The organism is Streptomyces sp. NBC_00536 (genome assembly GCF_036346295.1).
GTDB lineage: Bacteria > Actinomycetota > Actinomycetes > Streptomycetales > Streptomycetaceae > Streptomyces.
Genome location: NZ_CP107819.1, coordinates 7,881,768 through 8,106,330, shown reverse-complemented (window position 1 = coordinate 8,106,330; position 224,563 = coordinate 7,881,768). Strand labels below are relative to the sequence as shown.

Annotated in this window: 210 protein-coding genes and 4 pseudogenes (2 of these 214 only partly in view); 106 read left to right on the top strand and 108 right to left on the bottom strand. The window is 72.1% G+C overall.

Annotated features, from left to right (window positions below; genetic code table 11):
* Positions 1 to 566, bottom strand: the 5' portion of a protein-coding gene (locus tag OHS33_RS34825) for an NADP-dependent oxidoreductase (RefSeq protein WP_330334419.1). It extends 364 nt beyond the left edge of the window; the window shows 566 of its 930 coding nt (coding positions 1–566); it begins with the start codon at positions 564 to 566; the stop codon falls past the left edge of the window.
* Positions 567 to 670: 104 nt separating this feature from the next.
* Here OHS33_RS34825 and OHS33_RS34820 point away from each other — a divergent pair, with 104 nt between their 5' ends.
* The 6 genes from OHS33_RS34820 (at position 671) to OHS33_RS34795 (ending at position 7,393) form a co-directional block, all read left to right on the top strand.
* Complete coding sequence (locus OHS33_RS34820; RefSeq protein ID WP_330334418.1) at positions 671 to 1,606, top strand: AraC family transcriptional regulator; 936 nt, start codon at positions 671 to 673, stop codon at positions 1,604 to 1,606.
* A 184-nt stretch (positions 1,607 to 1,790) separates the two neighbouring features.
* A complete protein-coding gene (locus tag OHS33_RS34815) occupies positions 1,791 to 2,483 on the top strand; it encodes an SDR family oxidoreductase (RefSeq protein ID WP_330334417.1) in 693 nt (230 codons plus the stop codon).
* A 520-nt stretch (positions 2,484 to 3,003) separates the two neighbouring features.
* Positions 3,004 to 3,882, top strand: a complete 879-nt coding sequence (locus OHS33_RS34810; RefSeq protein ID WP_330334416.1) for a GNAT family N-acetyltransferase — start codon at positions 3,004 to 3,006, stop codon at positions 3,880 to 3,882.
* A gap of 560 nt (positions 3,883 to 4,442) precedes the next feature.
* Positions 4,443 to 6,344 carry an ABC transporter ATP-binding protein gene (locus OHS33_RS34805; protein ID WP_330334415.1) on the top strand — a complete coding sequence of 634 codons (1,902 nt, stop codon included), beginning with the start codon at positions 4,443 to 4,445 and terminating at the stop codon, positions 6,342 to 6,344.
* A 78-nt stretch (positions 6,345 to 6,422) separates the two neighbouring features.
* Positions 6,423 to 6,977, top strand: a complete 555-nt coding sequence (locus tag OHS33_RS34800; RefSeq protein ID WP_330334414.1) for an SUKH-4 family immunity protein — start codon at positions 6,423 to 6,425, stop codon at positions 6,975 to 6,977.
* A gap of 125 nt (positions 6,978 to 7,102) precedes the next feature.
* On the top strand, positions 7,103 to 7,393 hold the full coding sequence (locus tag OHS33_RS34795; RefSeq protein WP_330334413.1) for a hypothetical protein: 291 nt from the start codon (positions 7,103 to 7,105) through the stop codon (positions 7,391 to 7,393).
* A gap of 154 nt (positions 7,394 to 7,547) precedes the next feature.
* Here the strand turns inward: OHS33_RS34795 and OHS33_RS34790 are convergent, their stop codons facing one another.
* Positions 7,548 to 7,670: a hypothetical protein gene (locus OHS33_RS34790; RefSeq protein WP_330334412.1), complete on the bottom strand. Its 123-nt coding sequence runs from the start codon at positions 7,668 to 7,670 to the stop codon at positions 7,548 to 7,550.
* A gap of 257 nt (positions 7,671 to 7,927) precedes the next feature.
* On the opposite strand from OHS33_RS34790, the gene OHS33_RS34785 reads away from it, so the two are divergent.
* Complete coding sequence (locus OHS33_RS34785) at positions 7,928 to 8,242, top strand: hypothetical protein (RefSeq protein WP_330334411.1); 315 nt, start codon at positions 7,928 to 7,930, stop codon at positions 8,240 to 8,242.
* Positions 8,243 to 8,262: 20 nt separating this feature from the next.
* On the opposite strand, the gene OHS33_RS34780 is transcribed toward OHS33_RS34785, so the two are convergent.
* Positions 8,263 to 8,844 carry a hypothetical protein gene (locus OHS33_RS34780; RefSeq protein ID WP_330334410.1) on the bottom strand — a complete coding sequence of 194 codons (582 nt, stop codon included), beginning with the start codon at positions 8,842 to 8,844 and terminating at the stop codon, positions 8,263 to 8,265.
* Positions 8,845 to 8,948: 104 nt separating this feature from the next.
* On the opposite strand from OHS33_RS34780, the gene OHS33_RS34775 reads away from it, so the two are divergent.
* The 5 genes from OHS33_RS34775 (at position 8,949) to OHS33_RS34755 (ending at position 12,740) form a co-directional block, all read left to right on the top strand.
* Positions 8,949 to 10,112 carry a hypothetical protein gene (locus tag OHS33_RS34775; protein WP_330334409.1) on the top strand — a complete coding sequence of 388 codons (1,164 nt, stop codon included), beginning with the start codon at positions 8,949 to 8,951 and terminating at the stop codon, positions 10,110 to 10,112.
* Between the two features lie 50 nt (positions 10,113 to 10,162).
* On the top strand, positions 10,163 to 10,618 hold the full coding sequence (locus tag OHS33_RS34770; RefSeq protein ID WP_330334408.1) for a VOC family protein: 456 nt from the start codon (positions 10,163 to 10,165) through the stop codon (positions 10,616 to 10,618).
* 332 nt (positions 10,619 to 10,950) lie between these two features.
* Complete coding sequence (locus OHS33_RS34765; protein WP_330334407.1) at positions 10,951 to 11,091, top strand: hypothetical protein; 141 nt, start codon at positions 10,951 to 10,953, stop codon at positions 11,089 to 11,091.
* A gap of 1,007 nt (positions 11,092 to 12,098) precedes the next feature.
* A complete protein-coding gene (locus OHS33_RS34760; RefSeq protein ID WP_330334406.1) occupies positions 12,099 to 12,380 on the top strand; it encodes a hypothetical protein in 282 nt (93 codons plus the stop codon).
* 15 nt (positions 12,381 to 12,395) lie between these two features.
* Positions 12,396 to 12,740 (top strand): MazG-like family protein, encoded by a 345-nt coding sequence (locus OHS33_RS34755; protein WP_330334405.1) that lies wholly within the window; start codon positions 12,396 to 12,398, stop codon positions 12,738 to 12,740.
* A gap of 357 nt (positions 12,741 to 13,097) precedes the next feature.
* Here the strand turns inward: OHS33_RS34755 and OHS33_RS34750 are convergent, their stop codons facing one another.
* The gene (locus OHS33_RS34750; protein ID WP_330334404.1) at positions 13,098 to 13,481 is read right to left on the bottom strand and encodes a hypothetical protein; all 384 of its coding nucleotides are present in this window, start codon (positions 13,479 to 13,481) and stop codon (positions 13,098 to 13,100) included.
* 145 nt (positions 13,482 to 13,626) lie between these two features.
* Between OHS33_RS34750 and OHS33_RS34745 the strand changes: the two genes are divergently transcribed.
* Together OHS33_RS34745 and OHS33_RS34740 are read left to right on the top strand one after the other, a co-directional pair.
* Complete coding sequence (locus OHS33_RS34745) at positions 13,627 to 13,965, top strand: hypothetical protein (protein ID WP_330334403.1); 339 nt, start codon at positions 13,627 to 13,629, stop codon at positions 13,963 to 13,965.
* Positions 13,966 to 14,105: 140 nt separating this feature from the next.
* A complete protein-coding gene (locus tag OHS33_RS34740; RefSeq protein WP_330334402.1) occupies positions 14,106 to 14,738 on the top strand; it encodes a hypothetical protein in 633 nt (210 codons plus the stop codon).
* On the opposite strand, the gene OHS33_RS34735 is transcribed toward OHS33_RS34740, so the two are convergent.
* Genes OHS33_RS34735 through OHS33_RS34725 form a run of 3 tightly spaced genes read right to left on the bottom strand, consistent with a single transcriptional unit; the run spans position 14,725 to position 17,885 of the window.
* Positions 14,725 to 14,901 carry a hypothetical protein gene (locus tag OHS33_RS34735; protein WP_330334401.1) on the bottom strand — a complete coding sequence of 59 codons (177 nt, stop codon included), beginning with the start codon at positions 14,899 to 14,901 and terminating at the stop codon, positions 14,725 to 14,727. The two genes, OHS33_RS34740 and OHS33_RS34735, sit on opposite strands and share 14 nt — an antisense overlap.
* On the bottom strand, positions 14,898 to 15,308 hold the full coding sequence (locus OHS33_RS34730) for a hypothetical protein (protein WP_330334400.1): 411 nt from the start codon (positions 15,306 to 15,308) through the stop codon (positions 14,898 to 14,900). The genes OHS33_RS34735 and OHS33_RS34730 overlap by 4 nt, the downstream gene beginning before the upstream one ends.
* A gap of 54 nt (positions 15,309 to 15,362) precedes the next feature.
* Positions 15,363 to 17,885, bottom strand: a complete 2,523-nt coding sequence (locus OHS33_RS34725) for a helix-turn-helix domain-containing protein (protein WP_330334399.1) — start codon at positions 17,883 to 17,885, stop codon at positions 15,363 to 15,365.
* A 491-nt stretch (positions 17,886 to 18,376) separates the two neighbouring features.
* On the opposite strand from OHS33_RS34725, the gene OHS33_RS34720 reads away from it, so the two are divergent.
* On the top strand, positions 18,377 to 20,365 hold the full coding sequence (locus tag OHS33_RS34720) for a serine/threonine-protein kinase (RefSeq protein ID WP_330334398.1): 1,989 nt from the start codon (positions 18,377 to 18,379) through the stop codon (positions 20,363 to 20,365).
* A gap of 135 nt (positions 20,366 to 20,500) precedes the next feature.
* Here the strand turns inward: OHS33_RS34720 and OHS33_RS34715 are convergent, their stop codons facing one another.
* Both OHS33_RS34715 and OHS33_RS34710 read right to left on the bottom strand, forming a co-directional pair.
* Positions 20,501 to 21,955 carry an FAD/NAD(P)-binding protein gene (locus OHS33_RS34715; RefSeq protein WP_330334397.1) on the bottom strand — a complete coding sequence of 485 codons (1,455 nt, stop codon included), beginning with the start codon at positions 21,953 to 21,955 and terminating at the stop codon, positions 20,501 to 20,503.
* Between the two features lie 47 nt (positions 21,956 to 22,002).
* A complete protein-coding gene (locus OHS33_RS34710; RefSeq protein WP_330334396.1) occupies positions 22,003 to 22,572 on the bottom strand; it encodes a cysteine dioxygenase family protein in 570 nt (189 codons plus the stop codon).
* A 722-nt stretch (positions 22,573 to 23,294) separates the two neighbouring features.
* Here OHS33_RS34710 and OHS33_RS34705 point away from each other — a divergent pair.
* Positions 23,295 to 23,636 (top strand): DUF5713 family protein, encoded by a 342-nt coding sequence (locus OHS33_RS34705; RefSeq protein WP_330335319.1) that lies wholly within the window; start codon positions 23,295 to 23,297, stop codon positions 23,634 to 23,636.
* A gap of 81 nt (positions 23,637 to 23,717) precedes the next feature.
* Here the strand turns inward: OHS33_RS34705 and OHS33_RS34700 are convergent.
* A pseudogene (locus OHS33_RS34700) lies at positions 23,718 to 24,659 on the bottom strand (IS5 family transposase).
* 344 nt (positions 24,660 to 25,003) lie between these two features.
* On the opposite strand from OHS33_RS34700, the gene OHS33_RS34695 reads away from it, so the two are divergent.
* Entirely contained in the window at positions 25,004 to 25,330 is a 327-nt protein-coding gene (locus OHS33_RS34695) for a hypothetical protein (RefSeq protein WP_330334395.1), read from the top strand.
* A 48-nt stretch (positions 25,331 to 25,378) separates the two neighbouring features.
* Positions 25,379 to 25,849, top strand: coding sequence for a flavodoxin family protein (locus OHS33_RS34690; RefSeq protein WP_330334394.1), 471 nt, complete (start codon positions 25,379 to 25,381; stop codon positions 25,847 to 25,849).
* A 145-nt stretch (positions 25,850 to 25,994) separates the two neighbouring features.
* Here the strand turns inward: OHS33_RS34690 and OHS33_RS34685 are convergent, their stop codons facing one another.
* Positions 25,995 to 26,519 (bottom strand): hypothetical protein, encoded by a 525-nt coding sequence (locus OHS33_RS34685; protein WP_330334393.1) that lies wholly within the window; start codon positions 26,517 to 26,519, stop codon positions 25,995 to 25,997.
* 132 nt (positions 26,520 to 26,651) lie between these two features.
* On the bottom strand, positions 26,652 to 27,680 hold the full coding sequence (locus OHS33_RS34680; protein WP_330334392.1) for an ArsR/SmtB family transcription factor: 1,029 nt from the start codon (positions 27,678 to 27,680) through the stop codon (positions 26,652 to 26,654).
* Between the two features lie 56 nt (positions 27,681 to 27,736).
* Between OHS33_RS34680 and OHS33_RS34675 the strand changes: the two genes are divergently transcribed.
* Positions 27,737 to 28,954 carry an MFS transporter gene (locus tag OHS33_RS34675; RefSeq protein ID WP_330334391.1) on the top strand — a complete coding sequence of 406 codons (1,218 nt, stop codon included), beginning with the start codon at positions 27,737 to 27,739 and terminating at the stop codon, positions 28,952 to 28,954.
* 384 nt (positions 28,955 to 29,338) lie between these two features.
* The gene (locus OHS33_RS34670; RefSeq protein WP_330334390.1) at positions 29,339 to 31,183 is read left to right on the top strand and encodes a transglycosylase domain-containing protein; all 1,845 of its coding nucleotides are present in this window, start codon (positions 29,339 to 29,341) and stop codon (positions 31,181 to 31,183) included.
* A 113-nt stretch (positions 31,184 to 31,296) separates the two neighbouring features.
* Here OHS33_RS34670 and OHS33_RS34665 read toward each other — a convergent pair whose 3' ends face one another.
* Positions 31,297 to 31,917, bottom strand: a complete 621-nt coding sequence (locus OHS33_RS34665) for a chitin binding peritrophin-A domain-containing protein (RefSeq protein ID WP_330334389.1) — start codon at positions 31,915 to 31,917, stop codon at positions 31,297 to 31,299.
* Positions 31,918 to 32,070: 153 nt separating this feature from the next.
* The gene (locus OHS33_RS34660; RefSeq protein WP_330334388.1) at positions 32,071 to 32,613 is read right to left on the bottom strand and encodes an EF-hand domain-containing protein; all 543 of its coding nucleotides are present in this window, start codon (positions 32,611 to 32,613) and stop codon (positions 32,071 to 32,073) included.
* A 226-nt stretch (positions 32,614 to 32,839) separates the two neighbouring features.
* On the opposite strand from OHS33_RS34660, the gene OHS33_RS34655 reads away from it, so the two are divergent.
* Positions 32,840 to 33,508: a hypothetical protein gene (locus OHS33_RS34655; protein ID WP_330334387.1), complete on the top strand. Its 669-nt coding sequence runs from the start codon at positions 32,840 to 32,842 to the stop codon at positions 33,506 to 33,508.
* Positions 33,509 to 33,629: 121 nt separating this feature from the next.
* On the opposite strand, the gene OHS33_RS34650 is transcribed toward OHS33_RS34655, so the two are convergent.
* The 3 genes from OHS33_RS34650 to OHS33_RS34640 all read right to left on the bottom strand — a co-directional run bounded on the left by OHS33_RS34650 (position 33,630) and on the right by OHS33_RS34640 (position 35,916).
* The gene (locus OHS33_RS34650) at positions 33,630 to 33,782 is read right to left on the bottom strand and encodes a hypothetical protein (RefSeq protein ID WP_330334386.1); all 153 of its coding nucleotides are present in this window, start codon (positions 33,780 to 33,782) and stop codon (positions 33,630 to 33,632) included.
* Positions 33,783 to 34,036: 254 nt separating this feature from the next.
* Complete coding sequence (locus tag OHS33_RS34645; RefSeq protein WP_443065491.1) at positions 34,037 to 34,702, bottom strand: response regulator transcription factor; 666 nt, start codon at positions 34,700 to 34,702, stop codon at positions 34,037 to 34,039.
* Between the two features lie 5 nt (positions 34,703 to 34,707).
* On the bottom strand, positions 34,708 to 35,916 hold the full coding sequence (locus OHS33_RS34640) for a sensor histidine kinase (RefSeq protein ID WP_330334384.1): 1,209 nt from the start codon (positions 35,914 to 35,916) through the stop codon (positions 34,708 to 34,710).
* A gap of 211 nt (positions 35,917 to 36,127) precedes the next feature.
* Between OHS33_RS34640 and OHS33_RS34635 the strand changes: the two genes are divergently transcribed.
* Both OHS33_RS34635 and OHS33_RS34630 read left to right on the top strand, forming a co-directional pair.
* Positions 36,128 to 36,376, top strand: a complete 249-nt coding sequence (locus OHS33_RS34635; RefSeq protein ID WP_330334383.1) for a hypothetical protein — start codon at positions 36,128 to 36,130, stop codon at positions 36,374 to 36,376.
* Between the two features lie 635 nt (positions 36,377 to 37,011).
* Positions 37,012 to 37,446, top strand: coding sequence for a hypothetical protein (locus OHS33_RS34630; protein WP_330334382.1), 435 nt, complete (start codon positions 37,012 to 37,014; stop codon positions 37,444 to 37,446).
* Between the two features lie 278 nt (positions 37,447 to 37,724).
* Here OHS33_RS34630 and OHS33_RS34625 read toward each other — a convergent pair whose 3' ends face one another.
* The 3 genes from OHS33_RS34625 to OHS33_RS34615 form a co-directional block, all read right to left on the bottom strand.
* Positions 37,725 to 38,180 carry a MarR family transcriptional regulator gene (locus OHS33_RS34625; protein ID WP_330334381.1) on the bottom strand — a complete coding sequence of 152 codons (456 nt, stop codon included), beginning with the start codon at positions 38,178 to 38,180 and terminating at the stop codon, positions 37,725 to 37,727.
* Positions 38,181 to 38,292: 112 nt separating this feature from the next.
* Positions 38,293 to 38,643, bottom strand: coding sequence for a nuclear transport factor 2 family protein (locus tag OHS33_RS34620; protein WP_330334380.1), 351 nt, complete (start codon positions 38,641 to 38,643; stop codon positions 38,293 to 38,295).
* A 47-nt stretch (positions 38,644 to 38,690) separates the two neighbouring features.
* The gene (locus tag OHS33_RS34615; protein WP_330334379.1) at positions 38,691 to 39,878 is read right to left on the bottom strand and encodes a M20 metallopeptidase family protein; all 1,188 of its coding nucleotides are present in this window, start codon (positions 39,876 to 39,878) and stop codon (positions 38,691 to 38,693) included.
* 131 nt (positions 39,879 to 40,009) lie between these two features.
* Here OHS33_RS34615 and OHS33_RS34610 point away from each other — a divergent pair, with 131 nt between their 5' ends.
* The 4 genes from OHS33_RS34610 (at position 40,010) to OHS33_RS34595 (ending at position 43,918) form a co-directional block, all read left to right on the top strand.
* Entirely contained in the window at positions 40,010 to 41,116 is a 1,107-nt protein-coding gene (locus OHS33_RS34610) for an Lrp/AsnC family transcriptional regulator (RefSeq protein WP_330334378.1), read from the top strand.
* A 98-nt stretch (positions 41,117 to 41,214) separates the two neighbouring features.
* On the top strand, positions 41,215 to 41,859 hold the full coding sequence (locus tag OHS33_RS34605) for a YidB family protein (RefSeq protein WP_330334377.1): 645 nt from the start codon (positions 41,215 to 41,217) through the stop codon (positions 41,857 to 41,859).
* Between the two features lie 72 nt (positions 41,860 to 41,931).
* Positions 41,932 to 42,876, top strand: a complete 945-nt coding sequence (locus OHS33_RS34600; RefSeq protein ID WP_330334376.1) for a flagellin N-terminal helical domain-containing protein — start codon at positions 41,932 to 41,934, stop codon at positions 42,874 to 42,876.
* A gap of 82 nt (positions 42,877 to 42,958) precedes the next feature.
* Positions 42,959 to 43,918 carry an RNA-binding protein gene (locus OHS33_RS34595; RefSeq protein WP_330334375.1) on the top strand — a complete coding sequence of 320 codons (960 nt, stop codon included), beginning with the start codon at positions 42,959 to 42,961 and terminating at the stop codon, positions 43,916 to 43,918.
* A 31-nt stretch (positions 43,919 to 43,949) separates the two neighbouring features.
* Here OHS33_RS34595 and OHS33_RS34590 read toward each other — a convergent pair whose 3' ends face one another.
* Together OHS33_RS34590 and OHS33_RS34585 are read right to left on the bottom strand one after the other, a co-directional pair.
* The gene (locus OHS33_RS34590; RefSeq protein WP_330334374.1) at positions 43,950 to 44,309 is read right to left on the bottom strand and encodes a zinc ribbon domain-containing protein YjdM; all 360 of its coding nucleotides are present in this window, start codon (positions 44,307 to 44,309) and stop codon (positions 43,950 to 43,952) included.
* 90 nt (positions 44,310 to 44,399) lie between these two features.
* Positions 44,400 to 45,374: an arylamine N-acetyltransferase family protein gene (locus OHS33_RS34585; protein ID WP_330334373.1), complete on the bottom strand. Its 975-nt coding sequence runs from the start codon at positions 45,372 to 45,374 to the stop codon at positions 44,400 to 44,402.
* 142 nt (positions 45,375 to 45,516) lie between these two features.
* Here OHS33_RS34585 and OHS33_RS34580 point away from each other — a divergent pair, with 142 nt between their 5' ends.
* From OHS33_RS34580 to OHS33_RS34555, 6 genes are all read left to right on the top strand, one after another.
* Entirely contained in the window at positions 45,517 to 46,563 is a 1,047-nt protein-coding gene (locus OHS33_RS34580; protein WP_330334372.1) for a hypothetical protein, read from the top strand.
* A gap of 196 nt (positions 46,564 to 46,759) precedes the next feature.
* Positions 46,760 to 47,893 (top strand): hypothetical protein, encoded by a 1,134-nt coding sequence (locus tag OHS33_RS34575; RefSeq protein ID WP_330334371.1) that lies wholly within the window; start codon positions 46,760 to 46,762, stop codon positions 47,891 to 47,893.
* 54 nt (positions 47,894 to 47,947) lie between these two features.
* Positions 47,948 to 48,610 carry an MSMEG_1061 family FMN-dependent PPOX-type flavoprotein gene (locus OHS33_RS34570; RefSeq protein ID WP_330334370.1) on the top strand — a complete coding sequence of 221 codons (663 nt, stop codon included), beginning with the start codon at positions 47,948 to 47,950 and terminating at the stop codon, positions 48,608 to 48,610.
* A gap of 278 nt (positions 48,611 to 48,888) precedes the next feature.
* Positions 48,889 to 49,629 carry a class I SAM-dependent methyltransferase gene (locus OHS33_RS34565; RefSeq protein WP_330334369.1) on the top strand — a complete coding sequence of 247 codons (741 nt, stop codon included), beginning with the start codon at positions 48,889 to 48,891 and terminating at the stop codon, positions 49,627 to 49,629.
* A gap of 122 nt (positions 49,630 to 49,751) precedes the next feature.
* Positions 49,752 to 50,171 carry a hypothetical protein gene (locus tag OHS33_RS34560; RefSeq protein WP_330334368.1) on the top strand — a complete coding sequence of 140 codons (420 nt, stop codon included), beginning with the start codon at positions 49,752 to 49,754 and terminating at the stop codon, positions 50,169 to 50,171.
* Positions 50,172 to 50,405: 234 nt separating this feature from the next.
* Entirely contained in the window at positions 50,406 to 51,236 is an 831-nt protein-coding gene (locus OHS33_RS34555; protein ID WP_330334367.1) for a hypothetical protein, read from the top strand.
* A gap of 907 nt (positions 51,237 to 52,143) precedes the next feature.
* On the opposite strand, the gene OHS33_RS34550 is transcribed toward OHS33_RS34555, so the two are convergent.
* Both OHS33_RS34550 and OHS33_RS39880 read right to left on the bottom strand, forming a co-directional pair.
* Positions 52,144 to 52,653 (bottom strand): hypothetical protein, encoded by a 510-nt coding sequence (locus tag OHS33_RS34550; RefSeq protein ID WP_330334366.1) that lies wholly within the window; start codon positions 52,651 to 52,653, stop codon positions 52,144 to 52,146.
* Between the two features lie 70 nt (positions 52,654 to 52,723).
* Positions 52,724 to 52,888: pseudogene (locus OHS33_RS39880) on the bottom strand (NF041680 family putative transposase); the annotation flags it as partial.
* Positions 52,889 to 53,143: 255 nt separating this feature from the next.
* On the opposite strand from OHS33_RS39880, the gene OHS33_RS34545 reads away from it, so the two are divergent.
* Together OHS33_RS34545 and OHS33_RS34540 are read left to right on the top strand one after the other, a co-directional pair.
* Entirely contained in the window at positions 53,144 to 54,340 is a 1,197-nt protein-coding gene (locus OHS33_RS34545) for a methyltransferase domain-containing protein (RefSeq protein WP_330334365.1), read from the top strand.
* A complete protein-coding gene (locus tag OHS33_RS34540) occupies positions 54,333 to 54,617 on the top strand; it encodes a DUF6087 family protein (RefSeq protein WP_330334364.1) in 285 nt (94 codons plus the stop codon). The genes OHS33_RS34545 and OHS33_RS34540 overlap by 8 nt, the downstream gene beginning before the upstream one ends.
* Positions 54,618 to 54,948: 331 nt before the next feature.
* Here OHS33_RS34540 and OHS33_RS34535 read toward each other — a convergent pair whose 3' ends face one another.
* The 3 genes from OHS33_RS34535 to OHS33_RS34525 form a co-directional block, all read right to left on the bottom strand.
* The gene (locus tag OHS33_RS34535; RefSeq protein WP_330334363.1) at positions 54,949 to 55,986 is read right to left on the bottom strand and encodes a PP2C family protein-serine/threonine phosphatase; all 1,038 of its coding nucleotides are present in this window, start codon (positions 55,984 to 55,986) and stop codon (positions 54,949 to 54,951) included.
* A 131-nt stretch (positions 55,987 to 56,117) separates the two neighbouring features.
* Positions 56,118 to 56,762, bottom strand: a complete 645-nt coding sequence (locus OHS33_RS34530; protein ID WP_330334362.1) for an NADPH-dependent F420 reductase — start codon at positions 56,760 to 56,762, stop codon at positions 56,118 to 56,120.
* A gap of 65 nt (positions 56,763 to 56,827) precedes the next feature.
* Complete coding sequence (locus tag OHS33_RS34525) at positions 56,828 to 57,640, bottom strand: inositol monophosphatase family protein (protein ID WP_330335318.1); 813 nt, start codon at positions 57,638 to 57,640, stop codon at positions 56,828 to 56,830.
* A gap of 136 nt (positions 57,641 to 57,776) precedes the next feature.
* Here OHS33_RS34525 and OHS33_RS34520 point away from each other — a divergent pair, with 136 nt between their 5' ends.
* A complete protein-coding gene (locus OHS33_RS34520) occupies positions 57,777 to 58,721 on the top strand; it encodes a LysR family transcriptional regulator (RefSeq protein WP_330334361.1) in 945 nt (314 codons plus the stop codon).
* Positions 58,722 to 58,777: 56 nt separating this feature from the next.
* Here OHS33_RS34520 and OHS33_RS34515 read toward each other — a convergent pair whose 3' ends face one another.
* Together OHS33_RS34515 and OHS33_RS34510 are read right to left on the bottom strand one after the other, a co-directional pair.
* Positions 58,778 to 59,998: an enoyl-[acyl-carrier-protein] reductase FabV gene (locus OHS33_RS34515; protein ID WP_330334360.1), complete on the bottom strand. Its 1,221-nt coding sequence runs from the start codon at positions 59,996 to 59,998 to the stop codon at positions 58,778 to 58,780.
* Positions 59,995 to 60,186: a hypothetical protein gene (locus OHS33_RS34510; RefSeq protein ID WP_330334359.1), complete on the bottom strand. Its 192-nt coding sequence runs from the start codon at positions 60,184 to 60,186 to the stop codon at positions 59,995 to 59,997. The genes OHS33_RS34515 and OHS33_RS34510 overlap by 4 nt, the downstream gene beginning before the upstream one ends.
* 321 nt (positions 60,187 to 60,507) lie before the next feature.
* On the opposite strand from OHS33_RS34510, the gene OHS33_RS34505 reads away from it, so the two are divergent.
* The gene (locus OHS33_RS34505; protein ID WP_330334358.1) at positions 60,508 to 60,978 is read left to right on the top strand and encodes a flavodoxin family protein; all 471 of its coding nucleotides are present in this window, start codon (positions 60,508 to 60,510) and stop codon (positions 60,976 to 60,978) included.
* Positions 60,979 to 61,034: 56 nt separating this feature from the next.
* On the opposite strand, the gene OHS33_RS34500 is transcribed toward OHS33_RS34505, so the two are convergent.
* Positions 61,035 to 61,757 (bottom strand): VOC family protein, encoded by a 723-nt coding sequence (locus tag OHS33_RS34500; protein ID WP_330334357.1) that lies wholly within the window; start codon positions 61,755 to 61,757, stop codon positions 61,035 to 61,037.
* Between the two features lie 93 nt (positions 61,758 to 61,850).
* Positions 61,851 to 62,159 (bottom strand): hypothetical protein, encoded by a 309-nt coding sequence (locus OHS33_RS34495; RefSeq protein ID WP_330334356.1) that lies wholly within the window; start codon positions 62,157 to 62,159, stop codon positions 61,851 to 61,853.
* A gap of 107 nt (positions 62,160 to 62,266) precedes the next feature.
* On the opposite strand from OHS33_RS34495, the gene OHS33_RS34490 reads away from it, so the two are divergent.
* A complete protein-coding gene (locus OHS33_RS34490) occupies positions 62,267 to 62,839 on the top strand; it encodes a TetR/AcrR family transcriptional regulator (RefSeq protein ID WP_330334355.1) in 573 nt (190 codons plus the stop codon).
* A gap of 116 nt (positions 62,840 to 62,955) precedes the next feature.
* On the opposite strand, the gene OHS33_RS34485 is transcribed toward OHS33_RS34490, so the two are convergent.
* Entirely contained in the window at positions 62,956 to 63,630 is a 675-nt protein-coding gene (locus OHS33_RS34485) for a hypothetical protein (protein ID WP_330334354.1), read from the bottom strand.
* Positions 63,631 to 63,766: 136 nt separating this feature from the next.
* Here OHS33_RS34485 and OHS33_RS34480 point away from each other — a divergent pair, with 136 nt between their 5' ends.
* The 4 genes and pseudogenes from OHS33_RS34480 to OHS33_RS34465 all read left to right on the top strand — a co-directional run bounded on the left by OHS33_RS34480 (position 63,767) and on the right by OHS33_RS34465 (position 67,411).
* Positions 63,767 to 64,444, top strand: a complete 678-nt coding sequence (locus OHS33_RS34480) for a response regulator transcription factor (RefSeq protein ID WP_330334353.1) — start codon at positions 63,767 to 63,769, stop codon at positions 64,442 to 64,444.
* A 76-nt stretch (positions 64,445 to 64,520) separates the two neighbouring features.
* Positions 64,521 to 65,915, top strand: a complete 1,395-nt coding sequence (locus tag OHS33_RS34475; protein WP_443065490.1) for an ATP-binding protein — start codon at positions 64,521 to 64,523, stop codon at positions 65,913 to 65,915.
* A 60-nt stretch (positions 65,916 to 65,975) separates the two neighbouring features.
* A pseudogene (locus OHS33_RS34470) lies at positions 65,976 to 66,563 on the top strand (class I SAM-dependent methyltransferase); the annotation flags it as partial.
* A 149-nt stretch (positions 66,564 to 66,712) separates the two neighbouring features.
* Positions 66,713 to 67,411 carry an alpha/beta fold hydrolase gene (locus OHS33_RS34465; RefSeq protein WP_330334351.1) on the top strand — a complete coding sequence of 233 codons (699 nt, stop codon included), beginning with the start codon at positions 66,713 to 66,715 and terminating at the stop codon, positions 67,409 to 67,411.
* A 957-nt stretch (positions 67,412 to 68,368) separates the two neighbouring features.
* On the opposite strand, the gene OHS33_RS34460 is transcribed toward OHS33_RS34465, so the two are convergent.
* A complete protein-coding gene (locus OHS33_RS34460; RefSeq protein WP_330334350.1) occupies positions 68,369 to 69,025 on the bottom strand; it encodes a response regulator transcription factor in 657 nt (218 codons plus the stop codon).
* Positions 69,022 to 70,245 (bottom strand): sensor histidine kinase, encoded by a 1,224-nt coding sequence (locus OHS33_RS34455; protein ID WP_330334349.1) that lies wholly within the window; start codon positions 70,243 to 70,245, stop codon positions 69,022 to 69,024. The genes OHS33_RS34460 and OHS33_RS34455 overlap by 4 nt, the downstream gene beginning before the upstream one ends.
* A gap of 134 nt (positions 70,246 to 70,379) precedes the next feature.
* On the opposite strand from OHS33_RS34455, the gene OHS33_RS34450 reads away from it, so the two are divergent.
* Positions 70,380 to 71,555, top strand: coding sequence for an alpha/beta hydrolase family protein (locus tag OHS33_RS34450; RefSeq protein WP_330334348.1), 1,176 nt, complete (start codon positions 70,380 to 70,382; stop codon positions 71,553 to 71,555).
* Between the two features lie 113 nt (positions 71,556 to 71,668).
* On the opposite strand, the gene OHS33_RS34445 is transcribed toward OHS33_RS34450, so the two are convergent.
* Entirely contained in the window at positions 71,669 to 74,770 is a 3,102-nt protein-coding gene (locus OHS33_RS34445; protein ID WP_330334347.1) for a hypothetical protein, read from the bottom strand.
* A 419-nt stretch (positions 74,771 to 75,189) separates the two neighbouring features.
* Here OHS33_RS34445 and OHS33_RS34440 point away from each other — a divergent pair, with 419 nt between their 5' ends.
* On the top strand, positions 75,190 to 75,594 hold the full coding sequence (locus OHS33_RS34440) for a hypothetical protein (protein WP_330334346.1): 405 nt from the start codon (positions 75,190 to 75,192) through the stop codon (positions 75,592 to 75,594).
* A gap of 354 nt (positions 75,595 to 75,948) precedes the next feature.
* Here OHS33_RS34440 and OHS33_RS34435 read toward each other — a convergent pair whose 3' ends face one another.
* Complete coding sequence (locus OHS33_RS34435; protein WP_330334345.1) at positions 75,949 to 76,800, bottom strand: MBL fold metallo-hydrolase; 852 nt, start codon at positions 76,798 to 76,800, stop codon at positions 75,949 to 75,951.
* A 602-nt stretch (positions 76,801 to 77,402) separates the two neighbouring features.
* Positions 77,403 to 78,767, bottom strand: coding sequence for a hypothetical protein (locus OHS33_RS34430; RefSeq protein ID WP_330334344.1), 1,365 nt, complete (start codon positions 78,765 to 78,767; stop codon positions 77,403 to 77,405).
* A gap of 487 nt (positions 78,768 to 79,254) precedes the next feature.
* Between OHS33_RS34430 and OHS33_RS34425 the strand changes: the two genes are divergently transcribed.
* From OHS33_RS34425 to OHS33_RS34415, 3 genes are read left to right on the top strand one after another with little or no spacing between them, the layout of a single operon-like run.
* On the top strand, positions 79,255 to 80,799 hold the full coding sequence (locus tag OHS33_RS34425; RefSeq protein WP_330334343.1) for an alpha/beta fold hydrolase: 1,545 nt from the start codon (positions 79,255 to 79,257) through the stop codon (positions 80,797 to 80,799).
* Between the two features lie 44 nt (positions 80,800 to 80,843).
* Positions 80,844 to 81,593, top strand: a complete 750-nt coding sequence (locus OHS33_RS34420) for a response regulator transcription factor (protein ID WP_330334342.1) — start codon at positions 80,844 to 80,846, stop codon at positions 81,591 to 81,593.
* Complete coding sequence (locus OHS33_RS34415) at positions 81,593 to 82,954, top strand: sensor histidine kinase (RefSeq protein ID WP_330335317.1); 1,362 nt, start codon at positions 81,593 to 81,595, stop codon at positions 82,952 to 82,954. Before OHS33_RS34420 ends, OHS33_RS34415 begins: the two co-directional genes overlap by 1 nt.
* On the opposite strand, the gene OHS33_RS34410 is transcribed toward OHS33_RS34415, so the two are convergent.
* From OHS33_RS34410 to OHS33_RS34400, 3 genes are all read right to left on the bottom strand, one after another.
* Positions 82,951 to 83,160, bottom strand: coding sequence for a hypothetical protein (locus OHS33_RS34410; protein WP_330334341.1), 210 nt, complete (start codon positions 83,158 to 83,160; stop codon positions 82,951 to 82,953). The genes OHS33_RS34415 and OHS33_RS34410 overlap by 4 nt on opposite strands.
* 49 nt (positions 83,161 to 83,209) lie before the next feature.
* Positions 83,210 to 84,079: a 2OG-Fe dioxygenase family protein gene (locus tag OHS33_RS34405; protein WP_330334340.1), complete on the bottom strand. Its 870-nt coding sequence runs from the start codon at positions 84,077 to 84,079 to the stop codon at positions 83,210 to 83,212.
* A 172-nt stretch (positions 84,080 to 84,251) separates the two neighbouring features.
* Positions 84,252 to 85,001, bottom strand: a complete 750-nt coding sequence (locus OHS33_RS34400; protein ID WP_330334339.1) for a hypothetical protein — start codon at positions 84,999 to 85,001, stop codon at positions 84,252 to 84,254.
* 729 nt (positions 85,002 to 85,730) lie between these two features.
* On the opposite strand from OHS33_RS34400, the gene OHS33_RS34395 reads away from it, so the two are divergent.
* Complete coding sequence (locus OHS33_RS34395; protein WP_330334338.1) at positions 85,731 to 87,773, top strand: M4 family metallopeptidase; 2,043 nt, start codon at positions 85,731 to 85,733, stop codon at positions 87,771 to 87,773.
* Positions 87,774 to 88,032: 259 nt separating this feature from the next.
* On the top strand, positions 88,033 to 88,413 hold the full coding sequence (locus OHS33_RS34390) for a hypothetical protein (protein ID WP_330334337.1): 381 nt from the start codon (positions 88,033 to 88,035) through the stop codon (positions 88,411 to 88,413).
* A gap of 58 nt (positions 88,414 to 88,471) precedes the next feature.
* On the opposite strand, the gene OHS33_RS34385 is transcribed toward OHS33_RS34390, so the two are convergent.
* Entirely contained in the window at positions 88,472 to 89,005 is a 534-nt protein-coding gene (locus OHS33_RS34385) for a carboxymuconolactone decarboxylase family protein (protein ID WP_330334336.1), read from the bottom strand.
* 173 nt (positions 89,006 to 89,178) lie between these two features.
* A complete protein-coding gene (locus OHS33_RS34380) occupies positions 89,179 to 89,574 on the bottom strand; it encodes a hypothetical protein (RefSeq protein ID WP_330334335.1) in 396 nt (131 codons plus the stop codon).
* Between the two features lie 32 nt (positions 89,575 to 89,606).
* On the opposite strand from OHS33_RS34380, the gene OHS33_RS34375 reads away from it, so the two are divergent.
* Complete coding sequence (locus OHS33_RS34375; RefSeq protein WP_330334334.1) at positions 89,607 to 89,822, top strand: three-helix bundle dimerization domain-containing protein; 216 nt, start codon at positions 89,607 to 89,609, stop codon at positions 89,820 to 89,822.
* A 110-nt stretch (positions 89,823 to 89,932) separates the two neighbouring features.
* Here the strand turns inward: OHS33_RS34375 and OHS33_RS34370 are convergent, their stop codons facing one another.
* Entirely contained in the window at positions 89,933 to 90,529 is a 597-nt protein-coding gene (locus OHS33_RS34370; RefSeq protein WP_330334333.1) for a hypothetical protein, read from the bottom strand.
* 149 nt (positions 90,530 to 90,678) lie between these two features.
* Here OHS33_RS34370 and OHS33_RS34365 point away from each other — a divergent pair, with 149 nt between their 5' ends.
* Positions 90,679 to 92,232, top strand: coding sequence for a CehA/McbA family metallohydrolase (locus OHS33_RS34365; protein WP_330334332.1), 1,554 nt, complete (start codon positions 90,679 to 90,681; stop codon positions 92,230 to 92,232).
* Positions 92,233 to 92,277: 45 nt separating this feature from the next.
* Here the strand turns inward: OHS33_RS34365 and OHS33_RS34360 are convergent, their stop codons facing one another.
* The 3 genes from OHS33_RS34360 to OHS33_RS34350 all read right to left on the bottom strand — a co-directional run bounded on the left by OHS33_RS34360 (position 92,278) and on the right by OHS33_RS34350 (position 96,829).
* Positions 92,278 to 93,696: a M1 family metallopeptidase gene (locus OHS33_RS34360; protein WP_330334331.1), complete on the bottom strand. Its 1,419-nt coding sequence runs from the start codon at positions 93,694 to 93,696 to the stop codon at positions 92,278 to 92,280.
* A 423-nt stretch (positions 93,697 to 94,119) separates the two neighbouring features.
* The gene (locus tag OHS33_RS34355) at positions 94,120 to 95,046 is read right to left on the bottom strand and encodes a hypothetical protein (RefSeq protein ID WP_330334330.1); all 927 of its coding nucleotides are present in this window, start codon (positions 95,044 to 95,046) and stop codon (positions 94,120 to 94,122) included.
* 124 nt (positions 95,047 to 95,170) lie between these two features.
* The gene (locus tag OHS33_RS34350) at positions 95,171 to 96,829 is read right to left on the bottom strand and encodes a serine/threonine-protein kinase (protein WP_330334329.1); all 1,659 of its coding nucleotides are present in this window, start codon (positions 96,827 to 96,829) and stop codon (positions 95,171 to 95,173) included.
* A 186-nt stretch (positions 96,830 to 97,015) separates the two neighbouring features.
* Between OHS33_RS34350 and OHS33_RS34345 the strand changes: the two genes are divergently transcribed.
* Both OHS33_RS34345 and OHS33_RS34340 read left to right on the top strand, forming a co-directional pair.
* Entirely contained in the window at positions 97,016 to 97,858 is an 843-nt protein-coding gene (locus OHS33_RS34345; RefSeq protein WP_330334328.1) for an MOSC domain-containing protein, read from the top strand.
* Positions 97,859 to 97,950: 92 nt separating this feature from the next.
* Complete coding sequence (locus OHS33_RS34340; protein WP_330334327.1) at positions 97,951 to 98,718, top strand: 2-phosphosulfolactate phosphatase; 768 nt, start codon at positions 97,951 to 97,953, stop codon at positions 98,716 to 98,718.
* Positions 98,719 to 98,765: 47 nt separating this feature from the next.
* Here the strand turns inward: OHS33_RS34340 and OHS33_RS34335 are convergent, their stop codons facing one another.
* A complete protein-coding gene (locus OHS33_RS34335; RefSeq protein WP_330334326.1) occupies positions 98,766 to 100,082 on the bottom strand; it encodes a protein kinase domain-containing protein in 1,317 nt (438 codons plus the stop codon).
* Positions 100,083 to 100,719: 637 nt separating this feature from the next.
* Between OHS33_RS34335 and OHS33_RS34330 the strand changes: the two genes are divergently transcribed.
* On the top strand, positions 100,720 to 100,911 hold the full coding sequence (locus tag OHS33_RS34330) for a hypothetical protein (RefSeq protein WP_330334325.1): 192 nt from the start codon (positions 100,720 to 100,722) through the stop codon (positions 100,909 to 100,911).
* 22 nt (positions 100,912 to 100,933) lie between these two features.
* Here OHS33_RS34330 and OHS33_RS34325 read toward each other — a convergent pair whose 3' ends face one another.
* Positions 100,934 to 102,019 (bottom strand): FAD-dependent oxidoreductase, encoded by a 1,086-nt coding sequence (locus OHS33_RS34325; RefSeq protein WP_330334324.1) that lies wholly within the window; start codon positions 102,017 to 102,019, stop codon positions 100,934 to 100,936.
* A 204-nt stretch (positions 102,020 to 102,223) separates the two neighbouring features.
* On the opposite strand from OHS33_RS34325, the gene OHS33_RS34320 reads away from it, so the two are divergent.
* The 5 genes from OHS33_RS34320 (at position 102,224) to OHS33_RS34300 (ending at position 106,032) form a co-directional block, all read left to right on the top strand.
* Complete coding sequence (locus OHS33_RS34320; protein WP_330334323.1) at positions 102,224 to 102,865, top strand: nucleotidyltransferase domain-containing protein; 642 nt, start codon at positions 102,224 to 102,226, stop codon at positions 102,863 to 102,865.
* A gap of 86 nt (positions 102,866 to 102,951) precedes the next feature.
* Positions 102,952 to 103,872, top strand: a complete 921-nt coding sequence (locus OHS33_RS34315; RefSeq protein WP_330334322.1) for an RNA polymerase sigma-70 factor — start codon at positions 102,952 to 102,954, stop codon at positions 103,870 to 103,872.
* Between the two features lie 47 nt (positions 103,873 to 103,919).
* Complete coding sequence (locus OHS33_RS34310) at positions 103,920 to 104,327, top strand: SgcJ/EcaC family oxidoreductase (RefSeq protein WP_330334321.1); 408 nt, start codon at positions 103,920 to 103,922, stop codon at positions 104,325 to 104,327.
* A gap of 85 nt (positions 104,328 to 104,412) precedes the next feature.
* Positions 104,413 to 104,988: a GNAT family N-acetyltransferase gene (locus OHS33_RS34305; RefSeq protein ID WP_330334320.1), complete on the top strand. Its 576-nt coding sequence runs from the start codon at positions 104,413 to 104,415 to the stop codon at positions 104,986 to 104,988.
* A 75-nt stretch (positions 104,989 to 105,063) separates the two neighbouring features.
* Complete coding sequence (locus OHS33_RS34300; RefSeq protein WP_330334319.1) at positions 105,064 to 106,032, top strand: GNAT family N-acetyltransferase; 969 nt, start codon at positions 105,064 to 105,066, stop codon at positions 106,030 to 106,032.
* Positions 106,033 to 106,065: 33 nt separating this feature from the next.
* On the opposite strand, the gene OHS33_RS34295 is transcribed toward OHS33_RS34300, so the two are convergent.
* From OHS33_RS34295 to OHS33_RS34260, 8 genes are all read right to left on the bottom strand, one after another.
* Entirely contained in the window at positions 106,066 to 106,659 is a 594-nt protein-coding gene (locus tag OHS33_RS34295; protein WP_330334318.1) for a DUF2867 domain-containing protein, read from the bottom strand.
* A gap of 158 nt (positions 106,660 to 106,817) precedes the next feature.
* Positions 106,818 to 107,633 carry a hypothetical protein gene (locus tag OHS33_RS34290; protein WP_330334317.1) on the bottom strand — a complete coding sequence of 272 codons (816 nt, stop codon included), beginning with the start codon at positions 107,631 to 107,633 and terminating at the stop codon, positions 106,818 to 106,820.
* A complete protein-coding gene (locus tag OHS33_RS34285; RefSeq protein WP_330334316.1) occupies positions 107,630 to 109,498 on the bottom strand; it encodes a GMC family oxidoreductase in 1,869 nt (622 codons plus the stop codon). Before OHS33_RS34285 ends, OHS33_RS34290 begins: the two co-directional genes overlap by 4 nt.
* Positions 109,495 to 109,947 carry a hypothetical protein gene (locus OHS33_RS34280; protein WP_330334315.1) on the bottom strand — a complete coding sequence of 151 codons (453 nt, stop codon included), beginning with the start codon at positions 109,945 to 109,947 and terminating at the stop codon, positions 109,495 to 109,497. Before OHS33_RS34280 ends, OHS33_RS34285 begins: the two co-directional genes overlap by 4 nt.
* Before the next feature lie 198 nt (positions 109,948 to 110,145).
* Complete coding sequence (locus tag OHS33_RS34275; protein ID WP_330334314.1) at positions 110,146 to 111,129, bottom strand: deaminase domain-containing protein; 984 nt, start codon at positions 111,127 to 111,129, stop codon at positions 110,146 to 110,148.
* 173 nt (positions 111,130 to 111,302) lie between these two features.
* On the bottom strand, positions 111,303 to 112,628 hold the full coding sequence (locus tag OHS33_RS34270) for a peptide MFS transporter (protein WP_330334313.1): 1,326 nt from the start codon (positions 112,626 to 112,628) through the stop codon (positions 111,303 to 111,305).
* Between the two features lie 259 nt (positions 112,629 to 112,887).
* On the bottom strand, positions 112,888 to 114,093 hold the full coding sequence (locus OHS33_RS34265; RefSeq protein WP_330334312.1) for an amino acid aminotransferase: 1,206 nt from the start codon (positions 114,091 to 114,093) through the stop codon (positions 112,888 to 112,890).
* Entirely contained in the window at positions 114,086 to 114,967 is an 882-nt protein-coding gene (locus OHS33_RS34260; RefSeq protein WP_330334311.1) for a DMT family transporter, read from the bottom strand. Before OHS33_RS34260 ends, OHS33_RS34265 begins: the two co-directional genes overlap by 8 nt.
* A 319-nt stretch (positions 114,968 to 115,286) precedes the next feature.
* On the opposite strand from OHS33_RS34260, the gene OHS33_RS34255 reads away from it, so the two are divergent.
* The 4 genes from OHS33_RS34255 (at position 115,287) to OHS33_RS34240 (ending at position 120,717) form a co-directional block, all read left to right on the top strand.
* A complete protein-coding gene (locus OHS33_RS34255) occupies positions 115,287 to 115,772 on the top strand; it encodes an Lrp/AsnC family transcriptional regulator (protein ID WP_330334310.1) in 486 nt (161 codons plus the stop codon).
* Positions 115,773 to 115,802: 30 nt separating this feature from the next.
* Positions 115,803 to 117,800: an AAA family ATPase gene (locus OHS33_RS34250; protein WP_330334309.1), complete on the top strand. Its 1,998-nt coding sequence runs from the start codon at positions 115,803 to 115,805 to the stop codon at positions 117,798 to 117,800.
* A 138-nt stretch (positions 117,801 to 117,938) separates the two neighbouring features.
* On the top strand, positions 117,939 to 119,333 hold the full coding sequence (locus OHS33_RS34245) for a carotenoid oxygenase family protein (RefSeq protein WP_330334308.1): 1,395 nt from the start codon (positions 117,939 to 117,941) through the stop codon (positions 119,331 to 119,333).
* A gap of 298 nt (positions 119,334 to 119,631) precedes the next feature.
* The gene (locus OHS33_RS34240) at positions 119,632 to 120,717 is read left to right on the top strand and encodes a helix-turn-helix domain-containing protein (protein ID WP_330334307.1); all 1,086 of its coding nucleotides are present in this window, start codon (positions 119,632 to 119,634) and stop codon (positions 120,715 to 120,717) included.
* Here the strand turns inward: OHS33_RS34240 and OHS33_RS34235 are convergent.
* On the bottom strand, positions 120,657 to 121,364 hold the full coding sequence (locus OHS33_RS34235) for a TetR/AcrR family transcriptional regulator (protein ID WP_443065489.1): 708 nt from the start codon (positions 121,362 to 121,364) through the stop codon (positions 120,657 to 120,659). The two genes, OHS33_RS34240 and OHS33_RS34235, sit on opposite strands and share 61 nt — an antisense overlap.
* A 227-nt stretch (positions 121,365 to 121,591) precedes the next feature.
* Between OHS33_RS34235 and OHS33_RS34230 the strand changes: the two genes are divergently transcribed.
* Positions 121,592 to 123,322, top strand: coding sequence for a CocE/NonD family hydrolase (locus OHS33_RS34230; protein ID WP_330334305.1), 1,731 nt, complete (start codon positions 121,592 to 121,594; stop codon positions 123,320 to 123,322).
* 4 nt (positions 123,323 to 123,326) lie between these two features.
* On the opposite strand, the gene OHS33_RS34225 is transcribed toward OHS33_RS34230, so the two are convergent.
* On the bottom strand, positions 123,327 to 123,833 hold the full coding sequence (locus OHS33_RS34225) for a hypothetical protein (protein WP_330334304.1): 507 nt from the start codon (positions 123,831 to 123,833) through the stop codon (positions 123,327 to 123,329).
* A gap of 139 nt (positions 123,834 to 123,972) precedes the next feature.
* On the opposite strand from OHS33_RS34225, the gene OHS33_RS34220 reads away from it, so the two are divergent.
* Positions 123,973 to 124,851, top strand: a complete 879-nt coding sequence (locus tag OHS33_RS34220) for an MBL fold metallo-hydrolase (protein ID WP_330334303.1) — start codon at positions 123,973 to 123,975, stop codon at positions 124,849 to 124,851.
* Positions 124,852 to 124,893: 42 nt separating this feature from the next.
* Here OHS33_RS34220 and OHS33_RS34215 read toward each other — a convergent pair whose 3' ends face one another.
* The 3 genes from OHS33_RS34215 to OHS33_RS34205 all read right to left on the bottom strand — a co-directional run bounded on the left by OHS33_RS34215 (position 124,894) and on the right by OHS33_RS34205 (position 127,237).
* Entirely contained in the window at positions 124,894 to 125,625 is a 732-nt protein-coding gene (locus OHS33_RS34215) for a hypothetical protein (RefSeq protein ID WP_330334302.1), read from the bottom strand.
* 125 nt (positions 125,626 to 125,750) lie between these two features.
* On the bottom strand, positions 125,751 to 126,614 hold the full coding sequence (locus OHS33_RS34210; RefSeq protein ID WP_330334301.1) for an alpha/beta fold hydrolase: 864 nt from the start codon (positions 126,612 to 126,614) through the stop codon (positions 125,751 to 125,753).
* Complete coding sequence (locus tag OHS33_RS34205) at positions 126,611 to 127,237, bottom strand: TetR/AcrR family transcriptional regulator (protein ID WP_330334300.1); 627 nt, start codon at positions 127,235 to 127,237, stop codon at positions 126,611 to 126,613. Before OHS33_RS34205 ends, OHS33_RS34210 begins: the two co-directional genes overlap by 4 nt.
* Positions 127,238 to 127,399: 162 nt before the next feature.
* Here OHS33_RS34205 and OHS33_RS34200 point away from each other — a divergent pair, with 162 nt between their 5' ends.
* Positions 127,400 to 128,233 (top strand): SDR family oxidoreductase, encoded by an 834-nt coding sequence (locus tag OHS33_RS34200; RefSeq protein WP_330334299.1) that lies wholly within the window; start codon positions 127,400 to 127,402, stop codon positions 128,231 to 128,233.
* A 204-nt stretch (positions 128,234 to 128,437) separates the two neighbouring features.
* A complete protein-coding gene (locus OHS33_RS34195) occupies positions 128,438 to 129,781 on the top strand; it encodes an AMP-binding protein (protein WP_330334298.1) in 1,344 nt (447 codons plus the stop codon).
* A 59-nt stretch (positions 129,782 to 129,840) separates the two neighbouring features.
* On the opposite strand, the gene OHS33_RS34190 is transcribed toward OHS33_RS34195, so the two are convergent.
* The 3 genes from OHS33_RS34190 to OHS33_RS34180 are packed head-to-tail and all read right to left on the bottom strand — an operon-like array spanning position 129,841 to position 133,339.
* Positions 129,841 to 130,218, bottom strand: a complete 378-nt coding sequence (locus OHS33_RS34190; protein ID WP_330334297.1) for a UBP-type zinc finger domain-containing protein — start codon at positions 130,216 to 130,218, stop codon at positions 129,841 to 129,843.
* The gene (locus OHS33_RS34185; RefSeq protein ID WP_330334296.1) at positions 130,215 to 131,666 is read right to left on the bottom strand and encodes an ATP-binding protein; all 1,452 of its coding nucleotides are present in this window, start codon (positions 131,664 to 131,666) and stop codon (positions 130,215 to 130,217) included. Before OHS33_RS34185 ends, OHS33_RS34190 begins: the two co-directional genes overlap by 4 nt.
* Complete coding sequence (locus OHS33_RS34180; RefSeq protein WP_330334295.1) at positions 131,663 to 133,339, bottom strand: FAD-dependent oxidoreductase; 1,677 nt, start codon at positions 133,337 to 133,339, stop codon at positions 131,663 to 131,665. Before OHS33_RS34180 ends, OHS33_RS34185 begins: the two co-directional genes overlap by 4 nt.
* Before the next feature lie 135 nt (positions 133,340 to 133,474).
* On the opposite strand from OHS33_RS34180, the gene OHS33_RS34175 reads away from it, so the two are divergent.
* The 3 genes from OHS33_RS34175 to OHS33_RS34165 all read left to right on the top strand — a co-directional run bounded on the left by OHS33_RS34175 (position 133,475) and on the right by OHS33_RS34165 (position 136,743).
* On the top strand, positions 133,475 to 133,960 hold the full coding sequence (locus OHS33_RS34175; RefSeq protein ID WP_330334294.1) for a GNAT family N-acetyltransferase: 486 nt from the start codon (positions 133,475 to 133,477) through the stop codon (positions 133,958 to 133,960).
* A gap of 111 nt (positions 133,961 to 134,071) precedes the next feature.
* A complete protein-coding gene (locus tag OHS33_RS34170) occupies positions 134,072 to 135,400 on the top strand; it encodes an MFS transporter (protein WP_330334293.1) in 1,329 nt (442 codons plus the stop codon).
* Between the two features lie 44 nt (positions 135,401 to 135,444).
* On the top strand, positions 135,445 to 136,743 hold the full coding sequence (locus tag OHS33_RS34165; RefSeq protein ID WP_330335316.1) for an anhydro-N-acetylmuramic acid kinase: 1,299 nt from the start codon (positions 135,445 to 135,447) through the stop codon (positions 136,741 to 136,743).
* Here OHS33_RS34165 and OHS33_RS34160 read toward each other — a convergent pair.
* A complete protein-coding gene (locus OHS33_RS34160) occupies positions 136,685 to 137,515 on the bottom strand; it encodes a TrmB family transcriptional regulator (RefSeq protein ID WP_330334292.1) in 831 nt (276 codons plus the stop codon). The genes OHS33_RS34165 and OHS33_RS34160 overlap by 59 nt on opposite strands.
* Positions 137,516 to 137,886: 371 nt before the next feature.
* On the opposite strand from OHS33_RS34160, the gene OHS33_RS34155 reads away from it, so the two are divergent.
* The gene (locus OHS33_RS34155) at positions 137,887 to 139,896 is read left to right on the top strand and encodes a putative Ig domain-containing protein (RefSeq protein ID WP_443065386.1); all 2,010 of its coding nucleotides are present in this window, start codon (positions 137,887 to 137,889) and stop codon (positions 139,894 to 139,896) included.
* 67 nt (positions 139,897 to 139,963) lie between these two features.
* Here the strand turns inward: OHS33_RS34155 and OHS33_RS34150 are convergent, their stop codons facing one another.
* The gene (locus OHS33_RS34150; protein ID WP_330334291.1) at positions 139,964 to 140,368 is read right to left on the bottom strand and encodes a hypothetical protein; all 405 of its coding nucleotides are present in this window, start codon (positions 140,366 to 140,368) and stop codon (positions 139,964 to 139,966) included.
* A gap of 124 nt (positions 140,369 to 140,492) precedes the next feature.
* Here OHS33_RS34150 and OHS33_RS34145 point away from each other — a divergent pair, with 124 nt between their 5' ends.
* Entirely contained in the window at positions 140,493 to 140,915 is a 423-nt protein-coding gene (locus tag OHS33_RS34145; RefSeq protein WP_443065385.1) for a VOC family protein, read from the top strand.
* On the opposite strand, the gene OHS33_RS34140 is transcribed toward OHS33_RS34145, so the two are convergent.
* Positions 140,908 to 141,507 carry a hypothetical protein gene (locus OHS33_RS34140; RefSeq protein WP_330334290.1) on the bottom strand — a complete coding sequence of 200 codons (600 nt, stop codon included), beginning with the start codon at positions 141,505 to 141,507 and terminating at the stop codon, positions 140,908 to 140,910. The genes OHS33_RS34145 and OHS33_RS34140 overlap by 8 nt on opposite strands.
* A 66-nt stretch (positions 141,508 to 141,573) precedes the next feature.
* Positions 141,574 to 142,569 carry a hypothetical protein gene (locus tag OHS33_RS34135; protein WP_330334289.1) on the bottom strand — a complete coding sequence of 332 codons (996 nt, stop codon included), beginning with the start codon at positions 142,567 to 142,569 and terminating at the stop codon, positions 141,574 to 141,576.
* 125 nt (positions 142,570 to 142,694) lie between these two features.
* On the opposite strand from OHS33_RS34135, the gene OHS33_RS34130 reads away from it, so the two are divergent.
* The gene (locus OHS33_RS34130; RefSeq protein ID WP_330334288.1) at positions 142,695 to 143,087 is read left to right on the top strand and encodes a hypothetical protein; all 393 of its coding nucleotides are present in this window, start codon (positions 142,695 to 142,697) and stop codon (positions 143,085 to 143,087) included.
* An 8-nt stretch (positions 143,088 to 143,095) separates the two neighbouring features.
* Here the strand turns inward: OHS33_RS34130 and OHS33_RS34125 are convergent, their stop codons facing one another.
* Positions 143,096 to 144,118 carry an alpha/beta hydrolase gene (locus tag OHS33_RS34125; RefSeq protein ID WP_330334287.1) on the bottom strand — a complete coding sequence of 341 codons (1,023 nt, stop codon included), beginning with the start codon at positions 144,116 to 144,118 and terminating at the stop codon, positions 143,096 to 143,098.
* Positions 144,119 to 144,181: 63 nt separating this feature from the next.
* On the opposite strand from OHS33_RS34125, the gene OHS33_RS34120 reads away from it, so the two are divergent.
* Both OHS33_RS34120 and OHS33_RS34115 read left to right on the top strand, forming a co-directional pair.
* Positions 144,182 to 145,462 carry a VWA domain-containing protein gene (locus OHS33_RS34120; RefSeq protein WP_330334286.1) on the top strand — a complete coding sequence of 427 codons (1,281 nt, stop codon included), beginning with the start codon at positions 144,182 to 144,184 and terminating at the stop codon, positions 145,460 to 145,462.
* Positions 145,462 to 146,292: a hypothetical protein gene (locus OHS33_RS34115; RefSeq protein WP_330334285.1), complete on the top strand. Its 831-nt coding sequence runs from the start codon at positions 145,462 to 145,464 to the stop codon at positions 146,290 to 146,292. Before OHS33_RS34120 ends, OHS33_RS34115 begins: the two co-directional genes overlap by 1 nt.
* An 84-nt stretch (positions 146,293 to 146,376) precedes the next feature.
* Here OHS33_RS34115 and OHS33_RS34110 read toward each other — a convergent pair whose 3' ends face one another.
* Both OHS33_RS34110 and OHS33_RS34105 read right to left on the bottom strand, forming a co-directional pair.
* Positions 146,377 to 148,227: a CocE/NonD family hydrolase gene (locus OHS33_RS34110; RefSeq protein WP_330334284.1), complete on the bottom strand. Its 1,851-nt coding sequence runs from the start codon at positions 148,225 to 148,227 to the stop codon at positions 146,377 to 146,379.
* A 334-nt stretch (positions 148,228 to 148,561) separates the two neighbouring features.
* Positions 148,562 to 150,055 (bottom strand): FAD-dependent monooxygenase, encoded by a 1,494-nt coding sequence (locus OHS33_RS34105; RefSeq protein ID WP_330334283.1) that lies wholly within the window; start codon positions 150,053 to 150,055, stop codon positions 148,562 to 148,564.
* A 38-nt stretch (positions 150,056 to 150,093) separates the two neighbouring features.
* On the opposite strand from OHS33_RS34105, the gene OHS33_RS34100 reads away from it, so the two are divergent.
* Together OHS33_RS34100 and katG are read left to right on the top strand one after the other, a co-directional pair.
* Positions 150,094 to 150,849 carry a TetR/AcrR family transcriptional regulator C-terminal domain-containing protein gene (locus tag OHS33_RS34100; protein ID WP_330334282.1) on the top strand — a complete coding sequence of 252 codons (756 nt, stop codon included), beginning with the start codon at positions 150,094 to 150,096 and terminating at the stop codon, positions 150,847 to 150,849.
* Positions 150,850 to 150,961: 112 nt separating this feature from the next.
* Entirely contained in the window at positions 150,962 to 153,151 is a 2,190-nt protein-coding gene (gene katG, locus OHS33_RS34095; RefSeq protein WP_330334281.1) for a catalase/peroxidase HPI, read from the top strand.
* A 56-nt stretch (positions 153,152 to 153,207) separates the two neighbouring features.
* On the opposite strand, the gene OHS33_RS34090 is transcribed toward katG, so the two are convergent.
* The gene (locus OHS33_RS34090; protein WP_330334280.1) at positions 153,208 to 154,026 is read right to left on the bottom strand and encodes an N-formylglutamate amidohydrolase; all 819 of its coding nucleotides are present in this window, start codon (positions 154,024 to 154,026) and stop codon (positions 153,208 to 153,210) included.
* Positions 154,027 to 154,065: 39 nt separating this feature from the next.
* Here OHS33_RS34090 and OHS33_RS34085 point away from each other — a divergent pair, with 39 nt between their 5' ends.
* From OHS33_RS34085 to OHS33_RS34055, 7 genes are all read left to right on the top strand, one after another.
* On the top strand, positions 154,066 to 155,517 hold the full coding sequence (locus OHS33_RS34085; protein WP_330334279.1) for an amidase: 1,452 nt from the start codon (positions 154,066 to 154,068) through the stop codon (positions 155,515 to 155,517).
* A gap of 338 nt (positions 155,518 to 155,855) precedes the next feature.
* On the top strand, positions 155,856 to 157,121 hold the full coding sequence (locus tag OHS33_RS34080) for a phenylacetate--CoA ligase family protein (protein WP_330334278.1): 1,266 nt from the start codon (positions 155,856 to 155,858) through the stop codon (positions 157,119 to 157,121).
* Positions 157,118 to 158,407 (top strand): MFS transporter, encoded by a 1,290-nt coding sequence (locus tag OHS33_RS34075; RefSeq protein ID WP_330334277.1) that lies wholly within the window; start codon positions 157,118 to 157,120, stop codon positions 158,405 to 158,407. The genes OHS33_RS34080 and OHS33_RS34075 overlap by 4 nt, the downstream gene beginning before the upstream one ends.
* Positions 158,404 to 159,597 carry a GNAT family N-acetyltransferase gene (locus tag OHS33_RS34070; RefSeq protein ID WP_330334276.1) on the top strand — a complete coding sequence of 398 codons (1,194 nt, stop codon included), beginning with the start codon at positions 158,404 to 158,406 and terminating at the stop codon, positions 159,595 to 159,597. The genes OHS33_RS34075 and OHS33_RS34070 overlap by 4 nt, the downstream gene beginning before the upstream one ends.
* Positions 159,594 to 160,742, top strand: a complete 1,149-nt coding sequence (locus OHS33_RS34065) for a LuxE/PaaK family acyltransferase (protein ID WP_330334275.1) — start codon at positions 159,594 to 159,596, stop codon at positions 160,740 to 160,742. The genes OHS33_RS34070 and OHS33_RS34065 overlap by 4 nt, the downstream gene beginning before the upstream one ends.
* Positions 160,739 to 163,264 (top strand): acyl-CoA reductase, encoded by a 2,526-nt coding sequence (locus OHS33_RS34060; RefSeq protein ID WP_330334274.1) that lies wholly within the window; start codon positions 160,739 to 160,741, stop codon positions 163,262 to 163,264. Before OHS33_RS34065 ends, OHS33_RS34060 begins: the two co-directional genes overlap by 4 nt.
* A gap of 145 nt (positions 163,265 to 163,409) precedes the next feature.
* Positions 163,410 to 164,831: a lamin tail domain-containing protein gene (locus tag OHS33_RS34055; RefSeq protein ID WP_330334273.1), complete on the top strand. Its 1,422-nt coding sequence runs from the start codon at positions 163,410 to 163,412 to the stop codon at positions 164,829 to 164,831.
* Positions 164,832 to 164,892: 61 nt separating this feature from the next.
* On the opposite strand, the gene OHS33_RS34050 is transcribed toward OHS33_RS34055, so the two are convergent.
* Complete coding sequence (locus OHS33_RS34050; protein WP_330334272.1) at positions 164,893 to 165,465, bottom strand: TetR/AcrR family transcriptional regulator; 573 nt, start codon at positions 165,463 to 165,465, stop codon at positions 164,893 to 164,895.
* A gap of 121 nt (positions 165,466 to 165,586) precedes the next feature.
* Here OHS33_RS34050 and OHS33_RS34045 point away from each other — a divergent pair, with 121 nt between their 5' ends.
* On the top strand, positions 165,587 to 166,027 hold the full coding sequence (locus tag OHS33_RS34045; protein WP_330334271.1) for a nuclear transport factor 2 family protein: 441 nt from the start codon (positions 165,587 to 165,589) through the stop codon (positions 166,025 to 166,027).
* Between the two features lie 49 nt (positions 166,028 to 166,076).
* On the opposite strand, the gene OHS33_RS34040 is transcribed toward OHS33_RS34045, so the two are convergent.
* A complete protein-coding gene (locus OHS33_RS34040; protein WP_330334270.1) occupies positions 166,077 to 167,225 on the bottom strand; it encodes an ABC transporter substrate-binding protein in 1,149 nt (382 codons plus the stop codon).
* 252 nt (positions 167,226 to 167,477) lie between these two features.
* On the opposite strand from OHS33_RS34040, the gene rox reads away from it, so the two are divergent.
* Complete coding sequence (rox, locus tag OHS33_RS34035) at positions 167,478 to 168,926, top strand: rifampin monooxygenase (RefSeq protein ID WP_330335313.1); 1,449 nt, start codon at positions 167,478 to 167,480, stop codon at positions 168,924 to 168,926.
* Positions 168,927 to 169,004: 78 nt separating this feature from the next.
* Entirely contained in the window at positions 169,005 to 170,630 is a 1,626-nt protein-coding gene (locus tag OHS33_RS34030; RefSeq protein ID WP_330334269.1) for a serine/threonine-protein kinase, read from the top strand.
* A 6-nt stretch (positions 170,631 to 170,636) separates the two neighbouring features.
* Here the strand turns inward: OHS33_RS34030 and OHS33_RS34025 are convergent, their stop codons facing one another.
* Positions 170,637 to 171,326, bottom strand: coding sequence for a L,D-transpeptidase family protein (locus tag OHS33_RS34025; protein WP_330334268.1), 690 nt, complete (start codon positions 171,324 to 171,326; stop codon positions 170,637 to 170,639).
* 106 nt (positions 171,327 to 171,432) lie between these two features.
* Between OHS33_RS34025 and OHS33_RS34020 the strand changes: the two genes are divergently transcribed.
* Positions 171,433 to 172,161, top strand: coding sequence for a hypothetical protein (locus OHS33_RS34020; RefSeq protein ID WP_330334267.1), 729 nt, complete (start codon positions 171,433 to 171,435; stop codon positions 172,159 to 172,161).
* On the opposite strand, the gene OHS33_RS34015 is transcribed toward OHS33_RS34020, so the two are convergent.
* On the bottom strand, positions 172,125 to 173,441 hold the full coding sequence (locus OHS33_RS34015) for a right-handed parallel beta-helix repeat-containing protein (RefSeq protein WP_330334266.1): 1,317 nt from the start codon (positions 173,439 to 173,441) through the stop codon (positions 172,125 to 172,127). The genes OHS33_RS34020 and OHS33_RS34015 overlap by 37 nt on opposite strands.
* A gap of 80 nt (positions 173,442 to 173,521) precedes the next feature.
* Here OHS33_RS34015 and OHS33_RS34010 point away from each other — a divergent pair, with 80 nt between their 5' ends.
* Complete coding sequence (locus OHS33_RS34010) at positions 173,522 to 174,610, top strand: Dyp-type peroxidase (RefSeq protein WP_330334265.1); 1,089 nt, start codon at positions 173,522 to 173,524, stop codon at positions 174,608 to 174,610.
* A 99-nt stretch (positions 174,611 to 174,709) separates the two neighbouring features.
* Here OHS33_RS34010 and OHS33_RS34005 read toward each other — a convergent pair whose 3' ends face one another.
* From OHS33_RS34005 to OHS33_RS33990, 4 genes are all read right to left on the bottom strand, one after another.
* Positions 174,710 to 177,979: an MSCRAMM family protein gene (locus tag OHS33_RS34005; protein WP_330334264.1), complete on the bottom strand. Its 3,270-nt coding sequence runs from the start codon at positions 177,977 to 177,979 to the stop codon at positions 174,710 to 174,712.
* A gap of 166 nt (positions 177,980 to 178,145) precedes the next feature.
* A complete protein-coding gene (locus tag OHS33_RS34000) occupies positions 178,146 to 178,868 on the bottom strand; it encodes an ABC transporter permease (protein ID WP_443065384.1) in 723 nt (240 codons plus the stop codon).
* Entirely contained in the window at positions 178,865 to 179,815 is a 951-nt protein-coding gene (locus OHS33_RS33995; protein WP_330335311.1) for an ABC transporter ATP-binding protein, read from the bottom strand. Before OHS33_RS33995 ends, OHS33_RS34000 begins: the two co-directional genes overlap by 4 nt.
* A gap of 184 nt (positions 179,816 to 179,999) precedes the next feature.
* Positions 180,000 to 181,622 (bottom strand): MFS transporter, encoded by a 1,623-nt coding sequence (locus tag OHS33_RS33990; RefSeq protein ID WP_330334263.1) that lies wholly within the window; start codon positions 181,620 to 181,622, stop codon positions 180,000 to 180,002.
* Between the two features lie 127 nt (positions 181,623 to 181,749).
* Here OHS33_RS33990 and OHS33_RS33985 point away from each other — a divergent pair, with 127 nt between their 5' ends.
* Positions 181,750 to 182,193, top strand: a complete 444-nt coding sequence (locus tag OHS33_RS33985) for a MarR family winged helix-turn-helix transcriptional regulator (RefSeq protein WP_330334262.1) — start codon at positions 181,750 to 181,752, stop codon at positions 182,191 to 182,193.
* Between the two features lie 58 nt (positions 182,194 to 182,251).
* Here OHS33_RS33985 and OHS33_RS33980 read toward each other — a convergent pair whose 3' ends face one another.
* Complete coding sequence (locus tag OHS33_RS33980) at positions 182,252 to 183,346, bottom strand: carboxylate-amine ligase (RefSeq protein WP_330334261.1); 1,095 nt, start codon at positions 183,344 to 183,346, stop codon at positions 182,252 to 182,254.
* A 176-nt stretch (positions 183,347 to 183,522) separates the two neighbouring features.
* On the opposite strand from OHS33_RS33980, the gene OHS33_RS33975 reads away from it, so the two are divergent.
* A complete protein-coding gene (locus OHS33_RS33975; protein WP_330334260.1) occupies positions 183,523 to 183,768 on the top strand; it encodes a DUF6213 family protein in 246 nt (81 codons plus the stop codon).
* Positions 183,769 to 183,785: 17 nt separating this feature from the next.
* A pseudogene (locus OHS33_RS33970) lies at positions 183,786 to 183,890 on the top strand (plasmid stabilization protein); the annotation flags it as partial.
* A gap of 88 nt (positions 183,891 to 183,978) precedes the next feature.
* On the opposite strand, the gene OHS33_RS33965 reads toward OHS33_RS33970, so the two are convergent.
* The 4 genes from OHS33_RS33965 to OHS33_RS33950 form a co-directional block, all read right to left on the bottom strand.
* A complete protein-coding gene (locus tag OHS33_RS33965) occupies positions 183,979 to 184,182 on the bottom strand; it encodes a cold-shock protein (protein WP_328929665.1) in 204 nt (67 codons plus the stop codon).
* A gap of 354 nt (positions 184,183 to 184,536) precedes the next feature.
* On the bottom strand, positions 184,537 to 185,049 hold the full coding sequence (locus OHS33_RS33960; RefSeq protein ID WP_330334259.1) for a hypothetical protein: 513 nt from the start codon (positions 185,047 to 185,049) through the stop codon (positions 184,537 to 184,539).
* A 27-nt stretch (positions 185,050 to 185,076) separates the two neighbouring features.
* Positions 185,077 to 185,247, bottom strand: a complete 171-nt coding sequence (locus tag OHS33_RS33955) for a hypothetical protein (protein WP_330334258.1) — start codon at positions 185,245 to 185,247, stop codon at positions 185,077 to 185,079.
* 43 nt (positions 185,248 to 185,290) lie between these two features.
* Positions 185,291 to 185,689, bottom strand: coding sequence for a nuclear transport factor 2 family protein (locus tag OHS33_RS33950; RefSeq protein WP_330334257.1), 399 nt, complete (start codon positions 185,687 to 185,689; stop codon positions 185,291 to 185,293).
* A gap of 156 nt (positions 185,690 to 185,845) precedes the next feature.
* Here OHS33_RS33950 and OHS33_RS33945 point away from each other — a divergent pair, with 156 nt between their 5' ends.
* The gene (locus OHS33_RS33945; protein WP_330334256.1) at positions 185,846 to 186,670 is read left to right on the top strand and encodes a hypothetical protein; all 825 of its coding nucleotides are present in this window, start codon (positions 185,846 to 185,848) and stop codon (positions 186,668 to 186,670) included.
* A 73-nt stretch (positions 186,671 to 186,743) separates the two neighbouring features.
* On the opposite strand, the gene OHS33_RS33940 is transcribed toward OHS33_RS33945, so the two are convergent.
* The 4 genes from OHS33_RS33940 to OHS33_RS33925 all read right to left on the bottom strand — a co-directional run bounded on the left by OHS33_RS33940 (position 186,744) and on the right by OHS33_RS33925 (position 189,128).
* A complete protein-coding gene (locus OHS33_RS33940) occupies positions 186,744 to 186,980 on the bottom strand; it encodes a hypothetical protein (RefSeq protein ID WP_330334255.1) in 237 nt (78 codons plus the stop codon).
* 341 nt (positions 186,981 to 187,321) lie between these two features.
* Positions 187,322 to 187,696 carry a hypothetical protein gene (locus tag OHS33_RS33935; RefSeq protein ID WP_330334254.1) on the bottom strand — a complete coding sequence of 125 codons (375 nt, stop codon included), beginning with the start codon at positions 187,694 to 187,696 and terminating at the stop codon, positions 187,322 to 187,324.
* Positions 187,697 to 187,963: 267 nt separating this feature from the next.
* Complete coding sequence (locus OHS33_RS33930; protein ID WP_330334253.1) at positions 187,964 to 188,143, bottom strand: CsbD family protein; 180 nt, start codon at positions 188,141 to 188,143, stop codon at positions 187,964 to 187,966.
* A gap of 145 nt (positions 188,144 to 188,288) precedes the next feature.
* The gene (locus OHS33_RS33925; protein ID WP_330334252.1) at positions 188,289 to 189,128 is read right to left on the bottom strand and encodes a class II glutamine amidotransferase; all 840 of its coding nucleotides are present in this window, start codon (positions 189,126 to 189,128) and stop codon (positions 188,289 to 188,291) included.
* Between the two features lie 190 nt (positions 189,129 to 189,318).
* Here OHS33_RS33925 and OHS33_RS33920 point away from each other — a divergent pair, with 190 nt between their 5' ends.
* The 3 genes from OHS33_RS33920 (at position 189,319) to OHS33_RS33910 (ending at position 193,290) form a co-directional block, all read left to right on the top strand.
* On the top strand, positions 189,319 to 191,835 hold the full coding sequence (locus tag OHS33_RS33920) for a SpoIIE family protein phosphatase (protein WP_330334251.1): 2,517 nt from the start codon (positions 189,319 to 189,321) through the stop codon (positions 191,833 to 191,835).
* 115 nt (positions 191,836 to 191,950) lie between these two features.
* Positions 191,951 to 192,352, top strand: coding sequence for an STAS domain-containing protein (locus OHS33_RS33915; RefSeq protein ID WP_330334250.1), 402 nt, complete (start codon positions 191,951 to 191,953; stop codon positions 192,350 to 192,352).
* Between the two features lie 200 nt (positions 192,353 to 192,552).
* The gene (locus tag OHS33_RS33910; RefSeq protein ID WP_330335310.1) at positions 192,553 to 193,290 is read left to right on the top strand and encodes a VOC family protein; all 738 of its coding nucleotides are present in this window, start codon (positions 192,553 to 192,555) and stop codon (positions 193,288 to 193,290) included.
* A gap of 62 nt (positions 193,291 to 193,352) precedes the next feature.
* Here the strand turns inward: OHS33_RS33910 and OHS33_RS33905 are convergent, their stop codons facing one another.
* A complete protein-coding gene (locus tag OHS33_RS33905; RefSeq protein ID WP_330334249.1) occupies positions 193,353 to 193,508 on the bottom strand; it encodes a DUF6131 family protein in 156 nt (51 codons plus the stop codon).
* Between the two features lie 239 nt (positions 193,509 to 193,747).
* Here OHS33_RS33905 and OHS33_RS33900 point away from each other — a divergent pair, with 239 nt between their 5' ends.
* Positions 193,748 to 194,734 carry an alpha/beta fold hydrolase gene (locus OHS33_RS33900; protein WP_330334248.1) on the top strand — a complete coding sequence of 329 codons (987 nt, stop codon included), beginning with the start codon at positions 193,748 to 193,750 and terminating at the stop codon, positions 194,732 to 194,734.
* Positions 194,735 to 194,887: 153 nt separating this feature from the next.
* Here OHS33_RS33900 and OHS33_RS33895 read toward each other — a convergent pair whose 3' ends face one another.
* From OHS33_RS33895 to OHS33_RS33870, 6 genes are all read right to left on the bottom strand, one after another.
* Complete coding sequence (locus OHS33_RS33895; RefSeq protein WP_330334247.1) at positions 194,888 to 195,784, bottom strand: ABC transporter ATP-binding protein; 897 nt, start codon at positions 195,782 to 195,784, stop codon at positions 194,888 to 194,890.
* Positions 195,781 to 196,806, bottom strand: coding sequence for an ABC transporter ATP-binding protein (locus tag OHS33_RS33890; RefSeq protein WP_330334246.1), 1,026 nt, complete (start codon positions 196,804 to 196,806; stop codon positions 195,781 to 195,783). The genes OHS33_RS33895 and OHS33_RS33890 overlap by 4 nt, the downstream gene beginning before the upstream one ends.
* The gene (locus OHS33_RS33885; protein ID WP_330334245.1) at positions 196,806 to 197,732 is read right to left on the bottom strand and encodes an ABC transporter permease; all 927 of its coding nucleotides are present in this window, start codon (positions 197,730 to 197,732) and stop codon (positions 196,806 to 196,808) included. Before OHS33_RS33885 ends, OHS33_RS33890 begins: the two co-directional genes overlap by 1 nt.
* Positions 197,729 to 198,697, bottom strand: a complete 969-nt coding sequence (locus OHS33_RS33880) for an ABC transporter permease (protein ID WP_330334244.1) — start codon at positions 198,695 to 198,697, stop codon at positions 197,729 to 197,731. The genes OHS33_RS33885 and OHS33_RS33880 overlap by 4 nt, the downstream gene beginning before the upstream one ends.
* On the bottom strand, positions 198,694 to 200,397 hold the full coding sequence (locus OHS33_RS33875) for an ABC transporter substrate-binding protein (RefSeq protein ID WP_330334243.1): 1,704 nt from the start codon (positions 200,395 to 200,397) through the stop codon (positions 198,694 to 198,696). Before OHS33_RS33875 ends, OHS33_RS33880 begins: the two co-directional genes overlap by 4 nt.
* A gap of 134 nt (positions 200,398 to 200,531) precedes the next feature.
* Complete coding sequence (locus OHS33_RS33870) at positions 200,532 to 202,262, bottom strand: amidohydrolase (protein WP_330334242.1); 1,731 nt, start codon at positions 202,260 to 202,262, stop codon at positions 200,532 to 200,534.
* A gap of 127 nt (positions 202,263 to 202,389) precedes the next feature.
* Between OHS33_RS33870 and OHS33_RS33865 the strand changes: the two genes are divergently transcribed.
* Complete coding sequence (locus OHS33_RS33865; RefSeq protein WP_330334241.1) at positions 202,390 to 203,094, top strand: TetR/AcrR family transcriptional regulator; 705 nt, start codon at positions 202,390 to 202,392, stop codon at positions 203,092 to 203,094.
* Between the two features lie 104 nt (positions 203,095 to 203,198).
* Positions 203,199 to 203,924, top strand: coding sequence for a hypothetical protein (locus tag OHS33_RS33860; RefSeq protein WP_330334240.1), 726 nt, complete (start codon positions 203,199 to 203,201; stop codon positions 203,922 to 203,924).
* Between the two features lie 21 nt (positions 203,925 to 203,945).
* Here OHS33_RS33860 and OHS33_RS33855 read toward each other — a convergent pair whose 3' ends face one another.
* Positions 203,946 to 205,025: a GNAT family N-acetyltransferase gene (locus OHS33_RS33855; protein WP_330334239.1), complete on the bottom strand. Its 1,080-nt coding sequence runs from the start codon at positions 205,023 to 205,025 to the stop codon at positions 203,946 to 203,948.
* A gap of 124 nt (positions 205,026 to 205,149) precedes the next feature.
* On the opposite strand from OHS33_RS33855, the gene thpR reads away from it, so the two are divergent.
* Together thpR and OHS33_RS33845 are read left to right on the top strand one after the other, a co-directional pair.
* Positions 205,150 to 205,743, top strand: a complete 594-nt coding sequence (gene thpR / locus OHS33_RS33850; RefSeq protein ID WP_330334238.1) for an RNA 2',3'-cyclic phosphodiesterase — start codon at positions 205,150 to 205,152, stop codon at positions 205,741 to 205,743.
* A 120-nt stretch (positions 205,744 to 205,863) separates the two neighbouring features.
* Positions 205,864 to 207,429 carry a carboxylesterase/lipase family protein gene (locus OHS33_RS33845; RefSeq protein WP_330334237.1) on the top strand — a complete coding sequence of 522 codons (1,566 nt, stop codon included), beginning with the start codon at positions 205,864 to 205,866 and terminating at the stop codon, positions 207,427 to 207,429.
* 30 nt (positions 207,430 to 207,459) lie between these two features.
* Here the strand turns inward: OHS33_RS33845 and OHS33_RS33840 are convergent, their stop codons facing one another.
* The 4 genes from OHS33_RS33840 to OHS33_RS33825 form a co-directional block, all read right to left on the bottom strand.
* Positions 207,460 to 208,266 (bottom strand): amino acid ABC transporter ATP-binding protein, encoded by an 807-nt coding sequence (locus tag OHS33_RS33840; RefSeq protein ID WP_330334236.1) that lies wholly within the window; start codon positions 208,264 to 208,266, stop codon positions 207,460 to 207,462.
* Positions 208,267 to 208,330: 64 nt separating this feature from the next.
* On the bottom strand, positions 208,331 to 209,131 hold the full coding sequence (locus OHS33_RS33835; protein WP_330334235.1) for an amino acid ABC transporter permease: 801 nt from the start codon (positions 209,129 to 209,131) through the stop codon (positions 208,331 to 208,333).
* Positions 209,128 to 209,976, bottom strand: a complete 849-nt coding sequence (locus OHS33_RS33830) for an ABC transporter substrate-binding protein (RefSeq protein WP_443065383.1) — start codon at positions 209,974 to 209,976, stop codon at positions 209,128 to 209,130. The genes OHS33_RS33835 and OHS33_RS33830 overlap by 4 nt, the downstream gene beginning before the upstream one ends.
* Before the next feature lie 365 nt (positions 209,977 to 210,341).
* Entirely contained in the window at positions 210,342 to 210,959 is a 618-nt protein-coding gene (locus tag OHS33_RS33825; protein WP_330334234.1) for a TetR/AcrR family transcriptional regulator, read from the bottom strand.
* 113 nt (positions 210,960 to 211,072) lie between these two features.
* Between OHS33_RS33825 and OHS33_RS33820 the strand changes: the two genes are divergently transcribed.
* Positions 211,073 to 212,107, top strand: coding sequence for an aldo/keto reductase (locus tag OHS33_RS33820; RefSeq protein WP_330334233.1), 1,035 nt, complete (start codon positions 211,073 to 211,075; stop codon positions 212,105 to 212,107).
* 1 nt (position 212,108) lies between these two features.
* Here OHS33_RS33820 and OHS33_RS33815 read toward each other — a convergent pair whose 3' ends face one another.
* Complete coding sequence (locus OHS33_RS33815; protein ID WP_330334232.1) at positions 212,109 to 213,071, bottom strand: patatin-like phospholipase family protein; 963 nt, start codon at positions 213,069 to 213,071, stop codon at positions 212,109 to 212,111.
* 156 nt (positions 213,072 to 213,227) lie between these two features.
* On the opposite strand from OHS33_RS33815, the gene OHS33_RS33810 reads away from it, so the two are divergent.
* From OHS33_RS33810 to OHS33_RS33795, 4 genes are all read left to right on the top strand, one after another.
* Positions 213,228 to 213,722, top strand: a complete 495-nt coding sequence (locus OHS33_RS33810) for a hypothetical protein (RefSeq protein WP_330334231.1) — start codon at positions 213,228 to 213,230, stop codon at positions 213,720 to 213,722.
* 122 nt (positions 213,723 to 213,844) lie between these two features.
* A complete protein-coding gene (locus OHS33_RS33805) occupies positions 213,845 to 215,251 on the top strand; it encodes an amidohydrolase family protein (protein ID WP_330334230.1) in 1,407 nt (468 codons plus the stop codon).
* Between the two features lie 65 nt (positions 215,252 to 215,316).
* Complete coding sequence (locus OHS33_RS33800) at positions 215,317 to 216,171, top strand: helix-turn-helix transcriptional regulator (RefSeq protein WP_330334229.1); 855 nt, start codon at positions 215,317 to 215,319, stop codon at positions 216,169 to 216,171.
* Between the two features lie 129 nt (positions 216,172 to 216,300).
* Positions 216,301 to 216,801: a VOC family protein gene (locus OHS33_RS33795; RefSeq protein ID WP_330334228.1), complete on the top strand. Its 501-nt coding sequence runs from the start codon at positions 216,301 to 216,303 to the stop codon at positions 216,799 to 216,801.
* An 18-nt stretch (positions 216,802 to 216,819) separates the two neighbouring features.
* Here the strand turns inward: OHS33_RS33795 and OHS33_RS33790 are convergent, their stop codons facing one another.
* The 6 genes from OHS33_RS33790 to OHS33_RS33765 all read right to left on the bottom strand — a co-directional run.
* Positions 216,820 to 217,080, bottom strand: a complete 261-nt coding sequence (locus OHS33_RS33790) for a hypothetical protein (RefSeq protein WP_330334227.1) — start codon at positions 217,078 to 217,080, stop codon at positions 216,820 to 216,822.
* 91 nt (positions 217,081 to 217,171) lie between these two features.
* On the bottom strand, positions 217,172 to 218,203 hold the full coding sequence (locus tag OHS33_RS33785; RefSeq protein WP_330334226.1) for a TolB family protein: 1,032 nt from the start codon (positions 218,201 to 218,203) through the stop codon (positions 217,172 to 217,174).
* Positions 218,200 to 219,522, bottom strand: a complete 1,323-nt coding sequence (locus tag OHS33_RS33780; RefSeq protein ID WP_330334225.1) for an MFS transporter — start codon at positions 219,520 to 219,522, stop codon at positions 218,200 to 218,202. Before OHS33_RS33780 ends, OHS33_RS33785 begins: the two co-directional genes overlap by 4 nt.
* Positions 219,522 to 220,859: a discoidin domain-containing protein gene (locus OHS33_RS33775; RefSeq protein WP_330334224.1), complete on the bottom strand. Its 1,338-nt coding sequence runs from the start codon at positions 220,857 to 220,859 to the stop codon at positions 219,522 to 219,524. The genes OHS33_RS33780 and OHS33_RS33775 overlap by 1 nt, the downstream gene beginning before the upstream one ends.
* 283 nt (positions 220,860 to 221,142) lie before the next feature.
* The gene (locus OHS33_RS33770) at positions 221,143 to 224,238 is read right to left on the bottom strand and encodes an SGNH hydrolase domain-containing protein (RefSeq protein WP_330334223.1); all 3,096 of its coding nucleotides are present in this window, start codon (positions 224,236 to 224,238) and stop codon (positions 221,143 to 221,145) included.
* 14 nt (positions 224,239 to 224,252) lie between these two features.
* Positions 224,253 to 224,563 carry the final stretch of a glycosyltransferase family 2 protein gene (locus OHS33_RS33765; RefSeq protein WP_330334222.1) on the bottom strand. Its footprint extends 1,399 nt past the window's final position, so the window shows 311 of its 1,710 coding nt (coding positions 1,400–1,710); its start codon lies off the right edge, out of view — the gene reads right to left on this strand; the stop codon is at positions 224,253 to 224,255.

The following is a 224,563-nucleotide window of genomic DNA, read 5'->3' as shown; positions in this document are numbered from 1 at the left end:
GCCCCCTGCCGTACGACCGCCTGAGTGCTCCGAGGACTGGCCGTGACGATCACCTCCGCCCCCGCGTGTTTGGCGAGCTGCGTCACGAAGCCTCCGACGCCGCCACCGGCACCGTTGACCAGCACCCGCTGACCAGCGGTCACCTTCCCGTGTTCGAAAACTGCCTGCCAGGCCGTCAGCCCGGCCACGGGAAGGGCCGCGGCATGCGCGAGAGGGATGGACGCGGGCGCCGCGACGAGCGCGGCGGCCGGCGCCCGGACGTACTGGGCAGCCGCACCCCCGCTGTCGAGCCGCCCGATGACCCGGTCGCCGACGGCGAAGCCCTCCGCCCCCGCCCCGATCTCGGCCACGGTTCCGGCGAGATCCCAGCCGAGCGTGTAGGGCAGGTCCACAGGGAAGAACGCCTGCAGCATCCCGGCACGCAGAGCGGCCTCGGTGGGATTGAACGAGGTCGCGGCGACCTGGACAAGCACTTCACCGAAGGCGGGTCGCGGACGCGGACGCGGAACAGCGTCGTAGCGGATCACGGAGGAATCGCCGTACTCATGGATGCGCGCGGTCTTCATCATCGTCATACCGCGAAACTACCGACCATGCGCGGAGACGATCCATGTGTCAGAGCGCCCAGTTCATACGTGTGCGTCTCGCACCGCACCCGTATTCTCGGCCCATGGATGTACTCAGCGATGTGATGGCGGTGACTCGGAGGGGCCGGCCCCGGTCGGCGCATGTTCGGTGGCATGCCCCGTGGGGACAGGAGTTCGTCTCCGTACCGGGGTCGGCGGGCTTCCAGGTGATCCTGCAGGGCTCCTGCTGGCTCCTGCCCCCGGACGCGGAGCCCGTCCAACTGGGCGCGGGGGACGTGGTGTTCCTGCCCCACGGCAGCGGGCACACCCTGGCCGACAGCCCCGAAACCCTGGTGGCAACCCCTGCCTGCGGCCCCGGGGACCACGAGCGTTACGACCCCTACGCCTCCGACAGCGTCGACCGGAGCGGAGGCAGCGGTCCGGTCACGGTGGTGCTCTGCGGCGCCTACCAGCTCGACCCGTCCCGCACCCACCCGCTGCTGTTGACCCTCCCGGACCTGATCCACTTGCCGGCGCACTCGGACCGCCATCCCCAGCTGCGTTCAGCCGTGGAGCTTCTGGCCGCCGAGCTGGAGAACCCGTACCTGGGCACGGACGCGGTCGTCCCCGCCCTCCTGGACACACTCCTGCTGTACATCCTGCGCATCTGGTTCACGGAACAGCCCGCCCAAGGGAACACCACCGGATGGGCCGCCGCGCTCAATGACCCGCCCGTCACCGCCGCCCTTCACGCCATCCACCGCGACCCGGCGGCACCCTGGACCGTGGCGAAACTCGCCGCGGAAGCGGGGCTCTCCCGGGCACCCTTCGCCAGACGCTTCGCCAAGCTGATCGGCCAACCGCCCCTCGGCTACCTGACCTGGTGGCGGATGGCCACGGCAGCGCGCCTGCTCCGTACATCGGACGCACCCTTGAGACCGATCGCCGCCCAGGTCGGCTACACCTCCGAATTCGCCTTCGCCCACGCGTTCAAACGCACGCACGGAACCGCACCGGGCACGTACCGGCGGAACGGCTGATCCGAAGTGGCGGGCCTGAGCACGTGCAGTCGCACGCAGCCAGGCACGCTCAGGTCGGTCGGTCGAGCGGGCCTGGGCGGAGTCGGTACGGCGTGACAACCTTGGCAGCGGCTCACCAGCCCACCCCACGTATAGTGCAGGCGTTTTGGGGAACTGCTGACCACGTCGCCGAGGAGGCCGTTGCATGGAGCCCGTCACGCTGATCACTGGTGGATCGACCGGAATCGGTGCCGCCACCGCCCGCACCCTCCTCGAGCAGGGCCACCGTGTGGCGGTCACCGGACGTGACGCGGGCAAGCTGGACACCTTCGCCGCTTCGGCCGGAGCGGGTGAGCGGCTGCTGACGATCACTGGCGACGCCGCCGAGCCGGAGGACGTCGCCGCAACCGTGCGCCGCGTGGTTCAGGCGTGGGGCCGACTGGACAACGTCATCGCCAACGCCGGTTTCTCGCTGCCCGGCAACCTGGAGAGCCACGCCCCCGAGGACATGCGCGCCATGGTCCTCACCAACGTTCTGGGCCCGGCCCTGCTGGTGCGCGAGACCCTGCCGCAGTTGAGGGCGTCCAAGGGCCGGATCGTGTTCATCGGTTCCGTCGCCGGGGTGCGCAACACGCCCGGCAACCTGTACTCGGTCACCAAGTGGGCTGCGCACGCGCTGGCCGAGAACACCCGGCTGCTGGTCGCGAAGGACCGAGTCGGCGTGACCGTCATCGCCCCCGGAGTGGTGGACACCGCGTTCTGGGCCGAGCGCGGCGGCACCCCTGAGGAGGCGATGACCCCCGAGCAGATCGCGGCCACGATCGCCTTCGCGCTCAACCAGCCTGCGGGCGTGGACATCAACCAGATCACCATGCGGCCGACCGGGCAGCTCGGCTGACGAGAGTAGGGCGCGCGAGTACGCTGCCCGTACCAGGACAACCGGCCGCCGGAGAGACCACGTTCGCCAGAGCTGAGACCGGGCTGGCCAGGGACGTCCACCAGCAGGACCCGGTAGCCGGCGGCGATCGTGGCCGTGGCCAGGGGCAGGGACGCTGCGGCGTTGAAGTTGATGCCCGGGACGAACACGACCGTCTTCGCGCCAGAGCCGGCGAGAACCACGTGAGTCTGTGCGCCCTTGGCGGTCACCGTCATCGGTTCGTGCGGCACCGTCCACGCGGCGAGCTGGTCGAGGCACCAGCGTCGGAGGAACTCCTTGCCCGTCGTTGCCCGTCGTTAACCCTTTGCCGAGGAACCGATGGTCCGGCTAGGTTCGCCCAAGCCGTCCAGGCCGTCCAGGCCGTCCAGGTCGTTCCGGACCGGCACTGTCGATGAGGAGGTGTGGAGCACATGCGCACGAGTGCCCAGCAGTTGAGCCCGCGTACTGACGACCTTTGCCACCTCCTCACGACGGAGACACCTTGTCGCTCCGCATCACCCCACTGACCGACCCCGCTCACGGGGCGCACAGCCGACGCCTCGCATGGCTGGCATCCGACGCCGATTCCATCCCCGTCGGGACGGCCTTTCTGCGCCTGTTCGATGGCGGACAAGAGCACCTCGCCGAACTGACCCTCCACGTCCATCCCACGGAGCGCCGCGAGGGCGTCGGCTCCAGACTCCTCGACGCCGCCGTGGCCGCCGCCCGGGACAACGCCCGACGCTGCGTCAGCGCGCAGGCCGAGGCCGGGTCGCCCGGCGATCACTTCCTGTCGGCCCACGGCTTCCGCAAGGTGCTCACCTTGAGGTTCGCCCGCTTGTCACTGGCCGACGTGGACCCCACCGCCCTCGCCGGGATCATCGAGCGTCCGCACCCCGGCTACCGGCTGGCGTCATGGCAGGGAACCGTCCCCGACGACCTCGCGCAGACCTTCGCCGCCTCACGCCGCGCCATGGACGACATGCCCATGGAAGACACCGACTACGGCACCGTGATCTGGGACGTGGACCGCGTCCGGGCCGCGGCGAAGGCCGTTCAAGACCGCGGAGACCAGCTGCACACGGTCGTCGCCATCGACACGGCCGACGACTCGATCGCCGGGTTCACAGAACTCGTCGTCCCCGGAAACGGCACGGGTGACGGCCAGCACTACGGCACCGGCGTGCTGCCCGAGCACCGCGGACACGGCCTCGGCCGATGGATGAAGGCCGAGTCGATCCGACAAGCCCAAGGGCGCTATCCAGACCTCGGCGGCCTCCTCACCGACACCGCCGACAGCAACACGTACATGAGACACATCAGCGACAGCCTGAACTACGTGCCCACCCACACGACAGTCCAGTACCAGCTCGACCTGTAGAGACACGCGGACGACGGGCCGGACCGGGGCATCACCTGGTCCGGCCCGTCGGCACTTTCGCAACAGGTCCGGTCGGCCGTCGGGTGCGGCGGCCCTCTTCTGGGTCCTGGATGGGTACGGGCGCGGGTGGCGCCGCAAGAGCCTGATCGAGTGTCGCGCGCCCCCGTCCACTCGAACGTGTGAGTTCAAAAGCGCCTGGACCCGGGGTGTCTGCCTCCCACGCCCGGGACGCATCTGCGTTCGATCACTTCCCCCTCCCGTGGCCGTTACGGCTTCGGATCCGGGGCGTTTCTAGAGCACCAGTGCCATCCCGCCGCCCAGTTGGAGGACATCGTGAACCCCGAACCCGCACCATCCGCACCCGCACCCGCCCCCGGACATCAGCTGATCGGATTCGAACAGGGACGGCGGCGCGAGCGCGGCCGCACCTCAGCGCACCCGGTCTCGGGGTGGGCGGCGTGAGCGATGCCGAGGCCTCCGCGAAAAGCATCCCGGCGCCGCGGTCCGCGCCGCTCCCCTTACCGCCCGCGAGCGTGCCCGTAGGCCCGCCGGACGGCGACGTGACCGACGAAATGGAGGAGGCCTACTGGTCCGTTCACGACGGCGCCGCGGCGAACGCCACCGTGCGGCAGGTACTGGCCCGCCTGCCCAGGATCACTGCTCTGGTCGGGCGACTCGCCTGGCAGGCCGACCGCGCCGCCACCCTGACCGTCCTCCTCTGCCAGCTGGCCTCGGCCGTCATGAGCGCCGGCGGGCTGCTCGCCTCGGTCTCCGTCCTCCAGCACCTCTTCGCCCAGGGGCCGACACCCGACCGCGTACGCTCGGCCGTTCCGCAAATCCTCCTCGTGGTCGGGCTCCTCGCCGCCCGCGCCCTGCTGGAAGCGGCCGTCGCGGCGGCGCAGGCGCGGGTGACGCCCAAGATCCGTACCGCCCTGGAGTGCGAGTTCTTCCGGCTCACCGCGCACGTACGACTGGAGGCGGTCGAGGACGCCGAATGGCACGACGAAGTACACCGGGCCAATGACCGCGGCCTGTTCTACGCCCGGCAGATCGTCGGACAGGTCGTCTCCCTCGCCTCCGCCGCCCTCGGGCTCATCGGGACCGCCTCCGTACTGAGCGTCCTGCACCCCGCGCTCCTGCCGCTGCTCCTGCTGTCCGTCGTCCCCGTCGGCGCGGCCGCGGTGCGCAGTGCCCGTGCCCGTTTCCACTCCTTCAAACGCTGGAACGCCCTCCAGCGCCGGGTCCGGGTCTTCTCCTGGCTGCTGCTGGACGTGGACGCGGCCGCCGAACTGCGCTCTGACACCGCCCAGGACGCCCTCCTCGACGAGCACCGACGGCTGACCACCAAGATCGCCGCGGAGGACACGCGGCTCGGCGTGCACTCCGCGCTGCTCAACCTCGTCGGCCGTACGGTCGGCGGCCTCGGCACCGGCATCACCTACACCGCGCTCGGCGCCATGCTGATCGCCGGATGGCTGCCCCTGGCCGCCGGCGCCGGCGCCGTGCTGGCCATCCAGGCCGGACAGGCCTCCCTGACCCGCCTCGTCGAAGTCGCCCACCTCGTCTACGAGCACGCCCTGTGGGTCGACGACCTCCTCACCGTCCAGGAACGGTGCCGCGGACTCCTGCCGCGCACGGCAACCCTCCAGGCTCCCCCGCAAGTCAAGACGATCACCCTGAAGGACGTCCATTTCACCTACCCCGGCAAAGAGACACCGGCACTGAACGGGATCTCCCTCACCCTCGCCGCCGGAGAGACGATCGCGTTCGTCGGCCTCAACGGCTCCGGCAAGTCCACCTGCGCCAAACTCCTGGCGGGCCTGTACGAGGCCCAGCGCGGCAGTGTCCGCTGGGACGGGGTCGACGTACGCACCATGGACACCCAGTCGGTGCACCGCCAGGTCGCCTGCGTCCTGCAGGACCCGGCGCGCTTCCCCTTCAGCGCCCTGTCCAACATCACCGTTTCCACCGGCAGCCTCACCGAAGCCGACCCCCGGCGCGCAATGGACGCCGCGCGCGCCTCGGGCGCGGACACGGTCGTCGCCGGTCTGCCCCGGCAGTGGGAGACGCTGCTCTCCAAACGCTTCAAGGGCGGCCAGGAACTGTCGGGCGGGCAGTGGGCAAAGATCGCGGTGGGCCGCGGCCTGTACAAGAAGGCGCCCCTGCTCCTCCTCGACGAACCGACCGCGAGCATGGACCCGCCGTCCGAACACGCGGTCTACGAGGCCGTACTGCGCGGACGGCTGCGCGAGGACCAGATCACCGTCCTGATCTCCCACCGGCTGGCCAGCGTCGTCGACTGCCACAAGATCTTCGTCTTCGACAACGGCCGCATCGTCGAGTCCGGCTCCCACGACGAACTCATGGCCCTGGGCGGCGACTACGCCGCCATGTTCACCCTCCAGGCCAGCGGCTACCGCCCCGGCACCGCCGCCACCGCCGCCGAGGAGCCGGCCCGGTGAACCCACCCTCCGCCCGCGCTCCCGCCCGTGACATTCTCCAAGAGAATCCCGCGGATCATCACGAAGGATGAATGACTGGTGCAGGTGAACATCGACTGGCCCGTGGTCGTGGAACGGGCCGCCCCCGGCGATCTGCTGAGGTTCCGGCCCGACGCGGCAGCACGTATCTGGCCGGACGGCGGCGGGGCGCGCTTCGTGACCGACGTCGGGATCCCGTACTCCAACGGGCTGTTCCGCATTCTTGAGGAGCTGGCGGACCCGGATCCGGCGAGTCCGGAGACGGCCTTCGACACCGGCTTGTCCGCTGAGGCCGTCGACACCCCGCACGGGAGGCTGCAGCCGCTGGGCGTGGTCTTTCAGTCGGCCGTCTTCGTACACCTCGGCGACGGGACGATCTGGGCACGCGACCCCGATTCCGAGATCGAGTACGAGCTGATCCACCAGGACGTCTCCTCGCTCGGCTACCTCGTCTACAAGTTCGAGGTGGAGCGGCCTGGGCCGGAGGAGCGGCCGAGCCCATACGACTGGGCCGATGTGGAGGAGATCGTCCGCGAGGGGATGGAGCGATGGGACGCGCTGCCGTTCGCGAGCGCCTTCTGGATGTCGTTCCTCCACTCCTACCCCATGCTCTGAGGAGGCGGGGAGGGGGCGCGGTGACTCGCCGCCCGGGAAGTGCGCCGAGTGCCGTCCCCCGTCCTCCGCCCCGCCCCCTCGCTTATTCGTTCGATGGTCGGGGTGGGCGCCGATAAGGTCGACGGGTGATCAATTTGGCGGTGCGTGGTGACAGCGGGGATGTCGCGGCTCGGGCCAAGGCCGGGGTGGAGTGGACCGGTGCCTTCGCGGCCCTGGACCCGGCGGAATTCCCGATGCTCTGGGCCCTGACTCCGTATGGGGATGCGGTGTTCAACCAGCGGCAGATGCCGCTGCTGCTGGCGGAACTCGACCGGCTTCCCGCCGACTGCGGTGGCGACTGGGTCGCGCAGGCCCGCGAGTTGTGCCAGGTCGTCCAGCAGGGGACGCACCTGTATCTGTGGTTCCTCGGCGACTGACCGCACGCCGTCGGGTCTGGTCAGCCGGTCAGCCCTGATGGTTGGTCACCCCCGCTGACCCAGTCACTGGTGAGCGGCACATCACATCCCCCTCCGCGTCGAACGCCGCCTGACCACAACGCCGCCGTCAGCTCCCGCGACGTAGAACACCGACTCACCGGGCCGGTACACGCCAGCCCTCGCCCTTGTTGATCTCGTTCGCGTAGTTCGGGAGCGCTGTGCGGGGGTTCAGGCTGTTGGCGGTGGTTCTCCACTGCGCCCTGCTGCGCCCAGGCATGACTGCTGTCGTACGGCATCTGTGACACGCTGCCCTGCCGCGCGTATGCCTCCCCGGCCAGACTGACGGTCAACACGGGTCAACACACCAGCCACGGGGGAAAAATGAACATCCTGAGCAAGAAGCCGGAACTGGAATCGGCCGAGTAGATCGAGACCAGCGACCTGCTCCCCGCCGACTACCGGCTCCCGTTCTGGTTCTTCGCCTTCGAAGGGGTACTCGCCGCCGCCTTCGACATCCTCAAGGCCTTCCCGTCGGTGTGGCCCGTACTGCTCCTGCTGCTGGCCGCCAACATCGCCGTCTCCCTGACCCGCATGCGAAAGCGGATCAAGCTCGCCGAGGCACTCTGGCGCGGCAAGGGGACCCGGAAAATCGCCGTCTCTCTGATCGCCTTGCGCATCGGCAGCCATTTCGCCCTCAACGCCCTGGGCCTGGCCGTCACCTCCACCCCCGGCCATCTCCTCTTCGCCCTCGTCATGGCCGCCATCACCATCGGCCTGCTCGCCTACTCGCAGGAGACCGCCATCCGCGCCCTCACCGCCACTCGGACCACGACCGCCCCAGCCGTGTAAGCCCAGCCGTGTAAGCCCTTTCAGATGTGGGAAGTGAGCCCGCTGACAGGGTCGTGGGAGATCAGCGTCGGCATACCCGGGTCGTACCGGACGGTCTCTCCTGTCAGCAGGGCCCGTCGCTGACTGGCCGTCGCGACCTCGACCAGGAAGCGCAGCACGGCCGCCACTCCTGCCCCGTCGAGTACGCCCTCGGGCCGGACAGAGAACTCGATCTCCTCCTCGAAGCAAGGCATGGCGAAGAACCACACGGAGCCGAAGCGGGCCCGGAAGGAGAAACCCGACTCCTGGCCTTCCGACTCCTGGCCCTCCGGCTCGTCCGCCCAGACGCGGAAGAGGTCGGCGACGGCGGGACGCAAGGGATCGACCCGTGGGGAGGAGTGCTCCACCTCCGTCTCGTCGGCCACGGCACGCAGGCGTTCGAGCACCGCGATCCACTCGACGCGGGTCGTGCCAAGGACCCGGATGTCCCTCAGGCTGCCGTCGAGATGGAAGACCGCGCACATCCACGGCTCGGGCAGGCACCGCGCACGGGCACCGTGCTCACCGGCGTGGACATCCTCGTGCGTCACCTCGACCCGGCCCCTCGCGTTCGTCTCTCCCATGGCCCAAGGTAATCGGCGGCCACGCCGCGTAGCGGACGAGAAAGTCGGTGGCCCGTCCGGCGCGCGGCTGCGACGATGCCTTCTGCTTCTCTCGCGGAGGACATTTGTTCGTTTTTGTGTGTGCTGGGTGTGGCGCCAGGCTGACCGTCCCGCTGTCCCAGGTCGCACTGCCGGCCCACGCTCATCAGAATTACGGGAATGGGGTTCGGCTCCCGGTGCTGATGGAGTCGGGCACGTTCGCCGTGGAACCGGAACCCTGGGGGGTGCCGTGGCGGAGGTGGGAGGAGATCGATCCGGACGAGGCGGCGGCCCGTGGGATCTACGCTCCGGTCCACGCCTTGTCCGATGGCGCACCCGGCGCCATTGTCATCGCTCCCGGGGATGCCCGCGGCACCGTGCTCGTCCCTGAGGCAGGCGGCGGCTACTGCTGCGGCCTCGACTGGGGTGACGGTCCCAACATGGCCTGCGAGGAGTGCGGCCTGCCCGTGGCGAGCCGGATCGACGACTGCTCACTCTGGCAGGCGGTCTGGTTCGCGGCTGATGCCGTGCACCGCCTCCCCGTCGCAGACACCGACGCTGCAACGCTCTCCTGGACGGAACTGCTGGAGCAGGGGCAGGGCACGCCCCCGGTCGAGCCGATCACCCGATGGGGTTCGCCGAACGCGCTGGACCACTGGTGGTCATGGAGCCCGCAGTGGGAGGCGGCAGCCGGCCAGGCCCTGGCCCACCTGCTGGCCGCCTCGGACGGCCGACCGGTGACCGTCCCGCAGGGCCTGATCGCGGACGTGTTCCAACGCGCCCTGGATGCCCTGCTGCCCGCGGTCCGGCCCCCGCGCCGCGCCGCCCTGGCCGGACCGGGACTGCCCGCCCCCGACACGGACGTCGTCGACATCATCCTCGTGCCGACCCACCCGCAGACAGGGGAACCCTGGAGCCCGGACGGTCCGGACGGTCCGGACGGGCTGGACGGGCTGGACGGGCTGGACGGGTCAGCCGGGCCGGGCGCAGTGGCACGCCCCGTTCCGCTTCCCTTCGGAGTGTGGATGTGGATGGCCTTCCCCGAACCGGACCTACGCCTCCCCGCCTCCGGAACCCTGCCCGACGGCGTACTCCGCGACGACCCGTCCACACCGAGCCCCCATCGCCTGTTCCAGGCCGACCCGGGCACCTTCCAGCACACGCTGGTCCGGCTGCCGGCCGTCCGCAGCCCGTGGCTGCGCGAGATCCTCGAGAACCTCACGGACCACACGCGCGCCGGCCTCTTCTAGGGTGCGGCGAGAGCGGATCGGTTGTCAGACCTGCCTGCGATGCTCCGAGCATGGAGATGACACTGCAGCTGACGATCGACTGCTCCGATCCGCAGAGAATGGTGACCTTCTGGGTCGAAGCCCTGGGCTACGTGGCCGAGCCTCCGCCAGGCGGCCACGCCACTTGGCGTGCTTACTGGGCGGCGTTGGGGGTGCCCGAGGCTGAGTTGCCACCCGGTGCCGGAGACATTCCGGAGTCGATCATCGACCCTGCGGGACGTGGGCCGAGGGTGTGGTTCCAGCAGGTTCCGGAACCGAAGGCCGCCAAGAACCGGTGGCACTTCGACCTGAAGGTCGGCGGGGGCCGTGACGTCCCACTGAACGTCCGCACACAGCGGGTCAAGGCCACGGTGGAACGGCTGGTCAAAGCAGGTGCCACCGTGTTGCGGATCAAGGATGAGCCGGACATGGGGCTCTACGCCGCCGCCATGCAGGACCCCGAGGGCAACGAATTCGACGTCGTCTGAGGGCCGTTGCTACGGTGCCGGCCGCAGCAGCCCCTCGTTCCCGGCTGCGACCAGCACCGTCGCCGCGTAGAAGATTCCGTGGCGGCGCAGCCATGCGCGGTTCTTGAGGGAGGAGTACGCCATATCGGTGCCACTCCGAAACCAGGACCACGTGGTGCGTACTTCCCCGGCCTCGCTGTCGTCCGTAGACCGTGGGGGCCGCCGCCGGGACCGGGGTCGGGACCGGGGCTTGGATCGGGGCCGGGCCCGAGGCCGATGCGCCGCCTTCACGCAGTCCCCCGACGTTCCTGGACCTCCGCCTCAAAGAGGACCTGTACGCGCTCACGGAGCGCTTGCGGCTGCTGCTGAGCGGCGCGGTGGGCGCCGGGGTGAAGGCGGAGTCGGTCCCCGGGGGTGAGCATGGCCCGGGCTGGATCGAGGTGCGGACCACCGGTGTCCAGGCGCTGATGCTCGCCGGGAGGCTGACGCCGTGAGCGGGTCGGCGTACAGGTGGATCACCGCGCCGGGTCGTGCTCTCTCCGGAGCCGGAGCCGGAGCCGGAGCCGGGGCCGGAGGTTCGTGGTGAAGGCGGCCAGCCAGCTGTACTCGAAGAACCTGCGGGTGCCGTTCATCGCCCCTTGGTCGGGTGAGAGGCTCCCTCCGGGTGAGATCGTCCACCGCCGGGGTCCGGAGGTCGGTATCGGGTACGCGGATGAGCAGGGCATCGCCGACCGCTGGCACAACGTGCTGTGGGTCCGGCACGCCTTCACGCCTGGTGCTGGTCGGCCCGAGCTGGGCGGTACGCACCCGATGCGGCAGCGGCAGGCCATCCACCACATGCTGTGCCAGGTCTGCGGCAGGTCGACCATTGGCAATACCGCGGGCGGTGACGAGCGGCAGCTGTTCCTGGTCGCCGCGCCCGACTGCGAGCCGATCACCGAGGGCGAGACGACCTCCAGCCCACCGGTCCATGTCGCCTGCGCGGTGGAATCCGTACGGGACTGCCCGCACCACCGACGGGGATGCACCGCCGCGCTCGTCGAATACTGCCCGTCCTGGGGCGTCGCAGGCATCGTCTACGACCCCAACACGCTCTGCCCCGTACCCGTACCCGTACCCGTACCCGGCGACAGAGACGGACTCGACTTCGTCTCCCTCACCAGCCCTCTCCTGCCCTGGACCTTGGCAGCCCGCACCGTCCTCCATCGGCCCGGACGAAGTCGCCCGGATCGCGGTCGCGGCCATCGGGGAATCCGGGACGGGGAGCAGCCGGTGAGCACGCAGGTCACGAGCACGAGCACGAGGACGTACGACGTCACAAGCAAGCGCGAGGTCACGCGCACGAGCGGCGTAATGACCCTCAACCTGAGCAATCCGAGCGGGCAGAGGGCGGAGCGCCAGCTCGCCTGCCTCGCGGCCCGCCCGGAGCACGTCCTCGTCCTCACGGAGACGGCGGACAGCGCTGGGTGTGCGTTCCTGGAGGAACGGTTCGCCGCCGCGGGTGAGCTCGGTCAAGCTGGCGCGGAAGCAGAGGTTCCTCAAGGCGCTGACGGCCGCGCTCCCGCAGGGGAGCCACGACGCCAGGGCGGTGATCGGCGACATGAACATCCTGGAGCCCTGCCACATCCCGCAGTACCGGTTCTCCCAGCCGTTCGAGTACGCGCTCACCGTACGGCTCGCCGTCACCGCGGTGGAGCCGCTGGAGGTCACCGAGTTCACCGCCCCCGCGCGGGCCCACTCCCAGGACCCTGCCCACGCCCTGTTCCTACCCTCCGAGCAGTGAGAGAGACCTGACCTGATGGACGCGAACACATGGGATCAGATCAACCAGATCCGTGCCTGGCTGGATGACAACACCGGCCATCAGACCGAGACAGAACGCAACCTGCTGCGCGTACTCAAGATCGGCGAGGAGTTCGGGGAGGTCTCCGAGGCCCTGCACGGCGCCCTCTCCGCCAACCCGCGGAAGGGCCGGTCGCACACGTGGGACGACGTCCGAAAGGAGCTGATCGATGTCGCGGTCACGACGTTCGTCGCACTGGCGACACTCACTCCGGACGCCGAGCAGGAGTTCGGCGACAGGCTCCAGCACCTCATTGACCGAGTGACGCCTTCCTCACCTGACCTGTCAGGACGGGAGTAAACCCTCGGGGCTGTGGGCGCCCCGCACACGCGGGGACGAACCCCTGGCGCTCTGCCGGATCACCCTCGCCAAGGCCCTGCTCCCCGCATGCGCAGGCTGAAGTGACTCTCAGCTGACTTCTCGGCCGTCTGCCCAGGCCCGGAGCGCACGAATGCCCTCACCAGGGGTGGTGAAGGCATCACTCACGCTCGGCGGGAGGGCCAGGATGGGAACGTTCAACCGCTCTGCCGCCCGTGGCACCGCACGAAGACCCGCGAGGACTTCGGGGCGAGGTCGACTCCGTCCCGAGAGCACGCCGCCCCGGCACAGTGTCGGCGCATGTACCGGGGCGGCGTGCGTGGGCCATCGGCTGTGTCGTCAACTGCTAGCGGCCCAGTCTGCAAAGCTGGACACCCGGCCGGTTCCTACCGTGGCGTTGTCTGCTCCGTTGCCAACGAGGGCAGCGGTGCTGCCGGTCACCAGAGCAAAGGCACGAGCAAGGGATTCGAGCCCCCCGGACGCCTGTCCGGCTCGCTGGTCGGCGAGGAACACCGCTTCGCGGCCGATGGCCTCGATCAGTCGCTCACGGGCGACAGCAACAGTGGGCGACTCCTGTGTCTGGATCTGTGCCGGTATCGCTCCCAAGTCGGTGACCTCGAGTGCGGGCTGCTCGCCGGTGACAGCCGCCGTGCGGCCCGAGACATCGATGTTGTGGTTGGTCACGCCCGAGACATCGATGTTGCGGTCGGGATTCGTAGCCATGGTCTCCCTTAACGGATACCGGCCGACTCCCTGCCGACCCGCGCGCATCCTTTCATGATCATGTGGCCTGCAACAGCCACCCTCCGGCCACGAATTGGAGGTACCCCATGCCTCGCAAGCCGAGTGCCCCGTGCACCGTTCCCGGTTGCCCCGAGCTGACGCCTGGTGGCCGCTGACCCTCGGCGGTTCGGACACGGGCTGGCAGCACTTCTCACAAGAACACAACATCCACGACCCGAAGGTCATCAAGATCGTGACCAGCGAACACCCCGTGAAGAAGGGCGTGCGCCGGGAGTACGGCGGCGTCCTGGTCAACAGACTGGGAGCCATCCTCGCCCGGATCAAGGTCATCGCCCAGTACGACTACGAGACCGCGGACAACGTCTACAAGCCCGCCGACCAGGGCCAGAAGATCGGCACGATCACCGCCTACTGCGAGCGCGTGGCCCGCAACAAATGCCCGAACGCGGTGAATGAGACGTGAAGGCACCAGCCTCCTCCGACGGCGACGAGCGGTCAGCGCAGCCTGCGGCGCGATGGGACGGCGTCGGTCTGACACAGCTGCAGGCCGCGGCCGCCCGGGAGATGCTCCGCCTCACGGCAACACCTTTGGGAGGCGGTCCTGTGGTCAGGGGCGTACTGCCCCTGCCGCAGCATCGGGACCTCGTACGCGTCGTGGTGTGGGACGGCACCGCCCCGACGACGTCGAGGGCCTACGACGTCCCCCTCCTGGACCCCGACGGGAACGACGTACCCGCCGCCGAGCTGGTGGCCGCCGTACGACAGCTCGTACGGCACTCCCCCGGCGACCGACCCCCCGCGCCTGCCGGCCCACGGGACGGCCACGGCATCCCCGTTGTACCGGTGGACACCGTGCGGAAGATCCTGGACGCCCACCCCGCGGCGCTCGACCTATCGGACGCCCTGTACGCGGCCGCCGCCGGTATCGCGCCAAGCCGGGACACGGCCGGGGACACGGACGCGGGCACGGGCAGCCAAGACGGCCTTGTCCTGCTGGGATTCCTCCTGCTCGACAAGGGGCGGGAACGCGCACGTCTGTACGTCACCGGCGGCGGCCTGCCCGGCACCGTCGGGCTCGACGTGGGACTGCGCGACCGCCACGGCGCGGTGATCTCCGCCATCACGGGCCTGTCAGCGGCACTCCCCAGCCTCATCGCCGACGACCAACTGAGCTACAACCCGTCGGACGAGACCGACCCCTACTGCGCGACGGTATTCGATCTCACCCACTGGTGAGGCGCGCCCGGCCGGCTTCAACACGACACCGGCCGACCACGCAACCGCCGACTTCGTGGGCGAGAGCGGCACGCTCATCGGCCGCTACGGATGCGAGAGGGGTCTGCGCCACCTCCTGCAGCCGCGCGATCGCGACGTCGAACAGCTCTCCGATCGTCGTCACCCGTCCTCCCGGACGTAGGACAGTGCCCTGGCGGCGTCGGAGGCCAGCTCGCCGATCCGCAGCAATGCGCGCGCCGAACCCTCGTCGGCCGCCCCGACCGCCGACAGTCGGGTCAGCGCACCCGTGACGTGCTCCAGGAGCCGCCCGTACGGGACGAGACCGGCGGCGCCGGGTTCCGGTGGCGGAGCCACGACCGGCGGGCCGGTTTCCGGCAGGGGAAGGAGACGCTGGCCCTCTTCGCACTTCTGCGCGGAGAGGATCGCCTGCAGTTCGTCACTGCCCTCGTCGAACGCGATGCCGTCGGCCAGCTCGGCGGTCAGGCCGAAGACATCCCAGACCGCGGCCAGCGCCGTGGCCGTGTCCCTCGGACCAGCCTGTGGACCAAGGCGGCCGTGTGGACAACTCACTCACGGAGGAACCCCATCTGCGCTATATGCGCTGTATGCGCTGTACGCGCAAGCTCATGTGGTTTCGTCCCCGTGGGCGGCGACGGGGGCGGGGGCCGGGAAGTGGGCCGGGGTGTAGGCGGTGTGGTGGCGGCGGTAGTTGTCGCCCAGGTGGTGCTGGAGCCGGCTGTGGCGGAACTGGTAGACCGCGCCCGTCTGGCGCAGGACGCCGCGCTGGTAGGCGTCGTCGAGGAACGCGACCGTGTTCCAGGGCAGCTTGCCGGTCAGCGGCAGCCAGACGCGGGCGAGGATGACCCACTGCCCCCAGGCGGTGAACGCGAGGGCGTACGAGAACGCGCCGCCGAGTCCGCCCACCGCTCCGATGAAGAGCGCGTCCGGCAGCAGCCAGTTCAGGTCTCCGATGACGAGCCCGAGCAGTCGGACGACGAGGCCGCCGCCGAAGGTGATCGCGAGGGCGAGGGCCGGTACGAGGACGACGACCTGCCGGCGGACCGTCGCGCGGTTGGCGGCGAGCAGGCTGACCGGAGTGGCCGCGGAGGCGATGTCCAGCGGCGCCTCGAACACGGCCATGAGCCCGAAGACCACTCCGGTCGCCGAGGCGAAGACCAGTCCGAAGGCCAGTACGTTCGTGAGCGTGGCCTCGACCATCGCGGCGCTGGTGAACGGGATGATGTCGAACAGCACGCGTTCCAGCGTCAGTGCGAACGCGCATCCGGCGCCCATCACGAATCCGCCGGGCAGCACGGCCCCGAAGCGCGAGGCGAAGGTGTGGAACGGCCCGCGTCCGACGCGGGTGCCGTGGTGGGTTCCGGGCAGCCGCAGTCGCAGTCGCAGCCGTACGTGGGACGGCTCGAAGGTCGTTCCGCCGTACCTGGTCACGAGCCAGTACACGCAGCCGAAGGCCAGGCCCGCGATCGGGCCCATCAGGGCTCCCTCCATGAGGACCCGGCCGAGTCCCGCGGCGGCGCCGGCTCCTAGCTGGTGGGCGATCAGGCCGACGACCCATTCGGCCAGGGTGATCGACAGTGCGCAGGTCAGCGCTACGGCGAGGACGCGCGTAGAGCGGCGCAGCGAGGCGCCGACGCGCCACCAGGCGAGGTCCTGCTGGTCGAGGTCGTCGAGACTGACCAGGTGGTGGGCGAGGTAGCCGAGCCACTGGCGGACCTGCTCGGGGTCACGGTGGGGCTGCCGGGGCGGAGGGTGGCCGTGGGCGGTCCGTACGGGGGCGCGGCGCCGGTAGAGGGTGGGTACGAAGCCCGCCAGGAGGTGCTCCTCGATGGCGTGTGCGGTGGGGAAGCGGGTGGTGTCCAGCAACTCCGCCGGGTCCGTGCCGGCCGCGTCGCTGTAGATCGTCCGCGCCAGGATGACCATCAGCGGGGTGCTGAGGACCTCGGCGAGGTTCCTGGCCGCCGCGGTGTCCTGGGTGTCCCGGGTGTCCTGCGTGTCCTGGGTGTGCAGTGCTGCCAGGACGTGGTCCCATACGCCGGAGCCCTGTCTTCTGGAGTCTCCCGGGGCGTTGACGGGCCGGGCGGTTCGGGGCAGGTAGTCCGCGAGGTCGTCCGGGGTCAGGTCGACGAGTTCGATGCCCGCGGCCGAGACCAGCGGGGCGCCCGCCGCGCGGACCGCCTCGGCGAACTCCCCGCGGCGGCTGGTCAGCACGAGCCGCAGCGAGGTGGCGTTCAGCGCCCGGAGCGCATCGTCCCGCAGGCCCTCGGCGATCTCGTCGAACCCGTCCAGCACCGGCAGGATCAGGTCGGCCCCGACGAGCGCGGCGGCCAGCGTGGGCCCGTTGTGCACCCGCTGGACCAGGTGGGGGTGGTCGCGCAGCAGCCGGTCGGTCAGCCAGTCGGGCAGCGCGGTGGCCGTCGGGTCCCAGGATCCGAGGCTGAAGATCACCGGTACCGGGTCGGCGGGAGCCGATGCCGCCAGGAGGTCCAGGGCCAGCCTGATGGCCAGGATCGACTTGCCCGACCCGGCCCGGCCGAGGACCACGAGCCGACCCGACCTGATCCGCCGGTAGACCTCGGCCGCGTCGCGCAGGTCTCCTCGTAGATCACCGTCCAGGTCCACCCCGCTCGGCGCGACGCCCGGGGGAAGCCGCTGGATGTTCTCCGGACGGTCCGTCAGTACGTCGGGGGCCCGTCGCCATCGCACTGGCAGCGCGTACGGATCGTGGACCCGGCGCTGTTCCTCTTCGAGCCGCCACCGGCGGCGGACTTCCCGCGCCAACTCCTCCGCCGCCTCGGCCAGTACGCCCGGTATTCGCCGGGGGGCAGGGACTGGGGCAGGAGCAGGAACATGTCCCGGAACAGGAACCGGTTCTTCCGACGCCCCGCCGACTTCTTGCTTCACCCCCGCTTTCGCCAGCGCGGCCGCCAACACCAGGCGGTCCTCCGGACCGGCCCCCAGCGCGTCCGCGACCAGGTGCACCGTCGTCAACCGGTGGTCGACGGACGTGCTGTTCTCCAGCCGGCGGATGGTGCGGACGCTCAGCTTCGCCCGGTCCGCCAATTCCTCCTGTGTCAGCCCCGACTCCATGCGCAGTCGGCGTAACAGCGTCCCCAGCTGATCCACCACTTCGGCGCCCCCTCTGCCTGCGGTTTCGGCCGCCGGCGAGCCTACCCGCGCCGCCGGTCACATGTGGCCGGTCCCATGTCCTGTCCGGCTGGAGGTACGTGCCCCCAGCATCGATGGTGCCCGGTCGTGAGGCCGGCGAAGCTGCGTGAGGAGTCGACATGGTATTCCGCCACTGGTGCGGGGAGTGCTCTTACAAGACGGCGTGGCAGGGCCAGTCGGAGAGCGAGCTCGAGCAAATCCGGCACTACGCCACGCACCACCCCGGAGTTTTCGCGGCCGGCGTGGTGGAGTGGAGCACGAGCGGCCGCGGCCGTGGGGAGCCGAAGGGGAGCAACTCGGGCGGCGGCCTCGGGTGTCTACCGGTACTGGGAATCGTGGTCCTCTTTCTGCTCCTCGCGGCCTCATGCGGGCGCTAGGCAGCCGGGTTTCGGACAGCTGGGTTTCGGACAGTCGGGATCGGCGGGATCGGCGGGATCGGCGAGGGGGCGGACATGTCCGGCATCGGAATTGACCGTCTGGCCGTCGACGATCCCGCGAAGCTGGGCGACTACCGGCTGCTGTGGCGGCTCGCCTCCGGGGGCATGGGCCGGATCTACCTCGCGCGCCCGACGAAGGGCGGTCCGCTCGTCGCGGTCAAGACGCTGCTCGCCGAGGGCGCCGTCAGCCCGACGGACCGGCAGCGGTTCGCCCGGGAGGTGGAGCTGGCGCAGCGGATCGACAGCAGGTACACGGCCCGGGTGCTCGACGCCGATCCGCACGCGCCACGGCCGTGGATGGCCATCGAGTACGTTCCGGCGCCCGCGCTGTCCGACCTGGTACGGGACTCGCGGCCGTTGCCGGACTGGGCGGTGCCCTCCATCGCGGCGGGCACCGTACAGGCGTTGATGGCCCTGCACGACAAGGGGGTCATCCACCGGGACGTCAAACCACAGAACATCCTGCTGCCCCTGACCGGGCCCCTCCTCATAGATTTCGGCATCTCGCACGCCGTCGACCTCACCCGCACCTCCCTGACGCTCGGCACGATCGCCTTCACCTCGCCCGAGCAGGCACGCGGGGAGCCCTCGACCGAGGCATCGGACGTGTACTCGCTGGGGGCGACCCTCTTCCACCTCGCCGTCGGGCGTCCGCCCTACCGGCAGGTGGAAGGCGCCGTACCGCTCCTGGCCCTCGTCCAGGGCGGCAGGTTCGACCTGGCGGGACTGCCCGCGTCGCTGGGTCCGCTGGTCCGCCCGTGCCTTGCGCTCGACCCGGCCGACCGGCCCAAGCCGGCGCACCTCCTGGCGCAGAGCCTGGAGATACTCGAACGGCCTACGCGGCGGCGGGACCAACGCTGGCTGCCGGTGGAGTGGAAGGCGATGATCGAGGCGTACGAGGCGCACGGGCGGGCGCTCGGCGCGACCCGGGCGGCGACGAAGGCGGGCGGGGCGGCCCGGCCGCTGCCCCCGCCGGCCCCCTCGCTGCTCCACGCCGACGAGCAGGCCGTGCGCCGCGAAAGGGCGCGGAAGGCCGAGGCGGCCCGAATCCGCCGGGAGGCGGAACTCCGCAAGCAGGCGCGGGCCGTCGCACGGCCAGGAAAACACGCGGGGCGCGCCGTCCAGCCCGCTCCCTCGTCGGGCCGGTACGCATGGGCGGGCTGGGCCGCCTGGGCCGGTCTGATCGCGGTGCTGCTCCTCATCGGGCCGGTCTTGGACTCCTACGACACCTCCGGCACGTCAGGGGATTCCTCCCGGTCCTCCGGCTCCTCACGTTCCTCAGGTTCTTCCGGCGCATCGTCCGCGAGCGCCGGAGCCGATGGTGCTTCCCCTTCTACGAGGCCTTCTACGCGACCCACGGTCGACGCCACCTCGCAGCCCAGCACCGAGAAGACCTACGGGAGCACTCCACACAGCACGCCGAAGGAGACACCCGAGGAGACGCCCGAGGTCCCCTCACCCACGCCCACGCCGACACCCACCCCGGATCCGACGGAAGCGGCCTTCAGGGCCGTATCGGCGGGCGACTGCCTCCCCGTGTACGACACGGGGGCAGCCGGATACGACCGCCTCACATGGAGCGCGCAGGCGCCGCCCGGCGCCGTGCCCTGCGCGAGTGAGAGGGCGCACGTCTGGGTCAGCAGCGTCACCGACGGCAGCTGTCCCACCGGCGTGGGCAAGGTGCAGTGGACGTACCAGTCCCCGAGCAGCGGCCGGACCACGAGGCTCTGCCTCAGCGGCGTCTACCACCCGACCTACTGCATGCTTGCCCACCAGTCGGGCGACACCATCTGGCTCGGCGCGCTGACCCTGGTCGACTGCCCTGCGACCCTGGTCCCCTCCGGCTACAACCAGGTCATGCACATCACGGGTGTCTACAAGGCCCCCGCGGGCGCCAACAGCAACAACTGTCGGCGCACGCAGGGCGATCAGACCCGCTACTGGTCCTGGCTGGTGGACGACGGGGCGACCCTGCTCTGCACGAAGGTCTTTCAGGGCGCCTGACCCGACGGTAGGGCCGAGCTGTCCGGCGCGCGGGTGAGGGTGGGGAGCGCCGACAGAGTCAAGCTCAGCTTCGTGCGGTGGAACTCACCGCCGAGGGCCGCGAGTTCCACCGCACAGGGACGTACGTATGGCGCGCTAAACACCCTCTCGGTGGGCCGGTGCTGCCTCGCCCGGCGTTCGCACCGCACTGCGGTCCAGCAGCAGGAGGGCGAGGTCGTCGGCCTGGCAGCGGATCTCCGGGATGGCGGTTGTCTCCAGCAGGTTGCCGCGCCGGAGCGACCCCAGAGTCCACAGCGGTGCTGGTGCCCGGTCGCCCGCGGGGCGCAGCCGACCGCGGGCAGTGGTGTCGAATCCGCCGCCGACGGGGGCCGGCGAACCGAGGCCGGTGTCGAGCAGGTGGGTGACCAGGCAGTCGTCGATCCGGGTGAGGTCAGCCTCGGAGCCGGTGCAGTTCAGCACTGCCCCAACCCGCAGCCGACGGCCGTTGTCCAACTGGACCTCGACGACATCACCGGGCGTATCCGCGGCGGTCTTGGCGTTGGCCACGACGCCCCGGCCGATACTGACCAGACCCGTGTCCACAGCGGTGCGCAGAGCCTTGGCGCTGCTCGGCGGGATCCGGTGGCGGTGGGTCTCCCAGAGCCGAAGGTTCTGGGCCAGCAGCCGGGCCTGATCGGCGGGTGACAGTTGCTGCCACAGGGCGCTGGTCACGGGACGGAGGCTGTCCACCCCCGCCCGCCAGTCGCCGTGTACGCGGCGGCAGTGGGCGATGTGTCGCAGCACCGCCCGGCGCAGCGCGGCCAGCCCCGCGTGGGTGTCGAGCTCGGGGGCGGCCGGGGCGAGGACCGGGGTGGTGGCGTGCGGCTGGGGGATCAGGCCGTGCCGCGACAGCGCGTGCACGACGCGTCCGGGGCGCTGGAGGCTGAGTGCCATGTCCACCATGGTCAGGCCGGTGCCGACGAGCAGGACGTCACGGTCCTCCGGGACCTTCGTGAGGGCGCCGGATGCCCAGGGGTCGGCCAGGAACGTCTCCGAGTCACGCAGCGCCGGTGGCGCCCAGGCCAGGCCGGGCGCGAAGTTGCCGAGGGCCAGCACCGCGGCGTCGACGTCGAGCGACTGCCCGCCACGCAGCCGCAGACTCAGCGGTGAGGCGGCCGACTCCGGGCGGTGGCCGATGCTGACGACGCGGTCGGGCACCCGAACGAGCGCGGGGACGTCACCGCGGTTGCTCACCGCCTCCAGGGTCTCGGCGAGATACCGGCCGAAGAGGCCCCGGGGCACGAAGTCGTGCTCGCCGCCCCGGTCGCCGAGCCAGCGTACGAAGTGGCCGGGATCGTCTCGGTGGGCACTCATCCGGCCGGCCGGGACGTTCAGCAGGTGGTGCGGCTCATCGGTTCCGAAAGCCAGCCCCCGGCCTGTGGTTTCGGGGTCGATGAGCCAGATCCGGACCGGCGCGGGCGGGCCGACGGCCGCGTTGCCGACGACCGGGTTGCCGACGGCCGCGTTGTGGAGCAGGCGCAGCGCCGTCAGGGCACCGGCGGCGCCCGCGCCCACCACGGCGATGTCGTGAGCGGTACCGCTGCGGTTCACGAGGGACATCGTCCTTTCCGGCCGGCTGCCCGCCGCCGCAACAGAGTTCACCGCTCACCCTCGGGCGGGCAGTAGGTCCGGCGGATGCTGGTGCCCAGCCGGACGATGTCCGCGCCGTAGACGTGGATCGAGATCGCCTTGGCCGAACAGGAGTTGCACACCCGGTGGATGTCGCCTGGCGGCGCGAAGGCGGCGATCGCGCCGGGGGGGTTCACCACGTCCTCGGCCGGGATCAGCCGGGAGGTCCGCCCGTCGGTCATCAGCCGGTAGCGGCGCTCGCGCTCCTGCCCCTCGTACACACCGGTGACGCACCAGGAGACGTGGTCGTGGATCTGGGTCTGCTGGCCCGGCAGCCAGACCAGCGCGACGATCGAGAAGCTGCCGTCCGGCTCGGCGTGCAGCACATGCTGCCGGTAGTTGTCGGGGTCGCCCTCGCGCTGCTCGGCGGTGAGCAGATCAGGAGTGCCGAGCACGGGAACGAGCAGTTCGCCGACCAGATGGGCCGTCAGCTCCGGTGGTAAGCCACGCTGGATGACTTCACGGATCTCGACGACGAGGTCATCGATCCGCTCCGTGACCCGGGCGACGACTAAGCCGGACGCAGTGGGAGACGTCATGCTGCCAACATCGAGCCGACCGCGCTGTCATGTCCAACGACGATTCGTAGGCCCCTTGCCAGAAGGGGCTTATGAGTCGGTGGCGCGGTGACTGTGGGCGGGGCGCCGGTCACGCGGAGTTTCCGGGTTCGGTACGTCCCATCCCATAAGCAGGATTTGGGTGTGACTCGCACCTACTGGCGCCTCCCCGCCCCACGAGATGGCCGCGCCTGCGCCGCCGTACCGGCGGACGGCCCCCAGGACCGTCCGTGATGGCCGGTTCGGTGGAAGTGCTTCGGAACGCCCCCATGCCGACATAGGGTGGCAGGTCAACCTGCTCCCCGCCCGCGCGGGGATGACCCCAACGCCACACACCGCGCCCCTCTACAACGCACTGCTTCCCGCATACGTGGGGATGATCAGAGCCGTAGCGCCGTGGCCACGGCCCTGCCGGTTGGTCGCGCGTACCGAGGATCTCTTCATCTGACCAGTCGTCGGATTCGACGCTACACACGGAGATATCCACACGGTGAAGCCACGGTCCGGCGCTGACATCTCTCCGGCTGTGGCTCAGACGGAGTCTCAACGACGACCTCGACCAGGGCCCCGGCCGCCAGGTACACGGCTGGCCGGGGCCCCGTGTGGAAGTGCTGGTCACGAACGGTCTGGCGCGTCTGGGCGGGGTCGTTGTCAGTGGTGTCGTGCATGATCGGCCCATCAGTTCAACGGGGATGGGGAAGCTCATGGAGATCACAAACCAGCAGGTGACAGAGCACGCGTTTCTGCGGCCGATGTACGCGGACGCGTACTTCCCCGATCACGTCGTGGACCAGGGCAGGGAGATCCTGCTGCGGCTGTGCCAGCGGATCGAGGCGGCGCAGCCGTCGGATCTGGAGGCCCTCTATGTGCTCACCCAGGCCGCGGCGGAGGAGTTCAACCTCCTGCAAGCGGAGTTCGAGGCGGCTGGGAGTGAGATCGAGACGGTTGCGCGCGAGTGGATCGCCGAGGAGTTCTGGTTTGTCGCGTCGGCATACCGGTTCGCGGCCGCGGATGTGGAGGAGCTGATCTCAGGCCGGGACTGGTGAGTGAGACCGGGGGGACTCTCTGCCTGGCAGAGCCATTCAGAGTTCCCGCGCCTGTGAGGCTGTTAGGCACTGTTTCTCGGATCATGTTCGGAGCCAGATGATGAGGGCGGCGAGGGTGATGGTGCCGAGGTAGATGTAGGCGCGTTTCTCGTAGCGGGTGGCGACCGCGCGGAAGCCCTTCAGCCGGTTGATGGCGCGTTCGACGGTGTTGCGCTTCTTGTAGCGCTCACTGTCGAAACCGGTGGGCCGGCCGCCTCGGGACCCGCGGTTCTTCCGGTGCCTTTGCTGGTCGAGGCGTTCGGGGATGGTGTGCCGGATTCCGCGTCGTCGCAGGTAGCGGCGGTTCTTTCGGGACGTGTAGGCCTTGTCCGCGAGGACATGGTCGGGCCGGGTGCGGGGCCGGCCCACTCCGGTCCGGGGCACCGATACCTGCTCCAGTACGCGCTCGAGTTGGGGACCGTCACCGTAGTGTCCGGGTGTCAGGACGAGGGCGAGGGGCCGGCACCGTCCATCCGCGGCAAGGTGGATTTTGGTGGTGAATCCGCCTCGGGAACGTCCCAGGCATTCGCCGATCTGACCACCTCCGCCAGCCGGACGGCCAGTTTCTGCAACACCGGATCGACCCGGTTCGTCCCCTGCAGACTCCCCTTTTGAGGGATCGCGGTGGGCGGTGTCTTCCTCGCACCGGCGGCGTGCTGGTGGGCTCGCACCGCTGTCGAGTCCACCGACACGTCCCAGTCGATCTGGCCCGCGGCGTCCTCGGCCGCCTGGACGCGAGACAGCAGCATCTTCCATGTTCCATCCGCTGACCAGCGGCGATGCCGCTTATAAACCGTCTCCCAAGGCCCGAACCGCTCCGGGAGATCCCGCCACTGCACACCCGTCCGCACCCGTCCGCACCCGATAGAGCACCCCGTTGATCACCCGACGGTGATCACTCCACCGGCCCCCACGCGCACCACCACGAGGCAGGAACGACTCCAGCCGGTCCCACTCCGCGTTCGTCAGATCTCCACGACCCATACGGCCAGCCTGACGCCAACACCACACCCACGTCAGGAGATCCGAGAAACAGTGCCTAGGGGGCGGGGGCGCTCGCTCCCCGGCTGCGGCAAGGGTCTCCAAGTGGCCCAGGACGAGGTGTAGGTCTCCGGGTTCTATGGCTTGAAGGTCTACGACGTGCTTGGCCGCGACCGGCTTCGGGTCCTCGACCGGAACTGGAAGGTGTGTTCGCAGACCCCTTCCTCCGGAGCGGGCGTCGACACGAGCAGCGCTGACAACCGCCATCGACTGACTTCGGGGCGGTCAAGCTCGAAGAGACCTGCCCCGCGACGGACGCGCCGGCTCCGAAGCCCGCTGGGAACTCGATGCCGAACTTCGTTGGTGAGGGCATGAAGGGCGTCCGTTGTGCCCTGTCCGCCAATGCGAGCATCACGGTGAAGGATGCGGTGCAGAGCCGCATGGTTCTCCAGGAGTCGAACTGGAAGGTGTGCACTCAGGGCCCGAAGGCAGGCGTCGCGCTCATCGGCCAGCCCGTCGCCTTCACGGTCGCCAAGACCGAAGAGACCTGCCCTTGGTTCGAATCCGGTGTACGTCCGTCGTTGTTCGAGGCCGGCGGCCGCCCGCGTAGCGCGGGTTCGTTATTGCCCTCATGCGGTGTGGCAGCCGTCATACTCGGGTGGTGTCACGTCTGACGTTGCTGCGTGGTCCCTCTTGCAGGAGCGAGAGAAGGGATCGTGAGGATGAAGACCGTCATCGTGTGCGCTTCCGTGTCGCACGGCAATACGCGTCGTGTCGCCGACAGCATGGCTCAGGTTCTGGGTGCGCGGGTCGTCTCGCCCGAGGAGGCGGACCTGGCGGAGCTGGCCGGGGCCGACCTCGTGGGATTCGGTGCGGGTGTTTTCCAGGGCCGGCTTCACCCGCGCCTGACCGATTTCGTCAAGGCGCTTCCCGCCGGGCGGGGCCGGGCGTTCGTGTTCGCCAGCAGTGGGCTGCCCGAGTTTCCGCTGGCGCCGTTCACCCGCCCCCTGGTCCGACTGCTGGAAGGCAAGGGCTTCGAGGTGGATGGGAGCTTCTCGTGCCGGGCGTTCGACACCTGGGCGCCGTTCAAGCTCGTAGGCGGTATCAACAAGCAGCGGCCGAACGCCGGGGACCTCGCCGCCGCGCGGGCATTCGCCGCGAGACTGCGGGACGGACGAGGGCTGGAGTCCTGACACGTGCTCCCCGCACGCGCGGGGATGACCCCCATCGGCGCCCGGCCGGGCTCGGGGGGTCCTTCTGCTCCCTCCCCACGTGTGAGGGGTGCCCTTGAGCCCTGGTCCAGCCCTTGTCGTGTGCCTCCGGCTGTCCGTTGTCTGTTCAGGTGCCGAGAGTTTCGATGGTCTTCTTCACCAGGCGGTTGCCTTTGGGCACGTACCACGAGGTGTACGGCGACAGTTCGGTGACGGCCGCGCCCAGCCATGCGGGATCGCCGAGCCTGTCCAGTGCCTTCGCGTCGCTGAGCTGCGCGAACAGCGCCTTGAGGAGGATGACGTGGCTGACTCCGTACGAGCGTATGTGATGCGTGTACCGCACGGACCAGTCATCGTACTGACCGCGTACCCTGCCCCCCAGTGAGCATCCGTCACGGCCCGCGTCGTAGTTCGGGCTACCTGCGAAGAAGAAGCCCGAGGCGGCACTGGTCTGCCAGTGGTGGTAGGTGGCTCGTACCCCCAGGCCGACGAATTTCGCCCACTTGACGGTGCTCAGGGGCTCCGCCTCGCCACGTTGGCGGTGCTCCAGGCCCTCGGGCGTGAGCACGAAGAACAGGCCCGCCTCCCGTGACGGGTCCCCGATCACCCAACGGTCTCCGAGCAGCTCCAGCGGCCCCAAGTACTGCGCCATGACAGTCCCCCCTCGTTCTGACGGTCATTCCACGGGGAACGTATCCGATACAGGGAAGGGGTTCACAGGGCGGGCAGGTGACTCTAGATCGTTTGGGCGGAAAGGCCAGGGCTGGCCCGGGAGGCACCCGGCTCAGGAAGGGTGACGCCGACCCGTCAGTTGGTCGCCGAGGGGGCTGCGGCGGTACAGGACCTGTCGGCCGGCGCGGGCCCGGGTGACGAGGCCGGTGGCGTGGAGTACGCGCAGGTGCTGGGACACGGCGCTCGGGGTGACTCTGAGGCGGCGGGCGATCTCGACCGTGGGCAGCGGCTCGTCGAGGAGGTCCAGCAGTCTCGTTCGGGAGGCGCCGAGCAGCGATACGAGAGCGGGCGCGTCAGCGATCGGGGCTGGCGCCGGGGCCCACAGCGTGGCCACTCCTCGGCTGGGATACACCAGCCACGGCGGTTCCGTCGGGCTGAGCGGGGGCGTGGGTTTGTGCGCGAACACGGACGGGACCAGAAGCAGCCCCCGGCCGGATGCCGCGACGCGGTGCTTGCTGATCATCTTGTCGATGTGCAGTACGCCGCTCTCCCACCGGAGGTTCGGGTGCATGTCGGAGAACAGCAGGCGGGCGCCTCCGATGGCCAGCAGCCGCGCGCGATAGGTCATGTCGGCTTCCAGCAGCAGCTGGATCTGTGGCCACATCGGCTTGATGGCGATCTCCCAGTACGTCTGGAGGAGTTCGCAGAGGGCATCGCGGAGTCTGATGACGGGGCCGTCGTCGGCGGCGATGGCATCGCGCAGCGCCTCGGGGAGCGGGTCCGGCGCGTGGGTGTCCAGCAGATCGCGGCGGACCAGGTCGGGAGGGGTCCGGCGGGCGATGGCCAGTTCGTCTTCGAAGGTTGGGGAGAAGGTCGTAGGGCGAGGAGTCAGGAAGTCGGGCAGGGTGCGTCTCGCCGCGACCAAGGACATCAGCAGGCCGGTGTCGAGCGCGCCCGTGTCGCCGGTGTCGCCGGTGCCGAGTGCGCCGATCCTCCCGAGAACGTGCCGGCGCCACGGGAGGTGCAACGCCGACAGCCCCGGCTCGCGCAGCACCCTCAGGCTGAGCATGGTCTCGTCCAGGGGCGAGACGGCGAACCGCGTGTCCGCGAGGTCCTCGACGCCGAGTTCGAAGCTGATCATTAAGCCATACGCTACATCCATTGGCGGTGGGACTCCGCTGCCGTGGACTTCGACGCATGACGACGCACGCAATGAGCCGCCGCATGCTCCTGATCCTGGCCGTGACCTGCGGCGTGGCCGTGGGCAACATCTACTTCCCGCAGGCGATCAGTCCGTTGGTCGCCTCCGGACTCCGCGTGTCCCCCGATTCCGCCGCGCTCGTGGTGACCGCCACTCAGATCGGCTACACGGCCGGGATGCTGCTGCTGGTGCCGCTCGGCGACCGGCTGCCGCACCGTCCGTTTCTCGTCACCCTGCTCGCCCTCACCGGCGTGGGCCTGCTCGCCGCGGGCTGCGCTCCGGCCCTGCCGTTCCTCGTCGCCGCCAGTGTCGTCATCGGCGTCACCACCGTGGCCGCCCAGGTCATCGCTCCGCTGGCGGTCGGCCTGGTGGCCGAGGACCGCCGCGGAGCCGTGATGGGCATCCTGCTGAGCGGGTCGATCGGCGGCATGCTGCTGGCCCGCACCTTCAGCGGAGCGCTCGGCGAATGGCTGGGGTGGCGCGCCCCGTACCTGGTCGCCGCGGTCGTGGTTCTGCTCCTCGCGACCGTCCTCGCCCGCACGCTGCCCGCCACGATCGCGCCGTCGCGCCAGCCGTATCCGGCGCTCCTGGCCGAGTCGCTGCGACTGCTCCGTACCGAGCCGGACCTACGCCGCTCCTGCCTCTACCAGGCAACCGTCTTCGCCGGCTTCTCGGCCGTCTGGACCTGCCTGGCGTTCCTTCTCACCGGCCCCGCCTACGGTCTGGGCGCCCAGGCCGTCGGAATGCTCGCCCTGGTCGGCGCGGCGACCATGCTGTGCACCCCGTACGCCGGACGCCTGGTGGACCGCTGGGGTCCCGATCCCGTGAACCTCGTCTGCCTGCTCGGGATCCTCGTCTCGGCCGCGGTCCTCACCGCGGGCGCGCTGGGCGGCGTACTGGGACTGACCGCCCTGATCCTCGGCACGCTGCTCCTCGACGTCGCGATGCAGTCCGGCATGGTGGCCAACCAGGCCCGGGTCTTCGCCCTTCACCCCGAGGCCCGCAGCAGGCTCAACACGGCCTACATGACCTGCGCTTATCTGGGCGGCAGCGCGGGTTCCTGGCTCGGAGTGCGCACGTACGGCCAGGCCGGCTGGCGGGGCGTGTGCGCGCTCGTGGCGCTGCTCGCCGTACTCGCGCTGACCCGCCACCTCGTGGCGACGTACGGCTGTAGGAACCGGTTGGTGTCCCGCCGGTTTCACGGGAGGGCCTGACGGTATCGCCCGTAAGCCCATAAGGCGCCCCGTGCCCGTAACGGGCCCCGTGCCGGATTTGAAGATTTTGTGAACGGCTCAACCATTAACGCGGAATGATCATCTTCTCGGCCGAGTCCGTCACCACCCCGAAGTGACGGATCGCGATCGAGGAGGTCCGCATCCCCCATGAGGTTGCCCCGAAAACGCCGCGCGGACCGAACAGGTAGTACGGACGACACCGGTAGCCCGAAGCGAACGGAGGGCCCAGAGCGCACACGGCGCCGGAGAGGCGGTACGGGTGGTACCGGCCGGGCCAAGAGACGCAGGTCAGCCGGCCGGAAAGCCCGTCGCCGCCCCCTCATCGACTTCCCCCGGCGCGGCCGCCGGGGCTGGCGGCGCTGGATGCCCTCCTGGAAGCTGGCCTCCGGCCTGTTCCTGCTCTTCGTCGGCGCCCTCGCCGCCCTGTTCACCGCCATCTACATACAGGTGCAGATCCCGAACCCGCACGACTCCGCGCGCCGCCAGGCCACCGTCTACTACTGGGCGGACGGCAGCCGGATGGTGAGCGTCGGCGATGTGAACCGCCAGGACGTGAAGCTCTCCGAGGTGCCCGATTCCGTCCAGAGCGCCGTCATCTCGGCGGAGAACGCCGACTTCTACACCGACTCCGGCGTCTCCGTGACGGGCATCGGCCGCGCCGCCGTCAACATCGTCAAGGGCGAGGAGACCCAGGGCGGATCGACGATCACCCAGCAGTACGTGAAGAACACCTATCTGAGCCAGGACCAGACGGTCACGCGAAAGATCAAGGAACTCTTCCTCTCCCTGAAGGTCAGCAACCAGCGGCCCAAGGCGGAGATTCTTGAGGGGTACCTCAACACCTCGTGGTTCGGCCGCGACGCGTACGGCGTCCAGGCGGCCTCGTACGCGTACTACGGCATCCCCGCCAAGGACCTGAACCCCAGTCAGGGGGCCCTGCTGGCGGCCGTCCTCAAGGGCGCGGAGAGCTTCGACCCGTCCCTCAACCCCGGCAACCACAAACGTGCCGAGGACCGCTGGAGCTGGATTCTGGACCGCCAGGTCACCACGGGTGCGATGAGCGCCGAGGAACGCGCGAAGTACACGAAGTTCCCCGAGCCCAAACCTCCCCTCAAGCCGACCAGCCAGGCCGGGCAGACCGGCTACCTCGTCGACATCGCCAACAAGTACCTCAAGAGCCGCAGCGGGCTCACGGACAAGGATCTGGCCGCCGGCGGCTACAGCGTCCACACCACCTTCGAGAAGGACAAGGTGCTCGCGCTGACCAAGGCCGTCGAGCAGGTGCGCGCGGAGCGGCTGGACCCGAAGAAGCGCGCGGAGGACGAATACGTGCAGGTCGGCGCCGCCTCGATACGTCCCAAGGACGGAGCGGTCGTCGCGGTCTACGGCGGCGCGGACGCGATCGAGCACTTCACCAACAACGCCGACACCTCGGGCGTGCCCGCGGCCTCGGCGTTCAAACCCTTCGTGTACGCCGCCGCTCTGGAGCAGGAGATCGAAGGCGGGGACCACCCCGCCGACGGCGCCAGCCCGGTCCCGGAACCCCGGAAACCCGGGCCGATCGGGCCGACGACCGCATCCGCGGGCCTCCACACGGCCCTGGTGGCCTCCGAGCACGCGCCGTTCGTGGAGGTCGGCAAGAAGATCGGGCTGAAGAGGGTCAAGGACCTCGCGGTCGCGTCGGGACTGCGCGAGGTCAGCATGGCCAAGCTGGAGCCGACCTTCGCCATCGGCACCTCCACCCCCAGCGCCGTCCGGCTGGCCAGCGCCTATACGGTCTTCGTCAACCAGGGCCGGGCCACCGAGCCCTACTCGGTGACCAAGGTCGAGCGCAACGGCGTCGCGGTGGACGGCCTCGGCCCGGCCAAACCGCGGCGGGCCATGAGTTCGCAGGCGGCCGCGATGGTCGGCGTGGCGCTCCGCCAGGTGAGCGGGAGCGCGTTCGGACCGTCGACGGGCCAGGGGGCCAACCCTCCGTCCTGGGCGGGCAAGACCGGTCCGAACGACCGGATGAACTCGGCCTGGTTCATCGGCGCGACCCCGGAACTGAGCACCTCGGTCGCGATGTTCCGTACGAAGCCCGACGTCCCGCAACTGCTGCCCATGCAGGGCGTGGGCGGCCCCGACTCCGAGCGGGGCAGCGCCTTCCCGCCCCTGATCTGGAAGGCCTACAACGACGCGGCCGCGCCCGCGCCTGGGTCGCCGTAACCGGCGGATGACCGCAGCCGGCCTGACGGGGGGCGGCATCCGGGTTCACGACTGACGGGCCGGCCGGGTCCGAACCGCGGCCGGTCGGCCGGTCGGCCCGTCAGCCTACGGTTTCAAGACTTCCGCTTGATGCTGCCGGTGGCCTGGTCCGGGTGGGCGGTCTCGGAGTTCTCGGCGTACACGGCCTTGTATCCGCGCAGCAGGGTGTCGGCCGGAATGGTCAGCCCGGTCTTGCTGTTGCACGACGCGCTGCTGATCGTGTCGGGTCCCGGGGTGTTGAACCCGCCGGGCTTGTCGGTGGTGGCGGTGCACAGCACCACACCGGTCATCGTGGTGAAGGTGATCTTCTCGCCGATGAGCCCCTGCTTCATGATCGCGGTGAGCCCGGTGACCTGGCGCTTGGCGGGATCGTAGAGGGCGGGCTCGGCGCGCAGCGCGGTCACGGCGGGGCGCGGGCCGTGGGTGTAGACCTGGTCGGGCCAGTCACAGACCGGCCCGGGCCGGGCCTCCTCGTTGAACAGCAGGCCGTCGGGGCAGCGGTGCCGGTAGGGACGGTAGGCGTTGTCGCACTGGTAGAAGTAGCGGCCGTCCTGCTTGTGCTGGTAGTAGCCGCCTGGGCGCTTGCAGATGTCCCGGTTGGCGGGCGGCGGGGGTACGGCCGCCGCCGCGGTGGGGACCGCTGCGAGCAACGGGGCCATGACGGCCAGGGATGCAAGTACGCGTCGGATCTTCATGGACACAGCGTCGAAGGCGACGGAGCCTGCCGCAGCCTGATCAGCCCTCATTCACCCGCGCGGACGGCGGCGGCCTGCCGTGAGAACGCCGGATCGCGGTTGGCCCTCCCACCCGATCGGGTGGGGTCAGGCGGGCTTTCCGGCCACGATGCGTCAGGCGGGCACGGCGAAGGCCCGCTGGGGTTCGCCGGTGGTGTAGTAGGCGGTGACGGCGGCGAGGATCTCCTCCTCGGTGATGTGCCCCGTGGGGTCGGTGCGGTGTTCTGCGGCGACGCGGCGGGCCTGGTCCGGTTCCGCGCCGAGCGCGACCAGCATGAGGTCGACCGCGTTGACGGTGACGCGGCGGTCGCCGTCGTGATCGGCGGCCGTGAACACGGCCCGGTGCCAGGGCAGGGCGATCCGGGTGAATGCTTCCGGGTCCTGGTGCAGGCCGACCAGGGCGGCACCGACGAACTCCTCACGGGTGATGTGGCCGTCGAGGTCGCCGTCCGCGAGGGTGGCCATGCCTTCCCAGTACCGGTCGGCCGCCTCCTGCAGGGCGGCGGCCCGGTCCGTTCCGTCGGCGACGGCGAAGGCCCGCGCGACCCGCTCCGCCATGAGCCGGAAGTCCCGGCGGGTGATGCTGCCGTCGCCGTCCTGGTCGAAGGTGTGGAAGCGGGCCGCCATCTTGGCGGCGTAGTCATCGAGCTCACTCACGGGGAAACCTCGCGGTCGTCACGGCTGGGAGAGAGCCGAGAGTAGGCGTACGACGAGGGCCGATGAGGGCCGATGAGGGCCGATGAGGGCCTTGGGGCTGCCGCGCATGTGCCCCCGTGCGCCGCCGCCGCGCCCCGCCGCGCTCCCGAACACCGTTCGAGGATGAGGCCTGCCCGCCCCGCTTCATGCGGTCGGACGTTGTTGTCGCAGACTCGAAGGGACGACCGTGATCACCCTGACCGAGACGCTCGCCATCCGCACCGTGCCCCAATTCCTGGACTCGAAAGAGGTCTCCGGTCTCACCGCGCTCCTTGACGATCATCTCGCGGCCACGGGCTGGCGGCCTGCCTACGTGGGCGAGGAACTCGAAGACCTGCCCGCCCGCGTGCACGAGGTGCTCGACAGCGCGGTCGCCCGGCATCTGCCGGAGATCCGCCAGGTGTTCCCGTCCGCGCGGGGCGCCTCACCGTGGCAGTTCATCGAGTTCGGGCCCGGGGAAGGCGCGGTCCGCCACCTCGACGGCATCGGGCCCGACCCCATGGCCCATCCGCGCCACGTCGCCCGGATCGGCGTGACCATCGAGGACGCCACCGCCGGAGGCGAGTTCTTCATCGAGAGCGGTCCCGGCGACGGTGTCTGGGACACACGGCTCGATGCCGGACCCCACGTCGGCTACGAGCCGGGCATGCGGTTCACCCGCATCGCGCCCCACGACAAGATTTCCCGAGGCGAGCAGGACACGTCCTGGATCCACACCGTCACCGGCAGCCCCAGGGTCCTGCCCGCCGAAACCGGCACCGCCACCGTCTACGGGGCCCAACTCATCCACGGGATCAAACCCGTCCACCGCGGTCGCTGCCGCAAGTTCATCACCGGCCTCATCGCCGACCGGTGACTGGTGGCTGGTGACCGGTGACTGGTCCCCGGCGTTGCCCTTGATGAATGGCGGCCGCGGCCGGTGCTCCCTGTCATCGGGCGGACAGTGGCCAGCCAGGCCGGGATCCCGCCGGTGTGAGTCAGGACTGCCCCTGCTCCATCATGTTGCGCGCCTGGACATGCTGTTCGGCTGGAACTGCCTCCTCCGCGTCATCGTGGGCGTCGTCGTCGCCACCGGCGACGGTGGTGATGACGAGTTCGGGCTCGTCGGCGTAGAGGTCCTTCTCGGTCATGGCGGTACTCCTCACACGCCGGCAGGGTGCCGGTCGCCCGCCGATGATGCCATTGCACAAGGTGGTGCTCCGACCACGGAAGGTCACCACCGGCTTGCCGTTGCCCGGGCAGCCCGGATCCTTGGAGCGGGGATCCGGCGGGTGTGGACGACCACGGCCCGTCCACCCATCGGACCCTGCTCTCGGCCGAAGCGCCTACGCGGCCGGGCGGCGTCGACACGGGCCCGCCCGCCGTGCTGGGGTGCCTTGCGCCGTCAGGTGAGTCCAGCCCGGTAGACGAGGAGGGCGATCTGCACGCGGTTGTTGAGGCCCAGCTTGGTGAGGATGTGCGAGATGTGGGACTTGACGGTGGGGACGCTCATGTAGAGGTCCACGGCGATCTGGGCGTTGGTCCTACCCCTGCTGACCGCGAGGGCCACCTCCATTTCCCGGTCGCCGAGCAGGCCGAGTCGTTCCCGCGTGGCGGCGGCCGGTGCGGGCCGCGGGTCCGGGGTGCCGACCGGGGCGGTGACGGTCCCGATCAACTGGCTGAGGGCCTCGGGAGACATGACGGGCTCGCCGGCCGCGGCCTGTCGTACCGCCTCGATGATCCGGGCGGGGCTGGTGTGCTTGAGGAGGAAACCGGCCGCGCCTGCCTGCAGGGCGCGCAGGACGTAGTCGTCGGAGGTGAAGGTCGTCAGCATCACGATCTCGGGGGCACCGGGGCGGGCCCGCAAGCGGCGGGTGGCCTCCAAGCCGTCGACGCCCGGCATGCGGATGTCCATCAGGACCAGGTCGGGACGGTGTTCGTCCACCAGTGCCTCGACCTCGCCGCCGTCGGCGGCTTCGGCCGCGATGGCGATGTCGGGGGCGGAAGCGAGCATCATCCGCAGTCCGGCGCGGACCAGGGCGTCGTCGTCGACGAGCAGTACCCTGATCAGGCTGATCACGCGGGCCACGGCAGCCGTGCCCGGACCCGGTGGGTCTGCCCCTCGCGGCCGTAGGCCAGTTCGCCCCCGACGAGGACGGCGCGTTCGCGGAGGCCTTCGAGGCCCGATCCGCTTCCCGGCAGTGCGCGCCTGTACTCGGTCGGCACGGTGGTCGGCATCGTGTTGGTGATCTCCAGGTCGAGCCCGCGTCCAGGGGCGCCGCGCAGGGTGATCCGTACGTCTTGGCCGCGGGCGTGTTTGTGCGCGTTGGTGAGGGCTTCCTGCACGATCCGGTACGCCGTTCGTCCCGTGGTCGCGGGGACCGCGGCGTGGTGGGTGATGTCGTCGCCCACGTGGAGGCACATGCCGGCGGCCCTGGACTCGTCCATCAGGGGGGCGAGGTCGGCGAGCGTGGGCTGGGGTGGTTCCGGCCGGGTGCCCTCGGGCTGGAGCGGGGTGCGCAGGACGCCGAGGACCTGTTGGAGGTCTTCCATGGCCTGGTGGGCGCTGGAACGGATGACTCCGACGGCCTGCGCGACCTGCTCGGGCGGGGCTCCGGGGTTCACCTCCAGGGCGCCGGCGTGGACGCTGAGGAGGGAGAGTCTGTGGGCGAGTACGTCGTGCATCTCCCGGGCCAGGGACTCCCGCTCCCGCTGGCGGACCTGCTCCGCGCGCAGCAGGGCCTGCGACCTGGCCTGCTCGCCGCGGTCGTGCAGGGCGCGCAGGAACAGCCCCCAGCCCACGGCGCCGCCGACCAGTACGCCCCCGGTCACCGCTGTGGCCAGCGCAACGGCGGACAGCGACGGCTGCAGGGCCATGGAGAGGGGCAGGGGCAGCAGGGCCAGCGCGGTCACGGCGGCCGTGGTCCGGGCCGATCGGACCGAGGCGACCGTGAACAGGGCGGCCAGCGCGGCGGGAACCAGTGTCGTGACCGTCGACAGGACAACCAGAAGCACGGCGACGGCCACGGGCCGGTGCCTACGCCACAGGAGCAGCGCGCTGCCGGCCACCGGCACCAGCCCGTAGTGCGCGAAGCCCGCCACGAGCACGGGCAGCCGGCCCTCCATTGGAACCCCGGGGAACGGCAGCGATGAGAGCTGCGGGTACACCCGCAGGCCGCGCGCCTGCGCGAAACCCACGGTCACGCACAGGGCCGCGGCTCCGGCCACGACGAGCAGGTCGATGCCCCGGCGCCGGCCGACGCCGTCCCTCTTTCCCCAATCCATAACGCTCAAGAGTACGGGCCGGGGAAACTTCCCAGCCCCGAGCGACCCCTCTACCAACCTGTCCCCGCACATTCTTATACCAAAGTATGCACCTGGCCGGGGGCTCATACTTTCGGCGTCCGGACATCACCGACTTTCCGCCGAAGGCAAGGTCCCTTCACGGTTCCTAATGTCTTCCCCATCGAAGTCCGCCTCTCGGAAAGAAGAACCCGTGACGAACCGCCCGACCCTCGCCGTCCGCCCCATGCTCGCCGCGATGGCGCTCATCGCCGCCGTACTCAGCGTCGCCGCAGGCCTGCCGCTGGGCACCCGCCTGACCGGCGTCCTCTCGCAGTTCCTCTTCACCGACCTCTTCTACGGCCCCGTGCTGAGCCAGCTCATCGTCCTCGTGGCCGGCCTGGCCGCGTTCGCGATCGCCGTGCACCGCACGCTGCGCCCCCTGGCTGCCGACGGCCGGTGATCCACGGTGCCGGCGCCCGCTGAGCCCGGGCGCCGGCGCCGTTCACCCGCCCGCCCCGTCCCCGGGAGGCCCTCCCGTGACTTACGGACTTACGGCCCCGCGGCGGTAGGACTTACGTCCCTTGTGCGTGCGGGGTGCCCGCATAGATTTGACGTGGGAGATTGCGATCAATTCAGCAGAGGAGCTGCGGACCATGAGTGAGATCTGCTGGGAGGCGGGCCCTTATCGGATCCGCGTGTCATTGCCGGAGTCGGACGCCCCGTGGGCGGCCGAAGGCACAAAGGGATTGATGGGAATCCACCCCCGCTTTCAGGGGCGAGGGCCTGAGCCGCGCCCGGTCGCCGAATACGGCGGTACGGATCCTGCGGTACTCGGCGCGCTCGGCAAGGGGTTCTGAGCCGCGCATTGCCGTCGGTCGGTGAAGTCCCGGTACCGGAACCCCTTCTGGATCCCGCCCCGTGCTCGCGCCTGGCCAGGACGTCGTGCCTGGCGGCGGTGAGCGGGGCCGCGCATCCACAGCGCATGGCGCTTCAAGCCACTGGCCGAGGTGCGCCCTGGCGACCCGCCTGCCGTTGCAGGAGGCTGACGACCGAAGTCGGCCGCGACGCGGCACGCATCAGGCGAAGGAGCTACCCATGGGAAGCGTTCCCGACGGCGTCTACCACATCAAATTCAACGGCGACCAATTCCTCACCGTCGGGGAAGAGGGGGCCGTCACCCTGTTGCCCGCCCGGGATGACAGGCAGAAATTTGAGGTGAGGCGCACCCCCGGGGGCAACTACGCCATCTCCAAGGCCTCCAGCATCTGGCCCAGCCCGTTCGTGTGCTACGACGGGGCCCCGGCGACCCCGTACGAAGGCGCGAGGCTGCGCGTCCGGGTGAGTGACTTCCCCACCTGCGAGTGGAAGATCACCGAAGGCTCGCAGCCGGGAACCTTCACCATCGTTGTTGCTGGTGACGGACAGCCCCTGACGGTGGGAATCGCGCCGATCGCGATCTTCCCGCCATTCCTCCAGCTGACGTCCGGTTCCGACGAGGACCTTGGCTGGACGTTCGAGGAAGCCAAGTAGCCGCAGTCCCCTGATGCGCCTCGGCCGCGCTGGGCGCGGCCGAGGCGGCGTCGCGCTCCGATGGCGCTCAGCTCCCACTCACGCGGGGATGACCCCCGCACTGTGCCCAACGTCCCGGGAGCAGCAGTGGGTCCCCGGGCGACGACCGGGTCGGCCGTTAGCGGGTCGAATGGCTCATGCGTCAGGTTGGCCTCGACGGGATGCGAAGGCAGCGCTGCCTGCTGCGGACGGGGCGGGTTCCGCCTGTGCTGTGGCGCAGTGCCGCGATGCGACCGTCTCTAGTGGTGCCAGGCCTCGCCTCCGACGTTGTGGATCATCCGCTGCAGTACCTTGAGGGTGACCAGGTACTCCTCGTCGGTGATGCCGTCGTGGGCTTGCTTTCGCATGGCCGTCTGGCGCTCCGCGCACTCACGATGGACCGCGTCTCCCTCGGGGGTCAGCTGAAGCCGGTTCTCGTGGTCGAGTATCAGCAAGTCCCGGTCGAGGAGGGCGTCGATCTCCTTCGCGAGCGCGGTTCCCACGTCCAGGTAGCCCTGCAGGACTGCCGTCACTTCCGCGCGGGTCCGGCCGTTCTCGCTGGTGGCCACCTGGGCCAGAACCCACCACTGGGGCTGGGTGACGTCGAACTGTGCCAGCCCGGCGCGGATGTTCGTGACGACGGCCTTGTGCGCGGCCCAGCTCCAGTAACCGATCGGCTGCTTGACCAGTTCGGTGTCGTTGTGCGAGTACTCCATTGTTCTGTCCTCACCATCTTGGGAAATTTGGCTGGCGAGAACGAACTTAGAACCTCAACCAAACATGAGGTCAAGCAGCTGCGGACGTGCACTTCCCGCGCTGCTCAGCTGTTCAGCTGAGGAAGTCGACGCGGTCGATGAGGCCTTCGCGCACTCGGTAGGCCACCAGGACGCGGACCGGGTCGTCGGCCAGGCCGTGGGCGATTTCGTGGTCGACCACCCAGTCGCCTTCGGTGAGCCGTCCCACGATCTCCGCCCGGCAGCGGCCTTCGGTGAACTGTCCGGCGTACCTGTCACGCAGAGCCTGTCGGCCCCGCAGCTGGCTGCCGTCGGCTCGGTGGACCGTGACGTCCTCGGCGTAGGTGGCGACGAAGGCGTCGATGTCGTGGCTGTTGTAGGCGGTGATCTGCTGCTCGACCACGTCGCGCGGTTCGGTCATGGGTTCGGTCTTGGGCTTGGTCATGTGCTTGATCGTTTCTTCCCTTGGGGTGAAAGGTGAGGGGTGAGGAGTCAGGCCGCGAGGCGGCGGGTGGCGAGTTCGGCGTAGAGCGCGGCTCCATCGGGGAGCACCGCGTCGTCGAACTCCGCGTACGGCGAGTGGTTGAGCGGCAGGTCGTCGGGGTCGGTCGTCCCCTTCGGGGCGGCGCCGAGCCACGCGAACGATCCCGGGACGGCGTCGAGCACCCGGGAGAAGTCCTCCGCCCCGGTCAGCGGGTTGGCCATCGTCCGGTAGCGCTCCTCGCCGAAGACCTCCCGGACGGTGTCCGCCAGGAAGTCGGTCTCGGGTCCATTGGTCACGGTCACCGGGTAACCGGGAACGTACTCGATCTCCGCCTGCAGGCCGTGGGCGGCCGCGACGGCGCGGACCAGTTCCACCACGGTGTCGGCGACCTTGGACCGCGCCTCGGCGGAGAAGGTGCGTACGGTCGCCTCGAAGTGGGCGGTCTCGGGGATGATGTTGCGCTGGGTGCCGGCCTGGAGGAGTCCTACGGTGACCACCACCGGGTCGAACACGTCGAAGCGGCGGGTCACCATGGTCTGCAGAGCGGTGACCATCTCGCAGGCCGCCGGGATGGGGTCCTTGGCCCGATGCGGCGTCGAGCCGTGGCCGCCCGCACCGTGGACGGTGACGTTCAGCGCGTCGGAGGCGGCGAGGATCGGCCCGCGCCGGGAGCTGAACTCCCCGTGCGGCATGCTCGACGCCACGTGCAGGGCGTACGCGGCGACCGGGCGGCTGCCCGCCGCGTCCAGCACGCCCTCGGCGAGCATGGCTCCCGCGCCGTCCCAGCCTTCCTCGCCGGGCTGGAACATGAAGACCACGTCGCCATGGAGCTGCTCCCGCCGGGCGGCCAGCAGGTGTGCGGCGCCCGCGAGCATGGCGGTGTGCAGGTCGTGTCCGCAGGCGTGCATGGCGCCGTTGTCGGCGGCGAACGGCAGCGGGGCCTTCTCGATGACCGGCAGCCCGTCCATGTCGGCGCGCAACAGCACCGCCGGCCCCGGCCGCCCGCCGCGCAGCACCGCGGTGACCGAACTCAGCGCGGAGCCCTGGCTCACCTCCAGCGGCAGTCCGTCGAGAGCTTTCAGCACCCGCTCCTGGGTGCGCGGGAGGGCGAGGCCCAGCTCGGGGAACCGGTGGAGGTCGTGGCGGAGCCGGACCAGGTCCGGGGCCAGAGCGAGAGCGTCGTCGTGCAGGGACACGGGTACCTCCAACTTGTGCAGAGCGATCTTGTTCCGTGATCCTGGATCTTGCGGCGGGTTTTCCCGTGATTTCGCAGGATCACGCCATGAGAGGGCCATGCAATGAACGAATCCACCGGCAGCCGACGACCGTGACCGGCGCCGACGTGACCGTGGACGACGCGACCGTGGCCGACATGACCGTCGACGAGCTGGACCTCGCCCTGGTGAACGCGATGCAACTGCGTCCCCGGGCGCCCTGGTCGCTGCTCGGCCAGACCCTCGGGATCAGCCCGGTCACCGCCGCCCGCCGCTGGCGACGGCTCTCGGAGGCCGGGATCGCCTGGGTGACCGCCTACGGTCTGCCGCACCCCGAGGACCGCGGATGCGTCGCCTACATGGACCTCGACTGCGCTCCCGACCGGCTCCGGCAGATCGCCGACGAACTGGCCGAGGACCCGCACGTGATGAGCATCGAACACGTCTCCCAGGGCTGCGATCTCGTCGTCAGCGCGGCCTTCACCGACCTGGCGATGGTTTCCCGGTACACCGCCGAACGGCTCGGCCGGCTTCCCGGGGTCACCGCCGTACACGTCCACCTGGCGACCCGCTTCTACGCCGAGGGGATCCGCTGGCGGCTGGACTCGCTGGACCCCGCCCAGCGCGAGGAACTGCACGACGACCACCACGCGGGCAATGCGGGCAACGCGGGCAACGGGACACCATCCGGAGTCGGACTACGGGCCGAAGTCCGGGAAGAAGACCGGCAGCTGCTCATCAGGCTGGGAGTAGACGGCCGCCTCGACCAAGCCGAGCTGGCCGCCGCCACCGGGCTCAGCCCGACCACGCTGCGCCGCCGCCTCAACCGGCTGGCCGCTTCCGACGCGATCCGCTTCCGCTGCGAGATCGCCGCCCGCGACGCCGGGCGGCCGGTCCTGGCCACCTTCCGGGCCGACCTTCCCCCGGACCGGCTCGACGAGGTCGGCCCCCAGCTCGCCCGACTCCCCGAGATCCGGTTGTGCGTGGCCGTCACCGGCCGGCACAACCTCATCCTCTCCGTCTGGCAGCGCTCACTGGCCGACGTACAGCGGCTGGAAGCCACTCTCGCCCGCAGGTTCCCTGACCTGCGGGTGGCCGAGCGCCGCGTCTCACTGCGCACCGTGAAGCGGATGGGCCGGATCCTCGACGCGGACGGACGCGCGGTCCGCGCCGTCCCGATGGACATCTGGCGAGACCCGACCCCGGTCTCCGTGCCGTAACGACACCTGGGCTGCAGTGGCCGATTAACGCGCTGTTGTCATCTCGCTCCGTTCGGTAGCGTCACGAGTTCCAGGCAAGATCATTCCTGAGGAGCTCGATGAATGAGAACACGGTCACCCCGGTGCTGGGCCAGTTGCTGACGGCCCTGGCGGCGTCCCCCGCCACGGCGGGCAAGTTCGACTCGTGGACGGGCGGCGGTGCCAACGAGCCGCTGACCGGCGAGGAGGTCTCCGCCGCGGCGCCCACCGGCATGCTGCCCGCGCTGGCCGAACTGGCCCAGGTGAGCGAGACGGAGGCGGCGGCCGCGCTCGCCGAGGAGATTCCCGCACTCGTGGACGCCATTCCGGCCGAGACCATCGAGCTGTTCCGGTCCGCGGCGCGCATCGCGGACCTGACCCCGGAGGAGGACTGGGCCGCCGAGCGGATCGAAAGCGAGGCTTTCGCCCTGGCCACGGCCCTGCCGCAGACTTCCTCCTGGCTCGGCGCCGGGCCCAACGAACCGCTCACCGAGGAGCAGGTGACCCAGGCGCTCGGCGACGACACGCTCGCCGCCCTGGCCGAGATGCGCGGGTGGGAGAAGGCCGAGGTCGTCACGGAGCTGACGCGCGTCCTGCCCGGGTTCATCGACGCGATCTCCCCGAACGGCTGGGTCGACCCGGACCTCCTGCGGCTCCTCCTGGCCCAGGACGAGGTGACCGTGACCGACGTGACCGACGTGGCCGTGACCGACGCGCCCGCGTAGCGCTCCTCCAGCCCTCCTGTCCTCCTGTCCTTCTGCCGACAGCCGCACAGACCACCCATTGGGGACGATCACATGCTGACGCTCAACACCAACATCATGTCGCTCACCACGCAGAACTACCTGAACATCACGGGCCTGGCGATGACCGGCGCCGCCGAACGGCTCGCGGCCGGCAAGCGCGTCAACTCCTCCAAGGACGATGCCGCCGGACTGGCCATCTCCGACCGGATGACCACCCAGATCAACGGATCCGTCCAGGCCTCCCGCAACAGCAACGACGCCATCTCCCTCGCACAGACCACCGAGGGAGCGCTCAAGGAGGTCACGAACAACCTCCAGCGGATCCGCACGCTGACCGTGCAGGCTGCCAACGGCATCTACGCCGTCACCGACCGGCAAGCCATCCAGCAGGAGGTCGCACAGCGTCTGGAGGCCATCGACACGATCTCGGCGCAGACCCAGTTCAATGGCATCAAGGTGCTGGCCAAGAACACCAGCATGAACTTCCAGACCGGAGCCAACGATGGCGACGTCATCGCCGTCGCCATGAAGACGCTGAACGTCGACACCCTCGGCCTGGAGTCGTACGACGTCTCCAAGACCCTTGCCTTCACCGACGAAGCCGACCCCCTCAAGGTCATCTACGTGGACGCGGACGGCCAGAGCGCGACCATCGACAAAGCCGACGCGGTCACCACCGGCACCGTCCTCATCGACCCGCTCTCCGCCATCGACGCCGCCCTCGTCGAGGTCACCAGCCTGCGCTCGACCCTCGGCGCCGTCCAGAACCGCTTCGAGAACCGCTTCGAGAACCGCTTCGAGTCGAACATCCGCACCCAGGACACCGGCGTGGTGAACCTCAGCGCCGCCCGGGAGCGCATCGAGGCCACCGACTACGCCCTGGAGACCGCGAACTACACCCAGGCCAGCATCCTCCAACAGGCCGGAATCTCCGTCCTCGCCCAGGTCAACGCCCAGCCGAAGAACATCCTCCCCCTGCTCCAGCAACTCGGCTGACGACCGTACGCCGGCACCCCTGCTGGCCATCTGGCCATCTGGCCAACTGGCCAACTGGCCAACTGGCCATCCAGGGAGCAGTGTGCCGCCGTCCTTCGTCCACCGGATCACCAAGTACGACCCCGCCGATCGCGACGCGAGCGGCTGCTACACCGGGGCCGAGGATTCGGTCAGTGACCACGGGCCGGTCGAGGCGGCGTACCTGGCGGCGATCGCCGCCTTCGCGGAGGATTCGGGCATCGAGCGGCTGGAGATCCGTGAGCCCTCGGTCACCGGCTTCGTCCACTTCGGTGGGGAGCCGTCGGTCGAGGGACACGGCCTCGGCGGGCTCTTCCCGGCCGACCTGACGGGCTACCACGACGGGGCCGAGGTCTCCCTGCCGGTCGCCCTGGAGCTGGTCCGGGCCATGCTCCGCGACCAGGGCGCCTGGTGCCGTCTGGAGGTGGGCGACACGTTCACGGTGCACGTCGGGTGGGACCAGTACGTGTTCGTGGGCAGCGACCGGCCCTGCACGGACGCCGTGGCCCGTACGCGGGCACTCGGCCTCTTCCCGGAACCGCTGACGGCCTCGCCCTACGCGGCGGAGTACGACGACACGGACGAGACGGAGGTCGTGGAGCCGGCCGGCGAGGACTTCTGGGCGCGTGTACGCGCGGAGCTGGCCGCACGGCGGACCGTGCTCCTGGGGGAGGCCTACGTCCGCAATGCCGCGCGCTGGCACCGCCTCACGCCGGACAACCTCGACACCGTGCGCACCGGTCTCACCCCGCGCGCCCTCCTGAGCGTCTGGCCCGACCTGACCCCCGACGTCGCGGCGGTCCTCGCCGCGCTGCCGGAGGAGGGCGACGTGGAGTTCGTATGGGAGGCGCAGGACGGGACGATCAGCCACGCCTTCGTCAACAAGACCGAGTACGAAGAACTCGCCGCCCTGGTGACCGACGCGCGGGCGGCCTGCGCCTTGCCCTTGTCCCTCGACGAATGCCGCCCGCTGCTCCGCGCCACCCTGCCCGACAGCGACGGTGTACTGCGCGCCCGGTGGTGAACCCGGTTCGCTGAGGTCCCGACGTCGGCGGTCAGGCCTTCTTGACCACGCTCGACTTGAGCTGCATGGCGCCGAAGCCCTCGATCCGGCAGTCGATGTCGTGGCCGTCGACACCGTCGATCAGGCGGATGTTGCGGACCTTGGTGCCCGCCTTGATGCCCGAAGGGTTGCCCTTGACCTTCAGGGCCTTGACGACGGTCACGCTGTCGCCGTCGTTCAGCACGTTGCCGACGGCGTCCTTGACGACCCGTTCCCCGGTGACGTCGCCCTCGCCTCCGGCGCTCTCGGCGGGTACCCACTCGTGGCCGCACTCCGGGCAGACCATCAGTGCGTTCATCTCGTAGGTGTACTCACTGGAGCACTTCGGACACGGGGGCAGCTTGTCGCTCATTCACGCGGTTTCTGGAGTCGAGGACGGGGAGCAATGAAAACGTAGCCATGCTATCAAATTGTAAAGTTTGCAAGTCTGCACACCGGTGGCTCAGACCCCGGGGGCTGCCGCCGCGGACCGGCGGGCGGCGATCTCCCGGAGTTCCTCCTCCGTGAGCGCGATCCCGAACACCTCCCGCAGGGTCCCGTCCAGGGCCTCCGGGGCGATCAGCTCGGTGGTGTCCGTCCCGTCGGGGCGGGTGGTGACGAGCGTCAGGTCGTCGATGCGGTGGTGGGCGGCCGGGGTCATGCGCTGAGCGAACAGCCGACGGACGAACGGGGAGCGCGGGTGCGTGCCCACGAAGTGGCTGCCGACGACGTAGTCGATCGGGTACTGGGCGGTGAGGGTGAAGGTGTGCCGGTCGATCCAGGGGGTCGCGACGCCCTCAGGGTCGGGGGTGTGGTCCGGGCCGGACGGGCCGCCGGGAGCGGTCTGGTACAGCCACCACTGGTCGATGCCGTGCGCGCCGGGCCGTCGCTCCAGTCGGTGCCGCCAGCCGTCGTACGCGACGTGGGCCCCGTCGGCGAGTTCGATCGGGCCGAGCGGGCCGGCCCCGTAGCCGACGTCGCACAGCCACAGACGGTCGTCGTCGCGGGCGGTGACGGCGAGCAGCCCGTGGGTGGCGGGCAGCACCTTGGGGGCGCCGAGGCTGACCCGGCCGATCATGCCGGTGACGTGGAACCCGAGGCGTTCGACCGCGGCCGCGAAGAGCAGTACGTGCTCGAAGCAGTAACCGCCGCGGCGGTCCCGGACGAGGCGGGCCTCGATGGAGGGAAGGTCGAGCGGCAGGTCCCGGCCGAGCACGGCGTGGACGTTCTCGAAGGGGATACCGGTGGTGTGGGCGCGCTGGAGGCCGTGCAGGACCTTGAGGGTGGGCTCAAGGGGCCCGTCGTAACCGATCCGGGCCAGATAGGCGTCGAGGTCGAGGAGTTCGCCGGACCACCGGTCGGGCCGGTGGTCGGTCGGGCTGGGGGCGGTGGCCGGGGTGGCCGAGGCGCCCCCGGTGTCGGTCGGCTGGATGTCCATGATCCAATCTTCGTCCCTCGACCTGGCTTGAGGTCAAGCCGGGGTGCACAAACGCATTGCCCTTGCAGGGCAAGGCTGTTGATCGGATGATCGATAACCGCCGGGGACGGTCTCTGATGGTGTGGCGAACGGGGGAAGCGCTGTGGGCAGGTACGCCAAGCCGCTGGTCTTGGCCATCATCGGAGTGTTCATCATCTTGTTCGGGTTCACTGCCGACTGGGGTGAGGGGGCCAAGGAGTGCGCCGGCAAGAAGATGGGCCCGGGCGACACCTGCGTCGGTGCCTCCGGCGCGTACGGCTACGCCGACATCGAGGCCAAGGACGCGGAGAACCGGCACAACAAGCAGCTGATCACGTCGGTCATCGGCGGGGTCGTCATCATCGGTGCGGCAGGGTTCGCCGTGCGTACCGCGACCGAGGACGTGCAGGACGTGGCCGCGCGTCGCCGGTCTGCCGCCGAGGAACGCGCGCGTGCCGCCCAGGACCGGTGGCTGCGCCCGGCGGACCCCGGCGAGCTGGAAGAAAGTTCCGGGGAGCTCCTGGGCGGCGGAAGAGTCGACCTCTACACCCACGCCCTGTGCTACACCACCCGCACGCGCGACGGTCACGACGAACGATGGGTCCGATGGGTCCGATGGGACCAGGTCACCAGGGTCGAGGACAACCGCGGCAGCCTCAGCAGCAGCCCCGGCTTCACCGTCCGGGTCGGGGCCGAGGGGAACGTCGAGCCCCTGCAGATCACAGGGTTCACCGGGAGGGGCGGCCATCCGGAGTTCGCCACACAGATCGAGCAGATCGCCGTCCAGGCGGCAACGCCGAAGGTGCACGAGGCACTCAACACCACGGGCGTCTACCATCTGCCATCCGCCGAAGAGGGCGGGATCCTCGGGCTTGCGGGGCTTACGGGGCTTACGGGGTTTGAGGGGTTTGAGCAGCCCAGCCAGGACCCTCGCACCGACCTGCGTCTCACCGGCGAGGGATTTGTCTACCGGCAGCACAATCAGGACCATGTTCTGCCCTGGGCGCGGGTCACCGAACTCGCCATGTCCTCCGATGCCCTGTCCGGGCGGCGCGCGAAGATCACCCGCCGTGACGGCGCCAGCGACCACTTCGCCGCCAACACCACCACCGATGTGGCTGCCTTCCAGCTCGCACACCGACTGTGGAGCAGCGCACGCCGCCGCAGTTGAGTTGACGATCCGGCCCGCCGACGGCGATGGCGGTGGCGATGTCGGCCGTTCTTCGCACGCATGGCCGAAAGGGCGCCTCTCGGGCATGTGGCCCCATTGACCCCACAGTGCCGTCACGGTTGCATGCTCGAATGCTCGTGTTCCTCCGGTAGGGAACCGGAGGAGGGGTCGTGTCCTAGTCGTACTTGGGGGGAAAATGCGGGGAACCACGAACCGGAGCACCAGCAGACGATTACGGGCCGCCCTGAGCGCGGCGGTCGCGGTCTGCGCGGTGACGGCGGTGCTGCCCGCTGCCGCTTCGGCCGCAGACGCGGCACCCGCACCCGCCGCACGCGGCCTCACCACCAGCGTCGAGCGGATCAGCATCGCACCCGACGGCACCACCCAGGCCGACGGCAACTCCGGCGGCGCCTCGATCACACCCAACGGCCGCCACGTCGTCTTCTCCTCCTCGGCGAGGAACCTGTCGTCCGACACCCCTCCCGCCGGGGACAATCCGTACCTGCGCGACCAGCAGACGGGCCAGACCAAACGGGTCGCGAGCCTGGCGCCGCTGCAACCTCCGGCGGTCAGCGGCAACGGGGAGTACGTCGCCTACGCGACGCAGTGGATGAGGAACGTACGTATCCGCATGGAGCAGGTGAATACCGGCAGAACCGCTTCCGCCAACTGCTCGGCCTACAGCTGCAACCAGCCGTCGCTCAGCTCGGACGGCCGCTACCTCTCCCTCGCCATCCTCTACACCCAGCCCGGACTCGAACGCCAGCGCATCGAGGTCCAGGACAGCAAGACCGGCACGACCCAGACGGTCGCCAGCCTCCCCCACACCCTCGCGTCGCGGCCCTCCATGAGCGGCGACGCCCGCTACGTCGCCTACCAGGACGCAGACCGGCAGGACGTCTACCTCCGGGACCTGCCCGGCAACACCCTCGTCGGTCCGATCGAAGGCCCGTCCGCGACGGCCTCGCTCGTCCAGCTGAGCGACGACGGCAGCAAGATCGTCTATCTCTCGGGCACGGACACGTACGTCTACGACGTGGCCTCGGCCACCGCCCAACCGGTGCCGAACGTACGGGGCGTGGCCATAGACCCCACCGGCCGCTACCTGCTGTACGCCCCGAACGGCACCAACGGCACGACCGGACCGTCGCTCACGCTCCGCGATCTGCAGACGGGCACCGACGAGGTGGTCGCGACCCAGCCCGCCTCGGCCGGAACCGGCGCGGTCAGCGCCGGCGGGCACGACGTGGTCTTCCAGTCCACGGCCGACGACATCGTGCCCGGCGACACCAACGGGAAGTCGGACGTGTTCGTCCGCCACTTCTCCTGAGCGTACGGAGCGCGCAGGTCGTCGTCCTGTCGTCGCCCTATTAGGGTCGCGAGCATGACGACGACATCCCTTGCCGGCAGCGCCTTCGACTCGCTCCGCCTCGACGCCGTGCCCGACCAGGAGGCGCTGCGCCGGACGTACGAACTTCCCGGCGCAGCGGCCGTACGGAAGCAGATGACCGAACTCACCGACCAGACCCGGCGGCTGATCGGCTGCTCCTCACTGGTCCTGATCGCCAGCGCGGACGCCGAGGGAAACTGTGACGTCTCGCCGCGCGGCGGCCCCGCCGGGTTCGTCGCCGTCCTGGACGCACGGACGGTGGCGATACCGGACGCGACCGGCAACAAGCGGCTGGACACCCTGCAGAACGTCATCGCCACCGGCCGGGCCGGGCTGCTGTTCGTCATCCCGGGGCGCACCACGACGCTCAGGGTGAACGGCCGGGCCTGCGTCTCCACCCGCCCGGAGCTGCTGTCGCAGCTCACCGCCGTGGGCAAGCCCCCGGCCAGCGCGCTGGTGGTGGGGATCGAGGAGGTCTACCCCCACTGCCCCAAGTCGCTGCTGCGCAGCTCGGCCTGGAAACCCCAGGACTGGCTGCCCGCGGACGCCCAGCCCGCCTCGGCCGAGGTGACGCTGGCCCAGCTGCGGATGCCGGAGCTGACGATCGCCGACATCGAGCAGGCGGAGGCGGACTCGCTGAAGTACCGGTACGAGTAAGGGGCCGGCCCGGACTCGTGATCGGCACTCTGGCCCGTGGGGTCGAAGCACGCGGCCGCGGCATGTACCGCCGGGTCGCGTAGGGGTCGGGTTCGTAGCCAGATGGTGAGGGCTGCTGCGGTCGCTCCAGCACCACCTCCACCAGCCGGGCGACGAGGCTCTGCCACGGTGCCACCCCACCCCACCCCATCGCATCGGCGGCCAGGCAGGACACCCGCCTTCCCGGCCGCGGCACAATCGTGTTGACCGCCCCCGGCTGGCACTGCTTGAGTCGGCGCGTGGACAGCATCTCTGCCAACCGGCGGTTCTGGAACCAGATCAGCAGTGCCTACCAGCACGAGCATGACCCGCAGATCGGCGCAACGCCGCGGCTGTGGGGCATGTACTCCATCCCCGACGCGCACCTGCACGCCCTGGGCGACGTCACCGGCAAGCGCGTCCTCGAACTCGGCTGCGGCGCCGGCCAGTGGTCCAGGGCGCTTGCCGCTGAGGGCGCCACCGTGGTCGGGCTCGACCTGTCCGAAGCCCAGCTCGCCGCGGCGGCTCGCGCGATGGGAGCGGCCCGCTACGCGCTGGTGCAAGGCGCCGCCGAACACCTCCCGTTCGCCGCCGACAGCTTCGACCTGGTGTTCTGTGACCACGGCGGGCTCAGCTGGGCGCCCCCGCACCTGGCCGTCGCGCAGGCCGCACGCATCCTGCGCCGCGGTGGGCGCCTGGTGTTCAACGTCGCCAGCCCATGGTTCGAAGCCTGCTACGACGAAGCCGCCAGCCGCGTCACCACGACGCTGCACCAGGACTACTTCGGGCTGGACACCATCGCCGAAGGCCAGGGCGCGGTCAGCTATCAGCTCACCTACGGCGACTGGATCAAGGTCCTGCGCGGCGCAGGTCTCGTCATCGACGACCTCATCGAGCCACGGCCCGAACCCGGAACAGCCAACGGCTACAACCAAACCGACCCGCCTGACTGGGCACACCGCTGGCCTGCAGAAATGCTCTGGGTAGCCCACAAACCGTAAGCATCGCAGCATGGCCAAGACCCGTCGGACAGGCCCCAGACGCCGCACTCCCGCACACCCTTGGACCAGCTGACCGTGTACCGGAAGCGACCGGACGTGAATGGTGCGCATAGGGTGTCGGCATGTCTCTGGGTCACATAGTCCTCTCGTCCGGTCGTTCGATCTCGCTCACCGAGCTGCGGATGTCTTCGACCTACGGGGGGATGCTGGAGGGATACCCGTGCAAACGCATCAACGACCTGAAGGTCAGTTGGCTCCAGCGGCGGGCCGAGAGCGCGTTTCCCTCCACGCCGGTCCATTTCGTCCCGCCCACCCGTGCGTACCCGGACGAGACCGCCGGCCCCTTCGGCCCCGTTGAGGTGCTGCCTTCGGTGGCTTGCGTCGGTGTCTTCGACTCCACGGCGCTCGACCCGGCAATGGACCGTTCCGCCCTCGTCGTAGCCTGGTTCCAGTCGACGCCGGACGCACCGTCGGGCGAGGACGCCGAACTCGCGCTCCGCAGCATTCGCTGGGACGAGTTGGCCCAGGACTACGACCTGTAGCGCCGTGTGCCCGGAGTCGTCCCCAGGGCCGTGCGCTCGCGGCGTCGGCCTGGGTGACGACAGTACGCCCCTACCAGCCGGCGCGGGGTGCTCCTCCAGCGGAAGCTCGACGGCCGGCCCTTGGCTTGTTCTTCAAGGTCGGACCGGGCCGGTGGCAATATGTGGCAGCGGGACACCTACCGCCCCGAGCAAATCCGATGGCACCGACGGCCTTCCGGCGACAAGACTGCACCGGTGAACACCCTGCCGCCACCGCCCGACCCGCTCCTCCTGCCGGTACGGGACCCGCGCGCCCGCGACCTCGTTCCCGACCATGCGGACATGCACGCCCTGGTTGCCGACCTGGTTCTGCCCGGCGACGCGTCGATGTACGTCATGAGCGCGATGGAAACCTCCCGCGAGCTCATCCGGCACTCCTACTACCGGTACGAGTTCGCCACCGTCGCCGTCACGCATTCCCTGTTCGCCCTGGAGCACGTCCTCAGCGAGCGTCTGGTCACGAACGAACCACTCCACGCCCTCATCGAGCGAGCCACCGGCGCAGGGCTGATCACGGCCGGACTCGGCGCCGAACTCGACCGCGGCCGACTGCTGCGCGACAAGCTCACGCAGGGCGCCGAGTCAAGTGCCGCCCTCCGCCCCATCCGGGCTGTTGCAATGGTGCGTGCCGTCTTCGATGCCGTCTCCCTGCTCCTTCGCCCGCCGACAGCAGCCGAGGCGACAGCAGCCGAGGCGACAGCCGCGGGCGTGGGCGGAGCACACCCCGACGGCGGACTCGCCCGGCTGTGGGAGGACCACCTGCGCGCACTGTTCCCCGACGGCTTCCGCGGCGTGGACTTCGACGGCGTAGACCTGGTCCTCCTGGACGCCGACGTCGCCGGCCTCGTGCAGAGGGAGTTGAAGGGCGGACTCGACGACCGTGGCATCGCCCACCTCTGGGGCTGCATAGCCGACCTCGACAAGATCGTTCCTCTGATCAACGAGGAGTACTGCGCCTCCTACTTCACGAAACTTCGGACCATGGCCCAGGTCGCGGCAGTGCCCTACGTACCCACCGCGACCTGACCTGACCTGACCACCGGGGTTGAAACAGAGGGGTCGCCCGCGACCTCGTCAGGGTCTGCCTCGGTCGCGTTCGATGATGGTCCCGGGTCGTCTGACGGTCTTGCCCACGGCGTAGCGGGTGGCGGGTGGCGGGCGGCCATCGGCTCGCAGGACGGATGAGAGGCCAGGAGAGCTACGCGGGTCCTGCCAACAGGGTGTGTCTCCAGGCGCCACTCTGCATGTCGCGACAGGGGTGCGGTGACGGTCCGGCACGCTCCTGGCGAGATCATCCAGGAGGTGTGATGGAACGGATCAGGACCCGCGCCGTCCGGGCGGACAGTTCGGCGGCGCGGTCGTTTCGGCCGTTGGTGCGGGCAGGTTGTGCGCTGGCAGCGTTCGGTGTGCTGGTACCGATGGCTGTGAGCGGTCAGGCTCAGGCGTCGGACACCGAGATGGTCACCGAGGTGTGGAAGACGCTCACGGGCCCCGGCATTTTGGGGAGCGAGCTCCCGCCGAACGGGAAGGCCACCATCCTGCTCTGGGGGCCGGGAGGTGCCGGTGGGGGTGGCGGAGGCGGGGGAAGCGGCGGCGGAGGGGGAGGCGGGGGCGGAGGAGCCCGGCTAGCACTCGGCGCGAGCGCCGGTGGCGGCGGAGGCGGAGGCGGTGGCGCGGGCGGCTGCTTCGACAGCAGCCTCGGCACCGCCTCCGACCAGTGCTCGGACGGAGGATCCGGCTACTCCACCCTCGCGGGCTCCGCAGGACAAGCCGGCGGCGCGGGGCACAACGGCGCCGCCGTGATCCTCTGGACCCACCCCCGCACACCCTGAGCTTGCGTTTTACCCTCTGCCTCGATCAGTTTTCGGCTGGTCGAGGCAGACAAGAGAGCTCGCACGGAGCTGAGCGCCAGCTGCGTCAGCCGCGCCAGCTCTCAATCTTCGTGCGACACACCGAGGTCGTGGCGCATGGCGGTTCTCATGGTTCGGAGCATCTCCCAGACCTCGTACTGGGCCTGGGCCGCCGTCTCCATCGTTTCGCCTGGTTCGGGGGCGCCGCGTTCGAGGCGCTTGATCTGGCCGTAGACCTTGTTCAGGGCTTGATTGACGACACTCGCTCGCCTGAGTACTTCTTCGGGGGCGATCATCTGTGCTTCGGAGTACCGATCGCGGTGCGCGTTCTTCGCTTCCTCGAGTGCGTCGCTGTCGCCCTCCGCCACGCCGCGTTCCCTCATGACGTGCAGGTGGCGGTTGAGTGCGGTCGTGAACTGCCGGGCATCCCGGTTGAGTTCCACGTAGCAGGTGCGTCGCAGCGAACGGGCCTCGCGGACCTCCTCATGGTCTCGGACGAGCTCTATCTCCAGACGCTTCGCTCGTTCGGAGCCGCGCTGGGTGAGTAGCGCCCCTCCGAGGGTTCCTGCGACGCCTGCGACAGCGATGATCACTGAGCTGAGATCCACCGACGTACCCCGTGAAATTCTTCGGCCTCGTGCCCGCTGCACAGGGCCCAGGCCGTCAAGTCTGCCGCTCCTCGGCGCGCCGGGGTTTGGTGCCCTTCTTGTGTTCTGCGGGGCGGCTGTATGCCTCGCCCATGACCAGGACTCTGCCCACGTCATGACGGGTGGCCGGGCGGCGGTTCTTCGAACCCGGCGGCCGGCCAGGCCCCGGACGAGACGGTTTCGAAAGTCCGTCATCGTCTTCGGCGTGCTCGCCGCCATCCATCCGTCCAGTCATCCAGTCATCCAGTCATCGTTATCGGCGCACATTGAGGCTTCTGCCCTGCGCGGGGGCCGGCATCGTGCACCATCGGTGGGAAGCGATGAAGGGAGAGTTCATGGGCAAGCACCGCAGTCCGATCGGCGACGACAGAAGCCAACCCGGCCGACCCGTTCCGCCTCCGCCGCCGCCCCCGCCGCCGAAGTAGGGGCGCGCGTCGTGAGGACCGAGAGCCTTCTGGCCGAGATCACCGCTGCCTTGGGACGGTCGCCCGTCGATCCGTGGCCGGCCGTCCTGGCCGCGACCCCGCGGGCCGACTTCGTTCCCGACCGGGTGTGGGTCCGGGACGGTGACGGCGGTCACCGGCTGCTGGAGCGCGGGGTGAGTGCGGGGGCGTGGCTGGCCGCCGTGTACAGCGATCAGCCACTCGTCACGGGCTTCACGACGCTGGGCGGCGCCCGGGTCCCGCTGTCGTCGGCGTCCGCGCCCAGTACGGTGGTGCGGCTCCTGGAGGACGCGGGGCTGGCCGCCGACAGCCGCGTCCTGGAGATCGGGACGGGAACGGGGTTCAACACCGCGCTGCTGGCGAGGCGGTGCGCTCGGGGGTCGGTGGTGACGGTGGAGGACGTGCCGGAGCTGTCGGCCCGCGCCGCGCGGACCCTCCGCGATGTCGGTCTCGACCGCTCGGTCACGGTGGTCGCGGCCGACGGGACCGAGGGCTACGCCGCGCAGGCTCCGTACAGCCATGTCCTGGCGACCTGTTCGGTGCGAGCGGTGCCCGCCGCATGGCTGGCGCAGACCCGGACGGGCGGACGGATCGTCACGCCATGGGACAGCGCGTGGGTTTGCTACGGCGCCCTCGTCCTGGACCGGCGGGTGGATGGTGGTGCGGAGGGTCGTTTCGCGGCGCACGGGTCGTACATGCTGATCTCCACGCAGCGGGTGGCGGCCGACCTGGACGACGTACTGCGGCCCGGTCAGGTTCCGGTTTCCGGTACGAGCGCGCTCTCGCCTTGGGCGGTGGCCGGGGAGGACCTCGACGCGCAGTTCCACATCGGGCTGGCCGTGCCGGGGGTCTGGCACTCCTGGGACACGTCGGGCGATGAGGTACCCGTACGGCTGTGGCTGGCCGATGTCGCCGATGCCGACGCCGACGGCGGGGCGAGCTGGGCCTGCGTCGACTGGGACGGGCAGCAGGCGGTGGCCTTCGGCACGCGGCAGTTCGGCGAGCGGCGGTTGTGGGACGAGGTGGAGGCGGCGTACGGGTGGTGGGCGGCGGCCGGGCGGCCGGAGATCAGGCGGTACGGGATGACGATCGAGGCCGACGGCTGGCACGTGCCGTGGCTCGACAGCCCCGGAACTCCGGTTCCGCTGCCATCGGTCCGTACGGGCGCGGGGCGGCGGGCGCATGGGTAGGCACCGACGCCCGGGACCTCCGGTCGGCCCGGCGCCGACTGTGGCGACCTGGCCCGAGGCCGACCCGTCGAGTCCGCTGGCCGCCTACGAGCGTCGCCGGACGCCCCCGATGGGGGTCGTACGTCGGCACCGCCCCGCGAGCGGCGGCGGCAGCCACGTCCGGCCGGACGAGCCGCGGGTGCTGGAGGAGTGGGACGGGTTCAGGTACGCACCTCTGGGCACAGCTCCGAACCTAGCGACGGCCCGGGCCTGGGAGGCGGGGAGTCCGTGGGCGTAGCGCGACGATGCCTGAACCGACAGAGCTGCGCGGCTGAGGTGTGCAGCTCTCCGGGTAATTCCGGTATGCCGGAATCCGCGGAAGTGCTCCAAAACGGCCCACGCGCCGAGTAACGTTGCAGGTCACCAAGCCTGCTCCCCGCACGCGCGGGGATGACCCCAGGATCAGCCAGGCGTATGCCTCGGTGGTGTGATGCTCCCCGCACGCGCAGGGCTGATCCCGGCGTCGCCAGCGCGCGGGCGCGGCCCGCGTCTGGGGCGGGCCCGGCCGTCCGACAAGGATGACGTGCCGCCGAGGCCGATCGGCGGCCCGCACACCGACGTTCCCTGCCTCAAGGCTCCCGCAGGCGCACCGCGAGCGCGGCGATGTCGTCGTCGAGGCGGCCTCTGCTGTGGTGGACGAGGTCGCGGTGGAGAGCAGCGAGCAGTTCGCGGGGCGGCGTCGAGGGCTGGCGGCGCATCCAGGCCGCCAGCGGGAAGAACTCGCCGTCGCGGGCGCGGGCCTCGGCGACGCCGTCGGTGTAGAGGAGCAGCAGGTCGTTGGGCGCGAACTCGAACGTGTCCACGCTGTAATGATCACCGATCAGCTCCGCGAGGCTCAGCAGGGGCGAGGGGGCGGCCGGTTCGAGGATGCGGAGTCTCCCGCGGTTCAGGAGCAGTGGTGGGGGGTGACCGCAGTTGAGGATGTTGACGCGTCCGGCTCCGCGCGGGATCTCGACGAGAAGGGCGGTGGCGAAGCGTTCCATCGGCCCCTCGGGGGGAAATGCGGCGTTGTAGCGGGTGCTGCTGGCGTCCAGCCTGCGCGCGATGTCGACCATGTCCGTCTCGTCGTACGCCGCCTCCCGGAAGGCGTTGACGATCGCCGCGGCCGCCCCCACCGCCGGCAGGCCCTTGCCCCGCACGTCACCGATGAGCAGCCTGACCCCGTACATCGTGTCGACGACCTCGTAGAAATCCCCGCCGATGCGCGCCTCCGCCGCGGCGGCGAGATACAGCGACTCGATCTCGATGCCGCCGATGTGGCGGGGCAGGGGGCTCAGCACCACCTGCTGCGCCGCGTCGGCGACGAGCCGTACCTGGAAGAGCGTACGTTCGCGCTCCAGCCGGAGGTGGCTTCCGTACGCGGCGGCCACGGTCACCGCGATGATCCCCGCGGCCGTCCACCACGTCCCCAGGTCGGGGAAGACGAGGCTGAGGCCGATCATCAGAAGGAGGCAGACCGTCCCGAGCAGGACGGTGGGGAGGACCGGCCACATGGCGGCGGCGAGGGCCGGCGCCGCGGGGAGGAGGCGACTGAAGGCCAGGTCCGGCGGAGTGGAGTAGGCCAGGCTGGCGATGACGACGGTCAGGATGACCGGCGACAGCCGCACAAGTCTTCCCGCGCCGGGGCGCCTACGGAGCCTCGGCCGCCCAGACTCGATCACATTAGACAGAATATCCGGGTAATTCGGAGAAAGCGCTCTGGCCGGGTCTGGCAGGGACTGGACCCGGTCCTGGCAGTTCAGCGGGCGAGGGAGACGGCGAAGGGCTTGAAGCCGTGTCGGCGCAGGATGTGGGGCACGACCAGGATCATGGCCTCGGTGGCGCGGGCCGTGGTGATGTCGCCGAGGTCCTCGATCCAGTCGGGCTGCCAGCCCAGGTCGCCGAGCAGGCCGGTGACGGTCTTCTTCGCGTGTTCGTCATCGCCCGAGAGATAGGCGGTCGGCGGAGTGGCCAGGGTTTCGGGAGCGGTCATGACCATGAAAAGCATGGTGTTGAGGGTCTTGATCACCTGGGTGTCGGGGAGCGCGGCCTGGAGCTTCTCGGCGAGGCTGCTGCCGGGATAGCACAGGTCGCCGGGCAGGCCGTCCGCATCGTCGCGGGTGGCGTTGGAGACGTCGATGAGGATCTTGCCGGCGAGTTCGGTGCGCAGGTCGGTGAGGCGGTCCAGGGAACTGTCGCCTGGCGTCGCGTTGATCACGATGTCGGCGGTGCGGGCGGTGGTGCGCTGGTCGGCGAAGGCGATCCGCGGGGCGAGCCCGGCGGCGCGGGCGGCGGTGCCCTCGGGGCTCCGGCCACCGAGGGTGACGTGGTGTCCGGCTGCGGAGAACTTGCCGGCGAGGTTCGTGCCGACGCGGCCGGCGCCCAGGATGCCGATGCTGGTCATGTGGTGATGCTCCTTGCGGTATCGGGGTGGGGAGGAGGGGAGCCCTTTGGCCAGGTTGGCCCAGGTCAGACGATCGGCGAGAGGACCTTGAGGGCGGCGCCGTGGAGGCCGGGGGCGGCGGCCAGGAAGTCGCGGCTGGCGGTGTTCCAGGGTGCGCCCGCCAGGTCGGTGACGGTGCCACCGGCCTCGGAGACCAGCAGGGCGCCTGCGACCAGGCCGGAGCGGACGTCGGAGAACTGCCAGAACGCGTCCATGCGTCCGGCGGCGACGTGGATGAGCTGCATCGTGGCGGGTACGGACACACGTACGACCAGGCCGTTGATGAGCATCGCGGTGACGGAGTCACCGATCCGCCGGAAGGTGCGCTCGTCCTCGCCGGGCTTGGCCTGGCCGGTGCCGATGAGCGCGGCGCCCAGGCCGGTCTTGGCGGACACCTTCAGCGGTCGGCCGCCCAGGTGGGCCCCGCCACCGGCGACCGCGGTGTAGGTGTCGCCGGTCAGCGGCAGGTGGACGACGGTGAGCACCGGCTGGTTGTCGCGGACCAGGGTGGCGGTGACGGCCCAGTCGTCCATGCCGTGGACGTGGTTGATGTTGCCCTCGGCGGGGTCGACGACCCACCACTCCCCCGGCGGGAGCGCGCCCCCGGCCAGCTCGTCCTCGGCCCACTGCGACCCTCGCCGGGCCCGCAGCAGCGGCTCCCGCAGCACGTCCAGCACCGCGTCGTCATTGGCGTGGATCTCGGCGACGACCTCGTCCAGACTCACGCCCCGGGCGTGCGAGGTGTAGCGGTCGCGCAGCGTGACGCCAGCGGCCTTCACCGCGGCTGTCACGTCGGACAGGAGCGTGGTGTCGGCGGCGAAAGGCATGTCTGTGCTCATGGCTGTGCTCATGACGGGCTCCCTGGGGGATCGGTGGAAGCGGGGCGGTTGTCTCGTTCTCTCGCCCCGCACTTCGAAGGTAGGCCGCCCGATCATTAACAACAAGTGCATGCTTGTCACTTATAGAGTTACTGCCATGCAACTGGATCTGAACCTGCTCACCGCCCTGGACGCCCTGCTGGAAGAGGGCAGCGTCGCCGGCGCGGCAGCACGCCTCCACGTCACCTCACCGGCGATGAGCCGCTCCCTGGGCCGCATCCGCAAGGCCACCGGTGATCAGATCCTGGTCCGCACCGGCCGCAGCATGGTCCCCACCACCCGCGCGCTGGCCATGCGTGCCCAGGTCCACGCCCTGGTGCAGCAGGCCCACCACCTCCTCTCCGCGCAGCAGGAGCTCGACCTGGCGGCTCTGGACCGGGTGTTCACCGTGCGCTGGCACGACGCCCTGACCGCCGCCTGCGGCACCGCCCTGATCACCGCCGTCCACGGCCAGGCCCCCGGCGTCCGGCTGCGCCTGTCCGCCGAACCCGGGACGGACGACGCCGAGCTGCGCCGGGGCGAGGTCGACCTCGAATCGAGCTCCAGCCCTCCGGCGCTCCCCGACATCCGCCACCGCCTCGTCGGCAGCGACCGGCTGGTCGTCGCGGTCCGACCGGGCCACCCGCTCACCTCAGGTCCGCTGACCCTCCAGCGCTACGCGGCCGCCGAGCACCTCACCGTTTCGCGACGCGGAAGCCTGCGCGACCCGATCGACGACGCCCTGACCACCCACGGCCTCGAACGACACGTCGTCGCCGCCGGGCCCACCGCCGCCTTCGCACTGCGACTCGCCCTCGACACCGACCTGGTCGTCACCCTCCCCGACGCGGTCACCCGCACGGCCCGGGAACACCTCGGCCTGACCACACTGCCGCCGCCACTCCCCCTGCCCGACGTACCCCTGTACCTGCTGTGGCACCAGCGCTACGACGACGACCGCGCCCACACCTGGCTGCGAGACCTGGCCACCGAAACCGTCCAGGCACTGTTCACCCCACCGACCTCCTCTCCACAGGCCCTCACCGACCGGACCGGGAAGTGACGGATACGCCCGGGGAAAGGCCTGCGGCAGCTGACTCCCGCTCTCGCGAACACCACCTATTCGTGCGACTGCGCGACTCCTGATTTCTGTGGCGTGGGCCAGGCGACGGTGGTCTGGTCGGGCTGGTCGTAGTCGATGCCGTCGAGCCCCCATCCGTACAGGTCGCGGAGCTGGCTCATGAACCAGGCGGCGCCCGCGGGCGCCGACGCGAGTCCGGCTTGCGGATCCGCCCACAACTCCCGGACCTGGTCCTGGACCTTCGGGTCGAGTTCCCAGCCGTCGAGGCGGATGCGGCCCTGCTCGTCGGTGACGAGCGGTGCGGTGCCGGTGAGCTGGTCCCACAGGTCTTCTGCCTGCTGTGCGGTGGTGCGGAAGCGGTCGCCGAGGACGGTGTGGAGGAAGGCGGTGTACAAGGCGATGGAGGGGATGGCGCTGGAGGCCTGGGTGACGGCGGCTCCGGCGACGACGGTGAACGCCCTCTGGCCGTCCGCGAGGACGGTGTCATTGAGGTCCCCGGCGGTGTTCTCCAGGTGCTTCTTGGCGGCGCCGATGGTGCCCTGGCGGTAGACCGGGGCGGTCAGTTCGGAGCCGATGTAGGTGAGCGCGACGGTGGTGAAGCGGTCGGCGAGCAGGGATCGCTCGGCGAGGGCTTCGACCCACAGCTGCCAGTCGGCGCCGCCCATGACCTGTTCGGTGGCGTACGTCTCGTCTTCGGTGGCGGGCTCCAGGCGGATGCTGCTGACCTTGGCCGTGCCGTCGGAGAAGTCCAGGGCGGGGGCCTGGTAGGGCTGGCCGAGCGGTTTGATCACGGAGTGGTGGACCGTGCCGGTGACCGGGTCGGTGCGCCGGGGCGCGGCGAGGCTGTAGATCAGGTAGTCGACCGTCCCGAACCTCTCCTTGACCAGGTCGAGGACTTCGGCCTTGCCCTTCTCAGAGAAGGCATCGGTGTTGACGAAGACGAAGTCGCTGCCGACTTCGGCGGCGAGGCGGGCGGCGGCCGCGGTGCGGTACCAGCCGGCGGTGGCGGTGCGGCGCTCGGTCTCGGCGCCTTCGTAGGCGACACCGACGCCGCGGATCCCGTGCCGGCGGAGCCCGGTGAGCAGGGTGGCCAGGCCGTATCCGGCGCTGTGGCCGAGGAGCAGCACCACCGGGCTGCTGCCGTCGGTGCGGGCCGGGATCTTGTCCCACATCCGGGTGACCGTCTCGGCGGAGCCGGTGGGGTGGGAGTTGACGATCAGGAAGCCGCGCTGCTTCGGGTCGATCTGCCGGAGGCTCACGGGTGGGTGTCCGTTCCGCTGGTGGGGGTGAGGCGGTCGAGGTGGGTACGCGGGTCGGTGAGGGCCAGGCTGTCGATGCCGAGCCGGTGCTGGAGATGCCCGTCTTCGGGAAGCGTATGGGCGTCGGCGGTGGTGACCTGTGCGAGTGCGCTACGGAGAATCCGCTCGCGGGTTGTGGTTTCCGGCATTGACGGCTCCTTCGGGTCAGTTGGTGGCCGGGGCGGGCGTGGGGAGGCGCCCCATCAGGCTGTCGGCGGGGATGACCGGCAGAGGGAGGGCCGGGGGGCAGGCCGTCGCTGAACAGGTTGCCGAAGCCGAGGGATTCGGGGACGTCGAAGCAGGCGGAACTGGGCTTCAGCCACGCGTCGAAGCTCCGCAGCAACTGACCCTGACTCGTCTGCACCGGACATGCGGTGTGGCGGCCATCACAGTCGGTCGGGGTCGGTCGGTGTCACGTTTGACGTCGCTGCGTGGTCCCTACTGCAGAAGCGAGAGAAGGGATCGTGAGGATGAAGACCGTCATCGTGTGCGCCTCTGTGTCGCACGGCAATACGCGTCGTGTCGCCGACAGCATGGCCGAGGTTCTGGGTGCGCGGGTCGTCTCGCCCGAGGAGGCCGACTTGGCGGAGCTGGCCGGGGCCGACCTCGTGGGATTCGGCTCGGGTGTGTTCCAGGGCAGGCTCCATCCGCGGCTGACCGATTTCGTCAAGGCGCTTCCCGCCGGGCGGGGGCGGGCGTTCGTGTTCGCCACCAGCGGGCTGCCCGAGTTTCCGCTGGCGCCGTTCACCCGCCCTCTGGTCCAGCTGCTCGAAGGCAAGGGCTTCGAGGTGGACGGGAGCTTCTCGTGCCGGGCGTTCGACACCTGGGCGCCGTTCAGGCTCGTCGGCGGTATCAACAAGCAGCGGCCGAACGCCGGGGACCTCGCCGCCGCGCGGGCATTCGCCGCGCGGCTGCGGGACGGACAGGGGTCGGTGTCCTGACACCCGCCGCACTATGGGCTCTTTGCCTGGGGCGACGCGTTCGGACGGAGTCGGAGCTATCGAGTGTGCTGGGTGAGGCCGAACAGGGCACCCGTGGGATCGCGTAGGACCACGTCTCCGTTGGAGTCCTGACGGACCTCCGTCGCACCGAGCTGTCGGGCCCGCTCGGCGTCGGCATCAGGTTGGTTGCTGGCGAAGCGGACCAGCCAGAGTGATCGCTGCGCCGTTGGTTCGTCCGGCGGCGGGCTGGTGGCGGCGGTGGAGTTGTCCGGCAACCGGAACTCGGTGTGCTCGGGGTTGGAGCTCCAGTGCAGGGCTCGTCGGTAGAAGGCGGCAGCCTGTTCGGGGTGGCCGGTGAGAAGGCTGATGCCCGCGAAGGTGCCCGGTTCGTGGGCCAGTTGCATGCCGGTGTGGGTGCCGGGCTGCCAGAGTGACAGCGGTGCGCCGACGGGGTCCAGGGCGACGGCGGCGTGGCCGAGCGTCCCGACCTGGTTGGGTGCCACGATGATCCGGGCGCCCAGGCTCGTGAAACGGGTGGCAGTGGCTTGGATGTCCGACACGGTGACGTTGATCGTCCAGTAGGGCGCGCCGGGGTCCTCGGCCGGCCCCAAGGCGGCGACGAGCTGTCCGCGCAGTGTGCAGAGCCGGTAGCCGTTGGGATCCGGTGGGGCGACGGTCCAACCGAACAGCGCGGTGTAGAACGCCGCCGTCGTCTCCGTGTCGGGGGTGCCGAGGTCGATCCAGCTCACGCTGTTCTCGGGGTGCCGCGTGATGTTCATCGAGATGGCTTTCCGTTGAGGCCGCCTCGCCCCGGCAGCGGGGCGAGGCGGGGCGGTGTCCAGCGCTGACGTCGGCGGCGGCAGCCTGCGGTGTCAGCTGTAGTAGGGCGAGTTCAGGTCGATGCTGGCGTCCTTGACGATGTCGCCGTCGAACAGGCGTGTCGTTGCCGGGGCTCCGGCCCGGCGGGCTTCTTCGGCGAAGGGGCCCTGGGCGAAGGCCAGGGCGTTCTCGGCGCTGTCGAACTCGTAGAAACCGCCGACGGTGTGGGTGCCGATCCCCGACAGCCACGTCTTACGGATGAGACCCGGCGCGGTCTTCAGTGCCGCGTTGACCTGCTGCCAGTCGAACTGCTCGAACGGCACTGCCGCCTGGATCTCGGTGTAGAGAAACGTCTTGCCCATCACGAACCTCCGGCTTCGGGCCTGTCCGGCCCATGTCATTACTAGTACGCACGTCCTAGTAATGCGAGCATGGAGTAGGATGGGCGTACTAGTCAAGGGGGGTTGCGATGGCCGCGGACACGAAGTCCCGCATGATCAGCGCAGCGATCGGGCTGCTGCAACGCCATGGCCTGGCCGCGATGTCCTTCACCGACGTCCTGGCCGAGAGCGGTGCCGCGCGCGGGGCGATCTATCACCATTTCCCCGGCGGCAAACAGCAGCTCGCGCTCGAAGCCGCCAGCCGTAACGCGGAGGACGTCCGCGCTCACCTGCACGCACTGCCGGCGCGCACGCCGCGCGAAGTCGTGGAGGCGTTCCTCGGAAACGTCCGCCCCGTGGTGCAGGCGTCCGCCGGGGGCGGCGGCTGCGCAGTCGCGGCGGTCACCGTCGACGGAGGTGCGGCCATTGCCGACCAGGGCAGCCTGCGTACTGTCGCCGCCGAAGGGTTCGCCGGCTGGGTCGGCGAGCTCACCGGAAAACTCACCCAGGCCGGAATGAGTTCATCCGAGGCCGCCGATCTGGCCACTCTCATGATCGTTACGCTCGAAGGCGCCCACATCCTGTGTCGCGCCGCGGGCAGCATCGCGCCTTTCGACAGAGCCGCCACGGCCCTGCTCTCCGCCCTCCCGGGCTCAGGCTGACCTGCTGGCAGAGTGGAACGGCCGTTACATGACGGTGCCGCCGGACCGTCCCCCCAAGGGAATCTCGGTCCGGCGGCACGACAGGTGAGCTCAGGGCATGGCCCGGCCCCGTTCAGCTACTGGGCGGCGCCCATGACGGTGTTGCCGGTGACCGTGCCGTCGGCGCCGGACACGGTGACGCTGTGGCGGACGCCGTCCGGACCGATGACCACGGCCAGCCACGCGCTGCCGCCGCCGTCCTGGCCGACCACGCGCAGGCTCTCGACCTTGCCGCCGGTCACCGCCGCGGCGGCCTTGTCCGCGGCCTGGGAGAGGGGCAGGGCCGGGAGCGGCGCGGGGGCCGCCTTCAGACCCTTGCCGTTCCACGCGCCGGCGCCGGCGCCGTAGCCCCGCTCGCCGCGCTGCTGCATCTCTCCGGGCTTGCCCCCACGGCGCCCGTCCTTGCCGCCGTGGCCACCAGGACCGCGCCCGTCACCGTTCTCGCCGTGCTCGCCGTTCTGCCCGTTCTCGTGGTCCGAGTCGGCACGGGAGACCGAGAGCTTGCCCTCGTGCTCGTGGTGGCGCTCGACCACGGCCGCGGCAGCCGCCCCGCCGCCCACGAGGACCACGGCCGCGCCGACCGCCGCCCAGCGGGCGCCGCGACGCCGGGGTACCAGGCGACCCATGCCCCGGCGCGTGCGGCCACCGGCCTCCGGGACGCCTTCGGACTGCAGGGACTGCACGGCCTGCTCGGACTGCACGGGCTGCTCAGACGACTCAGACGGCTCGGACGGCGGGAAAACTTCAGACATAGTGGTGCTCCTCGTGCACAACCGGGCACCGCACCCGGCTCGGTGCAGAGCATGCGGCGTGGATACTGAAGCCCACCTGAAGCCAGCTGAAGACCTCTTCAGCTGGGCTTCCGACCGGCCTGAGACCCTGGTGGGCATGCGCGTACTGGTGGTGGAGGACGAACGACGGCTGGCCCTGGCCCTGCAGCGGGGGCTTCAGGCCGAAGGGTTCGTCGTGGACGTCGCCCACGACGGGCCGCAGGGCCTGTGGATGGCCTCCGAACACGACTACGACCTGATCGTGCTCGACATCATGCTGCCCGGCCTGAACGGCTACCGGGTCTGCTCACGCCTCCGCGCGGCCGGAAACGAGTCGGGCATCCTGATGCTCACGGCCAAGGACGGCGAGTACGACGAGGCGGAGGCCCTGGACACCGGGGCCGACGACTTCCTCTCCAAGCCGTTCTCCTACCTCGTCCTGGTCGCCCGGCTCCGCGCGCTGGGACGGCGTACGGGGCGCAGGCGCCCGGAGATCACGACCCTCGGCGACCTGGTCCTGGACCCGGCCCGGCACTCCTGTTCCCGCGCCGGTACGGAGATCCGGCTGACGGCGAGGGAGTTCGCGGTGCTGGAGTACCTCGCCCGGCACGCCGGTGAGGTGGTGCCCAAGCGGGAGATCCTCGACCAGGTGTGGGACAGCGCCTTCGACGGCGACCCGAACGTCGTCGAGGTACACATCAGCGCGGTGCGCCGGAAGATCGACGCCCCCTTCGGCCGGGCCGCGCTGGAGACCGTACGGGGTGCGGGCTACCGACTGGCGGCCGACGGTGGCTGAACCCGCGGCCCGCCGCCACCTGTCCCGCCTGTCCCGCCTACCCCTTCCACTCCGCGTCCACGGCCCCCTCCGTCGGCTGTGGCCCACCACGGTCCGGGCCCGTGCCACCGTGGGTGCCTGCGCCGTCGTGGCGGCGGCCCTGGCGATCGCCTCGTACGCCCTGCTCGGGTTCCTCGGAGCCAACCTGATGCGCAACGCCGAGGACGACGCCGAACGGCAGGCCCTCACCGTCGCGCAGCTCGCCGCCGACGGAAAGCTGGACCAGGTACGTCCGCCCGCCCACGGCGCCGACTTCGTCCAGGTGGTGAGCGCGGACGGCCGCGTCCTGCTCGCCAGCCCGAACCTCGCCGGGACACAGCCGATCCGAACCGCGAACCCGCAGCGCCCGGGCACGCTCTTCCACACCTGGCGGGTCCGCCCGCTCGGCGGCGAGCACCACCAGCGGGTCGTCCAGATCACCACGGACACCCCGCAGGGCTTGGTCACCGTCTACGCGGGCACCTCGCTGCGCGAAGCCGAGGCCGCCGACGACACCACCACGGCCGCCCTCGCCATCGGAGGTCCCCTGCTCCTCGCCACCGTCGCGATGGTCACCTGGTGGGTCACCGGCCGGGCGCTCGGGCCGGTCGAGGCGATACGCGCCGAGGTCGCCGAGATCACCGACCGCGACCTGCACCGCCGGGTCCCGGTGCCGCCCACGCACGACGAGATCGCGCGGCTCGCGCAGACCATGAACGCCACCCTGGACCGGCTGGAGTCCTCCGGCGCCCGCCAGCGCCAGTTCATCGCCGACGCCTCGCACGAACTGCGCAGCCCGATCACCGTCCTGCGCACCCAGCTGGAGGTGGCCCTGGCCGTACGGGATCCCGAGCTGTGGCCCGAGCTGATCAGCGGAGCCCTCGAAGACATCGAGCGGTTGCAGCAGCTCACCGTCGACCTCCTCCTGCTCGCCCGCATCGACGCGGCGCAGCCGGCGCCGACCGTCCGGCTGGACCTGGCCTCCCTGGTGCGCGACGCCACGGAGTCCCGCCTGGGCGACCGGGTCCCCGTACGTACGGACCTGGCCGAGGGCATCGAGGTGCTCGGCAGCGAGCTGTGGCTCACCCGGGTGGTCACCAACCTGCTCGACAACGCCCAGCGCTTCGCCGACGGGCGCGTGGACGTAGTCCTGCGAACAACCAGCGGGCCAGGCGGGCGCACCGCCGTACTGGAGGTCACCGACGACGGTCCGGGCATCCCGCCGGCCGACCGCGAGCGGGCCTTCGAACGCTTCACCCGCCTCGACGACGCCCGCAGCCGCGACCACGGCGGAGCCGGCCTGGGCCTCGCCATCGCCCGCGACCTGACCGCCCATCACGGCGGCACCCTGACAGCGGAGGACCCGACGCACTCCACGCACTCCACGGACTTCACGGACTCCAGGCAGGGCGCCCGCCTCGTCGTCCGCCTGCCGCTGGCCCAGACGGATTGATCACGAGCTTCGGCTGAGCGTGTCCCAACGCGCCGCCCGGGCGCCCACGGTGGCGCCGAGATGGGCATACCCCGGACCCCCGCCGAATACTGGGACAAGTACCGCCCCCACCGCGGCGAGGAACCCCAGCAGCGCCCGGCCGCAGAACGCTTCGAGTGGACCGGCCTGCCCGGCTCAGGCCCCGGCGCCGAGATCCTGGGGACCCTGAAGACCGCCTTGGACCTGGGGCCGGCCGAGGGAGAGAACGCGGCCCACCTGGCCCGGACCGGCGTCGAGGTCGTCGCGGTGGACTTCTCCGCGGTCCAGACCGGCCGCGCCCGGGAGTTCTGGAACGATACCCCGGGCCTGGAGTTCGTCCACGCCGAAGCCTGCGCCTTCCTCGACGAGGACGTGCGCCTGTGGGACGCGATCTACTCCACCTGGGGCGCCGTCTGGTTCACCGACCCCGATGAACTGCTCCCCCGAGTCGCCCGACGCCTCACCCCCGGCGGCATCTTGGCCTTCTCCCACCGCGAGCCGATCGTGGGCCAGTACGGCGCCCAGCAGATGGGCGGCAAGTGGCTGGAGGGCCGGGAGCCAGAGCTGACCGTCCTGCGCTGGCAGCACACCCCCGAACAGTGGACGGACCTCCTCAAGCGCCACGGCTTCGCCGACGTCAGCGCCGAGGTCCTTCCCGACCCGGACGCCACCGCCCTGGGCACCCTTCTGATCACCGCCAAGGCGGCGGCATGGCAAAGGAGGGCCCGCGTCCGGAGTTACGCTCGTTGCCCTGGTGTCGATCCGAGGGGGCGGACGAGTTGGCCGCAGTGGTGCTCGTTCACGGCCTCTATCACCGTCCCGAGCACTTCGCCGTGGTGGCGGAACGGTTGCGGGCCACGGGAAGCGAGGTCGTCGTTCCCGAACTCCACCGAGGCTCGCTCTCCGCTGATACAGCCGCTGTCCAAGCCGTCATCGACGCACTGCCGGAGCCACCGCTCGTGCTCGGCCACTCCTACGGAGGGTCGGTGATCACAGGGGTGCGCGGCGCGGGGCACCTGGTCTACCTGGCCGCCTTCGTGCCGGATGCCGGTGAGAGCGCGGCCGGTCTGGGCGGCGCGTCCCCGCAGCTCCAGGACGCGATCGTCCGTGAACCCGACGGCTCGACCAGCCTCCACCCCGACCGCGCCATCGATGCCCTCTACGGCGACTGCCCCGAACCCCTCGCCACCCGGGCGGCCGGCCTACTGCGTACGCAAGCCCCCGGCTGCGGACGAGGAGTCCCGGACCACCAGGCCTGGAAGCACACCCCCTCCACCTACGTCGTCTGCGCACAGGACCGGGCCATCGACCCAGGCCTCCAGCGGACGATGGCCTCGCGCTGCACCGACGTACGCGAATGGCACACCGGCCACTCCCCGTTCGTGGGCCAGCCCGATCTCGTCGTGCAACTCCTGCGGGAACTCCTCGCTACCCACACTCCACCTGGGCGAGACGAAGCCATCACAACCACTCCTTGAGGGCCGCGATGAGAACGGCCGCCCGATAGCGGACGGCCGGCAGCCTCTTCTGAGCCGCCATGGGCTACGCCCGCCACGCCCACGGCCCGCCACGCCGACCGTCCCGCCCGAGCCGCTCACGCAGTCCGTGGGTGCGAGGCGGGCCTGCGAGCGCGGTCTCCTTTCTCCCGCTGTGTGCGCAGAGCTTTCCTGGACATGGACATGGACGAGGGCTCAGCACCCGCGAGAGTCGCAGCCTGCGGAGAATCGGCCTTCCTCCATACCGGAACGCCATCAGTGCACTCCTGACTGGGCCGCAGTCCACCAGTAGGGACGCCGGAGTACTGGAGGAATGGGACGGGTTCAGGTACGCGTCGGTGGGCACGACCCCGGACCTCGCGGCGGCCCGGTCCTGGGAGACGGGGGGTTCCGTGGGGGTAGGGCGGGGCGAGGACTTGCCTCGATGAGGGCCACATGGTGGCAGGGCCTCAGGACGGGTGCCTGCCCAGCCGTCCCTTTCCCGTGCTCGCTTTGACCGATGCTGGCCTGGGCCAGCATTGAGCGACAGTGCCTGACCTGGCGGAGCCGCGCGCCTCAGGTGTGAGCATTTCCTAGATATCCCGGAATGCCGGAGTCTGTAGAAGTGCTCCAAACGGCCCGCTCGCCGAGTAACGTTGCAGGTCACCGAGCCTGCTCCCCACACGCGCGGGGATGACCCCTCTGGCGGCGAAGCCTGGCGACGGAGGACTTCATGCTCCCTGCACATGCGGGGAGCACGCCGTGGTCGTTCCTCCCGCTGTGACCGTGTCTGGCTGCTGCTGTCGCCTCGTAGGAACGGAAAACCGGAGTTGCTGTCAGAAGTGTGGACAGTGCCCTTGTCCGCCCGAGCCTCGGCGCCGAAGTGGCCTCGGCCTCGGCACACGCCGGGACCGCCCCGCTTCGCTTCGGCGGCTTGCGGAGAGCCGGACCGGCCAGGGCTCATCCCCTCGGCGGAACCAGCCCCGCCTCGTAAGCCGCGATGACGAGTTGGACGCGGTCGCGGGCGTCGAGTTTGGTCAGCAGGCGGGCCACGTGGGTCTTCGCGGTGGCGAGGCCGATGAAAAGGTGGGCGGCGATCTCGCCGTTGGACATGCCGCTCCCGACCAGGACCAGTACCTCGTGTTCACGTTGGGTGAGGCCGGTGATCTCCCTCCTCGGCGGGGAGGGGTTGGGCCGGCTGGTGATGTCGGCGATGAGGCGGCTGGTGACGCTCGGCGCGATCAACGCGTCGCCGCCGGCCACCACGCGGATCGCCGCGACGATGTCCACCAGCGCCATGTCCTTGACCAGGAATCCGCTCGCGCCGGCCCGCAGCGAGGCGTAGACGTTCTCGTCGTCGTCGAACGTGGTGAGCATGAGTACGCGCGGCGGTGTGGCCGTGTGGGTGATCGCCAGGGTGGCTTCGATGCCGTCCATGACGGGCATGCGGATGTCCATCACCACGACGTCGGGCCGCAGCTCCGCGGCCAGCTCAACGGCCCGCGCACCCGTTCCGGCCTCGCCTACGATCTCGATGTCGGGGATGTCGGTGATGACCATGCTCAGCCCGGCACGTATCAGCTCCTGATCGTCGGCGAGCACGACGCGGATCGTCATGCGGGCAGCCTCGCCGACACCCGGAAGCCGCCCTCGGGTCCGGGCCCCGCGCTGAAGCGGCCGTTCAGCAGGGCGACCCGCTCGCGCATCCCGGGGATCCCGAAACCGGTTCCCCCCGTCGTCACGTCACCGCGCGACCCGCCGCGCCCGTCGTCGACGATCTCGATGGCCAGCTCCTCGTCCCCGTACTCCACGGACACCCGGCAGCGGTCGGTGCCGGAATGGCGCACGGCGTTGGTGACCGCCTCCTGGATGATACGGAAGGCGGCGAGGTCGATCTCGGGGGGTATCGGGCGCCGTTGCCCCAGCCAGCGGACCTCGACCCGGACGCCGGCGTCCGCCGTCCTCCCCGCCAACTGGTCGACGGCCTCCAGGCCCGCTGCCGGAGAGCCGTTCACCGTACCCGTACGCTCCCCCTCCTCCCCGGCTTCCCCTGCCTCCGCACGACGCAGCGAGACCAGCATGCGGCGCAGGCCGGCCAGCGTTTCGCGGCTGGTGACCTCGATGGCGTCCAGCGCCTTGCGCGCTCCGGCCGGCTGGGTGTCGAGGACCAGGCGCGCCGCGCCGGCCTGGATCGCGATGACGCCGACGCTGTGGGCGACCATGTCGTGCAGCTCGCGGGCGATCCGTAACCGTTCGGCCGTGACCGCCTGGGTGGCGGCCTGCGCGCGCAAAGCCTGGCTGTAGAGGCGTTGCTGACGGATCGAGTTGCCGATCGTCCAGGGGATCACGACGCTCGCCGCGACGGCCAGCAGGGTGCTGAGGAAATCGCTGAACACATCCTGCCCGTGGCTGACCGCCAGCCATTCGCCGGACCACACCGCCAGCTCGGTGATGGCGGCCGCGACAGCGATCCGGCGCGGACGCACGACCGCGATGTAACAGACCAGGCCGTCCATCGCCAGAAAGAGCGGCCATGTCTTCACGCCGAGCGCCAACATCACCACCGATTCGGCCAGGAGCACCCCGAACACCAGCAGCGGCCGCCGACGGGCCCAGCCGATCGCCAGCGCCAGGACGACGGCCAGTCCCACCTCCAGCACGAGCCCCAGGAGCACCGGCTGACGCACGCCCGGGTGCGGGTGGAGCGGCGCCATCCGGTACGTCGTCGTGGCGAACAGCAGGAGTGCGAACAGCGCGGCGGCGCACCAGCACAAGGCCGTCCACACACCCGACGGCAACCGTCCCAGCAACGGGGGACTCGGCATCACGTGATCCACCTCGGGATCGTAGCCACCCCCACCACCGCCGGGCGTCCACCCGTGGGCGTACGCCCGCAAGGGGACCGGCCCGTCCCACCGGTCCGCCCCTGAGCTGGCGTCAGGAGCCGGGTGCGCGGCCTAGCTTCCTGGGCATGACCACACTCCGTCGCGCGGCGCTGGCCGCCGCGCTCGCGCTCGTCCTCCCGCTGCCGATCGCCGGGGCGGCCACGGCCGCCAGCCCGCCCGCCGCCACCGCGGCAGCTCTGCCACCAGCCCTCCTCACCCCGGAACTACCCCACCCAACAGGCCCGTTCACAGTCGGCCTCAACACACTGCACCTGGTCGACACGCACCGGCAGGACCCCTGGGTCCCGGCTGCCGGGCCCCGGCAGCTGATGGTCTCCCTGTTCTATCCCGCCCGCCCCGGGACCGGCGGGCCCGCCCCCTACATGACGACCGCGGGAGCCCTGGCCTGGCTGCGGCAGGACCACATCCCGAACGCCGCCGACCTCGCCCCAGCGCTCAGCGCCACCCACAGCTGGGCGTACACCGACGCACGCCCGGCGCCCGGCCGGTTCCCGCTGGTCCTGCTCTCCCCCGGCCTCACCATGCCGCGAGCCACCCTGACCAGCGTCGCCGTCGACCTGACCAGCCGCGGGTACGTCGTCGCGCTGGTCGATCACACCTACGAGGCGCCCGGGATCACCTTCCCCGACGGCCGGACGCCCGGCTGCGTCATCTGCGACCGGCCCCCGGCAGGCGGCCCGGAGGCCGTGGCCCTCAGCCGCGCCAAGGACCTCTCCTTCGTCATCGACCGGTTGACCGACCGCCACCCGTCCTGGCCGTACGCCCGCCTGATCGACCCCCGGCGGATCGGCCTGGCCGGCCACTCCATCGGCGGTGACGCCGCCGCCGCGACCATGGCCGCCGACCGGCGGGTGCGGGCCGGCGCCGACCTGGACGGCACCCTCTTCGCACCGATCCCGGCCACCGGCCTGGGCGGCCGCCCCTTCCTGTTGCTCGGCGCGCAGGCCGACGAGAGCCCGGGCCAGGACCCCAGCTGGACTCAGGGCTGGACGCGCCTGGACGGCTGGAAGCGCTGGCTGACCATCGCCGGTGCCCAGCACGGCAGCTTCACGGACGTACCGTTGCTCGCCTCCCAGGCGGGCCTCCCCGAGCCGCCCACGCCGCTCTCGCCTACGCGCGGCCTGCAGCTCACCCACGACTACCTCGGGTCCTTCTTCGACCTTCAGCTGAAGGGCATCCCACGACCACTGCTCGACGGACCGTCACCGGCGAACCCGGAGATCACCTTCCAGTACCCGTGAGCCGTGAATCTCCGGCCTACCCACGTGACGGGTGTTGCTGTGTGGATCACGGGGCGGGCCCGGGTGGCAGCCCGGACCCGCGCGGTGCGGTGTGGTGCGGTGTGTTGCGGTGATCAGGCCTTCGCTGCGGACCCGTTGTTGGACGGCGCCTCGGCCTTGGCGTCCGTACCGGCCTTGGCGTCCGAAGCGGCCTTGCCGCCCTGGTTGAGCATGCCGCCGAGGGCGCTGAGGTTGCCGGCGCCGCCTCCGACGCCTCCGGTGACGAGGGGTGCTGCCTTCTCGGCGGCTTCGACGGCGATCTTGGCCATCTTCTGCAGGTGTTCGGTGGCGGTCTTCAGGGCTTCCTGGGCGCGTTCGCCGGCGGCCTTGTCGTTGCCGGCGGCGGCTTCGATGCCCTTGGTGAGCACCTGGCCCATGGTGTTGAGGCCGCTCATGTCGCGGAACAGGTTCGCGGTGGCGATGGCCTGCGCCGTTTGCAGGCCGACCGGGTCGGGCATCGCCGCGAGCGGCGTGAACTTCGCCTGGGAAGCGCCCATGCCGGCCGCCGTGGTGTCGAGGTCCTTCGCGCGCCCTCCCATGGAGACCGGTGCGATGTCGGCCGGCGTGATCTGGATGGGCGAGTCCTTCCAGTTCCAGAAACGGGTGAGGTCGATCTTCTCGGCCGAGTTGGCCCGGCCGAGTACGGCCTCGGCGAAGACGCCCTTGGTGGCGATGGCGATCGTATTGGTCACCGGGGCCCCGAACGTGGCGTCGCCCGGCTGGCGGGCCTTGGTCCACGCCTCTCGTTCCTGCTCGCTGCCGAAGTTCCACCGGAAGCCGAGGTAGTTGCCGGTGGTGGCGATCGGCTTCGGGTCCAGCAGGGTGCCGAGCAGGACCGGTGCGGCGTTCGAGCCCGCCGGGGTGTAGGAGTAGTTGGCGAGGATGCGGCTGAGCGTCAGCTCGTCGGCGTTCGCCCAGACGGCCTGGCTGTAGTGGCGGCGGTTGTCGTTCAGGTGGTCCAGGACCGCCTGCGCCACGTTTCCGCCGCGCACGTAGAAGCCGAGGGAGGCGAGGTAGGTGCGGGTGCCGGACTTCACCGTGGAGCCGAACAGCCCGCAGATGGCCGCGCCGCCGGCGTCCTCGCTTAGGTCCGGCGCGACGGCGGTGGTCTCGGCGATCCCGAAGTTGACCACGCCCGAGGTCATCGTCAGGCGCAGTCCGGCGAGGCTGCCGCGGGCGGCCGTGCCGGACCAGGCATCAACGGCGAGCAGCTTGTCGGCGCCGCCGAAGGTGTGGGACGTGCGCTGCTGAATACCGGAGCCGCCGGTGTCGCCGTAGCGGACGGTGTGGCCGGGGAAGACCACCTGGAGGCTGCGGATCCCGAACTCGTCGTACCAGACGTCGATTTTGGACGCGTAAGGGGAGTCGGCCTTCGAGGGGACGTCGAAGGGGATCGGCGTATCCCGCTCCGCGAAGAGGCGCCGGGAAGGGGTCCCGGTGGTCTCCAGCACCCAGATGTCCCCGTTGGCGGACGAGACGAGATCTGCGACCCCGGTGCCTATCCCGAGGTAGCTGGAGGGAAGAACGGCCCAGGTCCCAGTGGTCGCCAGCCCGACGGGCTTGCCGTCGGCCGTGACGCCCCAGAGCGCGCCGCCCGTACCGGCGGACAGGCGCTTCATGTTCGTCGTCCCGGTCCGGTCCGTCCAGCCGGTGCTGGTGCGCTCGAAGGTTCGCCCCTCCCGGCAGTACCAGAGCTTGTCCCTGCCGACGACGGCGACGTCGTCGGCCTTGACGTTCAGGCTCTGCATTGTGCCGTCCGGGGAACGCTGCCCGAGTGAGTTTTCCGTGCCGACGAGGTAGAGCGTGCCGTCCGGGCCGCATGCGAGGGCCAGAGCCCGCCAGCTCTGCGGGTGGCTGCGCCAGGTGGTCCCGTCGAACTGCACGAGCATGTTGTCGGTCCTGAGTCCCCACACGGTGTCCTTGCCCGGTGCGATCCGGGCCAGGTCTCCGTCCAGTCCGGTGGTGGGCAGCGGGTTCCACTGCCGGCTCACCGGATCGAACCGGACCGGGCTGCCGTCGTACTTGCGCACCCCGTACACGCCCATGGACGAAGAGGCGATGTCGGACAGGTCCACCCCGTCGAAAGCCTGGAGGGTCGACGGCGCCTCTGGGGCCGTGCACGCGTCGAGCTTGCGCACGGTGGTGTCGAAGGGGTTTGCGGCCCGGATCTTCGCGGCCCAGTCGGTCGGCGCGACCGAGGCGAGCACCTCCTTGTACCGCTGCAGGCTGGTGTAGTTGAAGTTGAGTTCCTGCAGCGGAATGAACAAGCAGCGTTCCAGCTTCGTCGGCTTGGTCACCACGTTGTAGACCTGGACGACCTCGTAGTACTGCACCGACATCGCGTGCATGTGGTTGTAGTTGGTGACGACCCGGGTGAGGACCTGCTCCTTCTCCAACTGCGTCGTCTCGCGCACGACCGTCATGTTCCGGCTGCGGGCCGCGGTCGCCAGCTGCTGGGTCCGCGCGCTGATGCGCTGCGTCGCCTCCTCGGCGACCGACTTCACGCCGGTGGAGCGGGACACCGCGGTCGTGAAGCCCGTGTTCGACGACTCGCCCCAGTTGCCGCCGCCGCCGATACCGAAGAACGCGACGCCGATGCTGCCGCCGGAGCTTGACGACTTGCTCACCTGGGACGCCTGGGAGGTGCCGAACTGCTCCTCGCGGGCTATCGCGTTCGCGACCTCGCTGATCGACCGGTTCTGGTCGGTGGTGCCAGCGAGCGTCTCGGCCTCGGAAGCCGTCTCGCTGCCGGTGGCCTTGGTGGTGCGCTGCCAGTCGACGACCGCGACCTTGGTGCTCTCGCCGGGCGCGAGCGCGAGGCTGTGCAGCAGTCTGCCGAGCGTGACGCCCTGGGCCGACCAGCTCTGCTCCGTCGTGACGATCATGCCCTCGGCCGGGCGGTCGTAGAACGGTAAGTTCTCCTCGCCGAGGTCGATGGCGCCGGTCAGCTTGCGCGCCGGTTTCGCTCCGGGGATGTCGGTGAGCACCACCGAGCGGTACCGGACGATCTCCACCGGGTAGCTGCCGGTGGTCGGAAGCAGGTCCTTCGGCGTCGGACCGTCGAGCATCGCCTTGTCCACTTCGAACGGGGGCGACGTACTCGCCGGGGCCGTCGCGCTCGCCGGGGCCGTCGCTGGTGTGGTGGCAGGTTTTCCGGTGCTCGGGGTGGTCATCATGATTCCCGTCTGCGAGGAAAGGGTGGGGAGGCCGCCATGACCGCCAGGACCTGGAGCTCCTGGCCCATAGGCGAAAAAAGCCTTCCGGACCGCTCGAAACTACACATCCTGATCACAACAGCGACACACTTCATCAAACTTGGCCAGAATCAGGGCCGACTCAGTGCCCGGCTCAGCGGCCCTCCCGCGGCGCCCGCACGCGGTGATCCCGGTCTGGCCTCTCCACAGAGGGACGTCCTACCGATTGGTAGGTTGACGTCCCCAGCAAGGCAGTGAGGGGGGAACCGATGGGGATACGAAGGATACGAAGCGGGCGTCGGGGCGCCGGAGTGCTGTGGGCACGGGGCGCGGCCGGTCTGGCGGTCCTGGGCGGAGTGAGCTGGCTGCTGGCATGGGGCATGGCCCCGCCGGAGGGGTCCGTGAAGGTGTTGACGGGGCAGGGGCCCGGGGGTTTCGCCACTTCCATGCTGGGCGCGGTTGCTGCCGGGTCATGGATCGCCGCGTCCGGCGCGCTCGGGATCGCGCTGGTCATCGGGGCCGTGGATACGGTGCGGGGCTGTTGGCGGGCCGGCCGCCGGTCGGGCATGAGCGCCGGGTCTCTGCTGGCAGTGGGCGTGGCCGGTGGGGCAGTCCTGGCCTGGGTTCATCGGCTGCTGGTGGATGTTGTCCCGGAAGGCTCCATCGAGCTGCGGCCACGCCCGGGCGCCATGGGGTCCATGGGGTTCATGGAGGTCCCGTACGGGCCCGACCTGGTAGTGATCGTGCTGATGGTCGTGGCGGTGGGCCTTGTCCGGGGATGCCGCCGTGCGTCGAGACCTGCCTGAGGGCGGCGGCCGGAGTCAGTGGGTCGGCAGCGCGATGGCCTCCTCGCCATCGAGGATGCGGCCCAGGTCGGCCGGGGGCGTCGGTGAGCGGAGCGCCTCGCAGGCCTCGGACTCGCTCGGCTCCCCCGAGGGCGGGACGCGGACACCTGGGCCGGACTCGGTCAGTGTTGATACGGGTCCGAGGAGGAACGGCCCAGGAAACCGGTGTTGCTGTCGAACTATCTGCCACTGACCGGTTCTCAGCCGTTCCTCAGATGAGGTCGCAGGGCGGGCGTGATCGGCCGGACAGGCGATCATGCCCGGCCGAGCGGAGAACGGTGTCGGGCACCTGCCCGTGGGGCGGGCGGTGTGCGCTCAGGCGAGCAGGCCCAGCCCGCTGTACCAAAGCGGGCCGGGGTTGAGCCGGTCACCGTGGAGCTTCAGCATCGCGTCGAAGAACTCCAGCGGAGTGGGTTTGTCGGCGAGAAGGCGGATCGCGTCCCGCAGGTACTGGCGGGTTTCGTCGAGGATCTTGGGGTCGTCGGGCAGGTCTTTGTTCTTGTGGCCGGCGACCACGTGGCTGGGGTTGAGTTCGGCGATCCGGTCGATACCGTCGAGCCACGCCTGGAGGCCGCCGTTGCCGCCTTCGAGCATCATCTGGTGCACGCCGTTGTAGACGACGTCTCCGGCGACGACAAGGCCGATCGAGGGTACGTGCAGGACGCTGGAGTCGTCGGTGTCGGTGTGGCCGGTCTCGACCGCGCGCAGGACCTGGCCCTCCAGCCGGAAACCTTCGGCCGGTACGGGGACGGCGAGGACCGGGGTGTTCTCCGGGACCTGGGGAAAGGTCTTCGCGAACCCCTCCTCCTTGCCCTTCAGCTGCTCGTGCATCTGCCGGATGGTGCCCTCGGTGGCGTACACGACGGTGTCGGTATCGCCGAACCGCTCCACGAGCGTTGCGGTGCCGAACCAGTGGTCGGGGTGGCCGTGAGTGATGTACACGAACGCGAGCCGCTTGCCGGAGCGCGCCACACCCTGCCCGACCTGCGCGATCTGGCCGAGGGTCAGCGGTGGGTCCACCAGGACGGCATCCCGCTCGCCGTAGACCAGGGTGGACGAGATGGGCGAGGAGACGATCTCCTCCCCGTTCGGCAGCCGCAGATCGATCTTCCTGGGTACTCCGTCCGAGACGAGGACCTCGTAGGACAGGGCAACGGGTTCGGTCACTTTGGGCACTTCCCTCATGGATCGGCACAGGGTCCCCGAACCACTCTCGCACCAGGAGCGGCGCCACGCCCGCTGCTGGAGGCGATGATCGGGCTCCACACCGCGATGATGGTTCGCGCCAGACCACGGGTTGGCGGTGGGGCGCTGTAGCCCGGGACGTCGTCCAGGACGATGTCCGGTGGGCGCCCGCACACCGAGGTGATGACCAGGTTCCCGCAGGATCACGAGGGCCGTGAGGCGTTTCGGGCGGGCGGAAGCCCGGTCCCCACCCACCACCACATGCACTGGGCCGAAGACGTGAGTCGGCCGATCACCAGCTGACGGTGACCGGCTCGACCTCGGGCACGCCGGGACGGTCTGCGGCCAACTCGCTCGCGTCCGAACGTTGATGTGGACATGGAGCGGGGTGATCCGAGTGACGCCGGGTGGGAACGACCGCGGCCGTTCCTGCCGGTCAGTAACAGGCGGATCACCCCACCTGGACCCCACGCCCACCAATGGGCCCGGTTCGTCATGCCCCGAGCAGCACCAACACGCCCCCTCGCCTGGCCGGTTGCTGCTCGGGGCCGCCACCCCGACAGAAGGGACACGCCCCGACATGGTCACCCTGGACCTGCGCCACGTGGCAAGCCTCGCCGTACGGGACCTCCTTCTGTGATCAGACGGCCACCGCCGAGGGCCTCGGTCTGGGACTGGCGGGGACGGAGCAGGCCGTCGTAGATCACGACGGAGTTGGTATAGGTGCCGTTGTCCTGCAGGGTGCTGCTGGTGACGACCGGGGTCTCGTGCTCGGCGATCTGGTAGGCGAAGGTGTAGGCCGCCTTGTCCGTACCCGGCTTCTGGGGCGGGGTCCAGACCGCGGTGTTGCGGCCGAGGTTGTCGTAGGCCGTGGTGACCTTGCGGCCGTTGGCGTCGGTGCTCTCGAGTACGCTGCCGCGGGCCGGGTCGCCCTTGGAGACGGTCGTGTATCCGGCAGCGTTCGTCACCGTGGTGGCGAAGACCGGCCCCGTGGCCGGACTGTAGGCCGTGGAAGCGGCCTTGCCCGACGCGTCGTACACCTTGATGACACGGCCGAGGGCGTCGTATTCAGTGCGCGCCGTGGTGATCCAGCCGGTCCCTGCCGCGTCATTGGTGTCGACCTGATAGGGCAGGCCCTTGACCGGAGCGGTACCGAAGGCATTGAGGGCGTCGTACGAGGTGCGCGTGTCGGAGAGTGTTGTAGCGGTGCCGGACTGGGCGCAATCGCCTGCGGTCATCCGGGTCCGCTGAGGCAGCCCGATCAGGTACTTGTTCGTGTTGTGGACGTAGGTGGTGGTGGCGCACTTCTGGTCGACGGTTGACCAGCCCCCCGTGCCGTTCCGGGCAAGCGTGTCGTTCTGCGCCGTCACCGGAAGGCCGTAGACGGGCTCGACGGTGGATGTCGTTCGGGTGATGCGCGTCGCGCCGCCGCTGATCGTCTCGATCTTGTCAGTACGAGGGGCGCTGACCCGGTATGCATCGAGTGAGGTGGTGCCGTCGCGCGGCCGGGAGGCGGTCTTCTGGTTCGCCGTCCAGGTGAGCGTGCGGGAGGCGATGCTGCCGCCGGACTTGGTGTAGGTGATGTCCTCGAACGCACGGCCCTGGTACGGAAGCAGGTCTTCGCCGAGGTCCTCTGTGCCGGTGGAGTCCTTGACCGTGATTTTCGGGCGGCCAGCGTCCGCTGACATGCCGCGGAAGTAGCGGGTGCGGGTCTGGGACTCCTCGGTGGCGTCCGCGGCGCCTGTGTTGGCGGTCGCGCCCTTCTTCACCACGACGCTCGTGTACCCGCGCCCGCTGGAGGCCGGATTCCACCTGCTGACGCGGTATCCGGTGATCGGGTCGCAGACAGTGGCGACGAGACAGCGCCACGAGAAGATGGGAGTGTCGGGCCCGTAGACCATCGTGTTCCAGCTCGCGCCGATGACGTCTGCGATGTCGGGGACGGTCACGGTCGGCCGCAGGTCCAGTTGCAGCGTCTCCTTTGAAGTAGGAGAGCCGGCCCTCCGGATCCTCCACGATGTCCGCCTGTGCGCGGTGTGCGACCTCGGAGTCGTGCCAGATGAGGGTGATGTCCTCCAGCCCCTCGCCGAGTACAGACAGGCGGGTTCCGTTGATGGCCAGGCCCACGGCGCGGGTGGGGCCATCATGGCGCCATGGCGGTCCAGCATCAGGATCGGACCAGTCCGGGGCCCGCCTACGGGGTAGCTGTGTCTCTACGAGCGGCGGCTCCGTAGTCTCGCAGACGATCAGCTCCACGTGATCCGTGATGCGCACCCGGCACCCGGACCTGCGAGCGGACTTCGCGTCCACGATACGGACCCTCCTGGTCCTCTTCTCTTACATGGCTTTGCCGCCGCTCTTTCCTCGCCCTGTCACGGGCCCGGCAAGGTCGTTCTCACACCGGAGGACGACCGACGGAAGAGGGACGGGACGGGCATGACGCGTTTCACGAGTGGGGCACGGCGGGCGGGGCTGGTCGTGGGGGCCATGGCGTTGGTGCTCTCGGCGCTGCCGTCGGCGAGTGTCGCCGCGACGGGCGGGGGCGAGGGCGGAGGTGGTGACGGTCCGCGGTGGTGTCCCCGTGTGGTGGGGCAGCGGGTGGACTGTGGTTCGTTGCGGCGGCCGCTGGTGGTGGGCGAGCCGGAGCTGGGCACGATCGGGGTGAGTTACGCGGTCGTGCGCCACCGGGGGCAGGGTCCTGCCAGGGGAACCGTCGCGGTGAATCCCGGGGGGCCGGGCGAGGTGGCGATCGACAAGGCCGGGGAGTTCGCGGCCGGGTTGGCGGAACTGCTGGAGGATCACGACCTGCTGCTCGTCGATCCCCGGGGCACCGGGAAGTCGGAGCGGATGCCGTGCGGGGTCACGGACGCCGAATACCGCTTCGGCACGCGCCAGGAGCAGCGCGACGCCGTCGCGCGCTGCGCCCGTACCCTCGGCCCGCGCGCCCAGGGGTACACCACCGCGGCCACCGCCGATGACATCGATGCCGTCCGGGCCCGGCTCGGGGTGCGGCAACTCACCCTCTACGGGCTCTCGTACGGCACGTACCTGATGCCGGTGTACGCGAGCCGGCACCCCGAGAGCGTGCGCGCCGTCGTGCTGTCCGGGGCCTACCCGCACGACTTCGACCCCCTCGTCCGGCCCAGCGCGGAGGCCGTCTCGCTGGCCCTTCGCCGGGTGTGCGAGCGTTCCGTGCCGAAGGCGTGCGACGGGGACAAGGCCGTACGGGACCTCGCCACCACGGCCGCGCGGTTGCGGGAGCGGCCGTTGACCGTGCCGATCGAGGCCGGGGGGAAGACGTACCGCGAGCGGTTCACCGAGGGCAAGCTCGCCAACCTCATGTACGAGGCCGCGAGCCGCGGTGCGGGTATGGAGCCGGACGGGGCTTCGCTGCTCGGGAGCGCGCCGTGGGCCCTCGACCGTTTCGTCAAGGGCGATACGGGGCCGCTGCGCCGCCTGGTGCGGGAGGAGGGTTCCTCGGGCAGCGCGGAGGACCAGGCCCCGTACATCGCGGTGGTCTGCAACGACTACCGCAAGGCGTGGGCGGCGGATGCCCCGCCGTCCGTGCGGTGGCAGCAGTACCGCAAGGCCCTCGCGGGCGCGGGGCAGGGCGGTTTCGGCGCTTTCAGCGGCCAGGGGTTCACCGAGGGGCCGACGGACGGCGGGGACGTGTGCATCTCCTGGCCGCGCGAGAACACCGCGCGCCCGCAGCCCACGGACCTCGCGCTGCCCGATGTCCCGGTCCTGGTGCTCTCCGGGGACCTGGACGCCAACACTCCCGATGCCAACGGCCGCCTGGCGGCGGGGAAGTTCCGTCACAGCACCTTCTTCTCCGTGCGCAACGTGGGGCACGTGCCCGAGCTGGAGCCCAGCGGTTGCGTCACGGGCATCACCAGCCGGTTCATCCGTGGCGGCGCCCCCGGTGACACGTCCTGCCTGGAGTCCTTGGCGCCGATCGCCGTCACGCCCGTGGGCCGCTGAGGCCCGGCGTCGTGACCACGTCCACCGGCGGCGAAGATGATCACATGACTGAGGTGAGCGAGAACCGCCGTACGGTGCTGGTCGTCGAGGACGACCCCGGTGTGCGCAGCACGCTGGACCAGCTGCTGCGCTTCGAGGGGTACCGCGTCCTGCTGGCGTCCGACGGGCTCGAAGCCCTCGGCGTGCTCGAACGGGACTCCCCCGACCTGGCGTTGGTGGACGTGGTCATGCCCGGGCTGGACGGTCTGGCGCTGTGCCGGATGCTGCGGCGGCGCGGCGAGCGGCTGCCCGTACTGGTTCTGACGGCCCGTCACCAGATCGGTGACCGGGTCGCCGGTCTGGACGCGGGCGCCGATGACTTCCTGTCGAAGCCCTTCGCGACGGAGGAGCTGTTCGCCCGGATCCGCGCCCTGCTGCGGCGCACTGCGGACCCGCAGGCCGCGGCCGGTGCCGGTGCCGGTGGCGCGGCCGGTGCTGGTTCTGGTGCCGGTGCCGGTGTGCTCGCCTTCGCGGACCTCACCCTCGATCCCGGGGCCCGGCTGGCGCACCGGGGCTCCCGGCCGCTGGACCTGACGAAGACCGAGTTCGACGTGCTGGAGCTGCTGCTGCACCACCAGGGTGCCGTCCTCACCCGTACGCAGATATACGAGCGCATCTGGGGCTACGACTTCGACACCACCTCACGGTCCCTCGACGTGTACATCGGCTACCTGCGCCGCAAGACCGAGCAGGACGGTGCGCCACGGCTGATCCACACCGTGCGCAACGTCGGCTACACCGTCCGGGCCGCGTGATGCTGCGGACCAAGATCACCCTGGTCGTCGTGGCCGCCGCCGCGCTCGCCATGACGCTGGCCGCGTTCCTCTCGTACCGGGGCGTCAGCGACGTCGTCGCCGAGCAGTTCGACCACGCGCTCGAAGATCGCGCGGTGACGGTCGTCGCCCTGCTCGGCGCCTCCCGTACTCCCCCGGTCCGGCCGGACACGACCGAACAGGTGCTCAGCGCCGAGGGTGCCGTGCGACCGCTGGACCCGGGCCGCCCGGCGCTGCCCGCCCCGGAGTCGGCCCTCGCAGTGGCCCGCGGCGAGCGGAGCGGCGCCCGCGAGGACATCACCGTCGACGGCGCGGAGTACGGCGTCCTGACCGTGCCGCTGCCCGGCAATAGCAGTGGAGGTGGGGGTGGAGGTGGCGCGCTCATGGTCGCCCAGCACTACGCGGGCGCCGAGCGCATCGACCACGCGTTCCTGTGGCGGGTCCCCTGGACGACCGTCGCCGCCACCGCCCTGTCCGCGCTGCTGAGCTGGCTCGCCCTGGACCGGATCCTGCTCCCGGTGCGCCGCCTGGCCCGGGTGACCCGGGACATCACCACCACCCGGGACCTGACCACCGCCCAGGACCTGGCCACCGCCCTGCCGCAGGCCGGACGGGACGAGATCGGCCAGCTGACCCGCAGCTTCGCCAGCATGTTCGACGCCCTGCGGCGCTCCCGCGCACAGCAGCAGCGCCTCGTCCAGGACGCCAGCCACGAGCTGCGCACCCCGCTGACCTCGGTGCGCGGCAGCGCGGAGCTGCTCCAGCGGGGGCGCGGCAGGCTCGCCCCCGAGGACGAGGAGCAGATCCTCACCACCCTGGTCACCGAGGCGGCCGCGCTCGACACCCTGGTCCGCGAGCTCGTCGACCTCGCGACCGACCGCTCCACCGAGGAGGAACCGGCCGAGGTCGACCTGACCGCCGAGGCCGAGGACGCCGCGCACCGCCACCGGCAGCGCACGGGCCGGACCGTCACGGTCACCGCCCGCGCCCCCGTCCCGGTACGGGCCCGCCCGCGGGCGGTGCGGCGCTGCGTCGACAACCTCCTCAGCAACGCACTGAAGTTCAGCCCCGGGGACACCCCCGTCACCGTCCACGTCGAGGGTGCCCGGCTGTCCGTACGCGACCACGGTCCCGGTATCGCGCCGGACGAACGGGACGCCGTCTTCGACCGCTTCTACCGCGGCCCGCGCACCCAGGCCGTGCCGGGCTCGGGCCTCGGGCTCGCGATCGTCCACGACCTGGTCACCGCCGACGACGGCACCGTCTTCGCCACCGCCGCCCCGGACGGCGGGGCCGAGGTCGGCTTCCGACTGCCGCCCCATGCCCCGCGGGCCCGTTCCTAGTCGCCGTCGCCGCCGCTGGATCCGTTCAGGCCGCGGCGCTCGCGGCGGCGCCTGTCCTTCGCGGCGCGGCGCACCAGTTCACCGCCGGCGAGCGTCACCCTCGCCACACCGCGGGCCCATCGGGGCCCGCCCCGCTCAGCCCACACCACACACGCACACCCGCCGATGACGAGCGCCAAGATCCCCAGCAGTGCCAGAGCAACCATTTTCCCCACCTCTGTGTTCATTCGTACGGTTGCGAATCTACGGGTCAAGTCAGAGCTGGGGAACGTACGGGGCGAGGCCGACGATGAGGATGGAGCGTTCGCCCGGCCCTGGCTCCGAACCCGCGCGGACCGGGCCGACGTAATGGCTGACCCTGTGGTCGTGGACGGCGTAGCCCTGCAGTGGCTCGGTGAGGGTGAAGTCGGCGTGGATGTCCGCGGCCGGGTCATCGGGCCGGAGGCCCGCGCTGTCGGGTGTGGCGATGACGTTCTGCCCGCCGGTGACGTTGGTACGGCTGATCAGGTGGGCGAAGGTGAACGTGCTCGCTGAGCCTCCGTCCTGATGGAGGCAGTCCGGGGAGGAAACGGCGACCTCGTCGTGATGGCGGACGCCGAGCTTGATCAGGTGGACACCGGCCCACAGCGGCCGTCTTGCCAGGTTCTTCAGCCCCAGGACCTGTTCGATGTCCCAGCGCAGGAGCCGCAGCAGCAGCGGGTTTCCGCGCAGCGCCTCGGGGAGCTCGGGGAGAGCGCGCCGCTTGGGCCGCGCGTACTCGGGGTCGTGCTCGTCATGCTCGTCGCGCCCGTTGTACCCGTCGTCCTCGTTGTGGGAGAACGAGGTGACCGTGCCGTAAACGGGGTCGGGGGTTCCGGGGATCCAGGACAGTTCGTCCTTCCACGGCAGGTACACGGCATGGGAGTAGCGGCGGAACCGGTTCGTTCCCGGCGCGTTCGGGTCGGGCGGCAGATCCGCGACGACCTCCCGGATCCGGGCCAGGTCCCCCGCCGCGGAGCCGGCGGGCGCGATGCCGAGCCGCTCCGGGCCGTAACGGACGAATCCGCGCTCGCGCAGACCGCCCGTGCCGTCCCCCGGACCTCCCGCGCCGGAGGGCGACCGCCACTCGGGGTCAGTCTTGTGCACGTGTTCCTCCAACAGGTCAGGCCAGGTCCAGGAGGAACGACCTTTCCAGAGCGGACCGGCCGGAGCCAAATGCCCGCGGGGAGGACCCTAGGCGAGGGACCTGGGGGGAGGGACCGGGGGGGGAGGACCCGCGGCGAGGCACCGGGGGGAGGACGCGAGGGGAGGACCAGGTTCAGCCGGCCGGGGGTGCGACCGTCCGGCGCCGGTGCTCGCCGCGCAGCACCCGGCCGGCCGCCTCGTCGTCGTAGGAGCCGCAGGCGGTGCCCGACCAGATCGACGCCTGACGGGGCAGTGAGTAGTAGGGCACGAGCACCGTCACGGGGCGGTCACGCGCGTCGCGGACCGTCCAGAGGGCCGGCAGGACATTGGGGGACTCCCCCGCGATGAGGGCGAGCCGACAGGGCTCGCACGCCGGGCGGCGCGCCGCGGCGGCCTCCCGGGCGACCACCTTCCGCCCCTTGCGGACACCCTGGTTCCGGGGCGGCTCGGCGGCAGTCCCGTGCAGCGGGTTGTAGAAGCAGCGGGGACGCGGCGCGGGCGGGCGTTGGCCCAGGTGCCGGGCACGGGCGGCGGCGAACAGTTCGACCGCCCGGTCGGCGAGCACCACGCAGGCCGCAAGGTCCGGCAGGTCCTGCGCCTCGTCCAGCAGCTTGCCCGCGGCGTGGTACGCCTCCGTGGCGGCCAGGTAGTCCCGTCGTACCGCGTTCTGGCCGAGGGCCGGTGTGAACTCCAGCCGCGGGTCGGCCAGCAGCTCGCCCACTCGGGCGAGGTGTTCCGCCGCTGCCGGAGCGAGCTGCTCGCGCAGCGCCTCCCACTCCGCCCGGACCATCCGTTCCCGCTCGCGCAAGCGGACCCGGCTCGGCGGATCCGGGTACGCCGGTCCGTTCCCCAGCCGCCCGCGCAGCCAGCGGAGATCAGGCACGGCGGCCAAGACGGCGCGGAACGGATTCGGTACCCGGTACTTCCCCACGGATCCCCCTCCGCACCCCGTGATCGGGCTTCCACAATAGCCAGCTCCGAGCGCCGTTCAACTCGGCGACGGCGACAGCGGGGAGTGGGGCGAGCGGGGGCCGCGGGCGGTCGCACCGGCTTGCGGGAGGAGCCGGAGAAACAGCGGGAGGAGCCGCAGAAACAGGAGAAGCCAGAGGAGCACGAGGAGCCGTACCACCCTCCTCAGCGCGCGGCCGCCGCGCACGCCCGCACACGACGGACTGGTCGCATTTCGGACTCCCAAAGGAAGAGGGCACCGCACGGATCGGCTTCCGCGATCCCACCAGGCAAGTCATGTGCAGGACAAGTCAATTTGACGGTTGATGCCGAAGGCTTTACCTGAATGCGCAGTTCACCGACCCCTCGGCCACCGGGTCGCACCCGGAGATCCACCCCTCAAGCGGAGCAAGTCCCGCCGCGGAGAAGGGCTGTTGGACCATCCCGGGCAGTCCTGCGCGGGCCCGGACCACCCCGGGCCGTCCGTTCAGCGGACGCAAAGAGGCGAAATCCAGCCACGTTTCGGCGAATTCATGACGCGGTCCTGACAAGGGTGTTGATCGTTGGCACTCTCTCCCCATCCCCAGCGCGGACCAGCTCCGCGTGCTCGGCCCGGTCGGCCTCATCCCAGCCGCCCGGTACCCCCCATGTATAAGGAGTCAGCGTGAAATCGACGCACCGTCGTCACGCCACCGCCACCGGCGCCCTGCTCACCGCGGCAGCTCTGCTCACCGCGGTCGTCCAGGCCGGCACCGCCAGTGCCCAGGCCGAGGCGCCCGCGAACGCCGCCGCCGCCAAGGGCCAGGCCGTACGCAACCCGGGTGCGCTGCCCGCGCAGCTCTCCCCGTCCCAGCGCGCCGAGCTCATAGCCAAGGCGCAGAGCACCACGGCCGCCACGGCCAAGGAACTCGGCCTCGCCGCCCAGGAGAAGCTCCTCGTCCACGACGTCACCAAGGACCAGGACGGGACCACCCACACGCGGTACGAGCGCACCTACGAAGGACTGCCCGTCCTCGGTGGCGACCTGGTCGTGAGCCGTACCGCCGCCGACAAGACGCAGAGCGTCAACAAGGCGTCCAACGCCCAGCTGGCGGGCATCTCCACCGCCGCCCCGGCCGACGCTCCGGCGGCCGCCGGAGTGCAGGCCCTCGACGCCGCGAAGGCGGTCGGCTCCAAGGCCACCAAGGCCGACGCCGCGCCCCGCAAGGTCGTGTGGATGGCCAAGGGCGTCCCGACCCTCGCCTACGAGACCGTCGTCGGCGGCCTCCAGGACGACGGCACCCCCAACCAGCTCCACGTCATCACCGATGCCAAGACGGGCGCCAAGCTCCACCAGTGGCAGGGCATCGAGACCGGTGTCGGCAACACCCACTACAGCGGCCAGGTCACCCTCGGCACCTCGCAGTCCGGTTCGAACTTCACGATGAACGACACCGGCCGCGGCAGCCACAAGACGTACAACCTGAACCACGGCACGTCCGGCACGGGCTCGCTCTTCACCCAGACCAACGACACCTGGGGCAACGGAGCCAACTCCAACGCCGTCACCGCGGGCGCCGACGCCGCGTACGGCGCCGGGGTCACCTGGGACTTCTACAAGAACGTCCTCGGCCGCGCCGGCATCCGCGGAGACGGCGTCGCCGCCTACTCCCGCGTCCACTACGGAAACGCCTACGTCAACGCGTTCTGGGACGACGGCTGCTTCTGCATGACCTACGGCGACGGAACGGGCAACAACGACCCGCTGACCTCGCTGGACGTCGCCGGTCACGAGATGACGCACGGCGTCACCGCCGCCACCGCCGGCCTCAACTACAGCGACGAGTCGGGCGGCCTGAACGAGGCCACCTCCGACATCATGGGCACGTCGGTCGAGTTCTACGCCAACAACCCCAGCGCGCCGGGCAACTACCTCATCGGCGAGCAGATCAACATCAACGGCGACGGCACCCCGCTGCGCTACATGGACAAGCCGAGCAAGGACGGCGGGTCCAAGGACTCGTGGTACTCCGGCGTCGGCAGCCTCGATGTCCACTACTCCTCGGGCCCCGCGAACCACTGGTTCTACCTGGCCTCCGAGGGCTCGGGCGCCAAGACGATCAACGGCTTCAGCTACAACTCGCCGACCTCCGACGGTCTGCCCGTCACCGGCATCGGCCGGGACAAGGCGCAGCTCATCTGGTACAAGGCGCTCACCACCAAGTTCAACTCCAGCACGGACTACGCGGGCGCCCGCGCCGGCACGATCGCCGCGGCCACCGAGCTGTACGGGGCCGGCAGCGCCGAGGTCAACAACATCACCGACGCCTGGGCCGCCATCAACGTCGGCGCCCGTTCGAACGGCGGCACCCCCACCCCGGGGAACGTCTTCGACAGCACGACCCGCGTCGCCATCCCGGACTCCCCCGGCCCGGCGGTCACCTCGTCGGTCGCCGTCACCGGAATCACCGGCAACGCGCCGAGCACGCTCAAGGTCGGCGTGAAGATCACCCACACCTACATCGGTGACCTCCAGATCGACCTCGTGGCACCCAACGGCACCTCGTACCGCCTGCAGAGCTCCTCTTCGGACTCCACGGCGAACCTCGACAAGACGTACACCGTCAACGCCTCGGCCGTAGCGGCCAACGGCACCTGGAAGCTGAAGGTCCAGGACAAGGCCGCCCAGGACGTCGGCACGATCACCGACTTCAAGCTCACCTTCTGATTCAGGCGCACCTTCCGCACGACCGCGCCTGATCGGCGCTCCTCGTAAGACAAGACGTCAGGGCCGGCCTCCACCCGGAGGCCGGCCCTGACGTGCGTCCCGGCACACCCTGAAGCGCTCCGACCCACAGCATTGAACACAGTATTGAACACGTTCAGATTCTCTGACAGCATGGAGGCCGGGAGCCTGCTGGAGCGGGGGACGTGGATCCGCCCGCCCTTGCCACAGGTTCGCCGTGAGATCCGGGGGTCGGCGCGACATGCTCTTCGTCTTTCTCTTCTTCATCGTCTTCGGCTTCATCGTGGTGGCAGCGCCGGGCTTCGCCCTCGGCTACGCCTTCGTGGTGACGAGCAGCAGGCTGTCACTCCTGGCGAGGCTTCCCATGCTGGTGGCCCTGGCGGTGGGTTCGGGGCTGGCCTGGCGGCAGATGGTGGGGGACGCCAACTTCTGGCGGCCGGCCATCATCGCGCTGTCGTTCCTCGCGACACTCACCTCGGGAGCCATCTTCCTCGCGCGCGAAGCCCGCGCACGACGCGCACGGCGCGCACCCGTGTACCCCGGACCGGTGTGGCCGGCCTGGTCCCCGCCGACCGAGCCTCAGCGGCCCACGCACACCGATCAGCAGGGCCGGGGTGCGTGAAGCGCCTGGTGCGCGCCAGGCGCGCGCTGTCGCCGCGGTGGTCGGGTGCGGGGGCAGGTCAGTCCCACTGCTGGTCCGCCAGGGAAGTGACCGGCTGGGGCTTGCCGATCACGGCCAGGGCGATGAAGAAGTTGATCTGGCCGATCGCGATCGTGAGGGTGGCCAGCGCCTTCTCGTCGTAGTGCCTGGCCGCCTCCGCGTACAGCTCGTCGCTGACCCGCTCCTTGCCCTGCGGGGCGGGCTGGAGGACCGCCTCGACCAGGGCCAGGGCGGCCCGCTCGGCCTCGGTGAAATAGGGGGCGTCCTGCCAGGACGACACGGCCGTGATGCGCTCCTCGGACACCCCGGCCTTGCGGAGGAAGTTGGTGTTCAGGATGGTCAGGTAGGTGTTGCCGACGATCTGCCCGGCGCGCAGGTGGACCAGGCTCATCGTGGCGCGGGGCACCGAGCGGTTGCCCGTGGCCCGGAACAGGGCGGCGCTGACGTCGCTCAGTTCCGGGACGAACTCGCCGGGGTTGGGCATCCGCGAGATCGAGGCGGAGGAAGAGGGGGAGGAAGAGGAGGAGGAGGAGGAGGAGGAGGTGGTCGTCATGGCTGCTGGCTCCTTCGGTCGGTGTCTACACAGCACTGACGGATGGGGCGCCGGGAGTGTGACCGGTTCGGGGAGATTTTCTCGACGGAAACCGGACGCACGCGGACGGCCGGAACAGGCGGCACCGGGGCCTCGGTGAACGCACACCTCGAATCCTGACGGGCCGGTACCGCTCAGCGGGAGGCGTAGCGGATCCAGGCGTCCGTGAGGCTCTGCAGCGTCGTCCGGGAGGCACCGCCGCCCTCCAGGTGATCGGTGAAGGTCCGCAGCCGGTCGGGGCCTTCGGGCCAATGCGGGTCGGCGGCCGCCTGCCTGGCGACCTCGCCAACGGCGCCCTGGTCCGTCACGTGTCGCAGCAGCCACGCCGTGAACCCGTCCATCGGGCCGCTCCCGTCCTCGAAGTCACCGGCCTCGTCCCACGCTACCGGGCTACGGGGCAACCGGACCCGGACGGGATCGGTGATCGCCTCGCGTACGTGCGGCGGGTTCCAGCCGGTGGGCGGCGCCGACGCCCGCGCACAGCGGCGCAAGATCGACTTCCGGGCCGTCGGCCGCTCCACGAGACTCAACGATGAGCTCCCGGAAGAAGGCTGAGGTAGTCATGACGGAACCGGAGGATGCCCTTGCCATCCGCCACGTCGTCGAGCGGCTGATGGAAGCGCACCCCCATCTGGACGCCGCCGTGGTGCGCAGCTCCGTAGAGACGGCGTACGAGGAACTCAGGTACGCACGGGTACGCACCTACCTGCCCGTCCTGATGGAACGCCGGGCCAAGGACCTGCTGCCCACCGACGTGCGGGCGAAGCGGGATTCCTGAGCCCTGACCCCGTTCGGGCCCGGGCGGCGGCCCGCCCGACCGCCATGACGGCGGAGGCGCCCGTGCGAGCCGCGAGACTCTCCTGCGGCGCGTGCGCCGTCGCGGACCGATCAGGGCTGTCGGCGCCGCACGCAGTAGGCGACCGTGACGACGGCGAGCAGCGGTCCCCACAGCAGCATCGGCACGTAGCACGCGTTCATGATCCATGCGGCTGCGCCGTGGGGAGCCTCGGACCCGCCCACATCCGCGGGCGCACCTCCCCAGAACATCTGCAAGGACAGTGCGGTGACCGCGAGGGCCCCCAGCATCCCTGGAACGGCCACCGCCCAGACCGGGATGCGCCTGCCGCCCAGGAACGGCAACCAGCGCGGGACCGACTCTCCCCACGGCCGGACCAGACCGATGGTGAGGAGTGCGAGTCCCTCGGTGAAGAGGGTCAACAGGGTGATGTAGGAAGAGGTTTCCAGGCCGGGCTGCCAGTCCTTGGCCAACTGCCCGCTGAATCCCACCGGGATGCCCACGGCCATGGCCATCCGCCACAGCCCCGAGGGCAGGACGGCCACCGGTACCGCACGGGCCATCCGGTTCACCCAGCGCGGCACCGCGTCAGAGACGACGTCGGCGCCCGCGTTCGCCTTCGCGTCGGCGCTGACGTCCACATCGGCGTTCGCGTTCGCGTTCGCGGACAGTGTGCCCCCGGCCACCATGACAACCTCCCGGATGGTGTGTCTGTGTGTTCGCGCCTCAGGATTCCGCCCCGCGCCCCACATCGGCGTCCTGCCACGGTGGCGTCGTGTCTCCTCCCAACGGATGAACCCGCCTGGTTCCCAGGCATCTTGAGCATGGGGTGGTGTTCATGCCGGATTCACAGGGGGCGCTCATCCTGGGCGTCATGGTCCTCAGTCGACGAGCACTGCTGGCACTGGCACAGGCAACCGGCGCGGCCACCGTCGCCGCCACTCCTCTCCTTCCGGCTCCTTCCGACGCGATTCCGGCCCCCGCGCCGACCACCCGCCGGACGACCACCACGACGACCGTCACGACGACCCTGCGCGGCACGATCCCGGCGGGCGCCCCCGACTTCGTCTACGTCCCGCTGGAAGTACCTCCGGGTTTACGTGAGTTACGCGTCTCCTACCGCTACGAGAAGCCTGCGACGCCACCCGGCACTCCCGGCAACGCCCTGGACATCGGGCTGTTCGACCAGCGCGGCACCGCCCTCGGCGGCCGCGGGTTCCGGGGGTGGTCCGGCGGTGCGCGCTCCGAGTTCTTCCTCCGCGGTGACGACGCCACCCCGGGCTACCTGGCCGGTCCCCTGGAGCCCGGACGCTGGTACATCGCGCTCGGTCCGTACACCGTGGCCCCGCAGGGGCTCGCGTACGAGATCACCGCCACCTTCGTCACGGGCGAACCGGCCCCTCCCGCCGCCGCGGCCCACCCGCCCGAGCGGCTGCCGGGCCGCGGCCGGGCCTGGTACCGGGGGGACTGCCACGTGCACTCCGTGCACTCCGACGGGCGGAGCACCCCGGCCGAGATCATCGGCCTCGCCCGGGCCGCCGGGCTCGACTTCATCAACACCTCCGAGCACAACACCCACAGCTCACACACCGCCTGGGCGGACGCCGCCGCGGCCGGTCTGCTCGTGCTCACCGGTGAGGAGATCACCACCCGGACCGGCCACGTCCTGGCCGTCGGGACCGATCCGGGCACCTTCGTCGACTGGCGCTACCGGGCCTGCGACGGCCGTTTCGGGCGCTTCGCGCACGCCATACGACAGGCGGGCGGGCTCGTCGTACCGGCCCATCCGCACGCCACCTGCATCGGCTGCGCCTGGAAGTTCGGGTTCGGCGAGGCCGATGCCGTGGAGGTGTGGAACGGACCCTGGACCCCCGACGACGAGGTCTCCCTGGCCTCCTGGGACGCCACGCTGCGCGGGAGCGAAGGGGACCGCTGGCTCCCGGCCCTGGCGCACAGCGACTACCACCGCGCCCCGGACCGGCTGGGCGGCCCGCAGACCGTGGTCCTGGCCGACGACCTGTCGCGTACGGCGATCCTCGCGGGGCTGCGCGCCGGGCGGGTCTACGCCGCCGAATCCGCGGCCGTCTCCGTCGACTTCAGCGCCGTCACCGCGCGCGGCGCCCACGCGGGCACCGGTCAGCGGCTGCGGACCGGCGGACCGGACACGGAGGTCCTCGTCCGGCTGTCGGCCACCGGCGCCGAAGGCTGTGAACTGCGGCTGGTCACGGACCAGGGCCTCGCCCTGACCGCCCCGGCGGCCGCGGCGCTGACCTGGCGCACCACCGCCGCCCGGGCCGCGTACGTACGCGCGGAGGTGCGCCACCCTCCCCAGTTCCCGCCCCTGCCCGGAGCCCTGGCGGCCTTCACCAACCCGATCTGGCTGACCGGTTGACCCATTGACCGGCTGGCTGGCTGGCTGGCTGGCTGGCTGGCTGGGTCAGCGGATCCTGTGTTCCGTCCAGAACGGGCCGAGGTCCTTGGTCGTCGCCGCCTGTGCCGCGCGCTTGAAGTCCTCGGTGGTGGAGACGCCCAGCCAGTGGTCCCGTACGTAGCCGCGCAGCATGTCCGCCATCGCCGGGCCGCCCATGACGCGTTCGAGGTCGTGCAGGGCGCAGGCGCCGCGCCCGTAGACGACCCGGACGTATTCCGAGCGGTGGCCGTCCGCGTAGTAGGACATGGGCCGGGTGACGGCGGCGGTGTCGCTGGGCCACGTGCCCTGGTCGTCCCAGCAGGTGGTGGTGGGCTCCCGGAAGTACAGCTGGCTCGCGTACTGGGCGAAGGATTCGTCCAGCCAGGGCGACGCGAACTGGTCGTTGCCGACGATGCCGTAGAACCACTGGTGGGCGATCTCGTGGGCGGCGGCCGACCCGTCGGATTCGGTCCACAGCAGGACGAGGCCCGGGAACTCCATGCTGCCGAAGTCGTCGAGGGCGTCGCTCATGACGAGGTCGAGTTCGCCGTACGGGTAGCGCCCGAACCGCTTCCCGAACTCGTCGACCGAGCCGGCGGCGTCCTTCAGGACGGTGGCGACGCCCTCGGGGGGCGTGGTGGCGGTCCAGTACGCGTTCAGCCGGATCCCGCCGGGCGAGGTCACCGTCCTCGACAGGAAGGGGCCCGCCGCCCACGCGAAGTCCCGGACCCCGCGCGCGACGCTGGTGGTGAGCGTGCGGCCGGGTGCGCCCGCGCGGCGGGTGGTGGTGCCCGTCGCGGGAACGACGAGCGCGCTGGGGTGGTCGAGGACGACGCGGAAGTCACCGGCGAGGGTGTCGAAGCTCTCGCCGAAGCCGACGTCCGGGTCGAGGTGCGGGCCCTGCGCGTCCCGTACGGACAGCAGGGGCAGCGCGTTGCCGAGGTAGCGGTGGGCGCCGTCCCTGCCGAAGCGGTGGATCCGGTCCGGGACGGTGATGTCGACGTCGAAGGAGACGCTCGTACGCGCCCCGTACGGCAGCGGCGCGGGGAGGTCGATCCGCAGCGCGGTGCAGCCGACGGTGAGAGGCTGCGGGGTGCCACCGGTGATGCCGCCCACCCGGACCGGGGACGGCTTGTCCGGGGTTCCGCAGCCGTCGGTGCCGTTGCCCCACAGCCGTACGTCGACCGAACGCAGCGGGGTGCGGGCGGCGTTGCGGAAGGAGACCGTCTGGCGGCCGGTCCAGTGCGAACCGTCGTCGTCGGCGCGGAGCGCCACGTCGTACGAGGGGCGGTCCGGTGTCGCCGCCGACGCGGCGCGCGCGGGGGTCGCGGAGTCCGTGGAGTCCGTGGAGTTCGTGGGGGCCTGCGCCGCGGCCGACTGGGGAACGAGCACCAGCACGGCGGCGAGGGCGGGCAACAGGGCACGCCAATACCTGAGCGAGGTCATGGCAGGCACGCTAGAACGTCCGTACGCCCGGACGGGTCCGTTCCAGACCACTGCCACGGATGCCCGGATGCCCGGGTCCCCGGGTCCCCGGGTCCCCGTCCGTCGGCCCGCTACCCCATCGGCACGGTGGGCGCCGGCCGGGGAGTGGTCCGGGTTCGGCCGGCCGGCCGACCGGCCGTACGACCGCGGGCGCGCGCATCGCCGCCGGAGCAGTCACGCTCGGCCTGTCCCTGAGTCTGTCCCTGAGCCCGTCCCTCGCCATGGTCCTGCCCGCCGCGACGCAGGCGGCCGCGACCCGTTCGGCGGCGCCGACGGCCGGTCCGGGGGCAAGGTGATCTCGAAGACCGGTCAGTACGTCCACGTCGGGCCGACGACCCGGTCGAAGACGCTCGGGCACAGCCACCGCGCACGGGGGCCGTGGGGTCAGAGCCCGCCGCCGCACCCCGCGCAGCCGCCGCAGCCCAGGCCGCCGATCCCGATGCCGCCCATGCTGTCGGGGCCGTGCCCGGGGGCCCGTTCACGGGCGCGGCGCTCGGCCTCCCGTTTCTTGTCCTCCTGCCGCCGCCGTTCCCAGGCGGCCTCGGCCAGTGCTTCCGATCCCTCGTGGGCGAGCCGGAGGTCGTGGTCCGGGGGCAGGGCGACCAGGCCACCGAGCGCCACGGCGTACGGCGCCGATGGCGGGTCACCGAGGGCTTCGGCGGCCCGGGCCAGCACCTCATCGCCGAGATCCGTCGTCCCGCGCCGGCGCGGCCGCCGACGGCGGCGGGCGACGACGACGGCCCAGGTCAGCACGGGGAGGAAGGCCGCCAGTGGAAGGGCGAAGCCCCGGCCGTGGGCCAGCGTCCACCAGAGGGACGCCCCGGCGGCGGCCGCCACGAAGGCCGCCGTCTTCGGCGCGGGATCGAAGGCGCGGCGTGCCTCGTAGTGCGCGCTCCACTCCCGCGTCAGCCCGCGGCGCGCCAAGTCCCCGTCGATCTCACCGGCGGCGGGGCCGTCCCCGGCCTCCAGGAGCAGCCGCCGCAGGTCCGCGCTACGGCCGTCCCCGTGGACACCCCGGACCGCCTGGATGACCGGGTCCTCGACGGGGTCCCGTGGCGTGACGTCCGTGAGGGTGACCACTCCGGAGCGGAAGGCCACCAGTCGGCCCTCCCCGTGCATCACCGCGAGGACCGTCTCGTCCAGGTGACCCGCGAGCCGCGCCAGGGCGTGGAGCCCGGGGACGTACGGATCCTGCGCCCGGGCCGTCCGCTCGGGGCGGGTCAGCTCCTCCAGGGCCCGACGGATCCGTAGATCGGCGTGGACGACGGCCCCGATCGAGACCAGCAGGAGCAGCACCTCGAAGACCGGCACAACACCCCCTGGAATCCCGGGACTTCGCGACACCAGTCTGTGCGCGGCGGCGGCCCGGCCACAAGATGCCCGCGCGGCCGGCCGCACCTGCCACCACCCCGGGGATCTCGGGAACCCGGGGATCTCAGGCGCGGCGGTACTGGTCCACGACGATCGTGACGGAGCCCCCGGCCGCGGCTTCGACGAGCCGGACGATCGCGATCTCGCCCCGGTCCGGGCTGCGCACGCAGAACGGCCGCGCCTTGGTGAGCGCGCTGAACGGCAGGGCGGCGGCCGGTCGCGTTTCGATGCCGCGCACACAGTCGGCCGCCGTCGGCTCCCCGGCGTCGGGCACGAAGGCGTCCGACTCCTCGGACGGCAGGAACGCCTGCCCATCGCGGGCCAGGTACCAGGTGGCCGTTTCCGTGGCCACCACCTTCCCGGCCTTGAGGTCGAATTCGTAGCCCGGGTCGGGGGCGGTGAGCCGGACCCGCGCGTAACCCGGCAGGTAGCCGGGGGCCGGGGATGCGGACGGGGACGGGGACGGGGTCGTCCGGGGCCGGGCCGGGGGGCTCGCGGCCTGGTCGGCTCCGCCGTTCGCGCCGTCGTTCGGGCCGTCATGCGTGCCCCCGGTCGCGCCCCCTTCGCTCCCCCCGGGATCGTCCAGGTAGTACGCGGCTCCGGCGCAGGCCAACAGCGTGCCGGCCACCGCCAGGGCCACGATGGGCAGTCGTCCCCGCGCCGGGCCGGGCGCGCGGACAGCGGGAGCAGGGGCAGGGGCAGCGGCGCCGGGCGGGGTGGGAGCGGCCGGGGCGATGACCGCCGGGCGCGCGGGCGCGGTGGCCGACCGGGTCTCCTGGAGGTGCGCCGGGGCCGGGGCGGGCCCGCCGCCGTCTTCCCGGCCCCCGACCTCGTCGCCGACCGGCCGGGGCAGCCAGCCTTCGGTGAACTCCGGCCGCGGGCCCACCACCGGGTGCGCATGGACGTACTCGATCAGCTCTCCGGTCGACGGCCGGTCCCCGGCGCGCTTGGCCAGGCACCAGGAGACCAGTTCGTGGAGGTCACGGGGTATGTGGCTGAGGTCGGCATGCTCGTGGACCACCCGGTAGAGCACGCTGGACTCGGGTCCGTTCCCGAAGGGCGGGGCCCCGCCCGCCACGTACCCGGCCAGCGTCCCGAGCGCGAAGACGTCGGTGGCCGGTGTCACTTGGAGCCCCAAAGCCTGCTCGGGCGCCATGAAGGCCGCGGTGCCGATCCGCAGGCCCGTGCCGGTCAGGGCGGCGGCGTCCGCCGCGCGCGCGATGCCGAAGTCGATGACCCGGGGGCCGTCCCCCGCGATCAGCACGTTGGCGGGTTTGAGGTCGCGGTGGACGACGCCCACCCGGTGGATCTCCTGGAGCGCCTCGGCGATGCCCGCGACGAGCAGCAGGACCGTGCGCACCGGCAGGGGGCCGTACCGTCGCACCACCTCGTGCAGCGACGGGCCGGGTACGTAGGCGGTGGCGAGCCACGGCGTGGGGTCGTCGGCCCCGGAGTCGACCACCTGCGCGGTGAACAGGCCGTGGATCCGGCGCGCGCTGGCCACCTCCTGGGCGAACCGTTCGCGGAACTCGGGGTCCGCGGCGAACTCCCTGCGGACGGCCTTCAGCGCGACGGGGCGGCCCCCGGGCGTGTAGGCCAGGTAGACCACTCCCATGCCACCGGAGCCGAGACGGGCGTGGAGGCGGTAGCCGCCGATCTCGTAGGGGTCGTCGACGGACAGCGCCGCGGGGGCGGGCTGTACGCCGGGGAGCTGCTCGTACATGCGGTGGCTCTTTCAACGATGCGATGCGGCGATGCGATGACCTGCGCGCATCGTGCCGCTAACTGAAGTTTCAGTCAATGTATGTCAATGTGTGACGCCGCTGAGAGAGGCGAGGAAGCCGAGGGAGCTGAGGCAGCTGAGGGAGGGGGCTGGATCGCCGACGGAACAAGATCGCATAATCCGTCCATGGGAACAGTGGCGGCGTTGCACCGGTACCCGGTGAAATCCATGCTCGGCGAGGCGCTGACGAGCGTACGGGTCACGGCGGAGGGGCTGGCCGGAGACCGGGCCTTCGCCGTGCTCGACGGGGCGGGTGGCGTCGGCAGCGCCAAGCACCCCCGCAAGTGGGGAACGCTGCTGCGCTGCCGGAGCCGGCTGACCGGACCCGGAGCGGCCCGGGTCGAGCTGCCCGACGGTACGACCCTGTCGGCCGGGGCCCCGGAACTGGACCTCCGGCTGTCCGGCCTGCTGGGCCGCCAGGTGCGCGTATCGGACGAACCACCCGCCCACGGCGGGACCTTGGAACGGGCGGTTCCCGCATTCGAGGGCGGCGTCCCGGACGTCATGCGCGACCGGGCCGTCGTGGACGGGACGGGAGAGAGCATCACCTCGGGGCGGGTCGCCTCCGGCACCTTCTTCGACTTCGGCAGGGTCCACCTCGTCACCACGGCGAGCCTGCGGCGGCTCCGGCAGGCCCACCCCGCCGGGGACTTCGACCCCCGCCGCTTCCGGCCGAACCTGGTGGTGGACCTCCCGGGCGAGTCCGGGTTTCCCGAGGACGCCTGGGCCGGGGCGGCGCTGCGGATCGGCACGGCCCTGTTCCGGGTCACCGTGCCCACGCCCCGCTGCGTGGTCCCGTCCCTGGGCCACGACGAACTCCCCGCCGACCCGGACATCATGCGCACGGTGGCCCGCGAGCACCGCGTGCCGGTCCTCACCCTCGGGCCGCTCTCCTGCCTGGGCCTGTACCTGGACGTACTGGAGCCCGGCACGATCCGGATCGGGGACGCGGTGACGGTGGCGACGTGACGTGACGTGCCGTGATGGCGCATCCGGGATCATCCGTGTGATGCGCCTCACCGCCCGGACGCTCCGGGGCGGGCCTGCGCGATCATGACCGGATGGACGCCCAATTCCTCGGCATCGCCGAACTGGTCGAAACCCCGCCCGTGGCGGTCGTGGTCGACGTCATGCGCGCTTTCACCGTGGCCGCCTGGGCCTTTGCCCAGGGGGCGGAGAAGATAGTCCTCGCCGGGTCGCTGGACGAAGCCCTGGCGCTCAAGGCCAGCCACCCGGACTGGGTGGCGCTCAAGGACGGTCCGCCCGCGCCCGGCTTCGACCTGGTCAATTCGCCCGGCATGCTGCGGTCCACCGACCTCGGCGGACGGACCGTCGTACAGAAGACCACGGCGGGGACCGTCGGCGCCCTCGCGGTCAAGGAGGCGTCGCTGGTGCTGTGCGCCGGCTTCGTGGTGGCGGAGGCCACGGCCCGGATCCTGCGGGCGCACAAGAGCGAGAGCGTCACCTTCGTGGTCACGGGCGAGGACGGGCAGGCCGAAGAAGATCTGGCGTGCGCGCAATACATCGCCCGGCGTGCCACCGGGAAGGGGGCAGGGACGGGGAACGACGCCGGGACGGACGCGGGGACGGACGCGGCCGAGTTCCTCCGCCGGGCGGGCGCGTCGCGTGCCGCCGCCGAGCTGGCGGAAGGTGTGCGCCAGGGAGTCCATCCCGATGACATCGCACTCTGCCTCGAACTCGACCGGTTCTCCTTCGCCATGGTGGCGGCCGTGGAAGACGCGCTGATGGTCCTCCGCCCGTACGCCGCACCCGCGCCCGCGCCCGCGCCGACCAACGGGGTCGACGGGGTCGACGGGGTCTCTGCCTGATCGCCGGTTCAGGCGCCACGCTCCGCAGCGGGCGGGCCCGCGGCCCCCTAACCCATCACCAGTTTCATCAGCACCGCCAGGCCCAGGGAGGCGCTGGTCAGGAGTCCCGTGAAGGCCGCGGCCGCGGTGAGGCGGGCGGCGGGATCACGGCGTGCGCCGGTCCAGGGGGTGCCCGCCTTGGCGACCAGGCGGCAGCCGAGGGCGCAGGCGCCGAGGCTGATCCAGCGTTGGAGCGTCGACGCGTCCTGGTACAGGGCGAGTACGGCGAGGATCCCGGCGGCGATGACGGTGGCGGCGTACCCACCGGCGCGCAGCCCGGGCCGTCCGCGCAGCCCGCGCAGGGATTCCAGGGCTCCCGGCGCCACCGGGGCGGGCGGTGGCGCGCTGCCGGTGGGAGCCCCGTGCAGGGCGAGGCCGGCGGCGGCCGCGCGGTCCACCCGGGTGCGTACGTGGGCGGGCTCGTGGGCGGGCTCGGCGCGGCCGGAACCGCCGGAGCCGGTGACCGCCCGTACGCGGATCCGCTCGACCTCGGCCCGCATCGCCTCCGCGTCGGGGAACCGGGCGTCCGGGTCCTTCGCCAGGGCTCGCGCGACCAGCGCCTCCACCTCGGGCGGCTGGTGCGCGCCCGATGCGGCGAGGGAGGGCGGCCGCACGGTCACGTGCTGGTAGCCGATCCGGAAGCCCGACTCCGCGTCGAAGGGCAGCGCACCGGTGAGCAGTTGGAAGAGGACGACGCCGACGGCGTACAGGTCGGAGCGGCCGTCGACGGGCCGGCCGGGCTCGAACTGCTCCGGTGACATGTAGTGCGGAGTACCGACGGTGTATCCGGTGCCGGTGAGCGCCGTGGCCTGCTGGTCGAGGGCGCGGGCGATGCCGAGGTCCATGACCTTGACCGAACCGTCGTGCCCCACCATCACGTTGGCCGGTTTGATGTCACGGTGCACCATCCCGCGGGCGTGACTGGCGGCCAGCGCGGCGAGGACCTCGGAGACGAGTCCCAGGGCGTCCGGCAGCGGCAGGCCACCGGGCCGGGCCGGCACCCAGTGCCCGAGGGTGCGCCCCTCGACGTACTCCATCACGATGTACGGGACCCGGCCCGAGGGCAGTTCCTCCTCGCCGACGTCGTGGACCGCGACCACCCCCGCGTGGCTGATGGCCGCGACGGCCTTCGCCTCGCGCCGGAAGCGTTCGCGGCTGCCCGCGTCGGCGGCGACGGACGCGTTCATCGTCTTCACGGCGACGGAGCGCTCCAGTGCGGTGTCGCGTGCGCGGTGGACGGCCGCCATACCGCCCTCGCCGATCAACTCCTCGATCACGTACCGCCCCTGGGCCAGGGACTGGCCCGGCCCGATTCCTGACTGCATCCGCTTCCCCCACCTGGTCGGAGGGCAGGCTACGCCAACCGTGCGACCCCGCGCGGTCGCCCTCGTCCCACACCCGCGTCCCGCACCCGCGGGCAGCTGGTTCCGCGGCGTTGACCTCGGGCTTTTGCATGCCATGGCCGAGTAGGGCACGACGAAGGGGTCTGCGGCAGCACGCGCCCGCCGCCACGCCCCGCGCGGCCGGGACCGGCGTCTCCTTCCAGCTGCTCAGCGACCCGGACCCGGTGCGGGGCTTGCCGAGCACCGGGGACCCCGCGTACGTCCGCCTGACCCTCGTCGCCGCCGTCGAGGGCGACGCGAAGGTCACCTCACCCGGCTGGCCGTCAAGGTGCTGGCGGGAGCCGACTCCCCCACCTGGCGACCTCACTGGACAACGTCGAGGCGTCCCTCGACCGCGACGGGGCGAACCGGTCGATGCCGGGACCGGCATCGTGATCGGCCTGAACCGGATCCCGGTCAACCGGGCCATCGGCAGCTTCCATGTCACCGCCACCGCCACCGCCTTCGGCGAGAGCGGGGAGATCGACCGCACCATCGTCGAGGTCGGGAGGTTCCCCGCCTCCTTCTACCTCCGCGACCTCCACGCAACCCGCGAGACGAGGTCCTCAATGGCAAGTCGGTGGAACTGCGCTGGGAGGCCTCCCCCGGCACCACCCTGCACCTGCTGTACGAGGACGTGCAGTACGACGTCACGGTGCGCAGCGAGTTCACGGTGCGCGACATGCGCCGCACCACCGCCTTCTACCTCCGGACGAGCCACGGCTCCGCGGAGCGGACGCTGAGCCTCACCTCCCGGGCGCGGGAGGCGTAGTCCGGGGGGCGCAGTCCGGCGGTCACGCGCCCGTGAGCAGCTCGGTGAAATCCATGCCCTCGAAGGTGGCGGCTTCGGTGCTGCGGGCGAACATCGCCTCCTCGTACGTGGTGAGGGCGGCCTCGATGTCGTCGGGGTGTGCGGCGAGGGCCTTGCCGAGTTCGGCTCCGTCGAGCATGGCGAGGTTGGCGCCCTCGCCGGTCGGGGGCGTGAGGTGGGCCGCGTCACCGAGCAGGGTCACCCCGGGCACGTGGTCCCACCGGTGCCCGGCGGGCAGGGTGTAGTAGGGGCGCAGGACCGGCGGGGTGTCGCCGTCGGTGATCAGCGCGGTGAGTTCCGGCGCCCAGCCCTCGTACTCCCCCGCGATCCGCGCGATGGCCGCGGGGGCATCGGTGAAGTCGGTGCCCGCGAACCAGTCCAGCGGCTCGGACACCGCTATGTAGGCGTGCAGGGTGTCGCCGCGCTCCCGGTGCGCGAAGATCGTCCGGCCCGGTGTGTGCGCGATCAGCATCCCCCCGCCGACCGCTTTCGCGGCGGCCGGGTGCCGGGTGTCGGCGTCGAACAGGTAGGTCTCGAAGGAGGACGTGCCGTCGTACTCGGGTGTGGCGGCGGAGAGCAGCGGCCGGATCCGCGACCACGCGCCGTCCGCGCCGACCAGCAGGCCGGTGACGACGGTGCTGCCGTCGGCGAACGTCACCTCGTGGCGGGCCTCGCCGAGGGTGCGGGCGCCGCTGACCTTCTGCCCCCACCGGACGGTACCGGCCGGGAGCGAGTCGAGCAGGATCTGCCGCAGCTCGCCGCGCTGCACCTCGGGGCGGCCGCCCGTACCGTCGTCGGCTTTGTCGAGCAGGACGGTGCCGTCCCGGTCGAGGACCCGCGTCGCCTGGCGGCCCTCCAGGACGATGGCGTGGAACTCCTCCATCAGTCCGGCCGCTTCGAGCGCGAGCTGTCCGTTGTAGTCGTGGATGTCGAGCAGCCCGCCCTGCGTACGGGCCGTCGGGGAGGGCTCGGCCTCGTGGACGGTGACCGGGATTCCGTGGACGTGGAGGACACGGGCGAGCGTGAGTCCGCCGAGTCCCGCGCCGATGATCGTGACGGGTGTGCGCATGGTGGCTCCTTCGGGTACGGGCCGCCCGGGGGCTCCGGTCGGCCGTTCCTCGAAAGGTGTCAGGCCCCTCCGACGGCCGACTGACACCCGGCCGACAGCCCCCGTCCCGCACCGACACCCACCGACAGATGACCGACACCACGCCCCTCGGCGTCGCCGCCCGCCGCCCGCCGCCCGCCGCCCGCCGCCCGATAATCTGGCCGGATGACCCGCGAACTGCCCCCGAACGGCATACCGATCACCGCGGCCGAGGCAGAGGCCAGGTGGGCGGCCGCCTGGACGCCCACCGAAGTGGCAACCCGGCTGAACGGACTTTCGACCCCTTGGTACGTCGCCGGGGGCTGGGCCATCGACCTGTTCGTGGGCGAGCACACCCGCGAGCACAGCGACCTGGAGATCGCCGTCCCGGCCGCCCGGTTTCCCGAGATCCGGTCCCGGTTCCCCGAGTTCACCTTCGACGTCGTGGCATCCGACCACGTCTGGGAACTCACGCCGGAGGTCTCGGATCTGGCCCACCAGACCTGGCTGCGCGACCCGGCCACCGGCAACTACCTCGTGGACGTGTTCCGTGAGCCGCACGACGGCCCGACCTGGATCTGCCGACGCGACCCGTCGATCCGCCTGCCGTACACCGAGGTCATCCGCCGCACCCCGGACGGCATCCCCTACCTCGCCCCCGAACTGGCCCTGCTCTTCAAGGCCAAGGCCGTCCGCCCCAAGGACCAGCAGGATTTCGCCGCCGCGCTCCCCCTGATGGACGCGGCCTCGCGGCGGACCCTGGCCACCTACCTCACCAGGGTCCACCCGGAGCACTCCTGGCTGACGGCCCTCCGGCCGGGTGAGTGATCCGCCTCACACGCTGTCACAAGACCCGGTCCGGCGGTGTCTTGTGTCCGAACCGCGTGAACGAAGAGAAGGAAAGGGTTCGGGACATGAGCGAACACACCGCTGGCGAACACACCACTGACACGGCGACGGAGACCTTCGTCACCCACCGCAACCTGCTCTTCACCGTCGCCTACGAGATGCTCGGATCGGCGGCCGACGCCGAGGACGTCCTCCAGGAGACCTGGTTGCGCTGGGTCAAGGTCGACCAGGAGCAAGTGAGCGACCAGCGCGCCTATTTGGTCCGCATCACGACCCGCCAGTCACTCAACCGGCTGCGCACCATGAGCCGTCGCAAGGAGGCGTACGTCGGCCCCTGGCTGCCCGAGCCGCTGCTCACCGCGCCGGACGTGGCCCTGGACGTCGAACTCGCCGAGAGCGTGTCGATGGCCATGATGCTCGTCCTGGAGACGCTGTCGCCCACCGAACGCGCCGTCTTCGTCCTGCGCGAGGTCTTCGACGTCGGCTACGACGAAATCGCGGCTGCCGTCGACAAGAGCCCGGCGGCCGTCCGCCAGATCGCCCACCGCGCCCGTCGGCACGTCGACGCCCGCCGCCCCCGCCAGGCGGTTTCGGCCGGCGAGAGCCGGGTGGCCCTGGAGTCGTTCCAGCGCGCGTTCGAAACCGGTGACCTCCAGGGGCTCCTCGACGTACTCGCCCCCGATGTCGTCTACATGGGCGACGGCGGCGGCATCAAGCACGCCGCGCCGCGTCCGGTCATCGGAGCCGACAAGGTGGCGCGCCTCTTCACCGGCATGACCGGCAAGGCCGCCAGGATCCGTGCCGCGTTCGCGTTCACGCCCACCACGGTCAACGGCACCCCGGCCCTGGCCGTACACCTGGACGGCGAGCTGGACGGCGTCATCGCGCTGTGCGTCGAGGGCGCCCGCATCTCGGGGCTCTACTTCGTCCGCAACCCGGAGAAGCTGTCGGGCGTCGCATCCGAGATCTCGCTCACCCTCCGCTGACCAACATGCTTGACCTCAACCGTGCTTGAGGTGGGATGTTGATCCGCATGGTCACCGAATCAACGTCCCGCGCAGCCGACATCGAGGCGATCCGCCGGCTCGTCGCCACCGTCGAGCACTCCCAGCAGCACAAGGACCCCGAGGAGTTCCTGGCGCTCTTTCACCCGGAGGCGATCTGGACGACGGCCCACGGCAAGGTCCTCATCGGTCTCGACGCGATCTCGGAGTTCACCCGCGCGGTCCTCCCCGCGGCGAGCTGGGACGGCAAGGTCACCTACGAGGTGGCCCACGTCCTCTTCATCCGCCCCGATGTCGCCGCGGTCAAGGTCCGTCAGCGCTACCTGGCCCCGGGCGAGGAAAGCGAGGGCGCACCGCTGTACGTGGTCTCCCAACAGGCGGACGGCCGCTGGCTGCTGACGGCCTGCCAGAACACGGGGGTCGTCGCCGGGCCCTGAGGGTCCTGAGGATGCGGAGCGTCCGGCGGACCGCGTCCCGGTGCCCGGGCCGCAAGCCCTGTCCCCCGACGTTAGGCTCGTCGCCATGAACACGGCCATGACCAGCAGCGGTGCCCTCGGGCCCGTCATCCTCGACGCGACGGAGCTGACGTCCGATCCGGACCTTGAGGCCCGCTTCGCGGCGTCGGCCCACCGGATCCTCGCCGATCTGGTCCGCGCGGGTGCGGCGCTCGGCTGGACCGAGCCGCCCTCGCCCGATGAAGTGGCGGAACTCCTGGGGCACGTGGTCTCCGCGGTGCGCGCCGGTGACGCGGGCCTGCGTGCCGCGTACGTCGACCGGCGACTGGTCGGGCTGGGGTACTGGCAGCGCTACGCGCGGCCGACCCACCGTCCGCACGCCGACCTGGAGAAGCTCGCGGTGGACGCCGCCGCCCACGGCCACGGCGTCGGCAGGGCGCTGACCACGGCCCTGATCGAGGACGCGCGGCGGGCGGGAATCGAGGTCCTCACCCTGGACGCCCGGGGCGACAACGACAGCGCGCTGCACCTCTACCGGTCGCTGGGCTTCAGCGAATACGGCCGTCTGCCGGACTTCGTCGCCGTCGGCGCACGCCGCTACGACAAGGTGTTCTGCATGCTGGACCTCCGCCGCGCGGGATGACACCGGACGCGGGCCCACCGCCGCCCCGGGAAAACGGCTCGACGGCTCCGCACGGTCCTGCCACAGTGGAGCACCGTGACCAACTCCGAGCTTCTGAACGCCGCCGATGTGCGGCTCATGCAGGGTCTGGCGCAGCGCGTCACCGCCACCCACCCGCACCTGGTGAACAGCGACGCGTCGTACGGCGAGCTGGCCTGGAACTGGGGCCGGGGACACGCCGCCGACGGCGCGAGCTGGCGGCGGCGGCTGTGGTTCTCCGGCGACGACCTGGCCGCGTGGGGCTGGGCCAGCCTTCCGCGCCGGGTCCGGCGCAGCGACGGGTCGGCGAAGGACATCACCGGCGCCTACCTCGCCCTCCAGGTCCATCCCGACCACGCCGGGCTGGTCGACGAGGTGATCGACTGGTACGACGCCACGGCGGCGGGCCTCGACCGTACGGTCCTGCCGGGCGCCGCCGACGGGTTCGCCCTGGAGCGGTGGGCGGCCCACGGCTACGAGACCGACACGGAGGCGCTCGGCGACGCCGGGTCCTGGACCCAGCTCAACGGGCGCGCCCTGACCGATCTCGAAGCGCCGGTACTGCCGGACGGATTCCGCTTCCGCACGGCCGGCGAGGCCGGGCCGGAAGCCGTGGTCCAGGCCCATCTGAGCGCCTGGGGCCCCTCGGCTTACACGGCCGAGGGCTACGAGGGTGTCCGGCGGTCGGCCCCGTACCGCGGCGACCTGCACGTGCTGGTGGAGGCACCGGACGGGACGATGGCGGCCTCGACCATCATGTGGCTCGACGAAGCGAACAGGACCGCCGAGTTCGAACCGGTCGGGACGCATCCGGACTACCGGCGGCGCGGCCTGGGACGGGCGATGCTGCTGCACGGGATGCACCGGGCACGGGCGGCCGGGGCCACCCACATGACGGTCGCCTGCCTGGGCGCGCCGGGCCATCCCGCGGCGCGCGGGCTGTACTACGGGCTCGGGTTCCGGGAGTTCTCCCGGGACGCCCCGCTCATCAAGACGGCGACCGGCACCGGGCAGGGGCCCGCCTGACCGGTCGGCGTCGTCACCGCGTGAGGAGCGGCGCTACTCCCGGCGCGCGGCTGCGGCGTTCTGCCACTGGCGGCCGATGCCCCGGAGCATCGCCGGGTAGACGGCCAGGTACCGGAACGGCTTGATGGCGGCCATGTAGGCGGTGCCGAGCAGCCCGTTCGGTTTCACCAGGACGGCCATCTGGCCGTGGTAGCGGTCGGCTCCGTCCGGGATCCAGCCGATGTGGAGCACCGCCTGTACGGTCCGGTTGGACAGCTCCGCCGCCCACTCGTCGTGCGTGAGGTAGAGCGAGGTGAACGGGAGCGTGGCGAAGGCGGGCCCCCGGGGGCCTTCGAGGAGGTCCGCCGGGAGCCGGTCCCGCAGTGTCCGTGCCCGAGTGCCGGGCCGGGCATCGGGCTCGTCCCAGCCGAGGAGTTCCCCGACCTTCCCGCGGAGCGCGAAGAGTGCGCGCGCCACGGGAGAGGAGGTGTTCGTGGCGCTGCCGCTCGTGAACTGGTGCACCAGCAGCGCGAGGTCGTCGGGGCCGCCCGGCGTCGGGAGCGCCCACACGTCCTCGACCCGGAAGTCGGCCGCGATCTCGTGGATGCGCCAGGGGCGGGTGGTGTGCGCGGTTCTGGGGATTCTCATGAAGGTGCCCTCGTCCGTAGGACGCCCATCCATACGATGGCGTATGGATGGAGGCTAGCGATCCGCGACCGGGCCCGGCCACCGCAGCCGCGCCGAGGTGATGCGGCTGACCGGGCAATGGCTGCTGCGGCAGCCCGCCCGGGGCGGGTCCGGGCGGATCAGGCCAGGTAGTACGGGCGGTTGTGGGCGGCGACCGGGGGTGACTGGAAGGTCCACGCGCCCGCGGGTGCGGTGGCGTGGATGAGGTGGGTGAGGTCCTGGCCGACGGCGCCGGACGGGTCGTGGACGGTCAGGCGTGCGCGTCCGGCCGCCTCGGGCGCGGTCAGGTCGTACCAGTGGTAGGGCTGGTACACGTTCATCGGGCCGGCCAGGGTCCGCCCGTCGGGTTCGGTTCCGTAGCCGGTGATGGGGGTGTTGTTGGCAGTGACCGGGCGCAGGCCGTTCAGGTCCGCGGCGAGGGAGAACAGCGGGGTGGCGTCGGCCGCGTGGCAGTGGATGTTCCAGGCGTCGCCGGCGGGGCCGTTGAGCGAGGGCATCTCCGCGCTGAACGTGCCGGGGTACTTCGGCTCCGCGTACAGGAGGCGTCCGGCCTCGATGGCCAGGGGGTTGTCGCACAGGACGTGGACGCGGCCGATGCCGAGGAGCTTGGTCTGGTCGTGGCCCTGGGCGTACTGCGCGTAGCTGACCCGCGGCACCCGGTCCGCGGCCGCCGCCGGGTGGGCGACGATGTTGACTTCGATCTCCTGGGTGATGCCCCCGCCGTTCGGGTACTGGGCGAAGTACAGCTGGTAGTTGAGCGAGACGAGCGCGTATCCGGCGAAGTCCGCGGCGGTCAGGGCCGGATGGTGTTTGGCCAGCACCTCTCTCACCGGGTCCGGATGGACGAGGTAGTCCAGGCCGATGTTGTGCAGGGCCCCGTAGTGGAAGGGCAGTTGGTAGGGCGCGGCGACGGGCGGCAGGGGCAGCGGGCTCACAGGGTGGCTCCACGGGCTCGTAGGTCGGTGAGGGTGACGGGCCGGTCGCGGCCCGCCAGGTCGGCTTCGATGCGCTCGCAGCTGCGCAGGGCGAGGGCGGCCATGGTCAGGGTGGGGTTGGAGGTGGCGACCGACGGCATGCTTCCGCAGCCCACCGCGTACAGGCCGGGGTGGTCCCAGCAGCGCTGCCAGGGGTCGACGACGGAGTCGTCGGGTGAGCTGCCCATGATGTGGGTCCCGGCTCCGTGTCCGGCTCCCCGGTAGCCGTAGGTCCGGCCCTCGTGCTCGAAGCGGCCGGGCCAGGCGGGCGCGTTGAACTCGGTGTGGTCCTCGGCTCCCAGCAGGGTGAAGACCTGGTCGGAGACCGCTTTGGCGGCGGCGATGCCCGCTTTGACGTGGTCGTCGAGGCCGTACGTCACCACCGGCCGGGGCAGGCCGAGTGCGTCGCGCTCGCGCGGGTCGAGGGTGATCCGGTTGGCCGGGTCCGCGCTCTGTTCCATCTCGAACTGCAGGGTGAACTGGCGCCCGACGCGGTCGGCCACGGCCGCGCGCAGCTCGCTCCCGCGCAGTCCCCGCCCGTCCGCGCCGTTCAGCAGCTCGGCGACGTCGGTGTCGACCGGCCCCTTGGCCCACACCCAGCCCCAGTTGCCGATCTCGATGCGGAAGGGGGCGCGCGAGCGGCGGCCCGGACCCGAGCGGAATCCCTCGATCCCCGAGGTGGAGCCGGGCCCCCGGTACGGGCCGATCCGCTCGGGCATGAGTCCCCAGGTCAGCAGCACGGGGTGGTCCATGAGGTTGCGGCCGACCTGGCCGCTGCGGTTGGCCAGGCCGGACATCAGGAGCAGCTTGGCGTTCTCGATCGCGTGCGCGGCCAGCACCACCACATCGGCGTCGGCCGTGTGCGTGGTCGCGGGCCCTCCCCCGTCCGGTGCCGGGTACGCGAGGTACGTGACACCGGTGGCGCGGCCGTTCCCGTCGGTCAGCACCCGGCTGACCACGGCCCGGTCCACCAGGGTGACCGAATCCGCCCACTGCGCCTGCGTTTTGAGCGGGGTGTACTTGGCCTGCGCCGGGCAGTGGGGGATGCACATCGCGTGTCCCACGCACCGGCTGGCGGGGTCGGGCCGCCCGTGGGCGCCGATGGGCACGTAGCCCGCTCCGCCGTCGTAACCGGGGTGCGCCACGCCGTTGCGGGCGTGCGGGGTGCCGACCACCCGCAGCTCCACCGCTTCCGCGGCGGTGGGATCGACGACCCGCCGGCCGTCGAGGCGCTCGGCCATCACCCGGTCCAGACGGCTCAGCGCGAGGGCCCGCATCGGGAAGACGTACCCCTCGGGAAAGGGCAGCCCGACGTGCGCGCGCTGCTCCCCGGCGTCGGCGGCCACGCCCAGCGCGTGTTCGGCGGCCCGGTAGTGGGGCTCCAGCTCCGTGTAGCTCAGGGGCCACCTGCGTCCGTAGCCGAACGCCTCGGTGTCGAAGTCCTCGGGCAGCATCCGCGGGGTCAGGCCGGTCCAGATGGTTCCGGTGCCGCCGTTCGCGCGCAAGTACCCACTGGCGTACGGGAGTTCACCGTTCTGGACGAGGTATCCCTCGGCGCGGTAGCCGCCGCCGTCGAGCCCCCTCAGGTCGGTGACCTCGGGCCAGGGGGCGGCCCGGTTCGGGAGCTGGGTTGAGCTGGGCACCTTCACCGGCGCCGTGAAGTACCGGCCCAGGGCGTCCCGGTGCGCCTGCCCGGGGTCCGCCTGCGCGACCCCTGCTTCCAGCACCAGGACCCGCCGCCCGCGGTCACCCAGGTACCGGGCGACGAGGGAACCGGCGATCCCGCCGCCGACCACGATCACGTCGTACCGCGACGGGCCGCTCACCGGCCCGCCCCCGCGCGCTCCGCGGTGGCGGCGTCGGCCGGGGCATCGGCCCAGCTTCCGTGGCCCGCCGGGGAACTCCCGGGAGCGTGCCCGCCCACGGCCCGCCACACCAGCCCGGCCGCATACGCCCGCGCCGATGCGACGAACGGCCCGCTCTCCCCCGGGATCCCGGGCCAACCGCCGGTGTACCAGAGGTGGATCACCGCCCTGGCCGCTTCCTGGAGGCCCGGCTCGGGCGACTCCGGAGCGGCCAGGAGGCGTTCGTAGCGGACGGGTCCCAACTGCCGCCGCACGATGGCCAGATACTCACCGGCCACGCCGAGACCGCACAGTTCGTCACCGCTGAAACCGGTCAGCCCGGCCGAAAGTTCGATGAATCCGTCCAAGGCGCCGGTCGCCTGTCCGGCCCCGCGTCCGTCGTCCTGTACTGCCCCCGCTGCCTGCACCACGTCCCCTTCCGTACGTGGCCGGGCGCGGGGTCACGCACCGCCTCGCCCCTCGGTCACGCACGGTGATCAGCCCTGCCCCGGCGCGGCACCCGGCATGCGCCCGCACCGGCGAGAGGCCGGATTTCATTCCTCATGGACCGAAACCACGACGCGTCGCCCTGCCGGAACGCCCGGCCAGAACGCCCTGCCGGAGCCCCGTCAGCGGGCGGCCGGGAAGACCTTCAGCCAGGTGCCAGCCGGGCCCGCGGTGGCGTCGCCGTACCCGAGCCCGTCGGTCCGCGCGGCCGTGGCCTCGTAGGAGACCTCGATCCGCACCTTCGGGAAGTCCGCGATGAAGGCCGCCACCGCCGTGCGCCCGGCCTGGCTCGGCCCCCGCTCGCAGACGAGCCGGACGGTGCCCTGGTTGATGCCGTTGATCCACTTCCGGAAGGACTGCGGGCGCATCTCCTGGCCGGGGGCCATCGTGTCGCGGATGTTCGCCGCGACCTGGTCCAGGACGGCCGCCACCTCGTCGAGCGGAGCCGCGACGGCGGTGGGCGCCGGGTAGAGGAACGAGGCGTGGGGCTGCTGGTCGACCGCCGTGAACGTGCCCTGGAAGCGGTAGCCGTCCGGCCCGGCCACCTTGGCGTCGAAGGTCGCGGTGGCGGCGTACAGCGGGGTGCCGGGGTGGTTCTTGATCCACAGGTCGCCGGCGCCCTGCTCGGCGTCACCGATGCCGTAGGAGCCGTAGAGGCCGTCACCGGCCTGGAGCAGCCTCGCGGTGCCGCCGCTGAACAGGGCGTTGCGGTAGCGGACCTGGAAGTCGAGGGCCGGGAAGTCGGTCCGGAAGTCCTTGATCACCGACCGGCACGAGTGGCACGGCCCCATGTCGGAGTACAGGTCGACGGTGCCCCTGCGGACGGCGCCGATCCGCGCCTTGTACTGCGCGGTGCTCGCACAGCCCAGGTGGCGGTAGATCCGGTCGGCGAGGAGGTTCACGACCTGCCGCTCGGCGTCCTTGCGGTGCTGGATGCCCTGGAGGGCTCCCTTGTGGTCGGCGGGCTCGGGCAGGTCCTTGTAGTAGTTGTCCCCGCGCAGTTCCTGGTGCGAGACGCTCTCGACCTCGCCCACGAGGTCCGCGTACCCGATGAAGGTGATCGAGTACTGCAGTCGTGCCGTGTTCCTGAATGCCGCCGTGCTCATGGGCCCCCCACTCGCTCCCGGCGTACGCCGCGACCCGGCCGGACGGCCGGATCCCCCTCGCCGTACCCCGCCCGAACACCATGCCGCAGGGAAGTGGCAGTGCAATAAACGAACACTCAACGCCCCCGCCGGCGGCCGCGGACCGGTCGGGCCCGGGGCCGGGGGCCCGGCCGTCACTCGCCGGTCAGCAGCCGCAGTCCCGGTGTGGCCGCGGCCATGGCGAGGCCGGCGGTGACCGCGAGGCCGCCCAGGGCCAGGTAGAGCGCGGCGCCGGTGAGGTGGGTGGCCACCTGGCTGCCGATCGCGTCGCCCGCCGCGGCGGCCAGGAAGAAGAGCCCCACGAGCTGGGATCCGGTGCCCGCCGGGGCCAGTTTGTGGCTCATGGACAGTCCGGTGGGGGCGAGGAAGAGTTCGCCCAGGCTCAGCAGCACGTACAGGCCGACCAGCCAGAGCAGGGAGATGTGCACGCCGCCGGTGGCGCGGCCCGCCGCGAGGGCGAGCAGGAGGAAGGACAGCCCGCCCAGGACGAGCCCCGCGGAGAACTTCGCCGGGGAGGAGACGCGCGCCTTGCGCCACACGAAGGCGAGGACACCGGCGAAGGCGATGGTCATGACGGGGTTCAGGGCCGCCTGCCAGGTGACCGGGATGCCCCTCATGTCGACGTGGTCCGCGGCGAACAACTGCACGTTGGACGCGGCCAGGTCGAAGATGCAGAAGAAGGCGACGGCGGCCGCGAAGAGCCGCGCGTAGGCGCGGAGGCCCGCCCGGCCCCGCTCGTCGAGATCGGTGCGGCGCAGCAGCTTCACGAGGTAGCCGACCGGGACGACCACCGCCAGGACGGCGAAGGCGGTCAGCGCGCCCGACAGCGTCAGGGTGCCGGTCGCCCGGGCCGCGACACCGGCCGCGAGCACACCGGCCGCGCTCCACAGCGCCCGGACGGCCACCCCGCGCGCTTCGGTGCGGGTCAGCGGACGGCCGGGAGAGTCGGCGGCCTCGCGGAGGCTGCCCGACAGCTGGAACACCACCAGGCTCAGGGCCATGGCGACGGCGGCCGCGCCGAAGGCGACGTGCCAGCCGAAGTGCAGGCCGAGCCAGCCCACCAGGAGGGTCGCCGCCAGTCCGCCGACATTGACGCTCGCGTAGAACTTGCTGTAGGCCGCGTCCCGTTCCTGGTCGGTCCGCTCCGCATAGAGCGTGCCCACCAGCGCCGTCATGTTGGGCTTCTGCAGACGGGTGCCGACCGCGATCAGGACGAGCCCGGCGTAGACACCGCCCGCTCCGGCCTCCACGGCGAGCGCGATGTGCCCGGCCAGGATGGCGACCCCGCCGATGAGGGCGGTCTTACGGGCGCCGAGCAGCCGGTCGGCGATCCAGCCGCCCGGCAGGGCGGTGAAGTAGCAGGCCGACAGGTAGGCGCCGACGAGCGCGACCGCCGTGCCCTTGGCCATGCCGAGACCGTGGGCGGTGTCGATCAAGAAGAGCGCGAGGACCGCGCGCATTCCGTAGAAGGACCGCCAAGGAGAACCGCTCGGCTGCTTCGCTCAGGCACAGCGGAAGCAGACCCTTGCGGGTGCGGTTCTCTGCGATCACCTCCGCCCTCTGCTCGGTACACGTCGACATGGTGGTGTTCCAGACCCTTGGGATGCTTCCGCCGCAATGCTCTGCACGGAATGCGCTGACGGTGCTGACCCTTCCCAGGAAACACCGCCGGGGCCCGCCCGCACACCGGCCGAAAGGACACTGTCCGCGCGGCGTGGGTCACGCGGAGCCCGCCGAAGGGCCCGTGACCGCCGCGATGCCCCGGGCCAGGCAGGGGATGCGGTGCTCCGGGATGCCCGCGATGTTCACCCGCCCCGCGGCCGTTCCGTAGATCGCGAACTCCGTGCGCAGCCGCAGCATCTGCTCTCCCGTGAGCGGCAGCATCGAGAACATGCCCTTCTGCCGGGCGAGCGTCCGCGCCTCGCCGGCCCGGCCGAGGTCGCTCAGAACGGCCGCCAGTACGGCGCGGTGGGTGGTGATCCTGCCCCGCATCAGCTCCAGTTCCGCGCGCCAGGAGGCCCGTAGCCCGTCGTCCTCCAGGATCGTCGTGACGACGGCGGCGCCGTGCTCCGGGGGCATCGAGTACTGGGTGCGGGCGGCGTTCTGCAGGGCCGTCTCGGCGTGCCGCGCGGCCCCGGCGGAGGCGCCGAGGACGATGGCGCCGCCGACGCGGTCGCTGTAGAGGCCGAAGTTCTTCGAGCAGCTGACGGCGATCAGCATCTCCGGCACGCGCTCGGCCAGCATCCGGGTGGGCAGCAGGTCGGCCTCCAGTCCGTCGCCGAGCCCGTGGTAGGCGAGGTCGACGAACGGGATCCAGCCGCCGCGCACGGCCGACTCGGCGAGCGCCTGCCAGTCCTGCGGCAGCGGGTCGACCCCGGTCGGGTTGTGGCAGCAGCCCTGGAGGAGGACCACGTCGTCGCGCCCGGCGCGGGCCAGCTCCCGCAGCACGCCCTCCGTGTCGAAGCCGCCCTCGGCGTCGCGCCAGCCGAAGCCGCGCACCGTCAGCCCGGCGGCCTCCAGGATGGGCCGGTGGTTGACGTAGGCCGGTTCGCTGATCCAGACGGTCGCGCCGGGGCGGGTGCGGTGGATCAGGTCGGCCAGCAGGCGCAGGGCGCCGGAGCCCGCGACGGTCTGCACGGCCGCGGCCCGGTCGGCCGGTCCGCCGGGTCCGGTGCCGAGCACCATCGCGAGGACGGCCCGGTTGAAGGCGGTGTTGCCGGAGAGCCCGCGGTACTCCTTGGAGGCGGAGCGTTCGGCGAGCCGGATCTCGGCCTCGCGCACGGCGGCCATGACGGGGGTGCGCCCGGTCTCGTCGCGGTAGACGCCGAGGACGAGGTCGAGCCGTTCGGACCGCGCGTCGGCCCCGAAGGCGTCGGTCAGCACCCACAGCGGATCGGCGGGCGGCGGCGGGAGCAGCTCAAGCATCTGCGGGAACCTCGGGTTGGGTGCGGGGACGGCGGTTGGCGAGGACGACGCCCGCGGTGATGAGCGGTACGCCGATGAGGACGGCGGGGGTCGGCGATTCCCCCAGCACCGGAACGGCGAGCAGGACGACGGCGACGGGGCTGAGGCTCCCGACGACCGAGCTGCGCTCGGCGCCCAGTCGGCGGATGGCGAAGGCGTACAGCAGGCCGGCGCAGAGGCCGACCCCGAGCCCCTGGACGACGAAGAACAGCGCGATGTCGGATCCGGCGGCGTGCGCGAGGCCGGTGGGCAGCACCCCGGTCAGCGCCAGGAGTCCGATGACGGCGAACGAGGGCAGGCAGAGCAGGCCGATCGAGCCGACCGGATCGAGGTCGACCTCCTTCAGCCCCACCGTGTACAGCGCCCACAGGCCGCTGGCGACCAGCAGGGTGCCCGCGCCTTCGAGGATGTCCGCGTCCACGGGGACCACGTGGTCCCGGACCAGCGCGGCCACGCCCACGGCGATCAGTGCGAGCCCGGCGGCCTGCAGGCCGCGCGGGACGCGCTGCCCGCGGGCGACCATGAGCGCGGAGACGAACAGCGGGACCATGCCGGGCACGATCGAGCCGACGAAGGCCGCGGAGGTGAGGGCCCCGCCGTGCATCGCCGCGAGGAAGAAGGGCACGCCCGCCCCGCAGACGATCTTGGCGGCGGCGGCCGGGCGCACCGCGGCGATCCGGCGGCGGCGCCGCCACAGGGCGGGGGCCAGCACCAGGAGCGGTACGCCGAAGCGCAGCAGGGCGGCGTCCGCCGGCAGCAGGGAGGACGCGCTCAGGGCGCGGGCGCTGAGCGCGAAGGCGGCCCAGATCGCCACGGTCACCAGGAGCGCCGCCATGCCCACGCTCTGTGGGGAGAACCGGCGCGCGAGCGCTCGGCCGGGGCCCGGGGAAGGGGCCGTGACCGGGGGGTCGATGGCGACCAAGGGGGTTGCTCCAGGTTCTGGGGGCTCGGGCCCGTCGGGGCGGGGCTCGGGGCCCGTCGGGGGGTGGTGCGGCAGGGACAGCGGGGTGCGCAAGGGAGTCAGATGCGGCCAGCGCGGCCGGATCCCGTCCCTCCGCAACGCTAGGGCTTGTGCCGGGGCAGTCGATTGCCAGTTCTGCCTCCTGGACATACGTTTGGGGCAGAATCTGCCAAGGATCCGCCGAGGAGTGGCCATGGACGCAGTCGATCTGCAGATCATCCGGGAATTGCAGGCCGACGGCCGACTGTCCAACCAGGACCTCGCCGACCGCGTCCGCCTGTCTCCCTCGCCGTGTCTGCGGCGGGTCCGGCGGCTGGAGGAAGCGGGCCTGATCCGCGGCTACACGGCCGTGGTCGACCAGGTCGGCTTCGGACTCCCGATCACCGTCTTCGTACGAATACGCCTGGAACGGCACACGGCGGAGGCGGTCCGGCTCTTCGAGCAGCACGTCGCGCTCATCGAGCACATCCAGGACTGCTATCTGATGGCGGGCAGCAGCGACTACCTGCTCCGGGTCGTCATAGAGGACCTGGAGGCCTACGAATCCCTGGTGCGTGACCGGATCCACGCCATCCCCGGCATCGCCTCGATCGAGTCCAGCTTCGCCTACGGCAGCGTCAAGCAGTCCCGGACGTACCCGCGCCCCACTCCCGGAGGCCGCGCCCGACCGGCCAAGTGACCTGGCCAGGGCCTCGGTTACGATGCCACCATGGTGTCCGTCGGCGAACGACTCAGCCGGGCCCGGGTCCGGGCCTTCATCGGCCGGGACGAGGAACTCGGGCACTTCGAGCACGCCTTGACCGGCGATCCGCACGCGCCGTTCGCGTTCTACGTGCACGGGCCGGGCGGCATCGGCAAGTCGACGCTGCTGCGCCGCCTCGCGGACCGCGCCCGCGCCGCGGACCGGCCGCTCCTCGAACTCGACGGCCGCTTCGTCGACCGGGACCCCGCCGACTTCGAGCGGGCCGCCGGACCCTTCCTGCGCGATCCGGGCACCGTGCTGCTCGTGGACTCCTTCGAGCACTGCCAATGGCTGGAGAGCCGGCTCTGGCACCACTTCCTGCCGCGGGCCGCGGACGGCGCCCTCGTCGTCCTGGCCGGACGGCGCGCCCCGCAGCCGCAATGGGCCGCCGACCCCGCCTGGTCCGGGCTCCTGCACATGACGGAGCTGGAGCCGTTCTCCGAGGACCAGGCCCGCAGCCTGCTCGCCGCCGCCCGGATCCGGCCCGAACTGCGCGACCCCGTACTCCGCTTCGCCGGAGGCAACCCGCTGGCCCTGTCCCTCGCCGCCGCCGCGGGATCGGCGGGCTGCGGCCGGGAGGACATCTGGGCCCCCTCCGCCGACGTCCTGCGCACCTTGCTGGCGGGGCTGATCGGCGAGGTGCCCACCGCCGCCCACCGGCGCGCCCTGGAGGTGGCGGCGCAGGCCCACTCGACGTCCGAGGAACTGCTCGCCTCGGTGCTGCCGGAGGAGGACGCCCACCTGCTCTTCTCCTGGCTGCGGGAGCTGCCCTTCATGGAGTCCACCCGGCGGGGGCTCCACCCGCACGACGCCGCGCGCGAGACGCTGGCCGCGGACCTGCGCTGGCGGGCGCCCAACGCCTTCGAGGCGATGCGCCGACGCCTCGCGGACGAATACCTGCGCCTCCTGCGCGAGGCACCCGAGGAACGGGTGTGGACCGTCACCGACGAACTCTTCTACCTCTTCCGCGAGGGGAAGACCCTGGCCCGGCTGCGCACCTGGTCCCGCGAGGACGAGGTGCACGACCGCGCCCTGCACCCGGACGACCTGGACGTCCTGCTGCGCATGGCCGAGGAGACCGAAGGGGCCGCCTCCGCCGAGCTGGTCCGCTACTGGGCCGAGAGGCAGCCGCAGGCCTTCAGCGTCTACCGCCTCGTCAGCACGGGCCGGATCGTGGCGTTCACCGCCCGGCTGGTCCTGCCCGCTCCGCCCGATCCCCGGGATCTGGCCACCGACCCCGTCATCGCCGCCGCGTGGCACCACACGGAGGCCACCGCGCCGGTGAGCCCCGGCGAGCACATCGGCGTCAGCCGCTTCTCCGTCTACCCCGAGCGGTACCAAGTCCCCTCGCGCGTCATCGACTTGAGCAGCTCCCGCGCCCAGGCGGAGGCGGCCCGCGCCCGGGGCCGCGCCTACGGATTCGCCGTCTTCCGGGACGCCGAGACCTGGGCCGCCCGCGTCAAGGGCACGCTGGAGGACACCGGGGCGCGCCCGCGGGTCGGCGCGTACACCTACGGGGTGTTCGGCGTCGACTGGCGGGGCATACCCGTGGAGGCGTGGATCCAGAGCTTCATATCGGCCACCGACACCCCCGTCGCCGCACCGCCCGGCCCGTCAGCCATCTCGCGCACCGCGTTCGACCAGGCCGTGCGCGAGGCGCTCGCGCACTGGCGCGACCCCGGCGCCTTCGCCGTCTGCGCCCTGCTGCGCACCCGTCTCGCGGCCGACTTCACCGATGCCGTCGAGGAGTCGCGCGCCCTGCTGCGCCGGGCCGTCGACGAGCTGGCCGACGACCCGCGCGCGGTGCGGGCCCGCGAGGCGCTGACGGCGGGGTACTTCTCCGGCGCCCCCACCCAGGAAGCCGCCGCCCGGCGCCTGGGCCTGCCGTACGGCACCTACCGGCGCCACCTGCGCCAGGGCCTGGACCTGCTGTGCGCGGCCTTGTGGCAGGAGGAGCTGCGGTAGGCGGCAGCGGCACCCGGTGGACAGGTGCGGACAGGAGTGGACAGTGACCGCCCCCGCCGGGTCTGGATAGTGGACAGCGCCCCGCCCGAGGCTGTGCGTCATGAACCTCCTGCACCGCACACGAAGGAGCAACCCCTCATGACCGCCGACAAGCCCTACCTGACCGGCCATTTCACCCCCGTCGTCAACGAGGTCACCGCCACCGGCCTCACGGTCGAGGGCACCCTGCCCACCGAGCTGACCGGCCGGTTGTTCCGCAACGGCCACAACCCCAAGCCCGGGGTCACCCCCACCCACTGGTTCAAGGGCAGCGGCATGGTCCACGGCATCCGGCTGCGCGAAGGCCGCGCCGAGTGGTACCGCAACCGCTGGGTGCACACCCCCGCGCTGGAGGGTGCCCCGTACATGACGGAGAAGGGGCCGGACCTGACGGCCAGCGCCGCGGGCACCCACATCATCGAGCACGGCGGTCGGCTGCTCGCGCTGTGCGAGGCCAACCTCCCCTTCGAACTCACCGCGGAACTGGACACGGTCGGCGCGTACGACTTCGGCGGCAAGCTGCGCACGGCGATGACCGCCCACCCCAAGGAGGACCCGGTGACGGGCGAACTCCATTTCTTCGGGTCGTCACCCTTCCCGCCCTTCCTGGTGCATTACGTCGCCGACGCCAAGGGCGAGATCATCCACACCGCCGAGGTGCCGGGGGCGACCGCCTCGCTCAAGCACGACTTCGCCCTCACCCGCCACCACGTGGTGTTCATCGAGGGCAACGTCACCTTCGATCCCGCCGAGCACTCGGGCATCCCCTACGGCTGGAGCGACCCGCACCCCGCCCGCATCGGTGTCATGCCCCGCGGCGCCAACGGAAACGGTGAAGCCCGGGAGGTCCGCTGGTTCTCCATCGAACCGGGCAACATGCTGCACGTCGCCAACGCCTACGAGGACGGCCTGGGCCGCATCGTCCTGGAGGGCCCCACCGTGGACCGCGAGGGCTTCCGGCTCTCCTGGAACTGGTGGACCGGCGCCCCCGGGCGCGGCACCGAGCCCGTCTCCCGCTCCTACACCCGCCGCTGGGTGGTCGACATGACGGCGGGCTGCGTCGACGAACGGATCGTCGACGACCTGCCGGTGGAGTTCCCGACCCTCAACGAGCGGTACCTGGGCGCCGAGAACCGCTACCACTACGCCGTCTCCTTCCCCGACGAGAAGGGTTTCGGCGGCTACGGCATCGTCAAGTACGACCGCACCACCGGCGCCCGCCGCATCCACCAGGTCGGCGACGCCCGCATGCCGGGCGAAGCCCTCTTCGTCCCCGCGGCCGGAGCCACCCGCGAGGACGACGGCTATCTGCTCACCGTCGTCTCGGACCTCAAGCAGGACGCCTCGCAGCTGGTGGTCCTCGACGCGTCGGGCCTCGACCGGATCGCCACCGTCCACCTGCCCCACCGGGTGAGTGCCGGTCTGCACGGCTCCTGGGTGCCCGACAGCGCCCGGGCCGGAGCCGATGGCTCCGTGGGCGCGCAGGACGCGTAGGGCGCGTAGGGCTGATCCTCCCGTGGCCGTCCCGCGCGGAGCAAGGGAGGTGACTGCCCCTCGGCAGCGGATCCCGGCCCCCCACCCCCGTGGGGGAGCCCCGATCCGGCCGGGACCTCCCGTGCTCCGCGTCGGAGGTCACCACGTTATGGCCGGAAAGAGCACCTGCCCCGGGGCAGCACGCGCCAGCAAGGGGACCCCTCGCGCCACCGGGGGACTCCCCGCGCCACGATGGGGGCATCAGGCCCCGGGTTCCCGCGTTCACCTGGCATTTCGTGCTGGTCTATGCTCAGCCCCCGTGGTCACGCACGCACATCAGGGGACGACGTCCTCCGCCCTCGTCCGCCTGAGCATCAATGCCGCACGTCTGCTCGGCGTACCCCCGCACGGATACACCCACCTGTTGGGCGTGGCCCCCGAGCACCTCAACGACGACCTGTGCCGGACCCCCTCCGCCACCGGCCTGCGCATCGCGGAACTGACGACCACCCATTTCCCCTGGGCCGATCTGTCCGTGGCGCTGACACAGACGTCGGGCATCGGCAGCCTGGGCATCTGGGACTACCTGATCACCTCCGCGCCCACACCGCTCGAAGGGATCCGGGACGCCTCGGCGTACTTCGCCGCCGTCGCCGACACCGGCACCGACGCCCTGCGGGTCACCGAGGACGGCGCCCAGGTCACCGTCTCCCACGTCAACCGGGCCGACCTGACCCATGAGGCGGCCAACGCCATCCGCGGCTTCGCCATGGGCCTGTACCAGCGCCGCCTCAGCGAAGCCGCCGGGCGCCGCCTCATACCCGTACGCGTGTCCCTGACCGCGAAGGCACCCCGCCGGCACCAGGACCTCGTCGAGCTGTACGGCACCCGCAGCATCGAGTTCGAAGCCCCGGACGCCTCGATCACCTTCCTCGCCTCGGACCTCCGCTCCCCGAGCCCGTACATCCAGCCGGGGCTGTCGGCCGTGCTGCGACGGCACGCCGAGCAGACCCTCGCCACCTCGATCCCGCTGCACGACTGGCTGGACCTCTTCCGCACCGCCCTGGCCTCCGCCTACGCCGAAGCCACACCGACGCTGTCCGCGGTGGCGCGCCGCCTGGCCATCAGCACCCGGACCCTCCAGCGCCGGCTGGACGAACACGGCACCGCCTGGAGCGACGAGGTCGAGACCGTACGCCGGACCCACATCACCCAGCTGCTCCACGGCACCGACCTCAGCATCGACTCGATAGCCGTCCGGAGCGGCTACGCCGACGCCCGCGCCCTGCGCCGCGCGGTCCACCGCTGGTACGGCACCACCCCCGCCGCCCTGCGCCGCGCCGGTCACGCCCCCGCGGTGAGTCCGTTGATCATGCGGTCGAGGAGCCGGTCGAAGACGGCCTGAGGGGCGGGCGCGGGGTGACGGGTGTCCGGCGTCATGGCTTCGGTGAGGCGGGGATACCGGCCCGTGGCGGCGATGGCCCCGAGGTAGCGGGCCTGCGCGGCGTCGAGTTCGCCCGCGGCGCGGCCGGCGGCTTCGGTCGCCTGCTCATGGGCGAGTTCGTAGGTGACGTGGCTGGCCACGAAACCGGTGAGCACGCTGAAGGTCTCCAGCCTCGCCCCGGCCTCCACCCCGGCGGAGCCGAGTAGCCCGAGCGCGTACTCCAGGACCGCGAGCGTGTGGGGGCCGAACGTCTGCCGGGAGGGCAGCGCCGCGGCCAGCCAGGGGTGGCTCCGCATCATCGCGCGTTGTTCGTGGGCGAGCTGCCGCAGGTCGGCGCGCCAGTCGCCGGAGGGTTCGGGCGGAATCCGGTGCTCGCCGCTGACCTGGTCGACCATCAGCTCCAGCAGGGTCTCCTTGTTCGGGACATAGCTGTAGAGCGACATCGTTCCGGCCCCGATGCGGGTCGCGATGGCGCGCATCGTGACGGCGGCGATGCCCTCCGTGTCGGCGATGGCCACCGCCTCCGCGGTGATCGCGGCGCGGCTGTGCGTCGGCGGCCGCCCGAGTCGCGGGCGTTCCGGCTGCGCCCAGAGCAGTTCCGGATCCACACCGGCCTTGCGGCCACCGACTTTCCCGTCGCCGCCCTTGCGGCCGCCTGTCTCGCGGCCGCCCGCCTCACGGCCGGAGCCGCTGGAGCCGCCGGATGCGCCCGGTGCGCCTGTACGGGCCATGGCAGCCCTCCTCTCTTCCGTGGCCCATCCAACCATCCGCTATCATTCTCGTACACCGTACGGGAATGATGGATCCTGTCCCCCGCTCCAGGAATCGAGGCACCATGACGAAGCCGCCCCTCTCCGCCCGGCTCATGCGGCGCTCCATCCGGGGCACTCCTCCCAAGCTCCACGACATCGGCTGCGAGACCCGCCTGGCGGTGCCCGCCGCCGACGGCAGCACCTTGCTGACGGACCATTACTTCCCGCTGGACGAGGGCGACTTCCCCACCCTCCTGATCCGCTCGCCGTACGGCCGGGGCCTGCCCTGGGCGCCGATGTACGGCATCCTCCTGGCCGAGCAGGGGTTCCACGTCGTCCTGCAGAGCTGCCGCGGGACCGGCGGCTCCGGCGGCGAGTTCCACCTCTGGCGCAACGAGGCCGCGGACGGCCTGGCCACCGTCGCCTGGCTGCGCCGCCAGTCCTGGTTCTCCGGCGTACTGGGGACCATCGGACCCAGCTACCTCGGATACGTCCAGTGGGCGCTCGCGCTCGACCCCCCGCCGGAGCTGCGCGCGATGGTGATCCAGGTGGGCCTGCACGACCCGCACGCCCTCTTCCACCCCGGCGGCGTTTTCTCCCTCGAAACCGCGCTGGTCGTCGCCCTGGGAATGACGAACCAGCACCGGGGCGTCCGGCGCTTCGCGGGCGCCACCCTGCGGCTGCAACGCCACCTGAGCAAGATCATGCGGACCCTCCCCCTCGGCGAGGCGTACGTACCCGGCCTCGGCGGACGCGTACCGCTCCTGGACGAGGCGATGGCCCACCCCGAGGCGGCCGACCCGCACTGGCACGGCGCGGACGTCGGAGCGGCGGCCGAGCGCACGACCGTTCCGACGAGCCTGATCGGCGGCTGGAGCGACGTGCTCCTCGACCAGACCCTGCAGCAGTACGAGCGGCTGCGGAACGCTGGATGCGACACCACCCTGCTCGTGGGGCCGTGGACGCACACCTCAGCCCTCCAGCAAGGCTGGCCCGAGGTCTTCGCCGAGAGCCTCGCCTGGCTACGGGCCCACCTGTGCGACGACCCGTCGGGCCTGCGGCCGACCAGGGCGCGGGTGCACGTGGGCGGCCGCCAGGCCTGGCAGGACCTCCCCGACTGGCCCCCGGCGGGCGCGGCTCGACGCTGGTACCCCGGCAACGGCGGCGCCCTGGACACCCGGCCCACGGCGCATACCGCACCACCGGTGTCCTTCCGCTACGACCCCGCTGATCCGACGCCCTCGGTCGGCGGGCCCGTGCTCTCCCCCAAGGCGGGCGGCCGGGACAACACCGCCCTGGAAGCGAGGGACGACGTCCTGACCTTCACCACCGCACCGCTCACCGAGCCGGTCAGCATCCTCGGGGCGGTCAGCGCGGAGCTGCGCGTCACCGTGGACACGGGCCACGCCGATGTCTTCGCCCGGCTGTGCGACGTGGACCCCCAGGGCCGCTCCACGAACATCTGCGACGGCATACGGCGGCTGCGGCCCGCCGGATCCGGTGCGGCGGAAGCGGCTCCGGATGCGGAAGCGGCTGCGGATCCGGAGCTGGATCCGGCTCCGGCCGCGATCCCCAACACGGTCACGGTGGCGATGAGTTCCACCGCCCATGAGTTCGCCGTCGGCCACCGGATCCGCCTGCAGATCAGCGGTGGCGCGCACCCCCGCTTCGCCCGCAACACCGGCACCGGCGAACCCCTGGCGACGGCCACCCGCCTCGCGCCGTCCGTGGTGACCCTCCACCATCCGTCCGCGCTCGTCCTCCCCGCCGTCACGGGGGATCCCGCCTCCGAGCCCGGGCCCGGAGCGGCGTAGCGCCTCAGACCCCGGCCGTGCAGAAGACGCACCCCTGCCAGAACGGCAGCCCGTCCAGCACCCGGTGCCGTACGCACGAGGCCCTCGCGGCCTCGTGCGGCCCGGGCAGGACGCCCGCGCCGGACCCCGCCCCGGACCGCGCGCCCGCGGGGTCGAACTCCTCCACCAGTGCGCGGTACGCGCGCAAGTGCCCCTCGGCGCGGGCCGGTTCGTACGTCAGCTCCTCCCACCGGTGGCGGGACAGTGCCAGATCGAGGACGCGCAGCAGGAAGCCCTTGGCCGCGGCCCGCTCCCGCTGCGTGTCCCCCCAGTCGAGCTCGGCCAGAGCGAAGCCGACGGCCCCGCGCCCCATCACGCTCTGGTCCTGGAGCGTCAGCAGGGCGGCGAAGCGGTGGTCCCACGGCTCGCGGGCCAGCGCGGACACGGCGAGGACCAGCACGTCCACGAACACCGCCGTGCCGCCGTTGGTCATCTCCAGGAACCGGCCGTCGCCGCCCTCGAACACGTTCATGGCTCCAGGGTAGAGAAGGCGGCCGGGGCCCTGGTGATCTTCCTCGCCCCGCGCTCACTACCCTCGGTCATGGGGGTGGCGGCAGCGCCCCCGCACTGCCCCTCCCCCGGCCGCACCCGCCTCGCTCAGGAGAACTCCCGTGTCCCACTGGCAGATCGGCGACATCGCCGTCCACCGCATCGACGAGATCGACCTCCCCCCGGCCACCGGCCCCTGGCTGCTGCCCGGAGCGACTCCCGAGGTGGTGGCCGGTTTCGACTGGCTGACGCCGTCCTTCGCCGCACCCGACGGCCACCTCCGGCTGTCCGTGCACACCTTCGCCCTGGAGATCGCCGGGCTGCGCGTCCTCGTCGACACCGGCATCGGCAACGGCAAGACCCGCGCCAACCCGGCCTGGAACGACCTCGACACCGCCTACCTCGAGCGGCTCGCCGCCGCCGGATTCGCGTCGGAGAGCATCGACCACGTGATCCTCACCCACCTCCACGCGGACCACGTGGGGTGGAACACCCGCCCGGGCCCCGGCGGTTCGTGGCTGCCCACCTTCCCGAACGCCCGCTATGTGACCTCGGCGGCCGAGGACGCCCACTGGTCGCAGGTGCAGGACATGGAGGAGAGCCGGCGGCTGATGCTGGACGACTCCGTCGAACCGGTGCGCGCGCACGGCCTGCTGGACCTGGTGGACGTCGAGGAGGGCGGTACACGGCTCCTGCCCGGCCTCACCCTCGTCCCCATGCCCGGTCACACCCCGGGGCAGATCGCCGTCCGCCTCGACAGCGGCGCGCACTCGGCGGTCATCACCGGCGACTGCGTGCACCACCCGGTGCAGCTCGCGGACCCCGCCCTGTGCAGTTGCGTCGACATCGATCCGGTGGCGGCCGTACGCTCCAGGACCCGGCTGCTGGACGAACTCGCCGACACCGACACCCTGTTGCTCGGCAGCCACTTCCCGCCCCCGACCGCCGGGCTGGTGCGGCGCGACGGCGACGGCTTCCGGCTCGTGCCCGCGCGTCACTGACCGGCGCGCGGGGTTCGTGGCCGCGACCGGGGTGACACGGCGTCAGGCCGGGGCGTTCCAGGCGTTCGTCAGGCCGTCCAGCCAGGCGGGCGGCAGCTCCGCGGCGTCCCACTCCTCGCGCAGCGCCTGCGGCGCGGTGACGAGCCGCTCCAGTACGGCGATGCTCGTGACGGAGTGGACGAGCGAATAGCGGCCGTGCACCGCGATGCTGCTGCCCGGTCCGAACGCGCCGAACAGCCGTTCCAGCCGGACCCGGTGGGCCGTGGAGAACTCCGCCAGCCGCCCGGGATACCCGGCCCGCTGACGGGGGCTCATCGTGGTCAGGACGGCGGCGAGCACCTCTTCGGTCACCTCCGGGTCCAGCTCCGAGAGCTCGGTGAACGACAGGTACAGCGGTGTGAGGGCCACCCGCGCCCGCTCCACCTCCATGCGCCGGGCCCGGGTGCGTTCCCCTGCCGGGACGGACCGGCCGACCTCTCCCACGACCCGCAGCAGGGTCCGCTCGGTGACGGCGCCGAGGTCCTCCAGGAGGTCACCGGCGCCGTCGAGCCAGCCCGACTCGTACGCCTCGCCCTTGTCCCCCGGCGCGCTCCGACCGCCGCCGCTCAGCTCTTCGTAGGCGAGGACCAGCGCCCCCGCCTCCAGCAGCCCCATCAGGTGCCGTGCGTCATCGGAAGGGACCCCGGCCCGGGCGAGGAGCTGGAGCAGCGTCGCCCTGGCATTGTCGACACTGACCTCGTCCGGCCAGTGCCGTCCCTCCTCGGCCGTGCTCATCGGTTCCTCCTCAGCGCTCGGGTGGTGCGGTGCTTCCCACGAGATCGTTCCCTTCAGCGGTCACAGTACGTGGCGCAGGTGACGGCTTCCGGGCCACGGATGGCGTGCCGCGTGAAGGGCCGGCCTCACGCGCGCTCCAGCCCCTCCAGGAACGGGACGACCGCGTCGATGAAGTGGTCGTTGCGGTCCCCCGCGACCATGTGGCCCGCGCCGGCCACATCGACGCGCCGCGCACGGGGAACCTCGGCACAGAACTCGTCGGCGATGTCCTCGCGCACCACGTCGCTGTTCCCGCCGCGGACAAGGAGAATCGGTACGTCGGCACGGCGCGCGGCGTCGAGGAGACGCCCGGCCATCCCGGGCGGGTCCATCCGGCCCTCGAAGCCGGCCGGCATCCGCGGGTCCCAGTGCCAGACCCAGCGGTCACCGTGGCGTCGCAGGTTGTGCCGTATCCCGTCGGGGTGGTGCGGGCGCGGGCGGTCCGGCAGCAGGGCGGACACCGCCGCGGCCGCTTCCCGGACACTGGCGAATCCGTCCGGATGGCGGCGCATGAAGTCCACGATCCGGCGCGCGCCCCCGGGATCCGGGCGATGGGCCACATCGACGAGGACCAGGGCGCGGACCGCCGCCCGGGGTGCCTCGCCCGCGGCGAGCAGCGCGCTCAGGCCTCCGAGCGAGGCGCCGATGAGCACGGGCGGGCCGTCGAGTGCGGTGACGAGCGCCCGGACGTCGGCGGCGAACAGCCCGAGGTCGTAGTCACCCTCGGCCGACCAGTCGCTGGCGCCGTGTCCGCGCAGGTCGGGGGCGATGACCCGCCATCCCCGCGCGGCCAGTCGGGGGCCGGCCCGTTTCCAGGCGCGGCGCGTCTGGCCGCCGCCGTGCAGCAGGAGGAGGGGCGGCGCGGGCGCCTCGCCCCACACGTCCGCCGCGAGCCGGATCCCGCCCTGGCCCGTGAAGGTCCGGGAGTGTGGCTGCGCGTCGGCCTTCATCGCGCGCCCCCTCGGGTGCGCAGCGGCGCGAGCAGTCGGTCGCGGTGGGGGTCGGCGGCCGCGGCCGCGAGCGCGACGTCCAGCGCGAACAGAGCGCGCGCGAGGAAGCGGCCGTCGTCGATCAGCCCGGCGACCCACTGGTGCAGGGCTCCCACGCACGAGGTGGCGACCACCGCGGCCAGCGCGTCCGTGTCGATGTCCTCGCGCAGCAGACCGTGCGCGCGTGCGTGCGCCATGGCCCCCCGGAGCTGGACGAGCGGACCCCGGTCGAACACGAGGCCGCTCTCCTCCCACCCCCGCACCATGCGGCGCGACACGACCGGGTCGTCCACGAACAGCCGGACCGTCGACCCGACGACCTCACGCGGGTCATCGGCATCCAACCCCGCCAGGCGGTCTTCGAGTTGGTCCATGAACCCGGCGGCGAGCGCCTCCCAGATCTTTTCGCGCGGTCCGATCAGGTTGTAGACGGTGGCGGGAGCGACCGCCGCGCGCTCGGCGATCCGCTCGGCGCTCGGCACCGATTCCGGCTCGTCCCGCAGGAGTTCGCGCGTCGCGTCGAGGATCCGGCGCCGCCGCTGGGCCTTGTGCCGCTCGCGCAGCCCGCCTTCGGTCGTCCGCATGCGCGCACCCCTTCGCTGAAACCGCTGACCCGCCGACCCGTTGGGCACCACTGAACTTAGAGAGCTTTCTAATTTTATCAGCCGCACCTCGCCTTGACCTCAAGCTTGATCGAGGTTTTAGCGTGTCCGTCAGTTGATCACCTGACGACGGGAACCACGCTCATGATCCTCGTAACCGGAGCCACCGGAAACATCGGAAGTGCCCTGCTCAAGGAGCTGCACGCGAGCGGCGCCGGGCCGCTCCGGGGGCTCACCCGGGATGCCGCGCGGGCCGGTTTCCCCGCCGGGGTCGAAGCCGTCGAGGGCGACTTCGCCGATGCGGTGTCGATGAAGCACGCACTGGAGGGAGTGCGCTCGCTGTTCCTGGTGTCGCGCCTGGGCTCGGACGCCGACATCCTCGAAGCCGCCGGGCGGGCGGGGGTGGAGCACGTCGTGCTCGTCTCCTCGATCACCGTCCAGACCCACCCGCACCTCGGGCCCGCCGCGGAGAACCTGGCGGTGGAGGAACTGCTCAAGGCGAGCGGCATGGCCTGGACGATCCTGCGGCCGACGCAGTTCGCCTCCAACACCCTGATGTGGGCGGCTTCCGTACGCGGCCACGGGACGGTCCACGCTCCGTACCCGGAGACCGCGCTGCCGACGATCCACCCCGCGGACATCGCCTCGGTGGCACGGGTGGCACTGACCGAACCCGGCCACCGGGGACGTACGTACGCGCTCACCGGTCCTGAGCCGGTGACCGCCCGGCAGCAGGTCGAGGCCATCGCGGTGGCGGTGGGCCGGGAGGTCCCCTTCGCCCCGGTGAGCCGCCGGCAGGCCCACGCGCCGATGGCCGCGGCCTTCGGCGCGGCGGCGGCCGACGCGGTGCTCGACGTGATGGGCGGGGACGTGAACGAGGAGCTGTTGAGGGTCCGTGACACGGTCGAGCGCGTCACCGGCACACCGGGCCGCCCGTTCCGGCAGTGGGCGGCGGAGAACGCCCACGCCTTCCGCTGAGCGTGTCGGTCCGCGTTGGTCTTTTCGCTGAGAGGACCCCGCGTCCATGGTGGGGACAGCGCATTGCGCGGGCGGGTGCGGGCGATTTGGATGGCCAGGGCCACGGCCCGGGTCCTAGGGGGTGTCTGGTGGATCTCCGCGGCGTCGCGGAGATCCACCAGACACCCCCTAGGCCGGGGCTCCCGCACGGCGGACGAGGAAGCGATGGGACCCATGCTCGACGGCTGTACGCCCTGGCCCGAGGAGTTCGTCGACCGCTACTGGGCGGCCGGGCACTGGCGGGGCAATTCGCTGGACAACCTGCTGCGCGGCTGGGCCCTGCAGTACGGGCCGCGGACCGCGCTCGTGCACGACGGCACCCGCATCACCTACGCGGCCCTGAACCGGCGCGTGGGCCGCATGGCCGCCGGATTCCGGCTGCGGGGGCTGCGGCCCGGGCAACGGGTCGTCGTCCAGCTGCCGAACGTGCCCGAGTTCGTGGTCACCGTGTTCGCGCTGATGCGCGCCGGCGCGGTCCCCGTGTTCTGCCCGCTCTCGCACCGCGCCTCCGAGGTGTCCCCCCTCGTGCGGGTCACCCAGGCCGTCGGCTACGTCGGCCCCGCGGCCCACGACGGCTTCGACCACATCGCGATGGCCGCGGAGATCGCGGCCGAAGGGCCGTTCCTGCGGCGGGTGTTCCCGCTGGAGGCGCCGGGCACCTCGTCGCCGTACGGTGGCTTCACGACCGACCCCTCGGGCTGCCACTACTTCCCGCTGGGCTCCCTCGACTCCCCGCCCGACCAGGCGCTCGCGGTGAGCGCCGACCAGGTTGCGTTCTTCCTGCCCTCGGCGGGGGCGGCGGGTGCCGCGGGGGCGCCCGCGCTCGTTCCGCGCACCCACAACGACTACGCCTACCAGGCACGGGCCGCCGCCGAGCGGGTGTCCCTCACCGAGGACGACGTCTACCTGGCAGCGCTGCCCGCCGAGTCCAACTTCGCCTTCGGCTGCCCCGGCATCATCGGCACCCTCTCCGTCGGCGGCACCGTCGTCCTGGCCGAGAGCGCCGACCCCGCCGCATGCCTCGCGGCCGTCGAACGGGAGGGGGTCACCCTCACCTCCCTGCTGCCCGACGACGCGCGGCGCTGGCTCGACGTGCTCCCCACCGTCCGGGCCGACGTGAGCAGTCTGCGTCTCGTACAGGTCGGCGGCGCGCCCCTGGCGCGGGCGACCGCCGAACGGATCGGTCCCGCGCTGGGCTGCCGGCTGCAGCGGGTCTCCGGTACGACGGAGGGGCCGCTCACGCTCACCGGGCCCGGCGATCCGCAGGAGCGGGTGCTCGGCACGCAGGGCCGCCCGCTCTCCCCCGACGACGAGATCCGCATCGTCGACGCCGACGGCAAGGACGTGCCCGACGGGGAGCCCGGTGAACTCCTCGCCCGCGGGCCGTACATCCCGCGCGGCCACTACAAGGCACCCGAGCGCGACGCACGTGCCTTCACCGCGGACGGATACCTCCGCACCGGCAGGCTCGCGCGGCGCACCGCGGACGGCGACCTGGTGGTGACCTGACCGGCCACCTCCGGGGCCGCTTCACGGGCCACTTCACGGTCCGCCCCGTAGGGCACCGTTCAGCGGTGCAGCAGTGCCGCCCAGTCCTGCGGGACCCGGCCGGCCGGGCCCGGCACCGGCTGGTCCACGGGGTGGCCGGCCGGTGGGGCGAGCTCGGGCCCGGACTCGTACAGCTCGTCGCTTCCGTAGTCCCAGAACCAGTCCTCGCCCGGTTCGAAGCTCTGGACCAGCGGGTGGCCGGTGGACTTCCAGTGGGCGGTGGCGTGCTGGGCGGGCGAGGAATCGCAGCAGCCGATGTGGCCGCACTGGGCGCAGCGCCGCAGGTGGAACCACCAGCCGCCCGCCGCGTCGCACGCGGCGCAGCCGGTGCCGGTGGGCGGGGCGCCGGGGTCGATGCCGCTGATTCCGTTGCCGCCGTCGGGGTCTGGATCGGTCATGCGGGCTCCTCCTCGGATTCCGGGACGGTCAGGGGCAGCAGCACCTGGAAACGGGTGTCGCCGGGGACGGACTCGACCTGGAGGCTGCCGTGGTGCTTGCTGACGACGATCCGCCAGGAGATGTCCAGGCCGAGACCGGTGCCCTCGCCCACGGGTTTGGTGGTGAAGAAGGGGTCGAAGATGCGGCTGCGGATGTCCGCCGGGATGCCGGGCCCGGTGTCGCGGAACTCCACCAGTACCCGGTCCCCCTCACGGGCCGTGCGGACGGTCAGTGTGCCGTCGCCTCCGGTGCTCCCGATGGCGAAGACGGCGTTGTCGATGAGGTTGGTCCACACCTGGTTGAGTTCCGCCGGGTAGGCCGGTACGTCCGGTACGGAGCGGTCGTACTCCTTGACCACCCGGACCCGGCGGCCGATCTTGCCGGACAGCATCAGCAGGGTGCTGTCGAGGAGTTCGTGGACGTCGACGACGCGGTGCGGGGCACGGTCGAGCTGCGAGTACTGCTTGGCGGCGTCCACGAGATGGGAGATGCGGGTGGTGGAGTCATCGATCTCGTCCATCAACAGCTCGGTCTCGACCGTGTAGTTGAGCCAGCCGATCGCCCCCGGCAGGATGTCCTCGGCGACGGTGGCCGCGACCTGATCCAGCCAGTCCGTGTCCAGCCCGGCCTGGACGAAGGTCGGCGCGATCCGCCAGCCCTCCTGGATGCCGTGGTCGTCGAGCCAGTCGGCGAGCTGGTCCTCGCGGTCGGAGGCCTCCAGGGGGCTCAACACGGGTGCTTTGGCTACGCGTTCGGCGGTGCGTTCCTGGATCTCGATGAGTTCGGCGAGCGCTTCGCGGGAGTAGGGGCCCTGGGCGATGACGGCCAGCTTGTGCCGCATCTTGCCCACCCGTTCGCGCAGCGTCGCGGTGGCCCGGACGGCCGCCGCGGCCGGGTTGTTGAGTTCGTGGGTGAGCCCGGCGGACAACGAACCGAGGGCGAGGAGCCGTTCGCGCTGTCCGATGGCCTGCTGGGTGCTCCGCGAGCCGAAGAACAGCCCCTCCAGCAGGTGCGCGGCCATCGGGAACCACTCCCGCATGACGTCCGCGAACGACTGCGCCGGCAGGACGAAGAACCGGGTCCGCTCGGTCACCCGCATCGAGTTGTTGTACGTCTGCGGCACCCGGTCGCCCAGGTAGGCCTGCATGGCCCCGGAGTACACCCCGCGCTGCGAGGTGCGGCCGACCTCGACGTCGTCGGCGCCGACCCGGCGGGACAGCACGACGGTGCCCTCGATCATCACGTAGAAGCAGGTCGCGGGATCGCCCTCGGTGTACACCGGTCCCGCGTCGAAGCGTTCCACGTGTCCCTCGGCGCACAGCCGCCCGAGCTGCTCCGGGGTGAGCTTCTCGAACAGGAACAGCGAGGCGATCTCGCCCGGGCTGCACGGCATGGCCTGCCCGCTCATGACTGCTCCAGGTACCGGTGGACGAGCATCACGGCCATGGCTCCCTCTCCGACGGCGGACGCGACGCGCTTGGCGGACTGGGCGCGCGCGTCGCCCGCCACGAACACGCCGGGGATGTTGGTCTCCAGGTGGTAGGGCGGCCGGTCCAGCTCCCACTCCCGGGGCGGCCGCCCGTCCGGCGTGAGGTCCGGGCCGGCCAGGATGAAGCCGTGCTCGTCGCGCAGCACCGTACCGTCCAGCCAGTCGGTCAGCGGGGCCGCGCCGATGAAGACGAACATCCACTGGGTGTCGACGAGTTCGGTCGCTCCGCTGTCCACGTCGCGCAGGGTCAGCTGCTCCAGGTGGCCCTCGCCGTGCGCCGCCTCGACGACGGTCCGGGTCCGCACGGTGATGTTCGGCGCCTCCTCGATCTGCTGGACGAGGTAGTACGACATCGACGCCCTCAGCGACTCCCCGCGCACCAGCAGCGTCACCGACTTCGCCCCCCGCGCCAGGTACATCGCCGCCTGCCCGGCGGAGTTGGCGCCGCCCACGATGTACACGTCCTGCTCCAGGCAGGAGGCCGCCTCGGTGAGCGAGGAGCCGTAGAAGACGCCGCATCCGGTCAGGTCGTCGCAGCCCGGTGCGCGGAGCTGCCGGTACGACACCCCGGTCGCCAGGATGACGCTGTGCGCGGCGATCTTCGAGCCGTCGGAGAAGCGGACCACGCGCGCCGCACCGTTGACCTCCAGCCCGGTGACCTCGCGCGCCGTGAGGATCTCGGCGCCGAACCGGCTCGCCTGGCGGCGGGCGCGGTCGGTGAGCTGTGCGCCGGACACGCCGTCCGGGAAGCCGAGGTAGTTCTCGATGCGGGAGCTCTGCCCGGCCTGTCCCCCGGTCGCCGACCGTTCGATCAGTACCGTACGCAGCCCCTCGGAGGCCCCGTACACGGCGGCGCCGAGCCCGGCCGGGCCGCCGCCGATGACCACGAGGTCGTAGAAGTCCGCGGCGGGGGTCGTCGCGAGCCCGACGTGGGCGGCCAGATCGGCCGCCTCCGGCTCGATCAGTACGGCGCCCTCCGGGGTGATCACCAGGGGCAGCCGCTGCCCGTCGGCGCCGGCCGCCTCCAGCAGCCGCCGCCCTTCCGGCTCATCGGAGGAGTACCAGCGGTACGGCACCTGGTTGCGGGCCAGGAACTCCCGCACGGCGGACGAGCGCGCCGACCACCGGTGCCCGACGACCTTGGTGGCGGGTACCGGCCGGTAGTCGCTGGCGCGCCAGGCGGAGAGGAGGTCGTCGAGGACCGGGTAGAGCTTCTCCTCCGGCGGGTCCCAGGGCTTGAGCAGGTAGTGGTCCAGGTCCACGACGTTGATCGCGTCGATCGCCGCGTTGGTGTCGGCGTAGGCGGTCAGGAGCACGCGCCGGGCCCCCGGGTACACGGTCAGGGCCTGTTCGAGGAACTCGATGCCGTTCATCTGCGGCATGCGGTAATCGGCCAGGATGACGGCCACCAGGTCGCCCCGCAGCTTCAGCTCGCGCAGCGCCTCCAGAGCCGATTCCCCGGACTCGGCGCGGACGATCCGGTACCCGGCGCCATAGCGTCGTCGCAGGTCACGGGCGACGGCGCGGGACACCCCCGGGTCGTCGTCCACGGTCAGGATGACGGTCCGCGCTGTCTCGGTGGCCTCTGTCATGCGTCTCCCGCCGCGAGCGGTCCGGCCGGGGCCGGGCTGGCCGGAACCGGCCCCCGCGCCGGTTCCCGTCCATCGTATGTTCGATCCCCCGGGTTCGCTCCGGGACGCCTTGATCCATTGGCTTACGGTTTCCCCATGACGAGTACGCTCCGGCTGGCACCGGTCACAGCCGCCACCTTCGACGCCGCGATCGCCCTGAAGGTCCGCCCCGACCAGGAACACCTGGTCGCGCCCGTGGTGAAATCCCTCGCCGAGGCCTACGTGCACCCCGGCACGGCCTGGCCCCGGCTGATCTTCGACGGCGACCGGCTGGTCGGATTCCTGATGGCGTTCCTCGACATCGACTTCGCGGGCGACGGCAGCGGCACCGACATCCGCTCGGGCCTGTGGCACCTCAACATCGCGGCCGGCGAACAGGGCCGCGGTTACGGCCGCTTCGCGGTCGAGTCCGTCGCCGCCGAGATCCGCCGCCGCGGCGGCACCCGTCTCACCACGACCTGGCACCCGGGCGAGGACGGCCCCGAAGCCTTCTACCTGGGGCTCGGATTCCGGCCGACGGGAGAGACGAGCGGGGACCAGACGGTCGGCGAGCTGCTGCTGGAGCGGAACGCGGACCGGTAGCCCGAGGCGCCGGAAAGGACGGGGCGAGCGTCCGATGGGGGCCCGCCGGGGGCGTACGGCAGATGGGGGACGGTACTTGTGGAGCGGCGTGCCGGTCAGCACGCTTGCCGCATGACCGCACCCGTCCCCGCCCCCGCTCCGGTACGGGCTTCCGCGAGCGCCGGGCGTCCGGCCGGTGCGCGCCGGGCGCTGGTGGCGGGGTCCGTCGGCAACTTCATCGAGTGGTACGAGTTCGGCGTCTACGGCTGTTTCGCCACGGTCATCGCGGCCCACTTCTTCACCCCCGACGGCGGCAGCGCGGCGCAGGGGCTGGTCAAGGCGTACGCGTCGTTCGCCCTCGCGTTCTTCTTCCGGCCCGTCGGCGCGGCGGTGTTCGGACGGCTCGGGGACCGGATCGGCCGCCGCCCCACCCTCATCCTGGTCGTCTCCCTGATGACCGGCGCCACGACGCTGATCGGCGCGCTGCCGACCTACGCCGCCGTCGGCGCGGCCGCACCGTGGCTGCTGACGCTCCTGCGCGTCGTACAAGGGCTGTCGGCGGGCGGGGAGTTCGGCGGAGCGGTGTCGGTCATGACGGAATGCGCACCGCCGGGGCGCCGGGGACTGTACGGGGCGTGGCAGTCGTTCACGGTGGCGCTCGGCCTGCTCGCGGGCGCGGCCGTCGCCGCGCTCCTGGCGACCGTGCTCACCGCGTCGCAGCTGCACGACTGGGGGTGGCGGGTGCCCTTCCTGCTGACGCTGCCGCTCGGGTTCGTCGCGCTGCGGCTGCGGCTGCGGCTGGACGAGACGCCCGCCTTCGCGTCGGCCGCCCCCCAGCGGGGCGGACCCGTGCGGCGGCCGCCCGCCCGGGAGACGGTGCGGGCCGTGGTGCTGGGCGCCGGGCGGGTGATGGGGTGGTCCGCGGCCGGGTACACCTTCCTGGTGGTGCTGCCCTCGTACCTCCAGAGCACGCTGCACACGACGTTCCGGCAGGCACTGGTCGCCACGGTCCTCGCCAACCTCGGCTTCGCGGCCGCGATCCTGCCCGCGGGCCTGGTCAGCGACCGGATCGGGCGGCGCACGGTCATGCTGGCCGGGGCGCTGCTGGTGGCCGTGCTCGCGCTGCCGCTGCTGCACCTGGTACGCGACCCCGGCACGGCGGCGTACGCGAAGGGGGCGGCGCTGGCCGGTGCGGGGGCGGCGGTCGGGCTGATGGCGGGGCCGGGGCCCGCGATGCTGGCCGAGATGTTCCCGACGTCGGTGCGCTACACGGGGCTCGGGCTGGCCTACGCGCTGTCCAACGCCGTGTTCTCGGGCTGCGCGGGGCTGATCATCACCGAGGTCGTCGACCGCACGGGGGACCCCGACGTACCGGCGTACTACGCGGCGGCGGCCTGCGCGGTCAGCGCGGTCGCGCTGCGGACGCTGCGCGGCGACGACCACGCGCGGGCGCTGCGATGAGCGGTCCGCGCACGACCGCCGGGAACGCGGGCAACGCGGGCAGCCTGCGGGTGATCGGGCTCATGTCCGGTACGTCGTACGACGCCATCGACGCGGCCGCCGCCGATCTCACCCTGGACGGGGACACGCTCGTCCTCACCCCCCTGGGCATGATCAGTGCGGGCTACGACGAGGAACTGCGGGAGGCCCTGGCCTCGGCCCTGCCGCCCGCCCGGACGGATCTGGCCGCGGTGTGCCGGCTCGACACCCGCATCGGGCAGGCCTTCGCCGCCGCGGCCGTCCGCGCCGACCGTGAACTCTGCGACGGGCGAGCGGAGTTGATCGCTTCGCACGGCCAGACCGTCTACCACTGGGCCGGGGCCGGCCAGGTCCACGGCACGCTCCAGATCGGCGAACCCGCCTGGATCGCCGAGGCGACCGGGCGTCCCGTCGTCTCGGGCTTCCGTACGCGCGACGTGGCCGCCGGGGGCCAGGGCGCGCCCCTGGTGAGCGTCGTGGACGTCATGTGGCTGCGGGGGCGTGCGGGAGTGCCGGTGGCGCTCAACCTGGGCGGGATCGGGAACGTAACGGTGGTGGCGGATATGGCGGGTGGCCCGCCGCTCGCCTTCGACACCGGGCCCGCGAACGCCCTGATCGACGCGGCGGTACGGGAGTTGGCCGCCCACGACGGCGCGGGCGGGGCGCCCTCCATGGACGTGGACGGCGCGCTCGCTGCCCGGGGGCACGTCCATCCGGCGTTGCTGCGGCGGCTGTTGGACGAGCCGTACTACGCGCTGCCCGCGCCGAAGACGACGGGCAAGGAGCTGTTCCACCTCCCCCATCTGCGGGCCGCGCTGGACTCCTTCGGGCCGCTGCCCGTCGAGGACGTCATCGCCACGCTGACCCGCCTCACGGCGCGGACCGTCGCCGACGCCGTCCGGCCGTTCGGGGCGACGGAGGTGATCGCGTCCGGCGGGGGGACCCGCAACCCGGTGCTGATGGAGTGGCTGCGGGAGGAACTGGGCACAACCAGGTCCGGGGAGGGGGAAGTGCGCGTCCCGTTGCGGACGTCGGACGAACTCGGGCTGCCGTCGGGCGCGAAGGAGGCGTACGCCTTCGCCGTGCTGGGCTGGCTCACCGCGCACGGCCTCCCCGGCACCGTCCCTTCCTGCACCGGCGCCCGGCACGCGAGCGTCCTGGGTTCGATCACGCCCGGCGGCCCCGGCCTGCGCCTGCCGGACCCCCTTCCGGTGGCGCCCACCCGCCTCGGTGTCCGCACCGCGGGCACCCCTCCCCGGGGCCTTCTCAGCCGCGGTCCGGTTCCCCCAGGTCGGCCACCGTCTCGGCCTGGTCCCAGACCGTGAGGAACGACAGCCTCAAACAGCCCGCGAGCGCCGGGTGTTCGATGAACAGGGCGGTGGTGGCGCCGGTGCCCGCCATGGGGTCGGGCATGTCGCACAGGACCAGCGAGGCGTCGGCGATGATCAGCTTCAGCGGAAGCCGCGGGGCGAAGCGGGCCTCCTCGCCCGCGTCGCCGAAGCGCCGTACGTTCTCCAGCACGTCGGCGTCGTCGAGCGCGTCGTGCGTGTACACCGCGCGGGCCGTGCCCCCGGCGCGGCGCAGCCTGCGGACGGCCCTGATCCCCTCCGTGTTGGCCGCCGGGGCCACGAAGGGGGGTTTGCAGAAACTGAGGAGTTCGTGCGCCGCCTGCTCCTGGATGCGCGCGAACCGTTCGGCGATCGCCTTGGGGTCGCGCAGCACCTCGATGTAGTCGAGCGGGTCGGTGTGGGTCTGCCCGGCGGTCCACACGGGGGTCAGCGCCGCGGTGAGGGTGAGCGAGGCCTGATCCAGCCGTTCCAGCGACTCCCGTTGAAGGGCCATCAGCCGGGTCAGCGCGAGTTCGGGTGAGACCGCGGAGAAGGCGGCCACGCGTCCGGGGCGCGGGATGGCCAGTCGCCTGCGCACGAGCGCGTCCAGTACGTCATAGACCCGCTGGCGGGGGACGTGGGCGGCGCGCGCCGCCTCCGCCGCGGTGTACGACTCCCGCTTGACCAGCGCGAGGTAGACCCGGGCCTCGTAGCGCGAAAGCCCCAGCGCCACAAGGTCGTTGACCGCACCGTCGTCCGACGACTCCATGGCAGGACACGCTATACCCGGAGATCACTGACCGAAAGCAATCCTTTGCCCTCGACGGGTATTCCCTTGGCCTGGTTCTCACTACGTTCGTCGGTGGCCACCACTGAACGTGGTGACAGTCCGTCCGAAGTCCGTCGGCGCGGCCGGATCCCCATCCGGCCGCGGACCGCCTGCGGACCCGCAGCGGACCTGCCGTGCACCATCGGCACCATGTGCACCATCCGCACCAATGAACACGTGCCACTCGTAGCCCCGCGGCGCCGCCCCCCACCCCGTACGCAGGCATGTCATGCACCTGCCACAACAATCGCTCCACCGGGCGGGCGGCCCATCCCACCGCGAGGATCCGACCCCCCATGGAGGGCAGTTCATTGCAAACGAAACCCGCGGGCCGCGCCAGAAGACTGACGCGCCGTGCCACCACCGCGGCCCTCTCGGCCGCGGCCCTCATATCCGGCGGCCTGATCGCGCTCGCCGCCCCGTCGTCAGCGGCCCCCGCCGCCCCCGCGACGCCCACGGCCACCACCGTGCACACCCAGCGGCTCTGCTCCGAGCCCACGCGGCCCGGCTTCATGGCCTGCCACGCGCTGGCCCGCACCGACGTCAAACAACAGCCGAGCCTGGCACCGAACATCGTGCCGTCCGGCTACGGCCCCACCGACCTGCAGGGCGCCTACGCCCTGCCCGCCTCCGCCGGAGCGGGCGCGACCGTCGCCATCATCGACGCCTACGACGACCCGAACGCCGAGGCCGACCTGGCGACGTACCGCTCCCAGTACGGCCTGCCCGCCTGCACCACGGCCAACGGCTGCTTCCGCAAGGCCGACCAGAACGGCGGCACCAGCTACCCGACCGCCGACTCCGGTTGGGCGGGCGAGATCTCCCTCGACCTGGACATGGTCAGCGCGGTCTGCCCGCAGTGCCACATCCTGCTCGTCGAAGCGAACCAGCCGTCCATGGCCGACCTGGGCACCGCCGTCAACCGCGCGGTGACCATGGGGGCGAAGTACGTGTCCAACAGCTACGGCGGTGGCGAGGACTCCACCGACGCCGCCTCCGACGCCTCGTACTTCAACCACCCCGGCGTCGCGATCACCGTCAGCTCCGGTGACAGCGGCTACGGAGTCGAATACCCGGCGGCCTCCCAGTACGTCACCTCCGTGGGCGGTACGTCGCTGACCCGCGCCGGTGGCACCACGCGCGGCTGGTCCGAATCCGTCTGGGGCAGCAGCTCCGGCGGCAACGGCGCCGGATCCGGCTGCTCCGCGTACACCACCAAGCCGTCCTGGCAAAGCGACAGCGGCTGCGCCAAGCGCACGGTGTCCGACGTCTCCGCGGTCGCCGACCCGGCCACCGGCCTCGCCGTCTACGACAGCTACCAGGCGAGCGGCTGGAACGTCTACGGCGGCACCAGCGCCTCGGCGCCGATCATCGCCTCCGTCTACGCCCTGGCCGGAACTCCGGGCGCGGGCAGCTACCCGTCGTCCTACCCCTACTCCCACGCCTCGTCGCTCAACGACGTGACCAGCGGCGCCAACGGCTCGTGCTCCGGCAGCTACCTCTGCACCGCCAAGTCCGGCTACGACGGCCCGACCGGACTCGGCACCCCCAACGGGGTCGCCGCCTTCACGGGCGGTTCCACCGGCGGGAACACCGTCAGCGTGACCAACCCCGGCAGCCGGACCAGCACCGTCAACACGGCCGCCTCCCTGCAGATCCAGGCCACCGACTCGGCCAGCGGCCAGACCCTCACCTACAGCGCCACCGGCCTGCCGCCGGGCCTGTCGATCAACGCCTCGACCGGCCTGATCAGCGGCACCCCGACCACCACGGGCAGCTACAACGTGACGGTCACCGCCAAGGACACCACCAACGCCTCGGGCAGCACCTCCTTCACCTGGACCGTCTCCCCGGCCGGCAGCGGCTGCCCGCCGGTCCAGCTCCTCGGCAACCCCGGCTTCGAGACCGGCAGCCCCGCCCCCTGGACCGCCAGCTCCGGCGTGGTCGACAACGGCAGCGGCGAGGCGGCCCACGCCGGTTCGTGGAAGGCGTGGCTCGACGGATACGGCTCCACGCACACCGACTCGCTCACCCAGTCCGTGACCATCCCCGCCGGATGCCACGCCACGCTCAGCTACTTCCTGCACATCGACACGGCGGAGACGACCACGACGACCGCCTACGACAAACTGACCGTCCAGGCCAACTCCACCACCCTGGCGAGCTACTCCAACCTCAACAAGAACACCGGCTACGCGCAGAAGTCCTTCGACCTGTCCTCCTTCGCGGGGCAGACGGTGACGATCAAGTTCAGCGGCACCGAGGACCCCAGCCTGCAGACGTCGTTCGTGATCGACGACACGGCGGTCAGCATCAGCTGACCCTGGTCACCTGAAGGACGGGCCCGGACCGCTGACATCGGTCCGGGCCCGTCCGCGCGCGAGGCGGTCAGCGGACCACCACGGTCACCCGCCAGGCCGCCATCGCCAGACAGCCCATCGTGGCGGGCCGGGTCGGCTGCGGACAGCGCCGGAGTACGGACGTCAGGAGGACCGTACCGGCCGACTCCGCCCGGAAGACGTGGTCAGCGACCTCGGCCAGGCCCGCACCGGTCACGGTCACCGGCGGCGCGGGGTCTCCGGGCAGCGTCACCCGGACCGTGCCGTGCCGGTCCAGACAGATCCGGCGGCCGTCGTCCGCCGCGGTAACGCTCACCTCGCCGCCGGCCGCTGTCGCTCCGTTCGCGCAGCCGGTCGCGGTGGACGCCGGTTCCGGGTGGCCCGGGCCGCACCCGGAAGCGCACAGCAGCGCCACGAGAACCGCTCCGGCTCCGGTCAGGATTCGCGCACGCATCCCGTGACCTCCTCACACCACCGATCCTCCGGCGGCCGTCCATGGGACGCGGCCCACACCATCCCGGTTCCCCTCACGGCCCGTATAGGCTGCCGCGGAACCCTCCCCGAGGAGCACGCCCGCCGTGACGGACCACCCGATCACCCCGATCACCCCCGTGACCGGCACGCTCCACCACATCGAGATCTGGGTCCCCGACCTCGACCGCGCGGTCAGCGACTGGCAGTGGCTCCTCGAAGACCTCGGATACACCCTCCACCAGAGCTGGGACCACGGACGCAGCTGGCGACTCGGCCCCACCTACCTCGTGTTCGAGCAGTCCCCCGCCCTCACCGGCGGCCGCCACGACCGGTGCGCGCCCGGGCTGAACCACCTCGCGTTCCACGTCGACACCCCGGACCGCGTCGACCGGCTCACGGCGAAGGCCCTGGAGCACGGCTGGACCCTCCTCTTCCCGGACCGCCACCCCCACGCCGGCGGAGCCCACCAGCACGCCGCCTACCTCGCGTCCGCGGACGGCTTCGAAGTCGAACTCGTCGTCAGCTGACGGTCTGGTCCCCGTCCGGTACGTCCTCGACCGTGACCAGGGCGCGGGGCAGCCCGAGCCCCGTCGACACCGCCCCGGCAAGGCCCTCGGGGTCCTGGCCCGTCGGGAACGGAACCTGTTCGTCGTCTCCGTACGCCTCTATCGCCTTCACGAAATAGCCCGGATGCCAGGCGCCGACGGCCCCCTTGACCTGGACCGCCGTCACGGGACGGTCGCCGACGAGGGTCCTGAGGGCGGCCAGGACCTCATCGGACCGCAGCTCACCCGGCACCTGGAACAGGCTCGCGTGCGCGCCGACCAGACCGCCGTCCGCCAGCCGGACGGTCACGGTCAGGCAGCTGGTCACGCTCGGATACGTGATCACTCCCCCGGGCCCGACCTCCTTGACCTGCCCTTCCGTGACCGTCACCCGATCGGGCAGCGCCACCGCGCGCGCCGCGGCCGGTCCCGCGTGGGCGGGCCCGTACGCCTGGGCCACGGGGCTCAGCCCGAGTTGCAGCGCGAGCAGCGTCACGGGCAGGGCCAGGCCGCACACCGCGGCGGCCCTGCGGCGTGACGTCCGGCGTGCGGGGTGGAACGACTGGGATGACACGATCTGTCTCCTTCGGATGATGCGGGGATGGGGATGCCGGGATGGGGATGCCGTGCTGGCGGCCGGTCAGCAGGTGGCCATCGCGAGTTCCGCGAAGTGGAGTTCGTACGGGCGCCGGTACGCGCCCTCGCCACCGATCATCAGGTCGGTGGCCCGGCGCACACCCGCGGCCTGCGCCGTGCGGACGATCAGGGAGGCCATGTCCGGGGCCCGCACCTCCCCGGGGCCGCCCGCGTCGACCCGCCACGGCGGCTCGCCGTCGTCCCCGGCCCGTATGTGCCCGGGCGGCAGCGACTCGCGCCGGGTCCAGCCCAGTCCGGCGGCCTTCTCGCCGCGCGCCGCGTCCTCGACCAGGTACTCGCAGTACCCGAGGTAGAGCCGGTCGTCGCAGACGATGTCGAACATGATGGGCGCCGCGTCACCGACCCGCCCGTACAGGGACAGGCTCTGGGACATCCCGGTCGCCACCGTCACCGCGGGCAGCGTCCGCAGGAACGCGCCGATCGAGAGCTTCAGGCCGTCCCAGTCACCGGCCGACTCCCACCGCGGGTGCTCCAGCGGTGCCCCGCTGCCCTCCAGGACTCCGACGAATCCCCGGCCGCCGAGCGCGTACCACGACTCCCACGGCGCGCTGGGCTGCAGCACCAACTCCGGTCCGGCCGGCCCGGCCCGGAGTTCCAGCGTCACCCCGTCCTGGCGCCAGCGCAGGAACGGGCTGCCCCACAGGGGCCGTCCTTCGCGCCGCCCGTACGGTCCGGTGCTCCCGTGGCTGCCGCCGTACGTGGCGTCCCCGAGCACGCCGCGCACCGCGTCGGCCGCCCGCCGGTACTCCACGGCCTGAGCGCGCGGCTCCGGTGCGGGGCGGCCCAACGGCACCACGACTTCCAGGAATTCCTCCAGCGGAGCCCATTCCCGCTCCCGGGCACCGACCGGGACGAGCACGGCGCCCCCGCCCGGCAGCCCGTCCACGAGCCGCCGCAAGTCCGCCTCGTTCCAGCGCAGACCGACGGCGCGGCCGGCCAGTTCCCGGGCGAGCACGCCCATCTCATCACTGCTGATCATGGCTCCATTGCTACCAGGTCCCTCTGACAGCCCAGAGGCCGGAGCCAGTAACGGGCCCGGCTGCTCGCGGGGCCTCTCCCGGACCCGCCTCAACCGGGCGCCGCCCCTGCGGGCAGACTGCGCACATGCAGCTCCCCGCCGAGGCCGTCGCCGCCACCGCACTGATCGAGGTCGTACGGATCTCCGCCGTGCCGACCGGGCCGGACGACCCCTACCCCGGCCCGGTGGTGGCCCACTGGACCGGGAGCGAGGCCGCCACCGCCCTGACCCTGATCGGGAGCCTGCCCGGCAGCGAGCAGCACCGCTGCGGGTTCTGGCCCGGCTGGGGCGTGCGGGCGTACGAGGACTCGCTCGACCAGGTGCTGTTCGAGGCGGCGTTCTGCTTCAGCTGCCACGAGGTCCGCATGCACGGAACGGCCGTCCCGGCCGGCCTGGCCAAGCAGTTCTTCCACCCGGACGCCCAGCCGGCCCGGGACCTGCTGGCCCTCTTCCGTGCGGCGGGGGCGGCGGGCCCGTAGCCGACCGCTCAGCGGGCCGGGCCGTCGGTCGCGGGTGGCCGGGTGAGGATGCGGCGGAGCCACTGGGTGCGGGCGGCGCGGGCATCCTGGCTGAGCGCGGCCGTGGGGGCGAGGGTGTCGAAGCCGTGGAAGGCGCCCGGCCACACGTGCAGTTCGGCTTGGCCACCGGCCTGCCAGAGCGCGTTGGCGTAGGCCACGGACTCGTCCCGTAAGGTCTCGGCCGAGCCGACGTCGATGTAGGCCGGGGGCAGCCCGGACAGGTCCGTGGCACGGGCGGCGGCCGCGTACGGCGGCACGTCGGCGGCGCCGTACCGGTCGCCCAGCAGCGCCTGCCACGCCGTCGCGTTGGAGGTGCGGTCCCAGGTGTCGAGGCCGGCCATCTGGTGGCTGGAGTGGGTGTCGTTGCGGTCGTCGAGCATGGGGCACATGAGCAGCTGCCCGATCGGGGCCGGCCCGCCGCGGTCGCGGGTGAGCAGGGCTAGCGCCGCGGCGAGTCCGCCGCCGGCGCTCTTCCCTCCGATCACGATGCGGTCCGCGTCGATGCCCGTCGCCGCCGCGTGCGCGGCCACCCAGCCGAGTCCGGCGTAGCAGTCCTCCAGCGGTCCGGGGTACCGCGTCCCCGGGGCCAGCCGGTATTCGACGGATACGACGGCCAGTTCCAGCGCGAGGGCCCATTCGCGCAGCAGCCTCGGCAGGACGGACCACGCGTTGCCCATGAGCATGCCGCCGCCGTGCATGTAGTACAGCAGCGGCAGCGTCCCGGTGCTCCCGGCGGGCCGTGCGCTCACCAGCGTGACGTCCTGCCCGGGCTCCGCTCCCGGCACGCGCAGCTCGCCGACCTCGAAGCGGCCGTCGGCCCGCAGTTCGCCGAGCGTCGGTCTGGGCCGGGCCGCGGCGTCCCGCCGCTGCCGGGCGGCGAGGTTCTCCGGGGTGAACGGCTCCCTCGCCCCGGCGCCCAAAGATTCCAGCGCCGCGCCGAGTTCGGGGTCGAAGGGGGGCGCGTTCCCGGGGAGCGCTCGCGGGTGGTCCATACGGGGCAGTCAACCACGCCGCCCCGTTTTGGATTGCCGGGAGATCCTCAATACGATCCGGCGATGATCACAAGAAAACGGCTGGCTGCCGGGGCGTGCGGCCTGCTCGCCGCCCTGGCGGTCGGGCTCTTCCCGGCGAGCGCCGTCGCCGCAGACGGACCAACGGCCAAGGAGCCTCCCAAGGTCGACCTCGTCCTGGACGTCAGCGGCTCCATGCGGGCGACCGACATCGACGGTCAGTCCCGGATGGCGGCGGCGAAGCAGGCCTTCAACGAGGTCATCGACGCGGTGCCGGACGAGGTGCGGCTCGGCATACGGACCCTGGGGGCCACCTACGCCGGTGAGGACAAGGCGCTCGGCTGCAAGGACACCAAGCAGCTGTACCCGGTCGGGCCGTTGAACCGGACCGAGGCGAAGACCGCCGTGGCCACGCTGGCTCCCACCGGGTGGACACCGATCGGTCCGGCCCTGCTCGCCGCCGCCCAGGACCTCGACGGCGGGGGTGCCACCAAGCGGATCGTGCTGATCACCGACGGCGAGGACACCTGCGCGCCGCTCGACCCCTGCGAGGTGGCCCGGGACATCGCGGCCAAGGGCATCCACCTCACCATCGACACCCTCGGCCTGGTCCCCGACGCCAAGACGCGTGCGCAGCTGACCTGTATCGCGGAGGCCACCGGCGGTACGTACACCGCGGTGCAGCACAAGGCCGAACTGTCCGGCCGGGTACGCCAATTGGTCGACCGGGCGGCTGATCCGGTGGTCAACCCGGTGGCGACCGAGGGTGCGAAGCAGTGCGCGGGCGCGCCGCAGCTGAAGGCCGGTCTCTACAGCGACCGCGAGACCTTCGGCGAGCACCGCTGGTACCGGGTGGACGTCAAGCCCGGTCAGGAGCTGCGGGCTTCGGTGAGCATCGCCGCCGACCGCGCCGTCAACAACGACTACGGCGTCCTGTTGCGGGCGACGACCGTCCACGGGCGGGAGATCGTACGAGGGGCGGAGGCGGGTGACGGGCGCACCGACGTCGTCTCGACCGGCCTGCGCTATCCGAAGGCTGCCGGCGACGACGACACGGGCAAGGACGCCTCGCCGACGGCCGAGACCGTGTGCATCCAGGTCAGCAACTCCTTCTCGGCGTCCCCGTCCGTGAAGACCGCTCCCGGCATGCCCGTCGAGCTGACCATCGATCTGGTGGACGGCCCGGACGGGGCGTCGGACGCCGCCGCCTTCGGGCTCGGGCACGGCTGGTGGCTGCTGGGCGTGCTGGTGCTGACCGGGCTGCTGGCCGGTCTGGTGTGGGGCTGGGTCTCGCGCTGGCGAATCTCCGTCTGGAGGACCAACTGATGCGCACTGTAAGTAGATTGACCGCGGCTCTGCTCGCGGGTACCGCCGCCCTCGCGGTGGCGGGATCGGCCTCGCCGGCGGTGGCGGACACCCCCGCGCCTTCCGGCCCGAGCTCCACCCCGGGTTCCGGCAAGGGCGGCGCGTCCGGGGCATCGTCCGGTGCGTCGGCTCCGACCGAGGCGGGCACGAGTTTCCGTACGGCCGCCGCGTTCCGTCCGGGCCAGCAGGCCACGGCCGCCGCGTCCACCGGGGACTACCTGTACTGGGTGCTGCCCGTCGACGCGCAGCAGCGGGTGACGGTGAGGGCGACGGTCACGCTGCCCGAGTCCGCGGCCCGGCACGGCGCCTCGACCTGGCAGCTCGACGTGTACGACGGACTGCGCCGCCGCCAGGCGTGCACCTACGGCACGCAGCAGCGGGCGGCGGCGAAGGAAGCGGCCTCGGTCGAGCTGTCCTGCACGCTGCGCACGGTGCGTGCCGCGGCCGAGCCGTGGGCCAACGACCCGCTGCCGGGGAGCTATTACGTACGCCTGACGGTCGTGTCCCTCAAGGACGAGGACCTCGGCCTGCCGGTACGGGCGTCGGTCGAGGCCGCCGTGACGGAGACGGGCGGCGCCACCGCCGTGGACGGAGCGCTCGCCGCGCCGCTGGTCCCCGCCACGGTGACCGGATCGCTGCGCGAGCCGGAGGACGGCTGGTCCGGCGGCTGGTGGTCCGACCGCTGGATCTGGACCGCGGCGGGCGGTGTGCTCGGGGCCCTCGCGGGCCTCTTCGGGTACTCCCTGACGCGCGGCTCGGGCCGCCCGTCCCGGGTGCGTACGTCCTCCTGAGCGGGCGGGCCGGCGCGCGGCGGGCGGGCGCCGCGGTCCGGGGGGCTTTCCCCCACGGGCCGCGGCGCCGCCCGCACCACCGGGCTAGCCGAGCGGCAGGTCCAGGTAGGACGGGTCGGTGTCGGACGAGCTGATCGTGGTGGTGCTGCCCTCGACTCCGGCGTGCGAGTACAGCTGGTCCCGGCTGTTGACCACCAGGGCGAGGCGGTGGCCGTCGGGCAGGTCGTAGGCGGCGGCCTGCAGGGGCCAGTCGACGGTGGTGTCCTGGTCCGGGGTGAGGGCCGTCAGGGTGTAGGGCTCGTGGGCGATGATCCGGGCGGTATTGCCGTCCGGGTCGATGTCGAAGAGGTAGGCCACCAGGGTCGCGGAGGCGGCCGTACTGCGTACGGTCAGGTGCACCCGCGGGATGCCCCGGACCCGGCGGCCGGAGCCGCCCTCCGCGGTGGCGGCCAGCGGTTCGGTGCTCCAGACGAGGAGTTTCTGCCGGTTGAACTTCTCGGTCTCGTAGATCTTCGGGTTGCCCTTCCACTCGGCCTGGCCGGTGGTCATGACGGCGTCGACGGCGGTGGCCTCGGTCAGGCTCCCGGCGAAGAACTCCCGTTGCCGGCCCGGGTTCGGAGCGGGGGCCAGAGCGGCCGTCAGAGCGCCGTCCTGGCCGCCGTCGGCGGAGTCGGCCAGGTACCAGCGCTCGACCCGGGTCGTCAGCTCGTCCCAGCTCTGCACCTGCTCGCGTACGGCGGGCCGAGTGATCACGTTCTGGCCGGTGCCGGGGTCCGGCTCGGTGAGGTAGGTGAACATGACCTGGTTGCTGACCGGGGACCAGTTGGGCACGTCGTTCTGGACCTCCAGCAGGTGGTGGTCCAGCCAGGCGAAGGCCTCGGCGACCGGCGTGTTAGGCCCGCTGAGCGGAATGGTGAGCCCGGCACCCTCCGGCGCCGCGTGGTCCCCGATCCACATGTTCAGCCGCTTGGGCACGGTCAGCTGGTTGAAGGTCTCCAGCACCTGGTTGACCGGGAAGAGGGTCTCGTGCCAGGTGTTGGAGAAGAAGGTCGGGATCTCCCGGCCGTTGGTGTCCTCCAGGTAGCGCTCCGGAGCGCGCTCCCAGCCCCAGTCCCGCACGCCGTCGAGGTTCTGGCCGAGGTCGAAGTCCTGCAGGATCTGCCGGGTCGCCTCGTCGAACTTGCGTTCCACGGGGCCGCCGGTGAAGTTCACCAGCGAGGTGACGGCCTGGAGGTGGCGGGTGTCGTGGTGCAGCAGGCTGGTGGCCAGGTTGCCCCAGGTGCTCAGCGCGACGACCGCCTTGACCCGCTCGCGGGGATCGTGCGCCGCGACGAGCTGGCTGATCCCGGATCCGTAGGATTCGCCGAGGAACCCGATCGAAGTCGGCTGGAAGAACTCCTCCGCGTAGTCGATGACCGACGAGCCGTCGGACCGGTCCAGGGGGCCCGCGACGTCGATGGTCCCGCCGGAGGTCCAGAAGGCGTCGATGTAGGCACCGCTGGGGGTCTGGGTGGTCAGGCCCAGTCCCCGCGGGGTGTACGCCAGTACGTGGTACCCCCTGAGCGCCAGCTGGAGGTGCGCGTACTCGAACAGCACCCAGCCGAACGGGGTCCAGCCGGACGGCACGATCACCAGGGGCCGCGGCTCGGCGGTGTTGAGCCGGATGGTGTGGGCGGAGAGCCGGGTCCCGTCCTCGGCGACGATCCGCGGGAATCCGACGGTGGCCACGCGCTGCACGTCGGCGACCAGCTTCTGCAGTTCGGGCGTGAGCACGCCCTGGGCGGCGTTGCCTTGCAGCGTGGCCACCAGCGCCTGGCCGACGTTGGCCGCGTCCTGGTTGACCGTCGTGCTGGATGCCCAGATCCCGCTGTCGGCGACCTGTGCCAGCTGTGCGGGGGTGAGCGGGCGGGCCGAATCGTCCTGGGATGCGTTCATGGTCTGTTCCCTTTCCTGCCGTTCGGGCGTGCCGGAGCACGGCGTGACATGCGTCAGGAACCGGAGGCGGAAACGAGGCCGGCCTCCGGGGCACCACGATCATGGAACCGGTGAAGTGAGCTGACACGGGCATCAGTTGGGGCACACAGTGAACCCTTGGTGGCTCTGTGTGACGCTAACACGACGCTTCGTCCGCTCTTCGGCGGTTCTGATACTTGGCCCGACTTCGACCCCGGCGGCCGAAACCGTCACCGCCGCCGGTCGGCCACGCCCTGACCCGACCCCCCGGCCCTGACGACCGCGGCCGCGGCGGCGGTTCGCCACCGCGGCCGGGCTACCCGCCTGTGCCGGCTGAGCCGCCCGAACCGCCGAACCGGGCGAGGTAGCGGGACAGACCGGCCGTGTCCTCGCCCGCCCAGCCGACGTATCCGTCGGGGCGGACCAGGAAGACCCCCTGGCCGTACGGCTCGTAGCCGCCGATCCGGTGGATCCGTACGAACTTGGCGTCAACGGGCGGGAGTTCGATGTCCGTGCCGACGGTGAGCAGGGTGAAGTGCGGGCCCCGGAACAGGTCGAAGAGCCTGCGGCCGTCCGGGAGCGGGCCGTCGGGGGCGCGGTCGCCCGCCTCCAGGGCGCCCGCCGAGCCCTCGGAGAGCGGGCCTCCCCGGTAGCCCAGCCCGAGCTGGCGCCCGGCCTTCCCGCGTTCCTCCTCGCCCCGGTGGATCCGGGTCGACAGGCCGAGCATCTGTGCGGCGACGGGCGCGCGCTCGTGGTGGTACGTGTGCAGGAGCGCCGGGTCCGCGCCGTGGCGCAGGATCTGGCCGAGCTTCCAGCCGAGGTTGTAGGCGTCCTGGACGCTGGTGTTGAGGCCCTGCCCGCCCGCCGGGGAGTGCACGTGGGCCGCGTCCCCCGCGAGCAGGACCCGGCCGGCGCGGAAGCGGTCGGCCATGGCCGCGCGCGGCCGGAAGTCCGAGGCCCAGCGGACCTCGGTGACGTCCCGCGCGCTCAGGTGGGTGCGGGCGGCGACGACGGCGGGGACATCGAGGTCGTCGGTGCGCGCGACGAGCTGGTAATCGTCGGTGCCGGGCAGCGGACAGAGCGCGGCGAAACCGCCGTCCTCGCCTGGGAAGAGGTGCCAGTGGTCGCGGTCCAGGGCGCCGGGGCGCAGCCGGATGTCGGCGACGAGCATCGGATCGGGGGCCATGCCCTCCCCGCTCGGAGCGGTCATGGCGATGCCCACGGCCTGGCGGACGAGGGAACGGCCCCCGTCGGCGGCGACCAGATAGGCGGCGCGCACCTCGCTGCCGTCGGAGAGCCGCGCGGTCACCCCGGCGGAGTCCTGGGCGAGGCCGGTCAGGGCGGTTCCGAAGGCGACCCGGCCGCCCAGTGCGGTGAGGCGTTCGAAGAGGATCTGCTGCGTACGCCACTGCGGGAGCAGCCGGGCGCGCGGATGGGGCTCGGTGTCGGTGGGGCCGCCGATCCCGCTGTCGCCGAGCATGTCGCGCTCGCCCACCGGCTTTCCGTCCTGCCAGATCCGGCCCATGAGCGCGGTGGCGCTGTGGGCCAGCACCGCGTCGCCGACGCCGAGGTCGTCGAGGACCTCCAGGGTGCGCGGCTGGAGTCCCTTGCCGCGCGACCCGGGGAAGAGGGTGTCGGACCGTTCGAGGACGAGGGCGTGGACGCCGCGGCGGGTGAGGTCGATGGCGAGGGCCAGCCCGGTGGGGCCCGCGCCGACGACCACCACGTCGGGGGCCGGTACGCCGGAAGCCGCAGTACCGGGAGCCGCAGTACCGGGAGCCGGTTCCTTAACGTTGTTAAGTGAGGTCATGACCACGAGAGTGGGCTTAACACTGTTAAGTTGTCAAGGTGGCGAGAGAACGAGAAGCGAAACCCGCGCTCCCGGGCCCCAAGCCCGAGCGCACCCGGCTCGACCGCGCGACGGTGGCGGCGACCGCCCTGCGCCTGCTCGGCGAGGTCGGCCTCGAAGGCCTCACCCTGCGGGCCATCGCCAAGGAGCTGGACGTCAAGGCACCGGCCCTGTACTGGCATTTCAAGGACAAGCAGGCGCTGCTCGACGAGATGGCCACCGAGATGTTCCGCCGGATGACGGCGGACCTGGCGACGGCCGTCCGCCCGCCGCGCGACTGGCGCGAGGCCCTGGAGGCCGCGATGCGCGGGCTGCGCGAACACCTGCTGCGCTACCGCGACGGCGCCAAGGTCTACAGCGGTACGCACTTCACGGACATGAGTTTCGCCGCCCCCATGGAGGCCCATCTACGAACCCTGGTCGCCGGCGGTTTCACCGCCGCCGGGGCCGCCCGCGCCTGGTTCACCGCCTACAGCTACACCATCGGGTACGTGATCGAGGAGCAGTCCATGGGCCCGCTGCCCGGCGCGGACGGCGAGGGCTACGACCTGGAGGCCCGCGCCGCCCGCCTCGCGGACTACCCGCTGACGACCGCCGCGGGCCCGGCGATGTTCCGCGACCGCGACGCCGGTTTCGAAGCGGGCCTCACGGCGGTGCTCTCGGGCATCGGCGCGACACTGCTCCCGGCGCCGCCCGCACCGGACGCGCGTACGCCGCCCGACCCCACGGCCCCGCCGGGGCACCCCCTCGGGTGAATGCCTCGACCGATGGTTATACGGGCGCGCCCTGCGTGTTCTCGCCGCTGTACGGGTGGTGGTGCGCGACCATACGGCCGAGGGAAACACCGAGACAGGAAGAAGGACGGACGTGTCCGGCAGCGAAAGCGAGAACCCAGTCATCCCCGCCCCGGCCCCCACGTCGACTCGCCCCCGGGCGAACCAGGACTGGTGGCCGAATCAGCTCGACCTGCAGGTTCTCCATCAGCATTCGCCTCGGTCCAACCCGATGGGCGAGGACTTCGACTACGCCAAGGAATTCGCGACCCTGGACCTCGACGCCCTGAAGCGGGACGTCTTCGAGGTGATGACGGCGTCACAGGACTGGTGGCCCGCCGACTACGGGCACTACGGACCGCTCTTCATCCGGATGAGCTGGCACTCCGCCGGCACGTACCGCATCGCGGACGGCCGGGGCGGCGGCGGCGCGGGCGCCCAGCGTTTCGCCCCCCTCAACAGCTGGCCGGACAACGCGAGCCTCGACAAGGCGCGCCGACTGCTGTGGCCGGTCAAGCAGAAGTACGGGCGGAAGATCTCCTGGGCCGACCTCCTGGTGTTCGCCGGCAACTGTGCGATCGAATCCATGGGGTTGAAGACCTTCGGGTTCGGCTTCGGGCGCGAGGACGTCTGGGAGCCCGAGGAGATCTTCTGGGGGCCCGAGGACACCTGGCTCGGTGACGAGCGGTACAGCGGCGACCGGGAACTCTCCAATCCGCTCGGCGCCGTGCAGATGGGGCTGATCTACGTCAATCCGGAGGGGCCCAACGGCAATCCGGATCCGATGGCCGCCGCCAAGGACATCCGCGAGACGTTCGCACGGATGGCGATGAACGACGAGGAGACGGCCGCCCTCATCATCGGCGGTCACACCTTCGGCAAGTGCCACGGTGCGGTCGGCGCCGAGTACATCGGTCCGGAGCCCGAGGCCTGCCCGATGGAGCAGCAGGGCCTCGGCTGGCGGAACACGCACGGCAGCGGCGCGGGCGCCGACGCGCTCACCAGCGGGCTGGAGGGTGCGTGGACCACCTCGCCGGTCACCTGGGACAACGGGTACCTGGACAACCTGTTCCGGTACGACTGGGAGCTGACGACCAGTCCGGCCGGCGCGCAGCAGTGGAAGCCGACCGACCCCTCGGCCGCGGGCACGGTGCCCGACGCGCACGATCCGTCGAAGCGGCACGCTCCGATGATGCTGACCACGGACCTCGCGCTGAAGTTCGATCCCGTCTACGCGCCGATCGCGAAGAGCTTCCACGAGAACCCGGACAAGCTCGCGGACGCCTTCGCCAGGGCCTGGTACAAGCTGCTGCACCGCGACATGGGGCCGCTTTCGCGCTACCTCGGTCCGTGGACCGCGGCGCCCCAGCTGTGGCAGGACCCCGTCCCCGAGGCCGATCACGCGCTGGTGTCGGACGCGGACGTCGCCGCCCTCAAGGCGAAGATCCTCGCCTCGGGCCTGACCGTGTCCCAACTGGTCAGCACCGCCTGGGCGTCGGCGGCCAGCTTCCGAGGCACCGACAAGCGCGGCGGGGCCAACGGGGCCCGGATCCGGCTCGCACCGCAGAAGGACTGGGCGGTCAACGACCGGCCCGAGGTGGCCGGGACGCTGCGGAGCCTCGAACAGATCCAGCAGGACTTCAACAACTCCGCAACCGGCGGGACGAAGATCTCGCTCGCCGACCTGATCGTCCTGGGCGGCTGCGCGGGCGTCGAACAGGCCGCGAAGCAGGCCGGGTTCGCGGTCACGGTCCCGTTCGCGCCGGGGCGTACGGACGCCTCGCAGGAGCAGACCGACGTGGAGTCCTTCGCCGTGCTCGAACCCGCGGCGGACGGGTTCCGCAACTACCTCCGCGCGGGAGAGAAGCTGTCGCCGGAGACGCTCCTCCTGGACCGGGCCGTGATGCTGACCCTCACCGCACCCGAGATGACGGTCCTGACCGGTGGCATGCGGGCCCTCGACACCGGCTTCGCGGGGTCCCGGCACGGCGCCTTCACCGACCGGCCGGAGACCCTGACCAACGACTTCTTCGTCAACCTGCTGGACATGGCTACGGAGTGGAAGGCGTCGGCCACGGCGGAGAACGTGTTCGAGGGCCGGGACCGCGCCACCGGCAAGGTCAGGTGGACCGCCACCGCGGTCGACCTCGTCTTCGGTTCGCACGCCCAGCTGCGGGCGCTGTCGGAGGTCTACGCGTCCGCGGACGCGGGAGAGAAGTTCGTGCGTGACTTCGTGGCGGCGTGGGACAAGGTGATGAACCTCGACCGGTTCGACCTCGCCTGAGCCCGACGGGGTTCCCGGCAGGCCGCCCTGCGCGGCCTGCCGGGAACCCACCGTCGCTACGGCTGCACCGCGCCCACGAGTTCGGCCAGGGACGACGCCAGGGTTTCCAGGCCTGGGCCCGCGGGGCCGCCCGGCTCGGTCATGTAGGTGTCCCGGCGGATCTCGACCATCAGCGCCTCGACCCGGGCGTCCTTTCCGTAGTGCCTCAGCGGCACGTACGTACCGGCGAAGGGGCTGTCGAGTCCCGTGCCTCCGAAGCCCGCGAAGGCCTTCTCGGCCGCGGCGAGGAGGGCGGCCGGGGTGTGGAAGGGGTCCGTGCCGAGGCAGACCGGGGGTCGGCCGCCCTCCCCGTGGAGTTCATACGGGAGGGGCTCCGTCGGGTACGAGTGCACGTCGATGATCACGGCCCGTCCGACGGCCTCCAGCCGCTCCTCCACGGCCCGGGTCAACGCCCGCGCGTACGGGTCGAAGTAGCGCTCGATCAACGGCCGGCCGTCGAAGCCGCCCGGCCGCAGGCGCTCCCGGTGAGTGGTGCGGGTGTACACCGCTCCCATGCCCACCGCCAGCATCTCCTCGCGCTCGTCGGGGAAGCGCTCGGGGTCGATGACGAGACGGGACAGCCCGTTGACGAACCTCCACGGGGCGAGGGTGCAGGCGGCCGCCGCCGCTGCCGCGATGTCGGCCGTGTGCGCATCGGTGATGTGGTCCAACTCCCGCTCCAGTGCCGCGTCGTCCAGCACAATGTCGCCGCGGACGGACTCCGGGATGACCCGCGAGGAGTGCGGCACGTGCAGGATCACCGGCGACGCGGCGGCGCCGGGAAGGAGCTGGAAGGAGCTGGAAGGAGGCGGGGAAGCCGCGGGCGAAAGATGCATGGTGCGCCTAGTCTAGGGACGAGCGAAGGGGTGGTTGCCATGGGTGGGAACGGCGCGCCGGGCGGGGACCGGACACGCGAACAGGACCGGGACGACGCGGAGTTGATGTTCCTGGGGGTGGAGCGGCAGGCCGAGCTGGTGCGCACCGGGAAGGTCACCTCCCGCACGCTCGTCGAGGCTTCGCTGCGCCGCATCGCCCGGATCGACCCCGCTCTCGGAGCCTTCCGCGTCGTCCTCGCCGAGCAGGCCCTGGCCGAGGCCGATGCGCGCGACGCGCAGAGCGCGGTCGGCCCGCTCCACGGCGTGCCCGTCGCCGTCAAGGACGAGCTGGATGTCGCCGGTCAGCACACCGGCTTCGGCGGAGCCGCCAACCGCACCCCGGTCGCCGCCGATTGCGAGGCCGTACGCCGCTTGCGCGCCGCCGGAGCCGTCGTGATCGGCAAGACCACCATGCCCGAATTCGGCCAGTGGCCCTTCACGGAGTCCGAGGCCCACGGCCACACCCGTAACCCCTGGGACACCACCCGCACCCCCGGCGGCTCCAGCGGCGGCAGCGCCGCGGCCGTCGCGGCCGGGCTGGTCGGGGCCGCGCTCGGCGGTGACGGCGGCGGTTCGATCCGCATCCCGGCCGCCTGCTGCGGGCTGTTCGGCCTCAAGCCGCAGCGCGGCCGGGTCTCCACCTCCCCGCACCCCCACCTCTGGTACGCGCTGGGCACGGTGGGCCCACTGACCCGCACCGTGCACGACACCGCCCTGCTCTATGACGTCCTCGCGGGCAGCACCCCCACCGACCGCTGGAGCGCCCGCCCCGCCGCCGAATCCTGGGTGGGGGCCCTGGAGTCAGCGCCCGGGCGGCTGCGCATCGGGTACTCCGCCACGCCCGCCGTGCCCGGGGTGCGCCCGGATCCCGAGCACGTCGGGGCGCTGCTGGAGACCGTACGGGCGCTGCGCGAGCTGGGTCACGACGTACGGGAGGTGCGCCCCCACTACCCGGACGCGACGGCTCCGTTCGTCGCCCAGTTCTGCGGCGGCGTACGGGCGGAGGCCGCCGCCGTCGAGCGGCCCGAGCTGCTGGAGCGGCGCACCCGCCGGGTCCTCGCGCTGGCCCGGGCGGTCCCCGAAGCCGCCGTGGAGCGCGGGATCCGGGCGGGCGAGCGGCTGGCGGCGCGCGCCGACCGGATGTTCACCAGCATGGACCTGCTGCTCACCCCGACGATCGCTGAACGCCCGCGCCCGGTCGGCGCGTTGGACGGAGCCGGGCTGCTCACGGCGATGGTCCGCTCGCGCCCGATGATCGCCTACACCGCGCTGTGGAACGTCACGGGCCACCCGGCCGCCTCCGTCCCGGCGGGTCACGGCGGCGACGGGCTGCCGCTCGCCGTGCAGCTGGTGGGCCGCCGCGACGACGAGGTGAGCGTGCTGCGGGTCGCGGCGCAGCTGGAGACGGCCCGGCCGTGGGCGCAGCGACGCCCCGCGCCGGCGCTGACGTGAAGCTGGAGGCGCACCGCAGGCAGTACGAGGCCCAGAAGCACCGTCAGGGCCCGGGCGCGAACTGACGTCCGCCCCGGCCCGGACATCAACCCCAGCGCCCCGAGCCACAAATACTGTCGCATACGGCCACCCTGGCCGGAAATCCTTGCCCAATTTGGTGACAGACGCACTGATGTTCCATCATCGTGACAGCGCGTCAGCTTTGGCGCGCGTCGAGGAGCCGGGGGCGCCGGGGGGTCCCCCGTTCACACCGGCCGAGCCCGCAGGCGAGTCTTCACCCTCGCCGCGCCGTGCCGCTGACGGCTCCCGTCCCGTTCCCGTCACCTAGGCAAAGGCCCATGTCCGCCCAGCAACTCTCGGACCTCATACGTTTCGCCCGTCACAACTCACCCTTTTACCAAGAGCTTTACGCGTCACTCCCGCCGCACGTCGACCGCCTCACCGACCTGCCGGTGGTCGACCAGCGGGAGTTCTGGGCGGCCAACGCCCTCCACGACAACCGCGTACTGACCGGCCCGCTCAGCGAGGCCACGGTCTACAAGACCGGCGGCACCACCGGGGCCCCCAAGTTCTCCGTCTACACGCGCGACGAGTGGCGCACCTTCGTCACCGCCTTCGGCCAGGGTCTCGTGGACACGGGCCTGCGTCCCGGGCACCGCGTCGCCGACCTCTTCTACGCCGGTGAGCTGTACGCGAGCTTCCTCTTCGTCCTCGACTCGCTCGCCCACGCGCCCGTGGACAACGTCCGGCTGCCGATCGGCGGTGCCGCGCCGCTGGAGTCGACGCTCCCCACGCTGCGCGATCTCGCCGCCCAGGTGCTGACCGGCACGCCCACCACCCTGTGCCGACTCGCCGAACAGGCCGTCGCCTCCGGTGTCCGGCTCGATTCGGTCGAATTGCTCCTCTTCGGCGGCGAGGCCCTCTTCGACGACCAGCGGCGGCTGCTCGCCACGGCGTTCCCCGGCGCCGAGGCCCGATCCGTGGGCTACGCCAGCGTCGACGCCGGGCTGCTCGGCCGCCCCGTACCCGGCGCCGACGCCCGGGTGCACCGGGCCTTCACCCCCCACTCGGTCGTCGAGATCCTCGACGACTGCACCGACGAGCCCGTCACCGAACCGGGGCGGCCCGGCCGGGTCGTCGTCACCAGCCTCTTCCGGCGGCTCATGCCGGTCATCCGCTACCCCGCGGGCGACCGGGCCGAGTGGACCGGCACCGGGCCGGGGCACTTCCGGATCCTCGGCCGCGCCGAGGAGGGCGTACGGGTGGGACCCGTCTCCCTCTACACCCAGGACGCCCAGGACGCCGTGGCCGCGGCGGACACCGCCGGACAGGTGGTCGGCGTACAGCTCGTGGTCCGCCGCTGGGAAGGCCGCGACGGGCTCGTCCTGCGGCTGGCGACGGCCCCCGGTGACGGGACCTCGCGCGAACCGCTGGCCAAGGCCGTCATCGCGGAACTGGAGAGCGTAAGGCCGCTGTACCCGGACAGTGTGCGCGCCGGGTTCGTGCACCCGCTGTCCGTGGAGTGGGTGCGCCACCGCGACCTCGCCGTCAACCCGCGCTCCGGCAAGCTCGTCCGGGTCCTCGACGAGAGGCCGACCGCATGAGCGCCCCGCTCGTCCTGCGCAACCGCGCCTTCGGCGCCGTGTGGCTCGGCCAGGTCCTCACCCAGGCCGCCGCGCGCATGTTCCAGGTCGGCGTGTCCTGGTGGATCGTCGCCTACGCCGTGCACGACGCCCGCGGTCTGGCCTCCGGGCTGTTCATGGCCGTCTGCACGCTGCCCGCCGTGGCGCTGGCGCCCGTCGTGGCGGGCGCCGTCGGCCGGTTCGCGCACCGCTCGGTCCTGCGGACCGCCGCCGCCCTGGCCGGGGCCGCCTCGGCCGTCCTGGCGCTGTGGGCGTACCTCGACGGCCCGCCCATCGCCGCGGTGTACGCCGCCGGCCTCGCCCTGGCCACCTGCCAGGCGTTCTTCGACCCCTGTCTGACCACGTCGGTGCCCGAACTCGTCGACGACGCCGACATCGAGACGGCCACCGGCTTCGAGCTGTCCACGCAGTCGCTGGCCGGTCTCGGCGGCGCCCTGCTCGGCGCCCTGACCGTCGACCGGGCCGGTGTGGCCGGGCTGGCCGTCGGCTGCGCGGCGGCCTACCTCGGCGCCGCCCTCCTCGTCGCGAGCGCCCGCTTCCGCACCACCGGGCCGCGGGCCGACGAGCCCGCGGCCACATCGGCACCCACGGCCACGGCGGCACCGCGCCGCACGCTGCGCCGCATCCTCGCCGAACTTCCCTACGTACGACGGATCCTGATCTGCTTCACCGCGGCGAACCTCTTCACCACCGCCGTGTTCGTCGTCATCCCCCTCTACACCCGCTCCGTCCTCGGCGGCGGTGGCGCCACCGTGGCCCTGCTGGAGGCCTCCCTCGGCACCGGCGCGCTCATCGGCGCCGTCACCGGCGCCCGGGTACCGGGGCGGCCCACGGTCGCCGGGGCCTGGTGCCTGGGTCTGATGGCCCTCGCCCTGGCGCTGCCCGGCCTGTTCGCGCACCGCCCGGTCATCGCGGGCTGCCTGGCGGTGGCGGGCTGGTGTGCCGGGGCCGTCAGCGTCCGTTTCGTGGCCCTCTTCCAGCGTCTGGTGCCCCCGGCGGACAAGCCCGGTTTCTTCGCCGTGATGCAGGCGGTACTGGGTGCCTCCCTGCCGGTGGCCTCGCTGCTGTTCGGCTTCGCCGGTGACCTCGTCTCGCCGCGGACCCTGTGCCTGGTGCAGGGCATCGGCCTGGTCCCCGCCGCCTGCGCACTGGCCCTGCTCGGCTCCCGGTCCCCCGCCCCCGAGCCGCCGGCCGCCGGGGACGCGGCCCCGGACCGGACCCCGGAACCCGTCGGAGGCGAGCGGTGAGCCCCACCAACACGCCTGTCGGCGCCCCGGCCATCACCCCCGCCATCACCCCGGTCATCACGCCCGCCGTCCGCGCGGACATCGCCGAACTGCGCCAGCTCTACTACGCCGTCTACGGACCTCACTACCCCGTGGCCCTCGGCACCGACCCCGCCGAAATGGCGCGGCTCATCGAGGATCCGCACTCCCTGTGGCTCGTCGGCCGCTGCCCGACCACCGGGGCCCTGACCGCGTCCGCCGCCATCCACGGCGAGGCGGGCAGCCGGATCGGCCGCCTGGAGGGCATCGCCGTACATCCCGGGCACCGCTCATCGGGCCTGGCCGCCGCCCTGACCGGGGCGTTGTGCGCCGGGATGCTGGACTCGGGGCGGCTGGACTCGGTGTACGCGACCGTGCGCACCGTCAGCGCCGGACCGCAGCGCGTCGTCGCGCGCAACGGCTTCCGCCCGCTGGGCATCCTGCCCAACGCGGTGGATCTCCGCAGCCGCGAAAGCCTCGCACTCTACGCGCGTCACTCCGCCGGGGTGCTGGACCGGCGGATCCCCGTCACCGAAGTCCCGGCCCCGCTGCTGCCCTTGCTGCGCACCGCCGGGACCGCGCTCGGCATCGGCTACCCCGGGGTCCGGTCCACCACCGGACCGCTCCCGGAACCCGCACCCCAGGACGAGGTGGAGCGGCTGGAGTTGATCGAGGCTCCCGCCTTCGTGCACCGCCGCTTCCGCGAGCACTTCCCGGGCGCGGAGGGCTGGTTCTACCCGCTGCACACGCCGAACGTGCTCCTCACCCCCGCCGACGGCCGGTTCGAGGTGTACGCCTACCTCAACCGCGCCGGCGGCTACTGCTCCCTGCTGACCGCGCACCCCGACCCGGCCGCCGCGGCCGCGTACCTGGAACCCGTCACCCGGGCCCTGGCCCGCGCGGGCGCCGGATACGTCGAGGCCCTGGTCCCGCTCGCCCAGCCGGAGGCCCTCTCGGCCTTCCTGGCCCACGGGTTCGTCGCCGGGGCCCTCTACCCGGCGATGCGCGCGGACGGCGACGGCTTCCACGACTACGCCGTCCTGTCCCGCTCCAGCGAGCGGATCGACTTCCGCGGCGTCGCCGTCGAACCGCCCCTCCAGCCCTATCTGGACTGCTACGCCTCCGCCTGGGCGGCGGCGCACCTGCCCACACCATCCGAGGTTGCCTCATGAACCCCCATCTCGCGCCGGTCGCCGTACCCGACCCGGCCCTCCTGCCGCACGTACAGCAGCTGTGCGACCTGACCGACCCGTACGCCTTCGGGCCCGCCGAGGACGCGCTGTTCGCCGCCGCCATGGCGGAGACGAACGCCTGGCACACCGGGCGTTCCCCCTTCTTCCGTTCGCTGTACGAGGCCACTCCCCCGGCGGAGCCCTACCGCGCGCCGCTGGTCCACGCGAACTTCTTCAAGCGGCACGAGGTGCTCTCCGTACCGCGCGAGGACGTCGAACTGCACCTGACCTCCTCCGGCACCACCGGCCAGAAGTCGCAGATGTTCTTCGACCACTGGACGATCCGCTCCGCGCAGCGCATGGTCGCCCGGATCTTCGAGCACAACGGCTGGATCACCCCGGACCAGGAGGTCAACTACCTCCTGTACAGCTATGAACCGGCCCCCTCGCTGAACCTGGGGACCGCCTTCACCGACAACTACCTGTGCGATTTCGCCCCGGCGCGCAGCGTCGAGTACGCGCTGCGCAACACCGGCGGCGACCACGAGTTCGACCCCTTCGGCTGCATCGCCGCGCTGCGCCGCTTCGAGCGGGAGGACGCCCCGGTGCGCATCCTCGGCTTCCCCGCCTTCCTCTTCTTCACCCTGGAGCGGATGCGGGCGATGGGGCTGCCTCCGCTGCGCCTGCCCGAGGGCTCCCTCGTCGTCCTCGGCGGCGGCTGGAAGGGGCACGCCGACCGGCGCATCGGCAAGGAGGAGCTGTACGCCCGGGTGACCGAGCAGCTCGGCATCCCGGGCGAGCGGATCCGGGACACCTTCGGCTCGGTGGAGCACTGCATCCCGTACATCGAGTGCGACCACCACCGGTTGCACGCCCCCGTCTGGTCCCGGGTGACGATCCGCTCCACCCGCACGCTGGAGCCGCTGCCGTACGGGGAGCGGGGCTACCTGCACCTGGTGTCGCCGTACATCACCTCGGTACCGGCGCAGAGCGTGGTCATGGGCGACCTGGCCTCCCTCCAGCCCGGCGAGGCCTGCGGCTGCGCACTGAAGACCCCCTGGTTCACCGTCCACGGCCGTGCCGGGGTGAGCCGCAACCGCAGCTGCGCGGTGGCCGCAGCGGAACTGATGAAGGGCATGGCGTGACCGTGACGCAGACCGAGACCGAACAGCACTTCTGGCAGGGCGCCTTCATCGGCGACGCCGAGGCCGGGCGGCGCCTCGCCGGGCTGCCGGACGCCGTCGAGGCAGCGCTGGGCACCGTACTGGAGACCGAGACCGTCCTGGCCGCCTGCGACGCCCTCGCCACCGCCCTGCGCGACCCCGCCCACCCGGTGCGCGCCCGGCTCGCCGCGCACCTGCCCGAGGGGGAGGACACGGCCGTCCTCGCCGAGCTGGGCGCCGCCCTCGACCGGCGGGAGCTGACCCGCAAGCTGCGCCGGGAACTCGGCGGCGCGACGCCGGGCCGGCTGAACCGGGCCGATCCGCGCGAGACGGTCTACGAGGCGTGGGCGCCCGTGGGCCTGGTCGCCCACATCGCCCCGGGCAACGCCGCGACGGTCGCTCCGCTGAGCCTCGTCGAGGGCCTGCTCGCCGGAAACGTCAATGTCCTGAAGACCAGCAGCGCCGACACCCTCCTGACCCAGCACGTGATGGCCGAGCTGGCGGACCTGGACCCCAGCGGCGCACTGGCCGCGCGCGTCGTCGTCCTGCGCTTCCCGTCCTCCCGGCAGGAGTGGCTGCGGCTGATGTGCGCGCCCGCGGACGCCGTCGCCGTCTGGGGCGGGGAGGGCGCCGTCGCGGGGATGGCGGCCCATGTGCCGCCCGGCTGCAGGCTGGTGGAGTGGGGGCACCGGATCTCCTTCGCGTACCTGACGCGCGACGCGTGGTCCGATGCGGGGACGCTCGACGCGCTCGCGCACGACGTGTGCCTGTACGAGCAGCAGGCGTGCTCCAGCCCCCAGGTGGTCTACCTCGACACCGAGGACGTGCAGGAGGTGTTCGCCTTCGCCGAGCGGTTCGCCTCCGTCCTGGCGGCGGCCCGGCCGCCGGCCGCCCCCGCGTCGGCGGGCGCCGCGGATCCGGCCGAGGACGCCGAACTCACCACCACCGAGCTGATGGCCCGGCTGGAGGAACACCTGGGCCTGACCCGGGTGTTCGCCGCGCCCGACGGTTCGTGGCGGGTGATGGCCGACACCAGGTCCCCGCTCACCGCCTCGCCGCTGCACCGCAGCGTGTGGGTGAAACCGCTGCCCCGCAAGCGGCTCATCGCGACCCTGCGCCCGATGCGCCGCTACCTCCAGACGGCGGGCCTCGCGGGCAGCCGGACCGACATCGCCGAACTCTCCCGCACCGCCCTGGCCGCGGGCGTCACCCGCGTCACTCCGGTCGGCGCCATGCTGGAGAGCTACGCGGGCGAGCCGCACGACGGCGTGTACGCCCTCCAGCGCTACAGCCGTCGCGTCGCGGTCCAGGCGGACCCGGACCGCTTCGCCACCACCGCCTGCCTGGACGACCTGGCCCGCCCCGTCGTCCTGCCGCCCCCCGCGGGCCCGTTGCTGGGCAAGGAGGACGTCCAGGAGCGGGGCCACGACGAACTGGCCCGGTCCGACGCGGAGTTGTTCTTCCGCAGCGGCGGCAGCACCGGCGCCCCGGCCCTGTCGGTCTTCAGTTACGACGACTACGACACCCAGATGCACGCCGCGGCCCGCGGGCTGCTCGCCGCCGGGTACGACCCGGTCGGGGACCGTACCGCCAACCTCTTCTACTGCGGCGCCATGTACGGCAGCTTCATCAGCTTCTTCTCCGTACTGGAACGGCTCGGCGGGGTGCAACTGCCCCTGTCCGCGGGCCCCGACCACCGGGCGACGGCGCAGGCGCTGATCGACCACGGGGCCGACACCCTCTTCGGGATGCCCTCCTACCTGTGGCAGCTGCTGCACGCGGAGGCGGACGCGCTGCGCGCCTACGGCGGCCTACGCAAGGTCTTCTACGGCGGCGAGCACTTCACGGCGGAGCAACAGCGGGTGCTGAAGGCCGATTTCGGCATCGAGGTCATCCGCTCGATCACCTACGGCAGCACCGACCTCGGCCCGCTCGGCTACCAGTGCACCGAGAGTTCCGGCGGTGTCCACCACCTGCACGCCGACCTGCACACCCTGGAGATCCTGGACCTGGCCGAGGACCGGCCGGTGTCCCCGGGCGAGACGGGCCGGCTGGTCTTCACCACGCACGCCCGGCGCGGCCAGCAGCTGGGCCGGTACGTGATCGGCGACCTCGGCCGGGAACTCCCGGGCCGCTGCCCGTGCGGGCGGCACGCGCCGCGCTTCGAGCTGAAGGGGCGCACCGGCGACGTGATGCGGGTGGCGACGTACTTCCTCAACCTCCGCCGCTTCTTGTCGCTGGCCGAGGAAGAGGGCGGCCACCGGGGTGAGTTGCAGATCCGGCTCGACGCCACGGACGTACGCGAGCGGCTCACCGTACGCGTCGAGCGGACCGCGTCGACGGATCCGGAGCGGCTGCGGGAGGTCTTCCTGGCCGGGTACCCGGAGCTGCGCTCCGCGGTGGCGGAGCGGCTGCTGGACCTGCTGGTCGAGGCGGTCGACGGCCCGTCACTGGACCGCAGCCCGACCAGCGGCAAACTCCTCTCGGTGGTGGACGCGCGGTAGCCCGTGACGGCGGCGAAGCCCTCGTTCCGTGAGATACCCGCGCCGTTCGCGGCGTGTTCAGCCCGTGGCCGCCGGTGTGCCCGACGCTGCGCCGGGAGCGTACACGCGCTCCCGCACGCTTGCCCTCGCAGAAGGAGCAGCCACCTTGCGTACTCACTGGCGTGGACGGATCCGCTTCGCCGCCGTCTTCCTGTCCCTCCTCGGCCTCGCTCTGCCCGGCGCACCCGCTTCGGCTTCGGCTTCGATTTCGGCTTCGGCGCCGGCCCAGTCCGCGGTGCGGATCAACGAGGTCGAGTCGAGCGGCGGCAGCCCGGGCGACTGGGTCGAACTCGTCAACACCGGGACCGTCGCGGTCGATCTCTCCGGGTGGATCGTCAAGGACAACGACGACTCACACACCTACCGGATCTCCACCGGCACCTCGCTGGCCCCGGGCGCCTTCCTGGCACTGGACGTCGAGGCGTCGTACGGCCTGGGCAGTTCGGACGCGGCGCGGCTCTTCCTCGCGGACGGCTCGACCCTGGTGGACTCGTACACCTGGACCGCGCACGCCACCACCACCTACGGGCGGTGCCCGGACGGCACGGGCGCCTTCACCACCACCACCGCCCCGACCAAGGGCGCGGCGAACGCCTGCGGGACGGCCTCGGGTTCCGCGTGGCCGGGCGGTTCGGCGGTCACCATCGCGGACGGCTCGAACGTGTTCGGGACGAACCTCAGCGGCCTGTCGTTCGAGAGCGCGGGCGTGCTCTGGGCGGTGGACAACGGCCCGGGCAGGCTCTACCGGCTCGTGCCGGGCGGCGCGGCGTGGGGCCCCGACCCGTCCGGCGGCTGGGCGTCCGGCAAGGCCCTGCGCTACGCCAACGGCAGCGGTGACCCCGACGCCGAGGGCGTGGTCGCCACCCCCGACGGCCTGTTCGTCGCCACCGAGCGCGACAACGGCAACAGCTCCACCAGCATGCCGAAGATCCTGCGCTTCGACACCGCGTCCTCGGCGTCCACGCTGAACGCGACCGGCGAGTGGAACCTCACCCCGGACCTGCCCACCCTGCCCGCCAACGCGGGACCCGAGGGCATCGCGTGGATCCCGGACACCTTCCTGACCGCGCGCGGCTTCCGCGATGAGCACACGGGCGCCGCATACGACCCCGCCGCTTACCCGGGCCACGGCAGCGGCCTGTTCTTCACCGGAGTCGAGGCCAACGGCACCGTGTACGCCTACGCCCTCGACCTGTCCGGCGGCGGCTACACCCGCGTCGCCACCTTCGCCGGCGGTTTCCCCGCCGTGATGGACCTGGAGTTCGAGCCCGCCACCGGCCACCTGTGGGCGGCCTGCGACGACAGCTGCCAGGGCCGCACCTCGACCCTCGACATCAACGCCCAGGGGCGGTTCGCGGTCACCCACACCTACGACCGGCCCACCGGCATGCCCAACTACAACAACGAGGGCTTCGCCATCGCGCCCCAGAGCACCTGCGCCGGCGGCCACAAGCCGGTCATCTGGTCCGATGACACCAACGACGGCGGCCACGCACTCCGCGCGGGCACCCTGAACTGCACCCCCTGAACCGCACCCCCGAACCGCACTCCGTGAACCGCACTCCCTGAAGCGCTCCCCCGAACCCCGCTCAGCGCGGCCGCAGCCCGTCGAACACGACACCGAAGACGCGCTCCCGGGGCTGCGGATCCGCGCCGAGCTGTTCCATCGCCCTGCCGGTCCCGGCCAGCAGGGCGAGGAACTCCGGCATGCCCAGCTCCGGGCGGACCGCTCCCGCCCGTTGCGCGCCGGTCAGCAGACCGGCCAGCGCGGCCTTGATCTCCATGGTCGGCCCCTGCAGGGACGCGTGCACGTCCACCCCGGCGGCGGCGAGCGCCTGGGCGAACTCGTTCTTGCCCTCGGACTGTTCCACCACCAGGCGGAAGCAGGCGAAGAAGGCCTCGGCCGGATCGGCGCCCGCGGCCAGCCGCCCCGTTTCGGCCGCCATCGCCTCCAGCCTGCGCACCATGACCGCTTCCAGCAGCGCTTCCTTGGTCGGGAAGTGCCGGAAGAGCGTGCCGACCCCGACGCCGGCGGTGCGCGCGATCTCCTCGGTCGGCACGCTGATGCCGCGGGTGGTGAACACCTCCGTGGCGACATCCAGCAGCCTGGCCCGGTTGCGCGCCGCGTCCGCCCTCAGCGGACGCTCCTGAGCGCCACCCATCCGTATCCCGCCTTTCGCCCGCGACGCAAAACCACTCTGGACAACCGGAGTCTCCAGTCCGTATCGTGAAAACGGAGTCGCTAGTCCGATTCTATCCGCTGATCCCCGCTGGAGGTTGGTCATGTCCCACACACTGTCGCCGCGCGAGGTCTTCCAGAAACTGATCGACGGCATCGGTGCCGGGCGGTACACGGAGCTGGCCGACCTCTACGCCGAGGACGCCGTCGTGGAGACCGTCTTCGAGCCGGTCGGACCGCGCCGCTTCGAAGGACGCTCGGTCCTCCGGGAGCGGTTCGCGCTGGTCGCGGAGCACTCGCCGGTGGAGCTGACCCCGGCGAACGTGGTCGTCCGGGAGACCGACGACCCGGAGGTGATCGTCGCCGAGTTCGACTACCGGGTGCACCACCGGGTGAGCGGGCGCCGGTTCGAGGCCGCCAACATCCAGGTGCTGCGGGTCCGCGACGGCCTGATCGTCAGCAGCCGGGACTACCACGACCACCTCGCGCTCGCCGTGGCCGGCGGCCGGCTGCCCCAGCTGGTGGAGGCGCTCCAGGGCCCGTGAGGCAGGGCCCTGTGACCCGCACCCCGCGCTCAAGCGGCGGCGAGCCGGTTCACGCCTCCCGGCCGGTGTGCAGCACGCGGAAGCGGCACGGGTCCGCCGGATCCCGGTCGGCCACCTGGAGCGGCGCCCCGGCCCACTGCCACACGCTGATGCCCGGCAGCCGGGAGAACCCGATCCGCCCGCGGGTGCCGTCGACGCTGACCTGCGGCCAGGCCGCGGCGGTACGCGCCCGGTCCGCGCGGTCCGTGCCGTGCGCACGCAGCAGATCGGCGAGGACCGCCACCGTGTCGTAGCCCTCGAAGGCGACGAACGAGGGCGCTTCGCCCAGCCCCTCGCGCAGGGCCGCCCCGACGCGCGCCCCGTGCGGGCCGAGGCGCTCGGGCAGATAGCGCAGGAACGGGATCGTGGCGCCGTCCCCGCCCAGCAGCTCCGCCCATTCGGCGAACTCAGGCTGCCCGGCCGGGGCGCCCATCAGCATCCCGGCGAGCCGCTCGTCACTGCGGACGGCCCGGACGATCGGTACGGCCGGTTCCGGGTGGCCGACCAGCAGGAGGAGGGCCGTCGCGCCCTGGCCGACGAGCTCGTCGCACAGGGCCGCGGGGGTGAGCGCGCTCATGTCGAGCGCCGTGACGGTGCCACCGTGTGCGGCGAGGTGATCCCGCAGGACGCGGGTCCCGGACGCCCAGTAGACACTCGGCTGGGTCGCCACGGCGATGCGGCGGTGGCCCGCCGCGAGGAGGAAGTCCGCGTACGTCCGCCAGCCGCGGGACTGCGGCGGGGCGAGGCGCGCGACCCATGGCGTCGGCTCGTCGGTGAGCGCGTCGAGGACCGCCGACGAGCACAGGAACGGCAGACCGAGGGCGTCGGCCCTGGCGGCCGCCGCGCGGGCGACGACGCTGTGGTACTCCCCCGCCAGAGCGGCCACGCCCATGCCGTCCAGCTCGTCCACGGCCGCGGCGGCCTTCAGCGGATCGGCCGCGGTGTCGCGGACCACCAGCTCCAGCGGCCTTCCGGCGATCCCGCCCGCACCGTTGACCTCGCGGACGCCCAGTTCGAGTCCGGCGAGCAGGTGCCGGCCCGCCCCGGTCCAGCCGGGCCGGGTCAGCGGAACGAGGGCGCCGATCCGGACGGACGCCCCGTCAGCCTGCCCCGCTCCCGATGAAGATGGCGATGCCGATGACGATGGCGGCGTGTTCATGTGCTGGCGTCCCCCGTGACGATGCGGCTGCGGCGTACCGGCCGTGGCCGGTGCCTGGTGATCATGCCGGATCCTGTATCCACCACCGTCGGCGGGCAACCGGTTTTCCGGTCGGGGAATGACGAAGGGCAAGGAGATCAACCACTCCCTGCCCTTTCCAAGATATAGCGCACCGGGGGGCTTGCGGCAAGGCCCCCGCCGTGCCGCAAAATGGCCGACCTAAGGCCAGGACCTGCAGAAATGGGCGTTGTGATGATGGACGTGATCGTGGTCGGCGGCGGCCCGACCGGTTTGATGCTGGCCGCGGAACTGCGCCTGCACGACGTGCGCGTGGTCGTGCTGGAGAAGCTGACCGAGCCGACCGGGGAGTCCCGCGGGCAGGGCCTGCACGCACGCAGTGTCGAGATGATGGACCAGCGCGGTCTGCTGGACCGCTTCCTCGCCGTCAGCAAGAAGTTCAGCGTCGGCGGCCTGTTCGGCGGCGTCATGAAGGCGTGGCCCGAGCGCCTCGACACGGCGCACCCCTATGGACTCGCCGTCCCGCAGCCCGTCACCGAGCGGCTGCTCGACGAGCGTGCGCTCGAACTCGGCACCGAGATCCGGCGCGGCCACGAGGTCGTCGGGCTCGGTCAGGACGAGGACGGGGTGTCCGTCGAACTGGCCGACGGCACGCGGCTGCGCGCGCGGTACGTCGTCGGGTGCGACGGCGGCCGCAGCACGGTGCGCAAACTGCTCGGCGTCGGTTTCCCCGGCGAGCCCGCCTCGGTCGAGACGCTCATCGGTGAGGTGCAGGTGACCGAGGACCCGGAGACGATCACCGCCGTCGTCGAAAAGGTCCGCACCACCGAGATGCGGTTCGGCCTCGCCCCCACCGAGAACGGGACGTGGCGCGTCATCGTGCCCGCCGACGGGGTGGCGGAGGACCGTGCGACCGCGGTGACCCTGGAGGAGTTCAAGGAGCGGCTGCGGGCGGTCGCGGGCACCGACTTCGGTGTGCATTCCCCGCGTTGGCTGTCCCGGTTCGGCGATGCCACCCGGCAGGCCGAGCACTACCGGGTCGGCCGGGTGCTGCTGGCCGGGGACGCGGCGCACATCCACCCGCCGACCGGCGGCCAGGGGATGAACCTCGGCGTACAGGACGCCTTCAACCTCGGCTGGAAGCTGGCCGCGGCGGTCAACGGCTGGGCTCCGGAGGGCCTGTTGGACAGCTACCACACGGAACGGCACCCGGTGGCGGCCCGCGTGCTCCGCAACAGCCGCGCGCAGATGACCCTGCTGGGGTCCGATGCGGGTGCGACCGCCCTGCGGGAGCTGTTCTCGAAGCTGATGGACTTCGAAGAAGTGAACCGGTACGTCACCGGAATGATCACCGCGGTCGACATCGACTACGACTTCGGCGAGGGCCACGCACTGCTCGGCCGCCGGCTGCGCGACCTACAGCTCAAGGGGGGCGGCCGCCTCTACGAGCTGATGCACGAGGGACGCGGGCTGCTGCTCGACCAGACGGGCCGGCTCTCGGTGGCGGGCTGGGCGGACCGGATCGACCACGTCGTGGACGTCGTCGACGCCGGCGAGGAACTGGACGCGCCCGCCGTACTGCTGCGGCCCGACGGGCACGTGGCCTGGGTCGGCGAAGACCCGCAGGACCTGCTGGACCGGTTGCCCCAGTGGTTCGGAACCCCCACCGTCCCGCGTCCCTGACACACCCGTGCGTCTACTCTTGTGCCCTGCACAGGGCGGCAGAGGCCATGGACGAGCGGTTGTGAAACGGGGCGTGCGGTGCCGGCGGGGGAAGCGAACGACAACGAGCTGATCGGCAGGCTGCTCGGGGGGCGGTACCGGGTGACCTCGGTCGTCGGCCGCGGCGGCATGGGCGTGGTCGCCCGCGCGGTGGACGAACTGCTCGGCCGCGAGGTCGCCGTCAAGATCCTGCGGGCCTATACGGACGCCGGGGCGGCCGAACTGGCCGATCTGCGGACCCGGATGCGGCGGGAGGCGCAGGCCGCCGCCCGGATCCGGCACGGCGGAGTGGTCACCGTGCACGACGTCACGGAGGAGCAGGGGCTGCCGGTCATCGTCATGGAACTCGTCGACGGTCCCTCCCTCGACGACGTACTGACCGAGCGCGGCCCGCTGGATCCGCGGGAGGCGGCGGCGATCGGGGCCGCCCTGATGGAGGCGCTCGACGCCGCGCACCGGGCGGGGGTCCTGCACCGGGACGTGAAGCCGGGGAACGTGCTGCTGGAGCGCGGCGGCCGGGTGGTCCTCACCGACTTCGGCATCGCCACCATGGACGCCGCCGAAGAGGACGCCGTGTCCAAGCTGACCCGCAGCGGCCAGATCATCGGCTCCCTCGACTACCTGCCGCCGGAGCGCGCCCAGGGCCACGAGCCGGGTCCCCCGTCCGACATCTGGTCGCTGGGCATGACCCTGTACGCGGCGGTGGAGGGCACGTCGGCGTTCCGCCGCACCTCCGCCTGGTCGACCCTGTCCGCGATCGTCAGCGAACCGCTCCCCGAGCCCCGGCGGGCGGGGCCGCTCGCGCCGGTGCTGCGGGCGCTGATGGCGAAGGACCCGGCGGGGCGGCCCACCGCCGCCCAGGCCCGCGCGATGCTGGAACGGGTCGCGGCCGACCCGGCGCCTCCCGCGCCCGCCCCCGTCTCCGCGCCCGCGCCCGCCCCCGCCCCCGCGCCGGTGGCCGGCGGCGCCTTCGGCCCGCCGCCCGTGGTGGTGCCGTACGCCCAGCCGTACGAACCGCCCGCGCACACCGCGTTTCCGGCGCCCGGTCAGCCGTCGGCCGCCGTCGGTACCGACACCGGCGCCCGGTACACCGGCACCACCACGGCCACCGGCCGGACCCGGCGCCGTTCCCTTTCCGTGACGGCCTTCGCGGTGCTCGCCGTCCTCGGTGCCGGTGGTCTCACCTACGCCCTGACCGGGGGACACGGCGGCCGCGGCGCCGCACGCGCGGCGATGCCCGGCGGTCCATCGACCGGGCAGCCGGGTGCGGTGACGGGCGGCGCGAACACCCCGAGCGCCTCCCCCTCCCCCACCACGACCTCGAAGAAGAAGCCGTCCGGCACCGCCTCACCACGCCGGACGCCGACCTCGGCGACGGCCAAACCCAGCCCCGTGCCGACGAGTTGCGGCGGCTGGAGCCACAAGGACCCGACCCCGGGCAGCTACGGCTTCATGGCCGGCGACTACCACATCGAAACCGGGCCGTACGAGACGTGCCCCGCCGTCTCCCTCGCCAAGACCGGCACGAAACTCCGCTACTACTGCTACACAGTCAACGCCTACGGCAACAAATGGACGTACGTCCGGGTGGACGGCACCACCACCTCCGGCTGGATGTCCAACGACAACCTCACCGGCCAGAAGGGACCCCTGTCCCCCTGCTGACCCGCGTCAGGTCGCGGGTTTGCGGCCCCAGACGACCACCGGGTCACCGATGCCCGTGGTGTTCCACAGCCTCTCGGCGTCGGCCAGTCGGAGGTTGATGCAGCCCGCCGAGCCCCCTCCGTTGAAGAGGTCGCCGTACACGCCGTGCAGGGCCTGGCCGCCGGAGAAGTACTGGGCGTACGGCATGGGGGCGTCGTCGTACAGCTCCGAGGTCTCGTCGATGACGCGGTCGGTGATCTCGTGCCATCCGTCGCGGGTCTGCTGGCCCCATCTGCCGGTGCGGACCGGGACGGCCTCGTAGACGGCTCTGCCGTCGTACTGCACCCACAGCAGCTGCCGGGTGAGGTCCACGCACACCACGTTGCGGGCGCGCGCCGGGCACTTCCCCTCCCGGTTGGGGTGGCGGCGCTCCTCGACGACCAGGGTGGTGCGGTACGTCGCCAGGTCGGCACCGCCGTCGGCGGGCACGAGGCGCTGGCGCTGCTGGAAGGCGCGGATGGCCTCGCAGTCGGCCGTGCTCTGGCGGCCGTCGGCGGGGAGCCGGAGGTACTGCTCCATTTCCCACTGGTAGGGGCCGGTGTCGGCGGTGCAGGCGGCGGGGGCGGCGGACGCCGGGGCGACCGGGCACAGCACCAGCAGCCAGGTGAAGGCGGCCGCTACGAGCGGGCCCCGGAACCGGTGCCGTGATGCGGCCATGGTGCAGCCTCCAGACGATGACCCCTTGCAAGGCATTCGAGCACGCTCGGCCGTGTCGCGTGCCGTGGTGCGGGGCCATCCGGGTCCGTGGTGGTGGGGTGGCCGGGTGCCCCCACGCGTCCGGTTCCTGTGCGCGCCGCTGGCAGCGGCGCTGGCCCTCCTGTCCGGCTGCGGCGCAGGCGGTGGTGGAGACGGGGGCGGCCGCGCGGTCAGTCAGGACGAGGCCCAGCTGCTGGCCCTGGTCCGGCTGTCGGCGTACGAGTCGAGTCCCGCCGCGCTGACCGTACGGGTCCCCGGCCCGGCCGGGGTCACCGTGGTGGAGGCGGTCGTCGACTACCGCACCCGCCGCGCCTCGGGGACCTTCACGGTGCCCGGGCGGACGGGCGTCGCCGGGGCCCTGGCCTGGGACGACGGGAGCGTGTCCGTGGACCCGGCCGGAGGTCCCCGCCGCTGGTCGCGGCGGGCGTACACGCGGGACCCACTGGACCGGGCGCTGCGGCTGACCCTCCAGCTGGGGCACGACCGCCCGGAGAACGCGCAGCTGCTCGCGCAGTCCGGGGCCCAGTGGCTCGGGCGGCGGAGCCTGCCGGGCGCCGACGGGCGGCCGGAGGGACCGTACGCGGTCTTCGCGGGCCCCCGGCCGCCGCGCCACGAAGGGGCGCAGGCCTCGCCGCTGACGTACTGGGTCGATGCGAAGGGGGCGCTGCGCCGGGTCGAGGCCCGGCTCACCGGCGAGGGCCCGGCGGCGACCGTGGACTTCACGGGCACGGTCGCCGGGCCCACCACATCCGCCGGGCCTCAGCCCCCGGTCGGCGAGGGGTCCGGCAGCGGGTAGCGCGCCGGGTCCGCGGGCGGCATGCCCGCCGCCGTGGCGGCGGGCGCGGTGGCCGCGCCCGGCATCGAGGGCTGGCGCGCGGGTGCGGGCACCCGCCGGAACGACAGCCCGGCGGGCGCGGCCGGAGCGGGCGGCGCCACGGCGGCCGGGGGCCACGCTCCCGCGGGCGCGCCGCACGGGGCCGCGGCCGCCAGCCCCTCGGGCGAGGAGCTCGTCTCGCCGTTCCCGGCGAAGCAGTTCCCGGCGGCGCCCGGCGCGGTCAGCACGAGGTCGGTGCCGTTGCCGGTCACCCGGTTGGCGTCGGCCCTGTTTCCGGTGACCGGATAGCCGAGGACGTCGGTGAGCAGGATCCCCGCGTGCCGGTTGCCGTCGATCAGGTTGCGCTCCAGGACGTTGTCCCGCCCGCCGCCGATGCCGATCCCGATGCCGAAGCCGCCGTCCGCCTGTTCGGGGCTGGCCGCGTCGTTGTTGCCCGTGAGGGTGTTCCCGGCGAAGACGGCCCCGTGCTGCGGGGCGAGGGATTCCAGGTCGTTGGAGTTCACGGCCGCGCCGACGCGGTTCAGGCGGGAGCGGTTGCCCAGGAAGTACAGGTCCTGCGAGGCGTTGGTGACTTCGAGCCCGACCGCGTTGTGCTCGACGGTGTTGTCGCGGACCACCGTCCGGCAGGGCGAGCACTGCCCCACGTAGATCCCCGAGTCCGCGTGGCCCGAGGCGTAGGAGTGCTCGATGACGCCGTCGCTCGCGTCGAAGGCGTAGATCCCGTAGAGGGCGTTGTTGTGCGCCGTGACGTATGCGGCGCGAAAGCCGTGCAGGGGAGGGTGGAGGCGGGTGTCCAGCCGCTCGTAGTGCTTTCCGCCGCCCGCGCCCGTCTGCCGGGTGGTGTCGGTGACGCCGGTGATCAGCAGGCCGTTCGCCAGGTGGTTGCGCACGGTCAGGTTCTCCACGGCGGATCCCGCGCCGGTCACGGTGATCCCGTTCGCCCGCCGGAACTCCCCGTCGATCACCGTGCCGTTGCGGTCGGCTCCCCGCAGGACGACGCGGGGCGCGGAGAGGGTGACGCTCTCGCGGTAGACGCCCGGGGCGGCCAGCACCAGGTCGCCGGGGCGGGCCAGGTCCACGGCCCGCTGGAGGGTGGGGTACTGCGCCGGGACGCGCAGCACGCGGGGGCCGTGGGGTCCGGGGGAACCGGCGGAGTCGTCGGGGGGCGGGGCGCAGGAGGTGCTCGCCAGGGCCGTCAGGGCGGTGGCGACGAGGAGCAGGGCGCGGAGGCGGGATCGCATGGGGAGAGGTGTATCGTCCCGGATGCCCAGGACGCCATTTCCACCTATTTGTCAGATAATTCGGGGGCGCGGTCGTGGTCTTGCCCAGTCGTCGCGGCGTGGTCGCCGGAGCCGTCGGCGTGTTGCCGCTCGCGCTGAGCGGATGCGGGCCGACTCCCCCTGCTCCCCCGACTCCCCAGGGCGCTCCGGCACCTGGATCCGCCCCCGGCGATGCCGCGCGCGGCCGTCAGCGGGGTATCGCCGACCCCCAGCCCCGGCACGTGCTGCTGGTCTCCTACGACGCCGCGCCCGGCACCGCCGCCCCCTCCGCCGTCCGGGCCGCGGCCGCCCGCTGGTCGGGGCTGCTCGCCCGCGAGGGCGTGAACACCGGCCCGTCCCTCACCGCCACCGTCGCCTTCGGCCCCCGTGCCTGTCCGCCGGGCTCCGCCGTCGCCCCGCCGGGGCCTCTGGAGCTGCCGCCCTTCGCGGGGGACCGCCTCGACCCCGACGCGGGCGGCGGCGACCTCCTGGTGCAGATCTGCGCCCCGACCGCCGCGGCCTGCGCCCGCCTGGGCCGGGCCCTGGACGCGGCGGCCCCCGTACTGCGGCCGCGGTGGCGACAGGCCGGGTCCGTCCCCGCGGCCGCTCCGGGGGAAGCCCCGCGCAACCTCCTCGGCTTCAAGGACGGCACCGCGAACCCCGGCCCCGAGGAGGCCGGGCGTTCGGTGTGGATCACCAGCGGCCCGTACGCCGGGGGCTGTTATCTCGTCCTGCGCCGGATCCGGCTCCGGGTCGCGGAGTTCCTGGCCCTGCCGGTCGCGCGGCAGGAACAGGTCATCGGGCGCCGCCGGGAGGGCGGGGGTCCGCTGGGCGGCGGTCCGGAGCGGCAGGAGGTGGACCTGTTCGCGAAGACCCCCGAAGGGCGGTACGTGCTCCCGGGCAACGCCCATGTCCGCCTCGCGCACTCGCGGTACGACGCCGGGGCCCGGATGCTGCGGCGCGGGTACTCGTACGACAACGGGCCCGAGGACCGGGGCCTGCTGTTCCTGGCCTACCTGAACGACCCGCGGCTCTTCGCCCGGGTCCAGCGGCGGCTCGCGGCGGCCGACGCGCTGGGCGCCTTCACGGAGACCTTCGGGTCGGGGCTCTACTTCGTGCCCCCGGCCGGACGGCTCGTGGACACCGGGTGACGGGGTGGCCGGGCGACCGGGTGACTGGGGTGACGCACCGGACCCCGGCCGCGGGCTGCGGCCGGGGTCCGGTGGACCTGCGGGGTGCCTGCTCCGGGTTCAGTGCCGGTGCGCCCGGCCCCCCTCGTCTCCCTCGTCTCCCTCGTCTCCCTTGTCTCCCTTGTCTCCCTTGTCTCCCTTGTCTCCCTTGCCCTTGTCCGGCTCACCGCGTTCGTTGGTGAGCGTGACCTGGATCCCGGCGTCGGAGTTGCCGACGGTCAGGGTGTGCGGGCCGCTGACCGGGCGGTCGGGCAGCCGGTAGCCCTCGGGGACCGCCGTCTCGCGCAGGTAGTAGGTGCCCAGCGCGAGCCCGGTGAAGCCGCAGTGTCCCGCGGTGTCGGTGGCGCAGGCCGGACCGGTCCTGGTGTCCGCGGGGCTGCCCGTGGTCTGCAGTCCGGGCGTGCCGTTGGTCTCCTTCCACAGCTCGAAGACGGCGCCGCGCAGCGGCCGTCCGGTGGTGGCGTCCTTCTTGATGATCTCGATCCTGCCGAGTACGGCCTCGTTGGTGAGGGTGACGCGCAGCGCCTGGCCGGACTCCTGCGCCGTCAGTTCGTACGGTCCGCTGACGGCCGGGGTGGGCAGCCGGTGGCCCTGGGGAGCGGCGGTCTCCTGCCAGTAGTAGCTGCCGAGCGGGAGACCGGTGCGGGCGCAGAGCCCGTCACGCCCGGTGGTGCACTCCGCACCCACCCGGGTGTCCGGATCGCTGCCGTCGGTCTGCAGACCGGGGCTCCCGTTGGTCTCGTGCCACAGTTGGAACACCGCGCCGGCCAGCGGCTTTCCGGTGTCCGCGTCGGTCTTCAGGACGCTGATCGCGCCGGTGCGCGCCGCGTTGCCGATGGTGACGACGACGCCGCGTTCCGCGTTCCGCGCGGTCAGTTCGTGCGGTCCGCTGACCGGCGGGTCGGGAAGGACGTATCCGTCCGGGGCCGCGGTCTCCTGCCAGTAGTACGAACCCAGGGGCAGCTTGCCGGTCTTGCACACCCCGTCGGCGGCGGTGGTGCAGGGGTCGCCGACCTTGGTGTCAGCACCGGGGTCGCCGGTCTGGAGGCCCGGACGGCCGTTGGACTCGCGCCACAGCTGGAAGACCGCGCCCGCCAGCGGGCGGTTCGTCCCCGCGTCGTGTTTGACGACGCTGACCGAGCCGGTCGGGGGGATGTAATAGCCCGCGTCGTGCGTGTGGTCGTTCGCGCCGGCGGCGCCGGTGCGCAGTGACTCGGTCTGGGTGGCGGGGTCGGGATTGGAGTCCACGGACCGGTCGGTGCCGCGCTCCTTCGCCGTCGGCACCAGGTCGGCGGGGGCGGGCCGCTCCGGGATGGCGGAGGTGTCCGCCGTCGTCGCGTCGTAGCTGATCCGGTAGTCGGTGTGCGGCTTGACCTGGAAGTAGTACTCGCCCCGGCCGTTGGTCCGCGTGGTCTGGAGGACGGCTCCGTCCTTGTCCTTGAGGGTCACGGTGGCGCCGGGGACCGGCTCCTCGGTGGGGCCCTGGATGCCGTCGCGGTCGCGGTCGAACCAGACGCGGTTGCCGATCTGCACCGGCGCCTCGTCACAGAGCAGTTCGAGGTCTCCGAGGCCGTTCGCCTTGCCGAAGGAGCCGGTCCCGCCGTCGACCTGGTAGTCCTCCGACCCCTTGCCGGTGGTGTTGTCGAACTTGCGCACCCCGCCGGAGAAGATGGTCAGCGGGTCCACGATCGTGGAGACGGTCTTGGTGAAGCGCGGTGCGAACGCCAGGCCGCCCTGGAGCGATTCGGCGAGCTGCCCCAGGGTGGAGTCGTCGTGGTAGTACTCCTTCACGCCGTCCTGCTGCGGCGGAGCGCTGCCCGGGGTGAAGTGGTTGGGGCAGGCGTCCGACTCGCTGTCCCAGACCCATCCGGTGGCCGTCTTGCACACCCGGGTGATGTCGCCCATGGCGGGGAAGAGGGACCGCTGTGCGGTGTCGGTGCTGCCCTCGGGGGCCAGGGCGTCGTAGCCCGCCTGGTCGCCGAGCCGGTCCCGGAAGCCCAGGATCATCGATCCGTCGCGGTCGAAGACGATGTCGGAGAGCAGCGGCTGCGGGAAGTTGGCCTGCTTGAACCAGGCGTACGGGTCCCAGGTGGGCAGCCAGTGGCGCCAGTGGGTGTCGCCGAGGGTGGCGGCGTAGCCCATGCCGCGCTCGGCGCCCAGCCCGTGCTCGATCACCTTCTCGAAGGTGGTGCCGTTCAGCTTCAGGACGAAGGCCCGCAGGTCCTCGTCCTTCTGCGAGGTCTCCGCGCTGCACGTGCCGCCGACGTACACGGCTCCGTCGTGCGTGCCGAGTCCGTACGGGCGCCAGTCCGCGGCGCCGCCGGGGCAGCCGGGGTCGGGGATGGCGATGACCTGCTTCGGCGCGGCGGGCGGCTTGCCCGGGCCCGCGCCGTCCGTGTCGTAGACGAACAGGCTCTTCGCCTTGAGGCCGACGGCGTAGAGGGTCCGGCCGTCGTTCGCGAGGTCGAGGTCGCCGAGGCCCTCCTTGCCGACCGCGTTGTTGATCTCCATGGTGTCGCGGGTGAGGTCGGCCGAGTGCTTGGCGTCGCCCGCGTCGGGGACGGTCGCGAACAGCGAGGTCTTCTTGCTGCCGCGGTCCACGACGTAGATCCCGCCCGGGCCGGCGGGACCGTACGGCATCAGCCGCTTGGTCAGCGCGCCGGTGAACAGCTGGTCGGTGTCCCGGCGGTGGGCGAGGCCGTAGGTGGCGCCGATCTCCTCGTACGTCGTCTCGTCGGCCGGCGCCGGAGCGTCGCCCGTGCGGTCGTACGGCCACGAGACCAGGGCCCGGGTGCCGACCCGGCCCGGCGCGCTCTGGTGGTGGCAGGGGGTGGCGAGGTCCGGGTTGGCCTGGCAGTAGTCGGCCGGGTTGTGGACGCCCGTGACCACGGAGGCGCCGGCGTTCGTCACGTCGACGAACTCCACGAGGGAGGACAGGGACGGGGCGGGGCCGCCCGCCTGCGCGGGCCGCAGGTACGGCTTGTCGGGCGGGATGACGGCCTCGACCCGGTAGCGGCCGCCGGTCAGTCCGAGGGAGCCCGGGACCAGCACCACCTTGCCGTCGGCGCCGGTGACGCCCCGGCCCGTGCGGCCCGCGGCATCGGTGAGCGTCACCGGGATGCCCGGTTCGCCGACCTCCAGGGCCGGGGTCCAGCTGCCGTCGGAGTCGACGTCCCGGACCACGGTCACCGTGACCGAGCCCTCCGCCCGGACGGCCGGCCCCGCGAAGGCGGGCGGCGGCGCGGCGAGGGCGGGCAGCACGACGAGTGCGGCCAGACCCCCCAGCCACCGCCGGGCCCCGTGACCGGGGACTCTCAGGGGAACGCTCATGTGCCTCATTTCCGAGATCCACTGACTGTGGGCACAGCATGCGTTCCCGGCACCTGATCCCCCGTCAGCCGTGCGGAGCCCGACACTCCCCTGCCACACACGAACACCCGGACGTCCGTGCGTCGCCGCGCCCCCCTGTGAGAGGGACGGCTGTGAGAGAGACGGCCTACACCGTCCGCGCGGACCGGCGGTACGAGAACACCGCGTACGCGCCGAACAGCAAGGCCCACCCCACGATCACCCCGGCGGCCGCCGGGCCGGGAGCCGTCCCGGCCGCGAGGGACTGCCCGATCTCCGCGAAACGCTGCGTCGGCGTGAATCCGGAGACGGTGCGCAGCCAGTGCGGGAACAGCGCGGCCGGGAACCAGAGGCCGCCGACGATGGAGAGCGTCAGATTGCACGCGACATTGACGAGGCCGGTGGTCTGCGCGGTGAGCCGGTAGCCGTTGCCCATGCCGAGCAGGGTGAAGGGGAGCGCCCCCAGCCAGAGCGCGAGGGCGACGGCCGCCCACCGCCAGGGGTCGAGGCGTACCCCGTTGACGAGGGCGCCCGCCCCGAGGACGGCGGCGATGGCGGGCAGGATGACGACCGAACCGGTCAGCGCCCGCCCGGTCACCACCTGACGCGGGGTCATGGGGGTGACGCGGAGCTGGCGCAGCCAGCCGCTGTCCTTGTCCTCGGCGACTCCGGCGCCCGTGGACAGGGCCGCGCCCAGGGCTCCGTAGGCCGCCATGGCGACCATGGAGGCGGTCTTCCAGTCGGGGTCGCTGGTGCCGAGGTTGGTGAAGAGCAGGTACATCACCACCGGCATGCCGATGCCGAGGAAGACGAACCCGGTGTCGCGCAGGGCGCGGCGGACTTCGAGGCGGACGTAGGCGGCGATGATCATCGGGCACTCTCCACGGCGTCGCCGATGTCGGACCCGCCTTCGTCGCGGCTCCGCGCACCGGATCCGGTCAGGGCGAGGAAGGCCTCTTCGAGGGAGGCCGCCGCGACTTCCAGGCCGCGGATCGCGCCGAGGCGGGCGAGGGCGACGACGGTGGCGTCCGGGTCCGTCGTCCGCAGCCGCGCCCGGTCCCCGCGGATGTCCACGGCGACCACCCCGGGCAGTGCGGCCAGTTCCCCGGCCGGTTCCACTGCCGGCTCCCCGAGGGGGCCGCCGGCCAGGTCGATGGCGACGAGGGAACCCCCGGCGGCGCGGCGCAGCCCCTCGCCGGTGTCGTCCGCGACGATCCGGCCCCGGTCCACGACGACGATGCGGTCGGCGTGGGCGTCGGCCTCGTCGAGGTAGTGGGTGGAGAACACGACGGTGTTCCCGCGCCGGGCGTAGTCGCGCATGGACTCCCAGAAGGCGCGCCGCGCCTGCACGTCGAGCGCGGCGGTCGGCTCGTCGAGGACGATCAGCCGGGGGTTCCCGGCGAGGGCGACGGCGAAGCGCACCCTCTGGGCCTGGCCGCCGGAGAGCCGGTCGACGCGGCGCCCCGCGAGGTCGGTGAGCCCGGCCAGGCGGAGCGCCTCGGCGACGGGCATCGGCGCCGGATAAGTCCGGGCCACGAAGGTGACCAGTTCCCGCACGGTGAGCCGTGGCACGGCGCGGCCCTCCTGGAGCATCGCGCCGACCAGCCCGCAGCGCACCGCCCGCTCGGGGCTCTCGCCGAAGAGACGGACGCTGCCCTCGTCGGGCTGGTTCAGACCGAGGAGCAGGCTGATGGCGGTGGACTTCCCTGCGCCGTTGCGGCCGAGCAGGGCGACGGTCTCGCCGCACGGGATGTCGAGATCGAGGCCGGCCACGGCGCGGACGGGCCCGAAGGACTTCGTGGCGTGCCGGAAGCTCACCGCGGGGGAGGCCGCCGCCGGGTCCGCCCACGCCTGCCCCGGCGCCTCCTCGGACGCCCTCCCGCGTGCCCTCGTACGCGCCTTCTTGCGCTCCTGTGCTCGCGTGTCCGTCATACGGCTCACGCTACGGACGCGAGTGGCTTCCCCGGCAGAGCCGGGCGTACCAACTCCGGCCGTACGAATGTCACTTCACGGCCGGGGCGGAGTGGCCCCGCTCTCCCGCCCGCGCCGCCCTGTCCGGCCGGAAGCCGATGACCAGGATCACCGCGCCGGTCAGCGCGAAGGCCGCCGTCCAGAGCGCGCCGACGTGCATGGCGTGCAGGAACGCGCTGTCGGCCGCTCCGGCGAGCCGGGTGTCGTGCCTGGCGGCCGCCACGTGCCGGGCGAGTTCGGCCGAGACCCGGGCCTGTTGGCGTACGGATTCCGGGAGGCCGGTCAGCGAGCCGTCGATCGAGCGCCGGTAGACGATCGAGGTGATGGTGCCGCCCGCCGCGATGCCGAGCACGCTGCCGGTCTGGCGCAGGGTGCTGTTGACCGCGCTGCCCGCGCCGGACCGGTCCAGCGGCAGGGAGCCCAGGACGACGCCGGTGACGGGGGCGATCACCATGCCGATCGACGTGCCCTGGACCAGCATGACCGCCGAGTACCAGGCGATGGGCGTGGTCGCGCCGAACAGGGCCAGCGACCCCATCGCCAGGGCCGCGACGGCCAGTGAGACCGAGGAGACGAGCCGGACGGAGGTGCGGCGGGCCAGCCGTACGGCGATCGGCGAACCGACGACCACGCCGAGCGCTCCCGGGAGCGCCAGGAGCGAGGCGTCGAACGCCGAGTACCCGCGGGCGCCTTGCAAGTAAAAGGCGAGGTAGAAGGACGCGGCCGTCAAGGCCAGGAAGACCATCATCAGGGTGATGTTCCCGGCGGCGAAGCGGCGCTGCGCCAGCAGCCGGGGGTCGAAGCTGGGGTGGGCGATCCGCAGCTCCGTGACGACGAACGCGCCGAGCAGCGCGATGCCCGCGGCGGTGCATCCCCAGACCCGCGGGTGGGCGAAGGACGCGTCCTGGCCGGCGCGGATCAGGCCGTACGCGAGGGTGCCCAGGCCCGCCGTCGACAGGAGCAGGCCGGCCGGGTCGAGGCGACGGGCCCGGGCGCTGCGGGAGTTGGGCACGTACCGCGCGATGAAGCCTAGGCCGAGGAGGACCACGGGGACGTTGACGAGGAACACCGAGCCCCACCAGAACGCCGCGAGGAGCGCCCCGGCGAGGATCGGCCCCGCGGCGAGGCCGACACCGGCGAAGGACGACAGCATGCCGAAGGCCGCCGGGCGCTCGGCGGGCTCGAAGGTCCAGCTGACCACGGCCATGGTGGCCGGCACGAGCAGCGCGGCTCCCGCGCCCATCACGGCGCGTCCCGCGATGAGTTGGGCAGGGGTGGCGGCGTAAGCGGCGAGGGCCGAGGCGACGCCGAAGAGGGCCATCCCCGCCAGCAGGGTGTTGCGGTGCCCGAACCGGTCGCCGAACGCTCCCCCGGTGAACATCAGACCGGCGAAGGCCAGGGTGTAGGCGCCGGTGGCCCACTGGAGCTGGCCGGGGGTGGCTCCCAGGCCGCGGACGGGGTCGGACAGCGTCTCGAAGGCGGTGGTCAGGATGGTGCCGTCGAGCCATATGAGCAGCTGGGCGAAGACGAGGACGCCGAGGATGAGCCGCTGACGGGCCGGGGGCGGGGTGGCCGGAGCCGATGCCCGTGGAGCTAACGAGGTCGGTGACGGCGTGGATGGCGTGGATGGCGTGGATGGTGTGGCGGATGACATGCGTAACTGCCTTCGGATCAGGAGGGTTTCGGCGCTGCGCCAGAGTAGACTCGTCAGGTACCTGACGGTCAAGGCATCACGGAAAACTCGTCAAGTTCCTGTCGACTATGTGTGGGAAGGTCACCTCGTGGGCGAACAGAGTCACGGTCCGGTGCTGAGCTTCGTGGTCCGCCACGCCTGGCTCAGCATGCGGTCGGCGATCGAGACCGAGCTGGCGGAGTTCGGGCTGACCTCACCACGGTTCGCGACCCTCATGATGATCGCGACGTCCCCCGGCCTCTCGGCGGCCCAGGTGGCCCGCTCCTGCGGAAGCACCCGCCAGGCCGCCAACGAGATGCTCACGGCGCTGGAGCGCGAGGGCCTGATCACCCGCTCCCCCCACGCGACCGACCGCAGGACGCACCAGCTCCACATCACCCCCCTCGGCACCAAGCGCTACGAGGAGGCGCTGCCCGCCGTCCTGCGGCGGGAGGCCGCGCTCGAAGAGGGGCTGACCCCGGAACAGCGGGAGGCGGCCCGCACCTGGATGTCGGCCGTCACGGCCGCCAGTCGGCAGCCGCCGGAGAAGTGACGCGCGTACGGTCGCCCCGGGGCCGGAACCCGGCGGCGGAGCCCGGCGGCGGGCCGCGTCAGTCCTCCTCGTCCACCCCGGTGATCAGGTCGATCAGCCCCGGCAGACCGCCCTTGGCCAGGGCGCGCCGCTGGCGGTCCGCGGGGGTGCCGTCCCGCAGGAGCCGGTGGACGAGGGCGCTCACCTGACGGAAGTCTCCGGAGGCCTCCAGGGCCGGTGTGATGTGGCGCAGCAGCGAGCACAGGACGTCGCCGCTGGTGTGCGGGTGGCCGTACCGGTCCACGAGCGTGCCGTTCAGGCCGTAGCGGGCCGCGTGCCAGTTCCCCGCCTGCACCAGCTCCGGGGCCACGGCCGTCGGCGGGATGCCTTGCTGCTCCTCGGTGATGGCGGTGGCGACCAGCGCGCGGACGATCCCGGCGAGCATGACGGCGTCGTCGGCGCGCAGTTGGACGTCCGGGCAGCGCACCTCGACGGTCGGGTAACGGTCGGAGAGCCGCGCCTGCCAGTACACCTGCCCACGGTCGGCGATCACCCGGGACGCCACCAGTGCCTCCAGGCGGCGCTCGTAGTCGGCGGCGCCGTCGAAGTACGGCGGCGCTCCGCTGACGGGCCACCGGCCGAACACGATGGTGCGCCAGCTCGCGAATCCGGTGTCCCGTCCGTCCCACACGGGCGAGTTGGCGGACATGGCCATCAGCGTCGGCAGCCACACCCGGATCCGGTTCAGCACGGCGATCCCCGTCTCCGGGCCGGGAACCGCCACGTGGACGTGCATCCCGCAGATGAGGTGCTCGTCGACCAGCTGCCGGGCCTCCCCCTCCATCCGCAGGTAGCGCGGCGTCCGCGTCACGGGTACGGGCAGTGCGCCCCGCAGCGGCGCGGCGCCCGTGGCCGCGATCCGGCAGCCGCTCGCCTCGGCGGCCGAGGCCACCGCGTGCCGCAGGCGCAGCAAATGGCCTCCCACCTCCGCCAGGCTCGAACACACGGCGGTGGCCACCTCGACCTGCGCCTGGAGCAGCTCGTCCTGGACCTCGTCACGCTCCGCGATGGCGCCGAGACCTGCCGCCCGGCGCACCTCCTCCCCGAGGGGCGCGGGCAGCCCCGTGACGGCATCCAGCAGCAAATACTCTTCTTCGACACCGACCGTCATCACGCCCTGCTGCTACCCCGGCCCACCATGATCACCCCTGGCCCGGCGGCCCGCCGCGCGGAAGCGGGTGGTTCGCCCGTCGTCGGCGGGGTAGGCGCGCGGCGGATGGCGGCGGCGGCACCGCCGGTCGCCGACCCGACAGCGCGGACCCGTGCGCACCGGCCCCGGGAGGCAGCTCCATGATCCACGTCACCCTTCCGCTGGTGCCGGGAGACCACGGTGGCCCGCTGATCCCGGCGGACCACGTGACCGCCCTGCTGCGCACGCTCGCCGTGGACTGGAGGCGTTCCGCCGAAGCCGACGAGGAGATCGACGGTGACGTCGTGGAGAGAATGGCCGGCGTGCTGAACGATCTCGCCGACAGCATCGACGTGGAGTGCATCGCCTTCACCTCACAGGCGGAGCCCCTGGGCCCGGAAGGTTGACGGCGCCGTAGCGAACCCCTGGAGCACCGGGACGAAAGGAACAGCTCTACAACGAGGCCGGGCAGCGCGGCATCGAGGGCCGGTCGGCGATGAACAGGACCGGACTCAAGCGCGCCCTGGGCCATGGAGCCCGCGGGCCGGACGCGGGTCCGCCCGCCACGGAATCGATGACTCCGTGGCGGGCGGACGAGACCGTACTGACCGGTCGGGTCAGGCGGCGGTGATGTTCTCCGCCTGCGGGCCCTTCTGGCCCTGCGTGATGTCGAAGGTCACGGCCTGGCCCTCCTGCAGCTCACGGTAGCCCGTGGAGTTGATGTTGGAGTAGTGCGCGAAGACGTCCGGACCGCCGCCGTCCTGCGCGATGAAGCCGAAGCCCTTTTCGGAGTTGAACCACTTCACGGTTCCGCTGGCCATGATGATGCCTCTCAGTCGATGTCGGATCCGCACCGCGCGGACCCGGAGGTGATCGCCCTGGTCCGGCACTGCACAGCAAAACGCCCACGCCAGGGCGCGGGCAGGGACTGCGAACCACGACAGCTGGAAGAGAAGCTACACGGCGAATGCGCCTGTCACCAGAGAGCTACGATCACTGCTTTCGGACGATGGGCTTCATTCGGCTCACGCGACCGGGCCCGCTCCGGACAGGTGACGCGGGCGCGCCCGCGGCGGGTCGTGCGCCGGACGGGGCCGGGGCCCTCGGGCTGCTCCTGTCTGCGGGCACCGCCCGCCCCGGAGTGACACCGGCGGGACCGCCGGGGCTCCCCCGGGTCAGACGTACAGCGCCAGGGTCACGCACAGGGCGGCCATGCCCACGGTGAGCCAGGCGAGATTGTCCCCGAGCAGCCCCGAATGCAGGCGTCGCAGCGGGCGCAGGGCAGCCGCCGCCGAGTGACGCGCGGTGTGCCCGGTACGGCCGAAGAGGGCGGCGCCCGCACAGAGGCAGGCCAGTACCGCCGACGTCAGCCCCAGCGCCACGCCCTCGGAGGTCCATCCGGTTGCCGCGCCCGGGGCCCCCGCGTGCCCCGTGAACAGCTCGCCGCCCCGGGCCAGGCTCCCGACGAGTCCGGGGACGACACCGACCGCCAGGCACATGACGAGGAGCACGGCCGGGACCGCGGCCATCGGCCAGGGAACCCGCCCCTCGGGCAGCCGGACCTCGGGCTCCTCGCCCTCCCCCGTGCTCTCCGCCTCTCCCGGCCGTTCGGCGGGCCTCGGGCCCAGCCCCCAGAAGATCCGGGCGGCCGCCCGGAGCACCGCCCCGCCCGTGACGGCGGAGCACACCACATACGCCGCCGCCCCCGCGGCCGTTCAGGCTGTGCAGTACGAGATCCGGGTGCGGGCCGTCGGGAACGTCGACCACACGAATCCGCTCGCGAGCGCCGCCACACCACAGGCCACGGCCAGTTCGACGGGGCCCGGCGCACTGATGAGCACCAGGGTCAGGCCCGTCAGCACGGTCCACCACACGGTGAACCGCACGGAAAACCAGAGGATCGCCGCCACCCGCCTCCCCGGCCGCCCGTCACGGGGTGACGGTGTCGCCGTGCCGGTGGGCCACCCTCCACTCGCCGTCCTCGCGGCGGTACACCTGGGTGGCCCGCAAGGTGTAGGTGCGCGGCTGTCCGTCAACCGAGACGGAGGTGTGTTCAAAGCCGGTCGTGTACGCCATGTCGCCCGATACGTCGTACGCCTGGAGTTCAAAGGCGTACGACGTGCAGTCGGAGAAACTTTTACCCAGAGCGGTGAAGAGCCCGTCGATTTCCTCCTGGCCGGTGGCGTTGCGCCACGCACCCAGGACGCTCACGGGCTCCTTGCGGGACCAAATGGCCCGGCGCGGGGCCGCGTTGCCGTTGTGCAACGCACGTTCCGCCTCGTACAGGTCGGTCTTCACCCACACCAGGAAATCGTCGCGGTCGCTCATCCCGTCATCATGCACCCACTGACCTGCGCGGCCCCGTAAACATGCGGACAGCACGCCGGAGGAGTGCGGGGGACTTTCCGGGGAAGGAACTGCGGGTGTCCGATGGCGAATAGCATCTGGCAGCAACACCGTGAGGTACGAGGAGAGTGAGCCGCAATGGCCAACGAGCCCGACAGCACGCCCATCCACAACGTGTACGCGCAGCGGTTCGCCGCAGATCTGGAAATCAACCGCAAGGAACAGGAAGACATTTCCGCGCAGCTCACGGAACTGGAGGCCCGCCTCAAGCAACTGAAGGCCGATGAGGGCTGGCTCTCCGGCATGCAGGGCACACTGCCCACGGACCCGGCATCCGTACCGGCGGCCGTACCGTCTGCCGTCCCGGCGGCCGGGGGTGACGGCGCGACCGTTCCGCGGCCCCGGGAAGCGAAGAAGGCCACCGGCCGCGCGGCGGGCAGGAAGACTGCGCAGGCCAAGAAGGCCCAGGTCCCGGCGCCCACCCAGGCGCCCGCCGACGCGGCCGTCGAGGCACCCATCGAGGCACCCGCCGAGGCACCCGCGCCGGACGTTGCGGCCAAGACGGCCAGGACCGCCGCGCGCAAGAGCACCGCCACCGCCACCGCGGTGAAGAAGACCCCGGTGAAGAAGACCGCCGGGACGCACGGGACGCAGGCGAAGACCGTCGCGGAACCGCCGCGGCGCGAACTCGTCCTGGCCCTCCTCGTCAGCGCCGCGGAACCCCGCATGGTGAGCGAGGTGGCAGCCGAACTGGCCCGGTCACACCCCGAGCGGCCGGCCTCCGTCCAGGTGGTGCGCAACACCCTGGAGGGCCTCGCCAAGAAGGGGCTCATCGAGAAGGAGAACAAGCAGGGCTCGGTCATGTACTCCGCGCCCCGGCCCGAGGTGAAGGAGCAGGCACCCGCGGCGGCCCCGGCCGCCGACACGGCGGACGAGAAGGTTCCCGCTTCCGTCGAGGCCTGACCCCGGCGCCGCCCGCCGCGCCCCGGCGACCGTCACGACCCTCGCGGTCGTCCAGGGCGCGGCCGGCACGGCCTCACACGGCGCGCGGCAGCCGTAGCGCCAGTCCGTCGAGGACGACGTCCAGCCCGTAGGCGAATTCGGTGTCCCGGATCTCGACCGGATCGAGGTCGCCCGTGGCGGCGTAGGCCTCGGAGAGGTGGTCGTGGTCGGCCGCGTCGATCCAGCCGCCGGCGGGCGGGCCGAGCGGGTGCTTGTCGATGCCGAGGGCCTTGGCGCGCTGCTCGGGGGCGAGCTGTCCCGGGTGGGTCACGGGGGTGTACGGGGGCGGGGAGACCGGGCGGTTGCCGCCGGGCGCGTCGTACGAGCCGGTCAGTGCGGAGAGGGTGGCCAGGGCGCGTTCGATCTGGGCGGCGTTGGCACATGGCGGCGCCGGTCGGATGCCCGGGGTCGGGGCGTACGCCGGTGAGCCGGCCGTTCTCGACCGTGTACAGCGCGCCGCACTTCGACTTGCACAGGATGCAGAAGCCCTGCTTCTCCTCGGTCATCCGACTGACGGCCCTTCTCGCGCCCGTACGTCTTGCTCCCTCCCGTGGACACCTCGGTCGCGGCCCGGGCGTCGGCCGAGGGTCACCGGGGAAGGGGGCCGAAGTCCTACAGCGTCCACACGAGCAGGATCACGATCACTGGCGGAACGAGCGCGACCCGACCGGCGTACCAGCGCACCCAGGCATACCGGGGACGGCTCGGGAACAGCCAGGAGGCCACCACCAGCAACGGAGTCAGCGTCCAGCTCGCGAACCAGCAGACGGCGACGACCGCCAGGGTCTGGTTCAGGCTCCGGGCACAGCTGTCGGGGCCGCAGGAGTCGGTGGCCATGGGGGCGAGGGCGCCGAAGACGAACGCCAAGGGGACGAGGAGTACGGCGAACAGGGTCGTCCACAGCGCACTGGTGTTGCTGGGGCCGGTGCTGGGGCTGGTGGAAGTGCTGGTGCCGGCGGTGCTGGTGTTCGGGGTCGCTTCGTCCATGGGCACAGCAAACCAACCCCGGTTCCCGGCGCGCGTGGGCGGTCGTACTCAGCCGGGCCGGTGCGCGTACTCACCTCATCCCTGGGCGCGGGGCCGCAGGCGGTGCGACTCCCCCGACGCGGGAACGGTTCGGCCCGGAGTGCTCTCGGACCAGAGGAGCGGATGAAGGAGCAGGGGAGCTGGTGAAGCCGGTGAAGCCGGCCGAACTCGTGACGTTCGAGGCGAGTCCGGCCGGCTTCCGGCATGCAACAGGAGGCGAGGGGACGGTCAGGACTTGCGGCCGGCCTTCTTCATCTTGTCCCCGGCCTTCGACACCATCTCCTCGGCCTTGCCGCCCATCTGCTCGGCGCGGCCTTCCGCCTGCATGCGCTGGTCGTCCATCGCGCTGCCGACGCTCTCCTTGATCTTGCCCTTGACCTGCTTGGCCTTCGCCTTTGCCTTGCTCATGACGGAATGGGTTCCTTCCTTGGAGGGGGTGCTTCCCACCTTGCTGTCTCGACCGGCGGCCCGCACGTCGTGCCGGGCCGTCCGGCTGTCGGCTCCGGCGGGCCCGGCTCGGGCGCTCGGGCGGCGGCCCCGACGCCCGACGCCCTCAGGGAAGTTCCGGAACGAAGGGGAGGTAGTCCGTCCCCGGGGCGGCGGGGATCACCGTGTAGCTGGCCTCGGGCAGTTCGTTCCACACGCCGGGGAGGTCCCCGAGCGGTTCGGAGACGACGATGCGCGTTTCGTCGGAGATCTCGCGGAGGTAGTCCAGTTCCGGATGGAGGTGGCGGACGGTCTCGGCGCGGCTGCTGTAGAAGAGCGAGCGGGACTTTCCCTGGCTGGAGTAGCGGAACGCCCACACCCGTTCCCCGTCGCTGACCGCCACCGTCATCTGGAGCGGTTCCGGTACGCCGTGCTCCTTGCCGAGCCGCTCCACGAGCCCCGCCATCCTGGCCACCGCGCCCGGCACGTCCTGGTCGAGCCCGTAGGTGACCGCCAGGTAGAACATCACCTCGGAGTCGGTGGAGCCCTCGATGGACGGGAAGAGCGCCGGGTCGACGGCCATGCACAGGTCGCGCTGGAGGCGGTGGAAGTCCGCGATGGCCCCGTTGTGCATCCACAGCCAGCGTCCGTGCCGGAAGGGGTGGCAGTTGGTCTGCTGCACCGCCGAGCCCGTCGAGGCGCGGACGTGCGCGAAGAACAGCGGTGAGCGGACGTGGGCGGACAGCTCGCGGAGGTTGCGGTTGTTCCAGGCCGGGGCGATGTCCCGGAAGATCGCCGGGGTCCCGTCACCGTCCGCGCTGTACCAGCCGATGCCGAAGCCGTCGCCGTTGGTCGCCTCGACGCCCATCCGGGCATGGAGGCTCTGGTTGATCAGTGAGTGCTCGGGGCGGTAGAGCACGGCGTCGAGCAGCATGGGCGAACCCGAGTAGGCGAGCCAGCGGCACATGGGCGCTTCCCCTTCCGCACCGTCCCTCTTCCGCGCCGTCCCTTTCGAGACGTATGGGACTCTTCCGAGCCTAACCCGGTGCCTCTTCCACACCGGGGCTCCCACACCGGGGCAACGGGGGCGGGCAGCGGGCCGGAAGGGGCCGTCGCATCCGGGCGCACCGCCTGTACCGGCGTGGCATGCTCAAGGGGTGGACGTCGACGCCTCGGCCGCGGGCGAGGGCGCCGCACCCGAGGTGCTGGCGCTCGCCAAGGTCGTGGCCAGGCTGCGATCCGAGGTCGTGGACCTGGAAGGCGTCGCCGCGACGACCGCCGTCGTCGAGCGGGCCAAGGGCGTGCTGATGGCCGAGGCCGGAATCTCCGCCGACGCGGCCTACGAGCGGCTCCTCGCGCACGCCGCCGAGCAGGGCCGGTCCCTCCTGGAGGAGTGCTGGATCACCCTGGGGCAGGTCCGGTCGCCCCCGGTGAGCAGGAGCCCCGCCCCGCCTCCGGAGGTGGGCGCGACCGTCCCCACGCGCCGCGGGGCGACCGCCCGAGCGGCCGCGGACCCGGTCGGCGACCCGGCCAGCGACCCGGCCGGCGCCTCGAACCGGAAGCCGGTCGCCTCGTCCTTCAGCAGCGGACGCTACGTCGTCGCCCGTGACGGCCGCGGCGCCGCCCTGCGCCCGCTCCTCGCCCGGCTCGCCGACGGCCTGGCGCTGGCGCACGGCGGTGACGGTGTCGCGGAGCTGCTGCGCGGCGTGCTCGGCGGGGCCACCGGGGTGGACGCGGTGATGATCTACTCGCTGACCTCCGCCGGAAGCCTGGAACTGACCGGCCGCGCCGGAATAGGCGAGGGGCTGGCCGACCGGTGGCGCCACGTCCCCCCGCTCACCGGCGTCGCCGCGCACGAGGCGATCGCTTCGCAGCGGGCCCTGTGGCTGGAGGATCCGGTGCAGGACGCCCGCCGTTACCTGCTGATCGGGGAGCCGCCGGGCCAGTGGCCCTCGCGCGCCTGGATCCCCGTACCCGACGGCGGGCACCCGAAGGCGGCCATCGGGTTCCTCCGGTCCCGGCCCGGCCCCTTCGCGGCCGACACCCGCGCCCTGCTGCGGCGGGCGGCGCGGCTGTGCGCGGACCCGCTCGGCCTGCCCGGGCCGCCCCGCGACACGGACGTCGAGCGGCCCGCGGAGGACGCGGACGTCACGTCGGTCCAGCGGATCATGGACGCTCTGACCGGGCCCGCCATCCTGCTCACGCCCCTGCGCTCGGGAGCGGGCGAGGTGGAGGACTACCGGATCGACGCGGCGGCGCCCGAGTCCGTGGACGTGGCCGGGCGGCGCGGCAGGGAACTCGTGGGCCGGCGGATCCTGGAGACCTACCCGACCGTGGCGGGCAGCGCGCTGTGGGACGGCTATCGGGAGACCCTCTCGACGGGAACCGGGTACGAGGGCGAGCCGTTCGTCTACGAAGAGGTGACCGCCGGTCTCCCCCGCCAGTCGGTCTTCTCGGTCCGGGCGTCCCGGCTGGGCGACCGCCTGGTCGTGTCCTGGGTCCGCCACGACACCAGCGAGCGCGAGGCACGACGGCTGGCCGACATGCAACGCCTGGGCAATCTCGGCTGGGCGGGCTGGAACCTGGTCACCGACACCATCACCTGGTCCGATCAGGTCTACGCCATCTTCGACCGCGACCCCGGCGAGGGGCCGATGACCCTGGAGGAGCTGCCGCAGCACCTCCTCCCGGACGACCTTCCGCAACTGGGCGCGGCGGTCCGGCGGCTGCTGAGCGGCGGGGAGGCGATCGACCAGCCGTTCCGGATCTCCACCGCGTACGGCGTGCGGCACCTGCGGATCGTCGCCGAGGCCCAGACGGACGCCGACGGCACCCCGGTCGAGGTGCACGGCTTCTTCCAGGACGTCACCGCGCAGCGCGACACCGAACTCGCCCTGCGCGAGAGCGAACGTGCCGTCCTCCTCCAGCGCGGCATGCTCCAGGCGGAGCGGGCGCTGGCCGCGCGCCTCCAGGAGACCCTGTTGCCGATTCCGGAGCAGTCCCTGGAGCTGGCCGGGCTGTGCGTCGACGTCGCCTACATGCCCGCTGACGCCGGGATCAACGTCGGCGGCGACTGGTACAGCGCCATCGGACTCCCCGACGGCAGCGCCCTGTTCGTCGTCGGCGACGTGGCGGGCCACGGTCTGTCGGCCGTCGGCACGATGGCCCAGCTGCGGTTCACGGCGAAGGGCATGACGGTCACCGGCTCCTCCCTGCCCGACGTCCTGCGCAGGCTCAACAGCCTTCTGCTGCACACCGCTTCGAACCCTTCCGAGGGCGCCACCGCCACCATGGTCATGGCCCGCTACCAGCCCTGGGACCGGCGGCTGGTCTGGGTCCGGGCCGGACACCTGCCGCCCTTGCTGCTCCGGGGCGACCGGGCGGAGTTCCTGGAGCAGCCGCAGGGCAGTCTCCTCGGGGCCTCCTTCGACGCCTCCTACGCTCAGGCGGTCCTCGACCTGATGCCCGGGGACCACCTGCTGCTCTACACCGACGGGCTCGTGGAGGAGCCGGGCGAGGACATCGAGGTCGGCCTCCAGCGGCTCGCCGCGACCGCGCTGCGGCTCCTCCGGGAGGGCCGGGACGAGACCCTCGCCCGGACGGTGGCCGGTCTGTGCCCGGGGCACCGGGACGACATCTGCGTCCTGGACATCCACGTCCCGGACGACCTCTGACCTCCGCGTCGTGACCTCCGGCAGCCGCCGTTCGTCCATCCACCCGTTACGCGCTTGGGCCGCCGCGGGCTGGGCAGGGGCGGAATAGCACGATATCCACCGGATGGGAGGATCCATGAACACCCCAGTGGCCCATCTGCCCCCGTCGGACGGCAGGCGTTTCGCCATGGAGGTGCAAGACGTGCCGCGGGCCACGGTGCTGGCCCTGGCCGGAGAGCTCGACCACGACACCGCCGAGCCCGTGCGCCGTGCACTGGACGCGGCGCTGCGGCGCGGCGGCCGGCTCCTGGTCGACGTGAGCCGCCTGGACTTCTGTGATTCCACCGGTCTGAACCTGCTGCTGCACAGCCGGATGGCGTTCGGCGAAGCCTCCGCCGAGGGAGTCGGCGCCGGCAGCCTCGAACTGGTCGGCCTGCGTCAGCCGGTGGCCCGCATGTTCCACCTCACCGGCGCGGACCGGCTCTTCCGGATCCACCCCGACGTGGCCGCCGCGCTGGCGGCACCCCGGCACACGTAGCGGGCACGCCCGGCCGCCGCACGCTCCGGGCCACTCGTACGTACGGGTGGCGGGGCCCGTGCCTCGGCGCCCGGCACGTCCCCCGGGTCTACGGTGGAAGGGTCCCGAAGCCGTGCCCGGCGGAATTCCGGCAGATGAGGTGGGCAGCTGTGTCGACATCGAGCCACGAGATGTCCGGTGCGCCGTGCTGGGTGAGCCTGATGGCCCGGGACCTCGCTTCCGCCCAGGCCTTCTACGGCGCCGTGCTCGGGTGGGAGTTCCGCGCCACCCGCCTGGGCGACGGCTTCTCCGTCGCCTTCCAGAACGGCGCTCCCGTCGCGGGGATCGGCGCGCTCGCCGGGAGCCTCGGTGTGCCGGTGGCCTGGACCCCGTACTTCGCCGTCGAGGACGCCGATGTCACGGCGGGGCGGATCCGGGAGCGCGGGGCCACCATGGCGGTCGGCCCGCTCCCCTTCGGCACCGGGCGTGCCGGGATGGCCGCGGACCCCGCGGGGGCCGCGTTCGGGTTCTGGCAGGGCGAGGTCATCCCCGACTGGACGGTGGGTCACTACAGCGCCCCCGCGTGGCTGGAACTCCGTACGCGCGACGCCTTCGCGGCAGCCATCTTCTACGGGGAGATCCTCGACTGGGCCGGTGAGCCGCAGGGTTGCTGCACCGTGTCCTACGAGCACGACCACGTCGTCCTGCGGCACGGCCGTGACGCCGTCGCCCGGATCAGCGGCGGCGCGGTCGACGAGGACCCCGACCCGCAGGTCCGCCCCCGCTGGCACGTCCACTTCCGGGTGCCGGACCTGGAGGCGGCGATCGAGTCGGCGACCGGCCTGGGGGGCCGCATGGCCTCCCCCGTGGAGACCTCCGGCACCAGCCGTTCGGTGGTGCTGGCCGACGCCGACGGGGCCCTCTTCACCGTGGTCGCCCCTCAGGGCCTGTCGGCCTGAGGGGCGTACGGGAGCAATCCGGTGTCCGGCCGGGGCCGTTCCGCGGCGCGGGGGCTCACCGGCTACCAGTAGTGGCGGCGGCCGCCGACCGCGTGGCCGACCGAGCCCATGATCCACAGCACTGCCCCCACGATCAGCAGGATGACTCCGATGGTCCAGAGGATGGAGATTCCGGTCAGGAAACCGATGATCAGGAGAATAAGTCCGACGGCAAGCATGGTGCCCTCGCTCTCAGCTGGGGAACGCAGCGGAACGGTTCGCTCCGCGGTGTCGCTTCGGCGCGCGCCTACCCCGTAACGCCGCCTTTATCGCTGCTCGGGCGGCTGGAGGTATCCGGTGGATCTCCGTGGACCCGCGGACGTGCGGAACAGGCCACGGAGCTCACGTTCCCCCCGGCGCTCCCCGCATGATCGGGTAAACGATCTCCCCGCCGGAGGATCGGGAACCTGGAGGATTCATGTCGCAGCGGACCATGGACGTCACCCACCGCCTGGTCGCCTCACCCGCGGGCCGGATCCATCTGGTGGAGCAGGGCAGCGGGCCGCTCGTGCTGCTCGTGCACGGTTTCCCCGAGTCCTGGTACTCCTGGCGCCACCAGCTTCCGGCGCTGGCCGCGGCCGGGTACCGCGCGGTCGCGATCGACGTCCGCGGCTACGGACGGTCCTCCGCGCCCCACGCCACGGACGCGTACCGGATGACCGAACTGGTCGCGGACAACGCCGCGGTGGTGCACGCTCTGGGCGAGCGGTCCGCGGTGATCGTCGGCCACGACTGGGGGGCGTCCATCGCCGCGACCTCGGCCCTGCTCCGGCCGGACGTCTTCCGCGCGGTGGGCCTGCTCAGCATTCCCTACACCCCGCGCGGCGGCCCGCGGCCCGGCGAGGTCTTCGCGCGGATGGGCGCGGAGGAGGAGTTCTACATCTCCTACTTCCAGGAGCCGGGCCGCGCCGAGGCCGAGATCGAGCCGGATGTGCGCGGCTGGCTCGCGGGTTTCTACGCCGCGCTCTCCGGGGACACCCTGCCCGCCGCCGGTGCGCCCGACCCGCACTTCGTCGGCCGGAACGGGACGCTGCGCGAGCGGTTCCCCACCGGCCCGGCGCCGGCCTGGCTGGGCGAGCGCGACCTCGACGTCTACGCCGGGGAGTTCGAGCGGACCGGCCTGCGCGGTGCGCTGAGCCGCTACCGGAACATGGACCGCGACTGGGAGGACCTGGCCGGGGTCGACGGCGCCCCGGTCACCCAGCCCGCGCTGTACATCGGCGGGGCGCTGGACGCCTCGACGACCTGGCTAGCCGGTGCGATCGCCGCCCACCCGACGACGCTCCCCGGCCTGTCGTCCTCCCGCGTCCTCGAAGGCTGCGGCCACTGGATCCAGCAGGAGCGCCCCGAGGAGACCAACCGGCTCCTGACCGGGTGGCTCGCCTCGCTGCCGCGGCCTGCCTGAAGCGGAACCCGTCGGTCGCGGGGCGTGACCAAAGCCCTGCCGGATCGTTTCTCCTTACATCGCGCCGGATGCACATCCGCTCCCCTGCGGCGGCGCGACACGGGGAAGCCCCGGGAACCATCTCCCGGGGCTTCCCCACCGGACCTGATCAGGTCAGGTCCGGTCAGGTCCGCGAGCGCCCGGCGGGACCAGCTCGCGGCGGCGGCGGCCGATGGAGTCCGGGTCCCAGCCCGGGCGGGGTACGGACGCCAGCAGCAGCCGCGTATAGGGGTGGTGGGGGTCGGTGAGCAGCTCGGACACCGGCCGGTGTTCCATCGTCCGGCCCCGGTGCATGACCAGGGCCTCGTCACACACGTAGCGGACGACGGCCAGGTCGTGGCTGACGAAGACCAGGCCGATGCCGGTGTCCCGGCGGATGTCGGAGAGCAGGTTGAGCACCTGTGCCTGCACCGACACGTCGAGCGCGGACACCGCCTCGTCCAGCACCAGGACGGCCGGTTCGACCGCCAGCGCCCGGGCGATCGCCGCGCGCTGGCGCTGGCCGCCCGAGAGGCGGCGGGGCAGAGCGGCCGCCTCGCGGTCGCCGAGTCCGACCTGGGCGAGCAGCTCCCGTACGCGCGCCGCGCGGGCCGCGCGGTCGTGGGAGCCGTGCAGCCGCAGCACCCCGTCGATCGTCGCCCCGATGCCGATCCGGGCGTCGAGGGAGAGGTAGGGGTCCTGGAAGACGATCTGGACGGCCTTGGCGCGGGCGAGGCGGGCCGCCCGCCCCCGTACGGACGCGGCCAGCGGCTCGCCCTGTACGAGGATCTCGCCCGCGTCGGGGCGCTCCAGGCCGATCAGCATCCGGGCGGTGGTCGTCTTCCCGGAGCCGGACTCCCCCACGATGCCGAGCGCCCCGCCCGCCCGTACGGAGAAGGACAGGCCGTCGACCGCGACGACCTCCGTCCCGCCGGTCCGGTAGGTCTTGCGCAGGCCGCTCACGCGCAGGAGTTCCGGTGCGGGCGGCGCGGTGTCCGGGTCCGTGCCCGGCCGGATGCTGTGGACGCTCAACTGTCCTCCTTGCGGGCGGGTGCGCCGCCCCTGGTGGATCCGACGGCGCCGGTGAGTTCGGCGCCGGTGAGTTCGGCGGCGCGGTGGCAGGCGACCTCGGCGGAGCCGTGTCGTTCCAGCTGCGGCGGGGACTGGTCGCAGCGGCCGGGTTCGGCGAAGGCGCAGCGGGGTGCGAAGGCGCAGCCGGGCGCGGACTCCAGGAGTCCCATCGGGGCGCCGGGGATGGGGGTGAGGCGGCCGAGGGGGCCTTCGAGCGGTGGGGAGGAGCCGAGCAGGCCTGCGGTGTAGGGGTGCCGGGGGGCGGCGAAGAGGTCCGCGACGGGCGCGGTTTCGACGATCCGGCCCGCGTACATGACGTAGATGCGGTCGCTGACGGCGGCGGCGAGTTCGATGTCGTGGGTGATGAGGAGGAGTCCGAGGCCGCGTTCGCGTTGCAGCCGGCCCAGGACGGCGAGGATCTCCGCCTGGGTGCTCACGTCGAGCGCGGTGGTCGGTTCGTCGCAGAGCAGCAGCCGGGGTTCGGCGGTGAGCGCGGCGGCGATGACCACGCGCTGGAGCATGCCGCCGGAGAGTTCGTGCGGGTACTGCTTCAGGTGGCGGACGGGATCGGGCAGGCCGACCGCGCCGAGGAGTTCGGCCGCCCGGACGTTGGCGCGCGCCGTGGACCAGCCGTGGACGAGGCGCAGCGGCTCGGTGAGGAAGTCCCCCACCCGGCGGACGGGGTTGATGGCGGCCCGCGGGTCCTGGTAGATCATCGCCGCGGTGTTCGTCCGTACCTCGCGCAGGGCGGCGGGGCCGGCACCGACCAGGTCGGTGCCGTCGACGGTGACCCGGCCGCCGGTCTCCGCGCCCGGCGGGAAGAGGCCGAGGGCGGCGCGGGCGGTGACGGACTTGCCGGAGCCGGATTCGCCGACCAGGGCGACGATCTCCCCGGCGGCCACGGTCAGGCTGACTCCGTCGAGGACGGGGCGGGCCATGCCGGGGAGGGTGACGCGCAGGGCGTCGTAGGCGAGCAGTGTCATCAGGAGTCCCGCCCCGCGAGCCGGTCGCCGAGGTCTTCCCCGACGATGTTGAAGGCGACGACGACCAGGACCACCGCGATGGCCGGTGCGATCGCGGACAGCGGCTGTCCTTGCAGGACGGCCGCCTGCCCCTGGTTGATCATGGCGCCCCAGTCGGGGGTGGGCGGCTGGACGCCGAGCCCGAGGAAGGAGAGCGCGGCGAGGTCGAGCAGCGCGTAGCCGAAGTTCACCGTCGACTGGGCGAGCAGGGTCGGGGCGATGTTGGGCAGCAGCCTGCGGACGGTGACGTACAGGGGCGAGTGGCCCTGCACCTGGTAGGCGGCGATGTAGGGCCGGGTCTTCTCCTGGACGGCCAGCCCGCGCACGAGCCGCGCGGTGTACGGCATGTAGGCGATCGCCATGGCCAGGACCGGGGCGGTCATCCCCTTGCCGAAGAGGGCGACCGCGAGGATCGCCAGCAGCAGCGCGGGGAAGGCGAACAGGACGTCGAGGACCCGGCCGACGGCCGTGTCGATCCAGCCGCCGCGCCAGGCGGTGAACAGGCCGACGGCGGTGCCGAGGACGGTGGAGAACAGGACGACCGCGAGCGGACCGGCGAGGCTGGTCCGGGTACCGACGAGGAGCGCCGAGAAGGTGTCGTGGCCGCCCTGGTCGGTGCCCAGCCAGTGCCCGGCGCCCGGCCCCAGGAGGGTGTCGCCGAGGTGGCCGAAGGTGGGGTCCTGCGGGGCGATCCAGGGGGCCAGCAGCGCGACCAGCACGAACAGGACGAGCAGCGCGAGCGAGGTCCGCTGGAGCGGGCCGCCGCCGAGCCGCCGCAGGCGGGCGAACCGGTCGGGGCGGACGCGCGGGACGGCCTTGGCCGCGCGCGGGGAGGACGGGTCGGACGGGGTGCGGGAGCCGGTGCCCGCTTCGGGAAGGGTGTTCACCGTGCGCTCCCCGCCGCCGCCATGCGCGGATCGATCAGTGGGTGGACGAGGTCCACCAGGGCGTTGACGACGACGAACGCGGCCACCACCAGCAGCACGATCGCCTGGACGACCTGGAAGTCGAGCTGGTCGACGGACTGCACGAGCAGGGAGCCCACTCCGGACATGCCGAAGGCGGTCTCCACGATCGCGGTGCTGACCAGCATCCCCGAGACGAGCAGCGCGGAGACGGTCACGATCGGGCCGAGCGCGTTGCGCAGGACGTGGCGCCGGATGACGGTCCGGCGCGGTGTCCCACGGCTCAGGGCGACCTCCACGTGGTCGCGGCGCAGTTCGTCGAGCATGGCCGAGCGGGTCACGCGGGTGACCAGGGCGGTGAAGGTGACGGACAGGGCCACCGCCGGGAGGATCACGTGGTGCAGCCGGTCCAGGGCGCCGGAGCCGTTGCCGATCGTCGGGAACCAGCCCAGGCGTACGCCGAGGAGCGAGCGCAGCATCAGCGCGGCGACGAAGGCGGGCGCGGCGGCGCCCACCGTCACCAGGAGCATCAGCGACCGGTCGAGGCGGGATCCGCGGCGCAGCGCGCCGATGATCCCCGACCCGATGCCGAACACCGCGATCATCAGCGCGGACACGCCGACCAGCAGCAGGGACGAGGGCAGTCGCGACCAGATCACGGAGGAGACGTCCTGGTGGAAGAGGTAGGAGCGGCCGAAGTCGCCCTGGAGCACCCCTTCGAGCCAGTGCCAGTACCGGAGCAGGAACGGTTCGTCGAAGCCGTACTGGCGGCGGATCGCGGCGAGTTCCCCGGGGCCGGGGCTGCGCCCCTTGATCAGGAAGCTCGCGGGGTCCCCGGGCGCCAGGAAGAGGGAGGAGAAGACGAGGAAGGAGGTGACGAGCAGGGTCGCCGCCATCCCGGCCAGACGGCGCAGCACCCGTCCGGCCCGGGCCACCGCGGCCGTCATCCCTTGGCTCCGATCTCGGCCGCCCAGGGGTGGTACAGGTAGGCGATGGAGGGCTGGACGCCGGTGATCCGCTTGCCCATGAAGACGCTGACGGGCTGCGTGTACAGGGGCAGCCAGGGCAGTTCCTTCAGGGCGGTCCGCTGCGCCTCGGCGTTGGCGGCCGCGTGCTCGGCGGGGTCGTACGCCCCGACGGCCCGGTCGACGGCCTTGTCGAAGGCGGGGTTCGACCAGCCGCCGTAGTTGCTGAACGCGCCGGTCTGGAGGGAGGCGTACATGTCCAGCGGGTCGGTGATGGAGGTGTACCAGAAGGTGAGGAACAGGTCGATGCCCTCGCGGGCGGCCGGGTCGGTGAAGAGGGTCGTGTACTTCTCCGAGGACAGCGAGTCGATCTGCGGCTTGAGGCCGATCGCGGTGGCCGCCTGGGCGACGGCCTGGGTGATGATCGTCGTCTGGGAGTCGAGCGGGCTGGTCGCGATCACGACCTTCTGGCCGTTCACTCCGGCCTCGGCGGCGAGCGCCTTGGCCTTGGCCGGGTCGTACGGGTACTTCGGCAGGTCCTTGAGCAGCGCGTCGCGGGTCGCGGCGGGCGCCCCGGCCCAGAGGTTGTCGGTGACGAGGGAGTCGGCGACCTCGCCGACCCCGCCCGCGCCGGCCTTGACGATGCCCTTGCGGTCGATGGCCATGAGCAGCGCCTGGCGGACCCGGGGGTCGCCCAGCGGGCCCTTGAGGTTGGCCACCACCTCGTCGGCGACGGTGGTGTTGCGGCCGAAGTAGAGCGTTCCGGCCTGGGTGGAGCCCAGTTGGGCGTAGGCGTTCGGCGGGACCATCCAGCCGCCGTCGACCTCACCGCTCTGGAAGGCGTTGACGCGGGTCGTGGCATCGGCGAGGAAGACGAACTTCACCTCGCCGGACTTGGCCTTCAGCTGCGGGTTCCAGTATCCGTCGAACCGCTTGAGGGTGAGCGACTGGCCGGAGGTCCAGGACCCGAAGGAGAAGGGGCCCGTGCAGTTCACGCCGGTCTGCGGGTTGCCGTAGTCCTTCCCGGACTTGGCGAGGGTGGCGGCGGACTCCACGGTGCCGGGGCCGGCGGCGAGGTACTGGTTGAAGGTGGAGTCGGGCGTGGTCAGCGTGACGGTGACCTCCATCGCCCCGGTCTTGTCGATGGACTTCACGTTCTTGTACTGGTTCGCCCAGACGCTGGCCGTCGCGGGGTCGAGGTTGCGGCGCAGCGAGGCGACGACGTCGTCCGCCGTGAGCGCCGTACCGTCGTGGAAGCTCACGCCGGGGCGGATCTGGTAGACCCAGGTGGTGGGGGTGGGGTTGGCGAAGGACGCCGCGAGGTTCGGCGAGGTCGTCAGGTCGGGGTTCCAGCGCAGCAGGCTCTCGCAGACGTTGGCGAGGATCTGGTTGGGCGGGAAGTCGAAGGAGTAGGCGTAGTCGATGGTGGTCGGCTCGGCGTAGGTCGACCAGGTGAAGGAGTCCACGTTCCGGGCGGCGGCGGGGGTCTTGTCCGTCAGCCGGTAGGCGGCGGGCTTGTCCTCGGCGGGGTGCGCGGTGCCGCTGCACCCGCTCGCGACGAGCACGGCGGCCGCGGCGAGGGCGGCCGCGACGGCGTGGCGGACGCGGGTGACGCGACCACGGGTGGGGTGGGTGGTGCCGTCGCTCCGGTGGGCTGGGGATCCCGGTCGGGCTGTTGACATCGTCTGGCTCCCTGAGGGGGATGAAGCGCGGTGGGGTGGGTGACGCACGGCCGGGGTGACGGCCCGGCCGTGACCGGTTCTGCGGTGGCCCGTGCTGCGGTGGTCGGGCCGACGTCCGCTCAGTCGATGGCGGCTCAGTCGGTGGCGGCGAAGACCAGTTCGCCGTCGACGTACGTGCGCAGCACGCGGGTGTCGGCGATCTCCATCGAGGGGTGCGCGAAGGGGTCGCGGTCCAGGACGACGAGGTCCGCGTACTTGCCCACCTCCACGGTGCCGGTGACCTCGTCGAGGTGGTTCACCCAGGCGCTTCCGGCGGTGTAGGCGGTGAGGGCCTCGGAGAGGGTCAGGGCCTGCTCCGGGAAGAACGGCGCCATCGGCTCGAACGCCTCGGGCGAGTTCGGGGCCTCGTCCGGGACGGAGCGGTTGACGGCCACGTGGATGCCCCACAGCGGGTTCGGGCTGCTCACCGACCAGTCGCTGCCCGCGACGAGGCGGGTCCCGGCGCGCTGGAGGTCACCGAACGGGTACTGCAGCGCGGCCCGTTCGGGTCCGAGGAACGGGATCGTGAGTTCGTCCATCTGCGGTTCGTGCGCGGCCCACAGCGCCTGGATGTTCGCGGCCGCGCCCAGGCTCGCGAAGCGCCCGATGTCGTCGGGGTGGACGATCTGGAGGTGCGCGAGGTGGTGCCGGTTGTCGTTGGCGCCGTTGGCCTCGCGCGCCTCGGCGAGGGCGTCCAGCACCTCGCGTACCGCCCGGTCCCCGAGGGCGTGGAAATGGAGCTGGAAACCCAGGCCGTCGAGCCGGGACACCGCCTCGGTGAGCACCTCGGGATCGATGAAGCTCAGCCCGGAGTTCCCGGTGGCGCAGCCGCACCCGTCCAGGTAGGGCTCCAGCAGGCCGGCCGTGAAGTTCTCGGCGATGCCGTCCTGCATGATCTTCACGCTGGTGGCGTTGAAGCGGCCGACCCGGCCGGTGCGGCGGCGCTCCTCCAGGTCGGGTATCTGCTCCAGGCCGCGTTCGCGGTCCCACCACAGGGCGCCGACGACGCGGGCGCGCAGGGAACCCTCGTGCGCGGCGCGCAGGTAGACGCCGTAGTTGTCGGGGTTGCCGGGGAAGGCGCCGATCATGGCGTCCTGCCAGCTGGTGACGCCGAGGGAGAAGAGGTGTTCCTGGGCGGCGAGCAGCCCGGCGTGGGCCTCGTCCGGGGACGCGATGGGCACGTGGCGCGCCACCAGGTCCATGGCGCCCTCCTGGAGGGTGCCGGCCGGGCCGCCGTCGGCCTCCCGCTCGATCCGTCCGTCGACCGGGTCGGGCGTGGTGGCGTCGACCCCGGCGAGCCGGAGCGCGGGGGTGTTGACCCAGGCTCCGTGGCCGTCCCGGTTGGTGAGCATGACGGGCCGGTCCGGGACCACCGAGTCGAGCATCGCGCGGGTCGGCGTACCGCCCGGGAAGACGTCCATCGACCAGCCGCCGCCGCGGATCCAGGCGGCCTCGGGGTGCTCCTTCGCGTACGCGGCGACCACGGCGAGGTAGCCCTCGATGGTGCGCTCCTCGCTCAGGTCGCAGCTGAGCATCTGGACTCCGGCCACCGCCGGGTGGACGTGGGCGTCCTGGAATCCGGGGACGAGGAGCCCGCCCGCGAGGTCGACGACCTCGGTGTCGGCGTCCGCGAGGGAGCGCACGGTGGCGGGATCGGCGACGGCGAGGATCCGGCCGCCTCCGACGGCCACGGCGGCGTCGATCGGGGTGGGCCCGGTCCCGGTGAAAACCCGCCCCCCTACGAAGACGGTGTCGGCTCGCTGGGTGGTCCCGGGTGTGGTTCCCAATGTGATCCCCTGCGCGGTCCGTTGGCTGTTGGTGGCCATCGACGCATCCTCCGGCTCGGCGGGACGGACCCGCACGGCGTGTGTTGAGGAGGAGTGAACGGGAGCGCAACATTGTTGTCAACGGTGTTGCGCTTCCTCTGATCCACATCGTTACACTGGCCGCACCATGCCGAAGTCATCCGAGACCCCTGCCCGGTCCAAGCGCGCTGGCAGCCAGCTCACGCCCGACGCGATCATCGAAGCCAGCCTGCGCATCGCCGCCCGCGGCAGCGCGGACGCCTTCACCGTCCGACGCCTCGGTGAGGAACTCGGCGCCGACCCGACCGCGATCTACCGGCACTTCCGCGACAAGGACGAGCTGCTCCTGTCCGTCGCCGACCGCACCCTCGGCGAGGTGCTCGACAGCATCCCCGAGGGTCTCGGCTGGAAGGACCGGCTGCGGGCCCTCGCCGACGGCTCCCTCGACGTCGCGCTCAAGTACCCCGTGGTCGGCTCGACCATGGCCAGCCGCACCACGCGCAGGCCCAACGAGTTCCGCGTCGTCGAGCTGATCCTCGGCGCGGTGATGGAGGCCGGGCTCGACGGTGCGGAGGCAGCCGTCCACTACCGGATGGTCGGCGACTCCCTGCTCGCCTACGTCGGCCAGCGCGCCGCCTACCTCCTCTTCGACCCGGACGTGCGGGCCGCCGACGAGTCCTCCTGGAGCCGCGAGTACCGCCTGGTCGATCCCGACGGGTTCCCGAACATCACCCGGCTCAGCGCCGCACTGGCCGAGGTGACGGACGAACAGATCTTCCGCGCCCGGGTGGAGGCCCTGATCACCTCGATCGAGACCCGGGTCGAGGCCCTGCGCGCCGACGGGCGGACCTGACGGGCCTGACGGGCGCCCCTGCCCGGCGGACGGCCGGGACCCGTGTGTGAGCATGATCCCTTTGAGACGTTGACACGTTCAGTTGACACGTTCATGGGGGGACCATGCGCACCCGTACCACCCTCGTCCCGGCCCGCCTCGCCACCGCGCTCGCGGCGGCGGTCCTGCTGGCCGGCTGCTCGGCTTCCGGCGGCACACCGCAGGCGGGCGGGAGCGGCGCCACCGCCTCCGCTCCCGCGCCGCCCGCCGCGTCGGCGGGCGGCGGCGCCGGGTACGAAGGCCCCCGGCCGCAGGACCAGAACCTGCTCGCCTGGACCGGCGACCCGGGCGACGCGGGGCACGTCACCGCCCAGTCCAGCGCCGGGGTCGGCGGCCGGGTCACCCTGGTACGGATCGTGCTGCGGGAGCAGATCACCTGGTCCAACGTCTGGATCGGGCTGGCCGGGGTCGACCCGAAGGCCCAGCTCTCGAACTGCCGGCTCGGCGTGTACGACGCCAAGGGAACCCTGCTCTCCGCCACCGAGGACATCTCACCGCAGCTGATGACCGACGCGGTGGCCAAGCCCCTGCCCCTCGCCAAGCCGTTCACCGCCGCCCCCGGCACCTATTTCATCGCCCTGCTGCTCAACGGCAACTGGGCCACCAACGCCCTCACCTTCAAGTCCACGGGCGCGGGGATCTCGGTCAACGCGGGCCTGACCCCGCCGAACCTCCGCTACAGCACCCTGCTGACCGACCAGCAGTCCCTGCCCGCCACGGTGAACCTCGCCGAGCAGTCCACCAGCACCATCAACACCGGCTGGGCCAGCCAGTGGTACGCCGTCTCCTGACCGCCCCGCCCAAGAGCCCGCCTACGACGCCGCCTCCGGGCGGCGCAGCACGTACCGGACGCCGTCCTCCCCCGAGCCCGCCGGATGGAAGCCGACCCGGGCGACCACCCCGTGGGAGGGCAGGTTCCCCTCCTCGACCGTGGCGTGCAGCTCGGTGAGGCCGGGCTGTCCGAAGGCCCGGCCCGCCAGGGCGCGCAGCGCCTCAGTGGCGTGCCCGTTGCCCCGGGCGGAGGGGACCAGGTCGTAGCCGACCTCCGCGTGGCCGTCGGGATCAGGGGCGCCGTGGAACCCGACCCCGCCGATCGCGCGGCGGTCGCTCAGCCGGACGATCGCGTACGGACCCCAGCCCGGGCGGTACTCCCCCACCTCACGGGCCAGCCCCACCATCCCGGAGGCGATGCGGGTTCCCTCACCGGGACCGTCCCCGGGCCACACGAAACCGCCGTCACCGCCCTCGTACAGATCAGCGGCGGCGGACGGGGAGATCTCGCAGAGCACGACGCCGACGCCGGGCACCGGGTCGTTGTACCAGCGCCAGTTCCGCCGCCGGGGCAGCCCCGGCAGGTCCGCCCGCCCGGTGGCCGCGAGCAGGGACCCCCAGGGGCCGCCCTCCGCGGAGCGCGGCGCGTGCGGGAAGAGCCGGTCCAGGACCAGCCGGGCCGTGTCCCCCGACCCCTGCCAGCCGGTCGTGCCGAGGCCGTGCGTGATGTCGTGCGTGTGCAGCAGCAGCTCGGCGGCCCCCATCGCGGCGAACCCGTCGGGCCCCGCCGTACCCGCCGGATGCCAGGCCCTGTCGTCGTGGCGGGCCGAGCGGACGGCGGCGGACAGCAGCCGCCCGCCCGCCTCGACGAGGTCGGCCAGCCCGGCGGGCGTGGTCTCCGGGGCCGCGCCGACGACCAGCGGCAGCCAGCCGTCGGCGACCCGCCCGGCCAGCTGCGCGGCGAATCCGCTGAGGTCACCGGCCAGGTGCACGGCCGTCTCCCGGCAGCTCCACTCCAGCCCCGCCGCCGGCACCTCCCAGTCGAGCCCCGCCAGGGCCCGTAGCGCCCGTACGGCTTCCGTGACGGCGCGGTCGAGATCCTGCGGGCCCATGGGTGTCATGCACCGACCCTAAACGGCGGGGGCGGACGCGGCGGACGCGGCAGACGCCGGACGACCCGTCCGTCGACACGCACCTCTTCACCCGCGTGCACCGCCCTGCGCCCGGTGGTGTACGAAGTTCTCCGTGAACGAACAGATCCCGCCCCCGACCACCCGCGTGTTCATAGCGCTCGCTCCGCCCGACGACGCGAAGGACGAGCTGGCCCGCGCCCTGCGGCCCGCGTACGACGCGTACCCGCGCATGCGGTGGAACCGGATCGAGGACTGGCACATCACCCTGGCCTTCCTCGGCGAGCTGCCGGTGACGGCCGTGCCGCTCCTGCGGCCGCCGCTCGCGGAGCTCGCGGCGGCGCGGGGGTCCGTACGGCTGTCCATGCACGGCGGCGGTCACTTCGACGAGCGGGTGCTGTGGAGCGGGATCGAGGGGGACCTCGAAGGGCTGCAGCTGCTCGCTTCCGAGGTCCGCGGCCTGGTCAAGGAGTGCGGGATCGATTTCCCGGACCGGCCGCTGCGGCCCCATCTGACGCTGGCCCGGGCCCGGCGCGACGATCCGTCCAGCGTGCTGGGAGCCGCCGCCGTGCTGGACTCGTTCACCGGCCGGTCCTGGCGGGCCGCACGGCTGCACCTGGTGGGCAGCAACATCGGCCGCGGCCCGGGGCCCATCCACTACCGCGACATCGAGGCGTGGCCCTTCGGCGGTGGCCCGCCGCCTGCGTGAGCGGCCCGTAAATGGTTCGTCCGCGCCCGCCCGCGGTGGCAGGATCCGCGGGGCGTGCCGGGACCGGCCCGTCCGAGCGGACCGGTCCCAGCGGACCGGTTCCCCCGAGAGGCGGCTGTGATGTCCCCTTCCGTGCCCCCGTCACCCCCCTCGTACGGGTCCACGTCCGATCCGGTGGTCAAGACGGCCGCCGGGTCGCTGCGCGGCGCCAGGGAGGGAGGTGTCGCGGTCTTCCGGGGGATCCCCTACGCACGGCCGCCCGTCGGGGCGCTGCGGTTCGCCGCGCCGCGGGCGGTGCGCGGGTGGGACGGGGTGCGCGGGGCCCGCGCCTTCGGGCCGCCTCCCCCACAGGCCGGGGCGTTCGGGATGGACGCGCTGTCGCGGGAGGCGGCGGGCGACGACGACTGGCTGACGGTCAACGTCTGGTCCCCCGACCCGGGGCCGGGCGCCGGGCTGCCCGTGATGGTGTGGATCCAGGGCGGCGCCTATGTGACCGGCACGTCCGGGCTCCCCGAATACGACGGCGGGCGCCTCGCGCGCGAGCACGGCGTCGTCGTGGTGACCTTCAACTACCGCGTGGGCGTGGAGGGTTTCGCACAGATCGAGGGAGCGCCCGCCAACCGCGGTCTGCTCGACCAGGTCGCCGCGCTGGAGTGGGTCCGCGACGGCATACGAGCCTTCGGCGGGGACCCCGGCCGGGTCACCGTGTTCGGTGAGTCGGCGGGGGCGGGGTCGGTCGCCGCGCTGCTCGCCATGGGCCGGGCGCGGGGGCTGCTGCGGCGGGCCGTCGCGCAGAGCGTGCCGGGCGCGTTCTTCGCGCCGGAACTCGCCGCCGACATCGCCGGTGCCTGCGCGGCCGAACTGGGGCTGCGGCCCACGGTGGCGGCGCTGTCGGCGGTGGATCCGGCCCGGCTGGCCGCCGCGGGGGACGCCGTCACCGCCGGGCTGCCCGGGCGGGTGGAGCGGTGGGGCCTGCCCGCCCACCGGTCGATCGCGTTCGCGCCCGTCGTGGACGGCGAGGTCCTCCCCGTCACTCCGTGGCAGGCGCTGGCCGAGGGGGCCGGCCGGGACGTCGACCTCCTCGTCGGTCACACGCGGGACGAGCAGCGGCTGTTCACCGCGATCGAGGGCACGCTCGGGCAGGTGACCGGGGAACAGGCCGCGGAGGCGCTGGCGCTGTTCGCCCCCGGTCCGGACGGCGCCCGCCACTACCGCGGGGCGTTCCCGGCCGCGGGCCCTGGGGAGCTGTACGAGCTGGTCCACTCGGACTGGCTGTTCCGCATGCCGTCCCTCCACCTCGCGCGGGCGCAGACCGGGGCGGGCGGCCGGGCCCACGTCTACGAACTGACCTGGTCCGCGCCGGGCATGGGCGGCGCCCTCGGGGCCTGCCACGGCCTCGACGTCCCGCTGGTCTTCGGCAACCTCGTCCAGGGGCACGCCGCCGCGCTGATCGGCGACGACCTCGCGTCGCGGGCCGAGGCGGAGACCGTGTCGGCGTACGTCCGCGACGCGTGGACGGCGTTCGCCGACCGGGGCGACCCGGGCTGGCCCGCGTACGATGCCATGCGGCGCCTGACCAGGTGTTTCGACACGATCCCGGTCGTCGCCCCGTACCCGGAGGAGGCCTCCCGGCTGCTGTGGGAGGACCACGTCTTCGCTGCCCTGCCCCTGAGCGCCGGAGCGTGACGCCGGGCCGCTCGGGGTCACTCCCCGGGGTCACTCCCCGGGCGGCCCGGGGTCTTCGGCGGGCGCTTCGGCGGGTGCTTCGACGGCGGCCGGGTTCAGTACGCGGTCGAGGAAGTTCCTTGTGCGCTCCTGCGCCGGGGAGCCGACCACCTGGGCCGCCGGTCCCTGCTCGACGATCACCCCGCCGTCCATGAACACGACGCGGTCCGCGACCTCACGGGCGAAGCTCATCTCGTGGGTGACGACCATCATCGTCATGCCCTCGCCCGCCAGCACGCGCATCACCGACAGCACTTCGCCGACGAGTTCGGGGTCGAGCGCCGAGGTCGGCTCGTCGAACAGCATCACTTCCGGGCCCATCGACAGCGCCCGGGCGATCGCCACCCGCTGCTGCTGGCCGCCCGACAACTGTGCGGGGAACGCTTCCGCCTTGTCGGCCAGGCCGACCCGCTTGAGGTTCTCCCGGGCGACGGCCGCGGCCCGCGTCCGGTCCGTGCCCAGCACCCGGCGCTGGGGCAGCGTGAGGTTGTCGGTCACGTTCACGTGCGGGAACAGGTTGAACTGCTGGAAGACCATGCCGATGCGGCGGCGTACGGCGTCGATGTCCACGTCGGGGTCGGTGACCTCCGTGCCGCCGACGAGGATCCGGCCGTCGCTCGGCTCTTCCAGCAGGTTCACGCACCGCAGCAGGGTCGACTTGCCCGAGCCGGACGGCCCGATGACGCACACCACCTCGCCACGGGCGACCTCCAGGTCGATGCCGCGCAGGACGTGGTTGGCGCCGAAGGACTTGTGCAGTCCGCGGATCTCGATCTCCGGGCGGTCCGTGGCCGTCATGTCCGCTCCCGGGGCTCGCGTCTTCCGTGGCATCTCATCACCTCGTCCTCACGTCGCCTCGTCCTCACGTCGCCTTGTCCGCACGGGTCTCCAGGCGCCGCACCACGAAGCTCAGCGGCACGGTCACCAGGAGGTAGCACAGGCCCGCGACCAGGATCGGGGTGGAGTTGGCGGTCTGGCTGGCGAGGTCCCGGCCGAACTTGGTCAGTTCCCGTTCCTGGAGCGTCACGCCGAGGAAGAGCACCAGCGAGGAGTCCTTGAACAGCAGCACCAGTTCGTTGGTGAGCGGCGGGATGACGATCCGGAAGGCCTGCGGGATGATCACCGAGACCATGGCGCGGGCGTGCGAGAAGCCCAGCGAACGGGCCGCCTCCATCTGCCCCTTGGGCACCGCCTGGATACCGGCCCGAATCGTTTCCGCCATGTAGGCGGCGGCCACCAGCCCGAGACCGATGGCGACCTTTCCGTACGTACCGCCGGGGATCTCCGTGCCGGGGAACGCCAAGGGCACCGCCACCCCCACGAAGATGAAGATCAGCAGCGCGGGCAGACCGCGGAACAGCTCGATGTAGACGCCCGCGACCCAGCGGTACGGGGCCACGGAGGACAGCCGCATCATGGCGATGACCAGGCCGAGGACCAGACCGAGGAGGAACCCGGACAGGGTGTAGACCACCGTGTTGCGCAGGGCCGTGGTGATGATCTCCGGGAAGAGCCGCAGGGCCAGTTCCCGCTGCGCGAACTGGTTCTGCAGGCGCCCCCAGTCGGCGTAGAAACCGATCAGGACCAGCACCGCCACGAAGAGCGCGTACTGGACGCCCTGCGAGACGCGGCGGCGCTGTCGGCGGGTCAGCCGAGAGGTCACGGCGCGGCCTGGGGCAGCGGGCCGATCCACTGCTCGTAGATCTTCTTGTAGGTGCCGTCGGCCTTGGCGTCGGTGATCGCCTTGTCGATCGCGGCCACCAGGGCGGAGTTGCCCTTCTTCACCGAGAAGCCGTACTGCTCACCGGTCTGGATGTTCTGCGCGAGGGTGAACTCGGCCGCGTTCTTGGAGTCCTTGAGCCAGCCCTGGACCACCGGGTAGTCGATGACGACGGCGTCGACCTGCCCGGTGCGCAGTCCGTTCAGCACCGCGTCCGAACTCTCGAAGGCGACCGGATCGAAACCCTGGGCCTTGGCGTAGCTCTCGCCGGTGGTCTCGGCCTGCGCGCCCAGCTTCTTCCCCTTCGCCTTGAGGTCGGCGAGCGAGGTGACCCCGCTCTTCTTGGTGGCGAGCAGCGCCTGGGTCGCGTCGAAGTAGGGGACGGAGAAGTCGACGTTCTTCTTGCGCTCGTCGGTGATCGTCATTCCGGCCGCCGCGAGGTCGCACTCGCCGGAGTTGAGGAAGGCGCCCGTCTTGAAGTTCTCGAAGGGCGTGTCGAGGATCTTCTGCTCGACCTTGAGCCTGCTCGCCACCAGGTCGATCAGGGCCACGTCGAAACCGACGACCTTGCCGTCCTTCTCGAACTGGAACGGCGGGTAGGGCAGGTGGGTGCAGGTCGTCAGCTTGCCCTTGTGTACGACGGGCACCCCGCCGGCCGCCTCGCCGGCCCCGCCACCGCCCGAGGAGCATCCGGCGAGCAGGAACGCGCCCGCCGCGGCGGCCGCGGCCGTGGCTCGCAGGCGGAGGCTGCGGTGGCGACTGCGGTTTCCTCTGGCCGTCCGGAACACGGTTGACCTCCACGGATGCGGGGCGGGTGCGGCGGCCGCGGGGCGGGACCCGCGCCGCCGGGGCAACGTCCGCCGAGATCGTAAGCCACGGGTGGCGCGCGCCGAGGGATCTCCCGCGATGCGTTCCGGGGCGCCCGGCGGGATCCGGCCAAGGCCGTGGCGGGCGCGGCCACCGGGGTCCGGCCCGGTCCCCCACATGGGCGCAGGACGGCGCGCCGGTGCGCGGCCGGGGCGGTGCGCGGCGGGGTGGAGCACCCGCTGTTTCCAGACACCGGACGCGGCCGCGGAGGGGCGTCGGTGGTGTGCGTCTTCATGATGTCGCGGCTGCGACGGGCGGGGCGCCGCTGGGCTCGGTACGCCTGCCGTTACGCGTGCCGTACGTACGCCCCCGCGCGGGCGGCCGCCGCGGTGGCCGTCGCGGCGCGGTCCGCGGCGGCCTCGTCGAGGGGCAGCGCCGTGGTCAGGAACCGGTAGTACAGCGGGGCCGACACGGCGCGGACCACCTCTCGGGGGTCGGTGCCCTCGGGCACCTCGCCGCGGGCGGCGGCCTGTTCCACGCACGGCGCCCACTCCGCGACGCGGACCGCGTAGAAGCCGTGCAGCGCCTCGGCCGCCTTCGGGTCGCAGGTCGCGGCCGCGATCACCGCCTTGAACAGGGCGCCCTGCCGTGGATCGGCCAGCGTCCCGCACACCAGCCGGGCGTTGGCCGTCAGGTCCCCGAGGAGGGTGCCCGTCTCCGTACGCGGCACGGACTGCTGCGCCATGTCCAGCAGCAGGTCGGTCACCAGGCCGGTGGCCGTGCCCCAGCGCCGGTAGACGGTCGTCTTCCCGACCTCCGCGCGGCGCGCGATGTCGGCGAGGTCCAGGTGGGCGAAACCCAGCTCGGCCAGCACGTCCCCGGCGGCCCGCAGCACCGCCGCCCGCACCCGCGCCGTACGCCCCCCGGGCCGCACGGCTCCGGGCTCGGGCTCTGTGGGCTCCACGCACTCCATAACGGGACTCCTGTTCCATTAATGCCATCCACTTGCTACGCTGGCGCCATCTTAACGGAACCACGGACCCATTAGATGGATCCGTGGACGAGAGGAGACACGTCATGGAGTACAGGCGGCTCGGCGCGTCCGGGCTTCTGGTTCCGGCGCTCAGCTTCGGTGCCGGAACGTTCGGCGGACAGGGCCCGCTCTTCGGCGCCTGGGGCACCACGGGGGTCGCGGAGGCCCGCCGCCTGGTGGACATCTGCATCGACGCCGGAATCACCATGTTCGACACCGCCGACGTGTACTCCGGCGGCGCCTCGGAGGAGGTGCTCGGGGCCGCCCTCAAGGGCCGCCGGGACCAAGTGCTCATCTCCACCAAGGCCGGTCTGCCGATGGGTGACGGCCCGCACGACGCCGGCACCTCCCGCGCCCGCCTGATCACCTCCGTGGACAGCGCCCTGCGCCGCCTCGGCACCGACCACATCGACCTCTTCCAGCTGCACGCCTACGACGCGGGAACCCCGGTCGAGGAGGTGCTGTCCACCCTGGACGACCTGGTGCGGGCCGGGAAGATCCGCTACCTCGGGATCTCCAACTTCTCCGGCTGGCAGGCGATGAAGTCCCTCGCCACCGCCGAACGGCGCGGCCAGGAGCGCTACGTCGCCCACCAGGTCTACTACTCCCTCATCGGCCGCGACTACGAAGGGGAGCTGATGCCGCTCGGGATCGACCAGGGGCTGGGCGCGATCGTCTGGAGCCCGCTCGGCTGGGGCAGGCTGACCGGCAAGATCCGCCGCGGGCAGCCGCTGCCCGCCGGCAGCAGGCTGCACGACACCGCCGACTACGGTCCGCCGGTCGAGGACGAACACCTCTACCGGGTGGTCGACGCCCTGGAGGAGGTCGCGCGGGAGACCGGCAGGGCCGTTCCGCAGATCGCCCTCCGCTGGCTGCTCCAGCGGCCGACCGTGTCCTCCGTCATCATCGGCGCCCGCAACGAGGAGCAGTTGCGGCAGAACCTGGGCGCGGTGGGCTGGACGCTCACCGACGAACAGATGGCGGTGCTCGACGCGGCGAGCAGCCGGCCGGCCGCCTACCCCTACTTCCCCTACCAGCGCCAGGAAGGCTTCGCCCGCCTCAACCCTCCGGCCGTGTAGTTCAGTTGCCCCGGTACGGCGTCCACGCCGGGCGGAGCCGTTCGGCCGTGGCGGCCGCCTGGCCGAGACCGGCCCGGTAGGCCGGTTCCCACTTCGTACGGTCGCCCAGGTCGGTGCCGAAGGCGCGCACGGCCTCCGGGTCCGGGCCGATCGTGAGGACCGTCCCCGCCTCCAGGGCCGCCCGCTGCCGTTCGAGGGTCTCGGGGGAAGAACGGTGCGCCATCGGGTCCACGACGACCAGCGTGCGCGCTCCGGCGGCGAGATCGGCGTTGGGCCCCGACCGCAGGGCGCCGTCCATGTAGCGCCGCCCGCCGACGGCCACCGGCGGCTCCGCCCCGGGGAAGGCGCTGCTGGCCGCCACCGCGTGCACCAGCGGCACACCGCTGGTCCGGTCCCACACCACGGGCTCGCCGCTGGCCGCGTCCACCGCGGTGATCAGCAGCCGCCGGGCCGGCCACGCGTCCGTACCGATCAGGGCGCCCCGCACGGCGAGCAGCATCCGCTCGGCGTCCGGGTCCGCGTGGTCGAGCGCGATCCGGCCGACGCGGCGCCGCGCCTCCCCGGGCTCCAGGCCCGGTTCGCCGAGCACGGCGAACACCGCGCCCAGCACGGCGGGATCCACCGCACGCGGGGGAACCGGGGAGCCCCCGGGCTCCCCGGCGGGCGACCGCTGCGGCCGGGTGGCGATCCGGTCGAGGTCCTGGCCGGTGGCGAGCAGCGCTCCGACGATGGCCCCCGCCGACGTGCCGACGATCAGGTCGGCCTCGCCGAGGTCCACACCCGCGCGGCGGAGCCCGGCGGCGAGTCCGGCCGTCCAGGCCGTACCGACCAGGCCGCCAGGGCCCAGGACGAGCGCGCGGTCCGCGGGCGTCGGCGTCGGCGTCGGCGTCGGCGTCGGCATGGTGGTGGGCTCGGCGGTCGTGGCCTCGGCGGTCGCCGAAGTGGCCTGGGCTTCCGGGCTCATGGGTGCGTCTCCTGTCTGCGGGGGCTGATCAACACGGCCTGACGGTACGACCTCAAGCGGAGTTCGGGTCAAGGGATTTCCGTGGGCGCCCGGCACCCGGCACCCGGCACCGCCGGTCGATAGAGTCGACGGCCTCGAACAGATCAATCGGAGAACATGATGGACCTGATCCTCGAACCGCCGACCGGCGTGGACCCGCTGCGCCTCGGCATGACCTTCGACGCGGCGATGGCCGCCGTACTGCCGTGGGGCGAGCCCCGGGTGATCGGGGGGACCGCGAGCCGGCCCAGGCGGCGCGCCATGGGTTCCTTCGACGGGGTGGGCTACACCGCCTTCTTCGACGAGCACGGGCACCTCGACGCGGCCGAACTGTGGTGGCCGGGTGAGGGGCGGGCCACGAGCACCCGGGTCCTGTTCGACGGCCACGACGTCTTCACGGGCCCCGCCGACGAGATCCTCCAGGAGATGCGCCGACGCGGCTGGACGGTGAGCGACGCGGACGCCGAGAGCCTGGTCGTGCCGGGCGTCTCGCTGGGATTCACCCGCCAGACCTCGCAGGAGGTCCCGCGCGATGCGGCCGGCCTCCCCGTCTCCTTCACCTCCGTCCTCGTCGCGGGCACCGGCTACTACGACTTCCTCGCGGCGGGCTGAGCGGCACCTCCCTGGGTGTCCGGCTCCCTGGGTGTCCGGCCCCCGGGGTGGGGCGCGGCCTGGTACCCGGGGGTGTCGGGGGCGGAGGCTGGGGGTCCCATTCCTTCCCGATCGGACCCCTGATGAACGTCCACGACACCAGGAGCGCGGCCGTCGCCGACGAGCTGCGCCGACGCGCCGGAGATCCGGACCGGCGCGTCCTGCTGACCGGCGGGACCCTCGTCACCATGGACCCGCGGACCGGCGTCCTCCCCCGGGGCGACCTGCTCATCGAGGGCGACCGGATCGCCGCGCTGGGCGGCGACCTCAGCGCGTCCGGGGCGGCGGGCGACGCCGTGGTCATCGATGTCACCGGGGCGCTCGTCACCCCGGGATTCGTGGACACCCACCGGCACGCCTGGCAGGCGCAGCTGCGCCGGATCATGCCGGACGTGGACGATCTCGGGCGGTACGTGACGTCCACGCTCGCGACGATCGCGCCCGGCTACCGTCCGTACGACATGTACGTCGGCACCCGGCTCGCGGCGCTCGGCGCCATCGACAGCGGCATCACCTGCATGCTCGACTTCTCGCACAACGCCCGCACCCCCGACCATTCCGACCAGGCCGTCCAGGCCCTGCTGGACACCGGGATCCGTGGTGTCCACGCGTCCATGGGCCCCCATTTCGGCGACTGGGCCCGGCAGTGGCCGCGCGATCTGGCCCGCCTGCGCGAGCGGTACTTCCGCTCCGACGACCAGCTCCTGACCCTGCGGCTCGCGGCCCTGGCCACCGACGAGATCGCGGGTCCGGACCTCGCCTACGGGCCCGCGCTCGCGGCCACCGCCCGGGACCTGGGGATCGGGGTGAGCGTCGACGCCGTCTTCGGCTCCGCCTCCTCCGCGGCGGTCCTGCGCTGGGCGCGCGCGGGCCTGCTGGGGCCGGACGTCACCCTGATCCACGCCACCGGGCTGACCGGCGGGGCGTGGCGGGCGATGGGCCACGCCGGCACCACGGTGGCGCTCGCGCCCACCTCCGAGGCCCAGATCGGACTCGAAACGGCCGTTCCCGCGGTCGACGAGGCACTCGCCGCCGGGATCCGCCCCGGGCTGAGCATCGACGTGGAAGTCGCCCTGGCCGGCGACATGTTCACGCAGATGCGGGCGCTGCACAGCATCCAGCGCATGCGCGCGGTCAACGCCGCGTACGGCACCGGGCGCGAACCCGCGCGCATCGGCACCCTCGACGTACTGGACTTCGCGACCCTCCAGGGCGCCCGGACCAACGGCCTGGACGGGGTCACCGGTTCGCTGACGCCCGGGAAGCAGGCCGATCTGCTGGTCATCGAGGCGGAGGACATCAACAACATGCCGCTGAACGACCCGGTGGGCACGGTCGTACTGGGCGCGGACGCCCGGAACATCACGGCGGTCTTCATCGCCGGGCAGCTGCGCAAATGGGACCGGCGGGTCCTGGGGGTGGACCTGCAGGCGCTGCGCGAGGAGGTGCGCGCCTCCCGTGACCACGTCCTCGGGGCCGCGGCCGTCTGATCCCGGGTGGAGCGCACCCACCTTCGCCCCTGGATTCCGACCGCCGCCTCGGGGACCGTGGGCGCATGACCACCCCGCACCTCCCGCAGCACGGCAGCAGCAACATCAGCCGCAACAGCAACGGCAACGGGCTCGGCGAATTCCTCCGGGCCAGGCGGGCTCTGCTGAGCCCCGCACAGGCCCACCTCCCCGGTCACGGACAGCGCCGGGTTCCCGGCCTGCGCCGCGAGGAGGTGGCCTCGCTCGCGGGACTGAGCACCGACTACTACACCCGGCTGGAACAAGGCCGCGAGCGTGGCCCGTCCCGGCAGGTCCTCGACGCGCTGGCCGGCGGGCTGCGCCTCGATGAAGAGGCGCGGACGCACCTCCACCGGCTGGTCCACCCCACCGCGGGGCCGCTGCGGCCGCCGGTGGAACGCGTGAGCCCGGGGCTGCTGGGCCTGCTGGACGGGTGGCCGGATACGCCCGCCTACGTCCTGGGGCACGCGCTGGACGTCCTGGCGCTCAATCCGCTCGCCGCGGCCTTGTTCGGTGACTTCGAGCGGACCGACAACCTGCAGCGGATGGTGTTCCTGGACCCGGCGGCCCGCCGCTTCCACCGGGACTGGGACCGGGCCGCGGCCTCTTCGGCCGCGGCGCTGCGCACGGCCTGCGGCGCGGCGCCCGGCAGCCCGAGGACGGCCCAACTCGTGGCGGAACTGACCCGCGCCAGCCCCGAGTTCGCCCGGCTCTGGGCCCGCCACGAGGTCGGCGTCAAGACGCACGAGGCGAAGGCCTTCCACCACACCCTGGCCGGTGACCTCACCCTGCACTTCGAGACGCTCACCGTGAACGCGGCACCCGGCCAGCAGCTCGTCGTCTACCGGGCGGAACCGGGGACGCCGTCACACGCCGCGCTGGCCCTGCTGGGCGCGGGGTGACGTACGTCCTGAAGATCCGACTAGATAGTTCGAATTTGAACGGTATGCTGGAAGCGTTCACATCGAGCCACGCCTTTCGAGTCAGGTCCTTCGAGTCAGGTCCTTCGAGTCACACGGGAGCCCGCCGCCATGTCCGTCCGCCGTCTGAACCACGCCGTGCTCTGGATCCGTGAGGTCGAGCGGTCCGTCGCCTTCTACACCGACGTCTTCGGCTTCCAGGTCGACCACCTGATCCCCGGCCGCGCCGCCTTCCTGAGCGCACCGGGCAGCCTCAACGATCACGACCTCGGCCTGTTCGCGATCGGCGCCGACGCGCCCGGTCCCGAGCAGGGGCGGGTCGGCCTCTACCACCTGGCCTGGGAGGTCGGGACGCTGGGCGAGCTGGCGGAGCTGGGGCGCAAGCTCACCGAGCTGGGCGCACTGGTCGGGGCCACGGACCACCTGGTCTCGAAGTCCTTCTACGCCAAGGACCCGGACGGCAACGAGTTCGAGCTGATGTGGCGCGTCCCGCGCGAGGACTGGCCCGGCGCGGACTCCGACCTGCGCTCGGGCGCGCTCGACCTGCCCGCCGCGATCGCGCGCTGGGGCACGGACCTCGCGACGGGTTCGGCGGCGGGCTCCGCCAGCTGAACCCTGCCCCGGGCGCCGTCAGGGCGCCGTCGCGCTGACGTAGGGGGACGGCAAGAACTGGTCGAAGCCGGGCGGGGTCACGGGCGTCGAGGTCGAGGTGGGCGCGGGATCCGGTGCGAACGGGCCCGTATGGCTGGACATGAGGATCATCCCGATCCCCACGACGAGCAGGGTGATGACGATCAGGGCCAGCCCGATGGGATTGCGGGGGTTGCAGTAGTAGCGGCCCCTCGGCCCCCACTTGCTGCGGATGAAGACCGGCTCGTCGTCGGGATGCAAGGCTCGTCCTCGGTAGGGCGGACCCTCGGATGAGGGCGCGGCGGCCCGGCCCAATCTAGACGGCGCTCACGGCTCCCGGAAGGGGGCCCGGTCAGTGCAGCGCCGCTGGTGAGGAGCCGTTCGGGACGGTCAGCCGGGGGGCGCCGCCGCCGTCCGCGGGGGCCGTCCAGATGTCGCTGGGCCGGCCCTCCGCTCCCGGCAGGGCGTAGGCGACCGTGTCGTCGTCCAGCCAGGCCGCCTGGTCGTCGACGCTGCGCGTCTCCGCGAGCGGGGTCTCCCGCATCGTCCGCAGGTCGAGGACGTACAGGCGCCAGGGTGCGGCCGGATCGCCGGACACCTTCTTCTTGAAGGCGATCCGGGTGTTGTCGGGCGAGAGCGAGGGGCACTCGGCGTTCTCGCGCAGCACGCGCGCCGACCACTTCCCCATGTCGCCCTCGACGAGGTGGGTGCGGCCCTGGGTGGAGACGGTCGCGTAGAAGCGATTGTCGTCGCGGGCGAAGGTCACCCCCCAGAAGTTGACGTCGGGGGCGTGGTAGCGGGCGCCGTCGAGGGTGAGGGGGATCTGCTCCATGGACGTGACGAGGTAGCCGGTACGCAGGTCGAGGATCGCGGTCCGGGTGGAGAAGGCGCTGGTGGCGTACGAGTCCCCGCTCGCGAAGACCGTCCAGGAGAGCATCCGGCCCGAGGCGGAGACCCGGGCCCGGTTGGGGACGCCCGGCACCGTGACCCGGCGGACCTCGCGCAGCTGCCGGTCGAGCACGATCGCGTACGTCTTCGGCAGCACCCCCGGCTCGGCCCGCAGGCAGAGCGCCGTGTCCGCGGCGGCGTAGAACCGGTCGCAGGAGGGGCCTCCGGTGACGCGGGCGTCGGGGGAGTCGGGGGATCCGGACAGCGGCCGGTGCGCGACGCGGCCGGTGGCGGGGTCGCGGAAGTACAGCGCGGGACCGGTCAGGGTGAACGAGGCGTCCGCCGCCGCCACTTGGGCGGCGGGCCGGTGTCCGGCGTGCAGGACGTAGCCGGTGGCGCCGCCCGCGAGCACCAGTACGGCGCTCACCGCGATCGCGGTACGGGCCCGGGGGCCCAGGGGGGTCGCGGGCGCGGGGTGCCCGGCTCGGTCGGTCATGCGGTGCGCCTCTCGGGGTCGGTGCCTTCGGGGACGGGTGGTCGGGGAGCGGGGAAGGCGGGCGGCAGCAGGAGCCGGGCGCCCGCGAGGGCGGCGCACAGGAGCGCGATCGCCGCCCACAGGGCGGGCTCCGGCCCCCACACCGTCCAGGCGGCCCCGAATCCCACGCCCGCCAGCATGCGGGCCAGCGCCTGGCCGCTCTGGAGCAGGGCCAGTGCGCCCGCCGTGCCGTCGGCGGGCAGTACGGGCCCGGCGAAGGCCATCAGCACCCCGTCGGTGGTCGCGTAGAAGGCGCCGAGCAGGGCGAGGACGGGGACCAGCAGGAGCGGGGCGGGGATGCCGTCGGCCGGGACGAGCAGGGCGGCGTACACGGCGAGCAGGGCGAAGTGCCCGGCCAGGAAGGGGAGGCGGCGCCCGGACCGGTCCGCGATCCGGCCCGCCGGGACGGCGAGCAGCAGGTAGGCGGCGGCGCCGCCGAGCGGCAGCAGCGGGAACCAGCCGACGGGCAGGCCGAGTCGGCGCTGGAGCAGCAGGTAGACGAAGGCGTCGCCGATGGTGGCGGCGCCGAGCAGGGCGGCGGCCGCGAGGATGCGCCGGAAGGCGGGGTCGCGGAGCGCCGCGAAGGCGGCGACGGTGCGGCGAGCGGAGTGTGGAGCCTTGCGCGGGGCCGGGCGTGCGCGCGGCGCCGGGCGGTCCGCGGGCACGTACAGGACGAGGAGCAGGACACCCAGCAGGCCGACGCAGAAGCTGACGACGAACACCGCGTCGTAGGCCCCGGCCGTCGCCCACAGCAGGGCGAACGCGGCGAGCGGGCCGAGCAGGGCGCCGGTGGTGTCCATGGCCCGGTGCACGCCGAAGGAGCGGCCCAGTGCGTCGGGCGGGCTGCTCAGCGTGATGAGCGCGTCGCGCGGGGCCGTCCGGATGCCCTTGCCGATCCGGTCGGTGGCCAGGGCGGCGGCGATCCCGGCGGTGGCGCCACCGGCGAGGAGCAGGCCGAGCCGGGAGCAGGCGGAGAGGGCGTAGCCGGTCCCGGCGACGCGTTTGTGCCGGTGGCCGCGGTCGGCGGCGTGTCCGCCGAGCAGCCGCACGAGTGCGGTGACCCCATTGAAGAGGCCGTCCAGGAAGCCGAATTGGAGGGGTGAGAGACCCAGCCCGAGGACCAGGTAGAGCGGGAGCACCGCCGTGACCATCTCGGAGGAGATGTCGGTGACGAGGCTGACCGCGCCGAGTGCGAGGACGGTGCCCGGGACGCGCCGGCCCGCCCCGCCGGAGCGGGGCCGGGCCGGCGTGTCCGGGCGGCCTGTGGTCGCCAGGTACATCAGTGGCAGGTGTACTTCGGGCTGGTGTCCTTGGCCTTGCCGTCGGTGCCGATGTAGCTCCAGCTGTAGCCGGAGTCGGTGAAGTCCAGCTTCAGCACGCCGTATTGGCCGCTGATCCGCTTCTGGCTGTTGGGCTGGACGTTCTCGATGGGGTAAGGCTCGGCGCCGCCCATGCCGCCGACGATCTCGGTGATGCCGTCGGCCGTGGCCTTGCCGTTGGGGTCCTGCGGGGCGAACCGCTCGTAGTGGTGGTCGTGCCCGTTGAGGATCAGGTCGGCCTTGGCCGCGTAGAGGATGTTCCAGACGGGCTTGCTGACCGGGTCGTTGCCGTGGCCGCCCGAGGAGTACAGCGGGTGGTGCCAGTAGGCGGCGACGCACTGCTTGGAGTTCTTGGCGAGGTCGGCCTTCAGCCAGTCGATCTGGGCGCTCTGGTCGAAGGAGTTGGAGTCGAGGGCGATGAAGTGCCAGTTGCCTTCGTCGAAGCTGTAGTAGCTCTTGCCCTGGGGGTAGGCGATCGGCCCGAAGTAGGCCTTGTATCCGGCGAGGGATCCGGCCGGGTCGTAGGTCTCGTGGTTGCCGGGCACCGGGTGCGTCTTGTCCTTGAAGGCGCCCCAGCTCTTGTCGTAGTAGGCCCGGTAGTCGGCGATCCGGGCGTCGTCGTACTGGTTGTCGCCCATCGTCAGGTAGAACTTCGGGGCGAGCCGCTGGGCCAGCGCGGCCGTCTTCGGGTGGGCGCAGCCGCTGTCGGAGGCGGTGCACTGGGCGGCGATGTCACCGGCGGCGACGACGCTGAAGGCGCCGGTGGGCGGGGTGCCGCCGTCGAGGGTGCCGTACACCTCGACCTCGTGCAGCGAGTAGCCGTACGTGGTGCCCCGCGCGGTTCCGTAGACGCGCAGGTAGCGGCCCTTGCCGGAGAGGCCCGGCCAGTCGTCGGTGCCGCCGTTGCCCGCGGTCTCGTTCGCGAGGCGGGTCCAGGTGGCGCCGTCGGCGGAGATCTCGACCCGGTAGGCCTTGGCGTAGGCGGCCTCCCAACTGACGGACACGCGCGTGACATTGGCGTTGGCGCCGAGGTCGACGCGGATCCATTGCGGATCCTTGCCCTCGGCGCTCGCCCAGCGGGTGGCCGGGTCGCCGTCGAAGGCCTTCTCCGGGCCGAAGGCGGAGGTTTCGGAGGAGGACGCGGTGGCGGGTCTGCCGCGTGAGATGAGGGGGTCGGCCGCGGCCCCTGCCCGGTCGGGCAGGGCGAGCAACAGGCCGCCGACGAGGAGGAGTACGGCGGTGACCAGGGTCACCGTGCCGCGCCGTGCGGGCGCGGGTAATGAGGCGTTCGGGCGCATCCTGGGGGGCTCCTGCACTGGGGGGAGTGAGAGCTGGGCACCGTTGCGTGGCGCGGCCCGCCGGCCCGGTCGCGGGCAGGCGGGAGCGCCACGGCGGCCGGGTCAGAGCTCTCGCTGAGCGCGTCATGCCCGGTCGTACGGGCACCGCGCCGAGCCGCCGCCGGGAATGCTAGCGAACAGGAAAGTTTCCTACCAGTCCCCCGGGCGGCCCTTCCCCGACGCTCCTTTCCCCGCTGCCCGTTCGGGGCCCGGGCGCCGCCGCCCGGGCCCCCGCACGGCCGCGTCAGGGGGCCGTCGCGCCGCCCTTGGCCGAGACGGTGACGCGGTCGACCCGCATCGGATGGCCCGGCTCGGTGGCGGGGCCCGCGGTCGCGCCGTCCGCGAGCGGGAGGCTGCCGCCGACCGCCACGTTGAGGATCAGGAACACCCCGTGGTCCACCGTCTGCTTCCAGGTGGCCGGGTCCATCGCGGCCGCGCCCACCCGGTGGTACACCCGGCCGTCCAGCAGCCAGCGCACCTCCTGCGCGCCGGGCGAGAGGTCGACCTCGACGGCGTAGGAGTGGAACGCCGTCCGGCAGTCCGGGCAGGGCTGCGGACCGGAGGTCAGGCCGACGGGTTCCTTGCACGGGCCGCCGCCGAGGATTCCGCAGTGCAGGGTGGCGAAGACGCTGTCCCGGCCGTTGACGTTCTCCATGACGTCCAGCTCGCCGACGGACGGCCAGCCGGTGTATCCGTTGCGCAGCGGCGCCCCGAGGGTCCAGAACGCGGGCCAGTAGCCCGCCGCCTTCGGGCCCGTGACGTCCGGCAGGGCGATCGACGCCTCGATCCGCAGCACCCCGCCGGGCGGCGGCGCGAAATCGGCGCGCCGGGTCTCGATCCGGCCCGAACTCCACCGGCCGTCCTTGCGGGTGGGGACGATCTCCAGAGCGCCCTTGCCGTCGAGGCGGACGTTGTCGGTGGAGTCGGTCATCGTCTCGATCTCACCGGTGCCCCACTGCGGCGCGGGGCAGCCCGGGTAGCAGGTGCCCAGGTCGTACTGCCAGGTGGCGGCGGACGGGCGGCTGCCCGCCGGGCCGTCGAACTCCTCGCGCAGCAGCTCCTTCCAGCCGTCGGCGGCCGGCGGCGCGGCCGCGCTCGGCGTCCCGGGAGCGGCCCCGGAAGCGGCCCCGGCGGCGGGCAGCGCGCCGGTCTCGGTCAGCAGCCGTTCCAGCCGGGCGGTCAGGACGACGGCCGCCACGTTCGTCAGGTGGGAGTCGTCGCGGTAGAGCAGGATCCGGTCCAGCACCGCCGGGCAGGTCGGCCCGGCGCCCGGGCACAGGACCGGGTTCACGCTGATGCTCCGTACGCCGGGCAGCGCGCCCGAGGCGATCCGCCGCGCGAGGGCGTCGGGCTGCTGGGCGGCCTCCCGGCCGAACGCGCAGGCGTCCGGGGAACCGGGACTCCCGGAGAGGCAGGCCGGGATGTCCTTGCCCGGTACGGGGGTGTCCTCGATGTAGACGACCGGCACCCCGAGGGCGCGCAGCGGCTTCAGCGTCTCCTCCCACGCCCCGGCGAGCAGGGCGGGGTCGGCGGTGTAGCGGGCCAGTGAGGAGATCACGACGAGGCGGGGCTTCGGCTGCCGCTTCAGCCGGTCCAGGGCGTCGGCCCGCCAGGTGTCGCATTCGCGGTAGGCGCGGCCGAGCTGGGGGTTGTCGACGGCCAGCTTAGGGAGCGGGCAGCCCTGCTTGACCAACTCCTGGAGCGCCCAGCCGCGTTGGGAGGCCAGGGCGAGCATCGGGGAGAACCACTGCCCGGCGTGCGAGTCGCCGAGCAGCACGATCCGGTCCGGGCTGGTGACCGCGCCGAAGAGGCAGTCCGGGCTGCGGGTGACCGCCGGGTCCACCTCGCAGTTCCCGTCCGGCGGGAAGTCCTTGGCCGCCTGGGCCGGACCCGGCACGACCGGGCCGTCCAGCGGCGGCGCCGCCGGGCCGCGGGCCAGCAGGGTGGGGCCGGAGGCGGCGCCGGGCGGCAGGCCCTGGAGGTCGACGGGGGCGGCCGGGCCCAGCAGCCGCAGCGTCGTGGTGCCGACGACCAGCGCGAGCACGACCGGCATCACGATGGCCGTGACGCCCACCGACAGGCCGCGGCGCGGGAGTTCGGAGACCGTGCGGCTGCGGCGCAGCGGCCGCTCCACCCAGCGCATGGTGGCGAGGGCGGGCAGGACGGCGGCGAGGGTCAGCGCGGTCTTGGCCGGCCAGCCGAGCGTGCCCAGGCTCGCTTCGGCGAGCACCAGCACGGGCCAGTGCCACAGGTAGAGGGTGTAGGAGAGCCGTCCGACGGCCCGGGGTGCGCGGGTCGCGAGCAACCGCCCGACCCCGTAGGCGCCTTCGGCGTTCCGTTCGCCGCGGCCGGGGATCGCGGCGAGGATGACGGCGGCGGCGCCCAGCGTCGGGACGAGCGCCGCGAATCCGGGGTACGGGGTGCTCGCGTCGTACGAGAGCACGCACCAGCCGATCGCCACCGCGCCGGCCCAGCCGCACAGCAGCCGCAGCGGACGCGGTCCGCGCAGCAGGTGCCACGGCAGCAGCGCCAGCAGCGCGCCGGTGGCGAACTGCCAGACCCGCGAGGGGGTGCCGAGGTAGGCGAGCGAGACGGAGTGGTCCGTCCAGCGCAGGGACAGCGCGAACGAGCCGAGGGCCAGCAGCAGGGTGGCGAGCGCCACGACGGCGCGCACGACCCGGCCCCGGCGGACCGCGCGGGCCGTGCAGAGGGCGATCACCGCCATCAGCGGGGCCCAGAACAGGTAGAACTGCTCTTCGACGGCGAGGGACCAGAAGTGCAGCAGCGGGCTCTGGTCCCGGCCCGCGGCGAGGTAGTCGGTCTGCTGGGAGACGAACCGCCAGTTGGCGAAGGACAGGGCCGCCGCGACCACGTCGTACTCCAGCACGGCGCGCCGCAGCGGTACGGTCAGCCAGGCACCGGCGACCGCCACGGCGCCGAGGACGACGGCGGCGGACGGCAGCAGCCGCCGGGCCCGCCGGGAGAAGAAGTCCCCGAGCCGGATCCGGCCGGTGGTGATCGCCTCCCGGACCAGCAGGCCGGTGATCAGGTAGCCGGAGATGACGAAGAAGACGTCGACGCCGACGAAGCCGCCCGCCATCCCGGGGATCCCGGCGTGGAAGGCGAGGACCGCGAGGACGGCCACCGCGCGCAGGCCCTCGATGTCGGGGCGGAAGGCGGACCGGTGCGGACTGGGTCCGGATTCGCCGCCGGAGCCCGACGGCGGCGGGCCGGAGGCGGCGGGCGGTCCGGACGGCGCTCCGGGTGCCTCACCGGGCGGCCGCGGGACCGGGGTGGCGCTGTGCTTCCGGCGGAAGCCGGGAGTCACGGGGAAGGGCATGGTGACGAAGCCTTTCAACTCAGCCAGGGCAGCATCGGGTTGACCCACCCGGATGCCAGCAGGCCGATGAGCAGGAGGGCCGCGGAGGCGGCCAGGGTTTCGGGCCAGCGGCGGGGCCGCATGCCGGTACCGGAGCGCAGGGCGGTCCGGATCCGGTCGAGCGGCCGGCCGCTGTCACCGGCCGTGCTTCGGGGCGCCATTGCCCCGCGCAGTTCGCCTCTCAGGTCCCGGATCAGCGGGAGGTTGATCTGGCACTGCACCAACAGGTAGAGCAGCAGCCCCCAGTTGGGCTCCCAGCCGTTGCGGGCGACGGCGAGGGCGAGGC

What these genes read in the sequence shown, in the direction of transcription:
- OHS33_RS34820 (WP_330334418.1), top strand. Translation starts at nt 671, where the DNA reads ATGGATGTACTCAGCGATGTGATGGCGGTGACTCGGAGGGGCCGGCCC.
- OHS33_RS34815 (WP_330334417.1), top strand. Translation starts at nt 1,791, where the DNA reads ATGGAGCCCGTCACGCTGATCACTGGTGGATCGACCGGAATCGGTGCC.
- OHS33_RS34790 (WP_330334412.1), bottom strand. Translation starts at nt 7,670, where the DNA reads ATGCCTGGGCGCAGCAGGGCGCAGTGGAGAACCACCGCCAACAGCCTG.
- OHS33_RS34780 (WP_330334410.1), bottom strand. Translation starts at nt 8,844, where the DNA reads ATGGGAGAGACGAACGCGAGGGGCCGGGTCGAGGTGACGCACGAGGAT.
- OHS33_RS34770 (WP_330334408.1), top strand. Translation starts at nt 10,163, where the DNA reads ATGGAGATGACACTGCAGCTGACGATCGACTGCTCCGATCCGCAGAGA.
- OHS33_RS34755 (WP_330334405.1), top strand. Translation starts at nt 12,396, where the DNA reads ATGGACGCGAACACATGGGATCAGATCAACCAGATCCGTGCCTGGCTG.
- OHS33_RS34750 (WP_330334404.1), bottom strand. Translation starts at nt 13,481, where the DNA reads ATGGCTACGAATCCCGACCGCAACATCGATGTCTCGGGCGTGACCAAC.
- OHS33_RS34720 (WP_330334398.1), top strand. Translation starts at nt 18,377, where the DNA reads ATGTCCGGCATCGGAATTGACCGTCTGGCCGTCGACGATCCCGCGAAG.
- OHS33_RS34710 (WP_330334396.1), bottom strand. Translation starts at nt 22,572, where the DNA reads ATGACGTCTCCCACTGCGTCCGGCTTAGTCGTCGCCCGGGTCACGGAG.
- OHS33_RS34705 (WP_330335319.1), top strand. Translation starts at nt 23,295, where the DNA reads ATGGAGATCACAAACCAGCAGGTGACAGAGCACGCGTTTCTGCGGCCG.
- OHS33_RS34695 (WP_330334395.1), top strand. Translation starts at nt 25,004, where the DNA reads ATGCCGAACTTCGTTGGTGAGGGCATGAAGGGCGTCCGTTGTGCCCTG.
- OHS33_RS34690 (WP_330334394.1), top strand. Translation starts at nt 25,379, where the DNA reads ATGAAGACCGTCATCGTGTGCGCTTCCGTGTCGCACGGCAATACGCGT.
- OHS33_RS34685 (WP_330334393.1), bottom strand. Translation starts at nt 26,519, where the DNA reads ATGGCGCAGTACTTGGGGCCGCTGGAGCTGCTCGGAGACCGTTGGGTG.
- OHS33_RS34680 (WP_330334392.1), bottom strand. Translation starts at nt 27,680, where the DNA reads ATGATCAGCTTCGAACTCGGCGTCGAGGACCTCGCGGACACGCGGTTC.
- OHS33_RS34675 (WP_330334391.1), top strand. Translation starts at nt 27,737, where the DNA reads ATGACGACGCACGCAATGAGCCGCCGCATGCTCCTGATCCTGGCCGTG.
- OHS33_RS34670 (WP_330334390.1), top strand. Translation starts at nt 29,339, where the DNA reads ATGCCCTCCTGGAAGCTGGCCTCCGGCCTGTTCCTGCTCTTCGTCGGC.
- OHS33_RS34665 (WP_330334389.1), bottom strand. Translation starts at nt 31,917, where the DNA reads ATGAAGATCCGACGCGTACTTGCATCCCTGGCCGTCATGGCCCCGTTG.
- OHS33_RS34650 (WP_330334386.1), bottom strand. Translation starts at nt 33,782, where the DNA reads ATGACCGAGAAGGACCTCTACGCCGACGAGCCCGAACTCGTCATCACC.
- OHS33_RS34640 (WP_330334384.1), bottom strand. Translation starts at nt 35,916, where the DNA reads ATGGATTGGGGAAAGAGGGACGGCGTCGGCCGGCGCCGGGGCATCGAC.
- OHS33_RS34630 (WP_330334382.1), top strand. Translation starts at nt 37,012, where the DNA reads ATGGGAAGCGTTCCCGACGGCGTCTACCACATCAAATTCAACGGCGAC.
- OHS33_RS34625 (WP_330334381.1), bottom strand. Translation starts at nt 38,180, where the DNA reads ATGGAGTACTCGCACAACGACACCGAACTGGTCAAGCAGCCGATCGGT.
- OHS33_RS34620 (WP_330334380.1), bottom strand. Translation starts at nt 38,643, where the DNA reads ATGACCAAGCCCAAGACCGAACCCATGACCGAACCGCGCGACGTGGTC.
- OHS33_RS34605 (WP_330334377.1), top strand. Translation starts at nt 41,215, where the DNA reads ATGAATGAGAACACGGTCACCCCGGTGCTGGGCCAGTTGCTGACGGCC.
- OHS33_RS34600 (WP_330334376.1), top strand. Translation starts at nt 41,932, where the DNA reads ATGCTGACGCTCAACACCAACATCATGTCGCTCACCACGCAGAACTAC.
- OHS33_RS34590 (WP_330334374.1), bottom strand. Translation starts at nt 44,309, where the DNA reads ATGAGCGACAAGCTGCCCCCGTGTCCGAAGTGCTCCAGTGAGTACACC.
- OHS33_RS34585 (WP_330334373.1), bottom strand. Translation starts at nt 45,374, where the DNA reads ATGGACATCCAGCCGACCGACACCGGGGGCGCCTCGGCCACCCCGGCC.
- OHS33_RS34575 (WP_330334371.1), top strand. Translation starts at nt 46,760, where the DNA reads ATGCGGGGAACCACGAACCGGAGCACCAGCAGACGATTACGGGCCGCC.
- OHS33_RS34570 (WP_330334370.1), top strand. Translation starts at nt 47,948, where the DNA reads ATGACGACGACATCCCTTGCCGGCAGCGCCTTCGACTCGCTCCGCCTC.
- OHS33_RS34560 (WP_330334368.1), top strand. Translation starts at nt 49,752, where the DNA reads ATGTCTCTGGGTCACATAGTCCTCTCGTCCGGTCGTTCGATCTCGCTC.
- OHS33_RS34540 (WP_330334364.1), top strand. Translation starts at nt 54,333, where the DNA reads ATGGGTAGGCACCGACGCCCGGGACCTCCGGTCGGCCCGGCGCCGACT.
- OHS33_RS34530 (WP_330334362.1), bottom strand. Translation starts at nt 56,762, where the DNA reads ATGACCAGCATCGGCATCCTGGGCGCCGGCCGCGTCGGCACGAACCTC.
- OHS33_RS34525 (WP_330335318.1), bottom strand. Translation starts at nt 57,640, where the DNA reads ATGAGCACAGACATGCCTTTCGCCGCCGACACCACGCTCCTGTCCGAC.
- OHS33_RS34520 (WP_330334361.1), top strand. Translation starts at nt 57,777, where the DNA reads ATGCAACTGGATCTGAACCTGCTCACCGCCCTGGACGCCCTGCTGGAA.
- OHS33_RS34510 (WP_330334359.1), bottom strand. Translation starts at nt 60,186, where the DNA reads ATGCCGGAAACCACAACCCGCGAGCGGATTCTCCGTAGCGCACTCGCA.
- OHS33_RS34505 (WP_330334358.1), top strand. Translation starts at nt 60,508, where the DNA reads ATGAAGACCGTCATCGTGTGCGCCTCTGTGTCGCACGGCAATACGCGT.
- OHS33_RS34500 (WP_330334357.1), bottom strand. Translation starts at nt 61,757, where the DNA reads ATGAACATCACGCGGCACCCCGAGAACAGCGTGAGCTGGATCGACCTC.
- OHS33_RS34495 (WP_330334356.1), bottom strand. Translation starts at nt 62,159, where the DNA reads ATGGGCAAGACGTTTCTCTACACCGAGATCCAGGCGGCAGTGCCGTTC.
- OHS33_RS34490 (WP_330334355.1), top strand. Translation starts at nt 62,267, where the DNA reads ATGGCCGCGGACACGAAGTCCCGCATGATCAGCGCAGCGATCGGGCTG.
- OHS33_RS34485 (WP_330334354.1), bottom strand. Translation starts at nt 63,630, where the DNA reads ATGTCTGAAGTTTTCCCGCCGTCCGAGCCGTCTGAGTCGTCTGAGCAG.
- OHS33_RS34480 (WP_330334353.1), top strand. Translation starts at nt 63,767, where the DNA reads ATGCGCGTACTGGTGGTGGAGGACGAACGACGGCTGGCCCTGGCCCTG.
- OHS33_RS34460 (WP_330334350.1), bottom strand. Translation starts at nt 69,025, where the DNA reads ATGACGATCCGCGTCGTGCTCGCCGACGATCAGGAGCTGATACGTGCC.
- OHS33_RS34450 (WP_330334348.1), top strand. Translation starts at nt 70,380, where the DNA reads ATGACCACACTCCGTCGCGCGGCGCTGGCCGCCGCGCTCGCGCTCGTC.
- OHS33_RS34445 (WP_330334347.1), bottom strand. Translation starts at nt 74,770, where the DNA reads ATGATGACCACCCCGAGCACCGGAAAACCTGCCACCACACCAGCGACG.
- OHS33_RS34425 (WP_330334343.1), top strand. Translation starts at nt 79,255, where the DNA reads ATGACGCGTTTCACGAGTGGGGCACGGCGGGCGGGGCTGGTCGTGGGG.
- OHS33_RS34420 (WP_330334342.1), top strand. Translation starts at nt 80,844, where the DNA reads ATGACTGAGGTGAGCGAGAACCGCCGTACGGTGCTGGTCGTCGAGGAC.
- OHS33_RS34415 (WP_330335317.1), top strand. Translation starts at nt 81,593, where the DNA reads ATGCTGCGGACCAAGATCACCCTGGTCGTCGTGGCCGCCGCCGCGCTC.
- OHS33_RS34410 (WP_330334341.1), bottom strand. Translation starts at nt 83,160, where the DNA reads ATGGTTGCTCTGGCACTGCTGGGGATCTTGGCGCTCGTCATCGGCGGG.
- OHS33_RS34390 (WP_330334337.1), top strand. Translation starts at nt 88,033, where the DNA reads ATGCTCTTCGTCTTTCTCTTCTTCATCGTCTTCGGCTTCATCGTGGTG.
- OHS33_RS34385 (WP_330334336.1), bottom strand. Translation starts at nt 89,005, where the DNA reads ATGACGACCACCTCCTCCTCCTCCTCCTCCTCCTCTTCCTCCCCCTCT.
- OHS33_RS34375 (WP_330334334.1), top strand. Translation starts at nt 89,607, where the DNA reads ATGACGGAACCGGAGGATGCCCTTGCCATCCGCCACGTCGTCGAGCGG.
- OHS33_RS34370 (WP_330334333.1), bottom strand. Translation starts at nt 90,529, where the DNA reads ATGGTGGCCGGGGGCACACTGTCCGCGAACGCGAACGCGAACGCCGAT.
- OHS33_RS34365 (WP_330334332.1), top strand. Translation starts at nt 90,679, where the DNA reads ATGCCGGATTCACAGGGGGCGCTCATCCTGGGCGTCATGGTCCTCAGT.
- OHS33_RS34360 (WP_330334331.1), bottom strand. Translation starts at nt 93,696, where the DNA reads ATGACCTCGCTCAGGTATTGGCGTGCCCTGTTGCCCGCCCTCGCCGCC.
- OHS33_RS34350 (WP_330334329.1), bottom strand. Translation starts at nt 96,829, where the DNA reads ATGTACGAGCAGCTCCCCGGCGTACAGCCCGCCCCCGCGGCGCTGTCC.
- OHS33_RS34345 (WP_330334328.1), top strand. Translation starts at nt 97,016, where the DNA reads ATGGGAACAGTGGCGGCGTTGCACCGGTACCCGGTGAAATCCATGCTC.
- OHS33_RS34340 (WP_330334327.1), top strand. Translation starts at nt 97,951, where the DNA reads ATGGACGCCCAATTCCTCGGCATCGCCGAACTGGTCGAAACCCCGCCC.
- OHS33_RS34335 (WP_330334326.1), bottom strand. Translation starts at nt 100,082, where the DNA reads ATGCAGTCAGGAATCGGGCCGGGCCAGTCCCTGGCCCAGGGGCGGTAC.
- OHS33_RS34325 (WP_330334324.1), bottom strand. Translation starts at nt 102,019, where the DNA reads ATGCGCACACCCGTCACGATCATCGGCGCGGGACTCGGCGGACTCACG.
- OHS33_RS34320 (WP_330334323.1), top strand. Translation starts at nt 102,224, where the DNA reads ATGACCCGCGAACTGCCCCCGAACGGCATACCGATCACCGCGGCCGAG.
- OHS33_RS34315 (WP_330334322.1), top strand. Translation starts at nt 102,952, where the DNA reads ATGAGCGAACACACCGCTGGCGAACACACCACTGACACGGCGACGGAG.
- OHS33_RS34310 (WP_330334321.1), top strand. Translation starts at nt 103,920, where the DNA reads ATGGTCACCGAATCAACGTCCCGCGCAGCCGACATCGAGGCGATCCGC.
- OHS33_RS34305 (WP_330334320.1), top strand. Translation starts at nt 104,413, where the DNA reads ATGAACACGGCCATGACCAGCAGCGGTGCCCTCGGGCCCGTCATCCTC.
- OHS33_RS34295 (WP_330334318.1), bottom strand. Translation starts at nt 106,659, where the DNA reads ATGAGAATCCCCAGAACCGCGCACACCACCCGCCCCTGGCGCATCCAC.
- OHS33_RS34275 (WP_330334314.1), bottom strand. Translation starts at nt 111,129, where the DNA reads ATGAGCACGGCGGCATTCAGGAACACGGCACGACTGCAGTACTCGATC.
- OHS33_RS34270 (WP_330334313.1), bottom strand. Translation starts at nt 112,628, where the DNA reads ATGCGCGCGGTCCTCGCGCTCTTCTTGATCGACACCGCCCACGGTCTC.
- OHS33_RS34265 (WP_330334312.1), bottom strand. Translation starts at nt 114,093, where the DNA reads ATGCTTGAGCTGCTCCCGCCGCCGCCCGCCGATCCGCTGTGGGTGCTG.
- OHS33_RS34260 (WP_330334311.1), bottom strand. Translation starts at nt 114,967, where the DNA reads ATGGCGGCGCTCCTGGTGACCGTGGCGATCTGGGCCGCCTTCGCGCTC.
- OHS33_RS34255 (WP_330334310.1), top strand. Translation starts at nt 115,287, where the DNA reads ATGGACGCAGTCGATCTGCAGATCATCCGGGAATTGCAGGCCGACGGC.
- OHS33_RS34250 (WP_330334309.1), top strand. Translation starts at nt 115,803, where the DNA reads ATGGTGTCCGTCGGCGAACGACTCAGCCGGGCCCGGGTCCGGGCCTTC.
- OHS33_RS34245 (WP_330334308.1), top strand. Translation starts at nt 117,939, where the DNA reads ATGACCGCCGACAAGCCCTACCTGACCGGCCATTTCACCCCCGTCGTC.
- OHS33_RS34230 (WP_330334305.1), top strand. Translation starts at nt 121,592, where the DNA reads ATGACGAAGCCGCCCCTCTCCGCCCGGCTCATGCGGCGCTCCATCCGG.
- OHS33_RS34225 (WP_330334304.1), bottom strand. Translation starts at nt 123,833, where the DNA reads ATGAACGTGTTCGAGGGCGGCGACGGCCGGTTCCTGGAGATGACCAAC.
- OHS33_RS34215 (WP_330334302.1), bottom strand. Translation starts at nt 125,625, where the DNA reads ATGAGCACGGCCGAGGAGGGACGGCACTGGCCGGACGAGGTCAGTGTC.
- OHS33_RS34210 (WP_330334301.1), bottom strand. Translation starts at nt 126,614, where the DNA reads ATGAAGGCCGACGCGCAGCCACACTCCCGGACCTTCACGGGCCAGGGC.
- OHS33_RS34205 (WP_330334300.1), bottom strand. Translation starts at nt 127,237, where the DNA reads ATGCGGACGACCGAAGGCGGGCTGCGCGAGCGGCACAAGGCCCAGCGG.
- OHS33_RS34200 (WP_330334299.1), top strand. Translation starts at nt 127,400, where the DNA reads ATGATCCTCGTAACCGGAGCCACCGGAAACATCGGAAGTGCCCTGCTC.
- OHS33_RS34195 (WP_330334298.1), top strand. Translation starts at nt 128,438, where the DNA reads ATGGGACCCATGCTCGACGGCTGTACGCCCTGGCCCGAGGAGTTCGTC.
- OHS33_RS34190 (WP_330334297.1), bottom strand. Translation starts at nt 130,218, where the DNA reads ATGACCGATCCAGACCCCGACGGCGGCAACGGAATCAGCGGCATCGAC.
- OHS33_RS34185 (WP_330334296.1), bottom strand. Translation starts at nt 131,666, where the DNA reads ATGAGCGGGCAGGCCATGCCGTGCAGCCCGGGCGAGATCGCCTCGCTG.
- OHS33_RS34180 (WP_330334295.1), bottom strand. Translation starts at nt 133,339, where the DNA reads ATGACAGAGGCCACCGAGACAGCGCGGACCGTCATCCTGACCGTGGAC.
- OHS33_RS34175 (WP_330334294.1), top strand. Translation starts at nt 133,475, where the DNA reads ATGACGAGTACGCTCCGGCTGGCACCGGTCACAGCCGCCACCTTCGAC.
- OHS33_RS34170 (WP_330334293.1), top strand. Translation starts at nt 134,072, where the DNA reads ATGACCGCACCCGTCCCCGCCCCCGCTCCGGTACGGGCTTCCGCGAGC.
- OHS33_RS34160 (WP_330334292.1), bottom strand. Translation starts at nt 137,515, where the DNA reads ATGGAGTCGTCGGACGACGGTGCGGTCAACGACCTTGTGGCGCTGGGG.
- OHS33_RS34150 (WP_330334291.1), bottom strand. Translation starts at nt 140,368, where the DNA reads ATGCGTGCGCGAATCCTGACCGGAGCCGGAGCGGTTCTCGTGGCGCTG.
- OHS33_RS34135 (WP_330334289.1), bottom strand. Translation starts at nt 142,569, where the DNA reads ATGATCAGCAGTGATGAGATGGGCGTGCTCGCCCGGGAACTGGCCGGC.
- OHS33_RS34130 (WP_330334288.1), top strand. Translation starts at nt 142,695, where the DNA reads ATGCAGCTCCCCGCCGAGGCCGTCGCCGCCACCGCACTGATCGAGGTC.
- OHS33_RS34125 (WP_330334287.1), bottom strand. Translation starts at nt 144,118, where the DNA reads ATGGACCACCCGCGAGCGCTCCCCGGGAACGCGCCCCCCTTCGACCCC.
- OHS33_RS34120 (WP_330334286.1), top strand. Translation starts at nt 144,182, where the DNA reads ATGATCACAAGAAAACGGCTGGCTGCCGGGGCGTGCGGCCTGCTCGCC.
- OHS33_RS34115 (WP_330334285.1), top strand. Translation starts at nt 145,462, where the DNA reads ATGCGCACTGTAAGTAGATTGACCGCGGCTCTGCTCGCGGGTACCGCC.
- OHS33_RS34110 (WP_330334284.1), bottom strand. Translation starts at nt 148,227, where the DNA reads ATGAACGCATCCCAGGACGATTCGGCCCGCCCGCTCACCCCCGCACAG.
- OHS33_RS34105 (WP_330334283.1), bottom strand. Translation starts at nt 150,055, where the DNA reads ATGACCTCACTTAACAACGTTAAGGAACCGGCTCCCGGTACTGCGGCT.
- OHS33_RS34090 (WP_330334280.1), bottom strand. Translation starts at nt 154,026, where the DNA reads ATGCATCTTTCGCCCGCGGCTTCCCCGCCTCCTTCCAGCTCCTTCCAG.
- OHS33_RS34085 (WP_330334279.1), top strand. Translation starts at nt 154,066, where the DNA reads ATGGGTGGGAACGGCGCGCCGGGCGGGGACCGGACACGCGAACAGGAC.
- OHS33_RS34080 (WP_330334278.1), top strand. Translation starts at nt 155,856, where the DNA reads ATGTCCGCCCAGCAACTCTCGGACCTCATACGTTTCGCCCGTCACAAC.
- OHS33_RS34075 (WP_330334277.1), top strand. Translation starts at nt 157,118, where the DNA reads ATGAGCGCCCCGCTCGTCCTGCGCAACCGCGCCTTCGGCGCCGTGTGG.
- OHS33_RS34065 (WP_330334275.1), top strand. Translation starts at nt 159,594, where the DNA reads ATGAACCCCCATCTCGCGCCGGTCGCCGTACCCGACCCGGCCCTCCTG.
- OHS33_RS34050 (WP_330334272.1), bottom strand. Translation starts at nt 165,465, where the DNA reads ATGGGTGGCGCTCAGGAGCGTCCGCTGAGGGCGGACGCGGCGCGCAAC.
- OHS33_RS34045 (WP_330334271.1), top strand. Translation starts at nt 165,587, where the DNA reads ATGTCCCACACACTGTCGCCGCGCGAGGTCTTCCAGAAACTGATCGAC.
- OHS33_RS34040 (WP_330334270.1), bottom strand. Translation starts at nt 167,225, where the DNA reads ATGAACACGCCGCCATCGTCATCGGCATCGCCATCTTCATCGGGAGCG.
- rox (WP_330335313.1), top strand. Translation starts at nt 167,478, where the DNA reads ATGATGGACGTGATCGTGGTCGGCGGCGGCCCGACCGGTTTGATGCTG.
- OHS33_RS34025 (WP_330334268.1), bottom strand. Translation starts at nt 171,326, where the DNA reads ATGGCCGCATCACGGCACCGGTTCCGGGGCCCGCTCGTAGCGGCCGCC.
- OHS33_RS34015 (WP_330334266.1), bottom strand. Translation starts at nt 173,441, where the DNA reads ATGCGATCCCGCCTCCGCGCCCTGCTCCTCGTCGCCACCGCCCTGACG.
- OHS33_RS34005 (WP_330334264.1), bottom strand. Translation starts at nt 177,979, where the DNA reads ATGAGCGTTCCCCTGAGAGTCCCCGGTCACGGGGCCCGGCGGTGGCTG.
- OHS33_RS34000 (WP_443065384.1), bottom strand. Translation starts at nt 178,868, where the DNA reads ATGATCATCGCCGCCTACGTCCGCCTCGAAGTCCGCCGCGCCCTGCGC.
- OHS33_RS33990 (WP_330334263.1), bottom strand. Translation starts at nt 181,622, where the DNA reads ATGTCATCCGCCACACCATCCACGCCATCCACGCCATCCACGCCGTCA.
- OHS33_RS33975 (WP_330334260.1), top strand. Translation starts at nt 183,523, where the DNA reads ATGATCCACGTCACCCTTCCGCTGGTGCCGGGAGACCACGGTGGCCCG.
- OHS33_RS33965 (WP_328929665.1), bottom strand. Translation starts at nt 184,182, where the DNA reads ATGGCCAGCGGAACCGTGAAGTGGTTCAACTCCGAAAAGGGCTTCGGC.
- OHS33_RS33950 (WP_330334257.1), bottom strand. Translation starts at nt 185,689, where the DNA reads ATGAGCGACCGCGACGATTTCCTGGTGTGGGTGAAGACCGACCTGTAC.
- OHS33_RS33945 (WP_330334256.1), top strand. Translation starts at nt 185,846, where the DNA reads ATGGCCAACGAGCCCGACAGCACGCCCATCCACAACGTGTACGCGCAG.
- OHS33_RS33935 (WP_330334254.1), bottom strand. Translation starts at nt 187,696, where the DNA reads ATGGACGAAGCGACCCCGAACACCAGCACCGCCGGCACCAGCACTTCC.
- OHS33_RS33930 (WP_330334253.1), bottom strand. Translation starts at nt 188,143, where the DNA reads ATGAGCAAGGCAAAGGCGAAGGCCAAGCAGGTCAAGGGCAAGATCAAG.
- OHS33_RS33925 (WP_330334252.1), bottom strand. Translation starts at nt 189,128, where the DNA reads ATGTGCCGCTGGCTCGCCTACTCGGGTTCGCCCATGCTGCTCGACGCC.
- OHS33_RS33915 (WP_330334250.1), top strand. Translation starts at nt 191,951, where the DNA reads ATGAACACCCCAGTGGCCCATCTGCCCCCGTCGGACGGCAGGCGTTTC.
- OHS33_RS33910 (WP_330335310.1), top strand. Translation starts at nt 192,553, where the DNA reads ATGGCCCGGGACCTCGCTTCCGCCCAGGCCTTCTACGGCGCCGTGCTC.
- OHS33_RS33905 (WP_330334249.1), bottom strand. Translation starts at nt 193,508, where the DNA reads ATGCTTGCCGTCGGACTTATTCTCCTGATCATCGGTTTCCTGACCGGA.
- OHS33_RS33900 (WP_330334248.1), top strand. Translation starts at nt 193,748, where the DNA reads ATGTCGCAGCGGACCATGGACGTCACCCACCGCCTGGTCGCCTCACCC.
- OHS33_RS33890 (WP_330334246.1), bottom strand. Translation starts at nt 196,806, where the DNA reads ATGACACTGCTCGCCTACGACGCCCTGCGCGTCACCCTCCCCGGCATG.
- OHS33_RS33880 (WP_330334244.1), bottom strand. Translation starts at nt 198,697, where the DNA reads ATGACGGCCGCGGTGGCCCGGGCCGGACGGGTGCTGCGCCGTCTGGCC.
- OHS33_RS33875 (WP_330334243.1), bottom strand. Translation starts at nt 200,397, where the DNA reads ATGTCAACAGCCCGACCGGGATCCCCAGCCCACCGGAGCGACGGCACC.
- OHS33_RS33870 (WP_330334242.1), bottom strand. Translation starts at nt 202,262, where the DNA reads ATGGCCACCAACAGCCAACGGACCGCGCAGGGGATCACATTGGGAACC.
- OHS33_RS33865 (WP_330334241.1), top strand. Translation starts at nt 202,390, where the DNA reads ATGCCGAAGTCATCCGAGACCCCTGCCCGGTCCAAGCGCGCTGGCAGC.
- OHS33_RS33860 (WP_330334240.1), top strand. Translation starts at nt 203,199, where the DNA reads ATGCGCACCCGTACCACCCTCGTCCCGGCCCGCCTCGCCACCGCGCTC.
- OHS33_RS33855 (WP_330334239.1), bottom strand. Translation starts at nt 205,025, where the DNA reads ATGACACCCATGGGCCCGCAGGATCTCGACCGCGCCGTCACGGAAGCC.
- OHS33_RS33845 (WP_330334237.1), top strand. Translation starts at nt 205,864, where the DNA reads ATGTCCCCTTCCGTGCCCCCGTCACCCCCCTCGTACGGGTCCACGTCC.
- OHS33_RS33840 (WP_330334236.1), bottom strand. Translation starts at nt 208,266, where the DNA reads ATGACGGCCACGGACCGCCCGGAGATCGAGATCCGCGGACTGCACAAG.
- OHS33_RS33820 (WP_330334233.1), top strand. Translation starts at nt 211,073, where the DNA reads ATGGAGTACAGGCGGCTCGGCGCGTCCGGGCTTCTGGTTCCGGCGCTC.
- OHS33_RS33815 (WP_330334232.1), bottom strand. Translation starts at nt 213,071, where the DNA reads ATGAGCCCGGAAGCCCAGGCCACTTCGGCGACCGCCGAGGCCACGACC.
- OHS33_RS33810 (WP_330334231.1), top strand. Translation starts at nt 213,228, where the DNA reads ATGATGGACCTGATCCTCGAACCGCCGACCGGCGTGGACCCGCTGCGC.
- OHS33_RS33805 (WP_330334230.1), top strand. Translation starts at nt 213,845, where the DNA reads ATGAACGTCCACGACACCAGGAGCGCGGCCGTCGCCGACGAGCTGCGC.
- OHS33_RS33800 (WP_330334229.1), top strand. Translation starts at nt 215,317, where the DNA reads ATGACCACCCCGCACCTCCCGCAGCACGGCAGCAGCAACATCAGCCGC.
- OHS33_RS33795 (WP_330334228.1), top strand. Translation starts at nt 216,301, where the DNA reads ATGTCCGTCCGCCGTCTGAACCACGCCGTGCTCTGGATCCGTGAGGTC.
- OHS33_RS33785 (WP_330334226.1), bottom strand. Translation starts at nt 218,203, where the DNA reads ATGACCGACCGAGCCGGGCACCCCGCGCCCGCGACCCCCCTGGGCCCC.
- OHS33_RS33780 (WP_330334225.1), bottom strand. Translation starts at nt 219,522, where the DNA reads ATGTACCTGGCGACCACAGGCCGCCCGGACACGCCGGCCCGGCCCCGC.
- OHS33_RS33775 (WP_330334224.1), bottom strand. Translation starts at nt 220,859, where the DNA reads ATGCGCCCGAACGCCTCATTACCCGCGCCCGCACGGCGCGGCACGGTG.
- OHS33_RS33770 (WP_330334223.1), bottom strand. Translation starts at nt 224,238, where the DNA reads ATGCCCTTCCCCGTGACTCCCGGCTTCCGCCGGAAGCACAGCGCCACC.